At 69.7% G+C, this 213567-nt stretch carries 193 protein-coding genes, 7 tRNA genes, 1 rRNA gene and 2 pseudogenes; 114 read left to right on the top strand and 89 right to left on the bottom strand.

What is annotated here, in order from left to right; genetic code table 11:
• Positions 1–3488 precede the first annotated feature (3488 nt).
• From JKJ07_RS41720 to rpmH, 8 genes are all read right to left on the bottom strand, one after another.
• A complete protein-coding gene (locus JKJ07_RS41720) occupies positions 3489–4517 on the bottom strand; it encodes a ParB/RepB/Spo0J family partition protein (protein ID WP_202997531.1) in 1029 nt (342 codons plus the stop codon).
• A complete protein-coding gene (locus JKJ07_RS41715; protein ID WP_307834685.1) occupies positions 4514–5617 on the bottom strand; it encodes a ParA family protein in 1104 nt (367 codons plus the stop codon). The genes JKJ07_RS41720 and JKJ07_RS41715 overlap by 4 nt, the downstream gene beginning before the upstream one ends.
• 1365 nt (positions 5618–6982) lie before the next feature.
• On the bottom strand, positions 6983–7693 hold the full coding sequence (gene rsmG / locus JKJ07_RS41710; protein WP_438871476.1) for a 16S rRNA (guanine(527)-N(7))-methyltransferase RsmG: 711 nt from the start codon (positions 7691–7693) through the stop codon (positions 6983–6985).
• Positions 7694–7958: 265 nt separating this feature from the next.
• On the bottom strand, positions 7959–8510 hold the full coding sequence (locus JKJ07_RS41705; RefSeq protein ID WP_202997529.1) for a Jag family protein: 552 nt from the start codon (positions 8508–8510) through the stop codon (positions 7959–7961).
• A gap of 141 nt (positions 8511–8651) precedes the next feature.
• Entirely contained in the window at positions 8652–9695 is a 1044-nt protein-coding gene (yidC, locus tag JKJ07_RS41700; protein ID WP_202997528.1) for a membrane protein insertase YidC, read from the bottom strand.
• A gap of 1 nt (position 9696) precedes the next feature.
• Entirely contained in the window at positions 9697–9954 is a 258-nt protein-coding gene (yidD, locus tag JKJ07_RS41695) for a membrane protein insertion efficiency factor YidD (protein WP_202997527.1), read from the bottom strand.
• Positions 9951–10307, bottom strand: coding sequence for a ribonuclease P protein component (gene rnpA / locus JKJ07_RS41690; protein WP_202997526.1), 357 nt, complete (start codon positions 10305–10307; stop codon positions 9951–9953). Before rnpA ends, yidD begins: the two co-directional genes overlap by 4 nt.
• 35 nt (positions 10308–10342) lie before the next feature.
• Positions 10343–10480 carry a 50S ribosomal protein L34 gene (gene rpmH / locus JKJ07_RS41685; RefSeq protein WP_014448226.1) on the bottom strand — a complete coding sequence of 46 codons (138 nt, stop codon included), beginning with the start codon at positions 10478–10480 and terminating at the stop codon, positions 10343–10345.
• Between the two features lie 629 nt (positions 10481–11109).
• Between rpmH and dnaA the strand changes: the two genes are divergently transcribed.
• The 5 genes from dnaA (at position 11110) to JKJ07_RS41660 (ending at position 19373) form a co-directional block, all read left to right on the top strand.
• Entirely contained in the window at positions 11110–12891 is a 1782-nt protein-coding gene (dnaA, locus tag JKJ07_RS41680; protein ID WP_202997525.1) for a chromosomal replication initiator protein DnaA, read from the top strand.
• Between the two features lie 2379 nt (positions 12892–15270).
• On the top strand, positions 15271–16404 hold the full coding sequence (dnaN, locus tag JKJ07_RS41675; protein ID WP_202997524.1) for a DNA polymerase III subunit beta: 1134 nt from the start codon (positions 15271–15273) through the stop codon (positions 16402–16404).
• A gap of 105 nt (positions 16405–16509) precedes the next feature.
• Positions 16510–17382, top strand: a complete 873-nt coding sequence (gnd, locus tag JKJ07_RS41670; protein ID WP_202997523.1) for a phosphogluconate dehydrogenase (NAD(+)-dependent, decarboxylating) — start codon at positions 16510–16512, stop codon at positions 17380–17382.
• Positions 17383–17389: 7 nt separating this feature from the next.
• Positions 17390–18517, top strand: a complete 1128-nt coding sequence (recF, locus tag JKJ07_RS41665) for a DNA replication/repair protein RecF (RefSeq protein ID WP_202997522.1) — start codon at positions 17390–17392, stop codon at positions 18515–18517.
• A 211-nt stretch (positions 18518–18728) separates the two neighbouring features.
• Entirely contained in the window at positions 18729–19373 is a 645-nt protein-coding gene (locus tag JKJ07_RS41660) for a DciA family protein (RefSeq protein WP_202997557.1), read from the top strand.
• Here the strand turns inward: JKJ07_RS41660 and JKJ07_RS41655 are convergent.
• Both JKJ07_RS41655 and JKJ07_RS41650 read right to left on the bottom strand, forming a co-directional pair.
• Complete coding sequence (locus tag JKJ07_RS41655; protein ID WP_236030776.1) at positions 19364–20794, bottom strand: hypothetical protein; 1431 nt, start codon at positions 20792–20794, stop codon at positions 19364–19366. The two genes, JKJ07_RS41660 and JKJ07_RS41655, sit on opposite strands and share 10 nt — an antisense overlap.
• A gap of 130 nt (positions 20795–20924) precedes the next feature.
• Entirely contained in the window at positions 20925–21491 is a 567-nt protein-coding gene (locus JKJ07_RS41650; protein WP_202997521.1) for a hypothetical protein, read from the bottom strand.
• A gap of 560 nt (positions 21492–22051) precedes the next feature.
• On the opposite strand from JKJ07_RS41650, the gene gyrB reads away from it, so the two are divergent.
• The 10 genes from gyrB to JKJ07_RS41600 all read left to right on the top strand — a co-directional run bounded on the left by gyrB (position 22052) and on the right by JKJ07_RS41600 (position 31698).
• On the top strand, positions 22052–24001 hold the full coding sequence (gyrB, locus tag JKJ07_RS41645; protein WP_202997520.1) for a DNA topoisomerase (ATP-hydrolyzing) subunit B: 1950 nt from the start codon (positions 22052–22054) through the stop codon (positions 23999–24001).
• A gap of 117 nt (positions 24002–24118) precedes the next feature.
• Positions 24119–26626, top strand: coding sequence for a DNA gyrase subunit A (gyrA, locus tag JKJ07_RS41640; protein ID WP_202997519.1), 2508 nt, complete (start codon positions 24119–24121; stop codon positions 26624–26626).
• Positions 26627–26629: 3 nt separating this feature from the next.
• Entirely contained in the window at positions 26630–27520 is an 891-nt protein-coding gene (locus JKJ07_RS41635) for a DUF3566 domain-containing protein (protein WP_202997518.1), read from the top strand.
• Positions 27521–27598: 78 nt separating this feature from the next.
• Positions 27599–27672, top strand: a tRNA-Ile gene (locus tag JKJ07_RS41630).
• Positions 27673–27850: 178 nt separating this feature from the next.
• Positions 27851–27979, top strand: a complete 129-nt coding sequence (locus JKJ07_RS41625) for a DLW-39 family protein (protein WP_215795213.1) — start codon at positions 27851–27853, stop codon at positions 27977–27979.
• A 15-nt stretch (positions 27980–27994) separates the two neighbouring features.
• Positions 27995–28067 (top strand) — tRNA-Ala (locus tag JKJ07_RS41620).
• Between the two features lie 366 nt (positions 28068–28433).
• Positions 28434–29159 carry a DUF6461 domain-containing protein gene (locus JKJ07_RS41615; protein WP_236030818.1) on the top strand — a complete coding sequence of 242 codons (726 nt, stop codon included), beginning with the start codon at positions 28434–28436 and terminating at the stop codon, positions 29157–29159.
• 52 nt (positions 29160–29211) lie between these two features.
• On the top strand, positions 29212–29748 hold the full coding sequence (locus JKJ07_RS41610) for a helix-turn-helix domain-containing protein (RefSeq protein WP_202997555.1): 537 nt from the start codon (positions 29212–29214) through the stop codon (positions 29746–29748).
• 120 nt (positions 29749–29868) lie between these two features.
• A complete protein-coding gene (locus tag JKJ07_RS41605) occupies positions 29869–31164 on the top strand; it encodes a class I SAM-dependent methyltransferase (RefSeq protein ID WP_202997516.1) in 1296 nt (431 codons plus the stop codon).
• A gap of 135 nt (positions 31165–31299) precedes the next feature.
• Positions 31300–31698, top strand: coding sequence for an NUDIX domain-containing protein (locus JKJ07_RS41600; RefSeq protein WP_202997515.1), 399 nt, complete (start codon positions 31300–31302; stop codon positions 31696–31698).
• A gap of 137 nt (positions 31699–31835) precedes the next feature.
• Here JKJ07_RS41600 and JKJ07_RS41595 read toward each other — a convergent pair whose 3' ends face one another.
• The gene (locus JKJ07_RS41595; protein ID WP_202997514.1) at positions 31836–33380 is read right to left on the bottom strand and encodes a hypothetical protein; all 1545 of its coding nucleotides are present in this window, start codon (positions 33378–33380) and stop codon (positions 31836–31838) included.
• A gap of 87 nt (positions 33381–33467) precedes the next feature.
• On the opposite strand from JKJ07_RS41595, the pseudogene JKJ07_RS52490 reads away from it, so the two are divergent.
• The 3 genes and pseudogenes from JKJ07_RS52490 to JKJ07_RS41585 form a co-directional block, all read left to right on the top strand.
• Positions 33468–33710 (top strand): annotated as a pseudogene (locus JKJ07_RS52490) (SDR family oxidoreductase); the annotation flags it as partial.
• A 429-nt stretch (positions 33711–34139) separates the two neighbouring features.
• Complete coding sequence (locus JKJ07_RS52485) at positions 34140–34604, top strand: SDR family oxidoreductase (protein WP_438871477.1); 465 nt, start codon at positions 34140–34142, stop codon at positions 34602–34604.
• 18 nt (positions 34605–34622) lie between these two features.
• Complete coding sequence (locus tag JKJ07_RS41585; RefSeq protein WP_202997554.1) at positions 34623–35174, top strand: YbaK/EbsC family protein; 552 nt, start codon at positions 34623–34625, stop codon at positions 35172–35174.
• A 37-nt stretch (positions 35175–35211) separates the two neighbouring features.
• On the opposite strand, the gene JKJ07_RS41580 is transcribed toward JKJ07_RS41585, so the two are convergent.
• From JKJ07_RS41580 to JKJ07_RS41565, 4 genes are all read right to left on the bottom strand, one after another.
• Positions 35212–35856: a DsbA family oxidoreductase gene (locus JKJ07_RS41580; protein ID WP_202997512.1), complete on the bottom strand. Its 645-nt coding sequence runs from the start codon at positions 35854–35856 to the stop codon at positions 35212–35214.
• Positions 35857–35912: 56 nt separating this feature from the next.
• Entirely contained in the window at positions 35913–36350 is a 438-nt protein-coding gene (locus JKJ07_RS41575) for a SufE family protein (RefSeq protein ID WP_202997511.1), read from the bottom strand.
• Between the two features lie 174 nt (positions 36351–36524).
• Positions 36525–36926 carry a CBS domain-containing protein gene (locus JKJ07_RS41570; RefSeq protein ID WP_202997510.1) on the bottom strand — a complete coding sequence of 134 codons (402 nt, stop codon included), beginning with the start codon at positions 36924–36926 and terminating at the stop codon, positions 36525–36527.
• A gap of 28 nt (positions 36927–36954) precedes the next feature.
• Entirely contained in the window at positions 36955–38685 is a 1731-nt protein-coding gene (locus JKJ07_RS41565) for a proline--tRNA ligase (protein ID WP_202997509.1), read from the bottom strand.
• A gap of 141 nt (positions 38686–38826) precedes the next feature.
• Between JKJ07_RS41565 and JKJ07_RS41560 the strand changes: the two genes are divergently transcribed.
• From JKJ07_RS41560 to JKJ07_RS41505, 12 genes are all read left to right on the top strand, one after another.
• Entirely contained in the window at positions 38827–39594 is a 768-nt protein-coding gene (locus JKJ07_RS41560) for an SGNH/GDSL hydrolase family protein (RefSeq protein ID WP_202997508.1), read from the top strand.
• 16 nt (positions 39595–39610) lie between these two features.
• A complete protein-coding gene (locus JKJ07_RS41555; protein WP_202997507.1) occupies positions 39611–40510 on the top strand; it encodes a sulfurtransferase in 900 nt (299 codons plus the stop codon).
• A 65-nt stretch (positions 40511–40575) separates the two neighbouring features.
• Positions 40576–42303: an HSP90 family protein gene (locus JKJ07_RS41550; RefSeq protein ID WP_202997506.1), complete on the top strand. Its 1728-nt coding sequence runs from the start codon at positions 40576–40578 to the stop codon at positions 42301–42303.
• The gene (locus JKJ07_RS41545; RefSeq protein ID WP_202997505.1) at positions 42300–45218 is read left to right on the top strand and encodes a tetratricopeptide repeat protein; all 2919 of its coding nucleotides are present in this window, start codon (positions 42300–42302) and stop codon (positions 45216–45218) included. Before JKJ07_RS41550 ends, JKJ07_RS41545 begins: the two co-directional genes overlap by 4 nt.
• A gap of 44 nt (positions 45219–45262) precedes the next feature.
• A complete protein-coding gene (locus JKJ07_RS41540) occupies positions 45263–45868 on the top strand; it encodes a TetR/AcrR family transcriptional regulator (RefSeq protein ID WP_202997504.1) in 606 nt (201 codons plus the stop codon).
• An 83-nt stretch (positions 45869–45951) separates the two neighbouring features.
• Positions 45952–47289 carry an acetyl-CoA carboxylase biotin carboxylase subunit gene (locus tag JKJ07_RS41535; RefSeq protein WP_202997503.1) on the top strand — a complete coding sequence of 446 codons (1338 nt, stop codon included), beginning with the start codon at positions 45952–45954 and terminating at the stop codon, positions 47287–47289.
• Positions 47290–47330: 41 nt separating this feature from the next.
• Positions 47331–48221, top strand: a complete 891-nt coding sequence (locus JKJ07_RS41530) for a hydroxymethylglutaryl-CoA lyase (protein ID WP_202997553.1) — start codon at positions 47331–47333, stop codon at positions 48219–48221.
• A gap of 323 nt (positions 48222–48544) precedes the next feature.
• Positions 48545–49429 (top strand): hypothetical protein, encoded by an 885-nt coding sequence (locus JKJ07_RS41525; RefSeq protein ID WP_202997502.1) that lies wholly within the window; start codon positions 48545–48547, stop codon positions 49427–49429.
• Between the two features lie 299 nt (positions 49430–49728).
• A complete protein-coding gene (locus JKJ07_RS41520) occupies positions 49729–51084 on the top strand; it encodes a chaplin family protein (protein ID WP_202997501.1) in 1356 nt (451 codons plus the stop codon).
• 233 nt (positions 51085–51317) lie between these two features.
• Complete coding sequence (locus JKJ07_RS41515; RefSeq protein ID WP_202997500.1) at positions 51318–52841, top strand: acyl-CoA carboxylase subunit beta; 1524 nt, start codon at positions 51318–51320, stop codon at positions 52839–52841.
• A gap of 12 nt (positions 52842–52853) precedes the next feature.
• Positions 52854–54011, top strand: a complete 1158-nt coding sequence (locus tag JKJ07_RS41510) for an acyl-CoA dehydrogenase family protein (RefSeq protein WP_202997499.1) — start codon at positions 52854–52856, stop codon at positions 54009–54011.
• Positions 54012–54100: 89 nt separating this feature from the next.
• Positions 54101–56557: an ATP-binding protein gene (locus tag JKJ07_RS41505; protein WP_307834682.1), complete on the top strand. Its 2457-nt coding sequence runs from the start codon at positions 54101–54103 to the stop codon at positions 56555–56557.
• 306 nt (positions 56558–56863) lie between these two features.
• On the opposite strand, the gene JKJ07_RS41500 is transcribed toward JKJ07_RS41505, so the two are convergent.
• A complete protein-coding gene (locus JKJ07_RS41500) occupies positions 56864–57349 on the bottom strand; it encodes a MarR family winged helix-turn-helix transcriptional regulator (RefSeq protein ID WP_307834681.1) in 486 nt (161 codons plus the stop codon).
• Between the two features lie 106 nt (positions 57350–57455).
• On the opposite strand from JKJ07_RS41500, the gene JKJ07_RS41495 reads away from it, so the two are divergent.
• Together JKJ07_RS41495 and JKJ07_RS41490 are read left to right on the top strand one after the other, a co-directional pair.
• Complete coding sequence (locus JKJ07_RS41495) at positions 57456–58034, top strand: YceI family protein (protein WP_184954322.1); 579 nt, start codon at positions 57456–57458, stop codon at positions 58032–58034.
• Positions 58035–58199: 165 nt separating this feature from the next.
• Positions 58200–59666: a glutamate-cysteine ligase family protein gene (locus tag JKJ07_RS41490; protein WP_307834680.1), complete on the top strand. Its 1467-nt coding sequence runs from the start codon at positions 58200–58202 to the stop codon at positions 59664–59666.
• A gap of 4 nt (positions 59667–59670) precedes the next feature.
• On the opposite strand, the gene JKJ07_RS41485 is transcribed toward JKJ07_RS41490, so the two are convergent.
• Entirely contained in the window at positions 59671–61092 is a 1422-nt protein-coding gene (locus JKJ07_RS41485; protein ID WP_202997497.1) for a Hansenula MRAKII killer toxin-resistant protein 1, read from the bottom strand.
• Between the two features lie 166 nt (positions 61093–61258).
• On the opposite strand from JKJ07_RS41485, the gene JKJ07_RS41480 reads away from it, so the two are divergent.
• On the top strand, positions 61259–62269 hold the full coding sequence (locus tag JKJ07_RS41480) for a PASTA domain-containing protein (protein ID WP_202997496.1): 1011 nt from the start codon (positions 61259–61261) through the stop codon (positions 62267–62269).
• 18 nt (positions 62270–62287) lie between these two features.
• Here JKJ07_RS41480 and JKJ07_RS41475 read toward each other — a convergent pair whose 3' ends face one another.
• Positions 62288–62587, bottom strand: a complete 300-nt coding sequence (locus JKJ07_RS41475) for a hypothetical protein (RefSeq protein ID WP_202997495.1) — start codon at positions 62585–62587, stop codon at positions 62288–62290.
• A 370-nt stretch (positions 62588–62957) separates the two neighbouring features.
• Here JKJ07_RS41475 and JKJ07_RS41470 point away from each other — a divergent pair, with 370 nt between their 5' ends.
• The 3 genes from JKJ07_RS41470 to JKJ07_RS41460 all read left to right on the top strand — a co-directional run bounded on the left by JKJ07_RS41470 (position 62958) and on the right by JKJ07_RS41460 (position 64642).
• Positions 62958–63839: a helix-turn-helix domain-containing protein gene (locus JKJ07_RS41470; protein ID WP_202997494.1), complete on the top strand. Its 882-nt coding sequence runs from the start codon at positions 62958–62960 to the stop codon at positions 63837–63839.
• Positions 63803–64027 carry a DUF397 domain-containing protein gene (locus tag JKJ07_RS41465; protein WP_184954316.1) on the top strand — a complete coding sequence of 75 codons (225 nt, stop codon included), beginning with the start codon at positions 63803–63805 and terminating at the stop codon, positions 64025–64027. The genes JKJ07_RS41470 and JKJ07_RS41465 overlap by 37 nt, the downstream gene beginning before the upstream one ends.
• A 159-nt stretch (positions 64028–64186) precedes the next feature.
• Positions 64187–64642, top strand: coding sequence for a hypothetical protein (locus tag JKJ07_RS41460; protein ID WP_202997493.1), 456 nt, complete (start codon positions 64187–64189; stop codon positions 64640–64642).
• A 125-nt stretch (positions 64643–64767) separates the two neighbouring features.
• On the opposite strand, the gene JKJ07_RS41455 is transcribed toward JKJ07_RS41460, so the two are convergent.
• The 3 genes from JKJ07_RS41455 to JKJ07_RS41445 form a co-directional block, all read right to left on the bottom strand.
• The gene (locus JKJ07_RS41455) at positions 64768–65364 is read right to left on the bottom strand and encodes a hypothetical protein (RefSeq protein WP_236030774.1); all 597 of its coding nucleotides are present in this window, start codon (positions 65362–65364) and stop codon (positions 64768–64770) included.
• A 119-nt stretch (positions 65365–65483) separates the two neighbouring features.
• Entirely contained in the window at positions 65484–66308 is an 825-nt protein-coding gene (locus JKJ07_RS41450; RefSeq protein WP_307834678.1) for a WecB/TagA/CpsF family glycosyltransferase, read from the bottom strand.
• Between the two features lie 980 nt (positions 66309–67288).
• Positions 67289–67371 (bottom strand) — tRNA-Leu (locus JKJ07_RS41445).
• Between the two features lie 200 nt (positions 67372–67571).
• On the opposite strand from JKJ07_RS41445, the gene JKJ07_RS41440 reads away from it, so the two are divergent.
• The 7 genes from JKJ07_RS41440 to pknB all read left to right on the top strand — a co-directional run bounded on the left by JKJ07_RS41440 (position 67572) and on the right by pknB (position 76549).
• Positions 67572–68369 (top strand): FHA domain-containing protein, encoded by a 798-nt coding sequence (locus tag JKJ07_RS41440; RefSeq protein WP_202997550.1) that lies wholly within the window; start codon positions 67572–67574, stop codon positions 68367–68369.
• Positions 68370–68374: 5 nt separating this feature from the next.
• The gene (locus JKJ07_RS41435) at positions 68375–68857 is read left to right on the top strand and encodes an FHA domain-containing protein FhaB/FipA (protein ID WP_133873756.1); all 483 of its coding nucleotides are present in this window, start codon (positions 68375–68377) and stop codon (positions 68855–68857) included.
• Entirely contained in the window at positions 68854–70314 is a 1461-nt protein-coding gene (locus JKJ07_RS41430; protein ID WP_202997490.1) for a PP2C family protein-serine/threonine phosphatase, read from the top strand. Before JKJ07_RS41435 ends, JKJ07_RS41430 begins: the two co-directional genes overlap by 4 nt.
• Positions 70315–70393: 79 nt before the next feature.
• Positions 70394–71854 (top strand): FtsW/RodA/SpoVE family cell cycle protein, encoded by a 1461-nt coding sequence (locus JKJ07_RS41425; protein WP_202997549.1) that lies wholly within the window; start codon positions 70394–70396, stop codon positions 71852–71854.
• Positions 71851–73347 (top strand): penicillin-binding transpeptidase domain-containing protein, encoded by a 1497-nt coding sequence (locus tag JKJ07_RS41420; RefSeq protein WP_202997489.1) that lies wholly within the window; start codon positions 71851–71853, stop codon positions 73345–73347. Before JKJ07_RS41425 ends, JKJ07_RS41420 begins: the two co-directional genes overlap by 4 nt.
• A 2-nt stretch (positions 73348–73349) precedes the next feature.
• A complete protein-coding gene (locus JKJ07_RS41415) occupies positions 73350–74696 on the top strand; it encodes a serine/threonine-protein kinase (RefSeq protein WP_202997488.1) in 1347 nt (448 codons plus the stop codon).
• Positions 74693–76549, top strand: a complete 1857-nt coding sequence (gene pknB, locus JKJ07_RS41410) for a Stk1 family PASTA domain-containing Ser/Thr kinase (RefSeq protein WP_202997487.1) — start codon at positions 74693–74695, stop codon at positions 76547–76549. The genes JKJ07_RS41415 and pknB overlap by 4 nt, the downstream gene beginning before the upstream one ends.
• Positions 76550–76599: 50 nt before the next feature.
• Here pknB and JKJ07_RS41405 read toward each other — a convergent pair whose 3' ends face one another.
• The 4 genes from JKJ07_RS41405 to JKJ07_RS41390 are packed head-to-tail and all read right to left on the bottom strand — an operon-like array spanning position 76600 to position 80619.
• Positions 76600–77250 carry an aminodeoxychorismate/anthranilate synthase component II gene (locus JKJ07_RS41405; RefSeq protein WP_202997486.1) on the bottom strand — a complete coding sequence of 217 codons (651 nt, stop codon included), beginning with the start codon at positions 77248–77250 and terminating at the stop codon, positions 76600–76602.
• Position 77251: 1 nt separating this feature from the next.
• Positions 77252–77557 (bottom strand): hypothetical protein, encoded by a 306-nt coding sequence (locus tag JKJ07_RS41400; protein ID WP_202997485.1) that lies wholly within the window; start codon positions 77555–77557, stop codon positions 77252–77254.
• Between the two features lie 6 nt (positions 77558–77563).
• On the bottom strand, positions 77564–79807 hold the full coding sequence (locus tag JKJ07_RS51405; RefSeq protein ID WP_268919408.1) for a class E sortase: 2244 nt from the start codon (positions 79805–79807) through the stop codon (positions 77564–77566).
• Positions 79807–80619 carry a DUF881 domain-containing protein gene (locus tag JKJ07_RS41390; protein WP_202997484.1) on the bottom strand — a complete coding sequence of 271 codons (813 nt, stop codon included), beginning with the start codon at positions 80617–80619 and terminating at the stop codon, positions 79807–79809. Before JKJ07_RS41390 ends, JKJ07_RS51405 begins: the two co-directional genes overlap by 1 nt.
• A gap of 179 nt (positions 80620–80798) precedes the next feature.
• Between JKJ07_RS41390 and JKJ07_RS41385 the strand changes: the two genes are divergently transcribed.
• Both JKJ07_RS41385 and JKJ07_RS41380 read left to right on the top strand, forming a co-directional pair.
• The gene (locus tag JKJ07_RS41385; RefSeq protein ID WP_202997483.1) at positions 80799–81062 is read left to right on the top strand and encodes a cell division protein CrgA; all 264 of its coding nucleotides are present in this window, start codon (positions 80799–80801) and stop codon (positions 81060–81062) included.
• Positions 81063–81246: 184 nt separating this feature from the next.
• A complete protein-coding gene (locus JKJ07_RS41380; protein WP_202997482.1) occupies positions 81247–83376 on the top strand; it encodes a (Fe-S)-binding protein in 2130 nt (709 codons plus the stop codon).
• A gap of 4 nt (positions 83377–83380) precedes the next feature.
• Here JKJ07_RS41380 and JKJ07_RS41375 read toward each other — a convergent pair whose 3' ends face one another.
• Positions 83381–84049 carry a GOLPH3/VPS74 family protein gene (locus JKJ07_RS41375; protein WP_202997481.1) on the bottom strand — a complete coding sequence of 223 codons (669 nt, stop codon included), beginning with the start codon at positions 84047–84049 and terminating at the stop codon, positions 83381–83383.
• 101 nt (positions 84050–84150) lie between these two features.
• Between JKJ07_RS41375 and JKJ07_RS41370 the strand changes: the two genes are divergently transcribed.
• From JKJ07_RS41370 to JKJ07_RS41360, 3 genes are all read left to right on the top strand, one after another.
• Positions 84151–85485 carry a hemolysin family protein gene (locus tag JKJ07_RS41370; protein ID WP_202997480.1) on the top strand — a complete coding sequence of 445 codons (1335 nt, stop codon included), beginning with the start codon at positions 84151–84153 and terminating at the stop codon, positions 85483–85485.
• Complete coding sequence (locus JKJ07_RS41365; protein ID WP_202997479.1) at positions 85478–86509, top strand: hemolysin family protein; 1032 nt, start codon at positions 85478–85480, stop codon at positions 86507–86509. The genes JKJ07_RS41370 and JKJ07_RS41365 overlap by 8 nt, the downstream gene beginning before the upstream one ends.
• 74 nt (positions 86510–86583) lie before the next feature.
• Entirely contained in the window at positions 86584–87435 is an 852-nt protein-coding gene (locus JKJ07_RS41360; protein ID WP_202997478.1) for a LamG-like jellyroll fold domain-containing protein, read from the top strand.
• 7 nt (positions 87436–87442) lie between these two features.
• Here the strand turns inward: JKJ07_RS41360 and JKJ07_RS41355 are convergent, their stop codons facing one another.
• Positions 87443–87586, bottom strand: coding sequence for a hypothetical protein (locus JKJ07_RS41355; RefSeq protein ID WP_202997477.1), 144 nt, complete (start codon positions 87584–87586; stop codon positions 87443–87445).
• Between the two features lie 11 nt (positions 87587–87597).
• Complete coding sequence (locus tag JKJ07_RS41350) at positions 87598–88164, bottom strand: HAD family hydrolase (RefSeq protein ID WP_202997547.1); 567 nt, start codon at positions 88162–88164, stop codon at positions 87598–87600.
• A gap of 169 nt (positions 88165–88333) precedes the next feature.
• Between JKJ07_RS41350 and JKJ07_RS41345 the strand changes: the two genes are divergently transcribed.
• The gene (locus tag JKJ07_RS41345) at positions 88334–88804 is read left to right on the top strand and encodes a YcxB family protein (protein ID WP_202997476.1); all 471 of its coding nucleotides are present in this window, start codon (positions 88334–88336) and stop codon (positions 88802–88804) included.
• A gap of 268 nt (positions 88805–89072) precedes the next feature.
• On the opposite strand, the gene dcd is transcribed toward JKJ07_RS41345, so the two are convergent.
• Positions 89073–89651 carry a dCTP deaminase gene (gene dcd, locus JKJ07_RS41340; protein ID WP_202997475.1) on the bottom strand — a complete coding sequence of 193 codons (579 nt, stop codon included), beginning with the start codon at positions 89649–89651 and terminating at the stop codon, positions 89073–89075.
• Between the two features lie 75 nt (positions 89652–89726).
• Here dcd and JKJ07_RS41335 point away from each other — a divergent pair, with 75 nt between their 5' ends.
• Positions 89727–90227: a pyridoxamine 5'-phosphate oxidase family protein gene (locus JKJ07_RS41335; protein ID WP_202997474.1), complete on the top strand. Its 501-nt coding sequence runs from the start codon at positions 89727–89729 to the stop codon at positions 90225–90227.
• Positions 90228–90279: 52 nt separating this feature from the next.
• Positions 90280–90353: transfer RNA gene (locus JKJ07_RS41330), tRNA-Gly, on the top strand.
• 90 nt (positions 90354–90443) lie between these two features.
• On the opposite strand, the gene JKJ07_RS41325 is transcribed toward JKJ07_RS41330, so the two are convergent.
• Entirely contained in the window at positions 90444–90692 is a 249-nt protein-coding gene (locus JKJ07_RS41325) for a hypothetical protein (protein WP_202997473.1), read from the bottom strand.
• A 761-nt stretch (positions 90693–91453) separates the two neighbouring features.
• Here JKJ07_RS41325 and JKJ07_RS41315 point away from each other — a divergent pair.
• Positions 91454–92002, top strand: coding sequence for a GNAT family N-acetyltransferase (locus JKJ07_RS41315; protein WP_202997471.1), 549 nt, complete (start codon positions 91454–91456; stop codon positions 92000–92002).
• 244 nt (positions 92003–92246) lie between these two features.
• Here the strand turns inward: JKJ07_RS41315 and JKJ07_RS41310 are convergent, their stop codons facing one another.
• The 5 genes from JKJ07_RS41310 to JKJ07_RS41290 all read right to left on the bottom strand — a co-directional run bounded on the left by JKJ07_RS41310 (position 92247) and on the right by JKJ07_RS41290 (position 98123).
• Positions 92247–92735 carry a hypothetical protein gene (locus JKJ07_RS41310; protein WP_236030773.1) on the bottom strand — a complete coding sequence of 163 codons (489 nt, stop codon included), beginning with the start codon at positions 92733–92735 and terminating at the stop codon, positions 92247–92249.
• A 195-nt stretch (positions 92736–92930) separates the two neighbouring features.
• Positions 92931–93509: a hypothetical protein gene (locus JKJ07_RS41305; protein WP_202997470.1), complete on the bottom strand. Its 579-nt coding sequence runs from the start codon at positions 93507–93509 to the stop codon at positions 92931–92933.
• Positions 93510–93573: 64 nt separating this feature from the next.
• Complete coding sequence (locus JKJ07_RS41300) at positions 93574–96054, bottom strand: HsdM family class I SAM-dependent methyltransferase (RefSeq protein ID WP_236030802.1); 2481 nt, start codon at positions 96052–96054, stop codon at positions 93574–93576.
• Positions 96055–97208: 1154 nt separating this feature from the next.
• Positions 97209–97484 carry a YciI family protein gene (locus JKJ07_RS41295; protein ID WP_202997546.1) on the bottom strand — a complete coding sequence of 92 codons (276 nt, stop codon included), beginning with the start codon at positions 97482–97484 and terminating at the stop codon, positions 97209–97211.
• Positions 97485–97583: 99 nt separating this feature from the next.
• Positions 97584–98123 carry a phosphoribosyltransferase gene (locus JKJ07_RS41290; RefSeq protein WP_202997468.1) on the bottom strand — a complete coding sequence of 180 codons (540 nt, stop codon included), beginning with the start codon at positions 98121–98123 and terminating at the stop codon, positions 97584–97586.
• Between the two features lie 100 nt (positions 98124–98223).
• Here JKJ07_RS41290 and JKJ07_RS41285 point away from each other — a divergent pair, with 100 nt between their 5' ends.
• Positions 98224–99351, top strand: coding sequence for a PP2C family protein-serine/threonine phosphatase (locus JKJ07_RS41285; protein ID WP_202997467.1), 1128 nt, complete (start codon positions 98224–98226; stop codon positions 99349–99351).
• Here JKJ07_RS41285 and JKJ07_RS41280 read toward each other — a convergent pair.
• On the bottom strand, positions 99348–99548 hold the full coding sequence (locus JKJ07_RS41280) for a hypothetical protein (RefSeq protein ID WP_202997466.1): 201 nt from the start codon (positions 99546–99548) through the stop codon (positions 99348–99350). The genes JKJ07_RS41285 and JKJ07_RS41280 overlap by 4 nt on opposite strands.
• 297 nt (positions 99549–99845) lie before the next feature.
• Between JKJ07_RS41280 and JKJ07_RS41275 the strand changes: the two genes are divergently transcribed.
• Positions 99846–101702, top strand: a complete 1857-nt coding sequence (locus JKJ07_RS41275) for an acyl-CoA dehydrogenase (protein ID WP_202997465.1) — start codon at positions 99846–99848, stop codon at positions 101700–101702.
• A 112-nt stretch (positions 101703–101814) separates the two neighbouring features.
• On the opposite strand, the gene JKJ07_RS41270 is transcribed toward JKJ07_RS41275, so the two are convergent.
• On the bottom strand, positions 101815–102333 hold the full coding sequence (locus tag JKJ07_RS41270) for a SixA phosphatase family protein (RefSeq protein WP_202997464.1): 519 nt from the start codon (positions 102331–102333) through the stop codon (positions 101815–101817).
• An 88-nt stretch (positions 102334–102421) separates the two neighbouring features.
• On the opposite strand from JKJ07_RS41270, the gene JKJ07_RS41265 reads away from it, so the two are divergent.
• A complete protein-coding gene (locus tag JKJ07_RS41265; protein ID WP_202997463.1) occupies positions 102422–102724 on the top strand; it encodes a DUF6458 family protein in 303 nt (100 codons plus the stop codon).
• Between the two features lie 66 nt (positions 102725–102790).
• Here the strand turns inward: JKJ07_RS41265 and JKJ07_RS41260 are convergent, their stop codons facing one another.
• Positions 102791–103630 (bottom strand): SDR family oxidoreductase, encoded by an 840-nt coding sequence (locus tag JKJ07_RS41260; RefSeq protein ID WP_202997462.1) that lies wholly within the window; start codon positions 103628–103630, stop codon positions 102791–102793.
• A 118-nt stretch (positions 103631–103748) separates the two neighbouring features.
• On the opposite strand from JKJ07_RS41260, the gene JKJ07_RS41255 reads away from it, so the two are divergent.
• A complete protein-coding gene (locus JKJ07_RS41255; RefSeq protein ID WP_202997461.1) occupies positions 103749–104114 on the top strand; it encodes a winged helix-turn-helix transcriptional regulator in 366 nt (121 codons plus the stop codon).
• A gap of 6 nt (positions 104115–104120) precedes the next feature.
• On the opposite strand, the gene trhA is transcribed toward JKJ07_RS41255, so the two are convergent.
• A complete protein-coding gene (trhA, locus tag JKJ07_RS41250) occupies positions 104121–104798 on the bottom strand; it encodes a PAQR family membrane homeostasis protein TrhA (RefSeq protein WP_202997460.1) in 678 nt (225 codons plus the stop codon).
• A 78-nt stretch (positions 104799–104876) separates the two neighbouring features.
• Between trhA and JKJ07_RS41245 the strand changes: the two genes are divergently transcribed.
• The 3 genes from JKJ07_RS41245 to JKJ07_RS41235 are packed head-to-tail and all read left to right on the top strand — an operon-like array spanning position 104877 to position 107150.
• Positions 104877–105482, top strand: coding sequence for a 5-oxoprolinase subunit B family protein (locus JKJ07_RS41245; protein ID WP_202997459.1), 606 nt, complete (start codon positions 104877–104879; stop codon positions 105480–105482).
• Positions 105479–106402 (top strand): 5-oxoprolinase subunit C family protein, encoded by a 924-nt coding sequence (locus tag JKJ07_RS41240; protein WP_202997458.1) that lies wholly within the window; start codon positions 105479–105481, stop codon positions 106400–106402. The genes JKJ07_RS41245 and JKJ07_RS41240 overlap by 4 nt, the downstream gene beginning before the upstream one ends.
• A complete protein-coding gene (locus JKJ07_RS41235; RefSeq protein ID WP_202997545.1) occupies positions 106398–107150 on the top strand; it encodes a LamB/YcsF family protein in 753 nt (250 codons plus the stop codon). The genes JKJ07_RS41240 and JKJ07_RS41235 overlap by 5 nt, the downstream gene beginning before the upstream one ends.
• A 212-nt stretch (positions 107151–107362) precedes the next feature.
• On the opposite strand, the gene JKJ07_RS41230 is transcribed toward JKJ07_RS41235, so the two are convergent.
• The 6 genes from JKJ07_RS41230 to pdhA all read right to left on the bottom strand — a co-directional run bounded on the left by JKJ07_RS41230 (position 107363) and on the right by pdhA (position 117439).
• Positions 107363–109153 (bottom strand): NHL domain-containing thioredoxin family protein, encoded by a 1791-nt coding sequence (locus tag JKJ07_RS41230; RefSeq protein ID WP_202997457.1) that lies wholly within the window; start codon positions 109151–109153, stop codon positions 107363–107365.
• 57 nt (positions 109154–109210) lie between these two features.
• Entirely contained in the window at positions 109211–113248 is a 4038-nt protein-coding gene (locus JKJ07_RS41225; protein WP_202997456.1) for a hypothetical protein, read from the bottom strand.
• A gap of 287 nt (positions 113249–113535) precedes the next feature.
• A complete protein-coding gene (locus tag JKJ07_RS41220) occupies positions 113536–113676 on the bottom strand; it encodes a hypothetical protein (RefSeq protein ID WP_202997560.1) in 141 nt (46 codons plus the stop codon).
• A 165-nt stretch (positions 113677–113841) separates the two neighbouring features.
• The gene (locus JKJ07_RS41215) at positions 113842–115311 is read right to left on the bottom strand and encodes a dihydrolipoamide acetyltransferase family protein (protein WP_202997455.1); all 1470 of its coding nucleotides are present in this window, start codon (positions 115309–115311) and stop codon (positions 113842–113844) included.
• A 5-nt stretch (positions 115312–115316) separates the two neighbouring features.
• Positions 115317–116306, bottom strand: a complete 990-nt coding sequence (locus JKJ07_RS41210) for an alpha-ketoacid dehydrogenase subunit beta (protein ID WP_202997544.1) — start codon at positions 116304–116306, stop codon at positions 115317–115319.
• Positions 116303–117439, bottom strand: a complete 1137-nt coding sequence (gene pdhA / locus JKJ07_RS41205) for a pyruvate dehydrogenase (acetyl-transferring) E1 component subunit alpha (RefSeq protein WP_202997454.1) — start codon at positions 117437–117439, stop codon at positions 116303–116305. The genes JKJ07_RS41210 and pdhA overlap by 4 nt, the downstream gene beginning before the upstream one ends.
• Before the next feature lie 437 nt (positions 117440–117876).
• Here pdhA and JKJ07_RS41200 point away from each other — a divergent pair, with 437 nt between their 5' ends.
• Positions 117877–119223, top strand: a complete 1347-nt coding sequence (locus JKJ07_RS41200; RefSeq protein WP_202997453.1) for a hypothetical protein — start codon at positions 117877–117879, stop codon at positions 119221–119223.
• A gap of 1 nt (position 119224) precedes the next feature.
• Here JKJ07_RS41200 and JKJ07_RS41195 read toward each other — a convergent pair whose 3' ends face one another.
• Genes JKJ07_RS41195 through JKJ07_RS41185 form a run of 3 tightly spaced genes read right to left on the bottom strand, consistent with a single transcriptional unit; the run spans position 119225 to position 123915 of the window.
• Positions 119225–120436: a hypothetical protein gene (locus JKJ07_RS41195; RefSeq protein WP_202997452.1), complete on the bottom strand. Its 1212-nt coding sequence runs from the start codon at positions 120434–120436 to the stop codon at positions 119225–119227.
• 37 nt (positions 120437–120473) lie between these two features.
• Positions 120474–122162: a GTPase gene (locus JKJ07_RS41190; RefSeq protein ID WP_202997451.1), complete on the bottom strand. Its 1689-nt coding sequence runs from the start codon at positions 122160–122162 to the stop codon at positions 120474–120476.
• Positions 122163–122211: 49 nt separating this feature from the next.
• Complete coding sequence (locus JKJ07_RS41185) at positions 122212–123915, bottom strand: GTPase domain-containing protein (protein WP_202997543.1); 1704 nt, start codon at positions 123913–123915, stop codon at positions 122212–122214.
• Positions 123916–124380: 465 nt separating this feature from the next.
• Between JKJ07_RS41185 and dnaK the strand changes: the two genes are divergently transcribed.
• The 4 genes from dnaK to JKJ07_RS41165 all read left to right on the top strand — a co-directional run bounded on the left by dnaK (position 124381) and on the right by JKJ07_RS41165 (position 128668).
• Positions 124381–126297: a molecular chaperone DnaK gene (gene dnaK, locus JKJ07_RS41180; protein WP_202997450.1), complete on the top strand. Its 1917-nt coding sequence runs from the start codon at positions 124381–124383 to the stop codon at positions 126295–126297.
• Entirely contained in the window at positions 126294–126941 is a 648-nt protein-coding gene (gene grpE / locus JKJ07_RS41175; RefSeq protein WP_202997449.1) for a nucleotide exchange factor GrpE, read from the top strand. Before dnaK ends, grpE begins: the two co-directional genes overlap by 4 nt.
• 67 nt (positions 126942–127008) lie before the next feature.
• Positions 127009–128211, top strand: a complete 1203-nt coding sequence (gene dnaJ, locus JKJ07_RS41170; protein ID WP_202997448.1) for a molecular chaperone DnaJ — start codon at positions 127009–127011, stop codon at positions 128209–128211.
• A 22-nt stretch (positions 128212–128233) separates the two neighbouring features.
• Positions 128234–128668, top strand: coding sequence for a heat shock protein transcriptional repressor HspR (locus tag JKJ07_RS41165; protein WP_202997447.1), 435 nt, complete (start codon positions 128234–128236; stop codon positions 128666–128668).
• 36 nt (positions 128669–128704) lie between these two features.
• On the opposite strand, the gene JKJ07_RS41160 is transcribed toward JKJ07_RS41165, so the two are convergent.
• From JKJ07_RS41160 to JKJ07_RS41145, 4 genes are all read right to left on the bottom strand, one after another.
• Positions 128705–129151, bottom strand: a complete 447-nt coding sequence (locus tag JKJ07_RS41160; RefSeq protein ID WP_202997446.1) for a hypothetical protein — start codon at positions 129149–129151, stop codon at positions 128705–128707.
• 128 nt (positions 129152–129279) lie between these two features.
• A complete protein-coding gene (locus JKJ07_RS41155) occupies positions 129280–130488 on the bottom strand; it encodes a cation:proton antiporter (protein WP_202997445.1) in 1209 nt (402 codons plus the stop codon).
• 14 nt (positions 130489–130502) lie between these two features.
• Positions 130503–131000, bottom strand: a complete 498-nt coding sequence (locus tag JKJ07_RS41150; protein ID WP_202997444.1) for a cation:proton antiporter regulatory subunit — start codon at positions 130998–131000, stop codon at positions 130503–130505.
• 22 nt (positions 131001–131022) lie between these two features.
• Positions 131023–132255 carry a sugar efflux transporter gene (locus JKJ07_RS41145; RefSeq protein WP_202997443.1) on the bottom strand — a complete coding sequence of 411 codons (1233 nt, stop codon included), beginning with the start codon at positions 132253–132255 and terminating at the stop codon, positions 131023–131025.
• A gap of 146 nt (positions 132256–132401) precedes the next feature.
• Between JKJ07_RS41145 and clpB the strand changes: the two genes are divergently transcribed.
• From clpB to JKJ07_RS41115, 6 genes are all read left to right on the top strand, one after another.
• The gene (gene clpB, locus JKJ07_RS41140; RefSeq protein ID WP_202997442.1) at positions 132402–134990 is read left to right on the top strand and encodes an ATP-dependent chaperone ClpB; all 2589 of its coding nucleotides are present in this window, start codon (positions 132402–132404) and stop codon (positions 134988–134990) included.
• 702 nt (positions 134991–135692) lie between these two features.
• Positions 135693–136490, top strand: coding sequence for a hypothetical protein (locus tag JKJ07_RS41135; RefSeq protein ID WP_202997441.1), 798 nt, complete (start codon positions 135693–135695; stop codon positions 136488–136490).
• 72 nt (positions 136491–136562) lie between these two features.
• Entirely contained in the window at positions 136563–138491 is a 1929-nt protein-coding gene (locus JKJ07_RS41130; protein WP_202997440.1) for a hypothetical protein, read from the top strand.
• Positions 138492–139211: 720 nt separating this feature from the next.
• A complete protein-coding gene (locus JKJ07_RS41125) occupies positions 139212–139607 on the top strand; it encodes a hypothetical protein (protein ID WP_202997439.1) in 396 nt (131 codons plus the stop codon).
• A gap of 57 nt (positions 139608–139664) precedes the next feature.
• Positions 139665–140042 (top strand): ArsR/SmtB family transcription factor, encoded by a 378-nt coding sequence (locus JKJ07_RS41120; RefSeq protein WP_014440216.1) that lies wholly within the window; start codon positions 139665–139667, stop codon positions 140040–140042.
• A gap of 112 nt (positions 140043–140154) precedes the next feature.
• Complete coding sequence (locus tag JKJ07_RS41115; RefSeq protein WP_202997438.1) at positions 140155–140829, top strand: class II aldolase/adducin family protein; 675 nt, start codon at positions 140155–140157, stop codon at positions 140827–140829.
• Positions 140830–141122: 293 nt separating this feature from the next.
• Here the strand turns inward: JKJ07_RS41115 and JKJ07_RS41110 are convergent, their stop codons facing one another.
• The 5 genes from JKJ07_RS41110 to JKJ07_RS41090 all read right to left on the bottom strand — a co-directional run bounded on the left by JKJ07_RS41110 (position 141123) and on the right by JKJ07_RS41090 (position 147658).
• Entirely contained in the window at positions 141123–141938 is an 816-nt protein-coding gene (locus tag JKJ07_RS41110; RefSeq protein WP_307834674.1) for a DedA family protein, read from the bottom strand.
• Positions 141939–142025: 87 nt separating this feature from the next.
• Positions 142026–144512 carry a polynucleotide kinase-phosphatase gene (locus JKJ07_RS41105; protein ID WP_202997437.1) on the bottom strand — a complete coding sequence of 829 codons (2487 nt, stop codon included), beginning with the start codon at positions 144510–144512 and terminating at the stop codon, positions 142026–142028.
• Positions 144509–145876: a 3' terminal RNA ribose 2'-O-methyltransferase Hen1 gene (locus JKJ07_RS41100; RefSeq protein WP_202997436.1), complete on the bottom strand. Its 1368-nt coding sequence runs from the start codon at positions 145874–145876 to the stop codon at positions 144509–144511. Before JKJ07_RS41100 ends, JKJ07_RS41105 begins: the two co-directional genes overlap by 4 nt.
• 43 nt (positions 145877–145919) lie before the next feature.
• On the bottom strand, positions 145920–146102 hold the full coding sequence (locus JKJ07_RS41095; RefSeq protein ID WP_202997435.1) for a hypothetical protein: 183 nt from the start codon (positions 146100–146102) through the stop codon (positions 145920–145922).
• The gene (locus JKJ07_RS41090) at positions 146099–147658 is read right to left on the bottom strand and encodes a hypothetical protein (RefSeq protein ID WP_202997434.1); all 1560 of its coding nucleotides are present in this window, start codon (positions 147656–147658) and stop codon (positions 146099–146101) included. Before JKJ07_RS41090 ends, JKJ07_RS41095 begins: the two co-directional genes overlap by 4 nt.
• 171 nt (positions 147659–147829) lie before the next feature.
• Here JKJ07_RS41090 and fbaA point away from each other — a divergent pair, with 171 nt between their 5' ends.
• Positions 147830–148855 carry a class II fructose-bisphosphate aldolase gene (fbaA, locus tag JKJ07_RS41085; RefSeq protein WP_202997433.1) on the top strand — a complete coding sequence of 342 codons (1026 nt, stop codon included), beginning with the start codon at positions 147830–147832 and terminating at the stop codon, positions 148853–148855.
• A gap of 93 nt (positions 148856–148948) precedes the next feature.
• The gene (locus tag JKJ07_RS41080; RefSeq protein WP_236030771.1) at positions 148949–149482 is read left to right on the top strand and encodes a hypothetical protein; all 534 of its coding nucleotides are present in this window, start codon (positions 148949–148951) and stop codon (positions 149480–149482) included.
• Here JKJ07_RS41080 and JKJ07_RS41075 read toward each other — a convergent pair.
• The gene (locus tag JKJ07_RS41075) at positions 149444–150658 is read right to left on the bottom strand and encodes an LOG family protein (protein WP_202997432.1); all 1215 of its coding nucleotides are present in this window, start codon (positions 150656–150658) and stop codon (positions 149444–149446) included. The two genes, JKJ07_RS41080 and JKJ07_RS41075, sit on opposite strands and share 39 nt — an antisense overlap.
• Between JKJ07_RS41075 and JKJ07_RS41070 the strand changes: the two genes are divergently transcribed.
• The gene (locus tag JKJ07_RS41070) at positions 150657–151676 is read left to right on the top strand and encodes an ADP-ribosylglycohydrolase family protein (RefSeq protein WP_202997431.1); all 1020 of its coding nucleotides are present in this window, start codon (positions 150657–150659) and stop codon (positions 151674–151676) included. The genes JKJ07_RS41075 and JKJ07_RS41070 overlap by 2 nt on opposite strands.
• 88 nt (positions 151677–151764) lie before the next feature.
• Positions 151765–152187: a DUF3151 domain-containing protein gene (locus JKJ07_RS41065; RefSeq protein WP_202997430.1), complete on the top strand. Its 423-nt coding sequence runs from the start codon at positions 151765–151767 to the stop codon at positions 152185–152187.
• Between the two features lies 1 nt (position 152188).
• Here JKJ07_RS41065 and JKJ07_RS52480 read toward each other — a convergent pair.
• The 3 genes and pseudogenes from JKJ07_RS52480 to JKJ07_RS41050 form a co-directional block, all read right to left on the bottom strand.
• A pseudogene (locus JKJ07_RS52480) lies at positions 152189–153469 on the bottom strand (MinD/ParA family ATP-binding protein); the annotation flags it as partial.
• 997 nt (positions 153470–154466) lie between these two features.
• Positions 154467–155423, bottom strand: coding sequence for a diacylglycerol kinase family protein (locus JKJ07_RS41055; RefSeq protein WP_202997429.1), 957 nt, complete (start codon positions 155421–155423; stop codon positions 154467–154469).
• Between the two features lies 1 nt (position 155424).
• Entirely contained in the window at positions 155425–156717 is a 1293-nt protein-coding gene (locus JKJ07_RS41050) for an adenylosuccinate synthase (protein WP_202997428.1), read from the bottom strand.
• Between the two features lie 119 nt (positions 156718–156836).
• On the opposite strand from JKJ07_RS41050, the gene purD reads away from it, so the two are divergent.
• The gene (gene purD / locus JKJ07_RS41045; protein WP_202997427.1) at positions 156837–158078 is read left to right on the top strand and encodes a phosphoribosylamine--glycine ligase; all 1242 of its coding nucleotides are present in this window, start codon (positions 156837–156839) and stop codon (positions 158076–158078) included.
• Here purD and JKJ07_RS41040 read toward each other — a convergent pair.
• The gene (locus JKJ07_RS41040; RefSeq protein WP_202997426.1) at positions 158024–158629 is read right to left on the bottom strand and encodes a hypothetical protein; all 606 of its coding nucleotides are present in this window, start codon (positions 158627–158629) and stop codon (positions 158024–158026) included. The two genes, purD and JKJ07_RS41040, sit on opposite strands and share 55 nt — an antisense overlap.
• Positions 158630–158767: 138 nt before the next feature.
• Between JKJ07_RS41040 and JKJ07_RS41035 the strand changes: the two genes are divergently transcribed.
• On the top strand, positions 158768–159865 hold the full coding sequence (locus JKJ07_RS41035; RefSeq protein ID WP_202997425.1) for a sensor histidine kinase: 1098 nt from the start codon (positions 158768–158770) through the stop codon (positions 159863–159865).
• Positions 159862–160497 (top strand): response regulator, encoded by a 636-nt coding sequence (locus JKJ07_RS41030; RefSeq protein WP_202997424.1) that lies wholly within the window; start codon positions 159862–159864, stop codon positions 160495–160497. The genes JKJ07_RS41035 and JKJ07_RS41030 overlap by 4 nt, the downstream gene beginning before the upstream one ends.
• A gap of 35 nt (positions 160498–160532) precedes the next feature.
• On the opposite strand, the gene JKJ07_RS41025 is transcribed toward JKJ07_RS41030, so the two are convergent.
• Positions 160533–160985, bottom strand: coding sequence for an SCP2 sterol-binding domain-containing protein (locus tag JKJ07_RS41025; protein ID WP_202997423.1), 453 nt, complete (start codon positions 160983–160985; stop codon positions 160533–160535).
• 132 nt (positions 160986–161117) lie between these two features.
• Between JKJ07_RS41025 and JKJ07_RS41020 the strand changes: the two genes are divergently transcribed.
• From JKJ07_RS41020 to purL, 6 genes are all read left to right on the top strand, one after another.
• Positions 161118–161657 (top strand): ArsR/SmtB family transcription factor, encoded by a 540-nt coding sequence (locus JKJ07_RS41020; RefSeq protein WP_236030770.1) that lies wholly within the window; start codon positions 161118–161120, stop codon positions 161655–161657.
• Positions 161647–162945, top strand: a complete 1299-nt coding sequence (locus tag JKJ07_RS41015) for an MFS transporter (protein ID WP_202997422.1) — start codon at positions 161647–161649, stop codon at positions 162943–162945. Before JKJ07_RS41020 ends, JKJ07_RS41015 begins: the two co-directional genes overlap by 11 nt.
• Positions 162942–164363 (top strand): adenylosuccinate lyase, encoded by a 1422-nt coding sequence (gene purB / locus JKJ07_RS41010; protein ID WP_202997421.1) that lies wholly within the window; start codon positions 162942–162944, stop codon positions 164361–164363. The genes JKJ07_RS41015 and purB overlap by 4 nt, the downstream gene beginning before the upstream one ends.
• A 325-nt stretch (positions 164364–164688) precedes the next feature.
• Positions 164689–164946 carry a phosphoribosylformylglycinamidine synthase subunit PurS gene (purS, locus tag JKJ07_RS41005; protein WP_202997420.1) on the top strand — a complete coding sequence of 86 codons (258 nt, stop codon included), beginning with the start codon at positions 164689–164691 and terminating at the stop codon, positions 164944–164946.
• A complete protein-coding gene (gene purQ / locus JKJ07_RS41000; RefSeq protein ID WP_202997538.1) occupies positions 164943–165650 on the top strand; it encodes a phosphoribosylformylglycinamidine synthase subunit PurQ in 708 nt (235 codons plus the stop codon). The genes purS and purQ overlap by 4 nt, the downstream gene beginning before the upstream one ends.
• Positions 165650–168226, top strand: coding sequence for a phosphoribosylformylglycinamidine synthase subunit PurL (gene purL, locus JKJ07_RS40995; protein ID WP_236030769.1), 2577 nt, complete (start codon positions 165650–165652; stop codon positions 168224–168226). Before purQ ends, purL begins: the two co-directional genes overlap by 1 nt.
• 58 nt (positions 168227–168284) lie before the next feature.
• Here the strand turns inward: purL and JKJ07_RS40990 are convergent, their stop codons facing one another.
• A complete protein-coding gene (locus tag JKJ07_RS40990; RefSeq protein WP_202997419.1) occupies positions 168285–170216 on the bottom strand; it encodes a carboxypeptidase-like regulatory domain-containing protein in 1932 nt (643 codons plus the stop codon).
• Between the two features lie 160 nt (positions 170217–170376).
• Here JKJ07_RS40990 and JKJ07_RS40985 point away from each other — a divergent pair, with 160 nt between their 5' ends.
• The 5 genes from JKJ07_RS40985 to amcA all read left to right on the top strand — a co-directional run bounded on the left by JKJ07_RS40985 (position 170377) and on the right by amcA (position 175057).
• Positions 170377–170751 (top strand): sterol carrier family protein, encoded by a 375-nt coding sequence (locus JKJ07_RS40985; protein ID WP_307834671.1) that lies wholly within the window; start codon positions 170377–170379, stop codon positions 170749–170751.
• Between the two features lie 108 nt (positions 170752–170859).
• Positions 170860–172419: an amidophosphoribosyltransferase gene (gene purF, locus JKJ07_RS40980; RefSeq protein WP_202997418.1), complete on the top strand. Its 1560-nt coding sequence runs from the start codon at positions 170860–170862 to the stop codon at positions 172417–172419.
• 34 nt (positions 172420–172453) lie between these two features.
• Positions 172454–173605: a phosphoribosylformylglycinamidine cyclo-ligase gene (gene purM, locus JKJ07_RS40975; protein ID WP_202997417.1), complete on the top strand. Its 1152-nt coding sequence runs from the start codon at positions 172454–172456 to the stop codon at positions 173603–173605.
• Positions 173606–173760: 155 nt separating this feature from the next.
• Complete coding sequence (gene amcB / locus JKJ07_RS40970; RefSeq protein WP_202997536.1) at positions 173761–174864, top strand: cyclophane-forming radical SAM peptide maturase AmcB; 1104 nt, start codon at positions 173761–173763, stop codon at positions 174862–174864.
• Positions 174833–175057, top strand: a complete 225-nt coding sequence (gene amcA, locus JKJ07_RS40965) for a multiple cyclophane-containing RiPP AmcA (RefSeq protein ID WP_202997416.1) — start codon at positions 174833–174835, stop codon at positions 175055–175057. Before amcB ends, amcA begins: the two co-directional genes overlap by 32 nt.
• 128 nt (positions 175058–175185) lie before the next feature.
• On the opposite strand, the gene JKJ07_RS40960 is transcribed toward amcA, so the two are convergent.
• Positions 175186–175398, bottom strand: a complete 213-nt coding sequence (locus tag JKJ07_RS40960; protein ID WP_133873684.1) for a DUF3073 domain-containing protein — start codon at positions 175396–175398, stop codon at positions 175186–175188.
• Positions 175399–175641: 243 nt separating this feature from the next.
• Positions 175642–176721 (bottom strand): Glu/Leu/Phe/Val family dehydrogenase, encoded by a 1080-nt coding sequence (locus JKJ07_RS40955; protein ID WP_202997415.1) that lies wholly within the window; start codon positions 176719–176721, stop codon positions 175642–175644.
• 154 nt (positions 176722–176875) lie between these two features.
• On the opposite strand from JKJ07_RS40955, the gene JKJ07_RS40950 reads away from it, so the two are divergent.
• Both JKJ07_RS40950 and JKJ07_RS40945 read left to right on the top strand, forming a co-directional pair.
• Entirely contained in the window at positions 176876–177715 is an 840-nt protein-coding gene (locus JKJ07_RS40950; protein ID WP_202997414.1) for a DUF8083 family protein, read from the top strand.
• Between the two features lie 282 nt (positions 177716–177997).
• Positions 177998–178207 (top strand): BldC family transcriptional regulator, encoded by a 210-nt coding sequence (locus JKJ07_RS40945; protein WP_014687221.1) that lies wholly within the window; start codon positions 177998–178000, stop codon positions 178205–178207.
• A 92-nt stretch (positions 178208–178299) separates the two neighbouring features.
• On the opposite strand, the gene JKJ07_RS40940 is transcribed toward JKJ07_RS40945, so the two are convergent.
• Positions 178300–178677: a PPOX class F420-dependent oxidoreductase gene (locus JKJ07_RS40940; protein WP_202997413.1), complete on the bottom strand. Its 378-nt coding sequence runs from the start codon at positions 178675–178677 to the stop codon at positions 178300–178302.
• A gap of 18 nt (positions 178678–178695) precedes the next feature.
• On the opposite strand from JKJ07_RS40940, the gene JKJ07_RS40935 reads away from it, so the two are divergent.
• The 4 genes from JKJ07_RS40935 (at position 178696) to JKJ07_RS40920 (ending at position 181906) form a co-directional block, all read left to right on the top strand.
• Positions 178696–179472, top strand: a complete 777-nt coding sequence (locus JKJ07_RS40935; protein ID WP_202997412.1) for a class I SAM-dependent methyltransferase — start codon at positions 178696–178698, stop codon at positions 179470–179472.
• The gene (locus tag JKJ07_RS40930; RefSeq protein ID WP_202997411.1) at positions 179469–180035 is read left to right on the top strand and encodes an RNA 2'-phosphotransferase; all 567 of its coding nucleotides are present in this window, start codon (positions 179469–179471) and stop codon (positions 180033–180035) included. The genes JKJ07_RS40935 and JKJ07_RS40930 overlap by 4 nt, the downstream gene beginning before the upstream one ends.
• 72 nt (positions 180036–180107) lie before the next feature.
• Positions 180108–180659, top strand: a complete 552-nt coding sequence (locus tag JKJ07_RS40925; RefSeq protein ID WP_202997410.1) for a hypothetical protein — start codon at positions 180108–180110, stop codon at positions 180657–180659.
• Positions 180656–181906: a PrsW family intramembrane metalloprotease gene (locus JKJ07_RS40920; protein WP_307834670.1), complete on the top strand. Its 1251-nt coding sequence runs from the start codon at positions 180656–180658 to the stop codon at positions 181904–181906. Before JKJ07_RS40925 ends, JKJ07_RS40920 begins: the two co-directional genes overlap by 4 nt.
• Positions 181907–181913: 7 nt before the next feature.
• Here JKJ07_RS40920 and JKJ07_RS40915 read toward each other — a convergent pair whose 3' ends face one another.
• Complete coding sequence (locus tag JKJ07_RS40915; RefSeq protein WP_202997409.1) at positions 181914–182162, bottom strand: hypothetical protein; 249 nt, start codon at positions 182160–182162, stop codon at positions 181914–181916.
• A gap of 93 nt (positions 182163–182255) precedes the next feature.
• Here JKJ07_RS40915 and JKJ07_RS40910 point away from each other — a divergent pair, with 93 nt between their 5' ends.
• Positions 182256–182675 carry a PaaI family thioesterase gene (locus tag JKJ07_RS40910; protein WP_202997408.1) on the top strand — a complete coding sequence of 140 codons (420 nt, stop codon included), beginning with the start codon at positions 182256–182258 and terminating at the stop codon, positions 182673–182675.
• A 51-nt stretch (positions 182676–182726) separates the two neighbouring features.
• A complete protein-coding gene (locus JKJ07_RS40905; protein ID WP_184954232.1) occupies positions 182727–183116 on the top strand; it encodes a hypothetical protein in 390 nt (129 codons plus the stop codon).
• 6 nt (positions 183117–183122) lie between these two features.
• Here JKJ07_RS40905 and JKJ07_RS40900 read toward each other — a convergent pair whose 3' ends face one another.
• Entirely contained in the window at positions 183123–183431 is a 309-nt protein-coding gene (locus JKJ07_RS40900) for a hypothetical protein (protein ID WP_202997407.1), read from the bottom strand.
• Positions 183432–183490: 59 nt separating this feature from the next.
• Between JKJ07_RS40900 and JKJ07_RS40895 the strand changes: the two genes are divergently transcribed.
• The gene (locus JKJ07_RS40895) at positions 183491–184120 is read left to right on the top strand and encodes an HAD family hydrolase (protein ID WP_202997406.1); all 630 of its coding nucleotides are present in this window, start codon (positions 183491–183493) and stop codon (positions 184118–184120) included.
• On the opposite strand, the gene JKJ07_RS40890 is transcribed toward JKJ07_RS40895, so the two are convergent.
• A complete protein-coding gene (locus JKJ07_RS40890; RefSeq protein WP_202997405.1) occupies positions 184054–185121 on the bottom strand; it encodes a TDT family transporter in 1068 nt (355 codons plus the stop codon). The two genes, JKJ07_RS40895 and JKJ07_RS40890, sit on opposite strands and share 67 nt — an antisense overlap.
• Before the next feature lie 71 nt (positions 185122–185192).
• Between JKJ07_RS40890 and JKJ07_RS40885 the strand changes: the two genes are divergently transcribed.
• Positions 185193–186089, top strand: a complete 897-nt coding sequence (locus JKJ07_RS40885; protein WP_202997404.1) for a LysR family transcriptional regulator — start codon at positions 185193–185195, stop codon at positions 186087–186089.
• A 1-nt stretch (position 186090) separates the two neighbouring features.
• Here the strand turns inward: JKJ07_RS40885 and JKJ07_RS40880 are convergent, their stop codons facing one another.
• A complete protein-coding gene (locus JKJ07_RS40880; protein ID WP_202997403.1) occupies positions 186091–186513 on the bottom strand; it encodes a YybH family protein in 423 nt (140 codons plus the stop codon).
• A gap of 89 nt (positions 186514–186602) precedes the next feature.
• On the opposite strand from JKJ07_RS40880, the gene JKJ07_RS40875 reads away from it, so the two are divergent.
• The gene (locus JKJ07_RS40875; protein ID WP_202997402.1) at positions 186603–186974 is read left to right on the top strand and encodes a YciI family protein; all 372 of its coding nucleotides are present in this window, start codon (positions 186603–186605) and stop codon (positions 186972–186974) included.
• On the top strand, positions 186962–188179 hold the full coding sequence (locus JKJ07_RS40870; RefSeq protein ID WP_307834668.1) for an RNA polymerase sigma factor: 1218 nt from the start codon (positions 186962–186964) through the stop codon (positions 188177–188179). The genes JKJ07_RS40875 and JKJ07_RS40870 overlap by 13 nt, the downstream gene beginning before the upstream one ends.
• Before the next feature lie 941 nt (positions 188180–189120).
• Here the strand turns inward: JKJ07_RS40870 and JKJ07_RS40865 are convergent.
• The 7 genes from JKJ07_RS40865 to JKJ07_RS40835 form a co-directional block, all read right to left on the bottom strand.
• Positions 189121–189603, bottom strand: a complete 483-nt coding sequence (locus JKJ07_RS40865; protein ID WP_202997401.1) for a hypothetical protein — start codon at positions 189601–189603, stop codon at positions 189121–189123.
• Positions 189603–190586: a caspase family protein gene (locus tag JKJ07_RS40860; RefSeq protein WP_202997400.1), complete on the bottom strand. Its 984-nt coding sequence runs from the start codon at positions 190584–190586 to the stop codon at positions 189603–189605. The genes JKJ07_RS40865 and JKJ07_RS40860 overlap by 1 nt, the downstream gene beginning before the upstream one ends.
• A gap of 11 nt (positions 190587–190597) precedes the next feature.
• A complete protein-coding gene (locus tag JKJ07_RS40855; RefSeq protein ID WP_202997399.1) occupies positions 190598–191011 on the bottom strand; it encodes a TIR domain-containing protein in 414 nt (137 codons plus the stop codon).
• 146 nt (positions 191012–191157) lie between these two features.
• The gene (locus JKJ07_RS40850; RefSeq protein ID WP_202997398.1) at positions 191158–191850 is read right to left on the bottom strand and encodes a hypothetical protein; all 693 of its coding nucleotides are present in this window, start codon (positions 191848–191850) and stop codon (positions 191158–191160) included.
• A complete protein-coding gene (locus tag JKJ07_RS40845; RefSeq protein WP_202997397.1) occupies positions 191840–193078 on the bottom strand; it encodes a TIR domain-containing protein in 1239 nt (412 codons plus the stop codon). Before JKJ07_RS40845 ends, JKJ07_RS40850 begins: the two co-directional genes overlap by 11 nt.
• 142 nt (positions 193079–193220) lie before the next feature.
• The gene (locus JKJ07_RS40840) at positions 193221–193952 is read right to left on the bottom strand and encodes a protein phosphatase 2C domain-containing protein (protein ID WP_498370765.1); all 732 of its coding nucleotides are present in this window, start codon (positions 193950–193952) and stop codon (positions 193221–193223) included.
• Between the two features lie 65 nt (positions 193953–194017).
• Positions 194018–194491, bottom strand: coding sequence for a GntR family transcriptional regulator (locus JKJ07_RS40835; protein ID WP_236030767.1), 474 nt, complete (start codon positions 194489–194491; stop codon positions 194018–194020).
• A gap of 133 nt (positions 194492–194624) precedes the next feature.
• On the opposite strand from JKJ07_RS40835, the gene JKJ07_RS40830 reads away from it, so the two are divergent.
• From JKJ07_RS40830 to JKJ07_RS52365, 7 genes are all read left to right on the top strand, one after another.
• Positions 194625–194813: a helix-turn-helix domain-containing protein gene (locus JKJ07_RS40830; RefSeq protein WP_202997559.1), complete on the top strand. Its 189-nt coding sequence runs from the start codon at positions 194625–194627 to the stop codon at positions 194811–194813.
• Entirely contained in the window at positions 194725–195714 is a 990-nt protein-coding gene (locus tag JKJ07_RS52065; protein WP_307834666.1) for a site-specific integrase, read from the top strand. Before JKJ07_RS40830 ends, JKJ07_RS52065 begins: the two co-directional genes overlap by 89 nt.
• A 16-nt stretch (positions 195715–195730) precedes the next feature.
• Positions 195731–196201 (top strand): tyrosine-type recombinase/integrase, encoded by a 471-nt coding sequence (locus JKJ07_RS51395; protein ID WP_202997394.1) that lies wholly within the window; start codon positions 195731–195733, stop codon positions 196199–196201.
• A gap of 108 nt (positions 196202–196309) precedes the next feature.
• Entirely contained in the window at positions 196310–196594 is a 285-nt protein-coding gene (locus tag JKJ07_RS40815) for a trypco2 family protein (RefSeq protein ID WP_202997393.1), read from the top strand.
• Between the two features lie 76 nt (positions 196595–196670).
• The gene (locus tag JKJ07_RS40810; protein WP_202997392.1) at positions 196671–198695 is read left to right on the top strand and encodes a hypothetical protein; all 2025 of its coding nucleotides are present in this window, start codon (positions 196671–196673) and stop codon (positions 198693–198695) included.
• 7 nt (positions 198696–198702) lie between these two features.
• On the top strand, positions 198703–200256 hold the full coding sequence (locus tag JKJ07_RS40805; RefSeq protein WP_202997391.1) for a hypothetical protein: 1554 nt from the start codon (positions 198703–198705) through the stop codon (positions 200254–200256).
• A complete protein-coding gene (locus JKJ07_RS52365; protein WP_202997390.1) occupies positions 200253–200537 on the top strand; it encodes a tyrosine-type recombinase/integrase in 285 nt (94 codons plus the stop codon). Before JKJ07_RS40805 ends, JKJ07_RS52365 begins: the two co-directional genes overlap by 4 nt.
• A 133-nt stretch (positions 200538–200670) precedes the next feature.
• Here the strand turns inward: JKJ07_RS52365 and JKJ07_RS40795 are convergent.
• From JKJ07_RS40795 to JKJ07_RS40765, 7 genes are all read right to left on the bottom strand, one after another.
• Positions 200671–200747: transfer RNA gene (locus tag JKJ07_RS40795), tRNA-Phe, on the bottom strand.
• A 13-nt stretch (positions 200748–200760) separates the two neighbouring features.
• Positions 200761–200834 (bottom strand) — tRNA-Asp (locus JKJ07_RS40790).
• Between the two features lie 56 nt (positions 200835–200890).
• Positions 200891–200963: transfer RNA gene (locus tag JKJ07_RS40785), tRNA-Glu, on the bottom strand.
• A gap of 149 nt (positions 200964–201112) precedes the next feature.
• Positions 201113–202006: a MerR family transcriptional regulator gene (locus JKJ07_RS40780; RefSeq protein WP_202997389.1), complete on the bottom strand. Its 894-nt coding sequence runs from the start codon at positions 202004–202006 to the stop codon at positions 201113–201115.
• The gene (gene idi, locus JKJ07_RS40775; RefSeq protein WP_202997388.1) at positions 201996–202571 is read right to left on the bottom strand and encodes an isopentenyl-diphosphate Delta-isomerase; all 576 of its coding nucleotides are present in this window, start codon (positions 202569–202571) and stop codon (positions 201996–201998) included. The genes JKJ07_RS40780 and idi overlap by 11 nt, the downstream gene beginning before the upstream one ends.
• Complete coding sequence (gene crtI / locus JKJ07_RS40770; protein ID WP_202997387.1) at positions 202568–204040, bottom strand: phytoene desaturase family protein; 1473 nt, start codon at positions 204038–204040, stop codon at positions 202568–202570. The genes idi and crtI overlap by 4 nt, the downstream gene beginning before the upstream one ends.
• 23 nt (positions 204041–204063) lie before the next feature.
• Entirely contained in the window at positions 204064–205200 is a 1137-nt protein-coding gene (locus tag JKJ07_RS40765) for a polyprenyl synthetase family protein (protein ID WP_202997386.1), read from the bottom strand.
• A gap of 68 nt (positions 205201–205268) precedes the next feature.
• On the opposite strand from JKJ07_RS40765, the gene JKJ07_RS40760 reads away from it, so the two are divergent.
• The 5 genes from JKJ07_RS40760 to JKJ07_RS40740 all read left to right on the top strand — a co-directional run bounded on the left by JKJ07_RS40760 (position 205269) and on the right by JKJ07_RS40740 (position 208853).
• Positions 205269–206156, top strand: a complete 888-nt coding sequence (locus tag JKJ07_RS40760; protein WP_202997385.1) for a phytoene/squalene synthase family protein — start codon at positions 205269–205271, stop codon at positions 206154–206156.
• A gap of 1 nt (position 206157) precedes the next feature.
• Positions 206158–207483 carry a cryptochrome/photolyase family protein gene (locus JKJ07_RS40755; protein WP_202997384.1) on the top strand — a complete coding sequence of 442 codons (1326 nt, stop codon included), beginning with the start codon at positions 206158–206160 and terminating at the stop codon, positions 207481–207483.
• 154 nt (positions 207484–207637) lie between these two features.
• The gene (locus JKJ07_RS40750) at positions 207638–208120 is read left to right on the top strand and encodes a MarR family winged helix-turn-helix transcriptional regulator (protein ID WP_202997383.1); all 483 of its coding nucleotides are present in this window, start codon (positions 207638–207640) and stop codon (positions 208118–208120) included.
• The gene (locus tag JKJ07_RS40745; RefSeq protein WP_202997382.1) at positions 208117–208329 is read left to right on the top strand and encodes a hypothetical protein; all 213 of its coding nucleotides are present in this window, start codon (positions 208117–208119) and stop codon (positions 208327–208329) included. Before JKJ07_RS40750 ends, JKJ07_RS40745 begins: the two co-directional genes overlap by 4 nt.
• 59 nt (positions 208330–208388) lie before the next feature.
• Complete coding sequence (locus tag JKJ07_RS40740; protein ID WP_202997381.1) at positions 208389–208853, top strand: hypothetical protein; 465 nt, start codon at positions 208389–208391, stop codon at positions 208851–208853.
• Positions 208854–208917: 64 nt separating this feature from the next.
• On the opposite strand, the gene JKJ07_RS40735 is transcribed toward JKJ07_RS40740, so the two are convergent.
• The 4 genes from JKJ07_RS40735 to JKJ07_RS40720 form a co-directional block, all read right to left on the bottom strand.
• Entirely contained in the window at positions 208918–209310 is a 393-nt protein-coding gene (locus tag JKJ07_RS40735; protein ID WP_202997380.1) for a VOC family protein, read from the bottom strand.
• Between the two features lie 13 nt (positions 209311–209323).
• Complete coding sequence (locus JKJ07_RS40730) at positions 209324–210181, bottom strand: hypothetical protein (protein WP_202997379.1); 858 nt, start codon at positions 210179–210181, stop codon at positions 209324–209326.
• 96 nt (positions 210182–210277) lie between these two features.
• Positions 210278–211294, bottom strand: coding sequence for a serine hydrolase domain-containing protein (locus tag JKJ07_RS40725; protein ID WP_202997378.1), 1017 nt, complete (start codon positions 211292–211294; stop codon positions 210278–210280).
• Positions 211295–211312: 18 nt separating this feature from the next.
• Positions 211313–212125, bottom strand: a complete 813-nt coding sequence (locus tag JKJ07_RS40720) for an MEDS domain-containing protein (RefSeq protein WP_202997377.1) — start codon at positions 212123–212125, stop codon at positions 211313–211315.
• 7 nt (positions 212126–212132) lie between these two features.
• Between JKJ07_RS40720 and JKJ07_RS40715 the strand changes: the two genes are divergently transcribed.
• The gene (locus JKJ07_RS40715; RefSeq protein ID WP_307834665.1) at positions 212133–213032 is read left to right on the top strand and encodes a Rieske (2Fe-2S) protein; all 900 of its coding nucleotides are present in this window, start codon (positions 212133–212135) and stop codon (positions 213030–213032) included.
• Between the two features lie 462 nt (positions 213033–213494).
• Positions 213495–213567, top strand: a 16S ribosomal RNA gene (locus JKJ07_RS40710); the annotation flags it as partial.

Genomic DNA, 213567 nt, shown 5'->3' with positions numbered 1-213567 from the left:
GGGCTCCGGGCTCCGGGCTCCGGGCTCCGGGCTCCGGGCTCCGGGCTCCGGGCTCCGGGCTCCGGGCTCCGGGCTCCGGGCTCCGGGCTCCGGGCTCCGGGCTCCGGGCTCCGGGCTCCGGGCTCCGGGCTCCGAAGGAGGCTAAACAGGTGCGTTGTTTCACGTGAAACCGGGGCGGCAGATCCACGTCGCTCCCGGACCTGTGGGTCGCCCCCTAGTAAGCCCTACATCTGAGTGGCGCTTCGCATTGCGCACTGCCGCACCGCCTCTGCCACATCCGAGAACCTCGTCTCCGGGCGCCGGATCTCGACCGCCCACTCAGCACCGCTACTCCAACACCTGCCACACCGCCTAGCCATCTCATCCAGCCATCCCCGCCCGGGCACCCGGTTCTGACGCTGGCGCCGTCTACGGGAGGGCCGCAAGATACCGGCGGCGCAGTTCGTGACCCGTGACTGTGGGCTGACCCAGAGGCCCCAAGTTGTGCGCGCTGACCTTTCGACTCCGATGGCAAGCCGCACCCAGAGGGCTGGGTGATCTCCACCCCTCGGCATCGACCATGAGCCAACGCGCGCGTTGATCGCATACGGGTCCGTGACGCCAAGCATCGGCGAGCCGCTCGGCGGCAACCATGACCCGTCCCCCCAATGAGTCACTAATGGCGGCGATCCCGCGCTGCGCAGCTAGACGCGACGGGCATCTCAGCGGCTAGCGGCAAGTCAGGGCGAAGGCGTGAGGACGCCTCTAGTGTGCCGTGGACACCCAACTAGACGGCGGACGGCTCGGCACTCGACTCGAGCCGAGGGTTGGTCCGGTAGCCCCTACAGTTAGCCGGTGGCAGCCTTGCCAACCCGTCGGCCGCCGACGAGATCGGAAAGATCGGGATTCGACTGCCTTATGGGGGCTACCGAAGCCGGCGCCGCGCATTCAGGGCTCCGCCTCTTACAGCGACACCGTCGCTCGGGGGCCCAACGGGGCGTGGCGGGGCCAGCACCAGGTCGTCGTCGGTGCTGGCCAGTCAAACATCCTCTGGCATGCGCTAGGGGCTGTTTCACGTGAAACGGCACCGGTCAGGTCCGCACGACAGAGCATCTCCCATCCTGCTGAGCGCCGCAGAAGTTGGCTGAGCAGACCGGTATTGGGAGGCCCATAGACGAGCCGACAGCCGCCGAAGATTCGCTTGGCCTTCGACCGAATGTTCGGCACTGAGCAGGGCGATGAGTGGTCGTCCGATAGTAAGGCCGCATGATTTGAGCTCGCGACATCGTCCGGGGCGCAACCTGAGACGGCAGTGCAGTCCGAACGCAAGAATCTCGACAATCCACGACTTGGGTCGCGTGAGCTGGACTTCGTTGCCCCAGCTTCAGTCGTTTCACGTGAAACAGATGTCCCGGCTGTCTCCGGCGCTGCACCAAAAGGGGAACTGCAGGTTCGAGTCAGGGCGAACCCCTCAGCGGAAGCAAGGCCGACAGGATCACACTTGCGACGTGAACTGGCACCCGGCGTAGAGCCCGTCTGGTGCCTGTGGACCGCTTAAGTTATGACTAGTGGATTAAGCCTGTGCCTTGCATCCACAGCTACGTCAGGGTGGGTCATTGGTGTTCGCGGTTGCCGAAGACCTCGCTCATGATGCCTAGCTTGATCGAGGCAGCACGGCCATCGCGGGTCTCGGCCAATTGCCTTCACGTCATCGCTGCATCCCAGGGCTCACCGCGACAGCTCAACTTTCGTCCTAGGCCCAGCCTAAGGCGCGTTCGTTTCACGTGAAACGAAGAACGAAGCAGGGAGACTGCCAAAAAGGTGTCGGTAGCGCAGGGTCGACTACCTCAGCCGGTCGACCAACGCCGGGCTAAGTGCCATCGCACCACCACTGAGCGCATGAGCCAGAACTGCTCGGCCTCCTCATCTCTTCGGGATGCGGCCATCGGCAGGGAGGAGCTCGACACTTTAGGTGCTCCCTCTAGGAGTTAACCGGGGCTGTTATCCATATACGCAGTCAATAGCGGCTCGCTAGGTCAGGTGAATCGAACAATGGCTCGCCGCGGCGGGTTAGCCCGATGCCGCCCTGCCGTACCCACGCGGGCGCTCAGGGTTCGCTCATTGCCCCTCATGTCCTGAACTACCGAGCCGAGTGCCTGATCGACGATTGCAGGCCCAGCGCTGACGAACGACGGATGCGATGTCACGGGCGTCGACGATCGGCAGCACGGGTAGCGGTCGAGGCCCATCATCACGGCTCGACCTGAGCAGCCCCACGTCAAAGCCTCGCAACGCCGTCGGGCAGCATGCTTAGCACCCGAACACAGCTCTCGCCCTACCACTCACCTCGTACGCCGGCACTCAGGAGCAGCGCTCGATTCTCCATGCGAGAGGCTGCAATCTAGAAATCAGCGCCGTGCCGTCCAACTGCGATGTAGCCGGATTCGTCAGTCCCTGGGGCCTACCACCAACGACGCGTTGAGCTCTGAATGCTCGACCAGGCCAAGTCGAGGCATCGCTGCGGCGCGTACTTCCCCGCTCGATACTCGAGCGAGCGCTGACTCGAGTCGGGGCCGGATCGGCGAGGGGGTCAGTCGTGTCGAGGCACTAACAAGACGCCGGTTCGGGTTGAGCAGCGTACGCCGCTGTCGTTATCGCGGGTGGTCCTGTAGTGGTCTGGTACGCCAGCAGGTGCGGGGGAGTGTGCCAGTGAAGCGACGAATAAGTATGGCCAGGGGCGGCGGAACCATTCGATCGCCTGTCTGAGTTACGCGGGAGCACACGCGACAGACCTCACCGTGCACAACGAACGGCTTCAGGCAGGGTCTCGGTAACGAGAGACTCCGCCGCGTGCGACGGGGTATCTGGCGGACACGGAACGGCCATCCCCGAGATCGCGGTAGCGCTTGAACTCGGCCGGCTCCACGCAGCAGGTGACTACATCCGAATCACAGGCTGCCCTATCTCCGCGTGTCGGAACCCTGCCCGGGGAGCCTAGGAATAGGCAAGGCTCGTGCTTCAACCCGTCTCGAAGCCTCGAGCGCAAAACCCAGGCTGCAGCCCTGCCCGAAGGCTGACGAGCAACGTGGGCGGGATTGAGCGGGCCGCGTGCTCCTGCTTGAAGCCAGTTCGTCGAGCCAACCCAAACTGAGCGCACACGAGCCCCGCTCACCAAGGTCGCGGAACCTCTCACAAGCTACGCCTATAGGCACTAACGTACATACATAGATACCTTTTCGAGGTGCTCTTTTACCTTCAAACGTCATCCAATATGGAATGGCATTCGACTTCTGAAAGATGTTCGCAAAACGGACGTCGGAAATGGTCGACGGGTCAGAATCACCGCCGCTCGAAATCTCAGGAGAATGGCTCTGACAGAACCGGATTTGGCCTCGAATCGGAAGGCAGCCGCGGTTCCGCGTGACGGCGCATGCACACAGACGACCCAAAAACCCGAGGGGCACACGATGACTAATCGCGTGCCCCCCGTAGGCCTTGGTTCGGAGGGTCTACTCCTCGCCGCCGGTGCCTTCCTCGTCGACGCCGATCATGCCGACTATCCGCTCGAGGTCGTCCACCGTGGCGAACTCGATCGTGATCTTGCCTTTGTTGCGTCCTATGTCCACCTTGACGCGGGTGTCGAAGCGGTCGGACAGGCGCTCGGCCAGATCGTTGAGCGCCGGCGCGTGCACCTTGGGGCGTCGGCTCGGGGCGGCCTTCTTGGCAGGCCCGTCCGAGGCGGTCAGGGAGACGATCTCCTCGGTAGAGCGTACGGAGAGGCCCTCGGCCACGATTCGCTTTGCCAGTTCCTCCTGGGCCTCCATGTCGTCGAGGCCCAGGAGCGCCCGCGCGTGGCCGGCCGACAGGACACCCGCGGCAACCCGGTTCTGGACCTTCGGCGACAGGTTCAGCAGGCGGATCGTGTTGGAGATCTGGGGGCGGCTACGACCGATCCGCTTGGCCAGCTCCTCGTGCGTGGCGCCGAACTCCTCGAGCAGCTGCTGATACGCGGCCGCCTCTTCCAGCGGGTTGAGGTTCGCCCGGTGAATGTTCTCGAGCAGCGCGTCCCGCAGCATCGCGTCGTCGCGGGTTTCCCGCACGATCGCGGGGATCGACTCACGACCGATCGCCTGCGCGGCACGCCACCGGCGTTCACCCATGACGAGCTCGTACCGGCCGTCGCTGATCTCACGGACGACGATCGGCTGCAGGAAGCCGACCTCCCGGATCGAGGTCTTGAGTTCGTCGAGCGCCTCCTCCTCGAAGACGTGACGAGGCTGCTTCGAGTTCGGCTCGATCGCCGTAACCGAGATCTCGGCGAAGCGTGCGCCCGGGACCGGAGCCAGGTCATCGGCCTTCTCCACGGCCGGCGGTGCGGCGGGAGTGGCGATGATATGCGCAGCGGGCTCGGCCGCAGGAGGCGGCGGGGACGGCGACGTGGACGCCGGAGCCTCTACGGCCGTGGCGGCCGGCGCAGGCGCAGTCGGGATCAGAGCGCCCAGGCCGCGGCCCAGGCCGCCCCGTGGACGGTTCTTCATGCGTTGCCTCCCGTATTGACGCCACGCATCGCGATCTCCAGGGCGGCCTCGAAGTAGCTGGTCGCGCCCCGTGAACCCGGATCGTAGGTCATCACGGACTGCCCGTAGCTAGGAGCCTCCGACACCCGCACGTTACGGGGGATGACGGCGTTCAGCACCTTGGTCCCGAAGTGGTTGCGCACGTCCTGCTCGACCGCGTCGGCCAGGCGCGTACGCCGGTCGTACATGGTCAGCAGGATCGTGGAGACATCCAGCGTCGGGTTGAGGTGCTGGCGTACCAGGTTGATGTTGTTGATCAGTTGGTTCAGGCCTTCCAGCGCGTAGTACTCGCACTGGATAGGAATCAGGACCTCCTGCGCGGCGCACAGCGCGTTGACCGTCAGCAGGCCAAGCGAGGGCGGGCAGTCGATGAAGACGTAGTCGAACTGCTCCGGGTGCGCCGCGATGGCCCGCGCCAGGCGGGACTCACGAGCGACGACCGAGACCAGCTCAATCTCCGCACCGGCCAGGTCGATCGTCGCCGGAACGCACCACAGGTTCGGGATGCCCTCAACCGGCTGGGCAACCTCGGACAGCGGCAGGTTGTCGATGAGGCAGTCGTAGACGTCAGGCACGCCGGCGTGGTGCGGCACGTTGAGCCCGGTCGACGCGTTGCCCTGAGGGTCAAGGTCGACGACGAGCACCCGGTTGCCGTGCAGCGCCAGCGCCACGGCAAGGTTCACCGTCGTGGTGGTCTTGCCTACGCCGCCCTTCTGGTTCGCGACGCAGAGCACCCTCGGGTGGTCCGGACGCGGCATCGTGATCTCGCCGCTCGGGTTGAGGATCTGCACAGCTCGCAACGCTTCCATGGCCAGGGGCGGATCGTCTTCATCCCGGCCCGGCGTTTCACGTGAAACGTGTTCGTCCGGGCTCAAAGGAGGCTCGACGGGGGACACAGGGGTCGAAATGGGGGAGGCGGGCGCGGGTGCCGCCGACACCGGGGAAGTCGCTGCCGCTGGACCCGATCGCGGTGCCGGGGCCGGTCGACGCGGCTCATCGACGGCAGGTTGCTGTGCCGGAGAGCCGTAGATCTGACCACCACCGGGGTAACTGCTGCTCATACGAGGCGACGGCACGCCCTGTTCACCGGTGTTGAATGCGCCACTATGACCGCCCACGCCCGCCCCAGACGCGCGATCGCTGTCGAGAGGTGACTTGGTTTCACGTGAAACACCGTACTCATGCACCGTTTTATCCCTGTTAGTGAGGAACGGGTCGGTCGGCGACACGTGCGTTCCGGCGGCAGAAGACCGGTCCACACTATCGACGCCCGGCCAGCCTACGGCCGTCGGGCGAGCCTCGCCATGGCCGACCGCCTGATGAGGCGAGAGCATCGTAGACACTTCCCCCTCGCCAGGCGACTCGATCACGTAGGCATCCGATGCCATCCTCGCCTCAGGGCCGACAACCTCACCTTCAGCGATCGCCGAATCGGGATTTTCAGAGCGAACCCCTACAGCGGTGGTTACCTCCGAAGTTGCGTGAGAACCCTCCGCTGCGCCGGCAACAACACCCTTTCCCGTACGCCGAAACGCCCGCGACAACCGCAGCAACGCGGCCTTCGCCCCTTCACGCGGAGCGGGAGCTGGAGTCGAACCCGAAGCCGGTTCCGGAGCGGCAGCTACTACCCGAGCCGGAGCTGGTGCCCGAGCCGGAGCCGGAGCTGAAGTCGGTGTCGGTGCTGAAGCTGAAGCCATCGACCCTGGAGCCGAAAGCGGATGAGCCGTGCGGTCCGTTGCGACGCCATAGTCATCAGCCCCCGACTCAACCGGAGCACGTTCGCCGCGGCCGTCAACCGCGACATGTGTCGGGGACGCGCTAGCCGATCCAAACGGAGCGCCGGCCCCTGACCTGGCGTCGCCAGCGGGACCACTATCCGCACCGCCCGCAACAGCAAAGCGGGCGGCAGCGCCGACCCCCGTAGAGGGATCGGAGCCAGAACCGGCCTCGAGCTCCGAAGGCGGCCGCCTCTCACCGACGGATCGAGCCGAGGAGTTCCCCTCAACGACCGGACGCCCACGCTTGCCGCGCTTCCCCTTATTGGCAACAGCTGGAGCTTCCCCAGCCCCGGACCTCCGCTCACCGCTGCCTCTCGACTCCGGGAGCGCCGGCCGCGCGCCGTCAGCTGCCACATCAGAAGACCGGGAACCAAGCGCAGTTCGAGCCTGACCACCGACCGGATCCGAGCGTCGCCCTCCACCCGCTTGGGCGCCCAGTCCACCAGCCGCCCCCGTCCGCGGCACGGACCGACCACGCTCCCCAGGCCGCCGCCCAGGCGGGTGCACAACCGGCGTGGCAGACCCGTCTGAGTCGGTCATCTGAAGGCGCGACGCGTCCCCAGGAGTGACCGGCAAATCGGGCGAGGCACCGCCCTGGTCGGGACGCCTTGTTCTTGCGTTCCGCTTTCGCGCGCCCCGCCTCGACATCTATCCCCTCCGCGGTCTCCCTCGCCCGGGAGCACGCTTGCCGGCCCGTGCGGCCGTATCGCGTCCCGGGCCGGCCGCCCGGGTGGACGGCCTCGGCCGTGTCAGCACGACGACCTCGAGCACTGTCGTGGGCGGGTCGATCAACCCCTCGCCACACAGCCGGAGCACCGGTTCGGAGCCGCCCAGGGCAGCTACCGCTTCGCGGTGCTCCGCCGCTTCCTCGGCGGCCGAGGCGCCCTTGAGCGCCAGGAGCCTGCCGCTGACCCGGGCCAGCGGCAGACACCAGCCGGCCAACCGGTCGAGCGGGGCGACCGCACGCGCTGTGACGACGTCGGCGCCGGCGGGGGGTCCGTCGACGACGTCCTCGGCGCGGCCCCGGACGACCGTGACGGTCGGTTCGAGGCCGAGGGCGGTCACCGCCTCCGACAGGAACGCGGTGCGTCGTGCCAGTGGTTCGACCAGGGTGATGCGTAGATCCGGTCGGGCCACTGCCAGCACGATACCGGGCAAACCGGCACCAGACCCCACGTCGACGACCGAAGCGCCGATAGGGATCATCTGCGACACCACGGCGCAATTGACCAGGTGTCGTTCCCAGATGCGCGGCGCCTCGCGCGGGCCGATGAGCCCCCGCACCACACCGTCGGTGACGAGCAGACGCGCGTAATCCACAGCCAGCCCGAATCGATCCCCGAAGACCGACGCCGCCACTTCCGCGATCTCGGCCGGCGGCTCAGAACCGTCCGTCGTTCGGGCATCCCCAGCGTCAGAAAGTGCAGACTCCGCCGACGGAGAACCGGACGCAGGAGAAGCAGGAGCGGCTGCAGCAGGAGAGCCAGGAGCGGGCGAGGCGGGAGCGGAGCGCGCCTTCCCCGGAAAGGCGATCGGGCGGCGTACAGGCCGACGGAAAGACTGCGGCCCGGGCGATTCCTCACCCGGGCCGGAGTCTCCCGCGCCGAAGCGTGGGTTGGTCATGTCAGTCCGCCACGCGCACCACGATGCGACGGTTGGGCTCGACACCCTCGGACTCGCTCTGCACGCCGCTGATCGCGTTGACCACGTCGTGCACGCACTTGCGCTCGAACGCCGACATCGGCTCGAGGCGTACGGGGTCGCCGTGCTCCTTGACCTTCTCGACCGCGTTGCGGGCGACCGCAGCCAGCTCCTTGCGCCGCGAGGCCCGGTAGCCACCGATGTCGAGCAGCAGGCGCGACGGCGAACCGGTCTGCCGGAAGATCGCCAGGCGGGTCAGCTCCTGCAGCGCCTCGAGCGTGGCGCCGCGCTGGCCGACCAGCGGCTGCAGCCGGCCGCCGACGACCTCGACCATGGGCCGGCCCGCCGACACGAGCTCGTCGATGTCGCCGTCGTAGTCGAGGATGTCGAGCAGACCCTCGATGTAGTCGGCGGCGATCTCGCTCTGGCGGAACAGGTCGCCGTCAGAAGCGACGCTCTCGGACGCCTTCGCCTCTTCGGGCGCGGACGCTGCCTCGGCGGAGACTGACGATTCGGGCGTGCTGGTGTCGGTCACGGTCTCATCTCCGTACTAATCGGGCCGGACCTGCGCGGTCCGCTGTTCCCTCAGCGCCGGGAGCGGTGTGCCGGGGCTGAGGGGAGGTATAGGTAAGGGGAGCGCTCGGGCGCCGCGGAATGCAGGACGCCCGAGCCGCGATCATCCCTTGGGTTTGCTCGCCGGTCGGCCGCCCCGCTTGGGATTCACCGGTTTGGCACCGGGCTTGGGGGCGAGCGCCTTGGTCTCCACGACCGGCTTCTCCGGCTCGGGGGCCGGCTTGTTGCGTCCGAACAGGCCACCGCTGCGGCCGGGCTGCACCGGGCTCTGCGGGGCCTTGCCGCCACCGGCGGGCTTCTTGACGGGCGGGCCGGACGGGCGCGCCGACGAGGACGAGCCGGTCTTGCCGGCCATCGGCGGCGGCGGGAACTTGCGGAGCACCCACTGCTGCTGGCCCAGGGTGAACAGGTTGTTCGTGACCCAGTAGATGATCACACCGATGGGGAAGAGGGCGCCGGAGATGAGCAGCGACGCCGGGATGCCGTAGAGCATCAGGCGCTGGATCATCTTCTGCTGCGGGTCCTCGGCCCAGCCGGTCTTGAGGATCATCTGGCGGCTGGTCAGGTACGTGGTCGCCATCATGATCAGCACCAGGATGCCGGCGATGATCTTGACCGTCGTGCCGTTGGCCTGGAGCGCGTTGAGCTCTTCGGCGGTGGAACCGAACTTGCCGGCGAGCGGCGCGGTGAACAGCGACGCGTGGGTGGCGCTCTCGAACTGCTCGACGGTCCACCCGTACAGGGTCTTGCCCTGGTTGTCGGGGTTGAGCCGGCGCAGCGTGTGGAAAAGGCCGAGGAAGACGGGGATCTGCAAGAACATCGGAAGGCAGCCCATGAGCGGGTTCGCCTTCTCCGTCTTGTAGAGCTCCATCATTTCTTTCTGGAGCGTCTCCCGGTCACCCTTGTGCTTCTCCTGCAGCTCCTTGACCTTGGGCTGCAGCGCCTGCATGGCCCGCTGGCTCTTGATCTGCTTGACGAAGACGGGGAAGAGGATGACCCGGACCGTCACCACGAGGAAGACGATCGCCAGGATCCAGGACCAGTTCGAGCCGATGAATCGGCCGTCGGGCACGCCGATGAAATCCCAGAGGGCATGCCAGCGCAGGAGGATCCACGAAATGGCGTAGTAGATCCAGTCGAGACTCAATTCAGGCTCCAGTCACATCGGCAGGACGGTGACGGATCGGGTCAGGTACCGGGTCGTACCCGCCAGGGTGGAAGGGGTGGCAGCGCAGGAGCCGCCAGACCGTCAGACCTGTCCCTTTTACAGCGCCGTGGCGCGCCAGCGCCTCTTGCGAGTACGCGCTGCACGAGGGATAGAACCGACAGCGAGCCGGCAGCACCGGGCTCACATAACGACGGTACGCGACCACCATCGCGGTCAGCACGCGGGCAAGCAGGCTCATCGAGGCCTCCGAGGCTTGCGTGCGGCCGCCACCGCGGACACCAGATCGTTGCCGAGAGTTGCGGATGAGGCGCCGGCCGAGGCCGGGAGGGCCCTGACGACCAGCATCGAGCCGTCGGGCAGCTCGCCGAGCACCGGACGCACCAGATGCCGCAGACGACGCTTGACCTCGTTGCGGATCACGGCATTGCCGACGGCTTTGGATACGACGAAGCCGGCGCGCGCCGTAGTGGCTTGCACCGGCTCCTCGAGAAGCAGATGAACGACAACCGTGCCCCGGCCGACTCGGCGACCACCGCGAATAGCTGCGGCGAAGTCGGCACTACGCCGCAGTCGCTGAGCCGCGGCCAGCACGACTACCTGGGCATTCCGGCCCGACAGCAGTCGGCTCAGGCCGACAGCTTGTCGCGGCCCTTGGTGCGGCGAGCCGACAGGATCGCGCGACCGGCACGGGTGCGCATGCGCAGCCGGAAGCCGTGGGTCTTGGCACGCCGGCGGTTGTTCGGCTGGTAGGTGCGCTTGCTCACGTCAAAACTCCGTCTTCGTACAACATCCAGGGGGCATCAAAGCTGCAAGACGCCACTTTAGCAGAACGCGGCGGAGCAACCGCTCGACCCTACGCAGGGCGACCACGCCGGTCAACAATAGCCTGCCCGGCGAGCCGTCACGTCTTTCTACACAGGTAGTGAATCTTTTCCCGTGGTCGGACGCCTATCGGTCGATGGCAGAGTTGATGGTTCGACGAGATCGCTGTTAGCGTGCCCGTTTGCTGGTCATCAGCACTGCACGCATACCACGACCAGTCGGCCAAAACCAGACAAGCAGGTAAATCGTTCGCCTCGGTGAACCTCGGGAAATCTCGGTGGGGTCCGCACCTCGGTGTGGCCGTGACGAGGCCCGAGGCAGGCGGTGAGCCTGTTCAGCCGCGCCGTTTCAGGCTCCGGAACGTCTGCCGACCATCCGGCCGGGGAGCGCCCGTCAAGCGGTGCACAGGTTGTGGATAACCTGTGGACAGCCGGTGGCGCCAAGCGTCTTCACCACGTTAAATGTGGTGCTGGGTTGGGGGAGCTGTCGAACGCCGGGAGGGCGCCGACGGGCAAGGCGATGAGCCGGACAAGGTCCACCGGGGGTCGGTGGCGATGGGGGTGGCGCGGCGGTGGCCGATCAGGTCGACCTGGGCGGTGTGTGGAAGGCGACGCTGGATGAACTGGCCGACGAGATCGCGTCGCGCCAGCAGCGGGCTTATCTGCAGCTGACGAAGCTCCGCGCCATAGTCGAGGACACCGCGCTGCTGGCCGTGCCCGACGCTTTCACCCGCGACGTGATCGAGTCGCGCCTGCGCCCGGCGATCACCGAGGCGCTGAGCCGCCGGCTGAACCGCCCGATCCAGGTCGCGGTCACGGTCAAGCCCCCCGAAGACGGCACCGGTCTGCCCGGCACGGTCTACGGCACCCCGGTCGAGCCCCCGTCCGAGGAGGCCGGCGAGCCGCAGCCCCGGCACTACGCGGAGGCGCCCCGCCAGCCCGAACCGCCGTCCTACGACTCTTTCCCGCCCGGCTCGGCGCAGCGCCCCGCCGCGTACCCCCGTGGGGTTCCGGCGGCCCGCGGTGGTCAGGAGGCGCTCTTCGGCGACCCGATGCCCCCGCAGCAGGCACCGATGACCCGCGGCGGCGCTCCAGTGGCGCATGTCACTGAAAAGACTGAATCCAACGATCCGCCCGTGCACTGGATGGCGTCCGATCCGTCCCAGTTGCGCGACAACGGACGCCGGCCCGACGAACACCAGCAGTCCTACGGCGGCGGCAACGACCCCCGCGACGACACGCTGCAGATGCGCGGCGGCGACAACGGCCCCGGTCGCGACAACCGCGACATCCGCCCGTCGAGCAACCCGCGCGGCACCAACGACGGCAACCGGCTCAACCCGAAATACATGTTCGAGACGTTCGTCATCGGCTCGTCCAACCGCTTCGCGCACGCCGCCGCCGTCGCCGTCGCCGAGTCGCCCGCCAAGGCGTACAACCCGCTCTTCATTTATGGCAGCTCCGGTCTGGGCAAGACCCACCTGCTGCACGCGATCGGTCACTACGCGACGACGCTCGGCCATGCCCGGAGTGTCCGCTATGTGTCCACCGAGGAATTCACCAACGACTTCATCAACAGCCTGCGCGACGACAAGACCCAGGCCTTCCAGCGGCGCTACCGCGACGTCGACATCCTGCTGATCGACGACATCCAGTTCCTGGAGAACCGCGAGCGGACGCAGGAGGAGTTCTTCCACACGTTCAACACGCTGCACAACGCGAACAAGCAGATCGTCATCAGCTCCGACCGTTCGCCGCGCCAGCTGGCCACGCTGGAAGACCGCATGCGCACCCGCTTCGAGTGGGGCCTGCTGGCCGACATCCAGCCGCCCGACCTCGAGACGCGTATCGCGATCCTGCAGAAGAAGGCCGCCCAGGAGCGCATGTACGCGCCCGACGACGTCCTCGAGTTCATCGCCTCGCGCGTCTCCAACTCGATCCGCGAGCTCGAAGGCGCCCTCATCCGGGTCACCGCGTTCGCCAGCCTGACCCGCTCCCCGGTCCAGCTCTCGCTGGCCGAAGAAGTCCTGCGCGACTTCATGCCCGACGGCGCCGGCCCCGAGATCACTGCCGACCAGATCATGGTCTCCACGGCCGACTATTTCGGCGTCAGCCTGGAGGACCTGCGCGGTCACTCCCGCTCCCGGGTGCTCGTCAACGCACGCCAGGTCGCCATGTATCTCTGCCGCGAACTGACGGAACTCTCCCTCCCACGAATCGGCCAGGCCTTCGGCGGCCGCGACCACACCACGGTCATGCACGCCGACCGCAAGATCCGCCAGCACATGGCCGAGCGGCGGTCGCTCTACAACCAGATCGCCGAGCTGACCAACCGCATCAAACAGAACACCTAAACCTTTTTCCAGTACGCGGGTGCGCAGCTGAACAACCGCACCAATGACGTCCCCGCCGCTGGGAACCGGGCCGTAGAGATCAAGGCCGCTTCCCGCTTCCGGCGGCCCGGCCCCACAGCCGCGGCCGGCTCCCGCACGGCCCCGGCCCCACCCGAGCCGGTGCACATGGTCGTTCCGGTCATCCACAGACCGTCCCATGTGCACCGACGCAGGTCATGAGCCTGTGGACTGTGGACGATCCCGCCGAACCAGCAGTTCAGGGTCGCTGAACCGCACCCGGCACATCGGCGTCGACCAGCCGTACGGTCCCCTACCCATCCCCGCACCGATGTGAGTACTCACTTACAAACGCATGTAACGGCCGCGGAGTCGAACGCGGCCCTATTGCGACATCGATCGGCCGCCTCAACAAACGATGTGAGTACTCACTTACAAGAAGGATGAGCAGGACGGGCGGGCGAGCGAGCAGGGCGAGCAGGCAGAGCGGGCGGCCGGGCAGGGCGGCCGGGCAGGGCGGCCGGGCAGGGCGGGGGGCGAGCAATGCCGGCGAGCAAGGCCAGCGGGCGAGCAAGGCCGGCGGGCGAGCAGAGCGGGCCAGCGAGCAAGGCGGGCGGGCAAGGCCGGCGGGCGAGCAGGGCGAGCCAGCGAGCAAGGCGGGCAGCCGGCGCAAAAGTCATCCGGGGTCACGCCCGCGACGGTTGTGCACAGCGCCCCGTGTTGATGCCGGGGCGTCGCGTCCACGGCTTGCTATGGCGGGTTGTGCACAGCCGCCTCGTGCCGATATTTGGGGCGTCGCGTCCGGGCGGCCCAGCTGGTGGCCCTGTGGGCATCCACGGCTTGCCACGGCGGATTGCGCACAGACTCCTCGTGCTGGTGCGGTGGCGTCGCGTCCGGGCGGCCCAGCTGGTGACCCTGTGGGCGTCCACGGCTTGCCACGGCGGATTTGTGCACAGCCGCCTCGTGTTGATGTAAGGGCGTCGCGTTCACGGCTTGCCGCGGCGGGTTGTGCACAGCCGAGATTTCGCTGACTTCGATGCTTTGCCAACGGGCCTCCAGGGCTGTGCATAACTCCGAACGTCGAGGATGAGCACGCTGTCTTCGCTGGTTAGGGAGTTATGCACAGGGTTGCCGCCGGTGGAGTTGGCGCCTGTGGGGACGGCTGCTGGGGCTGTGTGCGGCCGGGAGGAGGACGGCGGGGGAGCTGTTGTCCACAGCGTGGTCGGCGGTCGTAGCCGTGCCGGGTGATCGCTCAACGCGGGCGGTGGAGCAGACCTGCGGGCTGGGGGTTTCGCTCGACGTGACGGGGCCTGGACGGAGCGTTGTCCCCAGGGGGCAGGCGGTTATCCACAGGGTTGTCCGTCGCCCGTAAGGGGTAATTCTCCGCATTCCTCAGTATTTGTCCACAGGCTGTGGAAGACGAGGGCACGTGGCGGCGGGAGTTCTCCACAGGGGTTGGTGGTCGATGGCTTCGACGGAACGGCCGGACGGGGCTTGGGCACCGCGGAACTCGACTCATCCCCAACCCCGGTTTGTCAACGCCGGGACGGGACCGTTTCGTGCCAACGTTGTCCACACCAATCCACAGGCGTTCACAGGGGTTTATCCCCAGCGGTGGATAACGAGTTGGCCCGCTGCCCACAGATGTGGACAACTCCTGGGGAAATCGATGTGGACAAACACAGAGAGTCACCCGGGTTTCCACCGCCTGTGGAAACGTGTGGATTTCCTGTTGAAGAAACTGGGGACGACGGGCCGATGGCGTACCGACGTTGTCCACAGACCTGGGTACAAAACCCGTGGATATCCGGTGGATAGCCGGTGGACAACGGTGGACAACCGGCCGGCGGCTCTCCGACTGTGGACGCAGGCCGGGGTTTGTACCCTGGTTTCCCACATGTGAATCACCGGTGGATAACCCTGTGACCTGCGGAAACTTGAGTTCTCCACACTATGCACAGGACCGATGAAGACGACTAGTTATCTCTCTAAGACAACAAAAAGCAATCAACGGCGTTGTGGAACTTGTGGATTGTTGGCTGACGGCTCGCCGGGAGACCAGCTCCTCAAAACCTCACCGAGGCCCGGAGGTCCTCGAGCCAGGAGGACAGCGAACGGCCGAAGCAGGGAACAGCGGACAGCTGAGAACGGGGAGCGGCCGAGAGCTGGGGCAGATGCGGCTGACGGAAGACGGACACCGGCTGAGCGACACGGTCGGCGTACGGAAACATCGGGCACCACGCCTGGCACACCCCGGAGCCACCGGGGCGGGTCGGCAGCGGTCACCATGGTGGACGACACTGATTAGGCCCTGATCGGCTCGACGAATAAGGTTCGTGGGGGTCGACGACGCCCCCGACAGGAAGCGACGCGGAGGACAGCATGAAGTTCCGGGTGGAGCGAGACGCACTCGCCGACGCCGTGGCGTGGACGGCGAAGAGCCTGCCCAGCCGGCCGTCGGTGCCGGTGCTCGCCGGCGTCATGCTGCGCGTCACCGACAGCCGGCTCCAGGTCTCCGGCTTCGACTACGAGGTTTCCAGCCAGGTCACGGTGGATGTGCAGGCCGACGCCGACGGCGCCGCGCTCGTCTCCGGCCGGCTCCTCGCCGAGATCACCAAGGCGCTGCCGGCCAAGCCGGTCGACATCGCCGCCGTCGGGGCGCATCTCGAGCTGGTCTGCGGCAGCGCCCGCTTCACCCTGCCGACGATGCCCGTCGAGGATTACCCGAGCCTGCCCGAGATGCCGTCGAGCGCCGGCACAGTCGACGCGGCCGCCTTCGCCGCCGCCGTGGCTCAGGTGGCCATCGCCGCCGGTCGTGACGAGACGCTGCCGATGATGACCGGCGTGCGGATCGAGCTCAACGGGTCGAGCATGGCCATGCTGGCCACCGACCGCTACCGCCTGGCCATGCGCGAGATGGAGTGGGACCCGGACGACTCCGAGATCAGCCTCAACGCGCTCGTCCCGGCCAAGACGCTGAACGACACCGCGAAGACGCTGGGCCCGCTCGGCGGCTCGGTCGTGCTGGCGCTGGCTCAGGGCAACGCGGGCGAGGGCATGATCGGTTTCGCCGGCGGCACCCGCCGCACGACGAGCCGGCTGCTCGACGGGGCCAACTACCCGCCGGTCCGTTCGCTCTTCCCGGCCAGCAGCAACGCGCAGGCCCAGATCGGGGTGGCCGCGCTCGTCGAGGTCGTCCGTCGTGTCGCGCTGGTCGCCGAGCGCACCACCCCGGTGCTGCTGAGCTTCAGTGAGGACGGTCTGGTCGTCGAGGCCGGCGGGACGGAAGAGGCGCGGGCCAGCGAGGCCATGGAGGCCACGTTCACCGGCGAGCCGCTGACCATCGGTTTCAACCCGCAATACCTGATCGACGGCCTGCAGAACCTGGGCGCGCCCAACGCGATCTTCTCGTTCGTCGACGCATTCAAGCCCGCTGTGATCTCCCCCGCATCCGAAAACGGCGAAATCGTGCCCGGTTACCGCTATCTGATCATGCCGATCCGGGTAACCCGCTGATACTGAAGGTTGTTCAGGCGATCGGCCGCAGGTCACCGGTTCGGTGTCCGCAGCCCTGAATAATCTTCACCGGGCACGACAGCAACGCTCATCTAGGGGGACACCATGCAGCTCGGCCTCATCGGTCTCGGCCGAATGGGTGGGAACATGCGCGACCGGATCCGCGCAGCCGGACACGAGGTGGTCGGCTACGACCACCACCCGGAGAACAGCGACGTGGCCAACCTGGCCGAACTGGTCTCGAAGCTCACCGCGCCGCGGGCCATCTGGACCATGGTCCCGGCCGGCAAGATCACCGAAGGCGCCATCACCGAGCTCGCCGGGCTGCTCGAGCCGGGCGACATCATCATCGACGGTGGCAACTCCAAGTTCACCGACGACGCCCCGCGGGCCGAGCGCCTCAAGCCCAAGGGCATCCACTACCTCGACGTCGGCGTCTCCGGCGGCATCTGGGGCAAGGACAACGGGTACGCGCTGATGGTCGGCGGCGACGCCGAGATCGTGGCCAAGGTCCAGCCGATCTTCGACGCGCTCAAGCCGGCCGGCGATTTCGGCTTCGCGCACGCCGGCACGCACGGCGCCGGGCACTACGCCAAGATGATTCACAACGGCATCGAGTACGGGATGATGCAGGCGTACGGCGAGGGTTACGAGATCCTCATCGCGTCCGAGCTGGTCCACAACGTGCCCGCCGTGATCAAGAGCTGGCGCGAGGGCTCGGTCGTCAAGTCCTGGCTGCTCGACCTGCTCGACCGGGCGCTCGACGAGGACCCGACGCTCTCCAACCTCAAGGGCTACGTCGACGACACCGGCGAGGGCCGCTGGACCGTCGACGAGGCCATCCGCCTCGCCGTGCCCGCCCACGTCCTGGCCGCCTCGATCTTCACCCGGTTCGAGTCCCGGCAGGACGACTCGCCCGCGATGAAGGCCGTGGCGGCGCTGCGTCAGCAGTTCGGCGGCCACGCCGTCAAGCGCTGAGGCCCACGTGTACGTACGCCGGGTCGAGCTGACCGACTTCCGTTCCTACGAGCGAGTGGCGGTCGATCTCGAACCCGGCGTGTCCGTGCTGGTCGGCCAGAACGGCATGGGCAAGACCAACCTGATCGAAGCGCTGGGCTATGTGGCCACTCTGGACAGTCACCGGGTGGCCACCGACGCTCCCCTCGTACGGGCCGGCGCGGCCTCGGCCGTGATCCGGTGCGCGATCGTCCACGAGGGACGTGAGCTGCTGGTCGAGCTGGAGATCGTGCCCGGCAAGGCGAACCGGGCCCGGCTCAACCGCTCGCCGGTGCGGCGCCCGCGCGAGGTGCTGGGCGCCCTGCGCATGGTGCTTTTCGCCCCGGAGGACCTCGAGCTCGTACGGGGTGATCCGTCCGAACGGCGTCGCTACCTCGACGATCTCCTCGTCGCCCGGCAGCCCCGCTTCGCCGGGGTGCGCTCCGACTATGACCGCGTCGTCAAGCAGCGCAACGCCCTGCTGCGTACGGCGTATCTGACCCGCAAGGTCGGCGGGAACCGCGGCCAGGATCTCTCCACCCTCGCGGTCTGGGATCAGCATCTCGCCCATCACGGCGCCGAGCTGCTGGCCGGTCGGCTCGAGCTGGCCGCGGCGCTCGGGCCGCATCTGACCAAGGCGTACGACGCGGTCGCGGCCGGTCGCACGTCCGCCGCCATCGCGTACGCGTCCCGGCTCGGCGACGGGCTCACCGCCGACCGCCCGGCCCTCGAGCAGGCGCTGCTCGACTCGCTGCAGGAACGGCGCCCGGCCGAGATCGAGCGCGGCACCACCCTGGTCGGCCCGCACCGTGACGACATGACCCTCAACCTGGGCGACCTGCCGGCCAAGGGCTATGCGAGCCACGGCGAGTCCTGGTCGTTCGCGCTGGCCCTGCGCCTGGCCGCGTACGACCTGCTGCGCTCGGACGGCATCGAGCCGGTGCTGGTGCTCGACGACGTGTTCGCCGAGCTCGACGGTGGCCGCCGCGACCGGCTCGCCGCGCTCGTCTCCGACGCCGCCCAGCTGCTGGTGACGTGTGCCGTGCCCGAGGACGTGCCGGACGCCCTGCGCGGCGCCCGCTTCGACGTGACGACAGGAGCGGTGTCCCGTGCCTAGCGAGAACGACCGGGAGCGGCACGACGAGCTGGTTCGCGAGCGCCATCAGGGCCTGGCCCGCGAGCGCAACGCCGACCTGTCCCGCGGCCTGCGCGACGACCTCGTCCGCGAGCAGCGTCCGCCCCGGGCCCGCGGCGACCGCCCCGACGCCCCATCCACAGCCGAACGGTTTTATCCACAGGCCGACCCCGACGGTGTGGCCCGGCAGGAGCTGGGCGCGGCCGACGAGGGCTGGTACGCGGCGGAGGGTGCCCGAGATCGCGATGAGCGGCCCGCAGCGGCCCCCGGCGGAGTCGACCATGGTCCCGGCGGGGGCGAGGGCGCCTCGGAGCCTCAGGGCGGCGCTGAGGGCGGTTCCGGGCCGCAACTGGCCCGCGCCGTGCTCGACGCCGCCCTCGCCAAGCGCCGGGAGGCCGCGCGCAACCCCCGGCGACGCTCCGGCGGCTCGGGTGAGGGCTCGGGCCGGCGGCTGCGCGGCTATTCAGGTCCCGGGCCCGACCCGCGCGACCCGGCGCTCTTCGGTGACGTGCTGCAACGCCTGATGAAGGCCCGCGGCTGGGAGCGCCCGAAGGCCGAGGCCACGGTGTTCGGCGCCTGGGAGAAGGTCGTCGGGCCCGACATCGCCCAGCACAGCCGCCCGGTGAAGCTCGACGCCGGCGTGCTGACGGTCGAGGCCGAGTCGACCGCCTGGGCCACCCAGCTGCGTCTGCTCGCCGCCAAACTGCTGCGCAGCATCGCCGCCGAGGTCGGCCACAACGTCGTCACCAAGCTCAACATCCACGGCCCGGCCGCCCCCTCGTGGAGTAAGGGTCCCCGCCGTGTCCAGGGCCGTGGCCCGCGCGACACCTACGGCTGATAGACCCGCTCGATCGGCAGCGCCGGGTTGGTCGCCGCGGGTTCGGCCAGACCAGGGTCGTCGAGCAGGGTGAGAATCCGCGCCACCGGCAGCCGCGGGCAAGAGGCCATGGCTTCCCGTACGCCCGGGTCCGGATCGCCGAGCAGCCGGTCGACCACCTGGGGATCGGCCTGTGGATCGCGCGCCACCAGCCGCCTGACCCGCGGGTCCTTGTCGCCGGCGAAGCGCGCCAGCCCGTCGACCGGAAATCGCGGATGGGACTCGAGCCGGCCGCGGCCGCAGCCGGTGTGCTCGAGGAAGCTGCGCAGCACCAGTTCGGGCGGCGCGGCCGGGTTGTGGATGGCGGTGAGCACGCGTACGCCCAGATCGGGGTCCGCACTCGCCGGTGGCAGCTCGGGATGGCGGGCCGCGCGCCGGCGCAGCAGCGGGTTCACCGACCGGGCCCAGCGCCGGGCGTCCTCCAGGGGCGGCGGCCGGTTGTCGCCGTGCGGTTCGTGGCATCGCGCCGACGTCCCGTAGTGCTCGTCGCCCGGCATCGTCGTGACGTCGATGTCGATGCCGGCCCGCTGCGCCTCGGTCAGGCCCGGATGAACCGACACCGCCGTACGCACCCCCGCGTCGGCGTCGGCGGCCAGCCGCAGCAACTGGCCCTCGGTGAGATCGGCCCGCCCGGCGAGGCGCTGGCGGACCCGGGCCGACGGGTGCCGCATCAGCTCCTCGACCACGTCGGGCGGCGTCGTCGGGTTGGGCCCGACGAAGTAGAGCGCCTGCTCGTCGCCGAGCACCTGGTCGATCAGGGCGCGTGACAGCGGCTGCTGCAGCACCCACCAGAATCCGTGGGAGTGGGTCGACGGCAGGTCGGCCGGCTCCCGGAGCCGCGCGTTCTCGGCGATCCGGTGCTCGGCGGCCAGCCGGACCTCGGTCACGGGATCGGCGGCCAGTCTCGGCAGGTGCTCGCGTACGTGGACGGCGTGCAGCCGGATCCGCGGATCGGGGTGGGACGTGGCCACGGCGTACAGCCGCGGGTCGTACCCGACCGCGAACTCCAGCTCGCCGATGATCTCCTGCTGCGTCATCAGGTCCTCGGGCCGGGGGTCGGCGGCGTCGGTCAGCAGACGGGCCAGGTCGTCCTCGGTGAGCCGCATCCGCGCGGCCACCCGTATCCGCACGCGCCAGCTCGGCGTGGCGAGCAACCGGCGTTGAAGATCGGGGTCGGTGCCCGGGTGCTCGGCCAGCACGCCGACCAGCCGGCCGGCCAGCAGCGCCTCCTGGAGCGGCCGGGGCAGGTGGGCCCGGTGCGGCAGGGCCTGGCGGAGCGCCTCCGGGGCCCTGGCCAGCAGGCTGAGCAGGACGTCAACCGACGCGGCGGGGTTGCGGCCCAGGCCGCGCAGGACCGGTTCGGGGTTTCTGAGCGCCACCATTTACGCAGGCCGCCCGGGTGGGTTTCGCGTTCTGGACGCGCCAGCGGCCAGCGAAGCCCGCCCGGGTCCCCGCGGGAGCGACGGTCCGTACCCACCACCCCGCTGGGACATCTGGCTCTTGATGTGGCTCTTAATAGTCGGCAAAGACCGCATACCCTCGCTCGGCGCAGCGGCGGTAGAAACCGGCCAGGATGGCCAGCTCGGAGCGGGCGAAACTCCAGTGCGGGGCGTTGCCGGCGTCGTCGCGCAGCGCGGACAGGCGCTGGTCGAGCCACCGCAGCTGCTGCTCGGCGAGCCGGCCGGCGGCGACCGCGTCCCGCATGACCTGGGCCACCGTGTCAAAGGTGACCAGGTCGCCGTGGGGCTCGTGGCCCTCGACGAAGCGCTCGAGGCCGCCGGCGATCCAGGCGCAGCCGTCGGGGTCGATCACCGGATCCTCGTCCTCGGCCGCGGCGTCGGTGGCATAGAGGACGCCGTCGAGACCCAGGAGCAGATCAACCAATTCCGTGTACGCCGTGGCGCGCACCGTGCCGGTCTTGGCGATGTGCAGCGCCAGGGCTCCCGTGGGCGCGGCGATCTCGGGCGCGTCGGCGATCGCCCCGAAGTCGACGAACTCGGCGGGAGCCACCGGGTCGTAGTACTGATTCGTCCGCGGCCAGTGCACCGCGACGTTGTCCAGCCCCTTGTCGTGCGCCATGTGGGGGCCACCCCTCCTCGACCTGCGTCGCGGCTTTCCGGCCACTACCGGCCCGCGCGGGCAGAGGTTACGACACAAACCCCCGCCGTTGGGAGGCAGTGTCGCAGTGCGTGGCGGCGACCCGCGGAAGGCGCGCCCCAACGGTCGGCCGCCGGATCACTTGCCGTTGCGCGAGGTCCCCGTTCCGTGTAGGGGGAGACTCGGGAGCGGCCCTCGACGCGTCTGCGGCAATCTCAGGCACCCGGAAGGGGTGCCGCACCCTCACGAACTCGACTCGGCGGAGTAGAATCGATGGAGACCGGGAAAACCTCTGCGTGATGGTCACGGTTCAGTCCCGTCCGGGACTAAACGGACTGGTGCCGTCACGCTACGCGGTTTTTCCAGCCGATCACGATCCGCGGGCCTGCCGCGGCGACCGGCGTGCACGGTTCCACCGGTGGTCCGCTCGCTCCTCCCCGCGGGTTGTCGCCTGTGGCTCACCCTGCCTGCCGCCGCCCGCCGCGCGCCCGCTTACCCCGTGCGGGGCTCGTCAGGGCCCTGTCGCGAGAAAGTGGCCGAGGGTGGCAGAGAACAAGGAATACGGTGCCGATTCGATCACCGTGCTGGAGGGCCTGGAGGCGGTTCGCAAGCGTCCGGGCATGTACATCGGCTCCACCGGCGAACGCGGTCTGCACCACCTCGTCTGGGAGGTCGTCGACAACGCGGTCGACGAGGCGCTGGCCGGCTACTGCGACACCATCGACGTGATTCTGCTGGCCGACGGCGGTGTCTCGGTCACCGACAACGGCCGCGGCTTCCCGGTCGACCTGCACCCCAAGCTCAAGAAGCCCGGCGTCGAGGTCGCGCTGACCGTGCTGCACGCCGGCGGCAAGTTCGACGGCAAGGCGTACGCGGTCTCCGGTGGCCTGCACGGCGTCGGCGTGTCGGTCGTGAACGCGCTCTCCACCCGGATGGCGGTCGAGATCCACAAGTCGGGCTTCGTCTGGCGGCAGAAGTACGACGCCTCCAAGCCCGGCCCGCTGGAGAAGGGCGAGACCACCGACGGCACCGGCTCGACGGTGCAGTTCTGGCCCGACGCGACGGTCTTCGAGACGGTCGAGTTCGACTGGCAGACGATCTACCGCCGCCTGCAGGAGATGGCCTTCCTCAACCGGGGACTGACCATCAACCTCACCGACGAGCGGGCCGAGTCGGCCGACGACAGCGGCGAGCCGCGCAAGGTCACTTTCATGTACGCGGGGGGCATCGCCGACTTCGTGCGCCACCTCAACGCGACCAAGAGCCCGATCCACAAGACGGTGGTCGAGTTCCAGGCCGAGGACAACGAGGCCCGCATGGCGGTCGAGATCGCGATGCAGTGGAACGAGTCGTACGGCGAGTCGGTCTACACCTTCGCCAACCGCATCAACACGCACGAGGGTGGCACCCACGAGGAGGGCTTCCGGGCCGCGCTGACCGGTGTCGTCAACCGGTACGGCAAGGACAAGAAGCTGCTCAAGGGCGATCAGAACCTCTCGGGCGAGGACATCCGCGAGGGCCTGGCCGCGATCATCTCGGTGACGCTGGCCAACCCGCAGTTCGAGGGCCAGACCAAGACGAAGCTCGGCAACACCGACATGAAGAGCTTCGTGCAGAAGGTCGCCAACGAGCAGCTGGCCGACTGGTTCGACCGCAACCCGGCCGAGGCCAAGCAGATCATCACCAAGGCCGACCAGGCGGCCCGGGCCCGCATCGCCGCCCAGCAGGCCCGCAAGCTGGCCCGGCGCAAGTCGCTGCTCGAGTCGGGCTCGATGCCGGGCAAGCTGGCCGACTGCCAGTCGACCGACCCGCGCGAGTCGGAGCTGTTCATCGTCGAGGGTGACTCGGCCGGCGGCTCGGCCAAGCAGGGCCGCAACAGCCGGATCCAGGCCATCCTGCCGATCCGCGGCAAGATCCTGAACGTGGAGAAGGCCCGGATCGACCGGGTGCTGAAGAACAACGAGGTCCAGGCGCTGATCACCGCCATGGGCACCGGCATCCACGAGGACTTCGACGTCAGCAAGCTGCGCTATCACAAGATCGTGCTGATGGCCGACGCCGACGTCGACGGCCAGCACATCCAGACGCTGCTGCTGACCCTGCTGTTCCGCTTCATGCGGCCGCTGGTCGAGCTGGGCCACGTCTATCTGGCCGCCCCGCCGCTTTACAAGATCAAGTGGAACAAGCGCGGCGACGACGCGCAGTACGCCTACTCCGACCGTGAGCGTGACGGCCTGATCGCCCTGCGTCAGCAGAAGAAGGCGAACGCCAAGCCGGACGACATCCAGCGGTTCAAGGGTCTCGGCGAGATGAACTTCCACGAGCTGTGGGACACCACGATGGACCCGGCCACCCGGACGCTACGCCAGGTGACGCTCGACGACGCCGCGGTGGCCGACGAGCTCTTCAGCGTGCTGATGGGTGAGGACGTCGAGGCGAGGCGCTCGTTCATCCAGCGCAACGCCAAGGACGTGCGGTTCCTCGACATCTAGATGGCCGCCCGGGGGGCGCTGTATCCACAGCGTCCCCCGGCTTTCCACAACGTTATCCACAGCAGGATGCGTAGTTTCGCCGTACATGTCTGGTTTTACCTTGAGTAAGGGTTAACAGTGACTGACACTCCCGAAGCGCCCGACGGCGACGAGGCCCCGGACACCGGCGGCGTGGCCCAGCGGGTCGAGCCCGTCGGCCTCGAGGTCGAGATGCAGCGCTCCTACCTCGACTACGCGATGAGCGTAATCGTGGGCCGCGCGCTGCCCGACGTCCGCGACGGCCTCAAGCCCGTACACCGCAAGATCCTCTACGCGATGTACGACTCGGGCTTCCGGCCCGACCGCGGCTACGTCAAGTGCGCCCGCGTCGTCGGCGACGTGATGGGCAACTACCACCCCCACGGCGACTCGTCGATCTACGACGCCCTGGTGCGCATGGGCCAGCCGTGGTCGCTGCGCTACCCGCTGATCGACGGCAACGGCAACTTCGGCTCGCCGGGTAACGACCCGCCGGCGGCCATGCGCTACACCGAGTCGAAGCTCTCGCCGCTCGCCATGGAGATGCTGCGGGACATCGACGAGGACACCGTCGACATGCAGGACAACTACGACGGGCGTACGCAGGAGCCGACGATCCTGCCCGCCCGCTTCCCGAACCTGCTGGTCAACGGCTCCGAGGGCATCGCGGTCGGCATGGCCACCAAGATCCCGCCGCACAACCTGCGCGAGATCGCCGGCGCCGTGCAGTGGGTGCTCGACCACCCCGAGGCCGACGAGCCGGAGACGCTCGAGGCGCTGCTCGAGATCGTCCAGGGCCCCGACTTCCCGACGTACGGCCTGATCGTGGGCCGGCAGGCGATCCAGGACGCGTACCGCACCGGGCGCGGCTCGATCCGCATGCGCGCGGTCGTCGAGGTCGAGGAGGACCCGCGCGGCCGGCCCCAACTGGTCGTCACCGAGCTGCCGTACCAGGTCAACCCGGACAATCTGGCCGAGCGCGTGGCCGAGCTGGTCAAGGAGGGCAAGCTCACCGGCATCGCCGACATCCGGGACGAGTCCTCCGGGCGTACGGGAATGCGGTTGATCCTCGTCCTCAAGCGGGACGCGGTCGCCAAGGTGGTGCTCAACAACCTTTACAAGCACACCCAGCTGCAGGAGACGTTCGGCGCGAACATGCTGGCGCTGGTCGACGGCGTGCCCCGCACGCTCAACCTGGCCCAGTTCATCCGCTACTACGTCGACCACCAGATCGAGGTCATCCGCAGGCGTACGGCATATCGCCTGCGCAAGGCCGAGGAACGCGCCCACATCCTGCGCGGCCTGGTCAAGGCGCTCGACATGCTCGACGAGGTCATCGCCCTGATCCGGCGCTCGCCCACGGTCGAGGAATCCCGCCAGGGCCTGATGCAGCTGCTCGACGTCGACGAGGTGCAGGCCACCGCGATCCTCGACATGCAGCTGCGCCGGCTGGCCGCCCTCGAGCGTCAGCGCATCATCGACGAGCTCGCCAAGATCGAGATCGAGATCGCCGACCTCAAGGACATCCTGGCCAAGCCGGAACGGCAGCGAGCGATCGTCTCCGAGGAGCTCGGCGAGATCGTGCAGAAGTACGGCGACGAGCGTCGTACGCAAATCATCCCGTTCGATGGCGAGGTCTCGATGGAGGACCTCATCACGCGCGAGGATGTTGTGGTGACGATCACACGTACGGGATATGCGAAGCGTACGAAGGTCGATCTGTACCGCTCGCAGAAGCGCGGCGGCAAGGGTGTCAGCGGCGCCACGCTGCGGCAGGACGACATCGTGTCGCACTTCTTCGTGATCTCGACCCACGACTGGATCCTGTTCTTCACGAACAAGGGCCGGGTCTATCGGGCCAAGACGTACGAGCTGCCCGAGGCGGCCCGCGTGGCCAAGGGACAGCACGTCGCGAACCTGCTCGCGTTCCAGCCCGACGAGCACATCGCCCAGGTCATCCAGATCCCGAATTACCAGGTCGCGCCGTACCTTGTGCTCGCCACCAAGAATGGTCTCGTGAAGAAGACCCGGCTCGAGGAATTTGACTCCAACCGCAGCGGTGGCATCATCGCCATCAACCTGCGGGAGGACGACGAGTTGGTGGGCGCGACCCTGGCGGCGCCGGAGAACGATCTCCTGCTCGTCTCCAAGAACGCACAGGCGATCCGGTTCAACGCAACCGACGATGCGCTGCGTCCTATGGGTAGGGCCACCTCGGGCGTCATCGGCATGCGCTTCAGCGGCAGCGACGAGCTCCTGGCCATGGAAGTGGTGCGGGAGGGCTTGGATGTGTTGGTCGCCACCGATGGTGGGTATGCGAAACGGACACCGATCGAGGAGTATCCCGTGCAGGGCCGGGGCGGCAAGGGCGTCCTCACCGCGAAGATCACGGAACGTCGTGGTGGACTGGTGGGGGCACTCGTGATCGACCCGGAGGATGAACTATTTGCCATCACCAGCAATGGTGGTGTCATCCGGACTCCCGTGAAGCCTGTACGGCGCACGCGGGATCGGAACACAATGGGGGTCAAGCTGATGGACCTCCCAGAAGGTGTAACCATCGTGGCGCTTGCTCGCAATGCCGACGAGCCTGACGAACAGGACTAGTTGATGCCGGAGACACAGGCGAAGTCGGGGGCCACGGGAGGCTCGGCGACTCCGAACGAGGCGGCCAAGAAAGACGGCGCCGCCCCGAACGGACGCGACGCCGCGGGTCGCGCGGCCGCCCCCGCCGATGCCCCGGCCACGCCGAAATTCACCCGGGCGCCGGGCATGGCCCCGCCCCCGGGTGAGCCGGCCGCCGACCATGACGGCCCCGACTCGAAGCGGCCCGGCGGGGCCGTGAAGGGTTCGGCCAGCGTGCCGACCGTCACCAAGGGCAAAGGCGCGGCCCCCGGCAGCAGCTCGGGCCGGGTCAGCGTGCCGCCGGCCGGCAACAAGCCCGGCACCCCGGCCGGCCCGCAGCAGCAGCGCCCCGGCGGCGACAGCGGCAAGGCGGCCCGTCCGGCCGGTGGTCCCGGTCAGGGTCCCGGTCAGGCGACGGGCTCCGCCGCGGTCGGTGCGGCCCGGGTCACCGAGGCGGTCCGTTCGGCGCGGTCCACGGTCACCGGAGCGGCCGCCCGCGGCCCCCGGCGGGCCCGGCTCAACCTCAAGCGGATCGACCCCTGGTCCGTGATGAAGTTCTCGTTCGCCGTGTCTGTGGTGCTCTTCATCGTCGTGGTCGTGGCCACCTCGGTGCTCTACCTCGCCCTCGACGCCATGGGTGTCTGGACCGAGGTCAACACCAGCCTCAAGGAACTGGTGACCGCCACCGGAAGCGAGAACTCCGGCTCCAGCGGCGGCTTCCAGATCACCGCGTGGGGCGTGATCGGCACGTCGATGCTGATCGGAGCGGTCAACGTGGTGCTGTTCACCGCGCTGGCGACGCTCGGGGCGTTCATCTACAACGTCTGCGCCGACCTGGTGGGCGGGGTCGAGCTGACCCTGGCCGAGCGGGACTGATTTTTCGTACGAGTCCGGGAGCCACCCCCGTTTTGGTGGCTCCCGGGCCCGTGCGGTAACCTTCGGTGTCGCACTTGAGGGGCTATAGCTCAGTCGGTTAGAGCGCAGAGCTGATAACTCTGAGGTCGCTGGTTCGATTCCAGCTAGCCCCACGAGCAGCGGGGGCCCCTGTCCGCATAAAGCGCGGACCGGGGCCGCTCGTTATGCTGGCTCAGGGGGCCGAGCCCCCTGAAACCCCACGTTACGGTGCCCACCCTTTGTGACTTGCTTACGGGCCGTAGCTCGTGGCCTTGGCGGCCACATCGAAGTTGCGGTGGGATGGAGATTCTGGTGTTTAAGAAGCTTCTGATTGTGGCTGGTGTTGTGGGGGCGGCTGCGCTTATCTTCAAGAAGGTCAAGGCGTCCAGCGATGAGCGGGCGCTCTGGCATGAGGCTACTACTGCGCCTGACCTGCGATAATTGGTCGGTTGTTTGGGGGCCCTAGCTCAACTGGCAGAGCACCGCCTTTGCAAGGCGGGGGTTAGGGGTTCAAGTCCCCTGGGCTCCACATACTGATCCCTCCGGGTTGCCGGGGGGATTTTTGTGTGTGGGCTGCGTGTGGTGGCCTCGGCCGTCGGGCCCTGCGGCACTCCGTCGCGCCCAGCCGCCCACCGCCCCGCACCTTGCGCCACCTGCGGGCCCGTGGCCGCTCACGGCACGCCGCCGCTAAGCGCCGCGCCCAGCCGGCCGCCGATGTTGGTCCGCTCCGCCCACTGCGCCTCGCGGCCCCGCATCGCACTCCGTCGTCCGTTGCCCGGCTTTGCCGGGCTGGGGGCGGCTTGCTGTATGTGCGGCTGATGTTGGTGGTGGGAATGGGACCGGGGTCACAGGGGTGGGTGGGGTTTGATGTACTGGCGCGGTGCGTCGGCGGGTGATGTTGAGTTTCGTGGCTGCGGGGCTGGTGGCGGGGTGTGGGTCGCGGGGCGGCACGCCGTCGGCTGTGGCGTCGGGGTCTCCGGTGGGGTCTCGGGGGCCGTCGCTGTCGCCGTCTGAAGTGGCGGCTGCTCGGGAGGCGGGGGCGGCCGATTATGCGTGGTTCGGGCGGGTGGCGGAACTGCGTAAGGGGTTCTGCTTTGTCTGGGTGAAGGACGTGCGGCCGGCGCAGGTGCTCAAGCGGATGGGGGCCAAGGAGCTCGAGCGCATCGGGTGGCGGCAGATGGTGGGGGCCGGCGACGGGCAGCGGGGCGCGATCGAGAAGTACTACTTCGGGGTCTCGCGGCTTGATGACGAGTGGTCGCTGGTGATCGAGGACAACGGGTCGCTCGGTCGTGCGGATGAGCTGCTGCGGCCGTTGTCGGAGGGGACCACGTTGGTGTGCCTCTATCGGGCGGCTGACGGGAGCGGGCGGTTCCTCCTTTTGGAGGACGGGGCCGTGCAGCTCGACTTCGACCCGCAGGCGCCGAATCGTCGCAGTGGGGCGCGGGTGGACGCACTCGCCCAAGAGATCTCGGCGGTCGGGATCGGCGCTGGTGGCGACGCTACGGCGGGGGCGTTCGCGCTGGCCGAACGGGCTACCGGCGTAGGGCTGAGCCTGGAGATGCTCCAGGAACGGACGTATCTGTTCAGCGAGGTCCCAACCGGTCAGCGAAAGAGTCAATAGCCGTTCGGTTGTTGCATGCCGAACGCCGTCACGCCAACATCCACGTGTGACGATGCGCACGGGCGATCTGCTCACCATCGGTGAAGCCGCGATCCTGCTGAGGTTCTCGCGGCGGCGAGTGCTGGACCTCTGCGCGCGCGGACTACTCCCGTACGTCAATATCGGCTCGCATCGGCGGGTGCGGCGGGCCGACGTGGAGGCGTTGATCCACCCGGTGCTGAGCCGCGCCGAGCTTGAAGAGCTGTGGCTGCACCAGGCGATCGCCGCGCGCCTCACGGCCCAGCCGGCCGCGGTGCTCGCCACTGCCGAGATCAACATTCGCCGGCTGCGGCGCCTGCACCCCGGCGGTCGCGAATGGGAATGGCTCGACCGGTGGGAGGTGCTGCTGGCCGGCGAGCCGGCGGCGGTGCTGGACGCGCTCACCTCACCGGCCCAGTACGCGGTGCGGCTGCGATCCGCGTCACCCTTCGCGGGCGTACTGTCCGAAAGGGAGCGTCGGGCGGTGCTCGACGCGCTGGCCGAAAGCCGTCATGACCAGGCCCGGCCCATGCGGCTGGCCAGCCTGGAGCGGGTCATGCGGGCGGTGTGAGAACAGCCCGTGTCTCCTCGATCACAAAACTAGAAAAGGTACTTATGCAATTCGCCGTGGCGGGCGGATAGTGAATCGGTTCCATGTTCGGTCGCGCGAAACTGCGCCCGGGAGGTACCGATGGCAACCACGATCCCCCACCTCACTACGACTGCGGCAAAGCTTCGGAGCGTCCTCGAGGCGCTGCTGCAAACCCCGCTTCCCGTACGCCTTCGCGCCTGGGACGGCTCGACCGCCGGCCCCGCCGAGGCGCCCGTCCTGGTGATCCGTCACCGCCGTGCGCTGCGCCGGCTGATGTGGCAGCCCAACGAGCTCGGGCTCGCTCGGGCGTACGTGGCCGGCGAGATCGACGTCGAGGGCGACCTCTATGACGCGCTCACCCGGCTGGCCGCGTTGATCTGGCGCTCACCCGACATCAGGGACATGCCGATCCGATCGGTTGCGGGCGATCTCGTACGTCTCGGCGTGCTCGGCACTCAGCCCAAGCCGCCGCCGGAGGAGATGGTCGTCACCGGCACCCGGCACAGCAAGCGCCGTGACCGGCAGGCCATCAGCCATCACTACGACGTGGGCAACGACTTCTACCGTCTCGTGCTCGGCCCCAGCATGGTCTATTCGTGCGCATACTGGACCTCGGACTCCGCCGGCTACGGGCTGGCCGACGCCCAGCGCGACAAGCTCGACCTGATCTGCCGCAAGCTCGGCCTGCGCCCCGGGCAGCGACTGCTCGACGTCGGCTGCGGCTGGGGGAGCCTGGCGATCCACGCGGCCCGCGAATACGGCGTACAGGTCGTCGGCATCACGCTCTCGACCGAGCAGGCCGAGTATGCCCGCAAGCAGGTCGCCGAGGCGGGCCTGACCGGGCAGGTCGAGATCCGGGTCGAGGACTATCGCGACCTCGAGGACGGGCCGTACGACGCGATCTCCAGCGTGGGCATGGCCGAGCACGTCGGCACGTCGGTCTACGCGGACTATGCGGCCATCCTCTACGCGCAGCTCAAGCCCGGTGGCCGGCTGCTCAACCACCAGATCTCGCGACTGCACCTGCCCCCGAAGCAGCCGCACCAGCAGCGCAGCTTCATTGACGCGTACGTCTTCCCGGACGGTGAACTGGCGCCCATCGGCACGACGGTCACGATCCTCGAACAGGCCGGCTTCGAGGTGCGCGACGTGCACGCGTTGCGCGAGCACTACGGCCGTACGCTGCGGGCCTGGGTCGCCAACTTGGAGCAGTCATGGCCCGAGGCCGTACGGCTGACCTCGCCCGGACGGGCTCGGGTGTGGCGGCTCTACATGGCGGCCTCGGCGTTGGCGTTCGAGCAGTCGCGGATCGGCGTCAACCAGGTGCTGGCCGTCAAGGATCACCGTGACGGAGCGAGTGACATGTCGCCCACGCGGAGTGACTATGCGGTCTGATCCGTTTCGGTCTTTATGCCGGACCGTCCGGATAGGTCGGTGACGCATCCCTTACTCCGGAACGAATGCGGACGTTATCCACAGGCGTCGAAGTTGTCATGCGGAACGGGCGTGGCGCCGGTTAGCCTGCGTTTCGTGAGCGAACGAAAACGGGCCGCTGCCGTGATCGTCCGGGACGGCCGCGTACTGATGGTGCACGAGCGCAGTCGGCGATCCGGTGGCGGTGAGTGGTGGACCTTGCCGGGCGGAGGTCTCGAACCGGGGGAGACCGCGGAGGAGGCCGTGCGGCGGGAGGTCTTCGAGGAGACCGGCCTGGTGGTCAGCGATGCCCGTCATGTGCTCGAGATGCCGTATCCGTCGGGCATGACGTCGGTGTTCGCAGTGACGGTGGCCGACGGCGAGCCACGAATCGGCGCCGACGACGGGTTCGGGCCGGAACTGCTGGGGCTGGACTGGCTGCCGGCCCCCGAACTGCCGATGGAGACGTCGGGCGGGGTGCCCGTGCCCCCGATGATCGTGGTGCTGCCGGCCTGAGCCGGGGTCGGTCCTGGCTCTCTGAGTGGGTCTTGCCGCTCTTCCTTCTGGAGCACCTATTGACCGCACTTTGACCTGCGGTTCAGCGGCTACCTGTGGATAACTCGGAACCGCCTGTGGACGACCGGGCGCGAATGTCAGAGGGCGTTGGTAGCTTCTGCGGTGTCGGAGGCGCTCGCCAGGATGTGAGCTGCAGGGGCGTGCGCCACCGGACGGTCATGGCCGGTGGGCAGGGACGGCGGGTGGTCGTGGGCCGTCTGCGAATCCGATGCCGGGTGGCTGTGCACGGCGTGACTGCGAGACGCCGGGCGGCCGTGCGCGGCTTGGCTTGGAGAGACCGGGCGGGTGTGGCGGCTCGGGGCGTGCGTCGCAGCTGGTGCCTGCTTGGTCGCCGCGTGCGTGGTCGCTGCATGCGTGGCGGACGCATGCGTGGCGGACGCATGGGTGGCGGACGCATGGGTGGCGGACGCGTGCGTGGACGGCAGGTGCGTGGTTGCTGCATGCGCGTGCGTGGACGGCGCGTGCGTGGACGGCGCGTGCGTGGACGGCGCGTGCGTGGACGGCGCGTGCTTGGCGGGCGCGTGTGTGGACGGTGTGCGCGTGGTTGCTGCATGCGCGTGCGCGGAGGGCGTGTGCGTGGACGTGGCTTGCGTGGCGGGCCGGTCTGTGGACGGCGTGTGCGTTGCTGCGGCTCGTGTGGCCGGCGAGGTCGGGGCGGGCGCGTGCCTGGTCGCGGCGCGGGTGGGCGCGTCCGTAGTCGTGGCGGCGGCGCGCGCGGCGGGGAGAGTGTGCGGTGCGGTGGTCGTGCTCGTGGATTTGGTTGCCTGGCGGATCGGGGCCGGGCGCTGAGCCGTGAGGACGTGAGCGGCGGTCGGGGCGTGGCCGATGCCGGTGGCATGGCGTGGCTGCAGGACTGCGCCCAGGGCGTCGTCGGCAGGGGGAGGCGTGTGCGGGCTGCGGTCCGGGTGGCCCGAATCGCTGAGATCGGCGGTGGAGGTGGGGGAAGGCGGGGAGATCACGCCAAGGTCCGCGGTTGTGGGGAAGTGCTCTTCGACGCCTGCTTCCGACAACGCCGCCGGGTTCGACGGAAACGTAGCGTCGACGTTCGTGTCCGACGGGCCGGTGGCGTGAACGGTCGGATCTGACGGCGCGGCGACCTCGGCCGCCTGCGCGGCAGCCTCGGCGTGCGTGGCCTGCGTGGCCTGCGTGGCTTGCGCGTCTTGCGTGGCCCGTGTGGCTTGCGCGTCTTGCGTGGCCCGCGTGATCTGCGCGTCCTGCGCGTCCTGCGTGGCCGTCGGGGATGCGGCGGCGATGGACCGGCGGCGCTCGGTCACGAAGTAGCCGCAGGCGGCGGCGTAGGAAACGGCCAGGACCAGACCGACGGCGCGCGTGGCGGACGTGTTCAGCACCAGGATGCTGGCGATCAGGGCGAACTCGGCCCACACACCGAGCAGTACGGCGTTCGTGGTATCGGAGCGGGACCAGCCGTTCGAGGCGCGGCGGGCCTGGCGCTTGATCTCGTCGAGCAGCGAGTGGCCGAGGCCGAGCGTCAGAGTGCCCAGCAACAGCGTCGCGGACAGCGACTGATGGTCACCGCCGACGGATGCGGCCAGGGCCGTACCGCCGGCGAGTAATGCCAGCCCACTGACGGTTCCGACCCGTCCTTCGCGACGCTCCTTCACACCCTTCGACGGTCGGCAGCAATTGCCACTTCCTGAGGACGTGGACCTGCCTCGTCACGAGTTCTTGTTTCCGGTCGTCCTGAAACCATGACGACGACTCTGGTTACCGGGGCGAGCGGCACCCTCGGAACGGCTCTCGTGCCGCGGCTGATCGAGGACGGACACGACGTTCGGCCGGCTAGCCGGCGCGCTCGTACGGGGTGGGTGAGGGCTGACCTGCGTACGGGGGAAGGGTTGGCCGACGCTGTGCGGGGCGCGGACGTGATCGTGCACCTCGCGTCGTCGCCGCGTAATCCTGGGGGGATCGACGTTTCCGGTACGCGGCGGTTGGTTGCGGCCATCCGAGGGGCCGCCGGGTCCGCGACCGGCTGGGCCGAGAGGGAGGCTGCCGGGTCTGCGACCAGCTGGGCCGAGCACGAGGCTGCCGGGTCTGCGACCAGCTGGGCCGAGAGGGAGACTGGCGATTCCGCGACCGGTTGGGCCGAGCAGGGGGCCGCCGGGTCTGCGACCGGCCGGCGTGAGCGGGAGACTGGCGGGTCTGCGGTCAGCCGGACCGAGAGAGAGTCCGCCCGGTCAGCGTTCAGCCGACCTGAGCGGGACGAAACCGGCTCCGCGGTCGACCGGGCCAACGGGGATGCCACCGGGCGGGCCGAAGCTGAGCGGGGCCTTCCGAGGGGCGGGAGCGGACAGGACGGAAGCGACGAGGTCGGAAACGGTCATGACAAAGGTGGGCAGGGCGAAGTCAGGCACCTGGTCTACGTGTCGATCATCGGGGTCGATCGGGTGCCGCTGCGTTACTACCGGGCCAAGCTCGCTGCCGAGGAGATCGTCCGGCGCAGCGGAACGCCGTACACGATCTTGCGGGTTTCGCAGTTTCATCCGTTTGCGGTCGGGCTGCTGGAGAAGTCGGCGCGGCTCGGCCCGTTGATCATCGACCCGGGATTTCTGGCGCAGCCCGTGGACGTGGCGGACGTTGCCGACCGGATCGCGGGGCTGCTCGGGGAGGGCCCGGCGAACGGCACTCTGGACTTCGCCGGCCCGCAGATCATGAACCTCGACGAGGCGGCAACCACCTGGCTGGCGGCGAAGGCCGATCACCGCCGAGTGGTGCGGCTACGGGCGCCCGGCAAGGTGGCGCGGGCCATACGCGCCGGCGGCCTGACCACGACGGCGACTCCGACCGGGTCCCGTACGTGGGAGGACTACCTGGCGGCCAGGTATTGAGCAAGGATTGCGGTCGTGATGGGAACCCTGAAGCTCGAGCCCGCCCAGTCCCGCCCCGACCTGCTGGCCGCCCCGGTCGCCAAGGCGCTGACCGTCTGGCCCGAGGACGCGCCGATCGATGCGGACCAGGTGCTGGTGGCCCCGATCGACGCCGGGCTGGCCGACACGGCGGCGTTCTGCGAGGCGTACGACGTGGGGCTGGACGTGTCGGCGAACTGCGTGATCGTCGCGGGCAAGCGGGACGGCGAGACCCGGTACGCGGCGTGCATCGTGCTCGCCACCACGCGGGCCGACGTGAACGGGGCGGTGCGACGCCGGCTGGACGTTCGCAAGTGCAGCTTCGCCCCCATGGACGACGCCGTGCGGCTGACCGGCATGGAGTACGGCGGGATCACGCCGATCGGGTTGCCCGTCGACTGGCCCATCCTGGTCGACGCGCGGGTGGCCGCGACCCCGCACGTGATCGTCGGTTCCGGCGTACGCCACAGCAAGATCGCCATTGCCGGGCCCGCGCTCGGTGCCCTGCCCGGGGCCGAGGTCATCGAGGATCTGGCCAAGCTGATCGGCTGACGCAACTACGCCGGTCGATACCGTTTCACGTGGAACATCATCGACCGGCGTCGACTGCCTCGCGCCGGGCGATCTCGGTGAACGCCTCGATCAGGGTGGCCGACTCCTGCGCCCCCTGGACGGCGTACTTACCGTCGATCATCAGGAACGGGACACTCGTGATGCCGAGCTCGCGGGCCTCGCCCAGGTCGGCGTTCACGGCCCCGGTGCCGGCGTCGGATGCGAGGTAGTTGCCGACCGTGCCCGTCTGATCGAGGCCTATCGAACGGGCGACCCCGGCCAGGACCGTACGGGAGCCGATGTCGAGACCGTCGGTGAAGTGCGCGCGCTGCAGGGCCTCCAGCATCTCGGCCTGGCGGCCCTGACCCGCGGCCCAGGCGATCAAGCGGTGAGCGTCGAACGTGTTGGCCGCGATCGCCCGGTCGTAGTCGAGGGCCAGGCCGTCGGCGGCAGCGATCGACGTGACGTGGGCGAACATCTGCTCGGCGCGCTCGCGATCACCGAACTTGGCGGCGAGCGCTTCCTTGATCGGCAGACCGTTCGGCACCGGCGACGGGTCGAGCTGGAAGGCCCGGAACGTCACGGACACCGGCTCGCCGAGATGCGTGATCGCCCGCTCGAGGCGGCGCTTGCCGAGGTAACACCACGGGCAAACGACATCGGACCAAACCTGAATATCCACGGGGGGCTCCGGCGGGGCGGGCGGAAAGAACGGCTGGCTTGATCAGGAGCCGAGGTTCAGGGATGGGTGGCCAGTTGAGCGGCCACCTGGCGCTTGAGGCGACCGAGGATCGCCGTGCCGCCCCGGATCCGCAGGGGGCTGATCGCCTGGGCCAGACCCATGCGGGCGTAGAGGTCATCGGGGACCGCGAGGATCTCGGCCGTCTTCGCGCCCTCGAGCCCCTCGGCCAGGATGCCGGCGAAGGCGCGCGTGGTCGGCGCCTCGGGCGGGCAGTCGAAGAACACCTCGACCGTGTCGTCGGGGCGCACCGTCGCCTTGAGGAAGAACTGCGTCTGGCACTCGGGCACCTGCTCCATGCCGTCGTGCCCGGCCAGGTCGGCCGGCAGCGCGGGCATGGCGTCGGCGAACTCGAGCAGCATCTCCAGCACCACATCGCGCGGCGCCGAGGCGAACTCGGCCACGATCTCGGCGAGCTTCGGGGGCATGTCGGTCACGGCTCGACCCTAACGCGCAGGAACCAGCCCGACCGGACGCGCAGGAACCAGCCCGACCGGACGCGCAGGAACCAGCCCGACCGGACGCGCAGGAACCAGCCCGACCGGACGCCCCAGGAACCAGCCGCCCGGACCGCGTAGGGACCAGCCCAGCCGGACGCGCGCGAAGCAGGGTCAGGCCGACGCCGACGTAGGAAGCAGCGCCACATCACTCAAGCTCAGGATCCCGACGACCTTGCGATCGGAGTCGCAGACCAGAAGGCGCCGCACCCCGCGCTCCCGCATGGCCTGCACGGCCTCCTCCACGGTGGCCGACTGTTCCACCATGATCAGTTCGTGGGCGGTGATGTCTCCCAGCGACGTCGTCTTGGGCGGCAGATTCTCCGCGATCGCCCGCACCACGATGTCGCGGTCGGTGACCACGCCGATCATCGTCGGCCCCCGGGTCACCACCACGTCGCCGATGCCACGGTCACGCATCACCTGCGCGGCCTCGTCCAGCATCGTCGCCTCGGGCAGATAGACGACCTGCCGGGTCATCACTTCGGCAACCGCCGTGACCAACGCCCTGACCATGTGCATACACCTCCCATTGGGATTGGAGTTACCCGAGTGAAGTAGCGATTACACGTGGTATGTCCGCCATCGCCACGTCGTTGCGCTGGTCTGTGCGGCGATCGCGAAATTCGACGAATCCCTCGCCGAACCGGCGGCCGACCACGACCGTCCGCGCGACGCCGATCAGCTCGGCATCGGTGAACTTCACCCCGGCCGACAGGTTGGCCCGATCGTCCACCAGCACCCGCAATCCGTGCCCGACCAGCGTCTCCGCGAGCTCCAAAGAGGCTGCGACCTGCCCGTCCTTGCCCGCCGCGACGATGTGCACGTCGGCCGGCGCCACCTCGTCGGGCCACAGCAGCCCGCGCTCGTCGTGGTGCTGCTCGGCGATCGCCGCCACGGCCCGCGAGACCCCGATCCCGTACGACCCCATGGTCGGCCGGACCGGTTTCCCGTCCACCCCGAGCACGTCGACCTCGAACGCGTCGGTGTACCGCCGGCCCAGCTGGAAGATGTGCCCGATCTCGATGCCCCGCCGGATGGTCAGCCGCCCCGACGAGCAGGCCGGGCAGGGGTCGCCCGCGCGCACCTCGGCCGCCTCGATCGTGCCGTCGCTGACGAAGTCGCGGCCGGCCACCACGTTGATCGCGTGCCGCCCGGGTTCGTTGGCGCCGGTCAGCCAGGCCGTGCCGGGCGCGATCCGCGGGTCGGCCAGGTAGCGCGCCTTGATGCCCTGCGGGCCGATGTATCCCTTGACCAGGTCGGGCCGCGCCGCGAAGTCGTCGAACAGCGTGGCCGTGGCCGGCGCGAGCGACGCGTCGAGCCGTTTCAGGTCGACCTCGCGGTCGCCGGGCACGCCGATCACCAGCACCTCGTCGTCGGCGCCGGGGGTGTGCACGGTGACCACCACGTTCTTCAGGGTGTCGGCCGCCGTCCAGTCCGTACGCCCGCCGAGCGCCCGAGCGTTGGCCAACTCGACCAGGGCGGCGATCGTCGGGGTGTCCGGGGTGTCATGCACCTGCATGGGCCCGGCCGACGAAGGCGACCCATCAAAAATGCTCACCACAGCCTCGGTGTTGGCGGCATAGGAGCAGGTGGTGCAGCCGACGAAAGTGTCCTCACCCACCTCGGATGTGGCGAGGAACTCCTCCGACGCGGACCCACCCATAGCGCCCGACATGGCCGAAACGATCGTGTGTGCCAGCCCGAGTCGCTCGAAGACTCGCTGGTAGGCCGCGCGGAGCGCCGCGTACGACAGCGAAAGATCTGAATCAGTCAAACCGAACGAATAGGCGTCCTTCATCAGGAACTCGCGCCCCCGCAGCAGCCCGCCCCGGGGCCGGGCCTCGTCGCGATACTTCGTCTGGATCTGGAACAGCAGCAGCGGAAAGTCCCGATACGAGCTGGTCATGTCCTGCACCAGCAGCGTGAACATCTCCTCGTGGGTCGGCGCCAGCAGGTAGTCCCCGCCGCGCCTGTCCTTGAGCGTGAAGATGTCGTCGCCGTACTCCGTCCAGCGGTTGCTCACGTCGTACGGCTGGCGCGGCAGCAGCGCCGGAAACGACACCTCTTGGCCGCCCACGGCCATCATCTCCTCGCGCACCACTGCGGTGACCCGTTCGAGCACGAGCTTGCCGAGCGGGAGCCAGGTGTATCCACCCGGGGCGGCGCGACGGACGAATCCGGCCCGCAGCAGCAGCCGATGACTCGGCACCTCCGCGTCCGCCGGGTCCTCGCGCAGCGTCTTGAGGAGCAAGGTGGACATTCGCAACAGCATGCCGAGCAGCGTAGGGAAGTCGGCCTGCCGTCGGCATTCCCTTTACGAGGTGTCGCCATCGTCACGCTACCCAGCCCCTTGATCCAGTGGAAATGTGTTCCCCACGGGAAAAATTGAGGGCACGTTAAGGGGGCGGCGGCGATGGCTTATCGGAGCTTCGTTGCTATGGGGGACAGCTTCACGGAGGGTCTGAACGACGCATATCCGGACGGCAGCTTCCGGGGCTGGGCCGATCTGGTGGCCGCGCGACTCGCGGTCGACTCGGGTCCCGACTTCGGGTACGCCAATCTCGCGATCCGCGGCAAGGTCATGCACGAGATCGTCGACGAGCAGCTCGAACCGACGCTCGCCATGCACCCCGACCTGGTCAGCATCGCGGCCGGCGGCAACGACGCCCTGCGCGTACGGGTCGATCCGCATGCCCTGGTGCGTCAGCTCGACAGCGTGGTGCGGAGGCTGCGCGAGTCGGGCGCCGAGGTGATCCTGTTCCGGTTCGCCGACGTCACCGTGCACCTGCCGGCGATTCTCGGCCGCCGGGCCGCCGTGCTCAACGACGGCGCGAGCATGCTGGCCGAGCGGCACGGCGCCCACCTGGTCGACCTGTTCGGCGACGACGCGTTCCACCACCCGCACATGTGGGCCCCCGACCGCCTGCACCTCTCGCCGGCCGGCCACCGCCGTACGGCCGGGCACGTGCTCAACGCCCTCGGCGTCGGCGTGCACGAGGATTGGATGCTGGTGCCGCCGACCCCCGAGCCCACGCCGTGGCTGCTGGCCCGCGGCGCCGACCTGCGCTGGGCCCGCGAGCACCTGGCGCCCTGGGTCAGCCGTCACCTGCGCGGTCACTCGTCCGGCGAGTCGATCACAGCCAAGCGTCCGGAACTGGCTCCCTTCAGCGCAACCAAGTAGGGCTAGCGTGGCACCCATGTCTGTTGCGAACGATCCATCGCCTGCGCTCCAGGCCTTTGCGCATCCCGACAAGCTCGTCACCACCGAGTGGCTCGCGGCCAACCTCGACACGCCCGGCCTCGTGGTCGTCGAGTCGGACGAGGACGTGCTGCTCTACGACACCGGGCACATCCCCGGCGCGGTCAAGGTCGACTGGCATCTCGAGCTCAACGACCAGGTCACCCGCGACTATCTCGATCCGGCCGCCTTCGCCGCGCTCTGCGAGGCCAAGGGCATCGGCCGCGACGACACGATCGTCTTCTACGGCGACAACTTCAACTGGTGGGCCGCGTACGCCCTCTGGGTCTTCAGCCTTTTCGGCCACCGTGACGTGCGCCTGCTCGACGGCGGACGGCAGAAGTGGGCGGCCGAGGGGCGCGAGCTCACTCGCGACCGCACCGAGCGTCCCACTGCGAAATACCCGGTTCCCGTACGCAACGACGCCGAGATCCGGGCGTTCCGTGATCAGGTGATGGGGCACATCAGCAGCGGGCGCCCGCTCGTCGACGTGCGCTCGCCGCAGGAGTACACGGGCGAGCTGACCCACATGGCGGCGTACCCGCAGGAGGGCGCGCTGCGCGGCGGGCACATCCCGGGCGCGGTGAGCAAGCCGTGGAAGTCGGCGGCGAACGAGGACGGCACGTTCAAGCCGGCCGACGAGCTCACCAAGATCTATCGCGACGAGCTGGGCCTGGAGTCGGGCGACGACATCATCGCCTACTGCCGGATCGGCGAGCGGTCCAGCCACACCTGGTTCGCGCTGCGCTACCTGCTCGGATATCCGCAGGTCCGCAACTACGACGGGTCGTGGACCGAGTGGGGCAACCTGGTGCGTGCCCCCATCGCGACGGGCTCGGAGCCGGGCGGCCTGAGCTGAGTGATCGAAACGGGGCGGCGGAAACCGCCCCGTTTTTGTCGCCCGTTCGCGGTACCTTCTCCGCCGTGAGCAACACGTTCCAGGTCGATCTCCGTGGCATCGTCGATCTCCTCAGCCATCACCTGTATGCGAGCCCGCGCGTCTACGTGCGCGAGCTGCTGCAAAACTCGGTCGACGCGATCACCGCGACCGGCTCGCCCGGCCTGGTGTCGATCACCACGGGGGCCGACGCGCTGCGGGTGAGCGACAATGGCATCGGCCTCACCGAGGCGCAGGTGCACGAGCTGCTGGCCACGATCGGCCGCAGCTCGAAGCGCGACGAGCTCGGCTTCGCCCGCCACGAGTTCCTCGGCCAGTTCGGCATCGGCCTGCTCTCCTGCTTCCTGGTGGCCGACGAGATCCGCGTGCACACCCGCCGCGCCGGCGCCGATCCCGTGCTCTGGACGGGTTATTCCGACGGGCGCTACGACGTCCGCGCCGGCGACGAGCGCGAACCGGGCACGACGGTCACGCTGGTGCCCCGCCGCGGCTCCGAGCACCTGCTGACCGCCGAGACGGTCCGTGAGCTGGCCGGCCTCTACGGCTCACTCCTTCCCGTACGGGTGGAGGTCGACACCGTCGAGGTCACGACCGGCGCGCTGCCCTGGCCCGACGGCGACCTGAACGCGTACGCGCAAGAGGTCTTCGGTTTTCGCCCGCTCGACGTGGTGCCGCTCGACGTGCCCGAAGCCGGCCTCACCGGGGTGGCGTTCGTGCTGCCCACCCCGGTCAACCCGGCCGCTCGTGGCGGTCACCGCGTCTATCTGAAGCGCATGCTGCTGGCCGAGAGTGTCGAGGGGCTGCTGCCCGAGTGGGCGTTCTTCGCCCGCTGCGTGGTCGACAGCACCGAGCTGCGCCCGACCGCCAGCCGCGAGGCGCTCTACGACGACAACCTGCTGGCCGACACCCGCGAGGCGATCGCCGACCAGCTGCGCGGCTGGCTGGTCCGGCTGGCCTCGACCGACCCGCGCCGCCTGGGCGAGTTCCTCTCCATCCACGCCCTCGGCGTCAAGGCCTTGGCCCTGCACGACGACGAGATGCTGCGCCTGGTCGAGCAGTGGGTGCCGGTCGAGACCAACATGGGCTACGTCACGCTGGCCGAGTTCCGCGAGCGGTACGGGGTGCTGCGTTACGCCGCCGGTCACGACGAGTTCCGGCAGCTCTCGTCGGTCGCCGCCGCGCAGGATCTCGGGGTGATCAACGGCGGCATCGTCTATACCGCCGACATCGTCGAGCGGCTGGCCACTGTGGATCCCGAGGTGCGCGTCGAGCGCCTCGAGCCGTCCGACGTCGCGGCCCGGTTCTCGGCCGTCGACACCGAGACCGAGCTGCGCCTGCGCCCGTTCCTGGCCGCCGCCCAGCGCCGCCTCGACCGGCTCGGCTGCGAGGTCGTGGTGCGCGGCTTCGACCCGGCCGGCGTCCCCGCGCTCTATCTGGTGAGCCGCGCCGCCGCGTTCAACGAGCAGTTCACCCAGAGCCGCGACACGGCCGACGACCTGTGGGGCGGCGTGCTCGACGCGCTGTCCCGGGTCACGACGGTCGACCGCCCGCAGCTCGTTCTCAATCACCGCAACGCCCTCGTACGGCGGATCACCGCGCTCGGCGACCCGGAGCTCGCGGGTCTCGCCGTCGAGTCGCTCTACGGTCAGGCCCTGATGCTCGGCCAGCATCCGATCCGCCCGGCCGACGCCGCGTTGCTGACCAGCTCGTTCATGGGCCTGCTGGACAGGGCCGTCCCGGGGGAGGACAAGTGAAGACCGCCGACGAGTTGTGGGACCTCTACGAGCAGGCCCGCACGCTGCCGCACGGGGCCGCCCAGATCGCCCTGGTCGAAGAGGTGATCCGGCACGCCGACACGGCCGGTGACCCGCGGCTGGCCTTCACCGCCCGGCTGCTGGCCACGAACGCCTACACGTACGGCGGGGAGCCGGCCAAGGCGTTCGTCACCTTCGCCTGGGCGCTCGCCGATTTCGACCGCAACCCCGGCCAGCATCACGCCCACGGCAAGCACACCCTGCTGTGGCACTTCAAGACCATGGTCAGCGCGATGACCAACTTCCCCGAGATCCCGCTCGACCGCACCCGGGCCGTGCTCGACGACATGGAACGGCGCTACCGGGAGGACGGCCACAGCATGCAGGCCGTCTACAAGCACCGCTACCTGGTGGCCGATCACGTCGGCGCGCCCGAGGCCGACGAGTGGTTCGCCCGCTGGCAGGCCGCGCCGCGCGACGAACTGTCCGACTGCATCGGTTGCGACCCGTCGTCGGTGGCGGCCTATTACAACGAGCGCGACCGGTTCGCCGACGTCATCGCGACCGCCGAGCCCGTGCTGGCCGGCGAGCTGACCTGCAGCGAACAGCCGCAGGGCATCTTGCGCGAGCTGATGGTGGCCTATCTGCGCACCGGCCGCGTCGACGACGCGGCCGACGCCCACCGCCGGTCGTATCGGCTGGAGCGCGGCAACCTCGCCGACCTGTGGAATCTCGGCACCCACCTGGCGTTCTGCGCGCAGACCGGCAACGAGCACCGGGGCCTCGAGATCCTGCAGCGGCACATCGACTGGCTCGACAAGGCGCCCTCGCCGGCCGCCGAGATGCACTTCTCGGCCGACGCCGCGATGCTGCTGCGCCGGCTGACCGAGCTCGGCCACGGCGAGACGATCATCCACCGCCGCGAGCACGGTGACATCTCGGCGACGGCTCTGGGCATCGAGCTCGCGGCCCGGGCGACCGAGCTGGCCAAGAAGTTCGACGAGCGCAACGGCACCGATCACCAGAGCCGCTCGATCGCCGCCGACCTGGCCGCCGAGCCGTACGAGGTGGTGCTGCCCCTCTCGCCGACCGCCCGCCGCACCGCCCCGGACGCCTCCACCTCGGCCTCGGCTTCGGGCGATCACACGTTCGCCCCGGGCCTCGCCCTGAAGCAGGATGAGCCGGAGGTGCCGGCTGACGCGACTGCGGCCGAGCTGCTCGACCTCGCCCGGCAGCACTGGCGCGAAGACCGTGACGCCGCCCTGACCGCAACCCTGGAGGCGCTCGACGCCCGCTTTCCCCGGCTCGACGATTCGCTGCTCGCGGCCCGCCGTGAAGTGATGCTCGGCAACCGGATGCGGTCCGCGGGCGCGGGTGAGCATTGGGCCCGGGCGGTGGAGTTGTTCGATGAGGTCGTCGCGGGTGTTGACGGGGCCGCGGCGAGCAGCGCGCCCACGGACAGCGGGGATGCGAACAACGCGGGTGCGGAGAGCGGCCCAGATGCCGCCGACGGGAGCCGGGTGGCGGATGCGGCTCGTGAGGCCAGTGCGCTGCGGGCCCGCACAGCGCTCGACCGTGGCTACTCCGGCGAGCCGGTCGACGAAGCGCCGGTCCTGGCCGACGTCACCTATCAGGAGCAGCACGGCGGCGCGTTCGAGCAGGCCAACGCGTGGGCCCGACTGTCCATTCTGCACCTGATGAACGGCCGGCTCGACGAGGCGAACGAGGCCGGCGATCGCAGCGACGAGCTCGCCGCCCAGACCGGCGACCCGCGCATGGTCGCGATGCACACGATGCTGCGCGCCCGCAATCGGATGGCCGCCCACCGGCACGACGAGGCGCTGACCGCGGCCCGCGAGGCATGGGAGTTCTATCGCGCCGAGGGCCCCGGCCGCCGCATCGCCGAGGCCGGCACGATCCTCGGCCACGCCCTCGACGACCCGGCCGAGCAGGTCGAGGTGTTCAGCGCCGTGATCGCCACCGGCGAGCCGGAGAAGTCGCTGCCCGCCCGCCTGGGCCGGGGCAACGCGCTGCTGCAGCTGGGCCGGCCCGACGAGGCGATCGTCGACCTGGTCGAGGCGGTCGCCCTGTGTGCCGAGGGCGGCCTCGACGTCGCCGGCGCGCACGCCCGTAACGACCTGGCCAACGCCTATCGCCTGGCCGGCCGCCCGGTCGAGGGGGCCGAGGTGGCCGAGGAGGCGCTGGCCCGCTTCGAGCAGCTCGAGGACGACGACGCGGCCGACAACGCGCGCTACCTGCTGGCCGGGCTCTATCGCCAGATCGGCGACCCGGACGGCGCCCTCATCCTCTATCGCACGCTGATCGAGCGGCTCGACGGCAACCCGGCGGGCCGCGGCCAGATCGCCGAGGACGCGGCCGGCCTTCTCTTCGACATGGACCGCGACGCCGAGGCAGCCGAGACTTTCCTGGCCTCGGCCTCGGCCCTGCACGAGTCGGGCGACCCGATCGGCGAGCTGCGGGCGCTGCGCCGGGCGGTCGGTGCCCTGCACTATGCCGACCAGCCCGAACGCGGCCTCGAAGTGATCGAGCAGATCGGCCGGAAGTTCGACGAGCTGCCGCCCGAGCTCGCCGCCGAGCCGAATGCGATCTTCCAGCGTTCGATGACGGCGTACGAGGCCGGTAACCTTCTGATGTCCCGCGGGCGTTACGAGGAGGCGCTGCCGCACCTGAGCGATGCTCCCGAGCGGCTGACCGCGATCGGCGCGATCGATCAGGCCGACCGCCTGGAGGGCATGCGGGGCGAGGCCCTGCTGCGCTCGGGCCGGGCGGCCGAGGCCGAGGCGCTGCTGCGGGCGCTGCTCGAGCGGATGCCGGCCGATTCGTCGAGCCGTGATCTGGCCGAGCGGGTCCACGAGGAAGCGGTGGCCGCCGCGGATGGCCGTTCCACATCCTGAACGCCCGTTAAGGCCAGGGGTTGACAGCGGGTTAAAGTGACCACGTGACAACGGTTGATCAGCAGCAGCGTCAGGGCCCGCCCGCGCCCCGGCGACGGTCGCGCCGCGACGAGATCCTCGAGATCGCGGTCGGTCTCTTCGCGGCCCGTGGCTATCACGGTGTCTCGATGGACGACATCGGCTCGGCGGCCGGGGTGACCGGCCCGGCGCTCTATCACCACTTCGCCGGCAAGGAGGCGATGCTGGTCGCCGCCCTGATCCCGGTGAGCGAGAGCCTGCTGCACGGCGGCCAGGCCCGGGTGACGCTGCACCCCGAGGACGCGAGCGCCGCGCTGGCCGACCTGATCGACTTCCACGTCGAGTTCGCGCTCAACAACCCGGCCGTCATCGCGCTGCACCTGCACGAGCTCGACCGCCTGCCCGAGGAGCCGCGCCGCCAGATCCGCCGCCTCCAGCGCCTCTACGTCGAGGAGTGGGTGGGCGTGCTGGCCACGCTGCGCCCCGAGCTCGACGCCCCCGAGGCCCGGGTGCTCGCCCACTCGGCGTTCGGCCTGATGAACTCGACCCCCTTCCTCGGCGGCGAGGTCGACCGCCGCCGCCGCGCCGCCCTGCTGCGCGAGGCCACGCTGCACGCCCTGATCGGCCGGTAACAAAAGGGCCCACGATGCACGCCCTGATCGGGCGGTAAGAAACGGCCTCACAAGGGCCTGAACCAGAGAAGAGAAGGTCAACGATGATCGACTCGCTGCTCATCGCCAACCGGGGCGAGATCGCCCGCCGGATCATCCGGACCGCACGACGGCTCGGCATCCGCACGATCGCTGTGCATTCCGACGCCGACGAGGGCATGCCGTTCGTCGTCGAGGCCGACGAGGCGGTCTGCGTCGGCCCGGCCGACCCGGCCCAGAGCTATCGCAACACCGAGGCGATCCTGGCCGCCGCGAAGTCCACCGGCGCCCAGGCCATCCACCCCGGTTACGGCTTCCTCAGCGAAAACGCCGGCTTCGCCCGTCTGGTCGAGCAGAACGGCCTGATCTGGGTCGGTCCGAGCGCCGACGCGATCGAGGCGATGGGCGACAAGATCAACGCGCGCAACCTGATGGCCGCGGCGGGGGTGCCGGTCGCGCCGGGCACGCAGCAGCCGGTCGCGACCGAGGGCGAGGCGATCGCGGCCGCGGCCACGATCGGCTATCCGGTGATGGTCAAGGCGGCTGCGGGCGGTGGCGGCATGGGCATGGCGGTCGCCGACGACGAGGAGGCGCTGCGCCGCGAGCTCGGCAAGGTGCGCACGTTCGCCGAGCGGATGTTCGGCAGCGGCGACGTGCTGATCGAGCGCTACTTCCCCCGCGTACGGCATGTCGAGGTGCAGATCCTGGGTCTCGCCGACGGCCGCGTGATCGCCCTCTCCGAGCGCGAGTGCTCGGTGCAGCGCCGCAACCAGAAGCTGGTGGAGGAGGCGCCGAGCCCGGCCGTCGGCCCCGAGCTGCGCGAACGCTTCCTGGCGGCCGCGGTCAAGGCGGGCGAGGCGGTCGGCTATCGCAACGCCGGCACGGTCGAGTGCCTGCTCGACCCGGCCACCGGCGAGTTCTTCTTCCTCGAGATGAACACGCGGCTGCAGGTCGAGCACCCGATCACCGAGCTGATCCACGGCATCGACCTGGTCGAGCAGCAGCTGCTCATCGCGTCGGGCGAGCCGGCCACGGTGACCAGCGCGACCCGGGGCCACGCCATCGAGCTGCGCGTCAACGCCGAGGATCCGAAGCGCTTCCTGCCCGGCCCCGGCAAGGTCACCACGTGGGTCGAGCCGAGCGGCGACGACATCCGGGTCGACTCCGGCTACGCCGAGGGCACGACGGTCGGCATGTCCTACGACTCCTTGATGGCCAAGCTGATCGTCTTCGGCGCCGACCGGGACGAGGCGATCGCCCGAGCCCGTACGGCGGTGGCCGGTTTCCAGATCGCCGGCCCTAAGAACAATCTGCCCTTCTTCGCCGAGTTGCTGGAGAACGACGAGTTCCTCTCCGGCGATTACGACACCGGCATCGTCGCGCGGATGAGGCAAGCGAAATGAGCGCGACCGAAATGAGCACGACCGGCACGAGCGCGACCGAAATGAGCGCGGCCGACGGGCGCGTAAGTATTCGTGAGGTCGCCCCGCGCGACGGCCTGCAGAACGAGGAGCCGATTCCGACCGACGCCAAGGTCCGGCTGATCGACGCGCTGAGCGAGACCGGCGTGCGGCGGATCGAGGCGGTCTCGTTCGTCCACCCCAAGGCGATCCCGCAGATGGCCGACGCCGACGAGGTCTGGGCCCGGGTCGACCGCCACCCCGAGATCCGCTACTCGGCGCTGATCCCCAACACCCGTGGCGCGCAGCGGGCGCTGGCCGCCGGCTTCCGCGAGATCGAGGTCGTGGTGTCCGCTTCGGACACTCACAACCGGCGCAACCTCAATCGCTCGACCGACGAGTCGCTCGACGACATCGCCTCGCTCATCCCGCTGATCCACGAGGCCGGCGCGACCGTCGAGGTGATCGTCGCGACGAGCTTCGGCTGCCCGTTCGAGGGTGACATCGACCCCGACCGGGTGGCGGGCATCGTGGCGCGCGTGCGGGCCGACGGCGCCGACCGTATTGCCTTCGGCGACACGACGGGCATGGCGACTCCGCGCCGGGTCCGCGACCTGCTTTCCGCCGTACGCCCCGACCTGCTGCACTTCCACAACACGCGCGGGACGGGTCTGGCCAACATCCTGACCGCCCTCGACCTGGGGATCACCGAGTTCGACGCGAGCGTCGGCGGGATCGGCGGCTGCCCGTACGCTCCGGGCGCCTCGGGCAACGTGGCGACCGAGGAGGTCGTCCACATGCTGCACGACATGGGCATCGACACCGGAATCGACCTGGATCGCCTGATCAGCACCGCCGAGACGGCCGAGAAGCTGCTCGGTCGCACACTCCCGTCGGGTGTTCTTCGGGCCGGGCCGCGCACCAGATTGGTGTGATTTACCCCGCCTCGACCCGCGATCATTTTTCCTATTTGTCCGCGTGACCCGGTCCCCGTCGTTTCGTTACCAATATCGAGTGGCCGATGTCGCCGGTTCGGAGAAACTTCACCGGCGAGGTGACAGCGGCCATCGGTTCAGCCGAAACGACGAGGGGCGGATCCATGACGGGACTGGGGGCCGAACGCGCGTCGCGCGTGGCGTACCCGTCGCCGTCGGTTCCGCCCGCCGGCGACCCCACGCCCTTGCCGCCTCACATCCAGGGGGCGGAGCGGCGGTCGGGGAACCGCGCGCGACACACCGGAGTCCGGTGGGGTCTGCGTGTGCTCGTCGTCGGCGGCCTGGCCGGTGCGGCCTGGCTGCTCACCGGCGCCGCGGCCCAGGCCGCGGACCGTGCCGACGGGCCGGACGGCTCGTTGCTCGGCTCCGTGACGGGTTCCGACGCCACGTCGCCGGTCACCGATCTCCTGCAGGCGGCCGTCCAGCCGCTGGAGAACACCTGGCCGGCACACCACGAACGCCACGTCGTGGCCGACATTTTCGACGTCCCTCGGCAGGCTCTCGCCCGACCGGCCTGGACGTACGACGACGACGCCTACGACGAGAACCCGGCCATTGTGGACGCCTATTCGGGCGTCGACGCGATGCTGGGGGAGGTCGACGCCCCACTCCGCCTCACCGGCGACATGGCGCCCGACCAGCAAGACTCCGACCGGCCGGGCTCCGACGAGCCCCCGGCCGACGAGGATCCGCAGCACGAGGCTGACGAGCCGGCCGCTGCCCCGCAGGACGAGGAGACTCGCCCGCGGGAGGAGCAGCCGAACAAGCAGCCGATCCGCCAGGCCCGACCCGTCCCGGCCGCCGGTCACCACAGCGTGGCCCCGGTCAGGCACGGCAAGGCCTCCTCCTCCGCACCGTCCGCCCACCGGCACCACCGCACCGCTCACGCGGTGATCGCGGCGCCGGAGACGGCGCGGAAGGACAGCACCCCCGGGAACGACGGACCCGCAGCGCCCCTGCGGCTGCACCTCGGGGACGTCAGCGGCACTCCGACCAGCGGGTCGGGGACTCCGACGGAAGGTGGCTCCGCGGCCTTCCTGCCGGCCGCGATCGCGAACACCGCCATGGTGAGCCATGCGGCGGCGATCGCGTCCGATGTCGAGGCCCGGCGGCATGACGCCGAGGCACCGACCGTCTCGCCTGACTGAGTGATGGCGTCCGGTGGTCCGCCCGGCCACCGGTCCAACCGGCCCGGCACCGGCTTCGGTGTCCGCGTTCCGGCCCCGATTCCCCAACCGCTTGCGAACAAGCGGCGAATCAACCACGCCTGAATCACACGCACCGCACCGAAGCGAAGCGCCGGCTGGGCGCACGTCGACAAGCGGAGTCAGGGCGAAAGAAAACCGAGCCAGGGCACCGCTGCGCCCGAATGCAGTTCCGGAACACCCAGCCAACTGAATAAGCAACACCACTTGCCGAAACATTATTGAAAGGCATTTCTTTTCTCATGAAGACTTGGGTTCGTAAGACTCTGAGTGTCGGTGTCCTGGCCGCCGGCGCCCTGCTGTTCGCCCCGGCTGCCGCGCAGGCCGACAGCAAGCAGGTCACCGGAGCCAACAACGGCATCCTCAACGGCACCCAGATCGCCGTGCCGGTCAACGTCCCGATCAACGTCGTCGGCAACTCGCTGGCGATCCTCGGCGCGGCCGACGCCCAGGGCGTCGGGTTCAACCACACCGAGAGCGGCCGCCGCGGCGACGCCCAGGTGACCGGTGTCAACAACGGCATCGCGAACGGCACCCAGGCGTACCTGCCGGTCAGCGTCCCGGTCAACGTGGTCGGCAACTCGGCCGCGGTGCTCGGTCACGCCAGCGCCACCGGCGTCGGCATCAACGGCCGCAAGGCCGAGAGCGCCCGTACGACCGAGGGCGCCCGCGGCGGCTGGGGTGGCGACACCCAGTTCACCGGCCTGAACAACGGCATCGCGAACGGCACGCAGATCTACGCGCCGATCGACGTTCCGATCAACGTCTGCGGCAACTCGCTCGCCATCCTCGGCGGCGCGTACTCGCAGGCGATCTGCTCGAACAACACCCGTGGCGACCGGCACTTCCACCGTGGCATTCACGGCCGTAAGGCCGAGAGCGCCCAGGGTCACCGCGGTGGCCGCGGCGGCGCCGTCCAGGCGACCGGGGTCAACAACGGGATCCTGAACGGCACCCAGCTGTACGCGCCGATCAGCCTGCCGATCAACCTGTCGGGCAACTCGGCCGCCCTCCTGGGCAGCGCGAGCAGCCGCGCCATCTCCCGCAACGAGTCGGGCCACGGCGACGACTTCGTGCAGGCCACCGGGGCCAACAACGGCATCCTGAACGGCACCCAGGTCGCCGTGCCGATCAACGTGCCGATCAACGCCTGCGGCAACTCGCTCGGCATCCTGGGCGCGGCGCAGTCGGCCGCGGCCTGCTCGAACGGTGAGGGCTTCGGCTTCGGCCGCAACCGTGACCGCGACTGGGACGGCGACTGGGACCGCCCGGGTCACGGCCACGACCACGGTGACGACGTCGACGGCGACCACGGCGACGTCGACGACGACGACTACAAGGGCAACGGTGGCGTCAAGCCGGCCACGAACGACGGTTACGGTGACGTCCAGGACGACACCAACGACGAGATGCCGGCCGACGACGAGGCTCCGGCCACGGACGACAACGACGGCTACACCAAGCCGGCCGCGGCGGGCTCGAACAGCGACTCGAAGGGCGGCCGCGGTGGCAACCCGACCGAGGCGTCCCCGATCTCGAGCCTGACCGACACCGTCGGTGGCGTCGGCAGCCTGGGCCTGCTCAACACCCTGCGCTGAAGCACGCTTGCCCACGGGGGTTAGCGGAAGACCGGGTCGCACCGGTCCCGAGTGCGACCCGTGCGGTGCCACGAGGCGCCGAGGTATGACCGGTGCCCCTCCACGGCACCGGATGCAGTGAGAAGGACGGGAGTCCCCGCAGCCGGCGGGGGCTCCCGTTCGTCGTTGCCGCGCGCTGCCCCGATGGGCTACCCTAACGCTCGTTAAGCTTTAACGACCGTTCAGGAGGGCCCGTGACCGACGACGCGCTCGCCCAGGCCCGCAAGCGGGTGCTGGCCGGTGGCGCCGAGCGCTACCACGCCGCCAACGCCGCGAAGGGCAAGCTCTTCGCCCGCGAACGGATCGCGCTGCTGGTCGACGAGGGTTCCTTCGTCGAGGACGGGCTCTATGCCAACAGCCTGGCCGACGGGCTGCCCGCCGACGGCGTGATCACCGGGATCGCCCGGGTCGACGGCCGCGAGGTCTGCCTGATGGCGAACGACTCGACGGTCAAGGCGGGTTCCTGGGGCGCCCGTACGGTCGAGAAGATCATCCGCATCATCGAGCGCGCCGTGCAGTACGGCGTACCCATGGTCTATCTCGTCGACTCGGCCGGCGCGCGCATCACCGACCAGGTCGACCTGTTCCCGGGCCGCCGCGGCGCCGGCAAGATCTTCCACACCCAGGTCAAGGCGTCCGGCGCGATTCCGCAGGCCTGCGCGCTGTTCGGCCCGTCGGCGGCCGGCGGGGCATACATTCCGGCCTTCTGCGACATCGTCGCCATGGTCGACGGCAACGCCAGCATGTATCTGGGCTCCGACCGCATGGTCGAGATGGTCACCGGCGAGAAGACGACGCTCGAGGCGATGGGCGGTGCCCGCGTGCACTGTGCCGAGTCGGGTGTCGGCCACTTCCTCTGCAAGACGGAGCAGGACGCGCTCGACACCGTACGGGCTTATCTGTCTTATCTGCCGTCGAACTGGGAGCAGGCGCCGCCGGCGGCCGCGGCGAAGGACTCGTCGGGGGCCGACCTGGGCGCGCTGGTTCCGGCCAGCGAGCGGCAGGCCTTCGACATGCGGCGATACATCAAGGGCCTGGTCGACGAGGGCTCGTTCTTCGAGATCCAGGCCCTGTGGGCGAAGGAGCTCACGGTCGGGTTCGCCCGGCTCAACGGCGAGGTGCTGGGCGTCGTCGGCAACAACTCGATGTTCAAGGGCGGCGTGCTCTTCGGCGACTCGGCCGACAAGGCGTCGCGCTTCGTGCAGCTCTGCGACGCGTTCAACGTCCCGCTGCTGTTCCTCTGTGACGTGCCCGGGTTCATGGTCGGCTCGGCGGTCGAGAAGCAGGGCATCATCCGGCACGGCGCCAAGATGATCACCGCGATCTCCGAGGCCACCGTGCCCAAGATCTGCGTGGTGGTGCGCAAGGCGTACGGGGCCGGTCTCTACGCCATGGCCGGCCCGAGCTTCGAGCCCGAGGCCACGATCGCGCTGCCCACCGCCAAGATCGCGGTGATGGGCGCCGAGGCCGCCGTGAACGCGGTCTACGCCAACAAGATCGCCGCCATCGCGGACGACGAGGAGCGGGCCGCGTTCGTGGCCGCCCGCCGCGCCGAGTACGAGCAGGACATCGACATCATGCGACTGGCCAGCGAGCTGGTCGTCGACACCGTCGTCGAGCCGGGCGACCTGCGCGACGAACTCATCCGCCGCTACCGGGCCGCCCGCGGCAAGGAGCGCTTCTTCGCCCGGCGCCGCCACGGCGTCACGCCCGTCTGACAGGAGCACACCATGGTCGACTTCCGGCTCGACGAGGAGCAGGAGGCGCTGCGCGTCAGCGTCGAGGAATTCGCCCGCGAGCAGGTCGCGCCGGTGATCGCCGAGCATTACGAGCACAAGACCTTCCCGTACGACGTGATTCGTCAGATGGGCAAGATGGGTCTTTTCGGCCTGCCGTTCCCCGAGGAGCACGGCGGGATGGGCGGCGACTACTTCGCGCTCTGCATCGCGCTGGAAGAGCTGGCCAGAGTGGACAGCTCGGTGGCGGTGACGCTCGAGGCCGCGGTCTCGCTGGGCGCCATGCCGATCCACCGCTTCGGCACGCCGGAGCAGAAGGAGCAGTGGCTGCCCCGGCTCTGCTCGGGCGAGGCGCTGGCCGCCTTCGGGCTGACCGAGCCGGGCACGGGGTCGGACGCGGGCGGCACGAAGACCCGCGCGGTCTACGACGAGGCCACCGACGAGTGGGTGATCAACGGCAGCAAGGCCTTCATCACGAACTCCGGCACCGACATCACCTGCCTGGTCACGGTCATGGCGGTCACCGGCACCAACCCGGACGGGTCCAAGGAGCTGTCCACGATCATCGTGCCCTCGGGCACGCCGGGCTTCACGGTCGCCCCGGGCTATTCCAAGGTCGGCTGGTGCGCGTCGGACACCCACGAGCTTTCCTTCGACGACGTACGGGTTCCGGCCGCCAACCTGCTCGGCGCGCGCGGCCGCGGGTTCGCCCAGTTCCTGCGCATCCTCGACGAGGGCCGGATCGCGATCGCGGCCCTGTCGGTTGGTCTCGCCCAGGGCTGCGTCGACGAGTCGGTGCGCTACGCCGGCCAGCGCGAGGCCTTCGGCCAGCCGATCGGCAACTACCAGGCCGTCCAGTTCATGATCGCCGACATGGAGATGCGGGCGCACATCGCGCGGGTCGGCTACTACGACGCGGCCGCGCGCATGCTGGCCGGGCAGGACTTCAAGCGGTACGCCGCGATCGCCAAGCTGAACGCCAGCAACGCCGCCATGGAGAACAGCCGCTGGGCGACCCAGGTGCACGGCGGGTACGGCTTCATGAACGAGTCGGCGGTCGGCCGCTTCTACCGCGATGCCAAGATCCTCGAGGTCGGCGAGGGCACCTCCGAGGTGCAGCGCATGCTGATCGCCCGGGGGCTGGGCCTTTAGTGGCATTTGACCGTCGGCTTTGGGTCCGCAATCCGACAAGATCCGATCTCTGCTCGCCGCACAACTGAACCCACCCTAAGTTCGATTGCGTGGCGGCGAACAACGGGCTGGAGAGCGTGCCGGAGCAGGGCGGATTCGACGCCGTGCTGCGCCGGGAACGGCTGCGCGCCCGCCTGACGCAGGACGAGCTGGCCGCCCGGGCCGCGGTCGGCGTCCGGACGGTCCGCGATCTGGAGCGGGGCCGCGCGTCCCGGCCGCAGCGCACCACGGTCGAGCTGCTGGCGGCCGCGCTCGGCCTGGGCGGTGCCGACCGCGAGGCGTTCCTGGCCGCCGCCCGCGGGCAGTCCACCGAGGACACGATGCCGCCGACCGGTTTCCTGCGCGTGCTGCCGACCGCCGAGCTGATCGGCCGCGACGACGACCTCGAGGAGATGACGGCCCAGCTCGCGGCCCCGGACGGCCCGCGCGGCATCACCCTGGTCGGCCTGGCCGGGGTCGGCAAGACCAGCCTTGCTTTCGTGGCCGCCCACCGGGCGGCCACTGCTTATCCGGGTGGCGTCGCCGGCATCGTGGTGACCGACGGCTGCACGGTCGGCGAGATGCTGGGCAGCATCGCGGCCGAGTTCGGCGTGGGCCGCCCCGACGACCTGCCCGCGCTGTTCGCGGGCCGGGCCGCGCTGGTCTTCGTCGACGCCGTCGAACGCTCCGCCGACGCGACCGCCGAGATGCTCACCCGCCTGCTCGAACGCCTGCCCACCCTGCGGTTCCTGGCCACCGGCCGCCACCCGATCGGCCTGCCCGTCGAACGGGTGTGGCCGCTCGCCCCGCTCACCGCGCCCCCGCCCGAGACCGCCGACACCCTGGCCGACGTGGCGGCGTACCCGGCGGTGGCTCTCTTTCTGGAACGGCTCGGCCAGGTGCGCCGCACCGAGCCCGAGCCCGACGAGATCGCGCCGCTGGCCGCGCTGGTCCGGCGGCTCGGCGGCCTGCCGCTCGCGATCGAGCTGGCCGCGGCGCGGGGCCGGGTGCTGACGATCCCCGAGATCCTCGACCGCTACGGCGACCGCGTGCTCGACCTCGACCGGCCGGGCTCGGGCGAGCCGCTGGTCAGCCTGCGCGACGCCGTGGCCGCCAGCTATCGCCTGCTCAACCCCGAGGAGCAGCGGGAGCTGCGGCGGCTGGCGATGTTTCGCTACCGCTGGTCGATCGGCCTGGCCGAGCAGCTCATCGACAACTCTCGGGCCGACGTCGTGCACCTGCTGGATCGCCTGCTCGAGCTCGGCCTGCTCAGCGTGCGCGGCAGCCGCACGTTCCGGTTCCGCCTGCTCGACGTCGTGCGCGACTACGCCGCCGAGCGTGCGGCGGCCGAGGGCGAGCTGGACGAGGGCCGCCGCCGGCACGCGCAGGTGATGGCCGGCCTGGCCCACGAGATCTGGCCCGACCTGACCGGCACCCGGCTGCCCGAGGCGGCGGCCCGGCTCGACGACGTGGCCGGCGACTTCGGCACCGCCCTGGCCTACGCGGCGGGAGAGGATCCGCACACCGCGCTCCGGCTCGCGGCCGCGCTGCCGCGCTGGTGGCGGTTCCGCGGACGTGACGTGACCGGCCGTCAATGGCTGCGCCGGCTGCTCGACGACCCGCGCACCGCCGATGCCGACCCGTCCACCCGGGCCTGGGCCCGGATCGGGCTGGCCCAGCTCGCCCGCGAGCACGGTGGCGGCGCCGACGAGATCGAGTCGGCGGCCGAGGCGCTGGCCGAGTTCGAGCGCCTGGACGAGGTCGCGGGCCAGCTGACCGCGCACGCCCAGCTGGCCGGCCTGTGGATGCGGGCCGGCGATTTCGACCGGGCCCGCGGGCACGGCGAGGCCGCCCTGGTGCTGGCCCGGCGCGGCGGTCAGGCCCGTGACCTGGCCGTCGCCGAGAACAACCTGGTCTGGCACGAGATCCGTCAGGGCAATCTGGCCGCCGCGCGCCGCCGGCTGGCCGCCGTCGACGAGCAGGCCGGGCGCTGCGGCGAGAAGCGGCTGCGCGCGCTGGCCCAGGCCAACCTGGCCGAGGTGCAGCGTCTCGACGGGCGGCCCGACGAGGCGGCCCGGCTGGGGCGGCGGGCGATGACCGAGCTGATCAAGGTGGGCGATCCCGGGCACCGGCGCCGGCTGCTGGCGACGATCGGGCTCGCGCTGGCCGAGGCTGGACGCGCCGACGAGGCGGCCGCGGTGCTCGAGCAGCTCGGCCCCGAGAAGGACGACGACGCGCCGGACGGGCCAGCCGCGGTAGTCGAGGCGGCCGTCGCGCTGAGCCGGGGCGAGACGAAGCGGGCGGCCGAGTGTTTCGCCCGGGCCGCCGACGCGTACGACGGGGCTCATGATCCGCGTGATGTCGTGGAGGCCCTGGTCGGCCTGATCACGAGCACGCCGGACGACGACGAGCGTGAATCGGCCGTACGGCGGCTGGGGGAGTTGTGCCGCTCGGGCGGGATCGCGTTGTTGCCGCGGGAGCGCGAGAAGCTCGGACCGCAGCGATTGGCGCAGGTGCTGGAGAGCTAGCAGGGCCTGGCCGGGCGTGGCCGGTCGGCGTAGCGTGCCCCCCACGCGCCAACCGTAGCCACGCCCGCCAGTTACGCGGCGAGAACGAAGCTCCCCCGTCAAGCCCCGCCGTCGCCTCGGTCGCGCCGCATCCCCCTGCGCGCAACACAGTAGCCACAGGGGTAAGCGCTATCCGGGAGATTTGTCCGTTTGGACCGCCGCGACGCCCGATTCTGCCGGTAGTTCTGCCGGTTTACCCCAAGGTTTCCGGCGCGGTGCTCACGGACCGCTTTATGGCGACTTCGTCGGGTTGTGTTACCGGCCGGTTCAGGCGGCGGGGCGTTCCTCGGTCGTGCCCGCGGTGGCGCACGGGTTGACCGCGTCGCGAATCTTGCGGAGCGAGCCGAGCATGCCGTCGAGCTCGGCCGGGCTCAGCTGCCCGATGAACCACTGCTGAAGCAGCTCGAGATGACCGGGCAGCACCTCGTCGAGGCGGCCCACCCCGGCCTCGGTGATCACGGCGAACGAGCTGCGGCGGTCGCTCGGGCAGGCCTCCCGGCGAACCAGGCCGTCGCGATCCATGCGATCGACCACGCGGGTCACGCCGCTCGTGGAAAGTGAGGTTTGACCGGCGAGGTCGGTCATGCGGAGCCGGCGGCCGGGGGAGCGGGCCAGGCGCATCAGCACCTCGAACTCGACGGCGGAGAGGCGGTGTTCCTCGAACTGCGCGGCAAAACGATTGGTCAGCCCCGTGAACGCCTCGGCGAACAGGCCGAAGGCGGTGAAACGAGGGTCATCCAGGTCCGTACTCACGGGTACATGGTACACCGGGCTCTTGACACGGGGAATATTGCTTGGCATATAGTTGCTCCGTCACACAAACACCGACCACACAGTGCCTTGAGAGAAGGAACAAGTCATGACCGAGTCCGTCGCCAGCACCCGTACGTTCGAGGGTCTGCAGATCCCGGCCGCCGGCACGTACGACCTGGACGCCGCGCACAAGCGGGTCGGCTTTGTGGCGCGCCACCTCATGGTCAGCAAGGTTCGCGGTCAGTTCGCGGACGCCTCCGCTGTCATCACCATCGGCGAGGACCCGCTGCAGTCCTCGGTCACCGCGTCGATCAACACGGCCAGCATCGAGACCGGTCAGACCGACCGCGACAACCACCTGCGCAGCGGCGACTTCTTCGAGTCCGAGAAGTACCCCACGATGGACTTCCGCAGCACCGGCATCAAGAGCCACGCGGGCGCCGAGTTCGTGCTCGACGGCGAGCTCACCATCAAGGGTGTGACCAAGCCGGTCGAGCTGACCGTCGAGTTCGAGGGCGCCGGCCAGAGCCCGTACGGCTTCGCGGTCTTCGGTTTCAGCGCGACCGCCGAGATCGACCGTGAGGATTGGGGCCTGACCTGGAACATGGCCCTCGAGAGCGGCGGCGTCATGGTCAGCAAGAAGATCAAGATCGAGATCGAGGGCGAGGCCATCCGCCGCGCCTGACCTCGCACAAAGTCCACAAACGAGCCGCCGCCCGAAATCCCGGGCGGCGGCTCGTCGTTGTTTGGCGGACCTCCGTACGGGATGGCAAGGTAGACCGAGCGCACGCATTCGCTCACAGAGTGGTGATCGACGTCCGTTTCGTCCCTGGCCGCCCCGGGAGGGTAAGTGGGCAAGGATCTTGCGACCGTCGTCTCCGTCCCGGACGACCGCACCACCTATCGGCAGAAGGTGCGCCGCTGTCTCGACGTCTTCGCCCAGATGCTCGACCAGCGCGCCTTCTCCGACCGCGACGACATGACCGGCCTCGAGATCGAGCTCAACCTCATCGACGAGGCGGCCCGGCCGGCCATGCGCAACGCCGAGGTGCTCGACCGGCTCGGTGACCCCCTGTTCCAGACCGAGCTCGGCCAGTTCAACATCGAGCTCAACGCCCCGCCGCGGTCGATCGCCGGGCACGGCCTCGCCGACTACGAGAACGACCTGCTCGAAAGCCTCGGCCGGGCCGCCGAGAAGACCGACTGCGGGCTCGTGATGATCGGCATGCTCCCCACCCTCACCGCCGACCACCTGGTGCTCGAGAACCTCAGCGCCAACGAGCGCTACCGCCGGCTCAACGACGAGATGGCCGGCGCCCGGGGTGAGCGGTTCGACCTCGACATCCGCGGCATCGAGCGGTTGCGCAGCGCCAGCGACTCGATCGCGCCCGAGGCCGCCTGCACGAGTGTCCAGTTTCACCTGCAGGTGCCGCCCGACCGGTTCGACCGCTTCTGGAACGCGTCCCAGGCGATCGCCGGCGTGCAGGTGGCGATCGGCGCGAACTCGCCGTTCCTGCACGGCCGCCGGCTGTGGGCCGAGACCCGGATCGCGCTGTTCCAGCAGGCCACCGACACCCGGCCGGAGGAGCTCAAGGCCCAGGGCGTACGGCCTCGGGTCTGGTTCGGCGAACGCTGGATCACCTCGGTGTTCGACCTGTTCGAGGAGAACGTGCGATTCTTCGCGCCGCTGCTGCCGTTCCTGGAGGACGAGGACCCGATCGAGGTGCTCGCCGCGGGTGGCGTGCCCCGGCTGGGCGAGCTGCGCCTGCACAACGGCACGGTGTATCGCTGGAACCGGCCGGTCTACGACGTCATGGACGGGCGGCCGCACCTGCGCGTCGAGAATCGGGTGCTCCCGTCCGGGCCGACCGTGATCGACCTGCTGGCCAACGCGGCGTTCTACTTCGGGCTGGTCCGTCAGCTGGCCGAGGAGGAACGCCCGATCTGGTCACGACTGTCGTTCGCGGCCGCCCGCGAGAACTTCCACGCCGGCGCGGTCGGGGGCATCGAGGCGACGGTCTTCTGGCCCGGCCTGGGCGAGGTTCCCGTGGCCGAGCTGGTGCGATCGGTGCTGCTGCCCAAGGCGTACGCCGGGCTGGACCGGTACGGCGTCGCGCCGGCCGTCCGCGATCGGCTGCTCGCGGTGGTCGACGAGCGGTGCCGGCTCGGTCGCAACGGTGCGTCGTGGCAGACCGAGGCCGTACGGGAGGGTGAGCGCCGGGGGCTTTCCCGCAGCGAGGCGCTGCACTCGATGCTGCTTCGCTACTCGGAGCTGCACCGCACCAACGACCCGGTGCACACCTGGCCGGAGGGCTGAGTGGTCAGTCCGCCGGCTTCGGGTTGGCCGGCGGCGGCGCCTTCGGTGGCGTATTGGCGGCCTTGGGGTTGATTTGCGCCACGGCCGGTGCGGTCGGCGGCGGGGTCACTGTGGACCTGGTCGGCTTGGGCTCCGCAGCGGCGGCCTTCTTCGGGCGGGGGCGAGGCGCCGGGCGGGCCGCCGCGGCGATCTCCGAGTCGACCGGGGCCGGCTGGCCGTTGTCCTTTTTGTCGGCCTTAGCCCGTACGGCGGTGTCCAGGTCGGACGGAGTTGTCGGCGTCGGCGTCGGCCTCGGAGCGGGGGCGGTCCGCGCGGCTGGCGCCACCGGCTGCGGCTCGTGCTGTGCGGGCTGGGCCGGGGCCTTGCGGCGGCCGAAAAGCCCGGAACGCTGCTTCTTCGGTGGGTCGGCCTCCGCGGCTCGGGCCGGCGGTTTCGGGATCTTGGCAGTGGGGGCGTCCGAGCTCCGTTTCGGGGCCGGGGTGGCCGGGGGTGGCTCGAGGGCGGGCGGCTCCGGGACGCGAGCGGTGCCGGTCACGACGGCCCCCGCTCGGTCGGAGCGCTGCTGCTGCACCGTACGGGTGCCGGCCACCGCGAGCACCGAACCGGCCAGGCCGGCCAGCACGGCGTAAGGCGCGATCAAATAGGCCGACTCGATCGGACCGAGCGCGCCGGTCAAGCGCGGGGCCAGGGCCAAAAACGCGAACGCGACCAGCAGCGGGCCGGCCAGACCCGAGGTCGCCGCGCCGATCCCGACATCGCCCCGGCGGGCGGCCGGCACGGCGGTCAGGGCGCCGACCAGGAAGGCCGCCGACAGGGTGAGCAGGGCGCTCGGCCAATAGATCGTGCCGTAGAGCCCGCTGTTGGCCACCTCGGCGAACTGCCAGCTGGTCAGATACGTCGCCGAGTCACGATTCACGGTCAGCTCGACCACGATGGCGGCTATGGCCAGGGCCCACAACCAGACGCCGGTGGCCATCAGATTGGCCGCGACCGGTGGCGACGACACCGCCCAGAACGCGATGACCAGGCCCAGCACGAGCCCGGCCATGGCGTAACCGCCCGCGATGACCTGCGGGCTGTAGGAGTCGAAGCGTACGGCGGAACGGGCCGGCAGCGCGATCAGCGCGACCGTCACCAGGGCCCCGAGCGCCGCGCAGGCGGCCAGGGCGAAACGCCACGCGGCGGTGGTGCGCGGCCCGGGACCGCCCCCGGATCGGCTGCCGAGCACGGCGCCGAACACCGTGGCGCTCGCCGTGATCCAGGTCGCCCAGCCCAGGCTGCCCAGCCACGCGCTGTCATCGGGGGTCGGCGTCACCGGCCAGACCACCACGCCCAGGCCGTAGCCCAGGCCCAATTGCGCGGCGCCCGTGCCCGCTGCGGCCCCTGCCGCGGTGGCGACGCGCGCCGTCCAGCCCTTGTCGGCCATGCGCCGCACTGTAGCGGTACCCGCCGATGCCTGCGAATCGGTACGTCGATCTCTGTGTGTCCTGCTCACCTATAGCCACCTGGTGTGTTTGTCCTGCGGAGGCCAGACATGTCTCGCAAGATTCGATACGTTGACCCATGCGGGTGAACGAGCCGGAGGAGAGGCGATGTCGGACGAGAGCGACGAGACGCGACGTTTCTCGCCTGACGACGCCGAGGGCCCGTCCTCCGAGGCGGAAAAACCGAGAAAACCGGACCCGGATGACCTGGACGCCACCCAGGTCGGGGGTCGTCCCGCCGACCCGGACGCCGCTCAGGTTGGCAGTTCTCCCGCCGACCCGGAGGCGACGCAGGTCGACAGTGATGCGGTCGGCGACGAGACCACGGTGGGTCGCGCCTCCGTGCCGCCGCCCGGTGACGAGGACACGCTGGACGGCGTGCGCCGGGCCGACGACACCCTGGACGACGTCCGCACGGTGCCGGCGATCCGGGACGAGCCGACGGTAGTGACCGAGAAGCCCGGGGCGACCGCGGTGATGCCCCCGGTCGACGACTGGGCGCCCAGCCGGGCCAATCCCGCGTGGTCGGGACGGGCCGAGGTGCGCCCGCCGCAGCCCGGTCGCGGCTATCCCGAGGTCGACTGGGCCGCCTCGACCCCCGCCCAGCCGCGGGACCGCTGGTGGATGCCGATCGTCGTCGGCATCGTCGCGTTGATCCTGCTCGGCGTGCTGGGCTGGGCGATCTATCTGATCCTGCAGGACTCGTCGGGCGATGAGGCGCCCGCGCCGGTCCCGAGCACCTCGGCCGCGCCCGCCGAGACGGCCACGGCCACGGCTACGACTGGGACGACGTCGCCGAGCGCGTCACCGACCACCACCTCGCCGGAGCCGGAGCAGTCCACTACCGACCCGACCGCCAGCGAGATCACCATTCCCGCGCTGCGCGGGCTGGCCCTGGCCGAGGCGCAGGAGGCGCTGCGCTCGAGCGGGCTGAACTACCGGCTGATCTATCGGCAGGCGCCGGACGTGCCGCCGGACACGGTGATCGACAGTGACCCGGTGGAGGGGCAGGAAGTCCCACCGGACACGACGGTCACCCTGGTGATCGCGGCTCAGTCGACGGGCACCCCGACGACCACGACCGAACCCACCGACGGCGCGGGGGCGGGCGGGAACTGACTTCTCAGCTCGTCCTGGTCAGCGGTTCGTCCGGACCGTGCGGGCCTGGATCGTGCCGCTGACCAGGCCCGGCTGCCGGCCGTTGCGGGCCCGAGGGTCGGGCGCCTTGCCGACGGCGCGCAGGCCACTGACCTGGACGAAGATCGAACGGCGCTCCACGGCGTCGCCCGACGCGTTCAGTTCATAGCCGTCCAGCCAGATCCAGCCCTCGTACGTCGGCCAGTCGTGGACCCGGATGACACGGAACAGCATCGGCGCCGCGAATTGGACGCTCGCCGCCTTCGTCACGTGTATGACATCACCGGACCGAGGAAGCACGTCATCTCCTGCCCTGAAACCTTGACACGAAAGCACCAAGTGTGCCCGGCGTAAACGCCTATGCAAGCCTTTGGCGATGCCAATCACCAAAAGCGTTGCGGAACGTCACCGTCGCCGATCCCTCGACCGCCCGGAAGTGGATCAGTCCACGTCGGACGGCGTATGAGATCGTCACCCCGTTAACGGTGGCGTATCGGAACGTTGAGCGGGACTCGGCCCCATCGCCCGATCGGGCGCAGTGACGCGAGCCATACCGAAAAGATTGCACCACGAGTCCGGTCGATGCAAGTTGCATGTCAGCCCTTAGTGATTACCGGTTGGTAGGTCCGAGGAACTTGAATCACTAAATGATCGACAGCAGACTGTGGTTGTGAATCAACATCGCAGTCCTACCATTCGACGCCGCCGGCTCGGGGTCGAGTTGCGCCGGCATCGGGAGGGCGCCCGGGTCACCATCGACATGGTGGCCGAGCGATTGGGTTGCTCGACGTCCAAAGTGTCACGGATCGAGACCGGGCACACCAGCGCGACCCCCGGCGATGTGGCCGCCATGTTGGACATTTATGCCGTTTCGGACGAGGTCAAGCGGGAGCTTGTCCAAATTGCCCGAGAGGCGAGGCAAAAGGGTTGGTGGCACCCGTTTTCACCGGTTCTCACCAGTGCCTATGTCGGGTTGGAGGCCGCCGCACGGTCCGTCCGGACGTACGAGTCGCAGGTCATTCCGGGGTTGCTGCAGAGCGAAGAGTATGCAATTGCGGTGATTCGGGCCGCCCGACCGGGGGACAGCGTTCAGGAAATCGAGCAGCGGGTGCGCGTCCGGATGGAAAGACAGTCGTTATTGATTCAGGACGATCCGATTGATCTTTGGGTGGTGCTCGATGAGGCGGTGGTAAGCCGGCCGGTCGGCGGCGACGACGTCATGCGTGATCAATTAGCCAGATTGATCACGACGGCACAGTTGCCGAACGTCACGTTGCAGATCATCCCCTTCGCGGCGGGCGCGCACGCCGGGATGGACGGCACGTTCGCCATTCTCGAGTTCGAGGAGGAGGGCGACGCCGACGTGGTGTTCACCGAGAATGCGACCGGGGGACTGTTTCTCGAGAAGACCGAGGAACTCGGTAAGTACATCTCCATCTTCGAGACCATCCGGACGTCGGCCCTCCCACCGGAGGAGTCCATCGGGATGATTCACATGCTGGTAGAGGAGCCATTGTGGAAGTCGAAGCGAAGGGTTTCCGGATCGATCTGAGCCGGGCACAGTGGTTCAAGAGCACTCGCAGCGGGCCCAACTCCGACAACTGTGTCGAGGTGGCCTTCGTGGACGAGGCGATCGCGGTGCGCGACTCGAAGAACCCGCACGGACCGGCGCTGATCTTCACCGCCGCCGAGTGGGACGCGTTCGTCGGCGGCGCCAAGGACGGCGAGTTCGACCTCTGAGCCTCGAGGTCCGTCGTAATGCGGCCGGCCCTCCCGCATCGGCGCGGGAGGGCCGGCCGTAGTCATTTCTCCGCTCGCCTCGTTGAACGGCAAAAGCGCGGCCCGGGGCCGCGCCCACACCGATGGGGTCGCTTCCCCCGAGCGAGGCAAGGCAGACAGATGACGATTGGTTCGGACAACCTCAGCAACTCCTCGACGGCGCAGGACCGCTTCAGCGGCGGGGTCAGCGCGTACCGGCAGAACCGGCGCGAGGCCGCGATCGCCGCCGAGGGCGCCGACGGCGAACTGGTGTCGCGCAGCAGCTCCTCGGGCTTGCCCACCCGGTCGCCGGGTCGCTCGCACAGCATCGACCCGATCAGCCCGCTCGACCGTGCGGCCAAGCTGCCCTCCCTCGACCTGCAGGGACTGACCGAGCCGGTCTTCCCGTCGAGCGGCTGGCCGGCCATCGACTCGGGGTCGTCGCAGTCGATGGCGGACCACCCGCTGCTGCGCGGGCTGCTGCTCGAGCTGCCCGCCCGCGGCACTCTGCCCACTTCGGACTGGCTGGACCGCTGGTTCGAGGCGGCGCGCTCGATCCTCGAGCTGCTTTACGTGCAGGAAGCCAAGAAGGGCTGACCTTCTGTACCGGGCCTTCTATACCGGGCCTTCCCTTACGTGGCCGCTTTCCTCCGCGGGGCCGCTTTCCTCCGCGGGGCTGCTTGCCTTTGCGTGGCGGCTTTCCCTGCGGGGCGGGTTGACCGTCAGCGGCTGTTGACCGGCACGCGCGGGCGGCTGCGGCCGATCGGGGCCAGCGCCTGCACGCTGAGCTTGCTGTGCCGCAGCCCGGCCCGGATGCCGATGGCCAGCACGGCCACACCCACCACCGTGATGCCGATGCCGGCCAGGTCGGCCCCCGGCACCTCCACCACGCCGCCGGCGATCGGCAGGCTGAGCAGCGTCGCCAGCCCAGTGACCTGCAGCGGCACCAGGATCAGCGGGTGTGCGGCGGCCGCGCGCAGGGCCGGGGGCACCGGGGTCTGCGGGGCGGTGGCGAAGGCGCCCGCGCCTCGCCGCACCAGGGCCACCCGGCGCAGACCGGCGGTCAGCACGATCAGGGCCGGGACGGCCGGCACAAGCGCCGCGGCCGGGGCCGCCGACTCGCCCGGCAACAGGGCGGTGACGATCGGGATGGCGACGAACACCGCCGCGCCGGCGGCGATCAGCACGGTGATCAGGCCGGCCCGGCGGCGCAGAGCCGGCGCCGAACGAGCCGACGGCAACGCGTCTGCCAGCAGCCCGGCCGTGAGCCAGGCGGCGACGAGGGCGCCGGCGAGGATGAGGTCCGCGACGATGTTCACATCGACAGCGTTCACCCGGTGGCGCCGGCGCGAAACCGGGTTTCTACCCGACCGGGCCCCGTAGGGGATGCCGTTGCTGACCCTGAGACTGTCCTCTTTATACCGGCTTCAGACCGGCTCTACACCGCGAACGTCGTGACCGGCTCGGTGGCCGGGGCGGGCGGGGTCGCCTTCCACAGTCCACTTCGCTGCGCCGCGAGCCGGGCCAGGTAAGCCGGGTTGAGCAGCACATATCGCTTCCACAGGCGCTTCGGCTCGAGGCCCAGGCGCCACAGCCACTCGAGGGCGTACTTCTGCATCCACGCGGGCGGGTTCTTGAGCAGCCCGGCGTGATAGTCGAACGCGGCCCCGACGGCCAGAAGTGGCATGTCGAGAAGCGGACGCATCGCGTACGTGAAGATTTCTTGTCGCGGACACCCGAGCCCGACCAGAACTATGCGTGCGCCCGAGCTCTTGATCCGCTCCGCGATCTCCGCGGCCTCACCGGGGTGGCTGGTCCGGAACTTCGAAGCCTCCACCCCCGCGATCTTGAGGGCCGGGAACATCTTCTCCAGCGCCGGCACGAGCCGCTCCAGCGTGGGCTGCGTCGACCCGTACAGGTAAATGGGAAGCCCCTCGGCCGCCGCCCGCTCCACGACCTTGAGCGTCAGCGTCGGCCCGTAGACCCGATCCGCGAGCCCCGCGTGATGCACCGAGTTGAGCGCCCACCGCACGGGCTGCCCATCCGGGGTGACAAGGTCGAACGAGTTGAGCCGCGCGTTGTGCGCCTTGTCCTGCACTCCGGTCATCACCCCGTGCACAGCCAACGCGGTCACCGCGTAACCCCGCCGCTCCCGAGCCGCCGCCATGATCCGCTCGGTGGCGTCGGCGTAGTCGGTGACGTCGACGAGCACCCCGAGCACACTCCGCTTGCCGGTCCGGGTAGCAGCCTGATGAGCACTCACGAACGCATCCTCAGTTTCGACGACCCCGCAATTTTCCGCCGCCGAGCATAGCCGCCCCACCCCCATCACCCATTAGCGCAACCACCCCCACCCACCCACCGCGCGCACCCACCGTGCGCGCCCCCCACCGCGCCGTCCATCCATTGCGCGCGCCCACCCCTGCCCATCCCGCCGAAGCTAGTCGCGCTGAAGGGCACCTCCAGGTCGAAAGCCGGAAGGGTGGCGAGGACTGAAGGGCGCTCGGGTCGGATCGCCCTGCCCGGGCCCGTCTGCCGGCCGCGGCGGCCAAGGGCTGAAGGGCGCTGGCAGCGGATGGCCGAGGGGCGGCGAGGGCCGGAGGGCGTAGGGGGTGGATGGCCGAGGGCAGCGAGGGCTGGGGTGCTGGAGGCGGGTGTCGAAGGGGAGCCCGAGGGGTGGCGAGGGCCGGAGGGTCCTGGCGGCGGAAGGCCGAAGGGGTGGCGACGGCTGGAGGGCGCTCTGGACCGAACCCCGAAGGCGTGATGTCGGCTGGAGCGCTTGGGCAGATGCGCGAAGGCGTAGTGATGGCCGTTACGGCGCTGGAGGGGGAAGGCCGAACGGGCAGTGGCGGCCTGAGGGCGCGAAAGCCGAAGGTGCTGAAGCCGAGGCGCCGGGGCCGGGAAGGCTACTTCCGGGCAGCGAGGCCAGAGGATGACGAACGCCGAAGGCGCTTCGGAATGTGATGTCGAGCACCAGATCAGGCCGATCAAGCCCGTCCCGACGCCTCCGACGCGCCCGTTGCGGGCCCGACATGATGTTGGAACCACACCGTGACCATCACCCAGGGCAACCAAAGAGGGATGAAAGATCGTCCCGGCGAAGCCGGCAGCCCCCACAAAACGTGAGAAACAACGCACAACCGCCCCCACCGTAACGTGGGGTTCCCGGGGCTCGGCCCCGGGGCAGATATAACGAGGAGCCCCGGTTCGCGCTTCTCAGCGAACAGGGGCTCCCGCGACTCGTGGGGATGGGGGGAGTTGAACCCCCACGTCCTTTCGGACACACGGACCTGAACCGTGCGCGTCTGCCATTCCGCCACATCCCCGTGGCCTTTATGAGACCGGCCCGGAGGCCTGCCTTTTTGTTACTGGCTGCGACAGACTACGCTGTCGCACGTCACCAAGCGAGTTGATATCGCCCCTGACGCCAGGGAAGACTAGCACGGCGTCTACGGGTGTCATACGAGGGTCAGAAGTGCCGGTCGCTCTTGAGCAACAGATGCGCAAGCGGCGGCCGGATACCATCATGTCCTCGGAAGCCGAGGAGGAGCCGGTGAGCGTGCTGCAGCGCTTTGAGAAGCGATTGGAAGGCCTTGTCGAAGGGGCCTTCGCCAAGGTGTTCAAGGGTGTCGTGCACCCGGTGGAGATCCTGAATGCCATGCAGCGGGAGGCCGAGGCACACAAGGCCATCCTCGCCGGTGGCCGGACTCTCGTGCCGAATCGCTACGTGATCGACCTTTCGCCCTACGACCACAGCCGGTTGGCGCCCTATGCCGCCGCGCTCGCCCAGGAGCTGGCCCAGTCTCAGGCCGAGTTCATCGGTGAGCAGGCGTGGACGGTCTACGGCGACGTGATCGTCGAGATCGAGCGTGGTGACGGGCTCGACACGGGCATGTTCCGGGTCACGGCCGAGGTCTACACCGGTGGCGAGGTCGCCCCGGTGCAGCAGCCGGCCTATGACGCGGGCCCGCAATATCCGCCTTACGAGCAGCAACAGCAGGGCGGCTATCAGCAGCACGGCGGCGGCGCGCCCAATGGCCGCGGCGGGGTGGGCCTCATCTCGGGTGACGGCCGCACCTACCCGCTGCAGATGGGCTCGACGGTGATCGGCCGCGGCGACCAGGCGAACCTGCGCCTGCCCGACGTCGGCATCTCGCGCCGGCACGCCCGGCTCGACTACGACGGCAACCAGGTCGTGCTGACCGACCTGGGTTCGACCAACGGCACGATGGTGAACGGCCAGCGCGTCTCGGCCGTGGCGCTCAACCCGGGCGACATGATCCAGCTGGGCACCACCACGCTGACGTTCCGAGTGGACGGCTAAGCACCTTGCCCGAATTCGTCCTCACCGTCGCCCGGTTCGGCTTCCTCATCCTGCTGTGGATCTTCGTGTTCACGGTGGTGGGGGTGATCCGCCGGGATCTCTTCGCTGGGGTCCGGTCCAAGAGCATCGTCGCCAGCCCTCGGGGGGTGGGTGGCGCGGTGCCCGAGGGCCGGCCCGCGAAGGCGAAGCGCGGTAAGGCGGCGCGGCAACTCGTGGTCACTGCCGGGCAGCTCTCCGGCACCCGCATCACGCTGAGCGAGGCGCCGATCACTATCGGTCGTGCCGAGGATTCCACTCTCGTCATCACCGACGACTTCGCCTCGGCTCGGCACGCGCGGCTCGTTCCGCGGGACGGTCAGTGGTTCGTCGAGGATCTCGGCTCGACGAACGGCACCTATCTCGACCGCGGTAAGGTCTCCGGACCTACTCCCGTCCCCCTTGGCGTACCGATCCGTATCGGTCGCACTTCTCTCGAGTTACGGCCATGACCCTGACCCTGCGCTATGCCGCTCAGAGCGACCGCGGTCTGATCCGAGACCTGAATCAGGACTCCGTCTACGCCGGGCCGCGGCTGCTTGCTGTCGCCGACGGTATGGGCGGCATGGCCGCCGGTGACGTCGCCTCCAACATCGTCATCGCCGCCATGGCGCCGCTCGACGAAGACGTCCCCGGTGACGCGATGGTGGACGCGTTACGCCACGCGGTCGGGACGGCCAATCAACAGCTGCGCGACACCGTCGACGCCAACCCGCAGCTCGAGGGCATGGGCACCACGCTGACCGCGGTGCTCTTCTCGGGCAGCAAGTTCGGCATGGTGCACATCGGCGACAGCCGGGCCTACCTGCTGCGCGGGGGCGAGTTCGCCCAGATCACCAAGGACGACACGTACGTTCAGATGCTGGTCGACGAGGGCCGGGTCAGCCCGGAGGAGGCGAGCAGCCACCCGCAGCGGTCGCTGCTCACCCGGGCGCTCGACGGCCGCGACATCGACCCTGAGTATTCCGTGCGTCAGGTGCTCAAGGGCGACCGCTATCTGATCTGCAGCGACGGGCTCTCGGGCGTGGTCAGCGCCGACACCATCGGTCAGACGATGCGCGAGCTCGCCGACCCGCAGGCGTGCACCGAGCGGCTGGTGCAGCTGGCCCTGCGCGGCGGCGGCCCCGACAACATCACGGTGGTCATCGCGGACGCGACCGACGCCGACATCGTCGAGCAGGCGCCGATCGTGGGGGGCGCCGCGGCGATCGACCGCGGCAACAACACGGTGGCCGACAGCTCGACCTCGGCCGCGCGGGCCGCCGCCCTGCAGGCGCCGCGCCCGGCCCAGCCGCAGCCCGAACGCGACACGTACGCCGAGCCCGAGCCCAAGGGCCACCCGGTGCGGGCCACGCTGCTCGTCCTGGTGCTGCTGGGTGTGCTCGGCGGCGGCCTGTGGCTCGGCTATCAATACACGCAGAAGCAGTATTACGTCGGCGCCACCGAGGCCGGGCAGCTCGCGATCTTCCGCGGCGTCCCGGGTCAGATCGCCGGCCTCGACCTGTCCAGCGTCAACGAGACCAGCCCGTCCCGCCTCGACGACCTCACCACGGTCGCGCAGGATCGGGTGAAAGAGGGCATCCACGCCGACGACCGGCCGGACGCGCAGCGCATGCTGGCCGAGTTGACCGACGAGGCCCCGTCGAACCCGAACCTCAAGCCGCTCTGCTCCACCGTCACCACGCCGCCGCCCGCAACGGCGACGACACCGCCGGTCCTGCCGAGCGCCGGGACCAGCAGCCGACCGGCCGTCCCCGGCAGCACCACCGCCGCGGGCGCCGTCCCCGGCAGCACCGCCGCCGGCGCCGACGGATCGGTGCCGAACTCCGTGCCCGCGACCACGCCGTCCGCTCAGGTTTCCGAGTCTGCGCCCGCTGCCGATCCGGTCGGGTGCCGGACCGTCAACTGAGCTTCGGCTCGACCATGTCTGGGGATCCTTCTTGACCGCGCCCGCCGTGCCTGCTTCCTCGCCCGCTTCCACGGGCGAGATGGCGCGTATCCCGGGAATGAAGACCCAGCGCAATGCCGAGCTGGGTCTGCTCGCGTTCGCCATGGTGCTGGTGGCGGCGTACGGGGCGACCGTCGAGGCGGGCCGGATCGGCGAGATCACCCCGACCTTCTGGGTGCCGGCCGCGCTGCTCAGCGTCCTGTTCCTCGGCCTGCACTTCGTGGTGCGCTACACCGCGCCGTACGCCGATCCCGTGCTCATCCCGGCCGTCGCGCTGATCAACGGGTTGGGCGTGGGCTTCCTGCGCCGGCTCGACATCGGCGACGCGCTCTCCGAGAAGGAGCCGATTCCGGGCGTCTTCTCCGGCATCGGCGGCCGCCAGCTGGCCTGGACTTTGATCGCGTTGATCCTGGCGGCGATCCTGCTTCTGGTGGTCCGCGATCACAAGGTCGTCTCCCGGTACGCGTACACCCTGGGCCTGACCGGCATCGTGCTGGTGATGATCCCGGCCGTGCTGCCGGCCAGCATCTCCGAGGTCAACGGGGCCAAGCTGTGGATCCGGCTGGGCTCGTTCTCGATCCAGCCCGGTGAGTTCGCCAAGATCGCCCTGGTCTCGTTCTTCGCGTACTACCTGGTCCGCAAGCGAGAAGTGCTGTCGCTGGCCAGCCGCCGGGTCCTCGGCATCGACTTCCCGCGCGGCCGCGACCTCGGCCCGGTCGTCACGGTCTGGCTGCTCAGCCTCCTGGTGCTGGTCTTCGAGAAGGACCTGGGCACCGCGCTGCTTTATTTCGGCCTGTTCATCGTGACCCTCTACGTCGCCACCGAGCGGGCCAGCTGGCTGATCATCGGTCTGCTGCTGTTCTTCGGCGGTGTCTACGTGGCCTACCTGCTCGGCGCGTCGGTCGGCGGCCCGTTCGCCAACTTCTACGACCGCGCCCAGGTCTGGCTCAACCCGTTCGACAACGAGAACTACGAGCGCCTCGGCGGCAGCTATCAACTGGTGCAGGGCCTGCTCTCGCTCGGCACCGGCGGCCTGTTCGGCTCCGGCCCGGGCGGCGGTTCGCCCCGGTTCGTCCCCGAGGTCCAGAACGACTTCATCTTCGCCGGCATGGGCGAGGAGATCGGCCTGTTCGGCCTGTCCGCGCTGCTGGTGCTCTATCTGCTGATCGTCGAGCGCGGCCTGCGGTCGGCGCTCGCGGTGCGTGACTCGTTCGGCAAGCTGGTCGCGGGCGGTCTGTCGTTCACCTTGGGTTTGCAGATCTTCGTCATCCTGGGTGGCATCACCGGGTTGATCCCGCTGACCGGTCAGACGACACCGTTCCTCTCGTCCGGCGGCTCCTCCCTGATGGCCAACTGGCTGCTGATCGCGATGCTGCTGCGGATCTCGAACGCGGCGCGCGGCCCGGCGGCCAGCGGCGGCGGGACGGATCGGGCCGGTGGCCCAGGCAAGAAAGCACCAGCACAACTACACGGCGCCATGACGGAGGTGATCAAGCCGTGAACGCACCACTTCGACGGGCCGGCGTGGTCATCCTCGTCCTGTTCGGGCTGCTCTTCGCCAACTTGAACTGGGTTCAGGCGTACAAGGCCGACGACTACCGCACCAACGACTACAACCGTCGCGTGGTGGTCGCGCAGTACGAGCGCCCCCGCGGCGTGATCGAGGCCGGCGGTCAGGGGATCGCGACCAACAAGATCACCGACGACGCCCTCAAATACCTGCGCGTCTACCCGCGCAAGGAGGTCTACGCGCCGGTCCTCGGGTATCGGCCCGTCGGCCTGGCCGCGACCGGCATCGAGAACGCCGAGAACGACTTCCTCTCCGGCGAGAGCGACAAGCTCTTCGCCGACCGGGTCAAGGACATGTTCACCGGCAACAACACCGGTGGCGGCAACGTGCTGCTGACGCTCGACACCAAGGCGCAGGAGACGGCCTGGAAAGAGCTGAACGACAACGAGCGCGACGTCACCAAGGGCGCGGCGATCGCGATCGACCCGCGTACGGGTGCCGTGCAGGCCATGGTGTCGATGCCCAGCTTCGACCCGAACCCGCTGGTCAGCCACGACGAGAAGGCGGCCGCGGCGGCCTACAACAAGCTCAACAAGAACCCGGACCAGCCGCTGCTGAACCGCTCGACCGCCGAGACCAAGCCGCCCGGCTCGGTCTTCAAGGTGATCGTCTCTGCGGCCGCCCTCCAAAACGGTTATACAACTGAGACCGAGATCGAGGCCGGGCGCGAATATCGCGAGAGCGGCGCGGTCATCCGCAACTCCGAGGACGAAGTTTGCCCTGGTAGCCAGATCGATCTGAAGGCCGCGCTGACCACGAGCTGCAACACCGGCTACGCCCGGCTCGGCGTGACCCTCGGCCGCGACAAGGTGCTCGCCGCGGCCAAGGCGTTCGGCTTCGAGGACGACCAGCTGACCGTGGGCGACCTCGAGGGCAGCGGGCTGCCGGTCGCGATGAGCGACACCGGCAAGATGGCCAACCCGGACGGCAGCGTCGACAAGGGCGCGCTGGCCCAGTCCTCGCTCGGCCAGCGCGACGTCCGGATGACCCCGCTGCAGGGCGCTCTGATCGCCGCCACGGTGGCCAACGACGGCGAGCAGATGCGCCCCTACCTGGTGCAGAAGCTCACCAGCCCCGATCTGCGCACGATCTACACGGCCGACCCGAAGACGCTCCGCACGCCGGTCAACAGCCAGGTCGCGGGCGACCTGAAGGACATGATGGTCAGCGTCGTCGAGAACGGCACCGGCAAGCGGGCCCGCATCTCCGGCATGGAGGTCGGCGGCAAGACCGGAACGGCCCAGAACGCCGAGGGCGCCGACCCGCACGGCTGGTTCATCGGCTTCGCCTTCAACGACAAGGGCGAGGCGGTCTCGGCCGCGTGCGTCATGCTTGAGAACGTGCCCGGTGGCCACGCCAGCGCCGAGGCGGCCCGGATCGCCGGGCTCATCATGAAGGCCGCGGCGGGTCAGGGAGGGAACTGAGCATGATCAGCCCTGGGGTGACCCTCGGCGGCCGGTACGTTCTCGACGAGCGGATCGCCGGAGGTGGGATGGGCGATGTCTGGCGCGGCACCGACGAGGTGCTGGGCCGGACGGTCGCTGTCAAGATCCTGCTGCCCGCGCTGCTCGACGAGCCCGGCTTCGCCGAGCGGTTCCGGGGCGAGGCCCGCACGATGGCCACGATCAACCACCCCGGGGTCGTCGACGTCTACGACTACGGCAGCGACCAGCAGCTCGCGTTCCTGGTGATGGAGTACGTCGAGGGTGACGCCCTCTCGCGCACGCTGAGCCGGGTCGGCCGGCTGACCCCGGCCCGCACGATGGCGCTGATCGCCCAGGCCGCCGACGCGCTGCAGGCCGCCCACGCGAACGGCATCGTGCACCGCGACGTGAAGCCCGGCAACCTGCTCGTCCGCCCCAACGGCACCCTGGTGCTGACCGACTTCGGTATCGCCCGCTCGGCCCTGGTCGGCCAGCTCACCGTGGCCGGCTCGGTGCTCGGCACGGCGTCCTACATCTCGCCCGAACAGGCCTCCGGCGCGGTCGCCACGTCGGCCTCCGACGTCTACGCGCTCGGCGTCGTCGCCTATCAGTGCCTCTCCGGGCACCGGCCGTTCGACGGCGCGACGCCGATGGAAATCGCGATGAAGCACGTACGCGAGACGCCGCGCCCGCTGCCCGGCGACATCCCGCCCCAGGTCCGCACGATCGTCGACCGCGCCCTGGCCAAGGACCCGAACGCCCGCTGGCCCTCGGCGTCGGCGCTGGCCGCCGTGGCCCGCCAGGCCGCCGCCTCGCTGGCCAACCCGGCCCAGGCCCAGGCGCCCACCGGCTCCCCGGTCCGCGCCTCCGGCCCGGTCAGCCCCGCGCCCGTCCACCCGCAGAGCGGCGGCCGCCCGGCCGGCGGCGCCCCGATGCCGGGCTCGCCGATGGCCGGCGGGGCCCGCCCGCCCTATCCGCCGGTGCCCCGGCCCGTCTCGGGGGCGCGCGGCGCGGCTTCGGTACCCTCCGGACCGCCCGTTCAACCGCAGCCCTACCGTCAGCCGTATCAATCACAGCCGGCACCGGCCGCCAAGCCGGAGAGCTCGGGCGGACGGCAGGTGCTGATCGTGCTGGCCGTGGTGCTGGCGCTGTTGGTCCTGCTCTGCGCCGGCGTGATCTCGTTCCTCTACAACCAGCAGCAGAACAACGCGTTGAGCAGGGGAAACGCGGCCACCGTGGAATTGGGCGGCACCGGCGGGGAGCCATCGGTGGCGTCGTACCGTCTCACCACACAGGCGGGCGCGAACCCCGGCTGGATAAAAGCTAACGAAGGACGACAGACGCTATGACGGCGCAGGCCCGCCTGCTCGGTGGCAGGTATCAGGTCGGCGAGCTCTTGGGCTACGGCGGCATGGCCGAGGTGCACCGCGGACGCGACCTCCGGCTCGGCCGTGACGTGGCGATCAAGATGCTGCGCACCGACCTGGCTCGCGACGCCACGTTTCAGGAGCGCTTCCGTCGCGAGGCGCAGAACTCGGCGGCTCTGAACCACCCCGCCATCGTCGCCGTCTACGACACCGGCGAGGAGATCTCGTCGACCGGCGAGAAGCTGCCGTTCATCGTCATGGAGTTCGTCAACGGGCACACCCTCAAGGAAGTGCTCGCCCAGGAGCAGCGCATCCAGCCGCGCCGGGCGCTCGAGATGATCGCCGACATCTGCGCCGCCCTCGAGTTCAGCCACCGGCACGGGATCATCCACCGGGACATCAAGCCCGGCAACGTGATGATCACGCAGAACGGCCAGGTCAAGGTCATGGACTTCGGCATCGCGCGGGCCCTGGCCAGCGGCGCCACCACCATGACGCAGACCAGCGCGGTCATCGGCACGGCGCAATATCTCTCGCCCGAGCAGGCCCGGGGCGAGTCCGTCGACGCCCGCTCCGATGTGTACGCGGCCGGCTGTGTGCTGTTCGAGCTGCTCGTCGGCCACCCGCCGTTCGTCGGCGACAGCCCGGTCAGCGTGGCCTACCAGCACGTACGGGAAGAGCCGCGCGCCCCGAGCGACATCAACCACGAGGTCCCGCCGGACGTCGACGCCATCGTGCTCAAGGCGCTGGCCAAGAACCCGATGAACCGCTACCAGAGCGCGCAGGAGATGCGGGCCGACGCGCTGCGGGCCGTCGCGGGTCGTCCGGTGCTGGCCACCCCGGTGATGTCCGAGGCCGAGACGATGGCCATGCAGGGCCCGCCGTCGCGGCAGTGGCAGCCGCAGGGCGCCACGACCATGCAGCGGCCCGTCGGTGGTGGTCCCCGCGAGCCGGAGCGGCGATCGACGTGGGTGTGGGCGTCGCTGGCGGCACTCGGTGTGCTGGTCGTGATCGTGCTCGGTGTCGCGCTGGCCCAGATGCGCAACAACGCGAACGACAACACCAACGCGGGTGACACGCCCACCTCGGCCCCGGTGACGTACGAGATGCCCGACCTCGACGGCAAGACCGACGAGGAGGCCCGGGCGTTGCTGAAGACCGCGGGCATCACCCGCATCTCGCCCGACAAACCGCAGATCAGCCAGGACTGCGACGGCACGGTCGTCCAGCAGGACCCGAAGGCGGGCGCCACGGTGGCCGCCGACCTGACGGTGAGCTATCAGCTCTGCCAGAAGCCGGACAAGGTCGAGGTGCCCAACAACCTGGTCGGCTCGACCCGGGACGCGGCCAAGAGCACGCTCGAGGGCCTCGGCTTCAAGGTCAAGTTCGAGGAGGTGCCGAGCCTCAAGCCGGAAGGCACCGTGGTCAAGGTCGAGAAGGCCGGCCAGACGGTCGACCCGGGCCAGACGCTCACCGTGCAGATCTCGAACGCCCGCCAGACGAAGATGCCCGACGTGGTGGGCAAGTCGCTGGCGACGGCGACGGGCACCCTCGACAACGCCGGCCCGTTCAACGTCACAACCGTCGACGTCCAGGACCCGAACGCGGTGCCGGGCACGGTGATCGAGCAGAACCCGAAGGCGAACACGACGGTCACGAAGGGCGACAAGGTCACCCTGACGGTCGTCGCCGAACCGGACCCGAACGAGACCACGCCCAACCCGGACGACACCGAGTCGCCCGGCACGGGCACGGGCAACGCCGGCGGCACCGGCTCCGGCTCGGGCACGAACGGCCTGATCAACTATCCGATCGCCGTGGTCCGCCGCGACTGACCGCGCTTCGACGAGAACGGCCGCCCCCGACGTCGGAGGCGGCCGTTTCGCTAAGCCGTGGCAAAGGCGGCGCGGCGCCGGGTCTCGACCTCGGCCGCGAGCGGCGGCGCCTTCTCGAGCGCGGACGGCAGGCCGCAGGAGGCGAGCCAGTTGGCCAGCATCGTGTGCCCGCCCTCGGTCAGCACCGACTCGGGGTGGAACTGCACGCCCTCGATCGGCAGCTCGCGGTGGCGCATGGCCATCACCACCCCCGATTCCGTACGCCCGGTCACCTCGATCTCGGCCGGCAGCGTCTCGGGCACGACGGCGAGCGAGTGGTAGCGCGTCGCCGTGAACGGCTCGGGCAGCCCGGCCAGCACGCCGGCCCCGCTGTGCCGCACCTCGGAGGTCTTGCCGTGCAGCAGCTCGGGGGCACGGGTCACGGTCGCCCCGAACGCGGCGCCGATCGCCTGATGCCCCAGGCAGACCCCGAACATCGGAACCTTCCCGGCGTACGCCTTGATCACGTCCATCGTGATGCCGGCGCGCTCGGGGGTGCCGGGGCCGGGCGAGAGCAGGATGCCCGCCGCGCCGAAGGAGCCCACGTCGGCCACCGAGATCTCGTCGTTGCGCCGCACCTCGCACTCGGCGCCCAGCTGGCCGAGGTATTGCACCAGGTTGAAGACGAACGAGTCGTAGTTGTCGAGGACCAGGATGCGCACGTCAATCACCAGGAATCTGGGCGGCGTCGGAGGGGTGGGGCTGGTTCGACTCGGTGTCGTACGGGATCTCGTCGGGTCCCTCGTGGCTGGGGCTGTCCGTGCTGGTGACGTCGGCATCACCCCCGCCGTCGGGGCCCTGCTGCTCGGTGCCCGTGCCGACCTGCACGTCGTCGAACGGCAGCAGCGGCGTCGCCCACGGGAACACCACATACCAGAGCAGGGCGGTGGTGGCGGCGATCATGCCGAGTGACCCGATCAGCTTGCCCCAGACACCGCCGGGGAGCTTGCGCCAGATCCACGAATACATGTCCGGTCAGGCCCCCTTGATGTCGGCCGGCATGCCGGCGTTGGGCTGGGCCTGATCACGCTTGCTCGTCGAGACCAGCTCGGCGTGGATGATGAGCCGCTCGTAGTTGTTGTACTTCGGGTTGCACGTCGTCAGCGTGAGCAGCGACTGGCGCGGCTTGGCCTTGGGCTTGCCGGGCACGGGCGCGACCACCTCGACGGCGCTCGGCTTCACGACCTGCTGCTGGTAGACCTTGTAGACGTACCAGTTGGTGCGGGTCTCGACGCCGATCACGTCGCCGTCCTTGAGCTCGTCGAGCCGCCAGAAGATCTTTTTGATGCGGTGACCGGCCACCGAGAAGTTCCCGACCTGACCGGGCTTGGCGGAGTCGGGGTAGTGACCCGGGGCGTACCGGATGTCGTCGGGCTGCACGCCGTCGACGACCACCCACTCCTTGTCGAGCTTCGGGATGTAGAGCCGGCCGACCAGGTTGGATCCGGGGGCGGCGGGCGCCTTGGCGGCGGTCGACGCGGTCGGGCCGACGGTCGGGTCGTTCCACACCTCGTCGAGCTCGGTGTCGAGGGCGTTCTGCTCGTCCTGCACCTTGGCCGAGTTGCCGAACACCTCGTAACCGGCGAACAGCAGCACGATCAGGCCAAAGGTGATCATCAGCTCGCCCGAGACGCGGATGGCGCCCCGGATGCGCGAGCCGAGAGTCGGGCGGGTCAGCTCGGAGTAGACGCTCTTGTAGCCCTCGCCGGTCTGCTCCGGTCGCAGCTTGACGACCTTCTCGCCCCGTTTGGGTGCTTCCGCCACGGCCTCTTCCTCCGCCGGGGGCCTCGGACCGTCCGGGCCGGGGGGCGAGACCGAGGCGGCGCCCAGCACGGCGTCGGGATCGGCCTTCGCCTTCGCGGCCTGTGCGGCGACGCCCGGAACCACGGAGAGGAGCGCGGTGGGTGCCTGGACGGGGGGTGGTTGCTCGCTGGGCCGCGGCATCGCCGGGAGCAGCCCGGTCGGCGCGTCCGACGTACGGATGACGGCGGTCTCGCCCGGATCACGCCTGGGCTCGCGGCGCTCGGCCGAGCCGGGGTTGACCGGGACGCTGGGGCGAACCTGATCGCCGAAGCCCTGACCCGGCCCGCCGACGGGATAGCCGCCCGAGTTGTGGCCGGTGGTGGCGGGCGGGCGGAAGGCCTGGGGCGCTCCGGCGGGGTCGCCGAAACCCGAGCCACCGTGCGGCATGCCGTGGGCAGGTGCCTCGGGACGGCCGCTGACCAGGCCATTCGCTCCCGTACGGCTGTCGAACGCGCGCTCCTCGGGCCGCGCGCCGCCGAACTGGCCGTCGCGGGCGACCGGCTCGCCGTAGGAGCCGTTGCGGTCGGGCGCGGCGTTGAAGGCGCCGTTGTGGTCGGGCGCGGCGTTGAAGACGCCGTTGTTGAGGGCGTCCCCGAACGGGGAGCCGGGCGCCAGATGGCCGTTGGCGGCGTCGTTGGTGAAGGTGCGCCCGAACGCCGGGGCGCCGTTGGCTTGGTCACCCGGGGCGAACGCCTGCTCGCCGCCGCTGTAACGGCCCTCAGGGGGTCGAGGCGGGAAGAACCCGCCGCTGGGGGCTCCGGCGCCCGAGAGGGGCGTACGGGCGGCCTGAGGGGCTCGGAACGAGGGCTCGGCCGGCGGGGTGGCGCCGCGGGCGGGGGTTCCGTCGAACGCGTCCGTGTATTGCGGCCCGTTCACCGGGACGCCGTGCTCGTGCGGCCACGCGGGGTCGCGGCCGGGCAACGGCGCCGAGGGCGGCGCGGGAGAGCCGGTCGGCACGGGCGCGGAGGGCGCGGGCGAGCCGGTCGGCACCGGCGCGGAGGGAGGGACCGGTGAACCGGTCGGGACCGGCGCCGAGGCGCTGCCGGTGCGTAACGGCTGGTAAGCCTGGTGCCCTCCGGTGCCGGCGAAGAAGCCCGGATCCTGGCGGCCGGGCGCGGCCGGGCCGGGACGCAGGGCACGCGCGGCGGCCCCGAGAGAGCCGCCGGCGGCGATCCGCTGCTGCACCTCTTCGTCGGTGCGCAGCACGGCGGTCTCGGCGGCCGAGGGTGACGGCGGCGGCAGCGACGGCGGGGCCGAGCGTGGGGCCGCGCCCAGGCCGATCGGCGGCGACAGCGGGCCGCCGGGCACGCCGTCGGGCGAGGCGTCGGTGATGCGCGGGATGTAGGCCGTCTGGGCCTCGGTGTCGGGAGCGCGATGCCGCCCCGACCCGGGACCCGCGGACGGGTTGTCGGCCATTACCCGGCAACCCGCGCGGATCGGAGGTCACTCGACCCGTCGTACGCCCGCACTGTCACGTTCCTCTCGACGGTTTCGGTATAGCCGAGGCCGAAGTCGGCGACGGCAGCCCGGAACTGCTGGACCCCTACCGCGGACTCCAACGCGCGACGCATCCCTGTGGGTTCGCCGATAGCTGTGATCTTGAACGGCGGCGAGAAAACTTGGCCGTGCAGCAGCAGCGTGTTGCCGACACAGCGTACAGCGCTGGTGGAGATCACGCGGACATCCATGATCGACATTGCCTCGGCCCCGCCGGCCCACATCGCGTTGACGACCGCCTGCACATCACCCTGATGAACGACCAGGTCGTCGTTGTCGGGGGCGTTGGCCGCCACGAAGTCGTTGCTGCGGCGGGACGAGTCGTCGAGGGTGACCGTCAGCCCGGGGCCCTGCAGGGCGGTGAAGCCCGCGGGGGCGCGCAGCCCCTCGGTCGTCTTGCGGGCCGCGCCGACCGGGCCGTCGACCTCGGCCAGGCGGGCGGTGTCCTGGTCGACCGCGGCGCGCAGCTGGGCCGCAGTCTTCTCGCGGGCGTGCAGGCGCGTGTTCTTGTCGGCGATGAGCTGGGTCAGCTCGGGCCGGCGGTCGTCGCGCAGAGCCGTGCCGTCCGCGATCGTGGCCGAGGTGGTGAAGAGCAGGCCCGCAGCGAGGAAGATCAATGGCGAGCCGGCCGACCAGCCGCGCATGCGCAGGCTGGGACGATGTGGCCGCAAGCCGCGCCACGCCCGGCGCAGGACGAGCCGCCACGAGGGCGTGCCGGTGGTGTATTCCACGTCCCCGAATCCCCCCGAAATATCCGCGCCGGACATTTTCCTCGCCCGGCGGGTGCCTGTCTGCCCGCCGCCTTGACTACGCTAGCTGTCGAACATTAATCGCCACGGGCAGCATTCGGGGTCTCCGGAGCCGCTCAGCGGTGGGGTTGTTCACCACTTGTTGCCCTCAGGAGAGCACCGTGCCGAAGTCTCAGGTCCGAAAGAAGAAGGTCTACACACCGCCGACGGACATCCGTCCCGCGGCGGCAGCGGCGTCGAAGAAGCCGAGCCCGATGTGGCTGCCGATCAGTGCCGTGGCGCTGATCGTGATCGGCATCGCCTGGCTGGTCGTGTACTACCTGTCGTCCCAGCAGTACCCGGTGGAAGCGCTGCGGTATTGGAACCTGGCGATCGGCTTCGGGTGCATGGTCGCCTCGCTGGGCATCCTGTCCCGCTGGCGGTAAGGCCGTTGAGCCCGCTCACGCGCGGGTAGTGTGGCTTTTGTCCGTTTAAAGCGCACCCCGCGCCGCTGGCCGGGGTGCGCTTTGCGCCTGCGGCCGCCCCCACTTGACCCGGTGGCGTGCGGCCGTCTATTACTCGTGGGTAACATGGGCGCGGCGGACAGCCGACCGAGGAGGCACAACGCTGATGGGCATCGCGCAGATAATCGCCACCGTGCTGGCCGGCGCCGTCACCGTCGTCGCGGTCGTGCTGGCGGTCCGCGCCGTCCTGACCATCACCGCGGTGATCCGGCAGGGCAAGCCCGACCCGGCGCGCTTCGCGGACAAGCCGACCCGGACGAAGACCATGCTGGTCGAGACGCTGGGTCACACGCGGATGCTCAAGTGGAGCGCGATCGGCGCCGCCCACTGGCTCGTGATGGTCTCCTTCATGATCCTGTTCCTGCTGGTCGTGGAGGCCTACTTCGAGGTCGTCGACCCCGAGGGCGGGCTCCCGATCGTCGGGCACTGGGTCGTCTACGGCTTCGTCACCGAGTGGATCGGCATCCTCGGCCTGGCCGGCATCCTCTACCTGATCTTCGTGCGGCAACGGAGCATCCGGCAGAAGCGCAGCCGCTTCACGGGCTCGACGATGTGGCAGGCGTATTTCGTCGAGGCGGTCATTCTCGGCGTGCTGGCCTGCGGTTTTCTGATCCGCGGGTTCAAGGTCGCCAACGACACGTTCGAATACCCGGCGTGGGCCACCCCGCTGTCGCACGGCGTCGGCAACCTGCTGCCCGCGGCCGAGGACGGCCCGACCTGGGTCGCGCTGGTCAAGCTGTTCATCTCGATGGGCTGGCTGATCACCATCGCGCTCAACCCGACCATGGGCGTGGCCTGGCACCGCTTCCTGGCCTTCTTCAACATCTTCTTCAAGCGCGCGCCCGAGAAGCCGGCCGGCTCCGGGCTGGGCGCGCTGCGGCCGATGATGAGCGAGGGCAAGCCGCTGGACTTCGAGGAGGCCGACCCCGAGAAGGACCAGTTCGGCGTGGCCCAGGTCGAGCAGTTCACCTGGAAGGGGCTGCTCGACTTCTCCACCTGCACCGAGTGCGGGCGCTGCCAGTCGCAATGCCCGGCCTGGAACACCGCCAAGCCGCTCTCGCCCAAGCTCCTCGTGCTGAGTCTGCGCGACCACGCGTACGCGAAGGCTCCTTATCTCTTGGGCGGCGGGGGCAAGGACCTCACCGGTGAGGAGAAGGCGACCGAGGCCCAGCTGGCCCACATGGATGTGCTGGCGCTGGCCGAGGGCAACCGCCCGCTGATCGGCACCGAGGACGAGCAGGGTGTGATCGACCCCGACGTGCTGTGGTCGTGCACCACCTGCGGGGCGTGCGTCGAGCAGTGCCCGGTCGACATCGAGCACGTCGACCACATCGTCGACATGCGCCGCTACCAGGTGCTCATCGAGTCGTCGTTCCCCTCCGAGGCCGGCGTGATGCTGCGCAACCTCGAGAACAAGGGCAACCCGTGGGGCGCGCCGCAGAACACCCGCGAGGACTGGACCAAGGGTCTCGACTTCGAGGTGCCGCGGGTCGGCGAGACCGACGACTTCGAGTATCTGTTCTGGGTCGGCTGCGCCGGCGCGTTCGAGGACAGGGCCAAGAAGACCACCCGCGCGGTCGCGAAGCTGCTGCACGAGGCCGGTGTCAACTATGCGATTCTCGGCGAGGGCGAGACCTGTACGGGTGACCCCGCGCGCCGCATCGGCAACGAGTTCGTCTTCCAGATGCTGGCCCAGCAGAACGTGGAAACCCTGCAGGAGGCCAACGTCAAGAAGATCGTGGCGACCTGCCCGCACTGCTTCAACACGCTCGGCAACGAATACGAGCAGCTGGGCCTGAAGGTCGAGGTCGTGCACCACACGCAGCTGCTCCAGCACCTGGTCGCGACCGGCAAGCTCACCCCGGTCCAGCCGATCGAGGGCGACGTCACCTATCACGACCCGTGCTACCTGGGCCGCCACAACCGGGTGTTCGACGCGCCCCGCGAGGTGCTGGGCTCGGCGGCCAACCTGGTGGAGATGCCGCGCAACTCCGAACGCTCCTTCTGCTGCGGCGCCGGCGGTGCCCGCATGTGGATGGAGGAGAAGATCGGCAAGCGGATCAACGTCGAGCGCACCGAGGAGGCCCTGGCCACCGGGGCCAAGACGATCGCCGTGGGCTGCCCGTTCTGCTACACGATGATCGGCGACGGCGTCACCGGCAAGGGCGAGCAGGAGAACGTCGAGGTCGTGGACGTCGCAACGGTCCTGCTGCGTTCGCTCAAGCAGGAGGTCTAGGGCGCTACGAGGGCGTGCCGGCGGTGGCCGCGGTGGTCGAGGCGACGATCGCCACCAGCACGGCCGCCTGGATCTCGTCGATCGCCCGCTTCACGGCCTCGGCCGCCCAGGCGCCCTCGCTGATCTCCCGCAGCCGCGCCTTCACGACCTTCTGGTCGAGGTCACCGAAGACCTTCTTGTCGAGATCCGTCGCCGCGACCAGGGCACAGAGCGCAGCCGTACGCGGTTCGACCGCACCCGAGCCGAGCACGGCGTGCCGCATCCGGTCGCGCGCGGCCGTCTCCTGCACGGGCTCGACGCCGTGAGCGGCCGGATACTTCGTCCGCGGGAACACCCACAGCACCTTGTCCTTCTCGGTGCGCAGGATGCCCTCGGCCACGAGCTTGTCGAGCACCTGGAAGCGGGTGTCCTTGGCGAACTTCGAGACCCAGTGGCCGGGCTTGCGCGGTTTGTCCTCGGCCACGATCCGCATCAGCGCGGCGTCGACCAGCGGGTCGCCGGTGGGGCTCGTCTCCAGCGCGACGACCTTCTTGTCCTCGACGTCGACCCGGCCGGCCAGCGCCAGCTCGAGCAGCAGCCCGCCGCCCAGACCGTGGTCCAGGTGGGTGCCGTCGGTCAGCGGGGTGCCGTCGTCGTCGTACGCCAGCAGCGTGAACTCCTCGACCAGGTTCATCCCCGGAAGTTTGCCCCGTTCCGGGCCGTGCCAATCCTCACCTCGGGTGGGCACGCCGGGTTCGCCCCGGTCCGGCACAATGAGGTCGAGGTGAACCGATCATGGACGGCCTGCTCCTGACCGCGGTGCTCCCGTTGGCGGCGTTTGCCCTGCTCACGGTGGGCAACGCGTTCTTCGTGGCAGCCGAGTTCGGGTTGGTCACCGTCGATCGGGCCGAGATCTCCGCCCGCGCCGGCACGGGTGATCGCCGGGCGCGCACGGTCCAGCACGCTCTGCACGAGCTCTCGTTCCAGCTCTCCGGCACCCAGCTCGGCATCACGCTCACCGCGCTGCTCACCGGCTATCTCGCCGAGCCCGCCCTCTCCAAGCTGTTCGACCCGGTCATCGAGCCGGTCGCGGGCGACGCCACCGAGGGCGTCACGCACGCGCTCGCGCTGATCGTGGCCACCCTGATCTCGATGCTGTTCGGCGAGCTGGTGCCCAAAAATGCCGCGCTGGCCCGCCCGATGCGCGCCGCGCTGCTGACCGCGGCCCCGCTGCGTACGTTCTCCAAGCTCTTCAAGTGGCTGATCGGCGGGCTCAACGGGTCGGCGAACTGGCTGGTCCGCCGGATCGGCATCGAGCCGCAGGAGGAGCTGGCCAGCGCCCGCTCGCCCGAGGAGCTGGGCCTGCTCGCCGCGATCAGCGCCGACGCCGGGGCCCTGCCGGCCGAGACCGCCACGCTGCTGCGCCGCACGATCCGCTTCGGCGAGAAGCGCGCGGCCAAGGCCATGACCCCGCGGGTCGACGTGGTCGGGCTCAAGACCACGGCCAGCGTGGCCGAGCTGATCGCGGTCGCGCGCGAGACCGGGCACACCCGCTTCCCCGTCTACGAAAACACGATCGACCTGGTCATCGGCGTGGTCGGGGTGCCCGACGCGCTGGGGGTGCCGCCCGAGCGCCGGGGCGCCACCCAGGTCGCGACGATCGCCCGCGAGCCGGTCTACGTTCCCGAGAGCCTCGCCCTCGACAAGGTGCTGGCGGCGCTGCGCGAGGCGAACGCGGACCTGGCGATCGTGGTCGACGAGTACGGCGGCACCGACGGCGTGGTCACGGCCGAGGATCTGATCGAGGAGCTGGTCGGGGAGATCGCCGACGAGTACGACGTCGAGCCGGCCGAGACGTCGACGCAGGAGCTCACGGCGCCCGGCGGCGAGAAGTCGTACCTGGTCGACGGTCTGCTTCGCGAGGACGAGCTGATGGAGCAGACCGGATTCGCCCTGCCCGAGGGTCCGTACGAGACGCTTGCGGGTTTTCTGCTCTCCCGGCTCGGCCACATCCCGGTCGTCGGCGAGTCCTACGAGTCGCTGGGGTGGGAGTTCACCGTGATGGCCGTCGACCGGCACCGCATCGAACAGGTGCGGGTGTCCGCCCCGCCGGAGCCCGACGATGACTGAGCTCCTGGTCACCTTCGTGCTGCTGATCGGCAACGGCCTGTTCGTGGGCGGCGAGTTCGCGCTGATCGCCTCCCGCCGTACGGCTTTGGAACCGCTCGCCGCGACCAACAAGCGCGCCCAGTGGGCCCTGTCCGCGATGAGCCAGATCCCGCTCATGATCGCCGGCGCCCAGCTGGGCATCACGATCTGCTCGCTCGGCCTGGGCGCGCTGGCCGAACCGGCGCTGGCCCACTTCCTCGAGGGCCCGTTCCACGCGATCGGCCTGCCCGAAAACGCCATCCACCCGGTCGCCTTCGTGCTGGCCCTGGGCGTCGTCGTCTTCCTGCACACGGTCATCGGCGAGATGGTGCCGAAGAACATCACGCTGGCCGGGCCGGAACGCGCCGCGCTCATCCTCGGGCCGTTCATGCTGGCCTTCTGCACGGCGACGAAACCGCTGCTCAACGCGATGCGCTGGGCGGCCCGGCTGGTGCTCAAGATCTGGTCGATCGAGTCGACGGATTCGGTCAAGACGGTGTTCACGGCCGAGGAGCTGGCCGGCATGGTCACGCAGGCGCGCAGCGAGGGGCTGCTGGGCACGGAGCAGTACGCCCGCATTCACGCGGCGCTCGAACTGCAGAACCGCACGGCGGCCGACACGCTGCGGCCCTGGTCGAGCGTCACGACGATCGCCGACGACGTGTCACCGGCGACGGTCGAGGCGGTGGCGACGCGTACGGGCCGGTCGCGGTTTCCCGTCGTGCAGCGCGAGACCCGCCGGGTGCTCGGGTTCATGCACGTCAAAGACATCCTCGGGTATTCCGCCGAGCGCCGCACGAAGCCGATCCCGCCCGAGATCATCCGGCCCCTCGCGGTGGTCGCCCCGGAACGCACGCTGGCCGATCTGCTGCTGACCATGCGGCGCGACCGGCTGCACATCGTGCTGGTCAGCGACGGGCGGCGGCCGCTCGGCGTGATCACATTGGACGACGTGGTGCACGCCGTGGTCGGCGAACCGGGCCACCCGATCCTGCCGGTTGGCTGACCGCGTACGGGTTGTTTCGCTGTTTTCGAGGGTCAGGATTCGCCCGTCGGCCGACCATTTCGGACAATAAACTTATGTCTCGCAAACGGTGGTGGTTGGCTCTGGCGGGGTTGTTGGTCGTGGTCGGCGCGGTGGCGCACGGTCAGCAACCGTCCCCGGGGCCGGCCTTCGCAGTGATCAAGCCGTCGCCGGATTCGCTGGTGCGGGCCGTGGCCGGGCTGCTTCCCATTCAGGATCCGGTGGAGCAGAAGTCGGCGCCGCCACCCGGCAAGATCAAGATCGCGAGCGGCCCGGTGAGCGTGCGCTACAACTTCGACGGGGGAGTCGGCCAGCCGATCACCGATCATCGCGGCCGGCACGAGCTGCGGCCGCTCGGGCAGAACGGGGGCGCCCTCCGCCTCGTCCAGCAGGGGTCCGGCCTGGCCGTCTCCTATCCCACCCGGTGCCGCCTGGCGCGCGAACGGGACTGCCCGCGCGCGATCCTGGAGGGCGTCCGCGACGACTCGCTCAACCCCGGAACCAAACAGCTCCGGTACGGGGCCTCGGTGCGGATGACGTACGCCGACCTCGCCGACGGCGCGAACGTGGTGCAGAAGGGCTATTCGGTCGGCGGCGACGGGCAGTACAAGCTGCAGGTCGACCATCGGAAAGGCCACCCGAGCTGCGTGCTGGCCGGCGCGGGCGACATCTATCGGGCCGAGCCCGCGATCGACGTGGCCGACGGCAAGTGGCATTCGCTGGCGTGCACCCGGTCCGGCGACAAGCTGACGCTCGAGGTGGACGGCCGGGCGGCCGCGACGGTGGCGGTGCCGGCCACCCTCTCCATCGCCAACGCCGAGCCGCTGCGCGTGGGCGGCAAGGGCACCAGCAAGAGCAACGACCAGTTCGCCGGCGAGATCGACGACGTCTTCGTCGCGATCTCGTGAACGGCTTTTAGAAGGTCGGCGGCTGGTTGCCGTCGTCGGACCGCTTGCGGCGGCTCTGCGCCCATGCGAACGAGATGGCCGCGATGATGCCCGCGACCGCGATGAAGCAGCTGATCAGGATCAGCACGTGCCAAGGTTTGATCGCGCCCATAACGCCACACCCTAGATCAAGGCCGCGAGGACCTCGGCCATCGAGGTGACCACGGCGTCGGCCGGGGCGAAGGCGCTGATCTTCCAGGGCCGATTCGCGTATCCGACAACGGCGACCCCGGCGGCGCGGGCGGCCTCGATGTCGGTCAGCGAATCCCCGATCAGGGTGCAGCGATCCGGGGTGCTGCGGACGGCCTTGACCGCGGCGAGCACCGGGCCCGGGTCGGGTTTCATGCGGTGGGGCTGGGCCCAGGGCCGCCCGACGATCGCGTCGACGTGGCCGGTGAGGCTGTGACGGGCCAGGTAGAGCTCGATCGCGGGGGCGGAGTTGTTGCTGACTACCGCCACCGGCAGGCCCCTGGCCCGGGCCGCCTCGAGCACCTCACGGGCGTACGGGGTGGGTGTGGCAGTGGTGGCGGCCTCCTGCTCAGCGGTGACGAGAGCGTCCTCGACCACCCCAAGCAGCGTGGGATCGTCGACCCGTCTGAGCACCTCCAGCGGGTCATCCGTGTCGGTGGTCAGGCCGGCCAGGCTGATCAACTCGGCCGCCACCCGAGCGGCGGGCAACCCGGCGAACATGGCACAGATCGGTCCGTCGAAGTCGAGCAGCAGAGGCCCGTCCAGCGTCTTCACAACCGTCGCTCCTCGGGGTCTGCCGGAATAACTCTCATGCCTGGCCAACCGGGGCGGCCGTGGTCGGCCTTGCGGACGATGGTCGCCGGTCCGGCCCGAAAGTTACTTTTTGGGAGTGTTTTTGCAGATCACCGCACACAGGGACCCCCACCTGGCCGCGGCTGCCGCGCGACACGAGACGCGGCGGCCCGTAATGCTGGCCCGGATCGGTGGGTGGGCGCTACTCGGGCTGGCCGTCCTGCTCCAGTGGAACGGGAACGGCCTCAACTACACGCTGCTGCTCGCGGGCGTCGCGCTCGCCGTCGTGGTGCCGATGTTCCTGATCAACCAGGGCGCCCGCCGAGCCATCCGCGACGGCGCCTCGGCGACGTTCGAGATCAGCGACGGTGGCTTGACCAGCTCGACGCCGGAGAGCCGGCACGCGTACGCCTGGAACGCCTTCCGCCACGTCGACTTCCTGGCCGGCCAGCTGGTGTTCAGCCTCGGCGGCTCCCGATCGATCCAGGTGCCCACGCGGGGGCTCAGCCCGCAACAGATCAACGAGGTGCTCAACACGGCCGTCGCCCACGGCGTTCCGGTTCGCTGACCTGCTGCTTTTCGGGTTGGGTGTGACCTAGCCCCGTGAACGCAGCCATCACTGCTTTCGGGTTATCGGGTTTTCGGGTTTGAGCGCAACCATTTACTCAGGTCGCCCGGGTGGGTTTCGCGTTTTGGACGCGCAGCGGCCAGCGAAGCCCGCCCGGGTCCCCGCGGGAGCGACGGTCCGTACCCACCACCCCGCTAGGACATCTGCTTTTGAAGTTGCGGGAGCCACGGCCACCCACCACCCCGCTGGGACATCTAGATCTTGATCTTCAGCCCGTGGGCCAGAGGCGGAAATTCTGGGCCGAGCGGCTCGGGGTGGGACCGCGCTGGCCCTGATAGCGGGAGCCATAGACGGCCGAGCCGTAAGGGTGCTCGGCCGGGCTCGACAGGCGGAAGATGCAGAGCTGGCCGATCTTCATGCCGGGCCAGAGCTTGATCGGCAGGTTGGCCACGTTGGACAGCTCGAGCGTGACGTGACCGCTGAAGCCCGGGTCGATGAAGCCCGCCGTCGAGTGGGTCAGCAGGCCGAGACGGCCGAGGCTGCTCTTGCCCTCGAGGCGGCCGGCCAGTTGGTCGCCGAGCGTGATGACTTCGAGGGTCGACGCGAGAACGAACTCGCCCGGGTGAAGCACGAAGGCCTCACCGTCGGTCACCTCGACCTGGGCGGTGAGATCGTCCTGCTGTTCGGCCGGGTCGATGTGGGTGTAGAGATGGTTGTTGAACACCCGGAAGAAGCGGTCCAGCCGCACGTCGATGCTGGACGGTTGCAGCAACGCCGGCTCGAAGGGCTCCAGAGACAGGTCGCCCGACTTGATCTCGGAGACCAGGTCACGGTCGGAGAGCAGCATCGGGACACCATACCCAGCTGCCCGTTCGGCGTGTTTTAGTGGGCGTGTCGAACGTATGTTCGATAGAATGCGGTCATGGCTTCCTGGTCCGATTTCACCGCCGCCGAGCCCACCCTCGCGGCAGGCATCCGCGCGCTCCTCCAGCAGTACGGTCCTGGCCTGGCCTACCTGGCCACCGTGCGAGCCGACGGCGGTCCCCGGGTCCATCCGGTCTCCCCGGTGATCACCGATGCGGGCCTCTACTGCTTCATCGTCGAGTCACCCAAACGCCGCGATCTGGAGCGAGACGGGCGCTACGCGCTGCACTCATATCCCCCGGAAGAGAACGACGACGAGGCGTTCCTGACCGGCCGGGCCATGCGGGTGCGTGACCCCCGGGTGATCGCCGACCTCGCCCTGTCCCTGCACGCGTCACCCGACGTCGACTGGCGCCTGTTCGAGCTCTCCATCGAGAGCGCGACCCTACGCACCCACGGCCCCGCCGGCGCCCTGCCCCTGGCCGCGCTACCGATCGTGACCCCGATGACCCGCACGTGGCGCGCAGAGTTACCCCGCCCGTTGGCAGCGGTGAGTTAGTGACGGGTGAGTGCTCATCGGGCGGCCCCGATCAGGTACAGTGAGGCCCGCCGCGGGTGTAGTTCAATGGCAGAACATCAGCTTCCCAAGCTGACAGTGCGGGTTCGATTCCCGTCACCCGCTCCACAGACGGAAGCCCTGGTCAGGACCGATGGTCCTCCAGGGCTTCCGTCGTTCTAGGTCATGCTGAAACAGGGACGGGCCATTAGCGGGCCATTACCGCCGCATCATGATGGCTGCGGTGAACATCGTTAGGGCAGCGATCACGCACAGGGCGACCAGCGCGTAGAGGATCGTCCGGTCGCCGAGGCCCCACATGCCGGCCGACGCGAGGATGGCACCGATGGCGGTCGTGAAACTGCCCCCGGCAACGAGCGCCGCTCGGGCAACACCCGACCGGTGGTCCGCCGGCGGTTCTCCTCGATCCGGGTAGCCCCCGGATGGTCTGGTCGTTAGGGTGGTCACGTTGGTTTCTCCTCTGTTGCTTGCCTGAGCGAACGATGGGTTCCGACACGCGGCGGCCCACTGCCAGGTGGGCCGTCTTTCTTTGTGCCGGGACTCATCTTCCTGGATGGGTAAGCCGATGTCGCCGAGGCGCCCCGTGAGTACAGCGCTCTACACAAGTTCTGAACGATTGAGCGGCTCGATCCACAGAGGCTCTAGCTGCATCGATCCGCGGGACTGTGATTTGAGTCACTCGCACAGCGCTCGGCGAGGCTTGGCATACGTTCCCCACAGATGTCCTCCCCTGTCCACAGAGTTGTGCACAGGCAGGCGCGCCGGTGTGGGGTCGCCTAGTCCCCCGCACCGGCGCGTCATGATGCCGGGATAGCTGATCTGCCGGACTTACTTATTGCCAGGCCGAGGCTTGCGTCGTGCCGCCTTGACCGCCTGGTCGATGGCGTCGGCGATGCCGTGGTCCGCCTCGCGGTTGGTGTGCTCACCGCAGCACGACCATCATGGGACTGCGTCGCCTGTGGCCAGACCTGGCCCTGCGACCCGGCCCGCGAGGAGCTCCGCAGCGACATGGACCTGGTCGAACTGGCCATCTACATGTGGGATCGCCTCGACGAGGCGGTATCAGACCTCTCACCCAACCCGCCAGCCGAGCTGTTCGAGCGGTTCTTGAAGTGGACCCGCTGAGGAACGCAGCAGTTGCCGCCGCCAAGATGGGGGGAGCCAGCCCGTTCCGGGAACGACCACACCACGCTGATTGAGGACCGAACGTGACGAACCTTTCGGACAGCCAGAACGCTGTTCAAGTCCGGCCTCGCACAGACGCCGACGTGCCCGAGTGCGCTGCCCTATTGCGTGAGGTTTACGAGCTGGACGGCTATCCCGTCGAGGGGGTCGACGACGCAACCGGGTGGATGTATCCGGCGGGCTTGATTGCCGCGTTCGTGGCAGTCGAGCCGGGCAAGATTCTCGGGCACGCCGCGGTATGCGAGCCGGGCGAGGGCGACGCTGCGGTCTCGCTGCTTATCGAGCGAACCGGCGCCGCAACGTCCGAGATCGCCGTTCTAGCCCGTCTGTTCGTGGGACCAGCCGCACGTGGCAAGGGGGCCGGCCGAAAGCTTGCCGACGCGGCCCTCAGTTACGCGACAGACAAGCGCCTGCGGGCCGTCTTCGACGTGATGGAAAAGGACCACACTGCAATCAGCATGTACGAGAAGATGGGCTGCGTCTTCTTGGGCTCGACGTCGCATCACCTCGCCGACGGCAGCGTCTTCCCCGCGCGGTGCTATGCAGCCCCCGGCGCGGCCGATCCACGCTGATAGCCACCCTGTCCCTGCTGTCCCTGGGGTCTCCGGAGCCGGCATGCTCTGGGAAAACGCGGGAGACAGGCAGTGCACCCTGTGTCCCCGACCCGCGTGCCGCAGCCCAGTCATCGCCAACTCAGCGAGACGCACAGGCATCGGTACGCACTTACCCGCCGCACCATGCCGGCGCTTCGACGGAGACCACCTGCCAGCCATTGTCCTCCCGCGTTTGAAAGCGCCACCGCAGCTCATCGCTGGTCTACGTCACCGCGCGGCCGTCGGCTTTCCACCACGCAGCAGACACGTCGGCTGTAACTTCGGCAGAGCCATTCCCGCGCGAGCCAACGTGCAGGGCACCGAAGTCCAGGCGAGACGGCGGCGGAGTGGTGCCATCCATAGCCTTGCGGTAGGCGCGCCAATCCTCCAACAGCTTGTTCTGCTGGTCGTTGTCGAGGATCGGCAACAGGCCATCTTCGGTGTTGTATCCGAGCGCCATCAGATACTCGTTGGCCGCCGCGTCGGGCGAAGGCGCCCCCTTGCTCGCCTCAGCCGTCATGCCCCACACCCATGCGGCAGGGATACCGAACGCCGAGCCGCCGCAACAGAACACGAGCACTGGAGTGAGCACGAAAACCGCGCAACGCCGCCGGAAACTCCAATGAGCGAACCGTGCCGCTCTCCGGGCCTCCCAGCGCTCGTAGCGAGATTTCGCAGCCGCCCAGCGTCTCGGATCGATCCCCGTGATCATCCAAGCACGATAGGCGACATGATCCACTTTGCCCAGAGAGGCCGTGTCATGTGTGAGCTAACGACTGGCTCCCAGCATCTCCCGAGTCTCCCGTAGCCGAACATTGTGAAGTTCTGCTTCTGGCGACAGGGTCACGCACTGATGATGCTAGGCCGGAACACGGAGGAAAGCTCCAATTGATACGTGCGAATCCATTCACGCTACGTCGATTGCAAGGTGTATAAGACTAAAGGATCCATGGTCGCTCACGTATTCGCCAATAAACGGCAGGGGCGAACCTTGCGCACGCAACGCGGCGTTAGGCCCGAAATCGGCCTCGTCCGATATTGTCTGATTAATCTGGGCGATAGCCTTAGCGGAGTCCCCGTCCATTATGTAGCCCAACATTCCACCTAGATTGCATGGTCGGGTGTCATATCGGCCGTCGACAAAACGCCGCATTCCTTGAGTTACGTATTTTTTAGGAAGTCCGTCGCCACTCTTCAAGCGCTTCGCCTCGACGTGGACAACGATGTCTTGACCCAATGAAACGTTAATGTCCGGACGCGGAGCACGCGCCGGATCCTCCGAGCCTGCAAGCATTGCGGCTGTCGGTTGTGGACCATCATATTGTACGCGAAAGAAGCTCAACTCCGGCGAACTGCGAACAACCTGAACGGCCCAATAGTAGAGGCGCACTGTACTGGATGTCTCATGGTCGTTGAAGCGGTGAAATTGCTCCTGCTGCCACAGCCTGATCGACTCTATAAGCAGGCTACGAATCGACCGGCGCATCTGGCGGACAGCGTGCGCCTTAAGGCTCGTGCTGGCGGTCCCAATCACTCGGGGACCGAGCCTTTCAAGCAACTGATCCCCCGAACGCTAGAGCCGCAATAATCCGCTCTCCATCATCGAGAGCGGCGTCCGTTGTCCAGCGATCACGATCGGCTGTCTTGACAATATATATGGTGTCCTCGTCCACCATAAATCCCGCCGGTTGAGCAACGATTCCCATACTCGGAGGTAGTTCTCGCTCCGCCTGCCTTACAATCGCCTCAACGTCTATTCGCCGACCCGTGCCGCCCTCCGTTCTCCGGCGGTCGCTTCTTTCGCTCTCGATAGTCAAAGCCACGGCACGAAAGTATCCATTGGCATCATTGAATGATGACACTGTTGTGTCCGGGAGAAAGCGCGTCACCGTCGCACGTAGTTGAGTCTCATAGTCTTGAATCTGATCGGGAGAAACGGCATCGTAGAACTGCGTCGGACGCCGGAAGCGCTCGATGCCGTATTGCAAGCCTTCCATGACTCGGTCGCGTTCTGGTTGCGTGAGTCCGTAGACATCAAAGACCACTTCGTCAAGACTTCGCCGAAAGTGTTCGGTCATAAGGCCGTCTGACTCGGCTAAAATATCCTGCAAGCGCGCGAACTGCGCTGCATTCGGTTCGGCAAGTGGCAATCCGAGGTGCTCATTGAGCTCAACGAAATCACGTTCAACTCCCCAAGCGGCACTTGTCATGAAAAGGTAGTAATGACCTAATGAGGAGCAAATTGTCGCAGCCAGCATTGTGAGGAGTGGCTTGTCCTCTGCCGGACCTGCAACTCCCATCACTCCGTGACGGAAAACCGCATCTCTTTCCACTAAGGTGGCTGCTAGCCGACCTCGGACAAAAGTCGTCCTTATTAAGACGTGAGGAGCCTGAAACAGGCGGGGATTGCGCGGACGATGAAGATACGGCACGTCAAAAATGGAGTCGCCCGCAGATGACCCCAGTGCAAGGGGTAGGACATCGTTACCAGATATGATCGGTAAACCGAACATATGTGAAGCGTCATTTTGGTCGCCGCCGGCAGGCTGGTATCCTTGTCCAGCCACCCAGCCCTTTTTTGAAGCCCAGTCCTGGACGGTTGGGAAGGTTGCACGCAGCCAATCGATGAATTGCAAATCGCGAAGGCTCCCCCACAAGAGGATCTTCCAAAGGTCGGCACGATTCTCCGCCATGCTTACAGGTATAGACCTGACCTCCTCAGGAGTGACCTGTAACGCATCGATAGCAGAGTTCACCGATCGAGGATGTGCTGCAACATGAATGAGATGCGCTTGGCTCTCCCCAGGCGCTCGGTTGCCTGGCTTGACTTCTGCTATAACTACAGCTGCGGGTGCAATTGCGGTTGCAAAAATCATTCGCCGGACAGCTGATAGGTCAATAAGCGCGCTTACATCGAGCTGTCGAAAAAGTTCCCTCCGAAATTCTGACGCCTTCGCACTTCGATTGTGAAGCAAGGGCTTCGCAGGCATGACTAAGCCCAGTTTACCGGTTTCGCTCAGACACTCTTTGGCCAACCACAAGAAGGCTTGGGCCAACTGCCGGTCGGCTACTGGTAAGTTTCGCTCAGAGATAAACTTGATCGCTGCGGGCGTAAGACTGCTAGTCCACGGTGGATTGCTGACAACCGCATCGAATTTTTCGTCTGCGAGCGAATGGTTGGCAAAGGCGTCACTAACCACCAAATTGCGTCCGATGAGCTTCGGGAGTACAGCCTCGCGCCAAACGGTGGGAGGATCAAGCTCCTCTAGGAGTGCCAGATAGAGGCCAAAAGCGGCGATCCGAGCAGCATCTGGATTTTGCTCGACTCCGAAGATTTTTTCGAGTAACAGCGTCTGCAATTCGTCGTAGCTTAGCCGGCGACCCTTGGCCTGCCGCTCTTGATAAGCCATTCGGCGAAACGCTTGAGTCATGAAAGCGCCGCTGCCGCATGCTAGGTCAATTAAGCGAGGTCTCAGATTGCCAACCCATGGGACGACCTCGTCCAGAATGAGATCTACAAGGAATCGCGGAGTGTAGTATGCACCTTGCGCTCTTCGGTCGGCTTCGAGTAGTTGCTCATAGATGCTACTGACTAAGTCTGATGGCAGGACCGAAAAGTCGTAAGGGTAAAGGGTCTGTTGTCCAGTAGACAAATCGTCTCCCTGGAGAAAAGACGATATTGTCAAGAGCTCTTGGGGAGTCAGAACCTCTAGAGCTGCCGGGACTGATCCGAACACGTCCCCATTAAAGTGCTCTGCGAGTCCCTCGAATAGAGCTGCTGTGAAAACCGGACCCGCTTCCAATACCTCTTGCAAAGAATTCTTCTGAGCAAGGGTGAATATGTGGGTACTGGTGAGGATGCCTCGATGCGATAGATAGCTGGCTACCAAGCATCCGCTGATGACTTGATCCGTTGCCACGCGACGCAATGGCTCAGAGGAAGGAACCCTGCTCCGAAGAAGGGAGAGATTGCTAAGAAGCGCCTTGTCGACTCGGGTTGTTGACGAGAAAGAGCCGACACTCGAGTCCATGAAAGACCCTGATTGAATCGCAAGGCGTCCAAAAACTTCGAGTAGATCGGACGCGTGACGGGAGCGTCGCATCTGAGATTCAAACCCGGTCGGATCTAGACTTTCTGTGTTCGGGTTCTCAAATCCGTTATAGACGGACACCCCGCTATCGTTAACTGACAGCAACAAGGGCACTCGACCGTAGTTCCAAAGCCTGCGCCTTAGCGAGGCTAGGCCGTGCTCATTAGCACTTTGAGTGAAGCCTACGAGAGGCACGCCATCCTGGAAAAAGGCAGCGTCGAGTCCAACCTTGCTCTGCAGGTCCTGCCAGAGAAAGTCGCGAGGGCCTGTCTCTCGGCCAGATTCACTGGTCAATAGGCCGTCATGACCTAGGTAGTCGAGGTCTTCCAGTGCGGCCAGGAGCCGATTTGGCACTGTTGCACTCAGTGCCATGGCCCTACCATAACTACCCCGATCATGCGGGTAACCCTACGACATCCACATGGGTGTGTCTTGCATTGCCGCCTCGTCGTGTCGCTACTATGGGTGTCGAGAGAGTCGCCGAGAGTCACGATCCTCGGTGTTGCGCCCGCGGCGCGCCCGGCGGCCTCCGATGGTTCAACGTCGGCACTCGTACGTCTGTGTCTAATCTCTCGGTCGCCCTTGCGGCGGGTCGCGACCCGCGAGGAGGCCAACAAGTACGGGCGGCCACGACGGCGCCTATCGTGTGGGGCTTCCCCGGGCCATAAGCGGGCCATTAACGCAGGCCGGCGGAGGGCACTGCAGGCCACTCCAACGCTCGACTCGGCTGGCAGGTGACCAGCTTTTCTGCGCACTTGTACGGTTCCCAAGCTGACAGTGCGGGTTCGATTCCCGTCACCCGCTCATCGGTGGGAGGCCCGTGTTCGCGGAAAGCGCGAACCGGGCCTCCTCACATTTCTGCCTGGGGGTCGAGCCCCCAGACCCCACGGTGCGGTGATTGCTGTGAGTGGGATGGCTCGGCTTCGCCATCGGGGGCCGTCGGGAGTGGCACGGCTCGGCTTCGCCATCGGGGGGTCAGCCGGGTGCTCGCTCGCCATCGCGTCGCCTGTTCGACCCCGGCTTGTCCGCCAGGTGTTGGCGTCAGTCAGCCGCGCGGCGCCTGTCAAGCCGAGGTTTGCGGCGGTGCGTGGGGGTTATGGCTTTGGGTAGTTTTTTAGGGCGCCTCGGGTGGGGAGCCAGCCGATGGCGTTGTATTCGGCTACGCCTCGTTGGACGTATGGGTCTTGCGCGATGATCTCCAGTGCTTGGGCCTCGTCTTCGACGTTGAGTACGACTACGCCGCCTACCGCTGGGTCCTGGCGTCCTGCGGTGACCACCAGATTTTGCGCTTCGAGGGCCTCCAAGAAGGCTAGGTGCGCTTCTCGAACCGCGTCTACGTCTTCCAGCGGTGCCAGGTACTTCGAGATCATCAGATACACACGGGGATCCTACGTCTGTAGCCGCTCGCGATGACGCGGTCGATGAGCCGGAGGCGGTGGCCTTTCCGTTGTCAGGGCGCCGGTGTGGGGCTAGTCGGGGTCGATGTCGGCGGCCGTGAGTAGGGCGCGGAGGTTGAGTTCTGCGGTTACTGGGGGTGGGCATTCGTTGACGATTACTGCGGTGCCTACGTAGTTGTGGGGGAAGAGGGAGCGTAGGGCTCTGGCCTGGGCGCCGGTGGCGGACCAGTCGTCGACCACCAGGACGCGGTCGTGGGGGGCGATCAAGTGGCTGCGTACGCCCAGTTGTTGTTTTTTGCCTCTGTGGTCTGAGGGGACCTCGGCCCAGGTCATGGGCTCGGCGATGGGGAGCCTGGCGCCGGCTCGGTAGGCCTCGACGAAGCCGACCCCCAGGGCGCGGGCCACCAGGGGTCCGACCAGGAAGCCCGTGACCTCGGGGGAGACGACCACGGTGGGGCGGTCGGCGCGGAACAGGTCGGCCAGGCCGTCACCCAGGCCCGCGAGGATGGCGGGGGAGCGCCACCAGCCCGAGCGGTCGCTCACCAGGTAGCCCTCGCCGGGGTCGGTCCAGCGGAATTCGGCCCTCAGGTGATCACGCAGGTCGGTTGTCACGCGGACATCCTGTCACCGCGTGGGGGTGTCATTGGGCCGCGCGGTCAGAACCCGCTCAGACTACGGGTCAAGTTAGTGCAGTCTTTCGCTTCGATCGGGCATGCTGTTCCGCGTAGCCATGCCTAATCTGCCGCCGGGCCGCCGCCCGCTGAGCCCTGGATCCCGCGCCGGACTCGGCGCGGCCCTTGTGCTGCTCGCCGTCGTGTCCGCCGTGGAGCTGGCCGACAACACCGACGCCGACTTCGTCGGGCTGTTCGCGGCCGTCCCGTTCCTCGCCGCCGTGTTCGCGTTCTGGCAGACCGTGATCGTCGTGGGCGTGCTGGCAACGATCGTCGGCATGGTCTTCGTCGGGGCGGCCGGCCCGCTCGACCTGGCCGGCACGGTCAACATTCTCGGCATTCTGCTCGCCACCGGCATCGCCGCCGCGGTGGCCACCATGCGGCAGCGTCAGGCCGACAAGATCGCCGAGCTGCAGCGGCTCGCCGCGGTGGCCCAGCAGGCGGTGCTGCGGCCGGTCGGGCCTCAGGTGGGAGCGCTGGCGGTGGCTGGGCGCTACATCTCGGCGACGGCCGCGGCCGACATCGGCGGCGACCTCTACGAGGCGCTCGACACGCCGTACGGGGTCCGGATCATCATCGGCGACGTGCGCGGCAAGGGCCTGGACGCCGTCCGGCTGGCCAGCATCGTGCTCGGGTCGTATCGGCACGTGGCGTACGAGCGGGCCGACCTCAAGACCGTGGTGGCCGATTTGGACCGAGCCGTGGCCCGCAGCGTCGGCGACGAGGATTTCGTGACCGCGGCCCTGGTCGAGGAGCGCGGCGGCACGCTGACCATCGTCAACTGTGGACATCCGGCGCCGCTGCTGCTGCGCCGCGGGCAGGTCATTCCGCTGGAGCCCCCGGCCCCGGCGCCCCCGCTCGGGTTCATGCCCGAGGTGAAAGCGCGCGTCGAGCGGCTCGAACCGGGCGACCGGCTGCTGCTGTTCACCGACGGGCTGGGCGAGGCCCGCCGGGAGGGCGAATTCTTCCCGACCGCCGACCGCGCGTGGCGGTTGCTGGGCCACGGCACGGTCGGCGACGGGCTCGCCTCGCTCGAGACGGCCCTGGTCGACTGGGTGCACGGCCGCCTCGAGGACGACATCGCGCTGGTGCTGCTGGAATACGCCGGCCGGGACGACGGCGCGGCGGTGCCGATCCCGAGCTGGGAAGTCGGCGCGGCCGGAAGTTAGGCCGCGATCTCCTTCGTCTTCTCGCCCGCGTTCCCCTCGGCGGGGGGCGCGGGCTCTTCCACGGAAGGTGTGGTGGCGATCGGGGCGGGCGAGACCGGAGCCGGCACCGGCTCGGGCCGGCGGTGCCGCCCGACATAGTGGCGTGGCTGGTCCGCCTGGCGGGGCTCTGGAATGAGGCTCTTGATCGTGGCGAACATGGCGCGCCCCCCTTGGCGGCTGGCGAAGACGAAAGCTTCGTGTCTATCCGGAGCAACGAGCCGCATCGCCCCCCGATACGTATGGGCCGCATGGGAGTCGGCAAATAGCCGAACGGCCATCCTGCTAGCCACCCGATCGGAGGCGTTTGATGTGCGAACCGACGGACAGACCCCCGCAACTGGGTGGTTGGTCACGAAACAACTCGTGGCTTGTCCGCTCCTACCGATCGGTAATACAGTGGGGTTACTGACGGGTAACTCCAGACCGGCGGCGTTCGGAGAGCGGGGCCAAGCACCATGACTCACTACAAGAGCAACCTTCGGGACCTCCAGTTCAATCTGTTCGAGGTCTTCGGGGCTGACAAGGCGTTCGGTCAGGCGCCGTACGAGGACATTGATGCGGACACCGCACGCGATGTGCTGACCGAGGTCAACCGCCTCGCCACCGAGGATCTGGCCGCCAGCTATGTCGAGGCCGACCGCAATCCGCCGGTCTTCGACCCCGCCACTCACACCGCCCCGCTGCCGGAGGCGTTCAAGAAGTCGTTCGAGCAGTGGATGGCCAGCGAGTTCTGGCGCCTCGACCTGCCCGGCTCGCTCGGCGGCACCCTCGCCCCGCGCGCCTTCTGGTGGGCCCTGGCCGAGAACGTGCTCGGCGCCAACGCCCCCGTCTGGATGTATTCGTCGGGTCCCTCCTTCGCCTCCGTGATCGAGGCCGAGGGCACCGAGGAGCAGAAGAAGTGGGCCCAGCTCTTCGTCGACAAGCTCTGGGGCTCCTCGATGGTGCTGACCGAGCCCGACGCGGGTTCCGACGTCGGCGCCGGCCGCACCCGGGCCATTCAGCAGCCCGACGGCTCGTGGCACATCGAGGGCGTCAAGCGCTTCATCACCTCGGGTGAGCACGACCTGACCGACAACATCATCCACTACGTGCTCGCGCGCCCGGTCGGCGTCGAGGGTGTGGGCGGCCCCGGCACCAAGGGCCTGTCGCTGTTCATCGTGCCGAAGTACCACTTCGACGCCGAGACCGGCGAGCTGGGCGAGCGCAACGGCGTCTACGCCACCAACATCGAGCACAAGATGGGCCTCAAGGTCTCGAACACTTGCGAGCTGACCTTCGGCGAGCACGGCACCCCGGCCAAGGGCTGGCTGCTCGGCGAGAAGCACCAGGGCATCCGGCAGATGTTCATGATCATCGAATACGCCCGCATGATGGTCGGGACGAAGGCGATCGCGACCCTGTCGACGGGTTACCTCAACGCCCTCGAGTACGCCAAGAACCGCGTGCAGGGCGCCGACCTGGTGCAGAACGACAACAAGGCCGCGCCCCGCGTCACGATCACCCACCACCCCGACGTACGCCGTTCGCTGATGCTGCAGAAGGCGTACTCGGAGGCCCTGCGCGCGCTGGTCGTCTACACCGGCACGTGGCAGGACAAGGTCGCCATCGCCACGGCGGCCGGCGACACCGAGGCCGCGAAGACCGCCAGCAAGGTCAACGATCTGCTGCTGCCGCTGGTCAAGGGCGTGGGCTCCGAGCGGGCGTACGAGCTGCTGGGCCACGAGTCGCTGCAGACGTTCGGCGGCTCCGGCTTCCTGCAGGACTACCCGCTCGAGCAGTACGTGCGCGACGCGAAGATCGACACCCTGTACGAGGGCACGACCGCGATCCAGAGCCTCGACCTGATCTTCCGCAAGATCGTGAAGGACCAGGGCGCCGCGCTGGCCACCCTGGCCACCGAGATGCAGGAGTTCGTCGAGAGCGAGGCCGGCAACGGTCAGCTCAAGGTGGAACGGCTCGGCCTGGGCAAGGCGCTCGGCGAGATGCAGCAGATCCTCGGGGCCACGATGGGCTGGCTCGGGGCGGTGCAGGGCGGTGAGACCCGCGAGCTCTACAAGGTCGGCCTGACCTCGCGGCGCATCCTGCTCGCGCTGGGCGACGTGGTGCTGGCCTGGCTGCTGCTGCGGCAGGCCGAGGTGGCCCTCAAGGCGCTGGGCGGCGACGTCTCGGCGGCCGACAAGAACTTCTACGAGGGCAAGGTGGCGGCGGCCCGCTTCTTCGTCCGCGAGGTGCTGCCCCGGGTCGGCTCCGACCGTCGCATCATCGAGAACACCACGCTGGACATCATGGACATCTCCGAGGACGTCTTCTAAAGATCTCGGTGCGGCGGTCGCCCCACTTCCGCACCGCTGAAGGGCATTGCCCACTCTCCTGAAAACGGCTGAGGCCGGCGGACAAGGACGTCCGCCGGCCTCAGCCGTCTTTTCAGCCCCGGGCCGTGTGGCGTTCCAGCAGGCGCATCGAGCGGGGCTCGGTGGCCGACCAGGAACCGTCGGCGCGATGCACGGCCAGCCCCGACGTCTTCATGATCACGTCGATGCCGTCGTACTGGTCATCGGGAATCAGCAGAGTGGACACCTCGGACACGGTCGGGTTATGGCCGACGACGAGCACCGTGCGCACCGTGTCGGCCACCTTGCGTACGAGATCGAAAACCTCGGTCGGGCCACCGTGATAGAGGCTCTGCTCGTAACGGACCTCGGGCGCACCGCCGCCCGGGCGCGCCTGCGCCATCGCGATCGAGACGCCCTGCCAGGTCTGCCGGGTGCGCGCCGCGGCCGAGCAGAGCACCAGATCGGGATAGAGCCGCTCGTCGGCCAGCCACGCACCGGCGGCGTCCGCGTCGGTCGCCCCGCGCGTGGTCAGCGTACGGTCGAAATCGGGGCTCTCATCGGGCGTCTCGGCCTTGGCGTGGCGGAGGATTACGAGCGTCCTGACGGTCATGTGTCCAGCTTGCCTGATTGAGGATCAGAGCGGGTGGGTAAACCCCACTGCGACGCATTGACCACGGTGAGGATCAAGGAGGCCCGCGATGGGCATCGGCGGAAGCATCTTCCTGCTGGCGTTGGGCGCGATCCTGGCGTTCGCCGTCAACGCGAACATCAGCGGGATCGACATCAACATCATCGGGTGGATTCTGATGGCGGCCGGCCTCGTCGGTCTCGTCATCACGCTCTGGTTCTGGAACAGCCGTCGCCGCACCGTCGTGACGCGGCAGACCGCCGCCGAGCCGGTCGCGGGTGCACCCGTCTACCCCAACCAGCAGGTGCGCAGCGAATACCGGGAGACCCGCCGCGAGGACGTTCCGCCGCCCCCGCCGCCCGCCTACCAGTAATCCGCATCAGACTCGCGACGCCGGTAGCCGCTCATCCCCCTGGCGGCTGCCGGCGTCGCGCGCTTCTCAGGCGTTAAGAGCATTTCCTACGTACGTCTTCAGCGACGTCGCCGGGCGCCCGAGGAGCGACTCGAGGTCGTCCGCCGGCACCAAGAGCCCGCCGTTGGCCGCCCCCCGGTCGGAGTCGGCCAGGACGGCCGCGAACGCCTCGGGCAGGCCCACGCCGACCAGCATCTCGCGATACTTCTCCTCGCCCAGGTCGGTGTACGTGACCGGCTTGCCGGACTGCTCGGCGACCTCGGCGGCGAACTCGGCCATGGTGAACGCCGGGCCGCCCAGCTCGTAGACCTTGCCCGCCTGCCCGTCGGCGGTGAGCACCGCGGCGGCGGCCTCGGCGTAGTCGGCCCGGGTGGCGGCGCTGATCTTGCCGTCGGCCGAGGCGCCGAAGAGCCCGTGCTCCAGCCCCTGCGCGACGTTGTAGTTCTCGAGATACCAGCTGTTGCGCAGGAACACGTACGGCAGGCCGGACTCGGTGATCATCTTCTCGGTGGCCTGGTGCTCTCCGGCCAGCATCAGGTCGCTCGTGTCGGCCTTGGCGATGCTGGTGTAGACGAGCAGGCCCACCTGGGCGGCCTTCGCGGCGGCGACGACGTTGGTGTGCTGGGCGAGGCGGTTGCCGGCCTCGCTGCCCGAGATGAAGAGGACCTTGTCGGCGCCCTCGAACGCGGCCTGGAGCGCGGCCTGATCCTCGTACGCGACCTGCTTCACCGTGATGCCCAGGTCGGCGATCTTGTCGGTCTGGCGGCCCAGTCCGACGATCTCGCTCGCGGGCACGCCCTTGGCGAGCAGCGACTGGATGGTGAGCCGGCCGAGGTGCCCCGTGGCGCCCGTCACGACGATGGTCATTGGTCCTCCTGGTAGTTGATCCTTGAACCAATAGGGTTAACGACCCAGCTCAGGGATCACTTCCCATTCGATAGAAGGCACCTTGAAGTGCAGTACTTCCCCGAGGGATAGTAAACAGGTGAAGGTCAGTGTGTACGCGAAAGATTGCCCCAGCCGACAGATCCTCGACCGGATCGGTGACACGTGGAGCGTCCTGGTCGTCGTGATGCTCGCGGACGGGCCGCAGCGTTATTCAGCGCTCGCCAAACGCATCGAGGGGGTCAGCCCCAAGATGCTCACCCAGACCCTGCGTGGGCTCGAGCGCGACGGCCTGATCGGACGCACGGTGTACGCCGAGGTGCCGCCGCGGGTCGACTACGCGCTCACCGAGCTCGGCCGCAGCCTGCTCGACCTGGTGGGCGCGCTGGAGAAGTGGGCCGAGGTGCACATCGACGACGTGCAGGCGGCCCGGGCCGCCTATGACAACCCGGGCGTACGGGTCTGAGGCCCTTTAAGCGTAGAGGGCGAAGTAGATCGCGATGTGGTGGCAGATCGCGGCGATCAGCGTGCACGCGTGGAAGAACTCGTGGTGGCCGAACACCTCGGGCCACGGGTTGGGCCGGCGCAGGGCGTAGAAGACCGCGCCGACGCTGTAGATCACGCCACCCACCGCCAGCAGCACCAGGGTGGTGACGCCGCCGCGGTGCAGCACGTCGGGCAGGATCGCGACCGCGCCCCAGCCCAGGGCCAGATAGAGCGGGGCGCCGGCCCAGCGCGGCAGGTGCGGCCAGATGGTCTTGAGCGCCACGCCGCCGAGCGCGCCACCCCAGATCAGGCTCAGCATCAGCGTCGCCTTGCCCGGCGAGAGCAGCTCGATGCAGAACGGGGTGTATGTGCCGGCGATGAAGATGAAGATCATCGAGTGATCCGCCCGGCGCATGATCTGATAGCCGCGCTCGCTCCAGACCCGGCGGTGATAGAGCGCGCTGATGCCGAACAGCCCGCACACGGTGAAGCTGTAGATCAGGACGCTCAGGAACGGCTCGATACCCGGTCGGCTGAGGGCGATCGAGCAGAGCACGATGCCGCAGACCAGCGCGACGAAGAACGCGTATTGATGAAGCCGGCCGCGCAGCCGCGGCTTGCCGAGATCGGTCGGCTTCATCCGGAACGGGGCGGAGGTCGTCACGTTTTTCAGGTTACGGTATCGTAAGTTACCCGTCAGTATTTCTCTGATAGTGAGCTGCGGCACTGGCAGGATGACGCCATGAGGCTGAGACGGGCCGGCGCCTCCGCGCTCCTGATCGAATGCGGCGACGGCGACGAGGTCGAGGCCTGGCGCCGCGAGGTGTCGAACCGCCGCGACGCCGGTGACCTGCGGGTGATCGACATTGTTCCCGGCGCCCGAACCTTGCTGCTCGACGGCGTGGAGCCCGGCACCGACACCCTCATCGCCTCCTGGCCGCCGCCCGCGCGGCCGACCCCCGAGCATCGAGAGGCGTCTCTGGTGGAGATCCCGACGGTCTTCGACGGCGACGATCTGGCCGACGTGGCCGAACTCTGGAGCACGTCCTCGGACGGCGTGGTCGCGCGGCTGGTGGAGACAAATTTCACGGTTGCGTTCTGCGGCTTCGCGCCCGGTTTCGCCTACATGCGCGGACACGAACTCACCGTGCCCCGGCTCGACGCCCCGCGGCCCCGGGTGCCGGCCGGTGCGGTCGGACTGGCCGGCGAATACTGCGGCATCTATCCCACGGCCTCGCCGGGCGGGTGGCGACTGGTCGGCCACACGACGACGTCGCTTTTTGACGTACGCCGGGAACCACCGGCCCTGCTCGCCCCGGGCACCCGCGTGCGCCTGGTGGCCGCGTGATCACTGTCGTGCGGGCCGGGCCGCTCACCACCATTCAAGATCAAGGGCGTCCCGCGTACGGGCATCTGGGTGTGCCTCGGTCGGGAGCGCTCGACGGACCGGCCCTGCGTCGCGCGAACGCCCTGGTCGGCAACCCGATCGACGCGGCCGGGCTGGAGACCACGCTGATGGGGTGTGCGCTGCGGTTCGAACGGGGGGCCCGGGTGGCCGTCACGGGGGCGGTGGCCGTCGTCAAGGTCGACAAGGAGCCGGTGTCGGGGGTGATCGACGTGCCGGCGGGGTCGGTTCTGGAGGTGGGTCGGGCTACCCGCGGCGTACGGTCTTATGTGGCGGTTCAGGGCGGGATTGACGTCGAGCCGGTGCTGGGTAGCCGGTCGACCGACACGCTCTCGGGGTTGGGGCCGCCGAAGCTCGTGGACGGGACCGAACTCGCCATCGGCGTCGGCGCCGAGCCTGTCCCTCGACCCGGCCTTCAGCCCGACGCTCGATCCCGTCCAAACCGTTTGAACAAATCAGATTTGCCCGACGCTCCATCCCATCCAAGCCGCTTGAACAAATCAGATTTGTCGGAATTTGACGAAATTTCTGATGAGCTGGAACTGGGAGTCTGGGTGGGGCCGCGCGACGACTGGTTCGAGGGCAACGAGCTGTTCGAGAACCCGTACACGGTCAGCCCGATGAGCAACCGGGTGGGCTGCCGGCTCGGCGGGGAGGCGCTGCGGCGATCGCGCCCCGGTGAGCTGCCGCCGGAAGGGATGGTGCTGGGCGCGATCCAGGTGCCGGCCGACGGGCAACCGCTGATCTTCCTGGCCGACCATCCGACCACCGGCGGCTACCCCGTGATCGGCGTGGTCGACGACGTCACCCCGCTCGCGCAGGCCCGGCCGGGGAGTACGGTGCGGTTCCGTGCGTTCCATTGACCTCAATGCCGACCTCGGTGAGGGCTTCGGCCGCTGGACCCTCGGCGACGACGAGGCCCTGCTCGACATCGTGACCTCGGCCAACGTGGCCTGCGGCTTCCACGCGGGCGACCCGTCCACGATGCACCGCATCTGCGCGGCGGCCGTCACCCGCTCGGTCGCCATCGGCGCGCAAGTGGGCTACCGCGACCTGGCCGGCTTCGGGCGTCGGCGCATCGACTACGACCCGGCTGAGCTGCGGGACGACATCCTGTATCAGATCGGGGCGCTCGAGGCCTTCTGCCGGGTAGCCGGGGGCCGCGTCGGTTACGTGAAGCCGCACGGCGCGCTCTACAACACCGCGGCCGTCGACGAAGGGCAGGCGGGGGCGGTGGTGGCGGCCGTCTCCTCGTACGGGCTGCCGGTTTTGTGCCAGCCGGGATCGGTGCTGGCCCGAATGGCGGTGGCGGCGGGGTTGGAAGTGGTGGCCGAGGGGTTCGCCGACCGGGGGTATCGGGAGGACGGGACCCTGATGCCGCGGTCGGAGGCGGGGGCCGTGCTGCACGAGCCGGCTGACGTGGTGGCGCGGGCCGTGCGGATGGCCACGGAGGGTTCCGTGGAGGCCGGCTCGGGGCGGGCGGTGGCCGTGCCGGTGAGCTCCATCTGCGTGCACGGGGACACAACTGGCGCGGTGGAGTTGGCGGCGCGTGTGCGGGACGGGTTGGTCGGGGCCGGGCTGGCGGTCGAGCCCTTCGTCAGGCCGAGCTGAGCGCCGCTTCGTCCATTGTGCAGGCCCTCTGAGCAGGCCGTTCCCAAAACAGAGGCCCGCCCTACCGGGGGACCCCCGCCCTCAGCCATTTTAGTGATCGGGGCCGATCTTGGGGGCGGGGGCTGTGGACAACCTCGGATTGTGGATAACTCCGATGATCTCGTGGAGGCGGCCAGAATGCCTGCATGTCGAGCAGCGTCAGTCGGAGGCGTTCAGGAGTTGTCCATGCCTCGCAGGATCAGCGGGAGGCGGGCCGGGCCGTCCGTGGTCACCACGATCGGGACGCCCCAGTCCTGGCGGGTCAGGTGGCAGGCGGCGAACTCGACGTCGACGTCGCAGGTCGCGGCCTGAGCGACCACCTGGAGCACGCCCTTCGGCACGTCCGGGTTGATCACCAGGGGGCGGGACAGGTCGGTCGTCACGCCGGCCCCCGCGAGCAGCAGCTCGGGCGGCGACGCCGAGACCTCGAGCCGGGTGGATGGGCCGAACTGCGTGTCCAGCTTTTGGCCCGGAGCGGGAGTGAAGACGACGTCGAGAGTCACCTCGCCCGGCGCGACCGGGGAGGCCGGGCGCTCGGTGCGGTGGCGTTCCCCGGCCACCGTACGCACGGCGCCCGGGGCGAGCCGGGTCAGCCGATGGGCCGACGACTCGACCACCAGCACGTCACCGGCGGCGGTCACGAGCACGTCGCTCGGCTCGGCCAGGCCGGTGTCGACAGTGGACATCTCGTCGGCGTGCGGGTCGTAACGGCGGATCGCGCCGTTGTAAGTGTCCGCGACCAGCACCGAGCCGTCGGGCAGCGCGGCCACGCCGAGCGGGTGCTGCAGCAGCGCCTCCGAGCCGGGGCCGTCGACGTGGCCGAAATCGAAGAGGCCCTGGCCGGCGGCGGTGTGCAGGACCCCGTCCTTGATGTAGCGCAGGGCCGAGGTCTCGCTGTCGGCGATCCACAGCTGGTCGCCACCCACCGACAGGCCGGACGGCTGGGCCATCCACACGTCGGGGACCGGGCCGTCGCGCAGGGACTCGACCGTCGTGCCGGCGTAGACCCCGACCGTGCGCTTGATCGGGTCGAACCACCACAGCTGGTGAATGCCGGCCATGGCGATGATGACGCGCTCGTCGTACCAGGCCAGATCCCACGGCGAGGACAGGTCGGCGGCCAGCGCGTCGTGCGGGTGGTCATCGACGGTCGAGCGCCACGGACGGCCGGAACCGGCGATCAGCGTGACCTCGCCGTCGGCCAGGCGCAGGCCGCGGAGCTGGTGGTTGACCGTGTCGGCGATCACCACGTCGTAACCGGCGGTGGCGGCGACCTCGGCCGGGAGCAGGAGCAGGCCCTGCGGCTCGCTGAACGGGTCGCCGCGCTCCCCGCTGCCGAACCGGCGGACCAGCGTCTCGCCGTCCGCCTCGACCTCGACGACCGAGTGCCGCGCCGAGTCGCTGACCAGCAGGTGGCCGTCGGGCAGCTCGATCGCCTTGCCAGGGAAGCGGAACACGGTGTCGGCGGGGGCGGGCGGAACGTACGGGCCGTCGCCGCGGTGCAGGGTGCCGTCGGCCGTGTGCTTCGCGATCAGCTCGTCGACCAGCCGGGTGAGGCCCTCGGCGTGGCCCTCGCCGGCCATCGAGGCGACCAGATAGCCGGTCGGGTCGATCACCGCGAGCGTGGGCCAGGCCTTCGCCGCGTACTGCTGCCACAGGTGCATATCGCCGTCGTCGACGACCGGGTGGTGCACGCCGTAGCGCTCGACCGCAGCGGCCAGCGCCTTCGGGTCGCGCTCGTGCTCGAACTTCGGGGAGTGGACGCCGATCACGACGAGGGCGTCGCCGTACTTCTCCTCGAGCGGGCGCAGCTCGTCGAGGACGTGCAGGCAGTTGATGCAGCAGAACGTCCAGAAGTCGAGCAGAACGATCTTGCCGCGGAGGTCGGCGAGGGTCAGCTCCTTGCCGCCGGTGTTCAACCAGCCCCGACCCCGGAGCTCCGGCGCCCGCACACGTCCAGTCATCGCACCATCGTGCCGCACCGATGGTTCCGGCACGGCACGAAGGTGGTCAGGATGACATCAGGGGTTGGCCTTGAGACAGAGGACCTGTTCCTTGCCGTCCGCGGCCTTGTTGATCACGTGGGGCTGGCCGGGGTCGGCGCACTGCGCCTTGTCGGTCACGATCGACGCCACCTGATACGAGCCGGACTCCGAGCACTCGGCCTTGACCGCCGATTCGCCCTCGCGCTTCACGCACTCGCCCTGGATCACCGACAGCGACTTGTCGCCGCCGGCCACCAGATAAACGATGCCGAAGCCGATACCGAGCAGCAGCACCGCGGCCACCACCACCGAGATCAGGATCGGCAGCATGCGGACGTGCGGGGTCGCCGGCTTGGCCGCGGGCTTCTCCTCAGCCTTGAAGCTGTCGAAGCGGCCCTGGTCGGCCTCGACGCCGGGCCAGCTCGTCGTGTCCTCCGGCGTGGGCGGCGTCACCGTGGCCCGACTGGCCGGGCTCGGGAAGCCGTCGTTGCCGGGGCCGAAGCTGTTCGGCGGCTGCTGCCCGGGCGGGCCGAAGCCGTTCGACCGCGGCTGGGTGGCCGGGTCGAATCCGTTCAGGCCCGGGGGCATCGGCGGCAGGGCCGGCGCGGGCACGAAAGGCTGCTCGCGGCCGGCGATGTCGGTGGTCAGCTCGCTGTACGGCTCGCCGGGCCGCCCGCCGGGACGGTCCCCACCGGGCCGGTCGGCGTAAGGCGAACCGGGCGAGGCCGGCTCGGGCGCCGCCCCGGGCAGCGCGGGAGCCGAGGCCATGCCGGTCGGCGGGTTGCCGGGTCCACCGGGACCGGGCGGAGCCACGCGGGCACTCGCCGAGGCACGGGCACTGGCGCGCGCGGGCGACTGCGGGGCGATATCGGGCAGGGCCGGCTCGTTGTCGTGGTCGTTCAGTTCAGTCGCGAGCCGCCCGTACGCCGAAGCGCCGAACCCGCCCGGAGCCGGCTCGGGCCGGTCGTCGTCGACGGGGCCGCCGCCGAACGGGGAGTCGTTGCCGAACGGCGAACGGTCGTCGCCGGGCCGCGGCCCGAACGGCGAGTCGGCGCCGAAGGACGACTCGGCCTCGCGCTCGTCGTCCTCGGCGGGTTCGGCCGGGGCCGGACGGCCGTAGACGCGAGCCTGCGGCGCGGCGGACGGCGGCGGGACCTCCGACGGCTCGACCGGGGCGGTGCGGTTGGTCGTGGGCACGGAGGCGCTGGCCGTGACCGGGCGGGCCGATCCGACGGCGTTCTCGGACGGGTCGCGCGGCGCGGGCACGGAACCGTTGCGGTTGTCGGCGGCCGCGGGGGAGCCGAACGCGGCGCCGGGCACCCGCTGCGGGTAACCGCCGGGGTTGTCGTCGGCCGGGGGCGCGGGCCGCCTGTACTGCGCGTGGTCGTCCTCGCCCTGGTCGTCGCCGCCGGGAGCGAACGGGGACGCGGGCCGCGCCGCACCGTAGGCGGCACCGGGCTCGCGCACCACGCCGAACGGCGAGGGCGGCTGCTCGGACTCGGAGGAGCCCTCCGGACGCGGGCCGAACTGCGAGCCGTTGTCGTCGGGGCGCCCGCCACCGAAAGCCGCACCGGGGCGGGCGGAGCCGAACTGCGAACCCTGGCCGTCACCCTGCGCGGGCCCGAACGGCGACGGGGCGCCGAACTGGCCGGAGTCGCCTTCGGGGGCGCCGAACGGGCCGCCGGCCGGGCGGGCGGAGCCGCTGGCGGGTGAGGTCGGTCGGGCGTTGCCGTAGGCGTTGTTGTTGTCGGGGCGACCGTAGGGGTCGGCCGAGCCTGCGGAGTTGCCCTCGGGCTGGCCGAAGGGGCGGGCGGAGCCGAACGAGTTCGAGTCGCCACCGGTGGGGCGGGCGGAGCCGAACGGGTTTGAGTCGCCACCCGTGGGGCGGGCGGAGCCGAAGGCGCCGGAGTCGGGTTCCGACTGGCCCTGCGAGTGGCCCGTGCCCTCGGGCGCGCCGAACGGGCCGCCGGCCGGGCGGGCGGAGCCGCTGGCGGGTGAGGTCGGTCGGGCGGTGCCGTAGGCGTTGTTGTCGTTGTCGGCGCGGCCGTACTGGTCGGCCGAGCGTCCGGAGTCGTCCTGGCCGCCGGAGCCTTCGGGCTGGCCGAACGGGCCGCCGGTGGGGCGGGCGGAGCCGAACGGGTTCGAGTCGCCACCCGCGGGACGGGCCGAGCCAAAGGCGGCCGAATCGCTTTCGGACGCGCCATACGGGTGCGGGGAGTTTTCGGGCTGGCCGAACGGGCCGCCGGTGGGACGGGCCGAGCCGAAGGCGTTCGAGTCGCCTTCGGGGGCGCCGAACGGGCCACCCGCGGGGCGGGCCGAGCCGAAGGCGTTCGAGTCGCCACTGGCGGGGCGGGCCGAGCCGAAGGCGTTCGAGTCGCCGCCGGTGGGGCGGGCGGAACCGAAGGCGTTCGAGTCGCCGCCGGTGGGGCGGGCGGAACCGAAGGCGTTCGAGTCGTCTTCGGGGGCGCCGAACGGGCCGCCGGCCGGGCGGGCGGAGCCGCTGGCCGGTGATGACGGGCGGGTGCCGAAGGCGGCGTCCGGGGAGCCTTCGGCGGACGGGCCGAACTGGGCCGACGGGCGGGCGCTGCCATACGCCGAGCCGGCCACCGGCTGCTGGCCCGAGGGCTCGCCGGAGCTGCGGCCGAACGGGTCGGGCAGGCCGCCGCGCTGGGGGTCGCCGGGCTGGGTGGGCTCGGGGGTGGTGCCGTCGGGGGAGCGGCCGAACGGGTCGGCGAAGGGCTCGGGACGGCCGTACGGGTGGGGGGCGTTCTCAGCCGAGGCCGAGGCCGAGGGCGACGCGGAAGCCGAGGCCGAGGCGGCGGCGGGGCCGGACGCGGACGGGCCGAACGCGCTGAAGTCGCTGGACGCGGGGGGCAGCTGCGGGGCGCCCGACGGCGGGCCGAACGGGCCCTGCTGGCTGCGGACCGGGAGCTCGCCGGAGGGCGCGGCCGTGGCGGGGGCGGTCGGCTGGGGGCCGGTCTGCTGCGGCGCGGGCGACTGGAACGGGCGGCCTGGCGGCTGCTGCTCCGGTTCGTTGCCGGCGCCGCGCAGGGGGAAGCCGCCGCCGGCGCTGCCGGCGCCGCGGGTCGGGAAGGCGGAACCGCCACTGCCGGGGGTGCCGCGCAGCGGGAAGCCGCCGCTGTCGCCCGTGGAGGCGGGCGGGGCGTCGGGCAGGCCGGTCAGGGTGGCCCCGGGCACGCGGACGCGCTGGTCGCCGAAGGCGGAGACGCCGGGCGGGCGGCCGGTGGTGGGGTCGACCGGCTGCTGCGGCTCGGGCGCGCCACGACCGGCGGGCGCCGCGAAGCCGTTGAAGCCCTCGACGCTGTCGACCGTGCCGGCCGGGTTGGCGTTGCGCTGGGGCAGCGGGGCGCCGGGGCGCTGGATGAAGTTTTGCTCGGGGGGCGTGCGGGCCGGGGGCGCGGGCGGCGGGGACCAGGCGCCGGACGGCTGCTCGGGCGCGCTCGCGGCGGGAGCCGGCGGGGCCTCGGACGGCGGGGCGCCGAAAACCGACGACGGGCCGAACGAGGACGAAGGCGCGGCCGAGCCGTAGGAACCGTTGTCGCCGGGCGACGGCTGCGCCGAGCCGTAGGACCCGGACGAGGGCGACGGCGACGGCGCCGAGCCATAAGAAGACGAGGGTGACGGCTCAGAGCCGTACGTGGGGTTGCCGCCGGAGGACGGCGGTGAGACCGACCCGTACGGCGAGGCGGCGCCGCGCTGCGGGAGCCCGTTGCCCTCGGGTGCGGGCGTGGGGGTGCGCTGCGGCAGGCCGGTGCCGTTGTCGTCGGGGCCGGGCACGCGGGCCGACCCGTAGGACGTGCCGGTGGCCGGCCGCGGGGCGTCGGGGCCCTGGCCGAACGTGGGCACGACGGGGACGACGAACGGGGAGCCACCGTTGGGCGTGGCCTGGGGTGGTGGACCGTAGGAGGTGGGGAAACCGTCGGCGGGCGGCTGGGCCGAAGCCCGGGCCGAGACCCGCTGACCGTCGGTGTCCGGCGGGAAGCCGTCCGACGTCGGTCCGCCCGACGTGGCCTCGGCCGGCTGTGAACCGGCGTAGTGCCCCTCGGACGTCATGAGCGCCTCCTCATTCCATGCGGCCGTGCCAGCTCTGCACTGACGCCGGACAGACTCCGGCGTCGTGCCCAGCTCTGAGGCCAGGCCGTGCGAGGCGTGAGCCCCGGTCCCGCGCCGACCGGCCGAGCCGGCTCGATGACCGTGCCCAACCGTACCGGGCGATGGCGGCCTGAGGAATCCCGGTGTACGCCACCAAGGGGACTACAAAAAGATCTTTAAGCGTGACCTGAAAAAGCGAACGGCCCGTCCGGGCTGGGGTTTCCGGGCGGGCCGTGGCGTCGTAGGCGTCAGAAGGTCTTGCGCTGGGCGAAGATCGCGATCTCGTCACGCATCGACTGAGTGGGCGCGGTCATCCAGGCCCGGTCGATGGCGCGGTTCTGACGGTTGATCAACCGGCGCTGACGGACGCGGTCGACGATGCTGCTCATCTGTGCTGTCACTTCCCTCGAGCCGGGATCGCCGGCTCATCGTGGTGCTCGTCCCGTGTGAGTCCATTGTGCGCCTCAACGGGACGAGCTGCCAACGATTTAGAGGGTGACGCGCGGCACCTGCCTAACGATCGTAGGTCAAGAAAATCCGCGACCTAATAAACCTCAAGCCCAGGCGAGCAGGGTCCCCTCGGGGTCGGTCAGGAAGTCGCCGATGTCCCGCAGGAACTTCGAGCCCAGTTCGCCGTCGATGATCCGATGGTCGAAGGAGAGCCCGAGGGTGGTGACCTGGCGAATCTTGATCTTGTATTTGTGCACCCACGGCATCGGCCGGATCGCGCCGAAGGCCAGGATCGCCGACTCACCCGGGGGGAGGATCGGCGTGCCGGTATCCACGCCGAACACTCCGACATTCGTGATGGAAAGGGTGCCACCGGCCATATCGGACGGTGGCGTCTTCCCGGACTTCGCCACCTGGACCAGTGTGTTGAGCGCCTCAGCCAGTTCGCGCAGCGAGAGACGCCCGGCGTCCTTCACGTTGGGCACGATCAGGCCGCGCTCGGTCGCGGCGGCGATGCCGAGGTTGACGTAGTCCTTGACGACGATCTCGTTGGTCGCGGCCGACCACGACGAGTTGACCATCGGGTGGCGCTCGACCGCGAGCAGCACGGCCTTGGCTACCAGCAGCAACGGCGAGATCCGGACGTCGCGGAAATCACGCCGTTCCTTGAGCTTCTCGATCGTCTTCATGGTGCGCGTCACATCGACCGTGAGGAACTCGGTGACGTGCGGCGCGGTGAACGCCGAGGCGACCATGTTCTCCGCGGTGAGCTTGCGAACACCCTTGACCGGAATCCGTTGCTCGCGACTCGTATCAAAGGAGGCAGTGGTGACGACGGGTGCCGCAACCGAAGCCGGAGCGGCGGCGGCCTGCTGTACGTCGTCCCGAGTCACCGATCCCAGCGGCCCGCTGCCCGTGATCGTCGCCAGGTCGACGCCGAGGTCACGGGCGAGCTTGCGCACTGGCGGCTTGGCCAGCACGGGCCCACTGGTCCGCGCGGCCGGAACAGGCGAGGCCGCGGGCGCCGGTACGACCGGAGCCGGTACGACCGGAGCCGGCGGCGGTGGCGCGACAGGCGGGACAACCGGGGCCGCGCCGGGTGGGGCGGTGGGCGCCGAGGCAGCCGTCGCGCTGGCGGAAGACGTACGGGGGCGCCTCTTGGCTGTTGTGCTCTTGGGCCCATAGCCGACGAGCACGGCCGTGCGGCCGCCCGGCGCCGGACCACCGATCAGGCCCGGCTCGACCGCCCCCTCGGCCGGGGCGATCTCGACCGCCGCCAGCGACTCGGCCGACGGCACCGGGCCGTCACCGGGCAGCGGACCGGCCGACGGATCGGTGTCGATCGCCACGATGGGCGCTCCAACCTCGACCGTCGTGCCGGCCTCGACGTAGATGCGCGAGACGACCCCGCCCCACTTGGCCGGGATCTCGACCGCCGCCTTGGCCGTCTCGACCTCGACGATCGGCTGGTTGAGCTCGATCGTGTCGCCCACCTTGACCAGCCAGGCCAGGATCTCGCCCTCGGTCAGGCCCTCGCCCAGGTCGGGCAGGTTGAACTCCTTGATCCGCGACATCGGCGTCACCAGCCGAACGAACGGTCGACGGCGTCCAGCACCCGATCGAGATCGGGCAGGTATTCCTCTTCGACGCGGGCCGCCGGATACGGGATGTCGTAGCCGGTGACGCGCAGCACGGGCGCCTCGAGCGAATAGAAGCAGTGCTCGGTGATGCGGGCGGCCAGCTCGGCGCCGAGACCGATGTTGCCCGGCGCCTCGTGCACGACGACGGCGCGGCCGGTCCGGCGTACGGAGGCATAGATCTTGTCGTAGTCGACCGGGGAGAGCGTGCGCAGATCGATCACCTCGAGGTTGCGCCCGTCCTCGGCGGCCGCGGTGGCCGCGTCGAGACAGGTGCGCACCATCGGCCCGTACGCGATCAGGGTCGCGTCGGTGCCCTCGCGGGCCACCCGGGCCTCGTGCAGCGGATACGCCCCCGAGAGCTCGGCGTCGAGGTCGACCTCGCCCTTCTCCCAGTAGCGCCGCTTGGGCTCGAAGAAGACGATCGGGTCGTCCGAGCGGATCGCCTGCTGGATCATCGAATACGCGTCGGCCGGGTTCGAACAGGTCACGACCTTGAGGCCGGGGGTGTGCGAGAAGTAGGCCTCGGGTGACTCGGAGTGGTGCTCGACCGCGCCGATGCCGCCGCCGAACGGGATGCGGATGACGATCGGCAGCCGCACCTTGCCCATCGAGCGGTAATACATCTTGGCGACCTGGGCCACGATCTGGTTGTAGGCCGGGAAGACGAACCCGTCGAACTGGATCTCGCAGACCGGGCGATACCCGCGGATGGCCAGGCCGACCGCGGTGCCGACGATGCCGGCCTCGGCCAGCGGGGTGTCGATGACGCGGTCCTCGCCGAAGTCCTTCTGCAGGCCGTCGGTGATGCGGAAGACGCCGCCGAGCTTGCCGACGTCCTCGCCCATGATGACGACCTTGGAGTCGTGCTCCAGCGAGCGGCGCAGGCCGTGGTTGAGGGCCTTGCCGATGGTGATCGTCTCGGCCATCAGTGGTCACTCCCCTCGAACGAGGCGTGGTAGTCGGCGAACTGGCTGCGCTGCAGGTCGAGCTCGGCGGAGCCGTGGGGGTAGACGTTGTCGAACATCGAGATCGGCTGCGGGTCGGGCATCGACAGCACCCGCTCGCGCAGGCTGAGGGCGAGCGTCTTGGCCGACTCGTCGACCTCGTCGAAGAAGCTGTCGTCGCCGAGCTGCTGCTTGGTCAGGAACGCGCGGAGCCGGGAGATCGGGTCCTTGGCCTTCCACGACTCGACCTCGCTGGCGATGCGATAGCGGGTCGGGTCGTCCGAGCTGGTGTGCGCGCCCATCCGATACGTGTACGCCTCGATCAGCGTCGGGCCCTGGCCGTTGCGCGCGTTGTCGAGCGCCGCCCGGGTGACCGCGAAGCTGGCCAGCACGTCGTTGCCGTCGATCCGCACGCCGGGGAAGCCGTAGCCGGCGGCCCGGCGGTAGAGCGGGATGCGGGTCTGGCGCTCGAGCGGCTCGGAGATCGCGTACTGGTTGTTCTGGCAGAAGAAGACCATCGGGGCGTGGAACACACCGGCCCAGACGAACGCCTCGTTGACCTCGCCCTGGCTGGTCGCGCCGTCGCCGAAGTAGGCGATCACGGCCTCGCCGTCAGGGGTGCCGGTCTTACCGTCCATCGTCACGCCCATCGCGTAACCCGTCGCGTGCAGGGTCTGCGAGCCGATCACGATGGTGTAGCCGTTGAAGCGGTGCTCGTTCGCGTCCCAGCCGCCCTGGTCGACGCCGCGGAACAGGCCGAACGGCATGATCGGGTCGATCCCGCGGGTGTAGAGGACGCCGTGCTCGCGATACGTCGGGAACGCCATGTCCTGGGGGCGCATGGCCCGGCCGGAGCCGACCTGCGCCGCCTCCTGACCCAGCAGGCTCGCCCAGATGCCCAGCTCGCCCTGGCGCTGCAGGGCGGTCGCCTCGGCGTCGAGCCGGCGGACGGTCACCAGGTCGCGGTAGAGCTCGCGATACTCGTCGTCGGTGAAGTCGACGGAGTACGTCACGCCGTCAGCGGTGGCGCTGTCGACACGTTCGCCGTCGGGGGTGAGCAGTTGGACGAAACCGCCTGCAGGAGCGTCGGCCCCCGCTGTGCTTTCGCCGTTCGCCATCGAGTCTCCCTGTTCATCTCTGCGCCGCGACGGGTGTTGCCCGTACGCGCGGCGGACCGCTGGTCACCGCGCCTGGCCCGGGTGAGGTTGCCGCGCGGCGTATCGGCGCGGGCCTGGACCCCGCCGGGGAGTGACGGCCCCCACCTTGCCCCGCTGGGTCGGCGAAGCGACGGCGGCGGTGCCGTCGCCCCCATCCTGACAGAGAACGTGAGCCCCGTTACAGGTCAGGTCGATCACAGTTGAGAAATTCGCCTGTCATATCGGTGACCTTATTTGTCCGGATTAGCGGCTTTCGTACGGTCACTACCGTACGAACGGACGCTTTGCGCCGCTGCCTTCATGCCCATACGTCGTTCATCCGGTAACCGCGGTCGATCAATGTTGATCATTGCAGCCGGCCGCGCCCGTCAATGCCGACGCAGAGGGGGACCCCGGCCGTGCCGGACCAGCGCGACGACGATCGCCTCGTGCCGCCGATGAAGGTGATGCGCAAGCGGCTCAACGGGGTCTATCGGGCCGACACCGGATTCTCCGGGCCCACCCGTCGTTATGTGCTGATCGTGGCGATGCTGGTGGGGCTGGCGTCGGTGCCGACCCTGGCCGCCATCACCGCGGGGTCGCGGGAGCTGTCCGGCGGGCGTACGGACACGATGGACATCCCGTTCCTGCCGCCGCCCTCGTCGGGGCCGGTCCGGCAATACCCGTCGCAGGCACCCCCGTCGGCGCAGCCTGATTCGGTGAGCGGCGCTGCTCAGGGGGCTTCCAAGGGCGCCGATGCCGCCGTACGGGCGGGGAAGCTGTTCGGGCAGGCCGGTCAGCGCGAGCCCGCCGCCCCGCCGACCGGCTCGCGCGACGGCTCCCGTGACCGTGCCGGTGGCGGACGGGGAACCGCTGACGGGGACCGCGGGGGGCGCGGCGACGGCGGATCGAGCAGCGGTGGCGGGTCCCGCGACGGTGGTGGGTCCCGCGACGGCGGCGGGTCGCGTGGCGATGGCGGGTCGCGCGGTGACGGGGCGCGCGATGGAGGTTCGCGTGATGGCGGCAAGCCCGGGGATGACGGCCGCAACGGCGATGGCTCACCCGGCGGGGACGGGCCTGGAGACGTACGGGATGGGGGTGGGCCTGGCCCTCGTGATGACGACAAGCCCGGGACGGGGCACGACAACCCCGCCAACTGGGGCCGGAAGCCGCACGTGCCCGATTTGCCGCCGGTGCCCGATGAGCCGGCCGCCGAGCCGGAACCGACGCCCGACGAGCCCGAGCCGGCGCCCGACAACAGCGACGACGGCGACAACAACGACAGCGGCAACAACGACGGCGGCGAGGATGACAGCGACGACGCCGAGAAGCCGAGCGTGCCCGGCCTGCCGGAGGTTCCGGACGACCCCGAGACCGGCGACGAGCACGACCCTCAGCCCGCGGACCGCCCCCGGCACCGCGGCTGCGAGGAGAACGAGCACCGCAAGCGAACCCACCGATCCGAAGCCCGTCACCGGTCGCGGGACCGGTCCGAACACCGCCGGAGGTCAGCTGTGGCCGAACGATCCAACAACATCCGACCGTCCAGCATCCTGGAGCGCAGCTACACCAACACCGGTGCCGGCTATCACGGCCACCGGCTGATCCAGGAGGCGGAGAACCAGCTCGCGAACCGCTCGTATCGCGGCAGTCACCGGGCGAGCAGCCTGCACCACGCCGACGAGCAGACGGCCGAGCAGCAGCGCAGCTCGCGCGTCGGCCGGCACCACGCCGAGCCCAGCGACGATCTCTCCGGGCGCTGGTGACTCAGGCGTCGTCGAGGCGGTGGCGGTTGGCCTCGATCCAGGCGTCGATCGCGTCGGTGTCGTTGGGGTCGACGCCCTCGGAGATCAGCTGGGCCACCGCCGCCGTGGCCGGGCTGCGCTTCTCGCCCGTCGCGTAGAGCCGCGCGAACTCGGGGATCATCTCCTCGACCACGTGGTCGATCTGCTCGGCCGCGGCCGCGGGCAGGTCACGCTTGCGGATCGCGTAGGCTGACCAGGCTCGCGTCACCCGGGGCAGCATCGCCGCGTCGTCCATGTCGAGCACCGCCCGCCGGTGCACCCAGTCGAGCAGGAACAGCCCGGCCACGGCGGGGCTCCAGCGCATCGGGTCGGGGTCGGGCAGGCTCACCGCGTGGTCGAGGATCAGGCTCAGGCAGAAGTGCAGCGAGGCCAGCTCGTCGTCGGCGTGCACCCGGTCGAGGCCGAAGCGCGCCGCCTCGGGTGAGGAGAGGAATTCCCGTACGAGATCGGTGCTGTTGATCGCGGGCGGCTCGGCCAGCGGCGGGGTGGTCGCCGCGGGCAGCAGGGCCAGCCGCGCGCCGGCCAGGGCCCGGTCGGTCGCCAGCGAGCCCTCGCTCGGCAGGTCGGTCAGCGAGTCGGTGATCTCGAGGTGGCGGTCGACCTCGCCGCGCAGCCGGCCCGGATCCTCCTCGCGGAACCAGGTCAGGTCGTCGCCGGCGCACATCTCGCGCACCTGCTCGAGGATGCGCTCGGCCGAGGACCCGACGAACAAGTCCTTCGTGATGCCGATGTTGTGATCGACCAGCGCGACGAGCGCGTGCTCGGGGCCGCCGTCCTGCTCGTCGTCGTAGGCGAAAGTCACCAAATAGGACGTCTGATCACCGAAGACATCCCCGTACGCGTAGCAGCCGGTGGGCCGGACCCGGCCGAGCTGGGCGACCCACGCCGGCGCCTGCGCGCCCCGCCGCACCTGGGCCGCGCCCTCGGCCCCGGGCTCGAGGGCGGCGAACACCTCACGAATCGTGGTGGCCGAGGCCGTGCGCCGGCGGGCGGTGGCGGAGAGGAACTCACCGACGAAGCCGCGAACGGCGGCCGCGCGATCCTCCTGGGCCACCGCGTAGACACTGCCGAGCAGGGCCGTCCCCAGCATCTCGGCGTCCAGCGCGCAGTCGAGCTTCGCCACGTCGCGGGCCGCGTGCAGGACCGCCTCGTACGGAGTCTGTGGTGCGGGCATGTCGCGAGCCTACCCGCCACGGTGCGTGCCGGGACTACTACGAACGCACCGCGGTCAGAGCTTCACGCGCCTGTGCGTACGAGTTCAGCACCTCGCGCACCGGCGCCACCACATACTCCCGGCCGACCTCGGTCACCGAGGCCCGCAATCGCTGCTCGGCCCGGCGCCGGGCTCGCCGGGCGCCCCACTCCACGGCCGGTCGCAGGAGCAGCCAGAGCAACACCCCGAGCAACAGCCCGCCGAGCAGCAGCACGGTCGGCAGCGGCACCACGCCGACCTCCGGATTGTCCATTTCGGGCAGCCCGAGCATCTTGAGCACGTAACCGAAGATCAGCCAGCCGAGGCCGAACACGGCGGCGGCCAGGAAGAGCCAGTGCAGCGCCCCGGCGGCCCGCCACCACAGCGGCGACTTGGCCACGCCCAGGTCGGTCGTGCCGATCGCGCGGTCGAGCGCGTCGGAGAGGTCGGCCGCCCGGGAGCGGGCGGCGTTGGTCAGGGCCGGCTTCCAGACCTCGGGCAGCGGCGCCGCGGCCCGGTCGGAGACCGCGCGGACGGCCAGGCTGACCGCGGACCGCTGGGCCGCGTCGGCCTCGGGCAGCGAGGTGCGCGGCACGAGCTCGGTCGAGGGGGTGCGGGGCGCGGCCTCGGCGGCGGGCGTCTCGGCCGCCGGCTTGTCGGCGATGTGCAACCGGCGCAGCGGGTCGGGACGCAGGCGGCGCAGGCCGCGGGTCAGGGGCCAGCCGGTGGCGGCCGCGGCCCGATGCCGATAGGCGGCCGCGGTGGCGTCGGCGACCGCGCCGACCCCGGCCGAGACGGCGAGCGCGTCGGTCAGCTGGCGGACGGTGGCTCGATCGACCTCGTCCTCGGCCGCGGGCGGGCCGATCATGGCGGTCAGCGGCTCGCCCACCGAGTCGAGATCGCCGGCGACCCGGCGCAGCGCGGCCTGCCGCTCGGCGACCGTGCTCTCCAGCGAGCCTCGCAGGTCGCCCAGCATGCCGGGCTGCTTGGCCGAGGTGGCCAGCACCGGGGCGTCGCCCAGTCCGTCCTCGGTGAGCAGCCGCTTGAGGTCGCCCAGCACGAGCTCGGTGTCCTGCGTGGACAGCCGGTCGGCCTGGTTGAGCACGACGACGGTGACCGCGGCATGCGACCGGAACTGGGAGAGATAGGCCTGGTGCAGGATGCGGTCGCCGTATTTCTGCGGGTCGACCACCCAGACGATCAGGTCGACCAGGCCGAGCAGGCGGTCGACCTCGAGCCGGTGGCCGCGCTCGACCGAGTCGAAGTCGGGCAGGTCGAGCAGCACGAGCCCGCGCAGCGAGGCCTCGTCCTCGCCGTCGAGGGCGCTCTCCCGGATGAACCTGTGCCGCGGGAGCACACCGACCCAGTCGAGCAGCTTGCTGGCCGGCTCGAGCGGGCCCCAGACGCAGGCGTGCGCGACACCGGTCGTCGGCCGCCGCACGCCGACCGGCGACAGCTTGAGCCGGGCCAGCGCGTTGAACAGGCTGGACTTGCCGCTGCCGGTGCTGCCGGCGAGCGCGACGACGGTGTGGTCGCGCGACAGGGCCAGCCGGTTGCCGGCCCGCTCGACCAGCGTGTGCGCGGCCACCAGATCGCTGTCCGGCAGATGCGGGTCGACCAGGCGCAGGAACCGGCTCAGGGCCTCGAGCCGCTGCACCAGCCGCTCGGAGTCGATTCGATCGTCCCGGACTTTTTCCACCAGGCTCATGCCCCCGCCTTCGCTTCGCTGCAGCCGGGCACTGAGCCTGATGACCCGCTCATGAGCTCCCCGTCAACGCGAGTTCCACCCGGGCAGTCTCCACGTCGGCCGCGGCCTGTCGCAGCCGGGCCCCCGGTTCCGCGTCGAGGCCGACCGCGGCGAGCCGGCCGGTGAACCGCGCGGCCTCCTCGTCGAGCAGCTTGCCCGCGCGCAGCAGCAGATCCTCGCGGGCCTGCGTGGCCAGCGTCCGGATGGCCTGGTCGCCGAAGATCGCCTCGAGCACCTTCTGGGCGGCGACCGCGCTGCCCGCGCCCGCGGCGACCTCGAGCCCGGTCGGGATGAAGGCGGTCGAGGTGAACACGGCGATCATCACGGCCAGGCCGGCCCCGTTGACCGCGTACGCCGCCCCGCGCGCGACGACCCTCTTCTCGGCGCCCTCGGCCCGCACCAGGGCGAGCACCGCCTGCTGCCAGTCGCGCACCAGGCGGTCGGCCCGCTCGGGCAGGTCGGCCGCGGGGCGCTGCAGCCCCGGCTCGAGCAGGGCCGCCCCCGCCGGATGGGCCTGCCAGCCCGAATAGGCCTGCTCGGCCGCGTCGGCCGCGATGCCGCGCAGGAGCGTGACCAGCTGGGACTCGAGCGCCATCTGCAGGTTGCGCCCGGGGGCCGGGCGCCCGGTGAGGGCTGACACGAACCGGTCGCGCAGCTGGCCGACCTTGCTCTCCAGGGTCTTGAGGAACTCGCCGGTGCCGACGAACTCCTGCCAGCGGGCCAGCACTTCGCCGCGCAGCAGCCGGCCGTCCTGCAGGCCGTCGCCCAGCGTCTGCCGGCCGGTGCGATAGGCCGCGGTGACCCGGTCGCCCAGCGCCTTGGCCGCGCGGGCCTGCTCGTCGGCCGCGTCGGCCAGGCCCGCGACGGCCGGGCCGAGCGACGTGAGCGCGCCGTCGAGCGTCTGGCGCACCACGGCCGCGCGGGCGGCGGAGTCGGCCGCGAGCCGGCCGAACCAGTCGTGCAGCGGGCGGATGACCTCCTCGCTGATCAGGCCCTGGCCGTCGAGCCTGGTCTCGGGCAGCACGAACAGCGGCGCGGCGCCCAGGTCGCGGACGTTGAGCATGTCTTGCAGGTGGGTCGCGATCTCGGGGGCGGCCTCGGCCGGCACCCGGTCGAGCACCAGGGCGATCACCGTGCCGCGCAGCCGGGCGGTGGTCAGCAGCTCCCACGGCACGGCGTCGGCGTAGCGGGCGGCGGTGGTGACGAACAGCCACAGGTCGGCCGCCGCGAGCAGCTGCGCGGCCAGCTTGCGGTTGCGGTCGACCACCGAGTCGATGTCGGGCGCGTCGAGGAAGGCCAGGCCGGCGCCGAGGGCGGGGGCCGAGACGATCTGCAGCGCGGCCGCGTCGTTGCTGGGCTCGCGGGTGCGCGTCAGCCCGGGCAGCAGCTGGCCCTGCTGGAACCAGGGCAGATCGGCCGGGTTGCTGACCAGCACCGGCGAGCGGGTCGTCGGGCGCAGCACCCCGGCGCTGCTGACGGGGGCCCGCACGAGGCTGTTGACCAGCGTCGACTTGCCGGCGCCGGTGGAGCCGCCGACGACGACCAGCAGGGGGGCGTCGAGCCGGGCCAGGCGGGGCAGCAGATAGTCGTCGAGCTGGGTGGTCAGCGCCGCGCCGACCCGCTGGGCCTCCTCGGCCGAGGGCATCACCAGCGGATATTCCGTGCCGCCGATCGCCGCGCGCAGAGCGCTGAGGGCCTCGGCGAGCCGGGTGATCGCCGGTGGCGCCTCGGCGATGCGCGCGTCGGCCTCGCCGAGGTCGGCGGGGCGGCGTTCCTCGGGTTCCTGATGTGGCTGACGGGGCACGGTGGGTTCAGTACCCTCGGAGGGGCTCGCTGAATCGGCGGCCATGACGCTGACCTGCGCTTTCTCATCCGCGGGGGCGGCCTTGGGGGCCGTCGCGGGGTCTTGCGTGGCAGCGGGTGCGGCGGACAGGGCCGACGGACCGACCGCGTCACCGTGCGTCGTCACGGGTAAAGAGTGCCCGATCTATGCATGCGGGACAACAGCGGCCGGAATGCCGTGACCGGACAGGTATCTACCGAAGTGCTGGTGCCCTGTGAGAACCCTGGCAGTTGCGCCGGGGAGACTCAACTTCAACTTGACGATGTGCACGCCCGTGGCATCATTGAGTCCGTTGCACTCAACCTTGTCTGAGCAACCCGGAATTGAGGAACCACCATGGCACGTGCGGTCGGCATCGACCTCGGCACCACGAACTCCTGCGTCAGCGTTCTGGAAGGAGGCGAGCCCACCGTTATCGCCAACGCGGAGGGCTCCCGGACGACCCCGTCCATCGTCGCCTTCGCCCGCAACGGTGAGGTGCTCGTCGGCGAGGTCGCGAAGCGCCAGGCGGTGACGAACCCCGACCGGACCATCCGCTCGGTGAAGCGCGAGGTCGGCACCAACTGGTCGATCGACATCGACAGCAAGAAGTACACCCCGCAGGAGATCTCGGCGCGGGTCCTGATGAAGCTGAAGCGCGACTCCGAGGCCTACCTCGGTGAGACGGTCACGGACGCGGTCATCACCGTCCCGGCCTACTTCAACGACGCGCAGCGCCAGGCCACCAAGGAGGCGGGCGAGATCGCCGGCCTCAACGTCCTGCGGATCGTCAACGAGCCCACCGCCGCCGCCCTGGCGTACGGGCTCGACAAGGGCTCCAAGGAGCAGACCGTCCTGGTCTTCGACCTCGGCGGCGGCACCTTCGACGTCTCGCTGCTCGAGCTGGGCGACGGCGTCATCGAGGTCAAGTCGACCTCGGGTGACAACCACCTCGGTGGCGACGACTGGGACCAGCGGATCATCGACCACCTGGTCAAGACGTTCCGCGGCGAGCACGGCATCGACCTCGGGGCCGACAAGATGGCCCTGCAGCGTCTGCGCGAGGCCGCCGAGAAGGCGAAGATCGAGCTCTCCGCCGCCACCACCACCAGCATCAACCTGCCGTACATCACGGCCGGCCCGGACGGCCCGCTGCACCTCGACATGTCGCTCAGCCGCGCCGAGTTCCAGCGCATGACGCAGGACCTGCTCGACCGCTGCAAGGGCCCGTTCGAGTCCGCGATCAAGGACGCCGACGTCAAGCTGGCCGACGTCGACCACGTCATCCTGGTCGGTGGCTCGACCCGCATGCCCGCCGTGGCCGACCTGGTCAAGAGCATGATCGGCCGCGAGCCCAACAAGGGCGTCAACCCGGACGAGGTCGTCGCCGTCGGCGCCGCCCTGCAGGCCGGCGTGCTCAAGGGCGAGGTCAAGGACGTCCTGCTGCTCGATGTCACCCCGCTCTCGCTGGGCATCGAGACCAAGGGCGGCATCATGCACAAGCTGGTGGAGCGCAACACCACCATCCCGGCGCACCGCTCCGAGGTCTACACGACCGCCGAGGACAACCAGCCCTCCGTGCTGATCCAGGTCTTCCAGGGCGAGCGCGAGATGGCGGCGTACAACAAGAAGCTCGGCACCTTCGAGCTCAGCGGCATCGCGCCCGCGCCCCGCGGCGTCCCGCAGATCGAGGTCTCCTTCGACATCGACGCGAACGGCATCGTGCACGTGTCCGCCAAGGACCTGGGCACGGGCAAGGAGCAGAAGATGACGATCACCGGCGGCTCCGCGCTGCCGAAGGAAGACATCGAGCGCATGATGCGCGACGCGCAGGACCACGCGGACGACGACAAGAAGCGCAAGGACGACGCCGAGGCCCGCAACCTGGCCGAGCAGCTGCAGTGGCAGACCGAGAAGTTCCTGGCCGAGAGCGGCGACAAGCTGCCCGAGGAGAGCAAGAGCAAGATCGGCGAGGCGCTGGGCGAGCTGCGCGGCGCGCTCGGTGGCACCGACATCGAGAAGATCAAGTCGGCGCACGAGCGGCTGTCGCAGGTTTCGCAGGAGGCCGGTTCCCTGCTGTACTCGCAGGGTGACGCTCCGCAGGCAGGCCCCGGCGCCGACGGCCCGCAGGACGCTCCCGGCGGTGCCACCGGTCCCGGTGCCACGGGCGCGACCGGCCCGGGCACCACGCCCGGCGCCTCGAACGCCGGCCCGTCCGCGGGTGGCGCCGACGACGTCGTCGACGCCGAGATCGTGGAGGACGACAAGAAGTGACTGCCACGGACGACGAGAACGACGGTCAGGCGACCGAGCGGGTCGTCATCCGGGACCGCCGCAAGATCGATCCAAAGGCCGAGCCCAAGGCCCCCACGGCCAAGGGCAAGGCCGCGGTCGGCGCACACCGCGCGGCCGAGCCCGAGGACGAGGCACCCGTGACCGCCGATATTGAAGATGAGAAGCCCGAGGAACCGAAGCCGGCCCTCGGCGCCGAACTCGAGGCGCTGCGGACCGAGCTCGAGGAGCGGACCCACGACCTGCAACGGGTCACCGCCGAGTACGCCAACTACCGCAAGCGGGTCGACCGCGACCGGGGCGCGGCGGCCGAGCAGACCACCGGCGCGGTGCTGACCTCGCTGCTGCCGGTGCTCGACGACATCGACCGGGCGCGCGAGCACGGCGACCTGGTCGGCCCGTTCGCCTCGGTGGCCGAGTCGCTGACCGCGGTCACCGGCAAGCTCGGCCTGGTGGCCTTTGGCGAGAAGGGCGACCCGTTCGACCCGAACCGCCACGAGGCGGTCGCTCACCAGACGTCCGCCGACGTCACCGAGCCGACCTGCGTCGAGGTCATGCGGCGCGGTTACAACCTGGGCGAGCGGCTGCTGCGACCCGCGCTGGTCGCGGTGGCCGACCCGGAGTGATCTCACATGTTCGTCCCGTCTGCCGCGCCGCGGCAGGCGGGACCTGCCGCAGGAGGGGGGAGGCGGGATGAGCTCGAAGGACTGGCTCGAGAAGGACTTCTATGCCGTTCTCGGCGTGCCCAAGTCCGCTCCGACCGACGAGATCAAGAAGGCGTACCGCAAGCTCGCCCGCGATCTGCACCCGGACCGCAACCCGGGCAACAAGGAGGCGGAGGAGAAGTTCAAGGCCGCCTCCGAGGCGTACGACGTGCTCTCGGACGACAAGAAGCGCAAAGAGTATGACGAGATGCGCTCGCTGTTCGGCTCGGGCGCGTTCCGCCGAGGCGCTCGCTCCGGCGCCGGCGGCACCCAGTTCGACCCGTCCGACCTGTTCGGCGGGTTCAGCGGCGCGGGCGCGCAGGGTGGCGCGGCCGGCGACCGGCGCTTCGGCGGCGCCGGCTTCTCCGACATATTCTCCTCGATATTTTCGGGCGGCGGCCCTGGAGGCGGCGCCGCACGTCGTGGCGGTCCCCGCCGCGGCCGGGATGTCGAGACCGAAGTGACGCTGGACTTCGCGCAGGCCGTGAAGGGCACGACGCTGCCACTCACGCTGCGCTCGGCCGGCGAGTGCGAGACCTGTCACGGCAACGGGGCCAAGCCCGGCACCTCGCCGCGGACCTGTCCGCAGTGCGCCGGCAGCGGCCTGATCTCGCGCAACCAGGGGTCGTTCAGCTTCTCCGAGCCCTGCCGTGACTGTCAGGGCGCGGGCACGATCGTCGACCAGAAGTGCCCGGAATGCCGCGGCACGGGCGGGGTCACCAAGAACCGCACGATCAACGTCCGGTTCCCGGCCGGGGTCGCCGACGGTCAGCGCATCCGGCTCAGCGGCCGGGGCGAGCCGGGCGACCGGGGCGGGCCCGCCGGCGACCTCTATGTGCAGGTCGGCGTGCGGCCGGACGAGGTGTTCGGCCGTACGGGCGATGACCTCACCCTGGTCGTGCCGATCACCATCGCCGAGGCGGTGCTCGGCGCGGATCTGCGAGTGCCGACGCTGGACGGCCCGGTCACTCTGCGGGTGCCGCCGGGCACGCCGAGCGGCCGCAAACTGCGGGCGCGCGGCAAGGGAATCACGCGCAAGGACGGACCACCCGGAGACCTGATCGTCACGGTCGACGTGCAGGTGCCGGGGGGAGTCACGGGGGAAGCCCGGGACGCGCTGGAGCGGTTCGCCAAGCTGACCCCGCCCGCCGGGCGGGAGCGGCTCGAGGCTCGGGTGCGCCGGAACACTTAGGTCAGCGACCAGGAGGGACACCATGCATGAAGAGATCAGCATCTCGGTCGAGCAGACCTCCGACGCGAAGGTCCTGATCATCTCGGTCGCGGCTCGCCTCGCCGGGATGCACCCGCAGACCCTCAGGCAGTACGACCGGCTCGGGCTGGTGCAGCCGGGCCGGGCCGGTGGTGGCGGGCGCCGCTACAGCGAGCGGGACGTCGCCCTGCTGCGTGAGGTGCAGAAGCTGAGCCAGGAGGAAGGCGTCAACCTGGCCGGCATCAAGCGCATCATCGGCCTCGAGCAGCTGGTGGGCGACCTCCAGCAGCGACTGGCCGAGCTCGAGCACGAGCTGTCCGAGGCCTACACCCGCATCGCCCACATGGAAAGCCCGTACGGCGGACGTGACCTGGTGCGCCAGGAGCGACCCTCGACCGCGCTGGTCGTGTGGCGGCCCCGAAGAGCATCCGATCGATAGCGAGAAAAAACGGCCCCGCTGAGCGGGGCCGTTTTCTTATCGCCGGTTGAAGAGACCTAGCCGGCGTTGATGCCGCACCAGGCCGCCCTCGATCCAGTCGGAGTAGTCGAAGATCTCGGGCCGGCTCATCAGCACACGGCAGTTGTGCGCCCAGATCGACATCGGCTCGTCGCCGACCTCCTCGGCCCGTTCGACGAACTTCTTCAGCCGGCGCTTGCGCTGGCCGGTCGCGTTCTGCCGGACGCCGTCGGCGGCGTAGATGTACATGCAGTGCTGGGCGAAACGGCGAGCCGGGCACTGCCTGTCCATGGCCAGCTCGAAGAGCGTGGGCGCGAGGACGTCACCGGAGATCAGCAGATCCCAGTCGGGGGGCATGCTGCTTAAGGGCACGGCCTCGGGGTGATAGGCCCACGCCTGTAGCTCCTCCGGCCGAGGATCGACCGGGTTCGCAAAACCAAAGAAAGTCGACTCACGCACTGCCACGTCGCCGCCCGAGAAAATCTGATGACTGTCAGTTGTCGGGAGGGAACGGTAGCGCGAAGATGATGTCTCGCGAAAGTGTCAAGGGCTCACAATTAGATACTTGCTAGTAACTTATTGCAGCCTGAATGTCATTCCTCGGTCGCCAAGGGTCGCAGCGGGGGCGGCGACGGCGTCCGCCACCTGCGGATAAAGGTCTTGAACCACTCGTAATCGGGCAGCCGGGCGAGCATCGGGCCGGACACCACAGTGATCAACACGTACGCCGTCGCCAGCGGCGCGAGCCCGGGTTCGACCCCCGAGGCGACGGCCAGCCCGGCGATGACGATCGAGAACTCTCCGCGCGGCATGAGGGCCAGCCCGGCCCGCAGCCGGCCGGGCAGCGCGATGCCCACCCGCTTGGCGGCCAGATAGCCGGTCAGCACCTTGGTCAGCATCGTGATGGCGGCCAGGCCCAGCGCCGGGAGCAGCACCGGGGGCATGTCGGCCGGGTTGGTGGAGAGGCCGAAGAAGACGAAGAAGACCGCGGCGAACAGGTCGCGCAGCGGCGCCAGCATCTCGGTCGCGTGATGGGCCACCGGACCCGAGATGGCGATGCCGACCAGGAACGCCCCGACGGCGGCCGACACGTTCAGCTCCTCGGCCACCCCGGCCACGAACAGGGTCAGGCCGAACACCCCGAGCAGCAGCGCCTCGGCGTCGCGGGCCGAGATCAGGGCGCTGATCTGCCGGCCGTACCGGATCGCGACGACCAGGACGGCGAGCACGGTGACCACGGCGACGCCGAGCGACTTGAGGCCGCCGATCAGGCCCACGCCGGCCAGCACGGCGGTGACCAGGGGCAGATAGAACGCCATGGCGAGGTCCTCGATGACCAGCACCGAGAGGATCACCGGGGTCTCGCGGTTGCCGAGCCGGCCCAGATCGCCGAGCACCTTGGCGATCACGCCCGAGGACGACACCCAGGTGATGCCGCCCAGCACCAGGGCGGCCCGCCAGTCCCAGCCCATCAACAACGCGAACGCGGCGCCGGGCAGCGCGTTGAACACCGCGTCGAGCACCCCGGCCGGGGCGGCCGCGCGCAGATTGCCGACGAGCTCGCCGGCCGAATACTCCAGGCCCAGCATGACCAGCAGCAGGATGACGCCGATGGAGGCGCCGATCTCGATGAACTCCTCGCTGGCCGACAGCGGCACCAGGCCGCCGTGCCCGAAGGCGAGCCCGGCCAGCAGATAGAGCGGGATGGGCGAGAGACCGAAGCGCCGGCCGAGCCGGCCGAGCATGCCGAGCGCGAAGAGCAGTGCGCCGACCTCGATGAGGAGGATCGTCGTCCCGTGCACTTACTTACCGCGGCCTAGTCGTCGGTGTCGCCGGCCAGGATGGCGGTGACGCCGTCCAGGCCCGAGCGGGTGCCGACCGCGACGACGACGTCGTTCGCCTCGAAGACGAAGTCGGGGCCGGGCGACGCGATCACCTCGCGGTCGCGCATCACCGCCACGATCGAGGCGCCGGTGCGTGTGCGGGTGCGGGTGTCGCCCAGCTTGCGCCGCACGAACGGGGAGCCCGCGGGCAGCGCGATCTGCTCGGTGAGCAGCCCGGACGCCTGCTGCCGGAGCCCCGCGAGCTGGCCCAGCATGAGCGAGGCGCCGAGCACGTCGGCCAGGGCCTCGGCCTCGTCGTCGGTCAGCGGTATCGACGCCAGGCACGAGTCGGGGTCGTCCACGTCGTAGAGCACCAGGTCGCGGCGGCCGTTGCGGTGCGAGACGACGCCGACCGTACGGCCTGAGGAGGTGACCAGGTCATGGCGAACGCCGATACCCGGCAGCGGAGTCTGTTCCACCCGTACACGCACGATCACCACCGTAGCCCAGGTGTCACACGGTTCCGGGCACTAGCGCATCCTCCGGCACTCCCGGGACGTTCCGGCGGCGTGGCCGGGCGAGCAGGATCAGCGCGAGACCGAGCACGCAAAGAGCGAGATTGAGCCCGTACGCGAGACGGAAGCCGAACTGCTGGGCCAGGCCGAACGCCGGGGCCGCGAGGATCTGCCCGATCGGGAACGTGTTCGTGATCATCGTGGTGGCCCGTCCCGGGTGCGCCGGCAACAGGTCCTGCATGTAGGTGATGCTCAGCCCGCCCACGGCCGCGATGAAGGCGGCGTTGAGCAGCTGGGCCGCCGCCAGCACCCAGATCGACCCGGCCACGGTCGCGATCGCCTGGTACGCGAGGCCACAGACCACGCCGAACACGATCAGCGCGCGCAGCGGCAGCCGGGTCGAGAGCATGCCGAAGCCGAGCATCAGCGGAATCTCGATCGCGGCACACAGTCCCAGGATCAGGCCGGCGTCGCGCACCGAGCCGCCCAGCTCGTCGCTCACGAACAGCGGCATGGCCTGGACACCGAGCACCTGCGCGGTCTGGACGACGGTGAAACCGGCCACCAGGAGCATGATCGTCAACCGGCCGGCCTCGGGAGCCGCGACGACCGCGGTGGGTTCCGTGGGCCCGGCGGGACGGCCGACCTCGGGCAGGAAGCGGAGCACGATCAGCGCGACGACCACATACATGACCGCGGCCAGCCCGTACGTGTAGGTGAAGCCCCAGTCGGCCAGGATCAGCGCGGCCAGCGGGGGACCGGCGACCCAGGCGACCGAGAACAGGGTGCGCAGCGAGCTGATGCCCATCGCCGCCCGCTTCGGGTCACCCTGCTGGAGCACCTGCCGGGCGTACGCGAAAGTCTGTGGGAAAAGGGTGCCGGCCAGCGCGGTCAGCGTGACCGTGAGCGCGAACAGCACCCAGTAGTCACGGACGAACGCGGTCGCCGCGGCCCCCGCGAACCCAGCCAGCGCGCCCGCGATCAGCAGCTTGCGACGGATCGGGCGGCGGTCCGACAGCCGGCCGACCAGCCACGAGATCGCCACGCCGGAGAGCGGCGCGACCACCAGGAACACGGTGGTCTTGACCGGGCCCGCGTGCACCGCGTCGCTGAGGAAGAGAGCCAGGTAGGGACCGACGAACGAGGTCGAGATCCCGACCGCCACAAAGATCAGGGCGAGCGGGAGCAAGCGCCGCGACATGGAGCCGTGCGCCGCGGGTGGAACGGCCATGATTCGCTACGTTACGGCGCTTCCCGCGGTCCTCGACGGCTGTCGTGGCGACTGTCACGGCCGGTTCTCACCCTTGCGTTGTCGCTGTGGCGCCGCGGGCATAGAGTTGAGTTGAGTACGCTCAAGTCTTCCGACCAGGGGAGCAGATGAACGCCGAACGCTTGACCACCAAGAGCCGCGACGTGATCACGGGGGCGGTCGCCGACGCCGGTCGGCGCGGTCACGCCACCGTCGAGCCGTGGCACATGTTGCTGTCGTTGCTGGACACGGGCGGCTCCACGGCGCCGGCCCTGCTGCGCGCCGTGGGGGCCAACCCCGCCGACGTACGCCGGGTCGCGCTGCGCGCCGTCGAGCAGATCCCGTCCGCGCGGGGCTCCAGCACGGCCGAGCCCAGCCTCTCCCGCGAGTTCGTGAACGCGATCGGCGAGGCCGAGCTCATCGCCCAGCCGCTGCGCGACGAATACATCTCGACCGAGCACCTGCTGGCCGGCCTGGCCCGCGTCGGCGGCGCCGTCGGCCGCGCGCTCAAGGACGTCGGCGCCACCGAGGAAGCCCTGGTCGCCGCGTTCCCGCAGGTGCGCGGGGGCGAGCGCCGGGTGACCAACGCCGACCCCGAGCAGACCTACAAGGCGCTCGAGAAATACAGCGTCGACCTCACGGCGCTGGCCCGCGAGGGCAAGATCGACCCGGTCATCGGCCGCGACGCCGAGATCCGCCGCGTGGTGCAGGTGCTCTCCCGGCGCACGAAGAACAACCCCGTGCTGATCGGCGAGCCCGGCGTCGGCAAGACCGCGATCGTCGAGGGCCTGGCCCAGCGCATCGTGGCCGGCGACGTGCCCGAGACCCTGCGCGACAAGAAACTGGTCTCGCTCGACCTGGGCGCGATGGTGGCCGGCGCGCAATATCGCGGCCAGTTCGAGGAGCGGCTCAAGAGCGTCCTCGAGGAGATCCGCAACTCCAACGGCCAGGTCGTCACGTTCCTCGACGAGCTGCACACGGTCGTCGGCGCCGGCAAGGGCGAGGGCTCGATGGACGCCGGCAACATGCTCAAGCCGATGCTGGCCCGCGGCGAGCTGCGCATGGTCGGCGCGACCACGCTCGACGAATACCGCGAGCACATCGAGAAGGACCCGGCGCTCGAGCGGCGCTTCCAGCCGGTCGTGGTGGGCGAGCCGACGGTGGAGGACACCATCGGCATCCTGCGCGGGCTCAAGGGCCGTTACGAGGCGCACCACCGGGTGCAGATCACCGACGGCGCCCTGGTCGCGGCGGCCAGCCTGTCCGACCGCTACATCAGCGACCGGTTCCTGCCCGACAAGGCGATCGACCTGATCGACGAGGCCGCGTCCCGCCTCCGCATGGAGATCGACTCGCGGCCGGTCGAGCTCGACCAGCTGCAGCGTCAGGTCGACCGGATGCGCGTCGAGAAGCTGGCCCTGGAGAAGGAGACCGACCCGGCCTCGCGCGACCGGCTCGCCCGCATCGAGTTCGACCTGGCCAACCGCGAGGAGGAGCTCACCGCCCTGAACGCGCGGTGGGAGCGCGAGCGCGGCGGCCTCAACCGGGTCGGCGAGCTCAAGAAGCAGCTCGACGAGACCCGGGCCGAGCTGGATCGGGCCCAGCGCGACACCGAATGGGAGAAGGCCTCCCGCCTGCAGTATCAGGTGATCCCGGCGCTCGAACGCGAGATCGAGAGCGCGGCCGCGGCCGACGAGGAGGCCTCGCAGGAGCCGCCGATGGTCAAGGAGGAGGTCGGGGCCGACGACATCGCCGAGGTGATCTCCTCGTGGACCGGCATCCCGGCCGGCCGGATGATGGAAGGCGAGACCGCCAAGCTGCTGCGCATGGAGGAATCCCTGCGCGACAAGGTGGTCGGCCAGGCCGAGGCGGTGGCCGCGGTGGCCGGCGCCGTGCGGCGGGCCCGGGCCGGCATCGCCGACCCCGACCGCCCGACCGGCAGCTTCCTGTTCCTCGGCCCCACCGGCGTCGGCAAGACCGAGCTGGCCAAGGCGCTGGCCGGGTTCCTCTTCGACGACGAGCGGGCCATGGTCCGCATCGACATGAGCGAGTACGGCGAGAAGCACTCGGTCGCCCGGCTCGTCGGGGCCCCGCCCGGCTACGTCGGCTACGAGGAGGGCGGGCAGCTGACCGAAGCGGTGCGGCGCCGGCCGTACAGCGTGGTGCTGCTCGACGAGGTGGAGAAGGCCCACCCCGACGTCTTCGACGTGCTGCTGCAGGTGCTCGACGACGGGCGGCTGACCGACGGGCAGGGCCGTACGGTCGACTTCCGCAACGCGATCCTGGTGCTCACCTCGAACCTGGGGTCACAGACGGCCGACATCACGATGGGCGAGGAGGAGCGGCGCGACGAGGTGCTGGCCGTGGTGCGCGGGCACTTCAAGCCCGAGTTCCTCAACCGGCTCGACGACATCGTGGTGTTCCACGCGCTGACCCGGGGCGACCTGGCGGCGATCGTCGACATCCAGCTCGGGCGGCTGCGCACCCGGCTCGCCGAGCGGCGGCTCACCCTCGAGGTCAGCGGCTCCGCGATCGACTGGCTGGGCGAGCACGGATACGACCCGATCTACGGCGCCCGGCCGCTGCGCCGGCTGGTGCAGTCGACCATCGGCGACGCGCTGGCCAAGTCGCTGCTGGCCGGCGAGATCAGGGACGGCGACAGGGTGGTGGTCGACCTGGGCGACACCAAGGACGGGCTGCGCGTCTCGCGGGGCTGACCTGCCGCTCGCGCCGCGCGGCCGGCCCCCTTTGTGTCGCGCGGCCGGTCCCCGTACGGGAAAAGGCCCCGGGGTTTGATCTCTCGATCGCCCCGGGGCCCCTCGCGTCTTCAGTTGTGTGGATTAATTTGTGGCCGGCCTCTGCCGGTAGGCCTGCGTCATCAGGACGTCGGTGACGACCTGCTCTCCCTCGTCGGACCAGATGCGGATGCCGTCGCGGTGGAGCTGATATCGGACGTCTTTGAATCGGGTCCTCGTGTCGTCATGGTGAACGACGGTCAGAGTGTCGGCGTGGGGCATGGGACTCACCGGTCCTTAACAGGTCTGGGGCCGCCGCGGAGTGGTCACGCGGCCGGCGTAACGGGACTTTCGCCCGGCTCGAACGGTCTGCCTCGGCCCTCACAGTGGGCGGGCGACTCGTGAGTCGGGTAGGCGGCATCGCGGAAGATCTCTGCTGCCGCGTCGGTGCCACGGATGGAAGTGTAGGGACCACCTTCGACCCGTGTCGCCCCCTGAACGAGCGACCTATTTACGGATATATCGGGCATCGTCGTCCGATGCTGCCACAGACCGCCCGCGTCTGCGGCTCGGTCGCAGGAATGGCGGCCGCCCGATACCGTGAATGGATCAAGATTTGGGGGCATTGTGAGCTTTCCGAGCTACCCACCGGGCGCAGCGCGCACGCGCCCTACCGTCGTGACCGTGGCGGCCTACCTGCTGTATCTGGTGGCCGCGATCCAAGTGATCAACGCGATATTGACCCTCGCCATCTCCAGCAGCCTGACCGACGCCATCCGTGACGTGTATGCGGGCACCGAGGCCGAGGGCGCCGAATCGTTCGTGAGCATCGTCTTCATCGGCGGTGCGGTGATCAACCTGCTGCTCGGCGCTGGGTTCGCCGTGCTGGGATTCCTCGATTCGCGGGGCAAGAACGCGGCGCGGATCGTCACGTGGGTGATCGGCGGCATCTCCCTCTGCTGCCTCGGCAGCAGCCTGGGCAGCACGGCGCTGGTGGGCGGCATGGACGCCGGCGGCACGACCGGCGGGCCCTCGCAGGACGAGGTGCAGCGGCGGCTCAACGACGCCATGCCGTCCTGGTACACGCCGAGCACGACCACGCTGGCGGTCGCCGGGCTGCTGGCGATCCTGACCATCGTGATCCTGCTGGCTCTGCCGGCGTCGAACGTGTTCTTCCGCAAGCCCGCGGCCGCGGCCGCCTGGGATCCGTCGGTGCCCTACCCGCCGTATCCGGGGCAGCAGCCTGGCTACCCGCCTGTGCAGCAGCCGGGTTATCAGCAGCCTGGCTATCCGCCGGCTCAGCAGCCCGGCTATCCGCCGGCACCAGGTTATGGCGGTCCCGGTTCGCAGGGGCAGCCCGGGCAGCCCGCGCCGGGGTTGCCGCCCTATCCGGGTTCGCCGGCGCCGCCGCCCCCGCCCGCGTCGGACCCGTACGCGCCGCCGCCCTCGGACGGCGACAAGCCGCCGACCAACCCGGCCTGACCGGGTTCGCACCCCGTTATCCGTTGCGCCCAGGTAGGTTCGGGCGCAACGGATCACCGCGGGGAGTCGTCGATGTCATACCCAGCAGTCCAGCCGCCGCCGATCGCGGCCGCGCCGCCACCCGCACCGTCGGGCCGGCCGCCCACGGTGACCTTCGCGGCCGCCCTGCTCTGGCTGATGGCCGGCGTCGGGCTGATCTACTCCATCGCGACCCTGGCCATCGTGCCCGGCACGATCAGCCGCTTCCGTGACGTCACCGGAGACACCCAGGGTTTCGGCAACGACAACGACCCCGAGTATTACGTCGCCGTGGTCTGGCTGGGCGCCGCGATCGCGCTGGCCCTGGCGGTGATCGCCTTCGCGCTGTTCGTGGTGGTCGGCCTCTCCCTGCGCCGCGGCAGCAATGTGGCTCGCATCACTACGCTGGTCGTCTGCGTGCTCGGCATCCTGGGCGGCGGGGCCGCCGTCCTGACGCTCGCGGCCCAACGCAGCGGCGACTCGGCCCCGTGGTCGCTGGGCGCCCAACTCTCCGACGCCTATCCCGGCGGCTGGATCGGCACCAACGCCGCCCTCTCGGTGGCCCAGATCCTCGGCTACGCCCTGGTCGGCATCCTGATCCTCACCGCGCCGCGATCCTTCTTCCGCCGCCCGGCGGCCCCGGCCTTCGGCGGCCCCCTGCCGGGGTTCGGCGGTGGCTATCCGGCGGGGTTCGGTCCTGCCGGCCACCCGTCGGCCGGCCTGCCGGAGGGCGCCCAGCCCGCCTCAGGCGTGCCCGGCGGCGCCTGGGATCCGGCCAGTGGTGTTCAACCCGCTTCCAGCGTGCCTGGCGGTGCCGCGTGGGATCCGGCTAGTGGTGCTCAACCTGCTTCCAACGTGCCTGGCGGAGCCGCATGGGATCCGGCCGGTGCTGCTCAGCCTGCTTCGAGCGTGCCGGGTGGTGCCGCGTGGGACCCGGCCACGGGTGCTCAGCCCACTTGGGACCCGTCGCATAGTGCGGCCGCGAACCCGTCGACTGGTGCTCAGCCGGCGGATGCGTCGAGCGTGACCCACTCCGCGGATGCGTCGAACGGTGCCCATCCGACTGGGGATGCGTCGAGCAGTGTTCAGTCGACCGGGAATGTAGCGAACGGCTCTCAGCCTGTTGGGGGCGGTACACAGCCCAGCTCCGAGGTGCCGGGTCAGCCGATGTCCGGCGTTCCCGGCCCGGTCGCCCCGGGCTTTGAGGGTGCCGGTCAGCCTGGCTACCCCCCTCCGCCCGGTTACCCGGCCGCCGCGGGATACCCCCCGGCTGGGCATCCCACTGCGCCGAGATATTCGACTGCGCCTGGGCATCCTGCTGCGCCGGGGTATCCACCTGCGCCGGGTTATCCGGCCACGCCTGGCTACCCGGTCCCGTCGGCCGGCTATCCCGCTCCGCCCGGATACTCCGGATATCCTCCGGCGCCCGGCTATCCCGCCCCCGGCCACCCGGGCGCGGCCGGCTACCCGCCGAACCCGGGATATCCGCCCCACGGCTACGCCCAGCCCGCCCAGGACGTGTCCCCCTACGCCCGGCCCGCGGGTTACGACCCCAACGCCGGCTACGCCCCGCCGCCTCCGGCCGCCCCGCCCGCGGCTCAGCCCGACCCCAATTCCCCGTACGCGCGGCCGCCGCAAATTCATCCCGACACCACCCCGCCGGGTCCGCACACGGCCTTCAGCCCGACGCCACAGCACCCACCGGCCGACCCGAACTCCCCGTACGCCCGCCCGGCCGCGCAGCCCGCGCCCGAGCAGGCTCCGCTCCAGGCAGAGGCCACGCCGTCGGTCACCGGACAGCCGGCGCAGGCAGGTCAGCCCGCCTCTCCCAGCAACGTCGGCGCGGATCGGGATCAAGCGCTCGCCGGGCCTGCCGAAGGTCCCGGGGTAAACCCCGCCATCGAGTCGAAGCCAACAGCCGACTCCGTTTCTCCGGAGAGCGCCGACCACGGCAACACCTCGCCCAAGCCGCCCACGTCCTGAGCCTCGGCTCGATGTGGCCCCGACCCAGCCGGCGGTGGCGAGTTCCGCGATTGACGTTCCCGAGGGTGGCGGCGCCGAGGAGGCAGTCCGCCGGGCCCGCGGTCGGCTGAGTTGAAGGTAGGCACTCCGGCCCACCGTGGGCTCAGGCCTCGGTCGCGGCTCGACGAAGCGCGTCGCGGGCTCGCCGGGCAAAGGATCGGTGATCGGTTCGGGGCCGTACCCGGGGGCTGCGGTGGTGTGCGGGCCGGGCGTGTGGCAGGCTGCCGGGGCCCCGGCCGAGGCGATGATGAGTTCCGGTCACGTAGGGCTCCGGTTGTTACCGGCCAGTTACCCCCTCATATTGAGTGAGTGACCCCTCATATTGATGGGTATGGGTCACCCGAACGGGTAGCTTTCTTCTCCGGAGACGTCCCTCAATCGGCTGTCCGGATAGCGCGCCGGGGCCGGTCGGAGGGGGTTTTTCGCTGGATGGGTAAACGTCGCATCGCACGATTCACAGGAGCTTCTCAGCACCCCGAGCGGGTGATCTGTCGCCAAGTGGGCATGTGACGCGGGGCATAGGAGCTTTGAGCTGCATCGATGTTCCCGGCAACGGGCGAAAGGGACCGCTGAATCTGTAAGGTTTCTTTTTAGATTGACCCAATGCTGTGCGTCAATAGTTACGTTCCGCACCGCCGGGGCGAAAGGTTCCGGTTTCGTTCCAGCCAGTACGCTCGATACATGCAAGCGCGCCACGACCTGCGTAAATTCATCACTGAATTGTCCGTCGCGCAGCGTGGCGCCGTGCTTTCATCGGGTCGTGAACTTCCGGTGCCGGGCCGCCCGGTCCGGGGGATCACGCGGGGTCGTTCGATGACGTCGTCAGGGCTGGTGCGGGCTCCGGGCGAAACGGATCAGCGACCCGAAAAGGATCGAGGAATTGACAATGTGGGGCGTCTCACTCCCGGGGCGGGGAGGGAGACCTCGACACGGATGGGCAGCGACCAGACGGCGGCTGAGGCGTTGCAGGAGGCAGAGACCGAAGTCGGTACGGCGGTATCGGTGGGATCGGAGGCTCGGGTTGCCGGCCACTCCGGACCGACCGACCCGGTGATCGACGTCGGCCTTACGGCCTGAAAGTTAGCCGGTTCGTTCCTGCGCACATGCAGGAGAATCGATGCAGTTGGTGGAAGGATGGAGATCGTGGGAACTGCGTTGGCGGAAATGACAATGCCTCAGATCTCGCCGCTTGCCGGCGAGCCAATTGAACGTGCTGACGCCGAGCGTCTGGCGGGTGTACTCAAAGCCCTCGCCGACCCGGCGCGGCTTCGGCTTCTCAGCCTCATTCAGTCCGCAACGGACGGCGAGGCGTGCGTTTGCGACCTGACGGCTCCCCTGGGGCTGTCGCAGCCCACGGTGAGCCACCACCTGCGGATCCTGACCGAGGCTGGTCTGCTCGAGCGGGAGAAGAGGGGCGTGTGGGCGTACTACCGCCTCGTGCCCACGGCAATCGCGACCATCGCGGACCTGTTGACCCCGCCTCGTAAGCGGGCCACCAAGAAGGCGCGCTGACCGCTCCGCAGGGAATCGCCTGGCGTCACCGGCATCACGTGGGGCGTGACGCCAGGCAGCAGACCCTCTCCGCCTCCAACAGTCCACCCCCAGGGACCTCCAGGAGTAACGGGTGAACTACGTCCACGGCGATCTGCGCGACCAGCTCGCGTTCGTGGGTTTCGATGTGGTGCAGGCCGGCCTGGTCGCCGGATCGGGCGGGAACCTCTCCGCTCGCATCCCCGACGAGGACGCCGCCTGGATCACGGGCAGCGGTTCGTGGCTGGGCCGGTTGAGCCGGACCACCTTCGCCGCCGTACGGATCTCGGACGGCTCGCCCGCGGTGGTCGGCAGTGTGCCGCCGCCCGCGATCGAGCCGACCAGCGAACTCGCGCTGCACCTGGCGCTGTATCGGGCCCGCCCCGATGTCAACGCCGTCATCCATTTGCATCCGCAGACCGCACTTCTGCTCGATGCGCTGGGTGAGCACATTCGGATCGTCACCACCGACCATGCGTACTACCTGCGCCGGGTCTCGACGGTTCCGTTCCGGTTGCCCGGGACGACCGAACTGGCGGCGCTGACCGCCGCGATGGCCGCCGACGGCACCGACTGTCTCGTGCTGAGTCAGCACGGGTGCGTGGTGCTCGGCGACTCGATCGAGATCGCGCACAAGCGCGCACGCAACCTCGAGGAAGCCGCGGAACTCACCTACCGGGCGCTCTCCGCGGGTCGTCTGGAAAACCTCCGCGACTGCCCCGAGGAGTTCCTCGACCGACTGCACGGCACTACCGCCGTCACCGTCTGACCGAACCCGGCCGCTCGCCGCCCCGCCCCCGACGGGCGCGAGCGGGCCGGGATCAACACCCCGAACTACATCCCCACCAACGGCCGACCAGGCCCACAAACACCAACGCCCGGCCAACCCTCAATGGGGGTTGGCCGGGCGTTGTGCGTGGGTGGTGGGGGCCGGCCAGCGGAGTGGGTTGGCCGGGCGTTGTGCGTGGGTGGTGGGGGCCGGCCAGCGGAGTGGGTCGGCTGGGCGTGGTGCGTGGGTGAGAGGGGCGGCCGGGCCCAGACGAGAGGGCGGGAGCCCCGGGGTCAGTGGCGGCGGTGGGAGCGGGGGGTGTGGTCGTCGTCCTCGTCTTCGTGGCGGGCGGCTTCGACCAGGCCGGCGATGCTTGCGGCGGCCACCACGCCGATGGCGGCGGACGGCTCCGGCTCCGCGGTCGGGCCGGCCTTCTTCTTGTGCCGGCGTTCGCGCAGCACCTCGATGATGATCGGCAGCACCGAGATCAGGACGATCAGCGCGACCACCGGCAGGATGTACCGGTCGATGTGGTCGCCGATGGCGTCGTAGATCTGCTGGGCCAGCACGCGCCCGATGATGATGATGCCGTCGGTCCAGAGGATCGCGCCGACCACGTTCCAGATGAAGAACGTGCGGGCCGGCATGCCGAGCGTGCCCGCCACCGGGTTGAGGAACGTGCGCACGATCGGGATGAAGCGGGCCAGCACCACGGCCTTGGCCGGGCCGAACTTCTCGAAGTAGTACTCCGCCTTCTGGACGTACTCCTTCTTGAAGAGCTTCGACTCCGGTTTGTCGAACATGCGGGTGCCGTAGCGCGCGCCCAGCCAGTGGCCGAGCTGGGCGCCCACGATCGCGCAGACCGGGGCGCCGATCAGCAGGCCCACGAACGAGAGTTGGGTGCCCTGGCCGAAGATCGAGTCGGCCACCGGGGAGGCGGCCACACCGGCCAGGAACAGCAGCGAGTCGCCCGGGAAGAAGAACCCGACCAGCAGGCCCGTCTCCGCGAACATGATCACCCAGACCCCGATGAGGCCGAAGGTGTGCAGCAGATCCTTCGGATCCATGGGGTTGAAGGCGAGTGTCTCGCCGAGAGCGCGGATGTCCACGAGGAGTCAGGGTACCGCCAGATTCCTACGCCTTTCGTGTCTGATTGTTGTGAGAGCCGTTTGTGAGCGAAGACCCGGCCGAAAGGATCACAGCCGGGGGTCCACCGGCTCCGACTCGGTCGCCAGAATCGCGAAGACCACCTCGTGGATGCGCCACAGCGGCGCCCCCTCGGCGAGCCGGTCCAGGGCGGCCAGCCCCATCCCGTGCTCACGCAGGGCCATGTTCCGCTTACGCCCGAGGTTGCGCCGGCGCAGCCGGTCGAGCTGCTCGGGCCGGGTGTATTCGGGGCCGTAGATGATCCGCAGGTATTCGCGGCCGCGGCACTTCACGCCGGGCTGGACGAGCCGGCCGCGACTGTCGGTAGCGGAGAGCCCGGCCCACGGCTTGACCACCATGCCCTCGCCACCGGTCGCGGTCAGTTCGAGCCACCACGAAGTCGCGGCCGCCTCCGACGCCGGGTCACCCAGGTCGACGATCATGCGGCGGGTCGGGGTGAACAGCTCGGGGTCGGTCGCCACCAGCCGGTCGGCCAGGGCCAGGTGCCAGCCGTGGTCGCGATCCGCGTACGAGATCCCGTCGCCGGCCAGCACGGCGAACGGGGCCAGCGTGACCCCGTCGAGCCCCTCGGTCGGCCGCACGTACGACCGGTACGCCGCCGAGTAGCCGTCGATCTCGGCCGACCGCAGCGCCAGCCGATCGCGCAGTCCGGCCACGTCGAGCCCCCGCGCGGCGACCTGGTCGACGACGCCGAGCGCGGCCGGCAGCGCGGCCCGTCCGGCGGCGCCCACCCCGGCATACCGGTCGCGGATCAGCCCCGCCGCCTTGGCCGACCACGGCAGCAGCTCGGCGTCGATCAGCAGCCAGTCGGTCGCGAGCTCGTCGAACAGACCGGAGCAGGCGGCGCGCACCCGGGCCAGCAGCGGCTCGTCGAGCTCCGGTCCGAAGAAGGGCCTGCCCGTACGGGTCCAGATCGCATCCCGGGCACCGGAGCGCGAGACGCGGACGACCGCCCGGGAGCCCATGTGCTTCTCCTCGCACACGACCTTGGCCACGCCCGCCGAGCGCATGTCGTCGAACGCCGTCGCCGGGTGCTCGAGATAGCCGTCGAGCGTCGACGTCGAGCAGGGCGCCATCGTCGGCGGCAACCAGGCCAGGGTCGCCGGGTCGAGGGCGAACCGGCTCATCACCTCGAGCGCGGCGGCCGAGTTCTCGGCGGCCACGGTCACCCGGCCGTAGCCGTAGTCGAGGTGCCGACGACCGGTGACGTCCTTGATGTCCAGTTCGGAATCCGGGCGTACGGGAGGGGAGAGCGGCCGCACCGGCGCGTAGTACTCCCGGGCGGCCGGCACGGAGACCAGCTCGCGCGTCGGCCAGCGCAGCGCCGTCAGCGAGCCACCGAAGACGCAACCGGTGTCGAGGCAGATCGTGTTGTTGATCCACTCCGGCTTCGGGGTCGGCACGTGCCCGTAGACGACGGCGGCCGAACCCCGGTAGTCGCGCGCCCACGGGTAGCGCACCGGCAGCCCGTACTCGTCGGTCTCGCCGGTCGTCTCCCCGTAGAGCGCGAAGCTGCGCACCCGGCCCGAGGCCCGCCCGTGATACGCCTCCTTGAGCCCGGCGTGGGCCACCACGAGGTCGCCCCCGTCGAGCACGTAGTGGCTGACCAGGCCCTCGATGAAGGTCTTGACGGACTCGACGAAGGCGGGCTCCTCGGCCGCCAGCTGCTCGAGGGTCTCCGGCAGCCCGTGGGTGAGCTGCACGTTGCGCCCGTTGAGCTTGCGGGCCAGCTTCTGCTCGTGGTTGCCGGGCACGCACAACGCGTTCCCGCTCGCGACCATGCCCATCACCAGGCGCAGCACACCCGGCGAGTCGGGCCCACGGTCGACCAGGTCGCCGACGAAGATCGCGGTTCGCGAGGGGTGCACGGCGTCGACCGGGCGCGACTCGGAGTCCCGGACGAGGGTGTAGCCGAGCCGCTCGAGCAGGGTCTCGAGCTCGGCCCGGCAACCGTGCACGTCGCCGATGATGTCGAACGGGCCGGTCACATCCCGCTTGTCGTTGAACAGGCGCTCGTATCGGATCTCGGTGGCCGCGATCGCCTCCGGCCCGCGCAGCACGTGCACCTTGCGGAAACCCTCGCGGGCCAGCGCGCCCACGGATCGGCGCAGGTCACGATGCATGCGGGTGATCACCGGGCGGCCGAAGTCGCGGTCGCTGCGGGCCTCGGTGCGCTCCCAGGCCAGCGCCTCGGGCACGTCGAGGACGATCGCCACCGGAAGCACGTCGTGCTCGCGGGCCACCCGCACCAGCTCGGCCCGGCCGTGCTTCTGCAGGTTGGTCGCGTCGACCACGGTCAGCCGGCCGGCCGCGAGGCGCTTGCCAGCGACGTAGTGCAGCGCGTCGAAGGCCTCGGCCGACGCGGACTGGTCGTTCTCGTCGTCGGCGATCAGCCCGCGGAAGAAGTCGGACGACAGCACCTGGGTCGGGCGGAAATGCGTACGGGCGAAGGTTGATTTTCCCGATCCGGAGATGCCGACCAGGGCGACGAGCGCGAGCTCGGGGATCTCGATCATGTGGCGGACACCTCCGTCGTGAACAGGGCGAGCTGGGTCGGGGAGCCTAGCGAGGAGTCCTCGCCGACGGGACGCAAAGAGACCGCATAGCCGTACGTCGAACCGACGCGGGCGGCCCAGTCGGCGAACTCGGCCCGGGTCCACTCGAAGCGGTGGTCCGAGTGACGCATGCCGGTCAGCCCCTCGTAGTTGACGTTGTATTCGGCGTTCGGCGTGGTCACGACGACCGTGCCGGGGTGCGCGTGGCCGAAGACGCTCGACTCCAGCGCGGGCAGCCGCGGCGGGTCGACATGCTCGATGACCTCCATCAGCACGGCCGCGTCGTAGCCCCGCAGCCGGTCGTCGCGGTAGGTCAGCGCGGACTGCCACAGCTTGAGCCGGTCGCGCTGCCGCTCGGGCAGCCGGTCGAGGCGCAGCTTGCGGGCCGCGATCTCGAGCGCCCGGGCGGAGACGTCGGTGCCGACGATCTCGGTGTAGCGCCGCTCCTCGAGCAGAGCGGTCAGCAGCGCGCCGCCGCCACAGCCCAGGTCGAGCACGCGGGTCGCGCCGACCTCGGTCAGGGCGGCCAGCACCGCCTCACGCCGCTGCTCGGCGAGCGACTGCCGGCGTACGACGGGAAGTTCCGCATCTTCCTCGGCGGGCGGCTCCTCGGCCTCCTCGCCCTCGAGCTGCTGCAGGGCCGTGGCGGCCAGCGAGCGCTTGTGGGCCAGGTAGCGCCGGGCGATCAGCACTTTTTTGGGGTGCTCGGCGAGCCAGCCCGCACCCGAGCGCAGCAGCTTCTCGATCTCGTCGGGCGCCACCCAGTAGTGCTTGGCGTCGTCGAGCACGGGCAGCAGGACGTACAGGTGGTTGAGGGCCGCGGCCAGCGTGACCTCGCCGCTCAGCTCGAGATCGACGTAGCGGCTCTCGCCACCCAGGGCGGGCTCGAGCGGGATCGGCGTGGCCGTCACGGACCAGCCGAGCGGCTCGAACAGCTGCGCCGCGAGCTCGGCCGAACCGCGCAGCACCGGCACCCGGATCTGCAACGGCAGGGGAGTGCCGACCAGCTCGGGGCGGTCCTTGGAGGCGCCGCGCAGCGCACTGCGGAACACCTTGGCCAGCGCGCTCGCGAGCAGGCTGGAGGCGGCGTACGGCCGGTCGTTGACGAACTGGCCCAGCTCGAACGCGTCCTGCCGGCCCCGCAATCGCTGCGGGTCGACGTCGAGCAGCAGCGCCGCCGTGCACCGTTCCTCGGTCGCCTCGGGATACAGCACGTACGCCGTGCCGGTCGGCACGTCGAACGAGTGCACCCGGTCAGGATGCTTGACCAGCAGGTAACCGAGGTCGGTGGCCGGTCGGCGCGTGGTCGTCAGGGTGAGCAGCACGCCCTAGATGATGGGCGCTCGCCCCGATCTTGGGCACCGAATATCAGCGGTACTCGTCGTCGTCCCGGACGATCTCGCTCTGCTCCTGCGCGTCCCACTCGGGCGTCTCGATGCTCGACTCGCCCCGGCCCGAGGCGCGATAGTCGTCGTCGGGAACCACATCGGTCCACTGCTCGGCGGCGTCCGCCTCGGGTGTCTCCAGACCGACGTTCCGCGGCTGCGTCATTGGGGTGCGTCCTTCCGATCGCGGTCCGGGCAACTTGCCCCACCAGCATGCTCGCAAAACGGCCGCCGGACGCCCAGTACGGTCAGCACCATTCCCGTCACGAGCAGCAACAGACCCGTCAGCGCCGTCCACCCCACGCGCGGCCCGGTGATCGGCAGCGCCACGCACTGCGCGCCGGTCACGTTGACGGTCAGCGAGGCGACGCTGCGGGCCCGCGGGACGTTCCCGTCGGCGTCGGCCAGCCGCTCGGGCACCTCGACCCGGCCGGGATCGCTGCACGGCCCGGTGACCGTCAGGCCGATCGGGAAGCTTGTTCGCTGCCCGGCGCCGACGTCGTCCAGGAGCAAGCAGTACAGCACTTCCGGGGTCTTGCCGGGGAAGCAGAAGTCGGGCGCGGAGCTCCGCTCGACGTTGCTGGGCATCCGCATGGTGACGACCAGGCGGTTGTTGGAGAACAGGGACGGACGCAGCGTGCCCGGCCCGAAGTTCGTAAAGCCGGGCGAGAGGGTCAGTTGGTCACCGACCGCGGCCGTACGCCGGAGCCCGGCCGCCGCGAGCGAGGGCCGCCGTTTCCCGGTGACCGTGAACGTCACGAAGCTGTAGTTGTTGTCCGGGCGTACGTCGGCCTGGGGTTGATCGTCCTGGGCGGCGGCCAGCGCCTGCAGGGTGAGCGGGGCGCCCGTGCCGGGAGTGCCGTAGTCGATCCAGGGTGACTCGTCGAACTCCGTCTTGGTGATCCACGCGTACGTCGTCCGGGCCATGCTGCCGGGGACGGTGTCGGCCGGGGAGCGCAGCGTCAGGGCCTTGGCCGGGGCGTAGGTGGTGTTCGCGGCCAGCGTCGTGTCGAACGTGCAGATCAGCGCGACGCCGTAGCGGCAGTTGCCGAAGGACGACTTGCCGAGCAGCTGGGGGTTGGCGTCGATCACGAGGGCGACACCGGCGACCGGGATCGCGCCGCCGTTGCGGACCGCCGGCGCGAACGTGACCGGCTTGCCCGGAGCCGCCTTCAGCTCCCGGTCCTCGCCCGCCACGAGGTCGACGCCCTCGCCGACCCGGAACTCCGACGTCGACGTGCCGGCCGCCCCGGCGCCGAGTTTCGCGGTCACCGTCACGACGGCGCTGTCACCGGTCTTCGCGGTCTTCTTGGGCGTCACCGCGAGCAGGGCGGGGACGGCGAACAGGCCGGCCGACGAGAACACCAGGTCCCACGAGCACAAAACCTTCCCACCCGTACGGCGGCAGGGCTCCTCCTCGTCCACTTCGACCACCTCGGCGGCGGGCTCGCCGGACGTGAGGATGCCGCTCGGCGACACCTCGACCTCGGCGAAGGTCGTGGCCGTGCCCAGGTCGACGGTCAGTTCCAGGCGTTCTTTCTGCCCTTGCGTCACATCGCTCACGCGCACCCAGAGCAGTGCCTCCTTCTCGGGGCCGCCCGGGGCCAGAGTGACCTGGCCGACGTGCGGCTCGGCCGTGGGGGCGGGCGCGGCCGAGGCCGGCGTCATCGGCAGCAGCACCAGCAGGACGGCGACCGTGAGCGCGCGGGCGAGAGGTTGCATGCTCGGAGCGTAAATCGCCCTCTATGTCCTATGCGCCGGATTCCTTGGAAGGTTGCGGGGTGATTTCCCATCGTCGGAACGGCTACGGAATACTTGCGTGCTGGAGGACAGCGCGGTCCTGCCCTCTGTCTCCGGCAGTCGAAAGCCAAGCAACGAGCAAGGAGCGCACCGATGCCCATCGCTTCTCCCGAGGTCTACGCCGAGATGCTGGACCGCGCCAAGGCCGGCGCCTTCGCCTACCCGGCGATCAACGTGACGTCCTCGCAGACCCTCAACGCGGCCCTGCAGGGCTTCGCCGAGGCCGGCAGCGACGGCATCGTCCAGATCTCGACCGGTGGCGCCGAGTACGCCTCCGGCCCCACGGTGAAAAACATGATCACCGGTGCGGTCGCGCTCGCCGAGTACGCGACCGAGGTCGCCAAGAACTACCCGATCAACATCGCGCTGCACACCGACCACTGCCCGAAGAACAAGCTCGACGGGTACGTGCGTCCGCTGCTCGCGATCAGCAAGGAGCGCGTCGCCAACGGCCAGGCCCCGCTCTTCCAGTCGCACATGTGGGACGGCTCGGCCGTGCCGGTCGACGAGAACCTGCAGATCGCCGAGGAGTTGCTGGCCCTGTCGGCGGCCGCGCACATCATCCTCGAGATCGAGGTCGGCGTGGTCGGCGGCGAGGAGGACGGCGTCTCCGCCGCGATCGACGACAAGCTCTACTCGACCGTCGAGGACGGCCTGGCCACCGCGGCCGCCCTGGGCCTGGGCGAGAAGGGCCGCTACATGACGGCCCTGACCTTCGGCAACGTGCACGGCGTCTACAAGCCGGGCAACGTCAAGCTGCGCCCCGAGATCCTCAAGGAGATCCAGGACGCGGTCGGCGCCAAGTACGGCAAGGAGAAGCCGTTCGACCTGGTCTTCCACGGTGGATCGGGCTCGCTGCTGTCCGAGATCCACGGCGCCCTGGACTACGGCGTGGTCAAGATGAACATCGACACCGACACGCAGTACGCGTTCACCCGCCCGGTCGTCGACCACATCATGAAGAACTACGACGGCGTCCTGAAGATCGACGGCGAGGTCGGCAACAAGAAGGCGTACGACCCCCGCGCCTGGGGCAAGCTGGCCGAGGCCGGTCTGGCCCAGCGCGTCGTCGAGGCGTGCGAGCACCTGCGCTCCTCGGGCACCACTCTCTCGAAGTAATCACTCGGTGACGGCCGGTCCCCACGACGGGGGACCGGCCGTCTTCGTGTTGCCGGGTTACTCAGAGGTATGTATACGATCGATCCTTCCCCGGTGAGGAGGATCAAGATCGTGCTCGGCATCGAGGGTTACGAACCCGAGTGGCACCATGATGCCGACGCGCTCGCGGCCGTCCATCGCACGAGGTTTGTGCGGCTCATCGGGCGGAAGCTGCGCTCGAGCTGGCTGATGTGGGACATGGCCGAGCGCGGCTGGTTCGCGGACGGCCCGGTGATCCTCGACTTTGGAACAACGCACGTCGAGATTACGCATCGTAAGTTCGACGAATGCGCCATCACCTGGGACAAGATCGACCTCAACGTCCCGATCGACTGGTACGAGCACTTCGACTGGCGCCCCGACCCGCACGCCGCCCTGCGGCACGCCCGCGGGTGCGTGCTGCGCGCGGTCAACATCATCGAGCTGGTCACGGTGGCCGAGTGGCGGCCCCGCGTGCTGCACGCCGTCGAGTTCCTGTTCGACGGCGCGCGGCTGGCGATCTACAACGCGATGGACGAGAACGGCATCAACGACGTGCCCGAGACCGAGCTACCGGTGACCAACTGGCGGCGAGTGCATGTCGCCTGACTCGTGGGCCAGCGCGGCCATCGCCTCGTCCAGCGAGTCGGTGACCACGACCAGGTTCGACTGATCCCCGTACGGGCTCTTGGCCAGCAACGGACGCAGCAGCTCCTCCACCGGCAACTGCCGCCAGTGCTCGACGCCCAGGAACACGAACGCGCCGGACGGCCCGTCGGTCTGGTAGAAGGTCTTCGTCGCGGCCTGGAAGATCTCCTGCACCGTGCCGGCCCATCCGGGCGCGAACACGATGCCGCCCCGCGAGAGGCGAAGAATCGAATCCTCCCGTACGGCGTTGGAGAAGTACTTGCCGATCTGACCGGCGAACAGGTTGGCCGGCTCGTGCCCGTAGAGCCACGTCGGCAGGGCCAGCCCGCCGTGCCGCAGATCGGGTGGCGCGGGGTAGTGCGCGCGTACGGCCAGGGCGGCCGCCGTGTACGGGTCGTGGTCGGCGAAGTGGGGCGCGGCCGACAGCTCGCCGATCGCGGCGTCGAGCTCCTCCTCCGTACGGGCCGAGAAATACGACCCCAGATTGGCCGCCTCCATCACGCCCGGGCCGCCACCGGTCACCACCAGCCGCCCGGCCGCGGCCAGCCGCCACGACAGCGTCGCCGCCATCCGGTACGCCGCCGAACCGCGCGGCGCCGCGTGCCCGCCCATGATGCCGACCGCCCCGGCCCGGCCGCGCGCGGCGACCCAGGCCGCCAGAGCCTTGCCCAGCGCGTTGTCGATGCCGGCGTCGTGCAGCCGCTGGGCGATGGCCTCACGAATGTCAGGCGTCGCCCCGCCGTGCCGCACGAAGTGGTCGTAGACGATCGTGTCGAACATGCCGGCGAACCGCTCGGTCGCGAACCCGAACGCCAGGTCGTCGGGCGTGTAAAGGGTCGCCGGGTGGGTCGGGTAGGGCCGCGCGTCGAACGGCGGGATCACGTGCGCGCCCCGCCGGATCAGGTCGATCTCGACGTCGTCGTCGGCCAGCCGGCAGCCCACGAACAGCGCCCCGGTCACGTCGACGTCGCTCAGCACGGGCGGGTCGAGGTCGAGCCGCAACCCGAGGATCACCAGGTCCTTGAGCGATTTGGCGGACAGGTGGACGTCGAGCTCGGCCCGTGACTCGATCTCGAAGGCGGTGGCGTCGAACGGGACGGGACCACCGAGAACAGGCTGGAGAGGGTCGCCGGACATGCCACGTAGGGTAGTCACCGTGCAAAACGTCGCGGGATCGCTCTACGGATTGGCCTACGGGGACGCGCTCGGCAAACCCACCGAGTTTCAGGACTACGCCACGATCGTGGCCCGCTACGGCCCCGGCGGCCCGCGCGAGCTGACCGGCCGGCCCGCGCTGGTCACCGACGACACCCAGATGGCGCTCGCGGTCGGCGAGGCGATGCTGGCCGCACCCGAAATCACCCCGGCCGCGCTCGAACCGCTGCTGCGCCGGGCCTTCCTCGACTGGGCGATCAGTCCCGACAACAACCGCGCGCCCGGCAACACCTGCCTGCAGGCGTGCGCGGCGCTCACCGACGGGCGGCCGTGGCAGCAGGCGACGGTGGCCGGCTCCAAGGGCTGCGGGGCCAACATGCGTGTCACCCCCGTCGGCCTGCACCCCGGCCTCGACGAGGACCAGCGCGCCGGGCTGGCCCAGCTGCAGGCCGGGCTCACCCACGGCCACCCCACCGGGCTGGCCGCGAGCGAACTGACCGCGTACGCGTGCCGGTGGCTCGCCAGTGGCCTGGCCCCCGGCGACCTGCTCGCGGCGCTGCGCGAACGGGCTGACAGCCAGCGCAAGATTTATCGCGAGGAGTGGCTCGGCGACCTGTGGCAGCGGTCCGGGGCCACCACGCCCGAAGACTTCATCGCGCGGGGCTGGGACGAGACGGCCGCCGCCCTCGACCGGGTCCGCGACGCGCTCGCGGCCGGAAACTTCGCCGGCGACCCGTGCCTGGCCACCGGCGAGGGCTGGATCGCCGAGGATGCGCTGGCCACGGCGCTCTACTGCTATCTGATCTCGCCCGACGAGCCGGTGGCCGTGCTCGGCCGGGGCGCGGCCTCCTCCGGCGACTCCGACTCGATCGCGTGCCTGGCCGGGGCGTTCGCCGGGGCCGCGCTGGGGATGGCGGCGTGGCCTGCGGCGTGGCGTTCGCAGATCGAATACACCGACCGGCTGACCCGGATCGCCGACGCGTGGGACGGACCGCGCTGATCCGCGACGACCGGAACGTCAGGCGAATCTTGGGTGATCTCCCCCGCCCCGGCGGAATGCATCGCCGCCGGGCCGGTTGAATAGGGTCATGCAGAACCTGCTTCCCGAGCCCCCGGCCACCAAGCTGCCCGCCGACACCGAGGCCGACAAGGCACTCGCGGAGGCCACCGCGACCGGCACCACCGTGGCCCTCAAGACCGTCGCCGCGGCGCACCCGGCGTACAGCGGCGGCTGGGCCGCCCTCGCGGCCGAAGCCCTCGCCGCCGACGAGCCGGTGACCGCCTACGCGTACGCCCGCACGGGGTACCACCGCGGCCTCGACGCGCTGCGCCGCAACGGCTGGAAGGGACACGGGCCGATCCCGTGGGCGCACGCGCCCAACCAGGGCTTCCTGCGGTGCTTGCACTCGCTGTCACAGGCCGCGGCCGAGATCGGCGAGGCCGACGAGGCCGCCCGCTGCGCCCAGTTCCTCCGCGACAGCGACCCGGCCGCAGCCGACGCCCTGACCTGAGTTACAGGCCCTCCGCTACGGCCGCCGCGATTTTGAGCCAGGCGTCTTTGGTGTTGGCGCTCAGGTGGCCGTAGCGGATGGGCTCGCCTGAGTCGATGAGCTTCTCGTACGGGGCCAGGAGGACCGCTCGGGTGCGGGCGGCGAAGTGGCGTTGGATGGCCGGGAGGTCGATGTCCTTGCGGGTGGGGGGCATCGAGACGACGCTGACGGCCTGCCGGACCAGGCGCTGGCGGCCGCTCTGCTCCAGGTGGTCGAGCATGCGGGCGGCGGTCTCGGCCGAGTCGTTACGGGCCGACATCGTGATCACCAGCTGGTCGGTGGCGTCCATGGCCGCCTGCCAGTTCTGGGCGCGCACGTTGTTGCCGGTGTCCACAAAGATCAGCTTGTAGAACCGGCTGACGATCTCGCGGATCTCGCCGAACGCGTCGGCCGTGAGCATCTCGCCCGCGGTCGCCGACTCGTCGGAGGCGAGCACGTCGAACATGCCCTCGCCCTGCGCCCGCACATACTGCGAGAGGTCGCCGACCCGGCCGTGCGAGCCGCGGAAGAGGTGCAGGTCGCGCATCATGTCGCGCACCGTGCGGGCGTGGAAGTCTTGCTGGGCCCGCATGCCGAGGGTGCCCTGGGTCTCGTTGTTGTCCCAGGCCAGCACATAGCCGCCGCGCTTCTGGCCGAACGTCATGGCCAGCAGCAGCACGGCCACTGTCTTGCCGGCGCCGCCCTTGGGGTTGACGACGGTGACCTGCCGCAGCCCGCCGAAGTTGCGGCGCACCATCTCGACGTCCTGCTTGAACTCCTGCTCGCGCTTGCCCGGGGCCAGCTTGACCAGGCCCATCGTGCCCTTGCGGAGGATCGCCCGGGCGCCCTGGGTGGCCACCGGGTCGGCCGGCTTGGCCATCCGGCGGCGGGCGAACTCCTCGGCCGTCGGCGTGCCGTCCGAGACCCACGGAAGATCCTGGAACGGGTCGGTCGACGGCGGCGCGGGGGTGGGCGCGGGCGGATGAGCCATCGCGCGCGGGTCCATGGTCGGCGGGTAGGGCCCGGGCATCTGCCGCGGCGGCGCGGGCTGCTGCGGATAGGGCTGCCCGTAATGCGGCGGTGGACCCTGCTGCGGCCCGTGCGGCTGGGCGCCTTGTTGCGGCGGCCCCGGCTGCGGGTGCGGACCGTGCGGGATCTGGGCCTGCTGCGGCGGGCCCTGCTGCGGGCCGTGCGGATGCGGGCCTTGCTGCGGCGGCCCCGACTGCGGGTGCGGACCGTGCGGGATCTGGCCCTGCTGCGGCGGACCTTGCTGTGGGCCGTGCGGGTGTGGCCCCTGCTGCGATGCCCCCGACTGCGGACCCGGTTGCGGCGCGCCTGACTGCGGACCTGTTTGCGGCGCGCCCGATTGCGGGTGGCGGCCGGGTTGCGGCGGCACGGCGGCTGCGCCCTGTGCGGGCGGCGGAGTGGCCGGGCGGTAGACCGGGCCGTTCGACGGTTCGTCGCCGGTCGTCCACCCGTCGTCGTCAGTGCTCGGCTGCTGCCGTTCGGAGTGAGGGGCGGGCACCGAGGCGGTGCCTTGCCGGGGTCGCTCGGCCGGCATCGAGGCGGCACCTCGCCCGGAGGTCGCCGTCTCGGTGGTGGGCGGACCCGGCCGATGCGGGGGCTGCGACCAGGGCGAATCCGGCGAACTGTGCACACCGGACTCCGGCGCGTCGGCCGGGGCGGGCGCGGCTGAGGTGGGCGTAGCCGAGCCGGCCACGGGCGCGGAGCCGGAAACGGGAGCCGGCGCGAGTCCGCCGCGGGCGGCCGGACCCGGATCAGCGTGCGGCTGGTCGACGGCATGCGGACCGAAAGCAGGCTGTCCAGACGTATTCGGATCGGGAGCTTGCTGCCCAGGGGCGTGCGGCTCGAGATTGGGCCAGGCCTGTGTGGGCGGAGGCTGGGCGGCGGCCGGTCGGGGCGCCGGCACCTGCACGTGCGCGGGTGGCGGGATGGGGACGGCGTGCGGCGGCGGCACCGGAATCCGGTCGCCGGGCCGATACATCCCCGGCGCGCCGTTCGGTGGCTGGGCGGGGGAGTGCAGCGGCACGGGGGGCGGCGCCTCGTGCGGCACGGGCCGCCCGTGCACCGGCGCCTCCAGCTCCTCCTCGGCCCAGAACGGCTCCACGTCCCGGTCGGGTGGCGGCGCGGGGTTGTTGGACGTGCCCGGGACGTAGACGCGGTCAGCGTCCTCGTCCTCCACCGGTGCCACTGATGCAACCCTCCCCAGGGATCCTCGTACCTGCGTACTACACAGTAGGTCAGCTGGCGTAGACCGCCCAGGCCCCGGCCTCGGTCCACCACGAGCGCTTGCGGCTCATCGCGCCGCCGACCCCGTCGTCGAGGAATTGGATCTCGCCGTCGCGGGGGAGCACCGACACCGCGCGACCGCGGGCCCGGCGCACCTCCACGCGCATCTTCGAGCCGCGGAAGCGCTGTTTGATCACCGTGGGGACGGCCACCGCGACCTCGACCTGGCCGTCGACCGCGTCGCCGTCGGCCAGCAGCCGCATGCCCGCGAACTCCGCATAGCCCGCGCTGTTGCCGATCGCGCAGGCCAGGATGGGGTCGTCGCCGTTGGAGAGCACCGCGTCGTCGACCTCGACCCGGCCCCGCCACGGCACCGCGTGCCCGTCGTCGTCCATGCCGCCGACCAGCGCGCCGTCGACCGTGACCGAGCCGCCGTCGTTGCGCAGCAGGTCGAGCCGCCGGGCCGAGCCGCTCAGCACCGCGGCCGCCACTGCCTCCGGCGTACGGGGGAGGCCGAGCTGGGCGGCGAGGTCGGTCGTATTGCTCGCGTCGAGCGGCAGGATCGCCAGCGGCGGCAGATCGGGCACCGTACGGCCGGCCGGCAGATCGCTGGGCCGCTTGCTGGGCGGCGGGGCGTAGCGGCGGACCAGCCGGCGCACGACGGCCCGGAGCTGCCCGTCGGTCGACGAGGCCACCACCAGCCGCAGCTTGCTGTGCGCGTCGGGCCAGGTCAGACCGTCGGGCCGGGCCGGGGCGTCGAAGCGTGCGATGACGTCATCGATCTCCTGGTCGGAGGCCGCCGTGATCGTCTCGACCCGGGCGCCGGCCGCGGTGAGGGCGTCGGCGCACTTGAGCACCGGCACCCGCGGGGCGCACGCCGTGGCCGGGGCGCAGCCGCCGCACTCGTCGCCGCACGCGCCCCCGGAGCCCTGCCCCTCGGCCAGGCTGAGCAGCACCACGTCGTACATGTCAGGCCTCGCTCAGAACCGAGTGCCGCTCGATGACCTGGTCGCGCGCGGGGCCGACGCCGACCACCGAGATGCGGGCGCGGATCCGCTCCTCCACGAAGACCACGAAATCCTGCGCCTCCTTGGGCAGGTCGTCGAAGGACCGCGCGCCGGAGATGTTCTGCTTCCAGCCGGGCATCGTCTCGAAGATCGGGATCGCGTGGTGGAAGTCGGACTGGCTGATCGGCATCTCGTCGTGCCGGACGCCGTTCACCTCGTACGCGATGCAGACGGGGATCTCGTCGAGATCGTCGTAATTGTCCAGCTTGGTCAACACGAAGTCGGTGACGCCGTTGACCCGCTGCGCGTACCGGGCCATGACCAGGTCGAGCCAGCCGATCCGGCGCGGGCGGCCGGTCGTGGTGCCGTACTCCTGGCCGACCTCGCGCAGGTGGTCGCCGAACTTGTCGTGCAGCTCGGTCGGGAACGGGCCCTCGCCGACGCGCGACGTGAACGCCTTGAGCACGGCGACGACCCGGTCGATGCGGGTGGGCGGGATGCCGGAACCCGTGCAGGCGCCCCCGGCCGTCGCGTTCGAGCTGGTCACGAACGGATACGTGCCGTGGTCGACGTCGAGCAGGGTGGCCTGGCCGGCCTCGCACAGCACGACCTTGCCGGCGTCGATCGCGTCGGAGAGCTCGAGCGCGGTGTCACCCACGTACGGGCGGAGTCTCTCGACATAAGACAGCAGCTCGGTGACCACATCGTCGACCTTGACGGCCTGCCGGTTGTAGATCTTCGAGAGCACCTGGTTCTTGAACGACAGGGCCGCCTCGACCTTCTGCCGCAGGATCGACTCGTCGAACAGATCCTGGATGCGCACGCCGACGCGGTTCATCTTGTCGGCGTAGGTCGGGCCGATGCCGCGGCCGGTCGTGCCGATCCGCCGGGCCCCCAGGTAGCGCTCGCTGACCTTGTCGAGCGTGCGGTTGTAGGAGGCGATGACGTGCGCGTTGGCGCTGATCCGCAGGCGCGACGTGTCGATGCCGCGCGACTCGAGCCCGTCGATCTCCTGGAACAGCACGTTGAGATCGATCACCACGCCGTTGCCGATCACCGGGATCACGCCCGGGGACAGGATGCCGCTGGGCAACAGGTGCAGCGCGTATTTCTCGCCCTCGATCACGACGGTGTGACCGGCGTTGTTGCCGCCGTTGAACTTCACCACGTAGTCGAGCCGGTCCCCCAGCAGGTCAGTGGCCTTGCCCTTGCCCTCGTCGCCCCACTGGGCGCCGACCAACACGATCACCGGCACTTGCTTGACGCCTTCCGTCGAACAGGTCGTACTCGGCAGAGGTCCGGGTACTGCCGAAGTTTACGCGACTGCCCTGGTGTGCGACGTGGGGAAGCGGAGCGCCGGTAGGATCGCCCGTCGTGCGCGTACTTCTGATCGGTTCCGGCGGCCGTGAACACGCCCTCGCCGTCGGCCTCGCCGCCGACCCCTCCGTCAGCTACCTGGCCGCCGCCCCCGGCAACCCGGGCATCGCCCAGGTCGCCGAGCTGCACCCGGTCACGGCCACCGATCCGGCCGCCGTGGCCGCGCTGGCCGTCGAGCTCGCGGCCGACCTGGTCGTGGTCGGTCCGGAGGCGCCGCTGGTGGCCGGGGTGGCCGACGCCGTGCGGGCCAAGGGCATCGCCTGTTTCGGCCCGAGCGCCGCGGCGGCCCAGCTCGAGGGGTCGAAGGCGTTCGCCAAGGACGTGATGGCCGCGGCCGGGGTGCCGACCGCCCGCTCGTACGCCTGCACCGACGCCGCCGCCGTGAGCCGCGCGCTCGACGACCTCGGCGCCCCGTACGTGGTCAAGAACGACGGTCTCGCCGCCGGCAAGGGCGTGGTCGTGACCGACGACCGCGACGCCGCCGAGCGGCACGCGGCCGACTGCGGCGCGGTCGTCATCGAGGAATACCTGTCCGGCCCCGAGGTCTCGCTGTTCGTGGTGACCGACGGCACGACCGCCGTCCCGCTGATGCCGGCGCAGGACTTCAAGCGGCTGGCCGACGGCGACGCGGGCCCCAACACCGGCGGCATGGGCGCGTACGCCCCGCTGGCCTGGGCGCCCAAGGATCTGGTGCCCCGCGTGCTGCTCGAGACGGTCGAGCCGACGCTGGCCGAGATGCGCCGCCGCGGCACCCCGTTCGCCGGGCTGCTCTATGTCGGACTCGCGCTCACCCCCGACGGCCCCAAGGTCATCGAGTTCAACGCCCGCTTCGGCGACCCCGAGACGCAGGTGGTGCTGGCCCTGCTCGAGACGCCGCTGGGCGGGCTGCTCAACGCCGCCGCCACCGGCACGCTGGCCCAGCAGCCGCGGCTCAGCTGGCGGGCCGGCGCCGCGATCACGGTCGTGGTGGCCAGTCAGAACTATCCGGCCACCCCGCGTACGGGCGATGTGATCGAGGGCGCCGAGGTGCCGGGCGTGATCCACGCGGGCACGGCCCGGCGCGAGGACGGCGCTCTGGTCTCCGCCGGTGGCCGCGTGCTGAGCGTGACCGCCACCGGCCCCGACCTGGCCGCCGCCCGCGACGCCGCGTACGCGCTGGTCGACGGGATCCGGCTGGACGGCGCTCAGTTCCGGCGGGACATCGCGCTGTCCGCGGTCGAGGGCCGCATCACGCTGTAGCGGCGCAGCAGGGCGATCGACAGCCACAGCACGCCGGCCGAGCCCACCACCAGGCCGCCCAGATAGACCGCCTCCGGCACCGACGTACGCAGGGCGGCCGCGCTCAGCCCGGCCACGTAGAGCACCAGCGCGCCCCGCGGCAGCACCCCGGCCCGCCACGACGCGACGCCGAACAGGAGCACGCCGGCCAGGAACGTCAGCGCTACGACCAGGAAATAAGGCCGGCCGGGACCGGTGAGGATCTGCTCCCGGCCCGCCGCGTCCTGATACTGCAGCACCGCGTGGGTGAGGAACTCGATCGCGAACAGGCCGCTCAGGCCGAGGTGGTTGAGCACGAAGCCGGCCAGCCCCACGCGTCCGGCCGATCGGTGTTGCACCAGATAGAACGCGGTCAGCGTGAACAGCAGGAGCGCGGTCGCGGGTGGGGCCAGCGCGTGGGTCAGGGCGGTCTCGGGAATCAGCCCGGCGCGACGGCAGGCGGCCAGCACGGTCAGCCCGCCGCCGGCCAGTCCGGCGATGGCGGCCAGTCGGTACAAGAGGTTCTCGGTCATGCCCGTCACCGTGCCGGGGCGGCGTCTCCGGCCGACAGTGCCGACCGGCCACGATGCCCCCCGACCGGCACATGACCAATGGCCAAACCTCGCCGCGGACGGTAGGCATCCGGGCGGCGCGGCCCTAGCGTGACTGACATGGTCCGCTGGATGGCCTCGGCGCTCTATCTCGCCGTGCTCGCGACCGGTCTCTATTTCGCGGCCGCCGGGTTGGCCCCGGACCGGCCGGCGGCCGCGCTCGCCGTGTTCGTGACCGGGCTGGCCGGGCTGCTGGCGATCGAGTGGATCCCCGAGGGCGGCCGGCGGCGGGCGGTCGTGCTGCTCGCGGCGCGGGTCGTCCTGCTCGTCGCGGTCGTGGCGGCCGACCCGGGGAGCTTCGCCCGCGCGCTGTTCGTCCTGGTGCCGTTCTTCGCCTACTTCTCGCTCGGCCGCCGCGTCGCGATCGGGCTGGCGGCGGCGTGCCTGCTGGCCGCGACGACCCAGGCGGCGCTGTCGCCGGGCTGGCCGGCCGACGCCGAGGTGGTCTCGGACCTGCTGATGTTCTTCGTCGGGCTGGTGCTCACCCTGGCCACGGCGGCGGTCGCGGACGGTCAGCGGCGGGCCCGGACGCAGCTCGAGCTGGCCCACCGGCAGGTCGCCGAGCTGAGCGCGGCGGCCGAGCGCAACCGGCTGGCCCGCGACATCCACGACAGCGTCGGGCATCACCTGACCGCGGTCAGCGTGCAGTTGGAGAAGGCCGAGGCGTTCCGGAGCCGGGATGCCGCCGTGGCCGATCGGGCCGTGGCCGACGCCCGCGCCTCGGCGACCCGCGCCCTGCAGGAGGTCCGCGAATCGGTCGGCGCTCTCCGGGTCGAGCCGTTCTCGCTGGTGGCGGCCGTCGCCGCGCTGGCCGACGGGCTCGACGACGCCGGCTTCCGAGTGGCCGTGGAGGCGACCGGCAGCGAGACCGGGCACGCGCGGGCGGGGCTGGAGGCGCTGTATCGGGTGGTGCAGGAGGCGCTGACCAACGCCCGCCGGCATGCGGGGGCCGACGTGGTGCGGGTCGCGGTGCGGTTCGGCGATCCGGGGCCGGCGAGCGTGGAGGTGGCCGACAACGGCCGGGGATTCGCCGTCGAGTCGGCCGTCGAGGGCGGGCTGCGGGGCATGCGGGAACGCCTGGCCGCGCTCGGGGGCGTGGTGCGGATCGAGTCGGCGCCGGGCCGGGGCACGCGGGTGACGGCGAGCGTGGGCTCATGACCACCGTACGGGTTCTGGTCGTCGACGATCAGGCCCTGATCCGCGAGGGGATCGCGTCGCTGCTCGGGCTGGAGGACGGCATCGTCGTCGTGGGCACCGCGGCCGACGGGCGGGCCGCCGTCGAGCTGGCCGCCGAGACGACCCCGGACGTGGTGCTCATGGACGTGCGGATGCCGGTGCTGGACGGCGTACGGGCGGCCGAGATCCTGCGGGAGCGGCTGCCCTCGTGCCGGGTGCTGATGCTCACCACGTTCGACGACGAGGAGTACGTGCTGAGCGCCCTGCGGGCCGGCGCCCTCGGCTATCTGCTCAAGAACCTGCCCGCGCGCGAGCTGGCCCAGGCCGTACGGCTGGCTCATGCGGGGGTGGGGCAGCATGACGCGTCGGTGCTGCGGCGGCTGGCCTCGGCGCTCGACCGTCCTTCACCCACGGCTGCGCGGCCCGACCTCACCGACCGGGAGCTCGAGGTGCTGAGCCGGATCGCCCGCGGCGCGACCAATCGCGAGATCGCGGCGCAGCTCTTCGTCAGCGAGGGCACCGTCAAGAATCACGTGTCGCACATCCTGAGCCGGCTCGGGCTGCGCGATCGCACCCAGGCCGCGCTCTACGCCCGCGAGAACGGGCTGCTCTGAGAGGGGACGCCCGGTGAGCGCCCCCTCCGCGAGCGTCAGGCCTTGGGGATGTCGAAGAGCTTGGCCACGTTGGCCGCCAGACCCAGGTCACCCTTCGCCTTGATCTTGCCGGTCATGAACAGCATCATCGGGTTGCCGTCGCCCGAGACGACCTTGAGGAACGTCACCGCGTCCATGGTCATGGCGAGCTTCGGGTCCCGTACGGGCTGGTTGGTGACCGTGCAGGCACCGTTCTCGATCACCGTCTCGTACGTGTCGCTCCCGCCGCCGGCGCTACCGGTGATGATCCAGTGGATGACCGCGCTGGTGCTGCCCGCCTTCTCGGGGCGGAACAGGGTGGGCATGCGGTTGAAGACCTCGTCGAGGATCTTGGCGCGCGAGTCGCCGGCCATCACCTCGGCCAGCTTCGAGTCCGGCGTCGCCTTGACCAGCTGCGCGAACTCCTTCGGGCCGATCGAGGAGAGAGCGTCCGGGTTGAAATCAGTCATCGGTGGACCTTTCGGGATGAGCTCAATACCTACTCGCCAGTAACCCTAGCGACAATGCCGCTTCTCCGTGCAGTGTGCCACTCCCAAATAAGTGTTGGACAGTAGGCCCGCCGAGCCCATAGACTCCCCAACATGTCTTTGGGAGAAGAGGGCGCCACGCTCCGGGCCATGGCGCATCCGATCCGGCTCCAGATCATGGCGCTGCTCACCGGCGCCTCGATGACCGCGGCCGAGGTGGCCCGCGAGCTCGACCTCACCCACGCCAACGCCAGCTATCACCTGCGCAGCCTGCTCTCCGGCGGCCTGATCGTGCTGGCCGGCGAGGAGAAAATTCGCGGCGGCGTTGCCAAGCGTTACCGCTACGACGCCGCCCGGGACCGTCCGCCGCAGTCCCCCGAGGAGAAGGGCTCCCTCTACGCGGCGCTCGGCCACGAGCTCATCCGGCGCTCGGCCCTCGGCCGCTGGTCGGCGGCCGACGGGCCGCCGGCGCCGGGCCTGCTGGGCGACGGCGAGTTCTGGATCGACCCGAAGACGTGGCGTGAGCTGCACAGCACGATCGCCACGGCCCTGCGCGATCTGCACGAGGCGGCCCGGCCCGCGCACACCCCCGGCACCATCCGCACCAGCACGACCGTCGCGATGTTCGAGATGGAGTCCCCCGATGAGCGATAACCTCGCGCCACTGCGGCACAGACCCTTCCGCTTCCTCCTGGCCGGCCGCACGATCAACGCGCTCGGCAACTCCTTCGCTCCGCTCGCGCTCGCCTTCGCCGTCCTCGACCTGACCGGTTCGGCCACCGACCTCGGCCTGGTGGTCGGGGCCCGCACGCTGGTCAACGTCGCGTTCCTGCTCTTCGGTGGCGTGCTCGCCGACCGCATGCCGAAGCACGTGCTCATGGTGAGCGCCAGCCTGGCCGCCGCGGCGACCCAGGGTGTGGTGGCCGTCCTCGTGCTGACCGGCTCGGCGACGATCCCGCTGCTCATCGTGCTCGGCGCGATCAACGGCATGGTGGGCGCGCTCGCGCTCCCGGCCAGCTCGTCCATCCTGCCGCAGACCGTGCCGGCCGACATTCGCCAGCAGGCCAACGCGATGAACCGGCTCGGCCTCAACTCCGCCGCCATCCTCGGGGCCCCGCTGGCCGGCGTGGTCGTCGCCGCCACCAACCCGGGGTGGGGCATCGCGGTCGACGCCGCGACGTTCGCCCTGTCCGCGCTGCTCTTCCTGCCGCTGCGGTCGATCACGGTGGCCCGGCCGGCCGCGCCGGTCGAGCCCCCGGTGCCGGCCGAGGGTGTCCCGGCGGTCGAGCCGGCCCGGCCCAACGTCTTCGCCGACCTGCGTACGGGATGGTCGGAGTTCCGCTCCCGCACCTGGCTCTGGGTCGTCGTGGCGGGCGCCGCGCTGGGCAACGCCGTCTGGAGCGGCGGCCTCTATGTGCTCGGCCCGGTCGTCGCCGACGAGACCATCGGGCGCCGGGCCTGGGGTGTGGTGCTGGCCGCGCAGACCGCCGGCATGATCATCGGCGCGCTGATCGCGATGCGGCTGCGGCTCAAGCGGATGCTGCTGGTCGGCTGCGTGTGCCTGTTCGGCATGGCCGTGCCGCTTCTTCTGCTCGGCGCCTACCCGCACTTCTGGGCGCTGGCGGCCGGCGCGGCGATCGCCGGGCTCACGCTCGAGCAGTTCGGCGTCGCCTGGGAGACGACGATGCAGGAGCACATCCCGCAGGACAAGCTGGCCCGCGTCTACTCGTACGACATGGTCGGCTCGTTCGTCGCCATGCCGATCGGCGAGCTCGCGGCGGGCCCGATCGCGCACGTCTTCGGCGTACGGCCGACGCTCGTGGGCGCCGGGGTGCTGATGGCCGTCTCGGTTGTCGTCATGTTGCTCAGCCGTGACGTGCGCACCCTGCCGCACAAGCTGCCGGAGCCCGAAACCGGTGCCGTGAAAGAATCGGTCGCGTGACCATCCCGAACGTCCTCGCCGCTCGCTACGCCTCGAACGACCTGGTGACCCTGTGGTCGCCCGAGGAAAAGATCCGCATGGAGCGCCGCCTCTGGCTGGCCGTGCTCAAGGCCCAGCGCGACCTCGGCGTGGCCGTGCCCGAGGGCGCCGTCGAGGCCTACGAGTCGGTGCTCGACCAGGTCGACCTCGAGTCGATCGCGGCTCGCGAGCGGGTCACCCGCCACGACGTCAAGGCCCGCATCGAGGAGTTCAGCGCGCTCGCCGGCTTCGAGCAGATCCACAAGGGAATGACATCGCGCGACCTGACCGAGAATGTCGAGCAGCTGCAGGTCAAGGCGTCGCTCGAGCTGATCCGGGCGCGGGTGATCGCCGCGCTGGCCCGGCTCACCGAGCGCGCCGTCGAATACTCCGACCTGGTGCTGACCGGTCGCTCGCACAACGTCGCGGCCCAGGCCACCACGCTCGGCAAGCGGTTCGCCTCGGCCGCGGAGGAACTGCTCATCGCGTACGAGCGGCTCGACGACCTGATCGCGCGCTATCCGCTGCGCGGCATCAAGGGCCCGGTCGGCACCGCCGCCGACCAGCTCGACCTGCTCGACGGCGACTTCGAGGCGCTGGCCACGCTCGAGCAGCGGGTCGCCGGCCACCTCGGCTTCGAGCGGGTGCTGAGCAGCGTCGGCCAGGTCTATCCGCGCTCGCTCGACTTCGACGTCGTCTCGGCGCTGGCCCAGATCGTCGCCGGCCCGTCGTCGCTGGCCACCACGATCCGCCTGATGGTCGGGCAGGAGCTGGTGACCGAGGGCTTCAAGCCGGGCCAGGTCGGCTCGTCGGCGATGCCGCACAAGATGAACACGCGCTCGTCCGAGCGGGTCAACGGCCTGGCCGTGATCGTCCGCGGTTACCTGTCGATGGTCGGCGAGCTGGCCGGCGACCAGTGGAACGAGGGTGACGTCTCGTGCTCGGTCGTGCGCCGGGTCGCACTGCCCGACGCGTTCTTCGCCACCGACGGGCTCTTCCAGACGTTTCTCACGGTGCTCGACGAGTTCGGCGCCTACCCCGCGGTGATCGCCCGCGAGCTCGACCGGTTCCTGCCGTTCCTCGCCACGACCAAGATCCTGGTGGCCGCCGTACGCAAGGGGGTCGGCCGCGAGGTCGCGCATGAGGTGATCAAGGAGCACGCCGTCGCCGTCGCGCTCGCGATGCGGGAAAAGGGCGCCGCGGTCAACGACCTGTTCGACCGGCTCGCCACCGACGGCCGGCTCAAGCTGAGCCGCGCCGAGATCGACACCCTGGTGGCCGACCGGGCCGCGTTCGTGGGCGCCGCGCCGTCGCAGGTCCGCTCGGTCGCCGACCGGGTCGCGACGATCGTGGCCGCGCACCCCGAGGCCGCGAAATACGCGCCCGCACCCATCCTCTAGGCACGTGCCGCTGGGGCACGGCGGAGACAACTGTCACGCCGCGCCCCGGCGGAGCTCGTGCCGTGCGGCGGCGGGGCGGCCGCCGCACGGTCTCGATGGAGATCGATGAGCCGACGCTATGTGCCCACCCCGGGCCCGCCTAGAACCCAGTTCGCCCCTATCACGATGTGATGACCCGCCGTTGCTCGTGCCGGTGTCCGAGATCACCGGGGAGTTGGCTGCTCAGCACCCTCCCCGCGTCGCGTGCGCGACACCGGCCGCGAATCGGTTAGCGTGGCCCGCAAGGTAGGCTCGACGTGCTTACACCTATCAGTCAGGAGTGCCCGTGGCTCGCGTCGTGGTCGACGTCATGCTCAAGCCGGAGATCCTCGATCCGCAGGGCCAGGCGGTCGCGAATGCGCTGCCCAGGCTCGGCGTCACCGATGTCTCGTCCGTCCGCATCGGCCGGCGGATCGAGATCGAGTTCGCGGGCGCGCCCGATCTCGACCGGGCTCGTGAGATCGCTGACAAGCTGCTCGCCAACCCGGTGATCGAAGACTTCACCATCCACGTCCACGAGGACGCTTCGGCGGAGGTCGTCTGAGCATGCGCATCGGTGTGGTCACCTTCCCGGGTTCGCTGGACGACGGGGACGCGGCCCGCGCCGCGCGCATCGCCGGCGCCGACGTCGTCCGTCTCTGGCACGGCGATCCCGACCTGCACGGCGTCGACGCCGTGGTGCTCCCCGGCGGCTTCTCCTACGGCGATGCCCTGCGCTGCGGCGCGATCGCCCGGTTCGCCCCGGTGATGGAGACGATCGTCGACGCGGCCCGCGGCGGGCTGCCGGTGCTCGGCATCTGCAACGGCTTCCAGATCCTCTGCGAGGCGCACCTGCTTCCCGGCGCGCTCACCCGCAACCAGCATCTGCACTTCCGCAACCGCGACCAGTTCCTTCGCGTCGAGTCCACCGACACCGCGTGGACCAACAACTTCACGGGCGGTCAGGAGATCCTGATCCCGGTGAAGAACGGCGAGGGCTGCTTCGTCGCCGACGAGCGCACGCTCGACCAGCTCGAGGCCGAGGGCCGCGTGGTCGCGCGCTATATCCGCGGAAACCCGAACGGTTCGCAGCGCGACATCGCCGCGATCACCAACGAGGCCGGCAACGTCGTCGGCATCATGCCGCATCCGGAACACGCGGTGGAGCAGCTGACCGGCCCGTCGCTCGACGGCCTCGGCTTCTTCACCTCCGTCCTGCGGGCCCTGGCCGGGTCGACCGCGGGGGCACAAGCAGGGGGACACCAGTAATGACGACGCAGCCGGACACGTCCGCCGCGCCGAAGCAGACGGGCTTTGCCGCGACCGATGTGCTGGTCAACGAGTTCGACGGCGGCCCCGACACTGTGCAGCGCGCCAGCGGCACCCCCGAGGAGCTGCAGCCGCACACCGAGCTCGGCCTCAAGGACGACGAGTACGACCGGATCCGTCAGATCCTCGGCCGCCGCCCCACCGCCTCCGAGCTGGCGATGTATTCGATCATGTGGAGCGAGCACTGCTCCTACAAGTCGAGCAAGGTGCACCTGCGGCAGTTCGGTGACAAGGCGCCGCAGGGCACCCGCATGCTGGCCGGCATCGGCGAGAACGCGGGCGTCGTGCAGATCTCCGACGACCTGGCGGTCACCTTCAAGGTCGAGTCGCACAACCACCCGAGCTTCGTCGAGCCCTATCAGGGCGCGGCCACCGGCGTCGGCGGCATCGTGCGCGACATCCTGGCCATGGGCGCCCGCCCGATCGCGGTGATGGACCCGCTGCGCTTCGGCGCGGCCGACCACCCCGACACCGCCCGGGTGCTGCCCGGCGTGGTCGCCGGCATCGGTGGCTACGGCAACTGCCTGGGCCTGCCCAACATCGGCGGCGAGATCGTCTTCGACCCGACCTACCAGGGCAACCCGCTGGTCAACGCGCTGAGCATCGGCGTGCTGCCGGTCGAGCGCCTCCAGCACAAGGAGGCGGCCGGCGTCGGCAACGTCGTCGTGCTGCTCGGCGCGCGTACGGGTCGCGACGGCATCGGCGGCGTCTCCGTGCTGGCGTCGGCCACCTTCGACGAGGGCGCCGAGCAGCGCCGCCCGTCGGTGCAGGTCGGCGACCCGTTCATGGAGAAGCTGCTGATCGAGAGCTGCCTCGAGCTCTACGACGCCGGCCTCGTCGCCGGCATCCAGGACCTCGGCGGCGCCGGCCTGACCTGCGCGCTCACCGAGACCGCGGCCGCGGCCGGCACCGGCATGCGGGTCTGGCTCGAGCGGGTGCCGCTGCGTGAGGCGTCCATGTCGCCCACCGAGATCCTGGCCAGCGAGTCGCAGGAGCGCATGCTCCTGATCGTCACGCCGGAGAATCTCGAGCGCGTGCTGGCCGTCGCCGAGAAGTGGGGCGTCTGGGCCACCGCGATCGGCGAGGTCACCCCGGCCGGCGACGACGGCTCGCCCGGCCGCCTGGTGATCACCTGGAACGACCACGTCGTGGTGGACGTGCCCCCGGGCTCGCTCGCCGACGACGGCCCGGTCTACGCCCGGCCGATCCGGGAGCCGGCCGACTTGATACTGCTTCAGGCCGACAAGGCCGAGACGTTGCCCCGCCCGTCGACCGGTGACGAGCTGCGCGAGACGGTGCTGCGCATGATCGCCTCGCCGAACCTGTGCGACAAGTCGTGGGTGACCGAGCAGTACGACCGCTACGTGCTCGGCAACACCGTGCTGGCCCAGCCGGAAGACTCGGGTGTGCTGCGCATCGACGAGAACACCGGCCTCGGCGTGGCGCTGTCGGTCGACGGCAACGGCCGCTTCGCCCGCCTCGACCCGTACGAGGGGGCCAAGCTCGCGCTGGCCGAGGCGTATCGGAACGTCGGGGTCACCGGGGCCGAGCCGGTCGCCGTGACCGACTGCCTCAACTTCGGCTCCCCCGAGGACCCGGCCGTGATGTGGCAGTTCGCCGAGGCCGTGCGCGGCCTGGCCGACGGCTGCCAGCAGCTGGGCACCCCGGTGACCGGTGGCAACGTCAGCTTCTACAACCAGACCGGCGCCGCCGCGATCCACCCCACCCCGGTGGTCGGCGTGCTGGGCGTCTTCGACGACGTCGCCCGGCGCATCCCGATGGGCTTCCCGGCCGCCACCGGCGAGGGTGACCTGATCTTCCTGCTCGGCGAGACCTCCTGCGAGCTCTCCGGCTCCGAGTGGGCCTGGGTCACCCACGGCCACCTGGGCGGGCGCCCGCCGAAGGTCGACCTCGAGGCCGAGCGCCGACTGGCCATGCTGATGGCCCGCGCGTCGCAGTCCGGTCATGTCAGCGCCGCGCACGACCTCTCCGACGGCGGCCTCGCGCAGGCCCTGGTCGAGAGCTGCCTGCGCCGCAACGTGGGGGCCAAGGTCGCGCTGCCCGACGACGGGCAGTCCGCGTTCGTCCACCTGTTCAGCGAGTCGGCCGGCCGCGCGCTGGTCGCGGTGCCGCGCGGGCACGACAAGGCGTTCGTGGCCCTCGCCGCGGAGTACGGCGTGCCCTGCGCCGCGCTCGGCGCCACCTCGGCCGAGGCGGTGCTCGACGTGCGCGACCAGTTCACCCTGCCGCTCGACGAGGCCCGCACGGCCTACGAGGCGACCCTGCCGGCGCTGTTCGGCGGCGTGGCCGAGCTGGCCAACCGGCACGGCGACCCGGAGCACGCGGCCGACCCGACGGCGCCCGCCAGCCCCGACCGCGGTGACGAGGTGCTGGTCGCCGCGGCGTCCGGCGCGGCGATGGAGTCGGCGGCCCCGGTCGAGGCGGACGGCATCCCCGCCGCCTCCGTGGCCGAGGTCAAGGAGCCGTCCCCGAACGGCGACGCCCCGACCGCCTGACCCCCGGTAAGCAAAAGAGCCGGCCAGCGTTTCCGCTGGCCGGCTCTTTCATGTCTGCTCAGTAGTCGTGGTTGCCCCGTCGCGGGCCGGGCGTGTCCTGCCGCGGCTGCCCGCCGTACGTGCCACCGCCACGCCGCGGCTGCTGCTGGTCGTCGTAGCCACCCTGGTCGCCCTGGTAGCCGCCCTGCTGGTCGTAGCCGCCGTCATAGCCGCCGCGCTGGTCGCCCTGATAGCCGCCGTCGTCGTAGCCGCCGTACTGCTGGCCGCCACCACCCTGCTGACCGCCGCCGTACTGCTGACCGCCACCGCCCTGCTGGCCGCCGCCGTAAGCACCGCCGCCCTGGGGGCCGTAGCCGTTGTTGTCGAGGCCGTCGCCGGGGGCACCCCACTGTCCGTAGCCGCCCTGGTCGGCTTGTTCCTGTCCGTAACCGCCGGACTGGTAGCCGCCGCCCTGGTCGTAGCCGCCCTGCGACCCGCCGTACTGCTGAGTGCCGTACTGCTGGCCCTGGTCGTACCCGCCGTAGCCGCCGTCGTCGGCGCCGCCCTCGGGACGGTACATGCCGGTGGCCTCGCTGTACGCGCCGTAACCGCCACCCTGCCCGCCCTGCGGAGCGTAACCGTCGTTGTTGTCCTGGGGCCGGCCGTACTGAGTGGACTCGCCGTACTGCTGGCCGCCCCCGTACTGCTGCGTGCCGCCGCCGTATTGCTGCGTGCCCCCGCCGTACTGCTGGGTCCCGCCCCCGCCGTACTGCTGGCTGTTGCCCTGGTCGTTCCACCCACCGGCCGCGGCGCCGGCGAAACCGCCGCCCTGCGGCATCGGAGCGCCGTACGGGTCGGGGAACTCGTCCTCGGCGGGCACCGGGCGCTGCAGCACCGTCGGCGCGTCGGCCATCGACGGCGCACCCGACCGCGGGGCGATCATGGTCGCGTCGTTGGCCCGGCCACCACCGACCGGCGCCCCCACCCGGGTGGCGTCGTTGAAGCCGCCCCGGCTAGGCGGGACGACCCCACCGGCGCCGGCGAGGATGCTCGGGTCGTCGTCGTCACCCTTGTCGCTGTTGCGGCGGCGCAGCACCACCAGCACGATCGCGCCGATGCCGGCCGCGACGAGCAGGACGCCGATGATGATGAAGAGCATCGAGCCGCCCTCATCCTCGGCGGCGGCCTGGTTGGTCGCGGGGTCGGTGGTCGCGACCGTGTCGGGGGTCGCTTCCTCGCTCACGTCGCTGGTCGGCACGGAGCTGGCGGTCGCGGTCGGCGCGGTCGTCGGCGGCGTGGTGGCCACCGCCTTCGCCTTCAGCGTCAGCGCGACGACCACACTCTGGCCGGCCTGGGCCTGCCGCTGCACCGTGGCGTCCTCGAAGCCGTCCTTGCCGGCGCCGATCGAGATCGTGCCGGGCGCGATCGGGTTGTTGTCGGAGGAGCGGAACGAATACTGACCGGAGCCGTCCGACGTGGTCTGGAACTTGCGGCTGGTGCTGTCCTGCATGCCGACCAGCGCGCCCGCGACGGCCTTGCCGTCCTGGTCCTTGATCCGGCCGGAGATCTGCCGGACGGCCTCGGGCCGGTCCGGGCCGATGATCGTGATCTGCTGGCTCGCCCGGTTCTGCTCGTTGTTGATCGAGGCGCTGATCGTCACCGTGACCCGCCGGGTCTCGCCGGCGTTGATGTTCGGCGCGGTCAGCTGGACGGAGAAGTCACGTCCGTCGTTGCCGACCTCGGAGACGCGCTGGCAGTCGCCGTTGCAGCTCATGCCGCCGCCGTTGACCTGAATGACCGCGGAGGCGCGCCGGCCACCGTTGTCATTGGTGTCGGCGACGCGGAACTTCATCTCGACGCTGGCCCCGGCCTGGACCTCGGTCTGAAGGTCGGTGATCTGCACGTCCGGCGGGCTGGCGAACGCCAGCGTGGGCGCGGCGAACACGACGCCCACGACCACCGCCAGTAACGCACCGGCCTGGGCCGCCCGGGTCCGTAGGTGCGTTCTCACCTTCCACCGCCTTCCGGTCGCACGGTTGCCCGGCTCCCTCTTCAGTGCCGGTTACATCCCGCGACTAAAAACACCGTCGGCCACTATGCCTTGTCACACGTCCATCGCGCGACCCAGGGCCGCGTACCAATCTCGCTGAAGCGAGTCGTATCGTCCCGACGTGTCCCCTGCGCACAATAAATCCGAGTCCGTGAAGCAAGCGTTGGACGCGCTGGATCGAGGCGTCGAACCCGAGAGATCAGTGCTGCGTGACGCTGTGCGAGCGCTGCTGGCGGAGCTGTCCCGGAAGGCGCCCGGCCGATCGGTGGAGGTCCGGATTCCGCCTTTCGGTGCGATTCAGTGTGTTCCTGGTCCCAGGCACACCCGCGGCACACCGCCCAATGTGGTCGAAGCGGACCCGCTCACCTGGGTGCTCGTCGCCACGGAGCGTGTGAGCTGGGCCGATGCGCTGAGTGACGGTCGCCTCCGGGCGAGCGGCATCCGCACCGACCTGACCGAATACCTTCCGCTCACCGGGGAGGAGCCGGGCAAGTAGGCCGGCCGCCCGCTGGTCGAGCCCGAGCCGCCACCCGCCGGCTCGCGTACACTGGTCGGTCGGAGCGGTCCAGCACGTTACACAGCAGATCAGCATGAGGGAGCAACAGTGCCCCGAGGCGACGGCCGGTTGACCGACGATCTCGACCCCCAGGAGCGTGGCCCCCAGGATGCCTGCGGCGTCTTCGGCGTCTGGGCCCCCCAGGAAGAGGTCGCCAAACTCACCTACTTCGGGCTCTTCGCTCTGCAGCACCGTGGCCAGGAGGCCGCCGGTATTGCGGTGAGTGACGGTTCGGGCGTGGTGGTCTACAAGGATCTCGGCCTCGTGTCGCAGGTCTTCGACGAGCCCACCCTGGCCAGCCTGCAGGGCCACCTCGCGATCGGCCACACGCGCTACTCCACCACCGGCGGCTCGAACTGGGAGAACGCCCAGCCGACGATCCGGGCCACCACAGCCGGCACGACGATCGCCCTGGCCCACAACGGCAACCTGGTCAACACGGCCGAGCTGGCCCGTCAGGTCGCCGAGCGCGGCCTCGAGGCCGACAGTGCCACCTCCGACACCTCGCTGGTCACCACGCTGCTGGCCAGCCGCCCCGACCTGTCGGTCGAGGCCGCCGCGCTCGAGGTGCTGCCGACGCTGCGGGGCGCGTTCAGCTTCGTCTTCATGGACGAGAGCACCCTCTACGCCGCCCGCGACCCCCAGGGCGTACGGCCGCTGGTGCTCGGCCGCATGGAGCGGGGCTGGGTGGTCGCCAGCGAGACCGCCGCCCTCGACATCGTCGGTGCCAGCTTCGTCCGCGAGGTCGAGCCGGGCGAGATGCTGGCGGTCGACGAGCACGGCCTGCGGTCCACCCGGTTCGCCGCGCCCGAGCCCAAGGGCTGCCTCTTCGAGTACGTCTACCTGGCCCGCCCCGACACGACGATCGCCGGCCGCAACATGTATTCGGCCCGCGTCGAGATCGGCCGCGTGCTGGCCCGTGAGCACCCCGTCGAGGCCGACCTGGTCATCCCGGTCCCCGAGTCGGGCACCCCGGCCGCGATCGGCTACGCCGAGGAATCCGGCATCACCTTCAGCGCCGGCCTGACCAAGAACGCGTACGTCGGCCGCACCTTCATCCAGCCGTCGCAGACGATCCGGCAGCTCGGCATCCGGCTCAAGCTCAACCCGCTGCGCGAGGTCGTGCGGGGCAAGCGCCTGGTCGTGGTGGACGACTCGATCGTCCGCGGCAACACCCAGCGGGCCCTGGTGCGCATGCTGCGCGAGGCCGGGGCGCTCGAGGTGCACGTGCGCATCTCGTCGCCGCCGGTCAAGTGGCCCTGCTTCTACGGCATCGACTTCGCCACCCGGGCCGAGCTGCTGGCCAACGGGCTCGACAACGAGGGCATCCGCCGCTCGATCGGAGCCGACTCCCTGGGTTATGTTTCCCTGGACGGTCTCGTCTCGGCGACCGAGCAGCCGAAGACCCGCCTGTGCATGGCGTGCTTCGACGGGCACTATCCGATCGAGCTGCCGGCCGGCAACCTGATCGGCAAGCACCTGCTCGAGGGGGTCGGCAAGCGCGCCTCCATGCCGTCGGCGTCCGACGAGGCGGCGACCGCAGCGGTGGCCGAGCTCGAGACCGAGTACGACGTGCGCGAGCTGGCCGGCCAGGGCGGCGGCGCGTGATCTTGACGAACGAAACACCTCTAAGGGGAGAAGCGTGACGCACGTGTCCGAGCGCAACGGTGCCGGGTCCAACGGCGCTGAGGGCGCCGACCGCCAGCCCTGGACGGCCGGCGCCGGCCGCGGGATGCGCAAGCGTACGGCGACGTACGCGGACGCGGGCGTCTCGATCGAGGCCGGTGACCGGGCCGTCGAGCTGCTCAAGTCGAAGGTCAAGAAGACCACCCGGCCCGAGGTCATGGGCGACCTGGGCGGCTTCTCGGGCCTGTTCAAGCTGAACACGGCGAAATACAAGAGCCCGATCCTGGCCTCGTCGACCGACGGCGTCGGCACCAAGCTGGTGATCGCCCAGCAGCTCGACATCCACGACACGATCGGCATCGACCTGGTCGCCATGGTCGTCGACGACCTGGTCGCCTGTGGCGCCGAGCCGCTCTTCCTGCTCGACTACATCGCCTGCGGCGAGGTCGTGCCGGACAAGGTGGCCGAGATCGGGGCCGGCATCGCCGACGGCTGCCGATATGCGGGCTGCGCCCTGCTGGGCGGCGAGACCGCCGAGCACCCCGGCGTGCTGCGCCCCGACGAGTACGACGTGTCCGCGACCGGCGTCGGCGTGGTCGAGGAGAGCGAGATCCTCAGCAGCGAGCGGGTCGAGATCGGCGACGCGGTGATCGCCATGCGGTCCTCGGGTCTGCACTCCAACGGCTACTCGCTCGTGCGTCACGTGCTGCTCGGCGCCGGCCGCATGCGCCTCGACTCGGTGGTCGACGACTTCGGCAGCCAGCGCACCCTGGGCGAGGAGCTGCTCACCCCCACCAAGATCTATGCCAAGGACTGCCTGGGCCTGATCGAGGAGACCGACGTCCGCGCGTTCTCGCACGTGACCGGTGGCGGCATCCCCGGCAACCTCAACCGCATCCTGCCCGGCAACGCCGACGCGGTGGTCGACCGCTCGACCTGGCGCCCGCAGCCCATCTTCGACCTCATCCAGGCCAAGGGCCGGATCGAGGACAGCGAGATGGAAGCCACCTTCAACATGGGCGTCGGCATGTTCGCGATCGTCTCGTCCGACGACGCCGACCGTGCGATGGCCTATCTCACCGGCCGCGGCGTCGAGGCGTGGCAGGTCGGCGAGGTCATCGACGGCACCGGCGAGGTGCAGATGATGGGGCAATACACCCGAGGCTGAGCTCATGCTGCCCAAATGATCCGCGTGTGTCGATATCTGGCACATGCGGATCATTCGTTTACTCGGCTGGACCGCAGAGCCTAGCCTCTGACGTGAGTTCTCCACGCTTTCCGACCGAGGACGGGGGTAGATCAGTGGCGCACGCCTGGAGCGGGATGCGGGGCATCGCGCCCGTCCCGACCTATGTCGTCATGCAGCCCACCACGCTCTGCAACCTCGACTGTGCCTACTGCTATCTGCCGTTCCGCGCTACCGACAAGCGCATGCCGGTCGAGGTGGCCCGGGCCGTGGCCGCCTCGGTCGAGGGCTGGGCGAGCGCGGGCCGCTTCTCGGTCGTCTGGCACGGCGGCGAGCCCCTGGCGGCCGGGCGCGAGCATCTGGCCGCCCTGCTGGAGCCGTTCGGGTCGGCCGTCGAGCATCACGTGCAGACCAACGCCACGCTCATCGACGACGCCTGGTGCGAGTTCTTCCGGGCCCACGACATGCGCGTCAGTGTCAGCGTCGACGGCCCCGAGCAGCGCAACGGCGACCGGGTGACCCGGGGCGGCCGGCCCGCGTACGACCGGATCGTGCGCGGCATCGAGGCCCTGCGCCGGCACGACATCCCGTTCTCCGCCCTGTGCGTGGTCGGCGACCCGCGGCCCGGGGCGGCCACCGAGCTCTACGACTACTTCCTCGGGCTGGGCTGCGACGTGCTGGGCATCAACGTCGAGGAGCAGGAGGGCGTCAACACCCGCGCCAACGCCCACGACGCGGCCGACGTACGGGCGTTCTGGGCCGAGCTGGTGACCGCCTGGCGGGCCGACCCCCGCATCCACCTGCGTGAGGTCGAGTGGACGCTGCGCTACGCGGCCGCGGTGCTCGACGGCACGGCCGACGCGCTGCTGCCCCGGCGGCTCGACCCGATCCCGACGATCGCGTACGACGGCTCGGTGGTGCTGCTCTCGCCCGAGCTGGCCGGCTTCTCGGATCCGCGCTACGGCGACTTCACCAGCGGGAACGTGCTGACCCGGCCGCTCAGCGAGATCTTGTCAGATGCCGCGTCGACACCGTGGATCGGCGAGTTCCTGCGCGGCGTGGAGTCGTGCCGCGCCACCTGCCCGTATTTCGGCTTCTGCGGTGGCGCCCACGCGGCCAACCGCTACTTCGAGCAGGGCCGGTTCGACACCACCGAGACGGACCACTGCCGGAACAGCAAGATTCGCCTACTGGAGGGAGTGCTGGACCATGCCCGAGATCACGAGCCCTCGGCCGTCTGAAGACCTGGGGACAGATCCGGTGACGGCACGGGTGCACGACACCCGGGACGGGCTGGCCGCGCTCATCGAGGCGGCGGAGGAGGCCCGGCGGGCCCGCGCGGAGAGCACGGCGGAGGAGGGTTCGGCGGTGTGCGCCTGGAACCACTTCGAGAACATCCCGACGTTCTACAACTGGAACAACCGGCCGCGGTAAGAACGGCCGGAACCAGGTTCGAAGCCCACGCGAGGGTTAGCCCGCGTGGGCTTCAGTTGAACCGTAGGGATTTCTGATCCGACACACACGGGAGCACGCGGAGAGCCGCGTGCTCTGTGCGGTACGGGTCAGCGCCTTGTCGGCGACCAGGAATCCTGGTCGTCGTCAGCGTCATCCTCGTCATCGTCGACGAACTCATCGTTGTCGTCGTCGAAGTGACGGTCGGACTGGCGTGTTCCCGCCAGTTCGCGCTGCAAGGCGGTGAGGTCGGTGTTCGGGGAGTGATACTTCAACTCCCGGGCCACCTTCGTCTGCTTGGCCTTAGCACGGCCGCGCCCCATGGCTCGACCCCCTCGCACAGAATTCGGGGCAGCCCGAAGGCGGGCCCCGATGACGTCAGGCATCTCTCGTGGGTCTTACGGTACATGGACGATGCCGTCTTCGGCACCTCGGGTTGCGTGTGACACTGCCGCGCGTCGCGGTTTTCCGCCCCGGAACGCGCGGCAGGCACTAAACCGCTCTCTTTTCCTGCCCCCGGGCCCACCGTTCGGGTCGGAGAAGGAGACCGTTCATACGAGGTTCACTCAGCTCAAATAGATCGAACGCAGCCGGCCGACCTCGGCCATGCGCTGCTCGGCGAGCCGATCGGCGGCCACGGCGGGCGCCACTGAATCGCTGTCCGCCATCTGCAGGATCCGGCGGGTCGTGTCGAAGATGCCGGTGGCCCGCAGCTTGGCCCGCTCGAAGTTGAAGCCCTCGATCTCGTCGGCCACCTGGATCACGCCGCCCGCGTTGACCAGGTAGTCCGGCGTGTAGAGGATGCCCCGCTCGGCCAGCGTCTTCTCGATGCCGGGGTGCGCGAGCTGGTTGTTGGCGCCGCCGGTGACGACCTTGGCCCGCAGCAGCGGCACGGTGTCGTCGTCGAGCGCGCCGCCCAGGGCGCAGGGGGCGTAGACGTCGAGGTCGGAGGTGATCAGCGCCTGCGTGTCGGCGACCAGCTCGATCTGCGGGTACGTGGTGCGGGCCCAGCTCAGGGCGGCCTCGTTGACGTCGGTGGCGAGCACCGTGGCGCCGTCGGAGATGAGGTGGCCGGCGAGGTACTTGCCGACCTTGCCGAGGCCCGCGATGCCCACCGTGCGGCCGGCCAGCGTGGGGCGGCCCCACGTGTGCTCGGCGGCGGCCCGCATGCCCTGGAAGACGCCCCACGCGGTGAGGATCGAGGAATCGCCGGCGCCGCCGTGCTCGACACTGCGGCCGGTGGCGTAGCGGGTCTCGCGGGCGATCACGTCCATGTCGGGGACATAGGTGCCGACGTCGCACGCGGTGTAGTAGCGCCCGTGCAGCGACTCGACGAAGCGCCCGTACGCCCGGAGCAGCCCCTCGGACTTCGCGCGGGCCGGGTCGCCCCAGATCACGGCCTTGCCGCCGCCGAGGTCGAGACCGGCCAGGGCGTTCTTGTACGCCATGCCGCGGGAGAGCTTCAACACGTCGGCCAGGGCCGCGTCCTCACTCTCGTACGGATAGAAGCGGGTGCCGCCGAGTGCGGGCCCGAGGGCCGTGGAGTAGATCCCGATGATCGCCTTGAGGCCGGTCTGCCTGTCCTGGCAGAAGACGACCTGTTCGTGACCGCTGGCGTCGGTGCCTTCGGTGTCGAACACGCCCATGGCTGTTCTCCTGATCCTTTTGTCGAGGCCCTCGTGGGGCGCCCTGCGCCGGCGGGGGGTGTGCCGGACAAAGCGAGCCTAGTCGGGTGTCCTGTGGCGTGATTACGTCCGCGCGGGAAGTTCCACCCGGCCGATTTCGTGAAAGGATCGCGCCGTGCCGTCACTGTTCGCGTCGTACCTGAGGGTTTACGAACCACTGACCGCCTTCGACCGCGACCGTCAGGTTTTCTGGCGTAAATACGCTCGCGAGGGCCGCGCCCTGGGCCCGGTGGAGGGTCCGGTCCGGCAGCGCACGGCCGTGCTCGAGGCGCTCGGCGCCGGCTGGACCCGGCTGCCCGACCTGCCCGACGAGGCGTACGTGCTGCAGTGGGCCGACTCGCTGCTGATCTGCCCGTGGAACCTGCGCCTGCGGGTGGCCGAGGCGGCCCTCAACGCGCGCGACGGCGTGCCCAGCGTGCTGGCCGACGCCTTCGTGCCCCCGGTGCTGGCCGGCCAGGCCAAGGCCATCGTGGAGGACTGGCGCAGCGGGGCCAAGGTGCTCGAGCACGGGGTGCCCCGGGTGCACGAGCAGATCGCCACCTGGGGTGTGCCGCTGCGCTGGTTCGTCTTCGTCGATCTGGAGGAGCGCGAGATCGACCTGACGGCCGGTCGGCGCACGCTGCGTTACCGCACGGAGATCTCCAAGGCCCGTCGGCGGGCGCACCGCGGCGTCGCCGTGCTGCGCAAGTCGCTGGGCGACGCCCCGATCACCGAGGCGGTCGAGGAAGGCACCCGGTGGCTCGAGGAGTTCCACCCGCGCTCGATCGTCGAGCTTGACTACGGCGGCCTCGTCAACCTCCTCCCGGATGACGTTCTCGCTGGTGACGATTCACCCGGACTGGTGGCGGCCGGGCTTTCGGCACTCTCGCGCGGCGACGCCGACGACGCCTCCGCCGTCTACGAGAAGCTGGTCGATCGCTGGCGGGCCGTCCAGTTGCTGGAGCGGTGCAACTGAGCTGCGAAGATGCGGACAGAAGGGCGGTTTTCGCCACCGCTGGGAGCGCTCCCGAGGCGAATACTCTTCGTAATCGGCGATCGCCGAAGCGTGATAATCGGACTAAACGAGACACTATCTGGCGTAGAAAACACGCAAAAATCGGGCATGCTTCATCCGTCTATCTGGGGACCTTCGTCCGTTCGGCCCATGTCGGACATCGGGGACTAGCCGGACCATGAGAGACGCACCGGCCGGCGGGACCCCGGCCGTTGTCTATAGGTACCTGTGGAGGAGTGACCGATGGCATCGCGTACGCACGATCCTGAGCCGCTACTAACGCCGGCCGAGGTGGCGTCGATGTTCCGTGTCGACCCGAAGACCGTCACCCGGTGGGCGAAGGCTGGCAAGCTGAGTGCGATCCGCACTCTGGGCGGCCACCGTCGTTACCGGGAGTCGGAGGTTCGCGCCCTGCTGCAGGGACAGATTCCCACGCAGCGTCAGGGCGACTGACCTCAGTCGATTCGCGAGATCGTTGCTAGGGGCGAGCGTCGGGGAAGACGATCGCCCCTTCTTCGTGTCCGGAGGAGTTTTCCGGCCCGGCCTCAGACCGGGTCGACGACGATCACGGTGATCCGGTCGCGCTGGCCCAGCAGCTTGTAGCGCAGCGTGCCGAGGATCCCGAGCATCCGGTATTTCCGGCCCAGCACCCCGGCGAAGTGGTCGCGCTCGGCCGCGTCGCCGATGCGGGCCCGGCCCTCGACGGCCTCGCCCCGCACATTGCCGCGCACGTCGCAGGCCGCCACGGTGACTTTGGGGTTGTTGCGGGCCCGCTTCACCTTCCAGGTGTCGGTGACCGTCCAGATCGCCACTCCGGCGCCGGCGGGCAACACCCAGACCGCCGTGGGCACCGGCGTTCCGTCCTTGCGATAGGTCGTCAGGGAGACGTACTTCTCGGAACCGAGTTGCTCCAGCGTCGGCATGAGCCAAGGGTAGTGGTCATGGAAGAACCAGCCGTCGGCGACGTGTTCGGCGAAATGATCAAGGACGCGTACGCGGTGCACACGGGGGTCGGACCACGCCCGCTGGCCGGTGGGCGCTGGCCCCGCCCGGTCATCGAGGTGATCGAGCGGGACGACGGACTGATCAACGGCGCACCGGCCGGCCACTACCTCGAGGAGCCGGCCGACTGGCGCCCCTTCGACCACCGGGCGCTGCGCCTCGTCCGCGGGCACGTGCTCGACATCGGCGTCGGCGCGGGCCGTACGGCGGTCGAGCTGCAACGCCGGGGCATGGCGGTGACCGGCCTCGACACCTCCGCGGGAGCGATCGAGGTCGCCCGCAAACGCGGCCTGCGCGACACCGTGCTCAACACCGTCGACGCGTACGCCGTCGCCAGCGCTCGCTACGACACGTTCCTGCTGCTCGGCAACAACCTCGGCCTGCTCGAGAGCCTCGACCGCGGCCCGGTGCTGCTGGACGCGCTGGCCCGGCTGGCCAATCCCGGCGCCCGCCTGATCGCGCAGGGCACCGATCCCTACGGCACGACCGATCCGGTGCACGTCGCCTATCACCAGCGCAACCGGGAGCGCGGCCGGCTCGGCGGGCAGCTGCGGCTGCGGCTGCGCTATCGGCGGCTCGCCACCGAGTGGTTCGACTATCTCAACTGCTCGCCCGCCGAGCTGGAGGAGCTGGTCGCCGGCACTCGCTGGCGGCTCAAGGCGATCGACGACGAGGACCGGCCCTACTACCTCGCCGTGCTGGAGCTGGCGGGGTGAGCGGGCTGAGCCGCGACCAGGTGCGGACGAGCCGGCGCATCGCCCTGGTGCTGCGGCATCGGCCGGAGTCGGCCGGGCTGCGGCTGGATGCCAACGGCTGGGTGCCGGTCGGCGAGCTGCTCGCCGCGCTGCGGATCAGCCGGGCCGAGCTCGACGCCATCGTCGAGCACAACGACAAGGCCCGCTTCGCCATCGCCCGCCGCGACGACGGGGCCGAGTGGATCCGGGCCAGCCAGGGGCACTCCCGGCGGGTGGAGGTCGACCTGGACCTGCCGCCCGCCGAGCCCCCGGCCGTGCTGTTCCACGGCACGCCCGCCGCCAACCTCGACGCGATCCTGCGCGAGGGCCTGCGGCCGCGCAGCCGGCACCACGTGCACCTGTCCCGCGACGTGCCGACCGCGCTGCTGGTGGGGCGCCGCCGGTCGGCCGACGTGGTGGTGCTGCGGGTGGCCGCGGGCGAGCTGGCCGCGGCCGGGCACGTCTTCCATCGCAGCGCGAACGGGGTGTGGCTGACATCCGCCGTTCCCGAACGGTATCTCGCGCTAGAACCGACAAATCAGTAAACCTGCTGGTTGATCCGTACTCCACAATGGCCGAACGTCACGACGTCACCTCCTCGCCGTTAGCGTTGGGGCATGGCGAGGCTGACAAACCTGCTGGGTGCGCTCGGTGTCGCCGCCACCCTCGCCGGGCTGGCCTTCGGGCTGCCGGCGATCGACCGGTCGCTGCCCGCCGAACGCGCGATCCGCAGCGACGAGCCCTACCTGATCGGCGCCGGGGTGACGGTCGTGCCCCCGGCCGGGGCGGCCCTCGACGTGACCGGCACCCGGCCCGCCGACGACGACGGCACGGTGCTGTTCCGGCTGGGCCCGGTCAAATACGCGATCGTCGTGCGGCCCTTCGACGGCGACCTCGGCGCCGCGGCCGAGCGGCTGCGCAAACGGATCGTCGACACGACCGGCTATCAGGTCACCGGCGCCCAGCTCGAGGTGAGCACGGCGGGCGGGCTGGCCGGGCTGCAGGGCGGCTACACGGCGCCGGGCCGGGGCGGGCGCTACGCGGTCTTCGTCGCCGACGGTCACACCATCGAGGTGACGATCAGCGGCAACGACCTGGATCTGGGTCGCACCCTGCCCCAGATCGAGGCGAGCACCCGTACGCTCCGGCAGTCGGGCGGACAGCGGTGACGACCTCGGTGGTGCGCCCCGCGAGGAGCGCGCGCGTCTCCACCCTCGTACGGGTGCCGGCCTTTTGGGTGGTCCTGACGTTGCTGGCCGCCGGCGGTCTGCGGATGGCGCAGATGACCGGGCATTTCTTCGCGGCGTATCCGAAGGCCACGACGCTCTCGATCCTGCTGTTCGCGCTGCTCGCCGTGCCGTTCTGGCTGTTCGTCTCGGAACTCGACTTCCTCGAGCGCGAACCGGCCGAGCTGCTCGTGGTCGCGTTCGCGTGGGGCGGGCTGGTGGCCACCACCGTCTCGATCCCCGGCGGCGTCGCGCTCGAGAACCTGATGGCCAAGCTGGGCTCGCCGCAGCTGGCCGCCGGCTGGGGCGCCGCACTGGCCGGGCCCACCGTCGAGGAGATCGCCAAGACCCTCGGCGTGGTGGCCGTCGTGCTGATCGCCCGAGCGCAGGTCAACAGCGTGCTCGACGGGGTCGTCTACGGCGCGATGGTCGGCCTCGGGTTCCAGATCGCCGAGGACATCGTCTTCGCCGTCGGCGCGGTCGCGCTGGCCGGGCAGGGCGACCAGGTGCAGCCGGTGATCGCGACGTTCCTGCTGCGCGGCTTCCTGGCCGGCATCTGGAGTCACACGCTGTTCGGCGCGCTGGCCGGGGCGGGCATCGGCTATCTGGTGGTCAGCCGGGAACGTGGCCGCGCGCATCGGGCCGGGGTGGCGGCGCTGGCCGTGCTGGGGGCGTGGGCCTTCCACGTGCTCTGGAACTCGCCGCTGCTGATCGACGGGCTCGGCAACGGCGCGCTCGCGCTGCTCGGCGTCCTGCTGATCAAGGGGCTGCCGCCGCTGCTGCTGATCCTGCTGCTGGTCCGGCACTTCCAGGACCGGGAGGCCGACTACTACGTCGAGCGGCTGGCCCGGCTCGACGACCCGTCGCTGATCACCCCGGGGGAGCTGGCGGTCTTGGGCTCGTCGTCCCGGCGGGCGGCGGCGCGGCGGCTTCCCGGGGCGGCCACCGCCGTACGCCGTCTGCAACGCGCTCAGGCCCGGCTGGCGGTGGAGCTCAGCCGGGCCGACGCCGAGTCGATCGCCACCGCCGAGGCGGCCGTGCGCGACCAGCGCGAGGCGCTGCGCCGGCTCGGGCATGCCGAAGCGGTGGCCGGCCCGGTCTCGTGGCGGCACCGGGCCTCGACGATCGCCACCACGGCCGTGGCGATCGCCGTGCTCTGGGTCGCGCTGAGCGCCCTCGGCGGGGCCTGATCGGCTCTCAGACGGCCGGCGGGTGGCCGCCGTCGCCGTCGACGATCGCGTCCGGGTTTCCGTCCTGGTCGAGGTCGACCATCGTGATGTCGACCTTGCCGTCGCCGTCGGTGTCGAACTGGAACAGGTCGGGCTTGCCGTCGCCGTCGGTGTCGGACACCCAGACGTCGGGCTTGCCATCGCCGCTGGAGTCTTGCGCGATGAGGTCGACACGCTCGTTGCCACGCGTCTCGACGGTCTCCTGGGGCTCAGTCATGCGGGCCTCCCTGCATTGCGAACACGGTCGCAGGGAAGAGTAGGGCCCAAGTCACAGGACCGCGAGCCGGGCCTCGCCGGTAACGTTCATCGAATGGACATAGCGGCCGACAGTGTGCAAGACCTCTTCACCACCGGTGGCGGCGGGACGCTGGGCGCGCGCATGGGCATCCAGCTCACCGAGGCCTCGGCCGAGCGGGTCGTGGGCACCATGCCGGTCGAGGGCAACACCCAGCCGTACGGGCTGCTTCATGGCGGCGCCTCCTGCGTGCTGGCCGAGACTCTGGGCTCGGTCGGGGCGGTCATGCACGGCCAGAGCGTCGACCGGCCGTTCGCCGTGGGCGTCGACATCAACGCCACGCATCACAAGTCGGCCCGCTCCGGCGTGGTCACCGGCGTCGCCACTCCGGTGCACCGGGGCCGCACCATGGCGACGTACGAGATCGTCATCACCGACGACGGCGGCGAGCGGATCTGCACAGCGCGAATCACCTGCCTGCTCCGTGGGGCTTAGATTTCCGCTCCCACCGCGCGAACCTTGACCACTCCACGTACCTTCTTTCACGTGACCGAGGTACCACAGCACGCTATCGACGACGCGGCACTCGTGCTTCAGAGTGCGCTGAGCGGCGACAGTGACGCGGTGGTCGGCACGTTCGACTCGGTGGTCGACCGCTCGGGCATCGTCGGGGCCTACGACGTCGCCTGGTGCCTCGCCGCCACGATGGTCGGCCAGGTGCCCTCGGGCGGCGCGTGGACGCTCGACTTCCCCGGCATCGACGACGCGCGGTACGACAAGCGCTGGGTCGCCCGCTTCATCAGCGCCTACGCCAACAGCGACATCGCGACCGCCGAGGCGCTGTTCGGCGCGGCGATCGCCGACGGGCAGCTGCCCGACTGCCTGCTCGCGCTGGCCGGCTCGACGGTGGCCACCCTGCGCCACCGTGCCGCCTGACCGCCTTCAGCGCCCTTTGAGATAGAGCGCCTTCGCGTACTGCGCGGTCGCCGCCTCGTTGTACATCGAGGCCTCCTGCATGTAGAACTCGTGATCGGCCAGCGCCGCCTGCGCCTGCGACGTGCTCTTCCAGCGGATCGCGGCGTCGATCTCGGAGAGGCCGCGGGCCTTGAACTGGCGGCGCATCGCCATCCGGCCGTTGCGGAACGCCTCCTGCGCCTCCTCGGCATGCTTCATGGCGACGAAAGCCTTCTCGCTGAGCGCCTCGGCCATGGTCCAGGCCGCCTGTTCGGCCGCGTTGGTGAAAGTCAGCACGCTGTCCTCCTTGACCCGCTGTCCTTCTCGCCTCTTCATCGACCTGGCAAGATCGATGAATGTTGTTGCTGCTCGATCTGGACAACACTCTTATCGACCGCACAGCGGCCTTCAAGACTTGGGCCCAAGCCCGCTTCGGCGCGGCCGAGGTGCCATGGCTCGTCGAGGAGGACCGCGACGGCTATCGGCGGCGGGAGGAACTGGCCGGGCTGATCGCCGCGCGCTACCGCCTGGACGCCGCCGACATGCTGGCTGAGCTGCGCAAAGGCATGGTCGACCAGCTCTCACCGGACCCGCGGGTGGCGGCCGCCCTGACCGGGGCGACGGCCGCCGGCTTCGTGCCGGTCGTCGTCACGAATGGCACGGTGGCCCAGCAGGAGGCCAAACTGCGCCGCACCGGGCTCGACCGCCTGGTGGCGGCGTGGGTCGTCTCGGAGGGCGCGGGGGTGCGTAAGCCCGATCTCGCGATCTTCGAGCAGGCCGCGGCGGCGGTGGGGCGTCGGCTGGACGAGGGCGGCTGGATGGTCGGCGACCATGCGGAGTACGACATCGGCGGGGGAGCCGCGGCCGGGTTGCGTACGGGGTGGGTCTCGGCGGGGCGGGAGTGGCCCGCGACGCTCACCTATCGCCCGACGGTGACGGCCTCGGACTGCGCCACCCTGCTCGACCGGCTTCGCGCCGAGCCTTGACCGGGGGCCGTGCGCCACAGGTTGCTGCGGAGGGTGCGGGTGGCGACGATCGTCCAGGCGGTGACGAGGACGGTGAAGAAGGTCACGGCCAGCACGGTCAGCACTGGCGAACCGGTGCGGGCGGCCAGGCCACCGGTGGCGGTGACGACCGTGCCCACGGGGAAGGTGAAGCTCCACCACGTCAGGCTGAAGGGCAGACCAGCCCGTACGGTCCGGATCGTGATCGCCGCGGCGAGGGCGGCCCAGAAGAGGGCGAAGCCCAGCGTGGGGACGCCGAAGAGCAGGGCCAGCATCTGCGCGCCGGAGGCGTACGGGTCGGGCAGGACGCCCTCGGCGGCGCGGCCGAGCAGGTGGGACGCGGTCACCGACTGGCCGAGCGGGCCCAGCACGATCCACAGCGTCGGCACCATGCGGGCCGCGCCGACCTGGTGACGCACCAGGCGGGCCCAGATCTGCGTGATCACGATCACCGCCGCGAACAGGCTGATGCCGGCGAAGGCGTAGCAGGCCAGCAGCAGGTCGCGGCCGTCGCCCACGTGCGGCACGAGCAGCGCGCCGGTGGCGGCCGAGACCATCGGCGAGACCACCGGCATCAGCCAGCCGCCGAACGCGGCGTCGGGCGAGGCGGCCAGCTCGGGGCGGGTCATCATGCGGAACGGGACGGCGACTGCCACGACCAGGCCGAGCAGCGTGCCCGCGCTCCACAGCACCAGGTCGGCCGCGACGGCGAACTCGCCCGGGCCGAGCAGCAGCGTGCCCGCCCCGACGGTCATCAGCGCCATCGGCGGCGCGCCCCAGAACTGCATGAGCACCGGGTCGTCGAGGTGGCTGACGCCGCGCCGGGCGGTGGCCGTGAGGACGGCGACGAGCAGGAGGACGGCCAGCAGCCACATCACGGTGGCGAAGGCGTGCAGGCCCGGCACTTGGACGGGCAGCGTGGCGGCCGCGGTGGCGACGATCCCGGTGCCCATGACGGAGGCGAACCAGTTGGGTCCGAACATGCTCTCCACCTTGCGCCGGGAAAGCGCAGGCCAGTAGGCGGTGATCCCGCCTGAGGTCATAACCTGATCTTATGCCTCTGCCCCCGTTGGCCGCCGACCTGACCGGCTTCGACCTGCTGCTCAGCGTCGCCCGGCTGGGCAGCGTGGGCCGCGCCGCCGCCGAGCACCGCATCTCGCAGCCGGCCGCCAGCGCCCGCCTGCGCGAGCTCGAACGGCGGGTCGGGCTGACCCTGCTGCACCGCACGCCGCGCGGCTCGACGCTGACCGAGACCGGAGCGCTGGTCGCTGACTGGGCCCGCGCGGCGGTCGACGCGGCCGACGCGCTGGCCGCCGGCCTGGCCGCGCTGCGCGCCACCCACGAGAGCCGGCTCACGGTCGCCGCCAGCCAGACCGTCGCCGAATATCTGCTGCCCGCCTGGCTGGTCGCCCTGCGCGCGGCCCACCCCGGGCTGGCCGTCACCCTGCAGGCCGCGAACTCGGCCGACGTCGCCGCCGCGGTGCTGGCCGGCCAGGTCGAGCTGGGCTTCGTCGAGGGCCCCGACCTGCCCGGCGGGCTGCACGACGAGGTGGTGGCGACCGACCGGCTGGCCGTGGTGGTGGCGCCCGGGCATCCGTGGGCGAAGCGGCGCCGGTCGGTCACGGCGGCCGAGCTCGCGGCCACCCCGCTGGTGTCGCGCGAGGCCGGCTCGGGCACGCGGCGGGCGTTCGACCAGGCGCTGGGTGACCTGACGGCGGCCGCGCCGCTGCTCGAACTGTCGTCGACGACGGCGATCAAGCACGCGGTGGCGGCCGGGTCGGGGGTGGCGGTGCTCAGCTCGCTGGCGGTCACGGCCGAGCTGGCGGCCGGCACGCTCGTGGCGGTGCCGACCGCGGTGCCGTTGCAGCGCCGGTTGCGGGCCGTGTGGCGGGCCGCCGACCAGCTGATCGGGCCGGCGCGCGACCTTTACGCGATCGCCCGCCGGGCCTGAACTACGGCTGAAGACCGGTCGCGGCCAGGAACGAGCCGTCCATCAGGAACGGCACCGACTCGTGCTCGTGGACGACCAGCCAGCGCCCGTCGATGCGGCGCAGCCCGATCGTCACCCGGAACCAGAGGGTGAAGTCGTCGGTCGTGCCCTTGGGCCGGCCACTCATCGAGTCGTAGCTGGTGGCGAACGCGACGTCGCCGTCCACGGTGATCTCCAGCTGGGTCACCCGGCGCTGCGGCGGGGCCTCGAACGTGGCCAGCCATCGCTCGATCGGGCCGGGGTCGCTCGTGTCGACCCGCTCGCCCAGCGGCGGCGCCAAGCTGAACTGGACCACCTCGGGGGCCGAACAGGCCAGGTGACCCTTCACGTCGCCCTCGCTCAACAGGGCCGCCCGCGCCTCGATGACTTCCTGGATCTCCCGCATGTCGAACTCCTTGTTCTAGGAACTTCTCGCCCGGGACGTCGAAGCTGGGCGGGTGGCTTCGACATCCCGGTGAGCGAAGGAGAGAACTCGTGAAGTATTTGATCCTCATCCAGTCGAACGAGCGCAGCCTGGCGATCTGGGACAAGATGACCGACGACGAGCAGATGGCCTTCGGGCAAGGGCATCTGAGGTTGAGCACGGAGATGGGCGAGGCCGGGGTGCTGGTCGCCTCCGAGGGGCTGGCTGACCCTTCGCTGGCCCGGTACGTGTCGGTCCGCGACGGCGACACGGTCGTCTCGGACGGGCCCTATGCCGAGGTCAAGGAGCACCTCGCCGGCTTCTACCTGATCGACGTGGCGAGCGAGAAGGACGCGTACGAGTGGGCCGCGAAAGTGCCGGACGCGGCGACCATCGGGGTCGAGGTGCGACCGGTGCTGGACATGAGCGGGTGGGAATTCTGACCCCGCCTTCGCCTTCGTTCGAGGACATTTTGCGCACCGCCGCGCCGCAGGTGCTGGGCGCGGTGGTCCGCCGCTACGGCGACTTCGACACGAGCGAGGACGCGGTGCAGGAGGCACTGCTGGCGGCGGCCAAGCAGTGGCCGGCCGAGGGCGTGCCCGACAACCCGCGGGCGTGGCTGATCCGGGTGGCGTCCCGGCGTCGCATCGAGCTGCTGCGCAACGAGGAGGCCCGCCGCCGGCGCGAGGCAGTGCCGCCAGAGCCAGTTCCTTCCGTACGGGGTGACGACGAGCTCACGCTGCTGCTGCTGTGCTGCCACCCGGCCCTGACACCCGTGTCCCAGGTGGCACTGACCCTGCGTGCGGTGGGCGGCCTGACCACAGCCGAGATCGCCCGGGCGTTGCTGGTGCCGGAGAGCACGGTGGGGCAGCGCATCAGCCGGGCCAAGAAGAAGATCAAAGACGCCGGGGCTCGATTCGTGCTGCCTTCCGCTTCCGAGATGGCAGGCCGCTTGGTCGGCGTACGGCAGGTCTTGTACTTGATTTTCAACGAGGGCTACACGGCCAGCTCGGGGTCGTCGTTACACCGCGTCGAATTGAGTGCTGAAGCGATCCGGCTGACGCGGCAGCTGTCCGCTCTCGTGCCGGACGACGGCGAGGTTGCGGGACTGCTCGCGCTGATGCTGCTGACCGATGCCCGGCGGCCGGCCCGCACCCGCGCCGATGGTGCCCTAGTGCCGTTGGCTGCGCAGGATCGGACGTTGTGGAACCGGGCCGCGATTAATGAGGGCATCGAGATTATTACGGCCGCCCTGCGGGATACGGCGGTGGGGCCGTTTCAGTTGCAGGCCGCTATCGCCGCGGTGCATGACGAGGCCGCGGGTGCCTCGGACACCGACTGGGCGCAGATTCTCGAGCTCTATCGGCTGCTGCATGTTGTGGCGCCGGGGCCGATGGTGACGCTGAACCGGGTGGTCGCGCTGTCCGAGGTGGACGGGCCGTTGGTGGGGTTGCGGGCGCTGGAGGAGGCGGCTGGGGATCCAGCCTTGGCCGAGCATCATCGGGTGGCCGCCGTGCGGGCGCACTTGCTGGAACGTGCGGGAGATACGGGCGCAGCCCGCAACGAATATTTGCGGGCCGCCCGGCTGACGCTGAGCCTGCCGGAGCGCCGCTACTTGGAGTCGCGGGCCGCTCAGTTGCGCTCATAGAGTTAATCGCCCGGGGGTTCTGTCAGCGCTTCTTCCTTGGCTGTAATCGGCGACGACCTCCTGCAGTTCCGATTGGTACCACCGGGGCGGCGACCTGGTCCGGCTCCCGAACCTCGTAGCCGGCGTCACGAAGTTCCAAGACGGCGGCTTCAGGATCTCGACGAATCGCTGCTCGAAGCTGACGCCGCTGGAACTTGTCGCGACTCGCCGATAGGCGGTGCCGAGCACCAGGTTTGGGGTCGAGCACCCTTTCATCGATCAGCATCTCCAGGACGTCTTCGACCGAAGGGCGATAGCGTCGACCGCCTGTCAGGAGATGCAGCTTTCCTAGGCTGCCGTGTTCCTTGCGTCCCAATCGTCCTTGGACGGCTTGAAGACCTGCACCTCGTCGTCGGCTTGCGCGGCAGTCAACGGTGGGGTCATGGCGCGCCCTCCAAGGGTGACTACAGGGAACCAGCTGACCATCCCACGATAGGGAGTGGGCGCGACATTTCGGCGGTCATCAAGTATCGAACGTGAGAAACCTACACTCGATGTCATCAGAAGCCTACTGCTAGTACACGACACCTTAGGCGCCCTGAATCGGCCAGTACTTGCATTATGCCGGGAAGTGGTCGTGAGCTGACGAAGCCCGGGAAGCAAAACGTCCACCGTGCGTTTCCGCAGGTGGACGATGCTCAGTGCCCGGCGAAGAGCCTGGTGGCCAGGGGCGGGGTCGAACCGCCGACCTTCCGATTTTCAGGGTGCGAGTCAGCTTATCGGCGTACAACGACTACTACTTAAGACCGACGTTGCTGCTGGTGGCAGCATGCCAGGGTCGTCGTTCGTTGCCGTCTAGCGCGGTACCTTGCTAAAGCGCGTGTGAACAGTCCGTGAGCAGCGGAAGCCAGCTGAGTTGTGGATGGGTTTCGTGTGCTCAGCCAGAGGCAGTAGGGGGCATGTCAGATTCGTTGAGCTCCTCGAGGCCAGATGACCTTCACGTCAACGCTTCGTTCGTTGGCGTATCGGACGATGTCACCGGTGCCGCCCCTACCAACGGCGGGCTTGCCGTCCCACACAGCGATTAGCAGGTCGCAGTTGTCGACGACGGCCTTGCCCGCGGCCAGGTAGGCGTCCTCACCAGGTTTCGCGAAAGGCAGGGTGGTGATGTCATTGGCAAGTCCGCAAAGCGCGGTGTAGTTGGCTCGGGCCGCTTGATCGTCTTGGAAGCTGCTCTCGTAGTCGGAGCTGGGGATGATCGCATGCAGGCGACCTCCCGTCGCTAGGACGGTGAACGCGAATAGCTGGTCGGCACCCTCGGCCAGGCTGGTGATGCCAACAAGATTCTCATCGGATTGCTCGGTAAGGATCCCTGCGATGGAGGAAGTGATGGTGCGACGGGTGGACAGGCTTAGCCGTTGATGTCCAGTCAGCCCTACTCGCATCATAGATCTCCTTGACTGGCCAGCCGCCAGAAGTAACGCCCCAGCATCGTGAGGTAGACGTAGCCGCTCTCCATGGCCACCCAGTAATGATCTCGCTTGTCGTCGGTGGTGATCAGGTTGGCGTTGCGCAGCCGCCCGACGTAGTCGAACTGTTGCTGTTCGACGGTGCCGGGCTCTCCGGCCGGCAGCGGGCGGCCGACTCCCTCATGTGCAGGAGTCAGTTGCAGTCGCGATTCAGCAGTCGGAAAGTGCTGTGGCAGCTGACGTAGCAGGTCGATATCGAGCCATGGAGGACCTACCCGGAGGACTACCGGTTCGGTGAGGGACGTCTTCAGCACGGGACGCTGCTGCCAGGCACCGAACGCCGGGCTGATAAAGCCGTACAAGCTCAGGGCGGTCACATTGCCTCGGTGATCGGTCGCTCCTCCTTCGAGACCGTCAAGCAGCATGCGGGTGAAGGCACCGTGCCCTGCCACCTCTTTAGAGGTCTCGGTGCCTCGGCTGGCGGCCATAATGGTGAGGTTCTCCCGAAGGACCACCTTATTCAAACGAAAGCTCTCCGCTACGCCGGCGGCCTGCAGCCCAGGCGTGTTCCCGGTGTCACCGCTGAAACAGCAGTCAAGCACTATGGTGATGCTGCGGGCCGCTGAGTCGTTGGCCAAGGTGACCAGATCACTCATTGAGACGCCCAGGCTGTTCGCGGTGGCGTCCTGGGTGACCAGGTCGGCGCCCCAGGGTGTCTGCCCGCCATGCCCAGCGAAGAAGAAGAGAAGGTCGGCATCACGGGGGTTGGCGAACAGCTCAGTTAGGGCCCTCCGCAGGCTGTCACGGGTGATCTGCGACGTGTTGTCGCTGGTGATCAGCCGGGTCCCCCAGTTTGGGGTACCGTCTGCGTGTTTCTGAAGAAGATCATTGAGAGCGACGGCGTCGGCGACGCACCCGGTAAGCGATCCCCCACGGGGGTATGCGTCGATGCCGACCACTAGAGCCCGTTTCATGCGTTCTTACCCTCGCCCATCATCTGATCGACTGCCGCGGCGACGATCTCCCACCTCCAGGCCACTACGCGATTCCGCGGCAGGCCAGCCGGCAGGGTGCTGGTTGACGCTGCCCCGCCGACGTAGACGCCGAAGACGGGAACGTTGAGTTCCTTGGCCATCGTGATCTCCTTGGCGACGCCCGTGGCGCTCGCCATGTACTTACCTACTAGCACGATGCACATGTTCGTACTGGCCATCTTTGCTTTGATCAGCCTTTCCCACTCGCTCTGCGGCAGCGCGGTCTTGCTAGACCAGTCGTGCACCGTGAACGGCGTCGGAGATTCCTTCTTAGCCTGCCCTGCGAACAGGATTTTCTCGACCTGGTTGTTGTCGAAGTCGAAACTGACGAATGCACGCGGATCAGCCATAACTGGTCTCCTGACGAGGAATCGGCTGCGGTCTACGGAGACAGTAGTCGGGGCCACCGACAACCGTGGCGCACCTGGCCGATGGTTTGCGTCGTTACCGCCGCCACCTCAGCACTGCGCTCCTTGGCCTTGCCCGATGCCGTCCGTTAGGCAGGTTGTGATATAGCGGCGACCTGCGCGGCGATATCGGGAGACAGGTCAGCGATCTTTTCGCTGGTTGCAAGGTCCAAGGTCGTCTTTTGGTAGCGAACGAGAGCAAGGTCGCTGGCAGTTACCCGAACGTCGAGGGGACGCGCCGCAAGATAATCTCGGATCCGGCTCTCTGCCGCCCGCGGGTTGTCATGGCCGTTGGGGAAGTCCCCGACGACTAGGTACCAGTCTGAGTCCAAGGACGGACCGTCGTCGTGGTAGCGGTGCCGGAACCCAAACTGCTCTGCCCGCTTACGGATCCGGCCCAGGATGTTGGACGGCGGTACTGGCCAGCCGATCAGAGTCGCTAAGCCACCAGAGAGAGCGAACGACCGCTCATACGGATCCACTCCTCGGCTCGTGAACGAAGATGCGCCGGGGTAATAGCCGCCGAGCCGCATGTCCACTGGATTCTCGAATGCCTCCGCGATGCTGCGCATGAGGCCTCGCACGTCTTCGGCCGCAACCGGCCGCAACGGAAACTCAAGGCCGATGACGGTGGCATGAATTTGCTCCAGGGTCCGCGGGACGAACTGCGGGAATTGCCGGCTGATCTCCACCTGCAACTGGCCAAGCCACCGGTACATCAACGGCGGCTTGACGCCGTAGAGCGTGACGGCGGTGGCGCCGGCGTACTCGTCATTCGTCAACGAGTTCCTCCAAGGTGTCAATGCTGATCGGCCGCGAGTGCGCCCATTGACGCCGGAAATCGGTGGCGAAGTGGTGGAAAGGCCCGGGCGTCTCGGTGTTGTGAAATTGCAGAACTGGGCCGAGATGCTGCGTCGTATAGTAGCCGCCCGGCTGCACTCGGAGCTCGGCGTCAGACCGGAACGAAGACGGATCGTCAATCTGCTGCGATTCTCCGGAGGGAGCCGCTCCGATATCACCGTCCAGCATCACGCCAGTGAACGGGTACATGAAGGGTGCCAGCCTGATTTCAAAGGTTGGGAATGACGTGAAGCCTCCATGCCGGATAGCCTCGTAGACTGCGTGCACGTCCTCCGCAAGGGGCCTTTTTTCTCGTTTGCTAAGGCGCTGCATGTCCGGTGTGTCCGGATCGAGGACGAGCACCTTGACCGAGACCGGAGGATCCCTGCGCAATAATTCGAGGACCACGTCGTCCAACGTCTGAAATGTCAACGAGGCCGTGACTCCGCTGATGGCTAGTTCCACGTCGGCGCGTTTGTAGAACGAATCTGGCGGAAGCGATTTCGCTACGCCACTTCGATATTCGATGTCACGAAGCCCGGCCAGACGCGCCGCTTCGAAGATAGAGATTCCACGCTCGCTATAGACCGGCTCTTTCTCGCGACTGCGAGCCTCAGCCGCTATCTGCTCGATGTTCGGTAAATTCGCATTTTCTAGGCGGCCCTGATCGATGGCACAGCCGGCCCGCTGCAGGAAATTAGCCAACCGCCGAGCACCACCCGGCGTCGCGAGGTCGACAACGTTAAGCCCGTCGAGATTGGTCGCCTGACGAACCTCGCCAATGCGAGCGAGGACCGTTTTTTCGGGGAGTGCTGAAATCGCCATGCCCGTCTCGATCAGTACGTTCTGCCGCGGCTGCCCGGCGTAAAACGCGTCCGCTTCTCCGCGCCACAGGTCCGGATGGGTGATTGCCAGGTCGTCTGGTGTGAACACGACGACGACCGCTTGCACGCCTTCGAACAGCGACTGCACCGCGTCCCAGGTGTTGGGCAGTCCACCGGCCGCCCGCATGATGGCCTGATCGAAGGAGAGCGGAACGAGTCCTAAGTCGCTGATGAGGGTCTCGACCGCGTCCTTGGCGTGCAGGTCGCGTCCGTACGCGACCGCCACGATCTGCTCCGCACCATCATTCGCCACCATCGTTTCCTCCACGCGGATCGGGTTCTTCATCGTTCGTCCACGCGCGAGCGAGCGTCAAGTAGTCGGGCCGAGTTCCGACCGAGTAGCCGACCCATTCCGAGGACTGGAGTCACCCTGACCAGCACAAAGTCGGAAACTCGCTGATATCATTCACTACTTCAATAATCGGCGGCTACCGTCCGCTTAGGACGACTGCTGTGGCATCGTCATGTGGCTTTCCGCGCCAGCGGGTTGGTTCAACGTCAGTGTCTTCTGCCTTCCGTACAGCCTTGACGAGCCCCTTGGCGCCAACCTGGTCGAACCGATCGAATGCCTGGCGCCAAGTCCAGTCGTATCGTTCGGTCAGCCTACTTATGCCATCAGAACAAATCAGGACTCTCTTGACCATGGCGGCAGGAACACTGCCAATCAGGGCATGGTCCGCTGCTTCAGGCACAGCACCGAGGACCCAGAAGCCCTCGGGCTTGTTTCGGACGGTACGAACATAGTCAGGCCGGTACGTCCTAACACGCTCGGTTGTGACAGGCGCCCCAGACAACCGATCTACTCGATCGTCGATTACGGCCGTGCAGTCACCGTCAGGGTCCTCAATGACGACAGCGCAATCGGCAACGACAAGCCACTCGACATGTGAGCCTGTATGCCTCGCTACCGCGCACGCAGCGCCCGGAGACAGCGGGTCGCTCATGTCGCAGGCAGGCCCGTGGTTGGCCATGGTGGCGCATACCGCGTCCCGGACGAGCTCTGTAAGGCGATCTGTAGGCCGTGCATCGAGATTCTTTGCGATGTGTTCGCCTAGGCGGGCCACCACCCAAGTGATTGGGTGAACGCATCCACCGCTTTCGCCCGGGTACCGGCCGGCGCCGTCAAGCACCAAAGCCCAGTTGTCGCCCGCCAGCCACAAATCCTCGTTGTCGCTGCCCGGCGCGGCCTCGGTTACCGCATCGATGACCCGCAAGTGCTCGCCTTTCAGTCTGGGATCTTGAATCTGTAAGCCATCTGGACCATGTCGCCGCTGATCACCGCGAGCATGACCTCGACCGCGCGGCCGTCGACATCGAATGTCGTACGGGTCAGGTCGACGACGGGCGTTCCGGCCGGAAGCGCTAGCGCAACGCTTTCGGGGCCAGTCGGCATGCGCACGCGCCATTCCTCGGAGATCTCGTCCAGCTCGTGGCCGGCTTCTTCGAGCCTCGCGTATCCGCCGCCGGGGCCGGTGTTCTCTTCCCTGATCAGGGTGCCCTCGACAACCAAGAGTTCGTAGTACGAGTCAGCCAACTGGTTCGGCCGGCCGTCGACGTGCGTTGTTCGCCGGCGAACCCAAACCGGCGTCCCCTCGGGAATCCCCAAGCGCTCCGCAACGATCTTTGGCGCGGGAACCTCAGCCAGCTCCCGCATCATCTGCCCGGCGGTGTGACCTTGCGCTTCGGCCTCAGCGGTCAAGATCGCTTTCCCCTCACGCCACCGAGACTTGCTGTACCGCTCGATGCCGTGCCGGCGAGCGGAGGGGCGCTCCCGCACGAAGTTGCCTTTGCCTTGTTGGGACACAACTAGTCCCTGCTGTTTCAGCAGGTCAATGGCCTTACCCCTCAAGGAGGTCGCCGCCCTGCTCGGCCTCAGCCTCGGCGGTACCTACCAGGCGATCCGGGCCGGCGAGATCCCCGCCAAGCGCATCGGTGGCCGCTGGGTCGTACCGGTGCACCGCTTCCACACCTGGCTCAACACGCAGGACAGCGACCCGGCCGCGGGGCATCTCGCCGCCTGACCAACCGCAACCTCCGTGGGCCGCTGGTATCTGCCGGCGGCCCACGGCCCGTCGATCTGAGGAGGAGGCCCGCTTGCGAGGCTCCGTGTTCAAGCGCTGCCAATGCCGCGACGCCAACGGTAAGAAGGTCAAGAACTGCCGCAAGCCCCACGGCTCGTGGTCATACACAGTGGACGCCGGCACCGACCCCGCCACCGGCAAACGCCGCCAGACCACTCGCAGTGGCTACAAGACCAAGACCGAGGCCGAGGATGCGCTCACCGCCGAACTGGCGAAGCTCAACGCCGGGACGTGGACCGACGACCGTCGAATGACACTGGGCAGGTGGCTCGATCAGTGGATCGATGCGCTGATCGCGGCGAAGAAGTCGCCCAACACGATCAAGAACTACCGCGGGCACATCCGCGACGCGTGGAAGCCCCAGCTTGGCCACAAGCTATTGCGCGACCTGCGGCGTAGCCACATCGAAGGGGTGCTCGCCGACCTGGCGCTGCCGCTTGAGGGCGAGCGACCCGTCGGCAACATCGGCCGACGAATCGAGCGGCGAACACCGGCCACCATCGACGGCTACCGGCGGACCATCCGCGCCGCCCTTTCGGCTGCCCAGCGCGCCGAGCTGATCTCGATCAATCCCGCGATCGGCCGGATGGACTCGATACCTGTGGAGAACGACATCGACGAACATGACGAACCCGAGGTGTGGCAACCTGAGGAAACCGCTCGGTTCCTCGAACACGTATTCGATGACCGACTGTCGGCGCTGTACGAACTCGCGGCGTATGCCGGCCTCCGCCGAGCCGAATTATGCGGCCTGCGGTGGTCAGACATCGACGCGAACGGTGCCGGCCTGCGCGTCCGGCAGACAATCGTCTCGGTTCACGCGCTCGCAGGTTACGCCTGAGCAGGCCACGTGCCCGGTGTGCGGCGAGATACACATCGGCCGGCTCTTCAAGGCGCCCAAGTCGCGCAAGGGCCGCCGATGGGTCCCGCTCGCCGCGCCCGCCCAGGAGGCCCTGAACCGCCACCGCGCCGCGCAACAGGAAGAACGAGAGTTCTTCGGCATCGACTACCAAGATCACGCCCTGGTCTTCTGCCGGCCCGATGGAATCCCGCTCCGACCGGACCGCGTGACGGTCGAGTTCGAGAAGCATGTGACCGCGTGCGGCCTTCCGCCTTGCCCCCTGCACGACACCCGGCACGGCGCCTGCTCGCTCATGCTCGCCGGAGGGGTACCGATCGAAATTGTGCAAATGATCCTCGGGCACTCGTCACCGGAAGTCACTCGGCGCGTCTACGCCCACTTGATGCGCTCGACGACGGCTGCGCAGGTAGAGGAGGCCGCCAAGCTATTGACACATCACCGAACTCGCCGGAGTCACGGTGAGTGAACCCTGCGGAGCGGCACGCGCAGGAGGACTATCAATTCCCGATTCTTATGACTCTGACCGTAAGACGGACAGTGACCCGACTGCACGAGTGATAGGTGCCGGGCGGCGTTGCCGCTGCAGTGCGGTGAGTTCGATCCGGTGCCCGCGAACGCCGAAGCGGCCGGTGCCGGTCTGGTTCGTGTGCGGGAGTTGACCGTGGTCGCGGCGGTGACCGCGACCCGGACCGCGGGCGCGGGCCTGCAGCTGCGGGTTCCGGTCGTCGGAGCGAAACTGGGCGCGAAGTACCAGCACAAGAGGAGCGACACTCAGCGGGTGGAGATCGTCCTGGCGCCGCCGCCGGAGCACCCCATAACAGGCGTGCCGCGAGAGGTGCAATGGGGCCCATCCGGCTGATGCGCACCGAGCCCGTGGAAGAGGAACGTGAGAAAAACGGCTCTGCCGGAGCCGTCTGGCATGAACAGGACCGATGATGCCGGGGATCTTCAGTGGGTGGAAGCGGCGCGAGCCCCGGACCGGCAGCCGCGCCGGCCGGCGGATGCCGGCGCGGTCGACGACGACCGCCCCGCCACGCAGCGATCATCTGTGGCAGTGGGCGGCGGGACGGCAGCGTGACGCGCGGACCGGCACGACCTGGCCCCAGCGGCAGCCGCCGCCCTGCCCGCAGCAGACCGCATCCCCATGCGCCGCGATATCGGCGGCTGACGGCCCCGAACAAGTAGTCCAATTCTTCAAGATTGACCCATTTCAGGAGCTCACCATCCAGCTCGGCGACCCGGTCGAAGGGATCGCAGGGCCGTCGTTGGGCTGCGTGCCGATCGCTGCCGCCCGCGCGGCACTGGCGTTTCAGACCGATTTCGAACAACGCTGGTTCCTCCAGCGGCTGCAGACCGGCGAACTGTCCGCGTCGGTCGCGCTGGCCCCCGCCGAGACTGTGACCCTGACGGTACGCACCACACAGCGCAAACAGTTCGATCAGACGACGGTCGACGAGGTCGAACAGGTCGACCAGCAGGAGAGCGTGACAGCCGACAAGGAGGCCGTCAACGTCAGCCGGTCCTCGTCGAAGACCAACAACTGGACCGTCGCGGGTAACGCGTCGTACACGCTAGGGACGGGCAATACCCTCGGCGTGAACGCGTCGATGAGCGAAACTCTGAACGAGACGTCGACTTCGTCCGCCCAGACCACACGCGAGAGCACACAGAAATCGGCGTCGACGCTGAAGACGACCCACAAGGTACAGGTCCGCGAGGCGACCGAGAGCGTGTACGAGACGGGCTCCACCCGCCGGATCACCAACCCGTACCGGGACCGTTCCCTGCGCCTCGACGTATACGCCCTGGTCAAGCAGTACTGCGTGCAATTTCACCTGGTCCGGATCGCCCCCGTGCTGGTGGTGACCGTCGACGCGATGATGTTCGACCGTGACTTCGTCCAGCGGCAGGGACCGTTCCTGCTTCAGGATCTGACCGACCGCTCGCTGGAGGCCGAGCTCGTGGAGGCGTTGCAGACCGTGGCCGGGCTGCCGGCGCCAGGCCAACAGGGCCACGCCCATGACATCGCACTGACCGCGCTGGACTACCTTTTCGCAGGCCCGGTTATCTTCCACCTGCCGGCTACCGGAGCCCTCGACTTCAACGACCCCGGCACCTCATTCCTGCAGACGGAGGACCTGGGGGGTTCCGGACGGGGTGACACCAGCGGTCTCACCGACGCGACCGCCAACCAGCTCGGTGTGGTGCTCACCATGCTCGGGGTCTTCTACGAGCTCTACCATCGCAAGGTCCTCACGCTTCCCGAAGAAGGTCCCGCCCGGGGCGAGCTGGCGGTGGAACTCGCCCTGGCACTGGACCGAGCGCTGGCGGAGCGCTGGATCGGCGCCGAGGAGAACGATCACATGAGTAACGTTCTCGACCGCGGCAGCATGGGTGAGGTACTACGCCGGCTGGCCGGGTTCCTCGCGGTCACCTCGGGCGTCCTGCGACCGTTGATGCAGCCGGTCGAAGCGGAGCTGGCAGACCGCCGGGAACGCGAGCGGGCCGAATGGGTCATCAGCCGGGTGGTGGATCATCTGAGGTGTCACACCGGCTTCTACACCCAGCGCTTCCTGCAGTACTGCGCCACCCAGACACACGGACGTGACATCGCGGCCTTCGTCAGGCAGCTGCTGGCCGGGTTCATCGAGGGGACCACCGAAGAAGCCGCCGACGTGCTCAACCCGGCCGCCGCCTACCTCGACGGCGCCAACATCATCGTCCCGCTGCGCCGGCAGCCGACCCACGACGAACTCGTCGCTCTGGTGAAACGACTCGATCATCACGACGACGATCAGCAGGTCGAACTGCCCGGCGGTCTGGTGGACACGACAACCGTCACCGTCCCGACAGACGGCCAGCACATCGAACCGGTCGCCGGCACGTGCGTACTCGCCGATACCACCGGCGGCGGCGAGCAGTATCAGCCGATCCACGTCGTCGTCGAGCCCGGTTCGTGACCCGGTCATGACCGGACCGGACCTCTGCGGCAGCGACCCTGACCCTGTCGTCTTCTATCGCATCACCGAACTGATCACTAAACGGCTGGCACCCGGCGACCGGCGCGGTCAGCAGCAGCGGCGCGGTGACCTGCTGCGGCGGGTGCAGTGCTTGTCACCGCCGTCCGCTGACGCGCTGGCGATGCGCCTGACGACGGCCGCGCCGCAGGATCCGCTCACCCGGCCGTTCCGGCAGCTGCCACGACCCGACCGGGAGGCCGTGCTCGCGGCGTTGCGGCGTGCCGCGGCTGCCGCGCCGCTGATCGCCCGCAACCGTGTGCTGGCCACCGCGGCGTCGCTATCTCCGGTGGTGGCACGCCGGATGTACCTCGCCGAGGTTCGCGAAGCGCTGGCGCAGGTAGGCACCTGGACGGCGGAGCAGCAGTACGCGCAGGCGTTGGCCGCTCTCGCCGAACTCATGAAGGTCGACAGCGGCCCGCGGTTCGCAGATGTCGATCGTGCGCTACGGGCGACAGTGGCCGGCGCGGCGGCTCGGCTGCGCGTACAACTGGTGGCCCTGCACCGGCCGGCGCTGCGGCCCGGGTACCCGGCCGGGCCTGCTGTCGGGTTTCTCGGCACCCCGGGCTTGCCCGGGTTGCTGGCGGCCGGCGCAGCCGCGGGCGCCGGTGCGGCGGGTGCGGCCACCGGCGCCGGCGCTGGCGCCGCGGCTGGCGCCGCGGCAGCAGGCGCGACGGGTGCGGCTGCTGGCGCCGGTGCGACAGGTGCCGGCGCAGCGGGTGCCGGCGCAGCGGCCGCAGTAGCTGTGCCGGTCCTCGCGGTCGCGGCGATCGCGATCGGGACGGTTGCCGTCTTCTCCTATGTCCGCAGCCGCGGTCCGCTGATCGGCGACGAACTGGCCCTGCGGCTGGCCGCCCTCGCATCCTTGACGCAGGCCATGCGCGAACTAAGTCGCACCGCGGAGGCGGCAGCGGCGGCGGAGGCGGCAACGGCACGCCGTCCGCGGACCCTCGACCAGACCGACTCCGACACCGTGCCCGAGCTGTTCCAGCCGCCTGAGGAAGAGACAGAGCCCCGCCGCAGGCAGCGGCGCTGCCACCAGGAATGGGTCGGCCGGTTGTACGGTCCCCGCTGGAACGTGTACTACCACGACATGTACGCCACGGCGATGGTCGAGCGGCTGCGTCTCGAACGGTTCGGCGTCGACCCGCACAACGAACGCCGCCTCTATCCCCACGCAGGCGGCACGCCCCGGGATTACGACTCGTACGACCCGTCACGAGACGCGTATCTCGAGTTCAAGACCAAACATGGCTATCTGGGTGAAGAAGGCCTGACCCGAAACGACAAGATCGTCGGTACCGCGAACCAGGCACGGATGAGACTGATCGGGCAAGCGGCGGGGCAACGCGAGGACCTGATCCGTTGCGGACTGTACGACGCGAAACTCATCTGGTACTTCCAGGAAGAGGCAGCAGCCGAAGAAATGGGCAAGCTGCTGGCCGGAACCGTAAACGAAGTGATCCACGAAGAGTGGAAGCCGGGTCGACTGCGCGGGCGATGACACGTCCTGACGGCATCCCGCTTCGACCGGACCGGGTAACGGTCGAGTTCGAGCGGCATGTAGCCGCGTGCGGTTTGCCGTCCTGCCCGTTGCACGACACCCGGCACGGTGCCTGCTCGCTCATGCTGGCCGGCGGGGTACCGATCGAGATCGTGCAAATGATTCTCGGGCACTCGACTCCGGAGGTGACACGGCGCGTCTACGCCCACCTGATGCGCTCCGAGACGGCCGCTCAGGTTGAGGAGGCGGCCAAGCTTCTGACACACCACCGACCCGCTTGAAAGGCCGCCGTGAGCAATCCGTGAGCAACCGCCCCGGTCGGAAGGTGTCCGGCCGGGGCAACACGGCCTGGACAGCAAAACGTCCACCGTGCGTTTCCGCAGGTGGACGATGCTCAGTGCCCGGCGAAGAGCCTGGTGGCCAGGGGCGGGGTCGAACCGCCGACCTTCCGATTTTCAGTCGGACGCTCGTACCAACTGAGCTACCTGGCCTTGCTGTTGCTTGCGGTCCTGACGGGACTTGAACCCGCGACCTCCGCCTTGACAGGGCGGCGAGCACTCCAACTGCTCCACAGGACCTTGCTCTGTACTGCTCCGGTTAGTCTAGCGAACCGTGCTGGCCGCTAACTTACCAGTACCCCCAACGGGATTCGAACCCGTGCTACCGCCTTGAAAGGGCGGCGTCCTGGGCCACTAGACGATGAGGGCAACTCCGTCAGTATTGCATGTCTGCAATGCCTGATGGCTTTGACCCCAACCGGGCCCCCGCTTGAGGCTTGGAAAGCATACGTGATCCCCCGCCCCCGCTTCAAATCGGTATCCGTATCGAGTGAGCGAGGTGCTGACCTGCGCAAACGTCACGCGGCGGCGGTTGCCACCGTGAGTACTGCCGAAGAGAGGTCGGTGAGCTGGACCACGCCGGGGGGCAGATCGTGGGGCCAGCCGGGGCCGGCCGCGGCCACCAGCAGGGGTGGGCGGGGGAGGGTGGCGACGCGTTCGAGCTGGGTGGGGTCGGCGGACGCCGGGGTTTGCGACCAGAGGACGACCGCGGCGGGGCCGGTGCGTTCGATCGCGTCGGCCAGGGCCACCGGGGGCACCCGGGCGCCGAACAGACGGGTCGGTACGCCGGCCTCGGCCAGCGCGGCGGCCAGGGCCTCGAGGGGGAGCGTGTGTTGTTCCTCGTCGGCCGCGGCCAGCAGGACCCGGGGCGGGGCCCAGCTGCCGGGGCGGGGCACCGAGCCCAGCACCTCGGTGAGGGCGCGGGACAGCAGGTGCTCGACCTCGATGAAGCGCTGGGTGGCCTCGTACCGCTCGCCGATCCCGACGAGCACGGGCATGGCGACGTCGTTCCAGGCGCCGATCACCCCGCGCTCGGCGACCACCATCTCGAGGATGTCGCGCATCGCGGGGGCGTCCAGGCGCATCGCGGCCCGGGCCAGCCCGCGCGCGGCGGGGGTGGCGTCGCCGACGGCGATGACGCTGCCACCACCGTGGCGTCCTTGGGCCGGCGGCGCGCCGTCCAGGGGCGTACGGCGGGCCCAGGCAGCCGCCTCGGCGGGCGCGACCCCCTGGGCGGTGAGCCGCTGCATCACCTGCAGGCGGTCGAGGTCTTCGTCGGTGTAGCGCCGGTGGTGGCCGGGCACGTGTTCGCTGGGGCCGAGGCCGTAGCGCTGATGCCACGTGCGCAGCGTCGTGACCGCCACCCCCAGGCGGCGGGCCACGGCTCCGGCGGTCAGGCCCTCAACGGCCATCGGGCCGAACGGGACGAGTCTCGATCGGGTCTTGGGAGACCGCGGCGAGCCGCTGGGTCACCCCGAGGAGCCAGGGCGCGTACGCCCGGGAATCGCTCTCCATCTCGCCCAGCAGCATCGGCACCGACACCCAGCGCAGGTCGGCCACCTCGTCCGGGTCGGGCGCCGGCTGCACGCCGATGGGCAGGTCACCCACGAGCACGTGGTCGTACTCGTATTCGACGCGGCCGGTCGCCGGGTCCTCGGCGTAGTACGCGTACACGCCGACCTCGGTCAGGGGCACGTCGGCGACCCCGATCTCCTCGACCAGGCGCCGGGCGGCCGCCACGGGCAGCGGCTCGCCGGGCAGGGGGTGGCCGCAGCACGTGTTGGCCCAGCGCAGCGGGAAGCGGGTCTTGACCGCGGCCCGCTGTTGCAGCAGCACCCGGCCCGAGGGGTCGCGCAGGAACACGGAGAACGCGCGGTGCAACTGGCCGGGCGCCGTGTGCGCGTCGGCGACCGTGGCCGAGCCGAGCGCGACCCCCTCGGCGTCGACCAGCTCGACGAGGTGAGACTCGCGAGTCATGACGTCACCCGGGCCGCGGCCAGCTTGCCGGAGATCAGCACCATCGGCACGCCCACGCCGGGCTGGGTGCCGGAGCCGGTGAAGACCACATTTTCCAGGCCGGGGTGCAGGTTGGCCGGGCGGAACGGGCCGGTCTGGGCGAACGTGTGGGCCGCCGCGAAGGGGGTGCCGGCCGCCATGCCTTGATCTTCCCAATCGGCCGGGGTGATGACGCGCTGCACCTCGATCCCGTCGCCGAAGCCGATGTAGCCGCGCTGTTCGAGGGTGCGGATCAGCGACGCGGCGTACCGGTCGCCGAGGCCGCCGCGCCAGTCCATCGGGCCGGCGACGAGATTGGGGGTGGGGGCGAGCACGTAATAACTGTGCCGTCCGGCCGGGGCCAGCGACGGATCGGTGTGTGTCGGATTGGTCACCAGCAACGACGGGTCACTCATCAGGCGACCCTGGCTGATGATCTCGTCGAACGTGCCCTGCCACTTCGATCCGAAGTGGATGTTGTGGTGGGCGGTCTTGGTGTAGCCCTGCCGCGATCCGATGTGCAGAACCACGCAGGAGGGTGAGTATTTGAGGCGGCGCTCGCGGGCCGGGGGCAGCAGGTCGCGCTTGGCGATCGGCAGGTCCGGGTTGAGGACGACGACGTCGGCCGGGATGCGTTCGCCGTCGGCGGTGATCACCGCGGTGGCCCGTCCGTTGGCCGTCTCGACATCGGTGACCGTGGTCTCGTACCGGAAGGTCACCCCGTGCTTCTCGGCCGCGCCGGCCAGCGCCCGCGGGACGGCGTGCATGCCGCCCTTGGGGAAGTAGACGCCGGCCACGGAGTCGAGATAGGCGATCACGGCGTAGATGGCCAGCGCGTCCTGCGGGGCCAGGCCCGCGTACATCGCCTGGAACGAGAAGATCCGCTGCGTACGGGGGTCTCGGAAGTATTGGTTGATCTTGGGTTGGAGCCGGCGGAACCCACCCATGCCCAGCAACTTGAGCAGGTTGAGGTTCATCAGGTCGAGCGGGGTGTCGAGGTTGCGGTCGATGAAGTGGTCGCGCTCCAGCTTCCACAGCTGCCGGGCGAAGTCGACGAACCGCAGATAGCCGTCGGCCTCGCGGGCCCCGCAGACGCGCGCGATCTCGGCCGCCATCCGGACGGTGTCCGTACGCACGTCCAGCGTGGACCCGTCGGGGTAATACGCCCGGTAGGCCGGGTCGAGCGGCGTCAGCTCGAGCCAGTCCGACAGGTTCTCGCCGACGGCCTCGAGCGGCTCGGCGATCAGCTCGGGCATGGTCAGCACGGTGGGTCCGGTGTCGAAGTCGTACCCGTCGACGGAGAGCTTCCCGTTTCGTCCGCCCGGCACCGGCTCGCGCTCGACCACCGTCACCTGGCGTCCGGCCGCGGCCAGATGCAGGGCGCAGGCGAGCCCGCCGAGCCCGGCGCCGACGACGACCACGCGCTCGGTCGGTCCTGTCACAGTTCTCATTGATCGCACCTCCCGGAGGGACATCATGCCGGGCGGTGCGTCACGCGGACGGCAAGCTCGATGAGGGCGGCACGCGCGTCCTCGTGAATTCCGGCCGTGGCCAGGGCCGCGACCCCGTCGGCGACCCGCTCCTGGATCATGCCTTCGAGCCGCGTCGGCGCGCCGGTCTCGGTGATGATCCGGGCGCGTCGCTCCAGCTCGGCGGGGGTGGGCCCGCCGGAGCCGTCGGCGGGGTTGACGGCTCCGGCGGGGTCCAGGCTCAGCTCGGCCCGCTGCGCCGGGGTGGCGAGCTTGCGGGCGAGCATGAGCAGTGCGGTGGGCTTGCCGGTGCGCAGGTCGTCGCTGACCGGCTTGCCGGTGACGGCCGGATCCCCGTACACCCCCAGCAGGTCGTCCCGAAGCTGGAACGCCTCGCCGACCGCGAGCCCGTATTTCCCGTACGCGGAATCGGTGTCGGCATCGGTCAGGCCGGACAGCGCGAGCCCGAGCTGCAGCGGGCGCTGGACGGTGTAGCTGGCGGTCTTGTGCCGGGCGACCAGCAGCGCGCGCTCGACCGACCAGGCGCCGGGCTGGCTCTCGCCGAGCACGTCGAGGTATTGCCCGGCAATGGCCTCGACCCGCATGCGGTCGTAACAGGCGCGGACGGCCGGGGGCGCGTCGGCCCGGGCCAGCAGCTGGTCGGCCCAGACGAGGCAGAGGTCGCCGATCAGGATGGCGGACGCCGAGCCGAATCGATTCGCGTCGCCGATGCGTCGATCGTGCTCGTGCTGCCCGGCGAAGATGCGGTGCGCCGTCGGCCGGCCGCGACGAGTGTCGGACTCGTCCATCACGTCGTCGTGCACGAGCGCGAACGTGTGCATGAGCTCGAGGGCCGCGAAGGCCGGCAGCACCGGTTCGAGCGGCGCGTCGGGGCCCACGATGCCGCGCCAGCCCCAGTACGCGAAGACCGGTCGCAGCCGCTTGCCGCCGGCGAGCACCAGGTCACGGGCGGTGCGGGCGAAACGGCCGAGCGCCGGATCGACCGAGTCGAGCGATCCGATCTGGGCGGCCAGAAAATCGGCCAGGGTGCCCTGGATCGCATGTATCAGCGCGTGCGGCGACGCGCCCTGACGGGGGATGCTGCCCCGGTGCTGGTTTCCCACGAGCGTGTCATTGGCCACGAGGAGTACCGTACCCTTACTTTGAAGTTGCGTCGATTCGTGCGTCGATTTTCTCCGGAGGGCTTCCCGTGGACGTAGATCTGGCCGCTGCCTACGAGCGCTGCCGCGAGCTGCACAAGCGCCACGGCCGTACGTATTACCTGGCCACCAAGCTCCTCCCGGCCTGGAAGCGGCGGCACGTGCACGCCCTCTACGGGTTCACCAGGTATGCCGACGAAATCGTCGATCAAACCTGGGAACTTCCTGCGGAGGAGCGGGCCCGCCAGTTGACCGAGTGGTCCGACGCGTTCGTCGGGGGTCTGCGCGGTGAGCCGGTCGACGATCCGCTGCTGCCCGCGGTCCTGCACACCATCGCCGTTTTCGATCTTGATGTCGACGACTTCGCGACGTTCCTGCGCTGCATGGCGATGGATCTCACAGTCACCGGCTACCGCACGTACGACGACCTGCTCGACTACATGGAGGGCTCGGCCGCCGTGATCGGCACGATGATGCTGCCGATCCTCGGGTCGGCCGATCCGGCCACCGCGCGCGAGCCCGCCCGCCAGCTCGGCTTCGCGTTCCAGCTCACCAACTTCATCCGCGACGTCGCCGAGGACCTGGATCGCGGGCGCGTCTATCTGCCCGAGTCGCACCTCGGCCGCTTCGGCCTGACCCGCGCCGACCTCGAGGCTCGCCGGGCCACCCCCGAGATCAAAGAGCTGATCCGGTACGAGATCGGGGTCGCCCGCGAGCACTACGCGGCGGCCGCGCCCGGGATCGTGATGCTCGAACCCGCCTCGCAGGCTTGCATGCGCACGGCGTACGCGCTCTACGGCGGCATTCTCGGCGAGATCGAGGCCAACGACTACGACGTGTTCTCCGGCCGCGCGACCGTGCCCAACCGCCGGCGCGCCGCGGTCGCCGTGCGCAGCCTCATGACCAAGCCGGGCACTCCCGTCACGATGGCGGCCTGAGATGAAGACGGCCGTCGTCCTTTTCACCAGAGACCTTCGCGTACGCGATAACCCCGCGCTCGCCGCGGCCTGTGCCAACGCCGTGCAGGTCGTCCCGCTGTTCGTGCTGGACCCGGCGCTGGGCGAGCTCTCGGCCAACCGCGTACGGTTCCTGCACCAGTCGCTGGCCGACCTGCGCGCGACGCTGCGTGACAAGGGCGGCGATCTGGTGATCCGGATGGGTGACCCGGTGCGCGAGGCCGTTGAGGTGGCCCGCTCGGTCAACGCCGAGGGCATCGGGATGGCGGCCGACGTCAGCCGTTACGCCAAACGACGCGAGGAACGGCTGGCGACGGAGTGCGAGCGGCACCGGATCGCGCTCAAGCTCTTCCCCGGCGTGACCGTCGTCGACCCGGGCCAGTTGCGGCCGGGCGGCGGCGGCAGCGCGTACAAGGTGTTCTCGCCTTATCACCGCTCCTGGCGGGCGGCCAAGTGGCGCGACGAGGTCTCGACCCCCGACAAGATCACGCTGCCGCCCGGGGTCGCGGCCGGACGACTGCCCGCCCTGCCCGCCGGCGAATCACCGGACGCGGCCGACGGCGGTGAGACCGAGGCGCGCCGGCTGTTCGCCCTGTGGCTGCGGCACATCGGGCCCTACCCCGAGCTGCACGACGACATGGCCGCCGACGGCACCAGCCGCCTCAGCCCGTACCTGCGCTTCGGTTGCCTCTCGCCCCTGGAACTGGCCAACGCGGCGCTCAAGCACGAGGCCGAGGAGTACGCGCGGCAGTTGTGCTGGCGCGACTTCTATTACCAGGTCGCGATGACGATGCCGAAGCTGTCGACCGAGCCGATCCGCCCCTCCGGCGACACCGAGTGGCGCGACGACGCCGACGCGCTCCAACACTGGCAGGACGGCACGACCGGGGTGCCCGTCGTCGACGCCGGCATGCGCCAGCTGCGCGCCGAGGGCTGGATGCACAACCGGGCCCGCCTGATCACGGCGGCGTTCCTGACCAAGCACCTCGGCGTCGACTGGCGGCCCGGGGTGCAATGGTTCTTCCGCTGGCTGCTCGACGGCGACGTGCCGAACAATTCGGGCAACTGGCAGTGGGTGGCGGGCACCGGCAACGACACCAGGCCGTACCGGAAGTTCAATCCGATCCGCCAAGCCCAGCGTTTCGACCCCGAGGGCGTGTACGTTCGGCGCTACGTACCCGAACTCAAGGGAGTCGAGGGCGGCGCCGTGCACCAACCCTGGCGCCTGCCGGACGAGGTCCGGCGCGGCCTCGACTACCCAGGGCCGCTCGAGTCACACCGAGACGAAGCGGTGTGGCTGCGGCCGTGACCCCGCCCGGTACGCCCGGGCGGGTCTCAGCGGGGTCCGTCGGCCCGTTGCGTCCGTCATAACGTCGAGGTCGACGGGCCCCGCGCCCATCCTCATTGCTTGCCATTGCACAAGCAATCTCTTCCCCGCTCCTATCCACCGGTAGCCTTGTCGCGTGCCCGGATTACAGCCCCACCAGCTGGGAACCTACTTCGCGCTGGTCGAATCGGTGAACCTGCTCCAACACGCCGTGGAACAACAACTCCGGGCCGAAGGCGACCTCAGCGACATCCAATTCCAGCTGCTGATGCGCCTCTTCGACGCCGACGGCCAACTGACAATGACCGCCCTGGCCGACGGCGTCGTCTACAGCCGCAGCGGCCTCACCTATCAAGCCGCCCAACTGGAAAAAGCGGGCCTGATCACCCGATCCCCCGACCGCACCGACGAACGAGCCACCCTGGTCACCATCACGGACGCCGGCCGCGCCCGCATCGGCCAGGTCCTCCCCGGCCACGTCGAAGTGGTCCGCCGCCTGCTCATCGACAACCTCCCCGACGCCGACGTCACCACCCTGGGCGAAATCCTCTCCCGCGTCCGCGACCACATGCGCGCCCAGCCACCACGCTCGGCCGCCCCCCGCAAACGCAAACCATGACCCCTTTCCCGTACGTCTGGTTCTGGCGCTGGCGCACGCTGGAGTATCCGGGCGTACGAGCCAAGGTCCCATGGTTCGGCGACGGGGTGGATCGATCCGGCCAGGCGTGCCGGGTTGTCGTACGGGGGAGCCGGAACAGCGCTCTGCTGGAGTTCGAGGACGGCTATCGGGTTATTACCAGCCGAGCCGGGCTGCGCCGCCTTCGATAGCTTGCCTGCCATGTAGCTCGCTGGTTGCCGAGCGGAGCTGTTGACCCGACCCTTGAGATATGGCAGCGGACTGGATCGCACCCGCAGCGACGGCAGCATCAGGCTGTGCCGGGATCTTCTTCACGTGGCTGACCGGTGCACAGAGCCGGAAACAGGTCGAGCAGATGGCGATGCGGTCTGCGATAAGGGATGCGCGGGAGAGATCTCTGGACGAGAGACGCAATGCCTACCTCGTCGCACTCCGCATGCAGCGGCTCGATATTCAGCGGCTGGAGTACCAGCAGGGTAAAGAGCTGGGCAAGCTGGAAGAGGTCGAACGCACGTGGCCCAAGGGGGAGCGCGTGCGTATGTCTATTGAGTCCAAGATCGCCATTGAGGCATTCGGCAGCACGGTAGCCCGGGACAATCGTCGGCGTGCGGTTGCCGCATATGTGGCCCAGGACCTTGGCGAGATGCGTAGCACCTACGACGAGTTCTTGGCCGTAGTTCGTATGGAGCTCGGCACCGCTGCGCTTGATTCGTGACAAGCGCATAGTCCGTCGGCAAGTGACCTTGGGCGACCCAGGCGCGGGTGCTGGCATGTTGTAGTCAGCTGGGGCCTTGGAGGATGCAGAACTCGTTGTCGTCGGGATCGGTGAGGATGTGCCAGCGCCAGCCGTCTTCTTCCACCGGGTCGGGTGTGACCAGGCGGGCGCCCAGGGCAGTCACTCGGGTGAGTTCCGCTTGCAGGTCGGGGACTCGTAGGTCCAGGTGCAGGCGGTTCTTCGTCGTCTTCGGGTCGGGGACGCGTTGAAGGAGCAGCTCTACGCCGTTGCCGTCGGTGGGTTTCAGGGAGCGGTAGCGGGTCGAAGAACTGGCCTCAGGAAGGTAACCGAGCACGCCGCACCAGAAGGTCGTCGCGCGGTCCAGGTCGGCGCAGTCCAGCACGATCGCCAGTTCTACGTCGTTGCGGCCGCCGAAGCGGGCCGGTTCAGCAGCCATGCCCGGCACCGTACTAGGGGCGGAGGACGCGCCAGCTGCCGTAGCGGTGGATTGCTACGCCGGCGTAGGCGGGGGACTTGCGGGTTGCCGTGTCGAGTTGGGTGAGGGTTTTCAGCATTTTGCGGGAGCCCTCTTCGGCGAACGTGCAGTGGGTGCACTCGGCCAGGGGGTCGGTTTCGGCGGCCAGGCGTACGCGTTTCTTGGCGGTGGCGCCGCGGCGGAGCCAGTCCTGGCTTACTGCCAGCATCGAGTTGGCGCCGGTGGCGGTGTCGCGGTAGCTCATGACCGTGATGGCGTCGACGCGCTTGAGGACCTCGTCGGCGAAGTTCTTTCCGTTGACTTTGTGTTCGCCGTACCAGAAAGGGACGTCGGCCTCGATCGGCAGCGGGTTGCCGGCGCGCATGCGGTCCAGCAATGTCAGGTAGGCGGCCTGGGTGCCGGCGGGGTTGGTCTGCCAGGCGGGGAGCGTGTACGGCTCCACGTCCAGGTGGATGGCGCTGAACAGGTTGGTCGCGAGCACCGCGTCGCGCCAGGCGACGGCGTCGGACGGGTGGGTGGTCCAGTCGGGCTCGCCGCCCAGGGCCGCGAGGCGGATGCCGGCGTCGTCGGCCCGGCTGCGCAGGTCACGGAGCCGGGGGAGGCTGCCGTCGGTGGCCACCGACCACGGGACGTACGCGAAGATCTCGGTCACGTTCTGCGCGGCGGCCCAGGCGACGACTTCCGCCGAGTCGTAGGCGCCCCACAACCACATCGCGCGAGTTCCGGCCGGTGCTGCCACAAAAGCGCGACTGGTTCCGGCGGTGCCCGCGATACCGGCCGTAGCCGATACCGCAGGCACCGTCAGCGAGGTGGCTGTGAGAATGACAGACACCAGCCCTGCCTGCCACCGCTCCCTCACAACCGCCTCCTTTGAACCCTCTTCCGCGAGGGTCCAGAATCGGCTGGGGGATCCGGTGGATAAGGATTTCTAGCGGGGCAATGCCGCTTCGATCCGGTCCAGCGTCGTGAAGTCGCCGAGACGCCTGCTCACGTACGCGATGGCCAGGCCCCGGGCCGGGTCGGCGTAACCGGCGGAGCCGCCCAGGCCGCCGTGACCCCAGGTGCCGTCCGGCTCGATCTGCACGCCCAGACCCCAGGTCGTCTCCTCGCCGATGAACAGATCGGGGCCGGTGAACTGCGGCACCGCCAGCGCGGGCAGGGAACCGTCGAGAATCGCCGCGTAGAACCGGGCCACCCCGGTCGCACTGGCGTGCAGATTGACGGCGGGAATCGACGCACGCCGCCACAGATCGCTGTTGATGACGGCCAAGTCACGGGCGCCGGCGGGGTTGCTGGTGGCCCGCGATCTCATAGATTCGGGCCGGCCGGCATTGCGTACGGGCCAGTCGGGGGCGTCGAACTCGAGCTCGGCGCAGCGTGCGATGTCCGCATCGGACAAACCGAAACCGAAATCGAACCGGAGCTCGTCGGCGATGAATTTCGCGGGCGGGCGACCGTCGACGCGGCGCACCAATTCCCCGAGCAGATGCCCGTACGTCAGGGCGTGCTCGGCGGCTTTCGTGCCCGGCTCCCATTCGGGTTGTGCCGCGGCCAGGTCGGCGCAGAGCAGGTCCCAGTCGGCGAACGCGGAGGCCGTACGGGGAACCGGGAAAACCGCGAGCCCGGAGGTGTGTGACAGGACCTGGCGTACGGAGGTGGGGGTCTGAAACGACGGCCAATAGGCGGACATCGGCGCGTCGAGGTCGATCAGGCCACGGTCGGCCAGCAGTACCACCGCCATCGCGATGACCGGCTTTCCGGTCGAATAGACATTGACCAAAGTGTCCGATTTCCAGGGCTGGGTGCGGGCCGCGTCGCGCCAGCCCTCGACCACCTCCACCACCGGCTCGCCGTCGCGCAGAATCGTCAGCGCCGACCCTCCCCGCGGATCGGTCGCGAACGCCTCCCCGACTGCCTCGAAACCCGGTGTGATCACGCCATCCATGAGCGGCACGGTAATGCGCTAACGGTCGCGGACCAACAACCTCAGATTGGGTACGCCGTGCGCCCCGGCCACGCGCAGGGTGCGTCCGGCCTGCCGATCCCCGACGACAATCATGTGCCGATTGCGGGGCAGCCCCGCCGCCGCGCGCACAATCACCGCGGCCGATCCGTCGTCCAGCGAGCGCAAATGGCCGAGATTCAGGTGCACGTCGGGATCCAGGCGTACGGCTTCGGCCAAGGCGTCTCGCAGCGCGCCGGCCTGGCTCACGTCCAGCGCGCCGGCGACCCGAATGCCCGGGGGCACGTGCTGCCGGCAGATTCGCAACCCGGCGTCCTCGTGATAAACCGCCGCGGTCACCGTACGGGCGTGAGTGCGGGCCGCGTACGCCAAAGTCACCGGGTCGAACGCCTCCCGGTCGTATTCGCAAAGCGCGGTGAACCCGCCGTCCGCGAAAAGCTCGGCCACCTCGTTCTCGAAGGCGAGCAATTGCTCGGCGCCCGCCTGGGGACGCGCCGCCCAGCACATGTCGAGCGTGACTCGTAGCCCGCGCGGCGACCGATCGCGCTCGGCGCTCAACCGGCGCACCATCGCAGCCGCGTCGGGTTGCGCGCCGGCACCCCACAACTCCTGAATCGGCACCACGTTCTCGCCGGCCGGAACTCCGCGCTGCCGCAGGTCGGCGCCGACCGGATCATCCGTGAAGCAGAGCACCCGCTCGCCCAGCTGCGCCCCGCGGCCGACAAACGCTGCCAGCAGGTCGAGCCGCTCCTCGGCGTCGGAGTAGGTCAGGCAGGCGTGGTCGCCGGGCTCGAGCCGATCAACCGTTTCCATCGACGGGGTGTACCCGCCCGGTTCGACGGCCATGCTCGGTTTCGCCGACCCGCGCGCGGGAACCCGGCCTGCCATGCAGATGCTCAACCGGCTCGAAGAGGCCCGCTCGCTCGACGGCGTGACCGAGAAACTGCAGGCCGCGGTCACTGCGATCGCGAAGCCACGGCGGCTGCGCGATCTCCTGCACGGCACGTGGCTGGGTCATCCGGTGCATCCGGTTCTGGTGCAGTTCCCGGTCGGTGCGTTCATGTCGGCCGCGGTGCTCGACCTGGTGCCGGGCGGCCACAAGGCGGCGACGACGTTGATCGCCGCGGGCACGGCGGGTGCCGTCCCGGCCGCGGCCGCCGGCTGGGTCGACTGGTCCCAGCTCACCAAGGATCGGCAGCGGGTGGGTGTGGTGCACGCGGCGGCCAACGTGATCGCGCTCAGTCTCTACGGTGCGTCCCTTGCCGCCCGGCTGCGCGGGCGGTCCGGGCGGGCGCTGAGCTTCACCGGCCTGACGGTGGCCGGGCTGGGTGCCTATCTGGGCGGCCATTTGTCGTACGCCCGGGGAGCGGGAGTCAGTCACGCCGCGACCGAGCTGACGCGGGTGCCGTCGTCATGGACCTCGGTGGGCGCGCTGGCCGAACTGCCGTCGGGCAAGCCGGTGGTGCGAACCGTCGGGGACGTGCCCGTGCTGCTGTGGCGGGACGGCGAGCAGGTGACCGCGATGATCGAGCGCTGTGGTCACGAGGGCGGACCGCTCGGGGAGGGTGACGTGACGGCCGAGGGTTGTGTGGTGTGCCCGTGGCACGGAAGCGAGTTCCGGCTGCGCGACGGCGTGGTGGTGCACGGTCCGGCCGCGTCGGACCAACCGTTGCTGCGGGTGCGCGTGCAGGACGGCGACGTCGAGGTCGCGCAGCCCTAGCGTTGGTTGCCGCCGGGTTTCCATTCGGCTTACCTGCGCTGACCTGCTCATATGCGAGACACTGGTACCCGATTTGGAGGCCAGGGAACGTCCGTGTAATGTTTTCCGGGCCGGCAGGGAAACGGGCGAGGCAGCGGAGAGATCCGCACCGGCCGTCCTGCCAAATCCTACGAACTGCGGATCGCAGCGATGCTGCGCGCCTCAGCGCGTGGGGATACTAGGACGAAGCGGCACCAACCGGGAGAAACCGGTTGACACGGCCAGGAAGACCTAGTAAAGTTGAGCGAGTGCCCCGGAGCGGTTAGCCGGGTGTGGTTGTTCTTTGAGAACTCAACAGGGTGCTTGATAAGCCAGTGCCAATTAAGTAATACCCCGGCCGGCTTGCCTCGTTTTTGGATGGGGTTTGTCGGTGGGAGATTCCTTTGGCAGTTGTTTAACTGCCGGGACGCTTTTCCACAGTTTTTGTTGGAGAGTTTGATCCTGGCTCAGGACGAACGCTGGCGGCGTGCTTAACACATGCAAGTCGAGCGGAAAG

This window comes from Paractinoplanes lichenicola (genome assembly GCF_016785085.1).
Taxonomy (GTDB): Bacteria; Actinomycetota; Actinomycetes; order Mycobacteriales; family Micromonosporaceae; genus Actinoplanes; species Actinoplanes lichenicola.
This window is presented reverse-complemented; position numbering and strand designations above follow the sequence as displayed.

Bases quoted from the DNA above. Each gene is read 5' to 3' on its own strand.
- JKJ07_RS41570 (WP_202997510.1), bottom strand. From the start codon at position 36,926: ATGGTCAGGGCGTTGGTCACGGCGGTTGCCGAAGTGATGACCCGGCAG.
- dnaK (WP_202997450.1), top strand. From the start codon at position 124,381: ATGGCACGTGCGGTCGGCATCGACCTCGGCACCACGAACTCCTGCGTC.
- JKJ07_RS41130 (WP_202997440.1), top strand. From the start codon at position 136,563: ATGTCATACCCAGCAGTCCAGCCGCCGCCGATCGCGGCCGCGCCGCCA.
- JKJ07_RS41610 (WP_202997555.1), top strand. From the start codon at position 29,212: ATGCGCACGGGCGATCTGCTCACCATCGGTGAAGCCGCGATCCTGCTG.
- JKJ07_RS41055 (WP_202997429.1), bottom strand. From the start codon at position 155,423: ATGTACGACGTGGTGCTGCTCAGCCTGGCCGAGGGGCAGGGCTCCGGG.
- JKJ07_RS41070 (WP_202997431.1), top strand. From the start codon at position 150,657: ATGCCACGTAGGGTAGTCACCGTGCAAAACGTCGCGGGATCGCTCTAC.
- JKJ07_RS51405 (WP_268919408.1), bottom strand. From the start codon at position 79,807: ATGGCCGACAACCCGTCCGCGGGTCCCGGGTCGGGGCGGCATCGCGCT.
- JKJ07_RS41715 (WP_307834685.1), bottom strand. From the start codon at position 5,617: ATGAGCAGCAGTTACCCCGGTGGTGGTCAGATCTACGGCTCTCCGGCA.
- JKJ07_RS41560 (WP_202997508.1), top strand. From the start codon at position 38,827: ATGGCTTATCGGAGCTTCGTTGCTATGGGGGACAGCTTCACGGAGGGT.
- JKJ07_RS41430 (WP_202997490.1), top strand. From the start codon at position 68,854: ATGACCCTGACCCTGCGCTATGCCGCTCAGAGCGACCGCGGTCTGATC.
- JKJ07_RS41300 (WP_236030802.1), bottom strand. From the start codon at position 96,054: ATGGACTCGAGTGTCGGCTCTTTCTCGTCAACAACCCGAGTCGACAAG.
- JKJ07_RS40855 (WP_202997399.1), bottom strand. From the start codon at position 191,011: ATGGCTGATCCGCGTGCATTCGTCAGTTTCGACTTCGACAACAACCAG.
- JKJ07_RS40780 (WP_202997389.1), bottom strand. From the start codon at position 202,006: ATGGCCGTTGAGGGCCTGACCGCCGGAGCCGTGGCCCGCCGCCTGGGG.
- JKJ07_RS41220 (WP_202997560.1), bottom strand. From the start codon at position 113,676: ATGAGCAGCATCGTCGACCGCGTCCGTCAGCGCCGGTTGATCAACCGT.
- crtI (WP_202997387.1), bottom strand. From the start codon at position 204,040: ATGAGAACTGTGACAGGACCGACCGAGCGCGTGGTCGTCGTCGGCGCC.
- JKJ07_RS41720 (WP_202997531.1), bottom strand. From the start codon at position 4,517: ATGAAGAACCGTCCACGGGGCGGCCTGGGCCGCGGCCTGGGCGCTCTG.
- JKJ07_RS40915 (WP_202997409.1), bottom strand. From the start codon at position 182,162: ATGACTGAGCCCCAGGAGACCGTCGAGACGCGTGGCAACGAGCGTGTC.
- JKJ07_RS40910 (WP_202997408.1), top strand. From the start codon at position 182,256: ATGGACATAGCGGCCGACAGTGTGCAAGACCTCTTCACCACCGGTGGC.
- JKJ07_RS40725 (WP_202997378.1), bottom strand. From the start codon at position 211,294: ATGGATGGCGTGATCACACCGGGTTTCGAGGCAGTCGGGGAGGCGTTC.
- dnaN (WP_202997524.1), top strand. From the start codon at position 15,271: ATGAAGTTCCGGGTGGAGCGAGACGCACTCGCCGACGCCGTGGCGTGG.
- JKJ07_RS41285 (WP_202997467.1), top strand. From the start codon at position 98,224: ATGCTGTTCCGCGTAGCCATGCCTAATCTGCCGCCGGGCCGCCGCCCG.
- JKJ07_RS40945 (WP_014687221.1), top strand. From the start codon at position 177,998: ATGGCATCGCGTACGCACGATCCTGAGCCGCTACTAACGCCGGCCGAG.
- JKJ07_RS41245 (WP_202997459.1), top strand. From the start codon at position 104,877: ATGAGGCTGAGACGGGCCGGCGCCTCCGCGCTCCTGATCGAATGCGGC.
- JKJ07_RS41230 (WP_202997457.1), bottom strand. From the start codon at position 109,153: ATGACTGGACGTGTGCGGGCGCCGGAGCTCCGGGGTCGGGGCTGGTTG.
- JKJ07_RS41365 (WP_202997479.1), top strand. From the start codon at position 85,478: ATGACTGAGCTCCTGGTCACCTTCGTGCTGCTGATCGGCAACGGCCTG.
- amcA (WP_202997416.1), top strand. From the start codon at position 174,833: ATGCCCGAGATCACGAGCCCTCGGCCGTCTGAAGACCTGGGGACAGAT.
- JKJ07_RS41415 (WP_202997488.1), top strand. From the start codon at position 73,350: ATGATCAGCCCTGGGGTGACCCTCGGCGGCCGGTACGTTCTCGACGAG.
- JKJ07_RS41375 (WP_202997481.1), bottom strand. From the start codon at position 84,049: ATGAACCTGGTCGAGGAGTTCACGCTGCTGGCGTACGACGACGACGGC.
- JKJ07_RS41480 (WP_202997496.1), top strand. From the start codon at position 61,259: ATGTCGGACGAGAGCGACGAGACGCGACGTTTCTCGCCTGACGACGCC.
- JKJ07_RS40925 (WP_202997410.1), top strand. From the start codon at position 180,108: ATGGCGAGGCTGACAAACCTGCTGGGTGCGCTCGGTGTCGCCGCCACC.
- JKJ07_RS41165 (WP_202997447.1), top strand. From the start codon at position 128,234: ATGCATGAAGAGATCAGCATCTCGGTCGAGCAGACCTCCGACGCGAAG.
- dcd (WP_202997475.1), bottom strand. From the start codon at position 89,651: ATGCTGCTCTCCGACCGTGACCTGGTCTCCGAGATCAAGTCGGGCGAC.
- clpB (WP_202997442.1), top strand. From the start codon at position 132,402: ATGAACGCCGAACGCTTGACCACCAAGAGCCGCGACGTGATCACGGGG.
- JKJ07_RS40880 (WP_202997403.1), bottom strand. From the start codon at position 186,513: ATGCGGGAGATCCAGGAAGTCATCGAGGCGCGGGCGGCCCTGTTGAGC.
- JKJ07_RS41225 (WP_202997456.1), bottom strand. From the start codon at position 113,248: ATGACGTCCGAGGGGCACTACGCCGGTTCACAGCCGGCCGAGGCCACG.
- JKJ07_RS40720 (WP_202997377.1), bottom strand. From the start codon at position 212,125: ATGGAAACGGTTGATCGGCTCGAGCCCGGCGACCACGCCTGCCTGACC.
- JKJ07_RS41615 (WP_236030818.1), top strand. From the start codon at position 28,434: ATGTTGAGTTTCGTGGCTGCGGGGCTGGTGGCGGGGTGTGGGTCGCGG.
- JKJ07_RS41075 (WP_202997432.1), bottom strand. From the start codon at position 150,658: ATGTCCGGCGACCCTCTCCAGCCTGTTCTCGGTGGTCCCGTCCCGTTC.
- gnd (WP_202997523.1), top strand. From the start codon at position 16,510: ATGCAGCTCGGCCTCATCGGTCTCGGCCGAATGGGTGGGAACATGCGC.
- JKJ07_RS41310 (WP_236030773.1), bottom strand. From the start codon at position 92,735: ATGATCACGGGGATCGATCCGAGACGCTGGGCGGCTGCGAAATCTCGC.
- JKJ07_RS41280 (WP_202997466.1), bottom strand. From the start codon at position 99,548: ATGTTCGCCACGATCAAGAGCCTCATTCCAGAGCCCCGCCAGGCGGAC.
- JKJ07_RS41530 (WP_202997553.1), top strand. From the start codon at position 47,331: ATGAGCGCGGCCGACGGGCGCGTAAGTATTCGTGAGGTCGCCCCGCGC.
- JKJ07_RS41460 (WP_202997493.1), top strand. From the start codon at position 64,187: ATGACGATTGGTTCGGACAACCTCAGCAACTCCTCGACGGCGCAGGAC.
- JKJ07_RS41425 (WP_202997549.1), top strand. From the start codon at position 70,394: ATGGCGCGTATCCCGGGAATGAAGACCCAGCGCAATGCCGAGCTGGGT.
- JKJ07_RS41565 (WP_202997509.1), bottom strand. From the start codon at position 38,685: ATGCTGTTGCGAATGTCCACCTTGCTCCTCAAGACGCTGCGCGAGGAC.
- pdhA (WP_202997454.1), bottom strand. From the start codon at position 117,439: ATGGCGAACGGCGAAAGCACAGCGGGGGCCGACGCTCCTGCAGGCGGT.
- JKJ07_RS40845 (WP_202997397.1), bottom strand. From the start codon at position 193,078: ATGAAGAACCCGATCCGCGTGGAGGAAACGATGGTGGCGAATGATGGT.
- JKJ07_RS41585 (WP_202997554.1), top strand. From the start codon at position 34,623: ATGGGAACCCTGAAGCTCGAGCCCGCCCAGTCCCGCCCCGACCTGCTG.
- JKJ07_RS41380 (WP_202997482.1), top strand. From the start codon at position 81,247: ATGGGCATCGCGCAGATAATCGCCACCGTGCTGGCCGGCGCCGTCACC.
- JKJ07_RS41440 (WP_202997550.1), top strand. From the start codon at position 67,572: ATGTCCTCGGAAGCCGAGGAGGAGCCGGTGAGCGTGCTGCAGCGCTTT.
- JKJ07_RS41020 (WP_236030770.1), top strand. From the start codon at position 161,118: ATGTCTTTGGGAGAAGAGGGCGCCACGCTCCGGGCCATGGCGCATCCG.
- JKJ07_RS41015 (WP_202997422.1), top strand. From the start codon at position 161,647: ATGAGCGATAACCTCGCGCCACTGCGGCACAGACCCTTCCGCTTCCTC.
- JKJ07_RS41125 (WP_202997439.1), top strand. From the start codon at position 139,212: ATGCAAGCGCGCCACGACCTGCGTAAATTCATCACTGAATTGTCCGTC.
- JKJ07_RS40885 (WP_202997404.1), top strand. From the start codon at position 185,193: ATGCCTCTGCCCCCGTTGGCCGCCGACCTGACCGGCTTCGACCTGCTG.
- JKJ07_RS52365 (WP_202997390.1), top strand. From the start codon at position 200,253: ATGACACGTCCTGACGGCATCCCGCTTCGACCGGACCGGGTAACGGTC.
- JKJ07_RS41105 (WP_202997437.1), bottom strand. From the start codon at position 144,512: ATGATCGAGATCCCCGAGCTCGCGCTCGTCGCCCTGGTCGGCATCTCC.
- JKJ07_RS40805 (WP_202997391.1), top strand. From the start codon at position 198,703: ATGACCGGACCGGACCTCTGCGGCAGCGACCCTGACCCTGTCGTCTTC.
- JKJ07_RS41355 (WP_202997477.1), bottom strand. From the start codon at position 87,586: ATGGGCGCGATCAAACCTTGGCACGTGCTGATCCTGATCAGCTGCTTC.
- JKJ07_RS41275 (WP_202997465.1), top strand. From the start codon at position 99,846: ATGACTCACTACAAGAGCAACCTTCGGGACCTCCAGTTCAATCTGTTC.
- JKJ07_RS41190 (WP_202997451.1), bottom strand. From the start codon at position 122,162: ATGAGCCTGGTGGAAAAAGTCCGGGACGATCGAATCGACTCCGAGCGG.
- pknB (WP_202997487.1), top strand. From the start codon at position 74,693: ATGACGGCGCAGGCCCGCCTGCTCGGTGGCAGGTATCAGGTCGGCGAG.
- JKJ07_RS41270 (WP_202997464.1), bottom strand. From the start codon at position 102,333: ATGACCGTCAGGACGCTCGTAATCCTCCGCCACGCCAAGGCCGAGACG.
- JKJ07_RS41555 (WP_202997507.1), top strand. From the start codon at position 39,611: ATGTCTGTTGCGAACGATCCATCGCCTGCGCTCCAGGCCTTTGCGCAT.
- JKJ07_RS41370 (WP_202997480.1), top strand. From the start codon at position 84,151: ATGGACGGCCTGCTCCTGACCGCGGTGCTCCCGTTGGCGGCGTTTGCC.
- fbaA (WP_202997433.1), top strand. From the start codon at position 147,830: ATGCCCATCGCTTCTCCCGAGGTCTACGCCGAGATGCTGGACCGCGCC.
- amcB (WP_202997536.1), top strand. From the start codon at position 173,761: ATGCGGGGCATCGCGCCCGTCCCGACCTATGTCGTCATGCAGCCCACC.
- JKJ07_RS41145 (WP_202997443.1), bottom strand. From the start codon at position 132,255: ATGGCCGTTCCACCCGCGGCGCACGGCTCCATGTCGCGGCGCTTGCTC.
- JKJ07_RS41605 (WP_202997516.1), top strand. From the start codon at position 29,869: ATGGCAACCACGATCCCCCACCTCACTACGACTGCGGCAAAGCTTCGG.
- JKJ07_RS41035 (WP_202997425.1), top strand. From the start codon at position 158,768: ATGGTCCGCTGGATGGCCTCGGCGCTCTATCTCGCCGTGCTCGCGACC.
- JKJ07_RS40960 (WP_133873684.1), bottom strand. From the start codon at position 175,398: ATGGGGCGCGGCCGTGCTAAGGCCAAGCAGACGAAGGTGGCCCGGGAG.
- JKJ07_RS41120 (WP_014440216.1), top strand. From the start codon at position 139,665: ATGGAGATCGTGGGAACTGCGTTGGCGGAAATGACAATGCCTCAGATC.
- JKJ07_RS41510 (WP_202997499.1), top strand. From the start codon at position 52,854: ATGGTCGACTTCCGGCTCGACGAGGAGCAGGAGGCGCTGCGCGTCAGC.
- JKJ07_RS40935 (WP_202997412.1), top strand. From the start codon at position 178,696: ATGGAAGAACCAGCCGTCGGCGACGTGTTCGGCGAAATGATCAAGGAC.
- JKJ07_RS41260 (WP_202997462.1), bottom strand. From the start codon at position 103,630: ATGACCATCGTCGTGACGGGCGCCACGGGGCACCTCGGCCGGCTCACC.
- JKJ07_RS41335 (WP_202997474.1), top strand. From the start codon at position 89,727: ATGGCTTCCTGGTCCGATTTCACCGCCGCCGAGCCCACCCTCGCGGCA.
- JKJ07_RS40735 (WP_202997380.1), bottom strand. From the start codon at position 209,310: ATGGCTGCTGAACCGGCCCGCTTCGGCGGCCGCAACGACGTAGAACTG.
- JKJ07_RS40955 (WP_202997415.1), bottom strand. From the start codon at position 176,721: ATGGGCGTGTTCGACACCGAAGGCACCGACGCCAGCGGTCACGAACAG.
- JKJ07_RS41360 (WP_202997478.1), top strand. From the start codon at position 86,584: ATGTCTCGCAAACGGTGGTGGTTGGCTCTGGCGGGGTTGTTGGTCGTG.
- dnaJ (WP_202997448.1), top strand. From the start codon at position 127,009: ATGAGCTCGAAGGACTGGCTCGAGAAGGACTTCTATGCCGTTCTCGGC.
- JKJ07_RS41065 (WP_202997430.1), top strand. From the start codon at position 151,765: ATGCAGAACCTGCTTCCCGAGCCCCCGGCCACCAAGCTGCCCGCCGAC.
- JKJ07_RS40865 (WP_202997401.1), bottom strand. From the start codon at position 189,603: ATGCGAGTAGGGCTGACTGGACATCAACGGCTAAGCCTGTCCACCCGT.
- JKJ07_RS41495 (WP_184954322.1), top strand. From the start codon at position 57,456: ATGACCGAGTCCGTCGCCAGCACCCGTACGTTCGAGGGTCTGCAGATC.
- JKJ07_RS40940 (WP_202997413.1), bottom strand. From the start codon at position 178,677: ATGCCGACGCTGGAGCAACTCGGTTCCGAGAAGTACGTCTCCCTGACG.
- JKJ07_RS40830 (WP_202997559.1), top strand. From the start codon at position 194,625: ATGGCCTTACCCCTCAAGGAGGTCGCCGCCCTGCTCGGCCTCAGCCTC.
- JKJ07_RS40755 (WP_202997384.1), top strand. From the start codon at position 206,158: ATGAAGACGGCCGTCGTCCTTTTCACCAGAGACCTTCGCGTACGCGAT.
- JKJ07_RS40890 (WP_202997405.1), bottom strand. From the start codon at position 185,121: ATGTTCGGACCCAACTGGTTCGCCTCCGTCATGGGCACCGGGATCGTC.
- JKJ07_RS41520 (WP_202997501.1), top strand. From the start codon at position 49,729: ATGAAGACTTGGGTTCGTAAGACTCTGAGTGTCGGTGTCCTGGCCGCC.
- JKJ07_RS41095 (WP_202997435.1), bottom strand. From the start codon at position 146,102: ATGACGCAGCCGCGGAACGTCGGTCTGGAGACACCCGAGGCGGACGCC.
- JKJ07_RS40895 (WP_202997406.1), top strand. From the start codon at position 183,491: ATGTTGTTGCTGCTCGATCTGGACAACACTCTTATCGACCGCACAGCG.
- JKJ07_RS40810 (WP_202997392.1), top strand. From the start codon at position 196,671: ATGCCGGGGATCTTCAGTGGGTGGAAGCGGCGCGAGCCCCGGACCGGC.
- JKJ07_RS41025 (WP_202997423.1), bottom strand. From the start codon at position 160,985: ATGACTGATTTCAACCCGGACGCTCTCTCCTCGATCGGCCCGAAGGAG.
- JKJ07_RS41635 (WP_202997518.1), top strand. From the start codon at position 26,630: ATGCCGGAGACACAGGCGAAGTCGGGGGCCACGGGAGGCTCGGCGACT.
- JKJ07_RS41655 (WP_236030776.1), bottom strand. From the start codon at position 20,794: ATGGTGGCGCTCAGAAACCCCGAACCGGTCCTGCGCGGCCTGGGCCGC.
- JKJ07_RS41090 (WP_202997434.1), bottom strand. From the start codon at position 147,658: ATGCAACCTCTCGCCCGCGCGCTCACGGTCGCCGTCCTGCTGGTGCTG.
- JKJ07_RS41265 (WP_202997463.1), top strand. From the start codon at position 102,422: ATGGGCATCGGCGGAAGCATCTTCCTGCTGGCGTTGGGCGCGATCCTG.
- JKJ07_RS40740 (WP_202997381.1), top strand. From the start codon at position 208,389: ATGGCAGCGGACTGGATCGCACCCGCAGCGACGGCAGCATCAGGCTGT.
- JKJ07_RS41040 (WP_202997426.1), bottom strand. From the start codon at position 158,629: ATGACCGAGAACCTCTTGTACCGACTGGCCGCCATCGCCGGACTGGCC.
- JKJ07_RS41535 (WP_202997503.1), top strand. From the start codon at position 45,952: ATGATCGACTCGCTGCTCATCGCCAACCGGGGCGAGATCGCCCGCCGG.
- JKJ07_RS41650 (WP_202997521.1), bottom strand. From the start codon at position 21,491: ATGGCGCACGACAAGGGGCTGGACAACGTCGCGGTGCACTGGCCGCGG.
- JKJ07_RS41215 (WP_202997455.1), bottom strand. From the start codon at position 115,311: ATGTCGCGGATCAAGGAGTTCAACCTGCCCGACCTGGGCGAGGGCCTG.
- JKJ07_RS41030 (WP_202997424.1), top strand. From the start codon at position 159,862: ATGACCACCGTACGGGTTCTGGTCGTCGACGATCAGGCCCTGATCCGC.
- JKJ07_RS41195 (WP_202997452.1), bottom strand. From the start codon at position 120,436: ATGCCCGCACCACAGACTCCGTACGAGGCGGTCCTGCACGCGGCCCGC.
- JKJ07_RS41295 (WP_202997546.1), bottom strand. From the start codon at position 97,484: ATGATCTCGAAGTACCTGGCACCGCTGGAAGACGTAGACGCGGTTCGA.
- JKJ07_RS41350 (WP_202997547.1), bottom strand. From the start codon at position 88,164: ATGTTCGCCGGGTTGCCCGCCGCTCGGGTGGCGGCCGAGTTGATCAGC.
- JKJ07_RS41305 (WP_202997470.1), bottom strand. From the start codon at position 93,509: ATGCGCCGGTCGATTCGTAGCCTGCTTATAGAGTCGATCAGGCTGTGG.
- idi (WP_202997388.1), bottom strand. From the start codon at position 202,571: ATGACTCGCGAGTCTCACCTCGTCGAGCTGGTCGACGCCGAGGGGGTC.
- JKJ07_RS41400 (WP_202997485.1), bottom strand. From the start codon at position 77,557: ATGTATTCGTGGATCTGGCGCAAGCTCCCCGGCGGTGTCTGGGGCAAG.
- yidD (WP_202997527.1), bottom strand. From the start codon at position 9,954: ATGAGCCTGCTTGCCCGCGTGCTGACCGCGATGGTGGTCGCGTACCGT.
- purL (WP_236030769.1), top strand. From the start codon at position 165,650: ATGACGACGCAGCCGGACACGTCCGCCGCGCCGAAGCAGACGGGCTTT.
- JKJ07_RS40745 (WP_202997382.1), top strand. From the start codon at position 208,117: ATGACCCCTTTCCCGTACGTCTGGTTCTGGCGCTGGCGCACGCTGGAG.
- JKJ07_RS41485 (WP_202997497.1), bottom strand. From the start codon at position 61,092: ATGGCCGACAAGGGCTGGACGGCGCGCGTCGCCACCGCGGCAGGGGCC.